This window comes from Streptomyces sp. NBC_00223, assembly GCF_036199905.1.
In the GTDB taxonomy this organism is placed as follows: domain Bacteria; phylum Actinomycetota; class Actinomycetes; order Streptomycetales; family Streptomycetaceae; genus Actinacidiphila.
This window is the reverse complement of sequence record NZ_CP108109.1, coordinates 7105116-7335801: the sequence shown is the minus strand read 5'-3', so window position 1 is coordinate 7335801 and position 230686 is coordinate 7105116. Positions and strand designations below refer to the sequence as shown.

Genomic DNA, 230686 nt, shown 5'->3' with positions numbered 1-230686 from the left:
GGGCGTGGCCCTGCAGAAGTCGGGCGGCTATGTGCTCAACACCCTGCCGTCGGGACGGACCATCACCTACGGCGACTCGTCCAACGCCCAGGACCTCGGCAAATTCGACACGTTCGTGCTGCCCGAGCCCAACATCCGCCTCAGCGCCGCGGAGAAGACCGCCGTGATGACGTTCGTGAAGAACGGCGGCGGGCTGTTCCTGATCTCCGACCACAACAACAGCGACCGCAACAACGACGGTTACGACTCCCCGGCCGTCATCAACGACCTGCTGACGAACAACGGCGTGGACAACACCGACCCGTTCGGCTTCTCCGTCGACCTGCTCGACGTCAGCACGGACAATCCGCGCGCGATCAGCGACTCCTCGAACCCCGTGCTGCACGGCCCGTTCGGCACGGTGACCGGCAGCATCCTGCGCGACGGCACCACCTTCACCCTCAAGCCGAACGACAACCCGGCCGTCAAGGGCCTGCTCTACCGCACGGGTTACTCCGGCAACTCCGGCGCGTTCTTCGTCACGAGCACCTTCGGCAGCGGCCGGGTGGCGATCTGGGGCGACAGCTCGCCGGCCGACGACGGCACCGGTCAGTCCGGCAACACGCTCTACGACGGATGGAACGACCCGGCCGGCACCGACGCGGCCCTCGCGCTGAACGCCACCGCGTGGCTGGCCGGCAGCGGTACGTCCGGCGGCACGACCACCGGTACGACCTCGGGCGGCACCACCGGAGGCACCGGCGGGTGCGCCTCGACGCAACTGCTCGCCAACCCCGGCTTCGAGTCCGGCGGTTCGTCCTGGTCGGCGAGCAGCGGTGTCATCACCAACGCCACCGCCGAGGCCGCGCACAGCGGTTCGTACAAGGCATGGCTCGACGGATACGGCCAGGCCACCACGGACACACTCTCCCAGAGCGTCGCCGTCCCGTCCGGCTGCGCGGCGACCCTGACCTTCTGGCTGCACGTCGACACCGCCGAGACCGGCTCGACCGCGTACGACACGCTCAAGGCCCAGGTGCTCAACTCCTCCGGCACGGTGCTGAGCACCCTGGCCACGTACTCCAACCTCGACGCGGCCACCGGCTACACACAGCGGAGCTTCAACCTGGGCGCGTACGCGGGGCAGACCGTGACGGTGAAGTTCACCGGGGTCGAGGGGTCCAAGCTCCAGACGTCGTTCGTGATCGACGACACCGCGCTCACGGTGAGTTGACGGCACGTCGGTTCGGCCGGCCGGTCGTCAGCCCGCACTCCGGGCGGGCGACCGGCTGCCCGCCTCGTCGGCCCGGGGGCCGAACTCGCACCACACGGCCTTGCCGTCGCCGCGCGGCTCGACACCCCAGCGGGCCGCGAGCGCGTCGATCATCAGCAGTCCGCGGCCGGAGGTGGCCGCCTCGCCGGGGGACCTGCGGCGCGGCCAGACGCTGGAGCGGTCCTGCACGGACAGCCGTACCCGGCGCACCGGCTCCGGCAGCACCTCCAGGGTGAGGACGGCGCCGCCCTCGGTGTGCAGCAGGACATTGACGAGCAGTTCGCCCGCGGCGAGTTCGATGTCGTCGGCGAGGTCGGACAGGCCCCAGTCGTCGAGCGCCAGCCGCAGCGCCGTCCGTGCCTCGACCAGTCCCTCGGGGTCGGCCTGGTGCACGTACTGGTGGATGCGCGCGGAGCCGATGGCACCGGGGTCGGGGGACCTGCGCAGGATCAGCAGGGCCACGTCGTCGTTGGAGCCCCAGCGCTCCCAGAGGTTGTCGGCGAGGTGGTCGGCGAGTTCCTCGGCGCGCTGCGGGCCGTGGTGGACGGTCTCGGCGAGGGTCTCCATGCCGACGCCGATGTCCTGGCCGCGCTCCTCGATCAGGCCGTCGGTGCAGAAGACCAGGGTCTCGCCCGGTACGAGGTCGAGCCGGGTCTCGGGGAACTCGTGCAGGTCGAGCGCGGTGGCCAGGCCCAGCGGCAGCCCGCCGCGTACGTTGGGCCAGGCGGTACGGCCGTCGGTGTACCGGATCAGCGGGCCGAGGTGCCCGGCGCGGGCCGTGCGCACGGTGCCGCTGTCCAGGTCGAGTTGGGCGTAGGCGCAGGTGGCGAAGCGTTCGGTGTCGAGTTCGGCGAGGAAGCGGGAGGCGCGGGCGAGCACGGTGGACGGCGGATGGCCCTCGGCGGCGTAGGCGCGGAGCGCGATCCTCAACTGGCCCATGACGGCGGCCGCGTGGGTGTCGTGGCCCTGGACGTCGCCGACGACCAGGCCGACCCGGTTCTGCGGCAGGCCCACGACGTCGTACCAGTCGCCGCCGACCTCGCGGCCGCTCCACGCGGAGTGGTAGCGCACGGCGATCTCGGCGCCCTCGAACCGGGGGATGTGCCGGGGCAGCATCGCGGACTGGAGTCCGGTGGCGAACTCGCGTTCCTGGTCGAAGAGGATCGCGCGTTGCAGCGACTGGGCGAGGATACCCGCCAGTGCCATGGCCAGTTCGCGGTCCTCACGGCTGAACTCGTGGCGGCCGCCGCCGTAGAAGAGCGCGAGGCCGCCGATCGAACGGGCCTGGGCGATCAGCGGCAGAAAGGCGGCGGCGTCCAGGCCGATGCTGTCGAGGAACGGGCGGGAGAGGGGAAAACGCTCTCCCAGTTCGGCGAAGGACGTGGCGAACCGGGGCTGCTGGGTCGTCGCGGCCTGGGCCAGCGGCAGTGACTCGTCCAGCCGCCGCATCTGGATGTCGCGGAACTGTTCCAGGCGGTCGCCGCTCACCGCGACGATCTGGAAGTTGCCGCCCCGGATCAGGCCGAGCGAGAGGCCATCCGCGCCGAAGCGTTCCAGGCCGCCGGCGCCGGTGAGGACCGCCGTGACGTCCTCCACGGTCACGGCGTGCGACAGCGCTTCGGTCGTGCGGCGGACGATCGAGGAGAAACTGCGGCCCTCGGGCTCGGGCCGGGGGCCGCCGCGGCCTTTGCCGCCGTCGCCGGCGGGCGGCGGGGCCTCGGCGAGCTCTCTCGTGGCGTCCCTGACGATGCCCACGACGCGGTAGGCGTTGCCCACCTCGTCCCGCAGGATCGTGCCCTGGGCGTGGGTCCACTGCTTGACGCCGTCGCGGCGGGTGACCTGGAAGTACCGGCCGTAGCTGCGTTCACCCGATTGGAGGGCCTTGCGGAGAGCGCTGTCCAGTCGGGCGCCCTCCTCGGGGGTCACGCGCAGCACGAGTGAGTCGATCCGGCGGTCGAACTCACCCGGCCCCAGGTCGAAGACCCGCAGGCCGGCTTCGTCCAGGTCGAAGATGCCGTGGTCGAGATCCCAGTCGAAGCTGCCCATGCCGTTCAGGGCGAGCCGCTCCTCCGGGCCGACGGCCGGGGTGACCGGTCGGCGTGTCAGGGCGAGGCGGGAATCGTGAACACCGCGGGCCAGTCGCTTGCGAGGGGTCATGCGCATGCTCCGGGGTCGGACCTGAGGTCGGAGACCACGTCCGGGAGACGGATCACCAGGACAGTGCGGCACGCTTTATGGCCAATCACGCCCATTATCCCTCGCCCCACCCCCCACCCGCCCCTCCAGCCCCGAAGACCGCCCCAGGGCAGGCCGCCCGGGGGCGGCCCGGGGCCCCAGGCGGGGGGCCGGCGGACCGCGGCAGGGGCCGGCGGCGAAGCCCCGGCGGGGCGGGCGGCGTCAGCGAGCCCTCGCCCACAGCTGGGAGCGAAGCTCCCGCGACTCCGCAGCCCGGGGCGGGTCCGCCCACGCACACCGCCAGAACGCCCCCCGCGCGCGGCACGATCAACCTCGGCGACGGGGCTCGGCGAGGCCGCCTGAGCCCCAGCGGGCGGCCCCCCGGCGCGGAATGCCGTCGACCGTGGCGGAGACCGGCGGCGAAGCCCCCAGCGGGGGCGGGCGCGTCAGCGAGCCCTCGCCCACACACTGGGGGCGAAGGTCCCGCAGCCCCGCAGCCCCGCAGCCCGGGGCGGGACCGCCCACGCACACCGCCAGAACGGCCCCCACGCACGGCACGATCAACCTCGGCGACGGGGCTCGGCGAGGCCGCCCACGCGCCGGGAGCGAAGCTCCGGCGGGGCGGTGCACGGGCCCGCCGACCTTCGGACAGTCATGGCCAGGGGCTCCGCATCGCGTGCGGCGCGAAGCCGCCGCGAGGCGGCAACGCGGGCCGCGTACTCCCCGCGCTACCGCGCAGGCCGACCACCGCCTCCGGCGGGGGCAGGGGCGCGAGCCTCGCCCGGGTGGCCGGGGCGGCTCCGGCGGGGCCGCCGAACCTTCGACGCCGGGGAACCCCGCTCCTCGTCGGCGGGGCGGCGCGAAGCCGGTGGCGAGCGCGACTGGAGGCGACTCTCGCAAGCTTCCGCTCGCCGTCCGGCGAACCGACCGCCGCTCCTGGGGGCAGTCGGGGCCGACGGCCAACGGCTGGGGCACAGCCGGCTCCTTCCACCGCGGATCAGTTGCCCGCAATGACTCGACTGCGCCGGAGCGCGGTTGCCGATCCCGGCGCGGTTCGCTCTGACGAAGCGCGCGCGGGGGCGTGCGGCAGGGCGCGCCGGGCACGGGTGCGCGCGGCGTACGAGACGGCGGGCGTACGGGATGGGCGTACAAGGCCGGAGGACGTACCAGCAGGCGGTGTACGTACAGCGCGGCCCGCGTACGAGGCGGGTACGAGGTCGCACGTATGGGTACGCCCCGACCGGGTACGCGAGGGTACGTCCAGCCGCGGGGACGTCCGAGAGCCCCGCGCCCTGCCTCCCGGGAGGGCCCGATGACCGAGCCGTACCCCAATCCGACCCCACCGCGCCCGGGCGACCCACCGCCGGGTCCTGATCCGACACCGGGTCCCGGACCCCGGCCGGTCCCGGGTCCTGCCCCCAATCCGATCCCCACTCCGCCGGGTCCTGAGCCCACTCCCCCGTCGCCCGCGCCCGAACCGGTGCCGCCGACGCCGGAGCCCAAGCCGATCCCGACTCCGCCCCTCTAGTGATCGGGCGCGGCGCCGGGGGCGGCGCCCCTCGCGGCGGGTCCGAGGCCGTCCGGCCCGATCCACGGCCCTCATGCCGCCGGGCGCGGCCGTCCCGCGCGGCCTGCTCCCACGGCCGCGCGCCCGACCTCGGTCCGCGTACCCGCGGGGGCCGTGGGACTCCGCCCGCGTACCGCCACAACCTGGTGAATCTACCGGACGAATTCGGAACCGAATAATCGTAAATACGCTCGCCCATTCATCATTCAGGTCGATGATCCCATCGCGCTCTGAACATGACAGACGGTAAAACCGCAGGCCGACGCACCGAGCACGCGGAATTCGGCCCGCCCGATCCTCTGAACTGCTGCGCGACCTCCGCGAAATTGCCACAAGTCCTCCCCGAGGTGCCTGACGATGGTGCCCGGAAATACGGCCCGCTCGGGCCGTGTCGGCAGAAGGGCGTATCGCCGTCATCGGCGGTACGCCCTTCGGGGGAGGAATTACATCTATGGGCAGAGCATTGCGCGCTGCCGCCATCAGTGCGGCTTCGGCCATGGTGGCGCTCGGGGTGGCACCGTCGGCGGCGAGTGCGGCGACGGCCCCGAGGATCGATCTGCGGGTCCTGGTCGTGGACGACGGCGGCCCCGCGACCGCGGCCGTCACCGCGGAACTCGACGGGGCGGGCACCCCGTACACCCGGGTCGACCTGACCAGGGCCGGCCGCCCGGCGATCGACGCGGCGTTTCTCAGCGACACGGTCTCGGGCCGTCCGCGGGCCAAGTTCCAGTCGGTGGTGCTGCCGAACGACAACCCGTTCGGCGCGGGGTCCGCCGAGATGGCCGCGCTGATCGCGTACGAGACGACGTACGGCATCCGGCAGGTGGACGCCTACACCTACGCGCAGCCGGGGGTCGGCCTGGACTACGCGCAGGACTCGGGGTACGTCGGTCCGCTCGACGGCATGTCGGGGCAGGTGACCGCGCAGGGCAGGGCCGGCGGCTTCGGGTACCTCAGGGGCGCGGTGCCCTTCGAGGACAACGCACCGGACCAGGACGAGAGTTACGGCTATCTGGCGGTCCCGCTGGCCCAGCAGGCGGCGGGCGCGGCCTTCACCACGCTGGTGGACGCGCCGATTCCCGGCACCACCCGGCGCGGGACGCTGGTCGGCCAGTACACGCACGACGGACGCGACGAGCTGGTGCTGACGTTCGTCTACAACCAGTACCAGGAGCAGTTCCGGCTGCTGGCCCGCGGCATCGTGGAGTGGATGACCCGCGGCGTCCATCTCGGCGCCGACCGCAACTACTTCGAGGTGCAGGTCGACGACGTCTTCCTCGCCGACGACCGGTGGAACCCCACGCTCAACTGCACGCCGGGGGACGTGGACTGTCCGCCGGGCACCGGTGAGGACACCGATCCGATCCGGATGACGGCGGCCGACGCGACGTACGCCAAGCAGTGGTCGCAGGCGCACGGCCTCACCTTCGACTTCGTCTTCAACGGCGGTGGCAGCGAGGACTGGAAGGCCGACCACGGCACCACCGACGACCCGCTCGCGGACCGGCTGACCGCCGACAAGAGCACCTACCGCTGGGTCAACCACACCTATCTGCACCCCTTCCTGGGGTGCGTGCAGGATGTGAGCGTGGTGCCGTGGCGCTGCGCGACCGGGACGAACGGCGCCACGCAGTGGGTGAGCAAGGCCGACATCCTCTCCAGCGTGCAGGACAACCGTTCCTGGGCGGTCAAGCACGGACTGTCCCTGAACAACGGCGAGTTGGTGACCGGGGAGCACTCCGGCCTCAAGTCCCTGCCGCAGCAGCCGGACGACAACCCGAACCTCGCACCGGCGCTCACCCAGCTCGGCGTCACCTACCTGGCGAGCGACAACTCCCGTGAGCCGCAGCAGCGTCAGGTCGGTCCCGCGGTGACCGTGCCGCGCTTCCCGATGAACGTCTTCTACAACGCCGCCACGCCGCAGGAGGAGACCGACGAGTACAACTGGGTCTACACCGACGCGGCCCAGGGCGGCAGCGGCGTGTGCGGCACGTCGGGCAACTCCACCTGTCTGACGGCGCCGTTGGACCCGGAGACCGGCTACCAGTCGTACATCGTGCCGCTGGAGGCGAAGATCGACCTGGGTCATGTGATCGGCAACAACCCTCGGCCGCACTTCATCCACCAGTCGAACCTCTCCGAGCAGCGCATCGCCTACCCGGTGCTGGAACGTATCCTCGGCGACTACGCGGCGCTGTTCACCGCCGACACCCCGATGGTCGATCTGCGGACCTCGGACATCGGCACCGAGTTGCAGCGGCGGGCCGCGTGGGACACGGCGGTCAAGTCGGGCAAGGTCACCGGCTACCGGATCGGTGACACGGTCACCGTCAGCGCGCCCGTCGGCACCCAGGTCAGCGCGACGATGCCGGCCGGTACCCGGCAGAACCAGCTCCTCGGTACGACGGCCTTCGGCGACGCGTACGCGGGCGCGGTCTCCGGCTGGACCCAGCCGGGGCTGCTACAGAGCGCGGTGGCGCTGACGCTGCCGTCCGGGTCCGTGCCCGCGCTGCTGAACCTGAGCGTGTCGCTCGGCCCGATCACGGTACGAGCCTCCATCGGGCAGCTGCCGGTGCCGAGTGGCGTGGCCCATCCGGTGCCCGCCGGGCCCGGCGACAGCGGCAGGGGCTGAACGGCCCGTGGGCGGGGGCGCGATGCGCGTCCCCGCCCACGGGGGGACGCGCGCCGCGGGCCCGGCGCCGCGAGCCGTCCGCCGGCCCAACAGGACACCGTCAGGGGGGACTTCACTTCGATGTACGCACTCACCGCAGAGCCGCTCTCGCGCGTCGCGCGGGTGACGATGCTGACCGAGGGAACGTATCCGCACGGCGCCGGCGGGGTCAGCGTCTGGTGCGACCAGCTGGTCCGGGGCATAGCGGACGTCGACTTCCGGGTCGTCGCGGTCACCGGCACCGGTCGGGAGCGGCCGGTGTGGGACCTGCCGCCGAACGTCCGCGGGCTCGACACGGTGCCTCTGTGGGGTGACACCCCGGAGGGGAAGGCACCGCGCGGCCGGGACCGCCGCGAGCTGCTGGCCTGCTGGGAAAGGTTTCTGCTGGCGCTGCTGGACGAGCAGAACGGTTTCCCCGTGGCCGGGAGCCAGGGTCCCGCGACAGGCGCCGCAGGCGCCGGGTACGGGGGCGCCGGGCCGATGCCGGCCCGGGTCGGCCTCGCCGAGCCGTCGGGCGCCGGGGCCGCCGATGGCGGATCGGGGAGCGCCGGGGGCGGGGGCGCCACGGGCTTCGAGGCCGGGGGGCCGGGAAGCGCCGGGGTCAGGGGCAAGGGGCCAGGGGGCGGCCGACTTGGCGGCGCGCGGCCGGACATCGGGGCCGAGCTGTACGCGCTTGCCCGGTGGGCGGAGCGCGGAACGCTCTCGGCCGGGCTGCGCGGCGAGGCAGCCGTACGGGTGTTGGCCCGGCTGTGGCGCAGGCCCGGTACGACCGTCGCGCGGTCCGCGCCCACCTGGCACGACGCGCTGACCGCGACCGAGCTGCTGGAGCACGCCCTGCGCCCACTGGCCGCCGTACTCCCGCCGGGCGGCGTCTCGCACGCGGTCAGCGGCGGGCTGGCCGCCCTGCCCGGCCTGGTCGCGCACGAGCGCCACGGCACCCCGCTGCTGCTCACCGAACACGGCGTCTACCAGCGCGAACGCTACCTCGGCTACCGGACAGGACCGTACCGCTGGCCGGTCAAGGCCCTGCTGCTCGGCTTCTTCCGGCTGCTGTCCGCCGAGACCTACCGGCGCAGCGCGCTGATCACCCCGGGCAACCGCTACAACCGCCGCTGGGAGGAGCACGGCGGCGCCGCGCCCGAGCGCATCCGCACGGTCTACAACGGGGTGGACCCCGGGGCCTTCCCGCCCGCGGGTCCCGAGCCCGAGGTGCCCACGCTGGCCTGGGCGGGCCGGATCGACCCGATCAAGGACCTGGAGACGCTGATCAGGGCGTTCGCGCTGGTCCGGGTGGAGATACCCACGGCCCGGCTGCGGATCTTCGGCGGCACCCCGCGTGGCGGTGAGGCGTACCGCGACCGGTGCGTCGCGCTGGCGCGGACGCTCACTGCGCCCGGCACCGGCGCCGACCCGGACCCGGCCGTCACCTTCGAGGGCCGGGTGGACGACATCCGCACGGCCTACGCGGCCGGCCAGGTCGTCATGCTCTCCAGCATCAGCGAGGGCTTCCCCTTCACCCTGATCGAGGCGATGTCCTGCGGCCGCTGCACGGTCTCCACGGACGTGGGCGGGGTACGGGAGGCGGTCGGCGACACCGGCCTGGTCGTCCCGCCGCGCGACCCGGCGGCGATGGCCCGGGCGGCGCTCGACCTGCTGCGTGATCCGGCCCGCCGGGCGGCGCTGGGCGAGGCGGCGCGGCTGCGGGTGATCGAGCAGTTCACCTTGCGGCAGACGATCGACGCCTTCCGCGGGATCTACGTCGGGCTCGGCGCGGAGTCGGAGCGCCGGACCGCCCGCAGGTGCGGCGGCGTGGCGTGGTTGCCGCGTATCTGGCGCCCGGAACCGCGAGGGTTGTCTGACGCCACGTCACATCCCGTGTGCGCGGCGGAGGACGGGCGATGAGCGGGCCGCTCGCCCTGGTCGCCCCCTGGCACGAGGGCGTCAACGACACCGCTGCGGACGGCGGTTCGGGGTCACTGCGACTGTCGCCGCGCCCGCTGCGCCGGGTGCCGTCCTGGGCGGTCGGCGACCCGGTGGCCGATCTGGGCGACGACCTGATCGAGCAGTGCGGAGCCGCCTCGCACCCCGACGAGATCGCCGCCCTGCTGGAGTCCGAGGGGCTGACGGAGGATCGGATCTCCGCGCGCTACGGGCATCCGGACCTCTTCTCGCTGGCCGCCGAACTCTTCGTCACCGTGCCCCGGCGCTTTCCCGAGCCGGAGCCGGCCGCCGACCCCTGGCGGGTCGACCCCTGGCGCTGTGTGCTGCGCGGGCTGACGTTCGCGCTGCCCGCCGCCGCGTATGTGCTCGGCGGGCGCTGGTCGGACGGGCCCGAGGGACCGTTCGGGGTGACCCGGGCGGTCGCCGCGTGGGCCATGGCGGCGCTGTGCGGCTGGGGCTGGAACCAGGGGCTCGCCCACCGCGCCCATCTGCTGCTCCTGGCCCAGCGGCCCGGTGCGGCCGCCCGTACGCTGCTGCGCGGCGCGGTGGCGGGGGCCGGGCTGAGTACGGTCGCGGCCGCCGCCGTGGCGAGGCCCGGCCTGCCGTCGGCGATCGTCTTCGCCGCCGGCCAGGCCCTCTATGTCGCCTCGGCCACGGTCCTGCTGGTGCTCGGCCGGGAACGCGCTCTCCTGTATGTCCTGGCGCCCCTCACCGTGGCGGCCTGCTGCGGCGCCGGCGGTCTGCCCTCCGGGGTGGTGGCCGCCGTCCTGACCGCCACGGTGGCCGCGGCAGCGGCGACCGCGCTGTCCGCGACCCTGGCCGCGGCACCCGCCGGCGACGCCGGGCTCGCCGCCAGGCTGCGGGAGCTGTGGCGCGGCGACGCCGAGGGCGGTTCGGGCGCCCTCGGTGCGTCGGTGGCGCACGGCGTGGGCGGGCTGGCCGTCGGCGTGCTGGTGGTGACGGCCGCGCTGTCCGGGCAGTTCGTGGGAGCGCTCACCGTGAGCATGGGGCTCGCCGAGTGGCTGCTGTTCCGCCTGCGCGGCCGGTCCCTGGCGGCGCTGCGCCGAACCCCCGTCGGCGAAAGGCCGTTCGTCCGCCCGTGGCGTGTGCTCGGCGGATGCCTGACCGGGTACGCCGCCGCGCTCACCGGCCTCGCCGCCGTGGAAGCCGCCGCCGTCCCCGGCGCCGCGAGCTGGAACCCGGCCCACCTGGGCGCCCTGCTCGCGCTCGGCTGCGCGCTGTGGCTCGCGCTGCTGCTCCAGTCGTGCGGCCGGCCGTGGACCGGCGCGTGCGTACCGGCTGTCGCCTCGGTGACCGCCGTCGGTCTGCTCGCCGCACACGTCGCCGCGCCCGGCACCGTACTGACCCTGGTCTGCGCGAGCGCCGCCGCCGTTCTGCTGGCCGCGTCCCTCACCGTCACCGCACGGGTGACGACTCATCACTGACGTTCCGTCAACTTCCCTTGCAAGGAGATCTGTTCATGTCCTCCGAGACTCCCGTCGCCGTGACCGGCGCCGAGGGCTTCATCGGCTCGCACCTGGTGGAGGCACTGGTCGCCTCCGGCCGCCGGGTGCGCGCGATGGTGCAGTACAACTCGTTCGCGTCGCACGGCTGGCTGGAGGTGCTGCCGCCCGAGGTGCTGGACCGGGTCGAAGTCGTCCTCGGGGACGTACGCGACCCCGGTTCGGTACGGTACTTGGTCACGGGCTGCGACACCGTCTACCACCTGGCCGCGCTGATCGCGATCCCGTACTCCTACCGCGCGCCGCGCAGTTATGTGGACACCAATGTGTCCGGGACGCTCAACGTCCTTGAGGCGGTGCGGGACGCGGGCACCCCACGGCTTGTGCACACCTCGACCAGCGAGACGTACGGCACCGCGCGGACCGTACCGATCTCCGAGGACCACCCGATCGTCACGCAGTCGCCGTACTCGGCCTCGAAGGCGGGCGGCGACCGGCTCGTGGACAGCTACCACGCGAGTTTCGGCACGCCGGTGGTGACGCTGCGGCCGTTCAACACCTTCGGGCCCCGGCAGTCGATGCGTGCGGTGATCCCGACGGTGATCGGCCAAGTCGCCGCCGGGGAAAGGGAGGTGACGCTCGGCGATCTGCGGCCGACCCGTGACTTCACCTTCGTAAGGGACACCGCCGCCGCCTTCCTCGCGGTGGGCACGGCGCCGGCCGAGAGCGTGGTGGGCCGTACCTTCAACGCCGGTACGGGCGGGGAGATCTCGGTCGGCGATCTGGTCCGGCTGATCGGCAAGCTGATGGACGCGGATCTGGCCGTACGCGAGGACGCGCGGCGGCTGCGGCCGTCGGGGTCCGAGGTGATGCGGCTGGTCTGCGACGCGTCACGGCTGCGCGCGGCCACGGGCTGGGCCCCGGCCCACAGCCTGGAGGACGGGCTGGCCCGCACGATCGACTTCTTCCGCGACCCGGCCCATCTGGCCCGCTACAAGACCACCGTCTACAACATCTGACGCCACGTCAACTCATCTAGTCCGCACGATCCCTGGGGGACGTCATCACCATGCACGCGGTCATCCTCGCCGGCGGAAAGGGGGTACGGCTGCGGCCGTACACCACCGCCCTGCCCAAGCCGCTCGTACCGATCGGCGACAGCCACGCGATCCTGGAGATCGTGCTGCGCCAGCTCGCGGTCCGCGGTTACCGCCGCTGCACGATCGCCATCGGGCATCTCGGCAACATCATCCGCGCGTACGTCGGCGACGGCGCGCAGTGGGGCATCGACGTCGACTACGTCACGGAGGACAACCCACTGGGCACGATGGGCCCGCTGCTCACCATGCTCGACCGGCTGCCCGAGCACTTCCTGGTGATGAACGGCGACATCCTCACCGACCTCGACTTCGCGGACGTGCTGCGCCACCACAGCGGTTCGGGGACGCCGATGACCATCGCCACCTACGCCAGGACCGTCAGCATCGACTTCGGGGTGCTCAGCACGGACGAGGGCGAGGTGGTCGGCTTCACGGAGAAGCCGAGCATGGACTACCGGGTGTCGATGGGGGTGTACGGGGTCTCCCGGAACACGCTCTCCGGCTATACGCCGGGGCTGCCGCTGGGGTTCGACGAGGTCGTGCTCGATCTGCTCGCGGCCGGGCGTCCGCCGCGCGCGTACGACTTCGACGGCTACTGGCTGGACATCGGCAGGCCCGACGACTACGACCGGGCGAACGCCGAGTTCAGCGGGTTGCGCGAGCTGCTGCTCAAGGAGGCGTGAGCACGGGTGAGACGGATTCTGGTGCTGGGCGGCGGCGGGTTCCTCGGCGCGCCGGTGTGCGCCCGGCTGGGCACGGGCGCCGGCGGTACGGTGCTGCTGCGCGGGGAGCGCTCTCCCGGTCATGCGCTGACGGCGGATCTGGCGACCGTGTCCGTGGACACGCTCGCCCGGCAGCTGACCGCGCTGGCACCCGACGCGGTGGTCAACTGCGCGGGTGTGGTGGCCGGTTCGGCGAGCGAGCTGTGCGCGGTCAACGCGCGCGGGCCGGCCGTGCTGGCCGAGGCGATGGCGATGGCGACACCGGCGGCGCGGCTGGTGCATCTCGGCTCCGCCGCGGAGTACGGGCCCGCGGCGGCCGGGACAGCGCTCTCCGAGCAGGCGGCCGCCCGGCCGGTGGGTGTGTACGGCGCGTCGAAGCTGGCGGGGACCCTGGCGGTGACCGGTTCCGGGCTCGACGCGGTCGTGCTGCGGGTCTTCAACCCGGTCGGCGCGGGCGCTTCACGGGCGGGGCTGCCGGGGCGGCTGGCCGCGGCCTTCCGTGACGCGCCGCCGCACGGCACGGTCAGGACCGGCAGCCTGGCCGCGTACCGCGACTTCGTGGACGTGACGGATGTGGCCGAGGCGGTGGCGCTCGCGGCGTCCGCGCCCGGGCCGCTCCCGCCGGTCGTCAACATCGGGTCGGGCCGCGCGACCCTGGCGCGGACGCTGGCCGCGGAGCTGGCGGAGGTCGCGGGGTTCACCGGGCGCATCGAGGAGTCGGGAGCCCGGTCGCCGAGGTCGGCGGAGATCGACTGGCACGAGGCGGACATCGCGCTCGCGGTGCACATACTGGGCTGGCACCCCACGCGTACGCTGCACTCGGCGCTGACCTCCCTCTGGCAGGCGGCCGCGCCGCCCCTCGCCCACCCCGAGGACCCGGCTCCCGCGCGGCCCACGCCCCATCGCCCGCCCCCGAAGGCCGCCCCGCTGCCCGCCGTCACGGACCTCCTCCCCCGCACCGCGTATCCGGACGGGACAACCGCACGGCCACCCGCACCCGGCCCCGGCAGCCCACCCACCACCGGTCCGGCAAGGCCGACGACGGCGGAATCCGACCCGGCCCCGGCACAGCGCCACGACGCCACCCACCAACCACACACCGACGTGACCGGGACATCCGTACGACTTCCCGTGCCCGGCCCCGGCAGCCCACCCACCACCGGTCCGGCAAGGCCGACGACGGCGAAATCCGACCCCGACCAGACACAACGCCAGGACGCCACCCACCAACCACACATCAACGCGACCGCCGACGCGGTGCGGCCGCCCGCGCCCGGCCCCGGCGGCCCACCCACCACCGGTCCGGCAAGGCCGACGACGGCGAAATCCGCCCCCGACCAGACACAACGCCACGACGCCACCCACCAACCACACACCGACGTGGCTGTCGGTACCGTGCGGCCGGCTCCGCCGGGCCCCGCCCCCGCGGGGTCCGGCCGCCGCCTGGGCGGCGTCGGTGCCACGACCCGGCCGGCTCCGCCCGGCGGCCTCACCAACCTGCCACCCGCCCAGAGCAGCCCACCGGCCGTCACTCCCCCGAAGTCCCCCGGCGCGGCCCTCACCGCGCCAACTCGGGCGCCGCGCGGGCGAGATGACAGCGAGGTCCGCGCGCTGCTGTGGGACAGCGCCGCAGGACCCGCGCTGCCGCCGGGCGCCAGCGAGGTCCGCCCGCTGCTGTGGGACAGCGCCGCAGGGCCCGCGCTGCCGCCGGGCGCGCGGTGAGCCCGGAACCCGGCGCGGGAGCGCTCCTCGTGCCGATGTACGTGCATCCCGCCGTCGACCCGGGCGCGTGGCAGGCGCTGGAGAAGGCGGCGGGAGGGCTGTACGGGGTCGTGGTCAACGCGGCGGACGGCCCCGGCGACCGCGTGGACCCGGTGTTCGCCGCGGCCGCCGCCCGGCTGCGCGGGGCGGGGGTACGGCTGCTCGGGTACGTCGACACCGGCTACGGCGGCCGCCCGCTGCGGGCCGTACTCCGCGACCTGCGCCGCCACCGCGCCTGGTACGGCACGGAGGGCGTGTTCTTCGACCGGGTCGCGTCCGGGCGGGCCCAACTGCCGTACTACCGGCGGCTGTCCGCGGTCGCGCGGCTGTGCGCGGCCCGGACCGTCGTGCTCAACCCGGGGGTGCACCCCGACCCCGGGTACGCCGCCGTCGCCGACCTGCTGGTGACCTTCGAGGGGAGCTGGGCGCAGTACCTCGGGGCGGAGGTGCCGACCTGGACGTCCGCCCACCCGCCGGAGCGCTTCTGCCATCTGGTCTACGGTGTGCCCGGGGGCCTCGGCTCGCGTGTCGCGCTGACGGCCGCGCGGCGGGGCGCCGCCGTACACTGCGCGGTGCCGGGCAGCCCGCCCAACCCCTGGAGCCACGCCCCGGAGACCGCCGCATGACCCGCGACCCGCACCCCCGTCCGAACCGCCCCCCGACCAGGCGCCCGCCTCGCCCCGCCGCCCGTCGGCTCGCCGCCCTCGCCGTACTCCTGCTCGCCCTCACCGCCTGCTCCTCCCCCGGCGGCCCCGCCCCCACCCCCGTGGACGGCGACCGGGCCCCCTCCCCCACCCGCTGGCAGCCGCGCCCCGGCACCCCCTGGCAGTGGCAGCTCAGCGGCACCCTCGACCGGTCCGTCGACGTGCCGGTCTACGACATCGACGGCTTCGAGAACGGCGCCGACGCCGTACGCGCCCTGCACACCGACGGCCGCAAGGTGATCTGTTACATCAACGCGGGCGCGTGGGAGTCCTTCCGGCCGGACGCCGACGACTTCCCGGCCTCCGTACGCGGCAAGGGCGACGGCTGGGACGGCGAACGCTGGCTGGACATCCGCCGGGTGGACGTCCTGCGTCCGCTGATGGCGGCCCGCTTCGACATGTGCCGGAAGAAGGGCTTCGACGCGGTGGAGCCCGATCTGCTGGAGGGCTACGCCAACACCACCGGCTTTCCGCTGACGGCACGTCAGCAGCTGGCGTACAACCGGATGATCGCGGGCCTGGCCCATGACCGCGGGCTCGCGGTGGGGCTCAAGAACGACCTCGACCAAGTGCCCGCCCTCGTCGCGGACTTCGACTTCTCGGTGGACGAGCAGTGCGCGCAGTACAAGGAGTGCGAGTCGCTCACGCCGTTCATCGCCGCCGACAAGGCGGTGTTCCACGCCGAGTACAAGCTGACGACCGATCAGTTCTGCCCGGTGAGCCGGAAGTTGCGGCTCAGCTCGATCGGCAAGCACCTCGCGCTCGACGCCTGGCGCACGGCCTGCTGACGGCACGCGCGACGCGCGGAGCCGGACGGCCCGGGCGGGCCGTCGCGCGGCCGGCGGTGGAGCGGGTGGTGGCGCGGCTGACCGGCGGCCGGGAGGTGCGTCCCGAGCGCATCCGTCCCGGCCGCACGCCGGTCACCCGGGAGGCCGGCGCGCCGCCGCTCGTATGATGGCCCGCTGCTTCCCGTCCGCCCGCCGACCCCAAGGACCGACGTATGTCCACTGCCGTCACCCCGCCCACCCGTGAGCCCTTCGGCACCGCCCCCGACGGCCGGGCGGTCGAGCTCTGGCGGCTCACGTCGGCCGCCGGAGTGAGCGCCGAGATCCTCACCTACGGGGGCGTCCTGCACGCCCTGCACGTGCCCGACCGGGCCGGGCGGACCGCCTCGGTGGTGCTGTCGCTGCCGGACGCGGCCGCGTACGCCACCCGCAGCCCGTACTTCGGCGCGCTGGTCGGGCGCTACGCCAACCGGATCGCGGAGGGCCGCTTCACGCTGGACGGCCGGGTCCACCATCTGCCGGTCAACGACCGCGGCCACACCCTGCACGGCGGTCCCGACGGCTTCCACCGGCGGATCTGGCGGGCCGAGCCGCTGTCCGACGGGTCGCTGCGGCTGTCGCTGAACAGCCCGGACGGCGACATGGGCTTCCCGGGCGCGGTGGAGGTGACGGCGACCTACGCGCTCGACGCGGCGGGGACGCTGGCGCTGGACTTCGAGGCGCGCACCGACCGGCCGACGGTCGTCAACCTCACGAACCACGCGTACTTCAACCTGGCGGCGGCGCAGGACGGTCCGGACAGCGACGGCGGCGGGAGCGGGGACGGCAGCGTCCTGCGCCATGTGCTCCGCGTCGACGCCGACCGCTACCTTCCCGTCTCCCCCGAGGGCATCCCGTGGGGACCCGAACTCGACGTGTCCGGGACGCCCTTCGACTTCACCGTGCCGCGCCCGGTCGGCGACGGCATCGACCGGCCGGACCCGCAGCTGAAGGCGGCCGGCGGGTACGACCACTGCTGGGTGCTGCGCTCCCCTGGCGGCTCGGGGGCGCCGCGTACGGCCGCGGTGCTGCACGAACCGGACAGCGGCCGGACGCTGGAGGTCCGCACTACCGAGCCGGGTGTCCAGGTCTACACGGCCAACGGGCTGGAGGGCGCGCCGGCCGGGCCCGACGGGCACCGGCAGGACGCGCACAGCGCGATCTGCCTGGAGACGCAGCATCTGCCCGACTCGCCGAACCGGCCGGAGTACCCCTCGACCGTGCTGCGGCCGGGCGAGGTCTTCCGCAGCCGGACCGAGTTCCGCTTCCCGCACCTGGACGGCCGGAGCGCCGGATGACACCGCGCCCGCTGCTGGTCGTGGACGGCGCGAACGTGGTCGGCTCGGTGCCCGACGGCTGGTGGCGCGACCGGAGGGGCGCGGCGGAGCGGCTGCGCGACGCCCTGGTGCCGCTCGCCGCAGCCGGGCTGCCGGCGGACTCCGGCGCGCCCGGCTGGGCGGTCGGCGCGGCGCTCGACGTGGTGCTGGTGGTGGAGGGCGCGGCGCGCGGGGTCGCCGCCGTGCCGGAGGTGGCGGTCGAGTCGGCGCCGGGCAGCGGCGACGACCTGATCGCGGAGCTGGCCGCCCGGTCCCGTACGGACGCCCCCGACCGCCCGTGCCTGGTCGTGACGGCCGACCGGGGGCTGCGCGCCCGGGTCACGGCGGCGGGCGCGTCGTACATCGGACCGCGCGCGGTCCGGCGGCGCTGAGGCAGGAGGGCCGAGCTGTACGGCCCCCCATGACGTCCGAAATCCGCCAGTGACCCGACCGCGCCCGGCCCATACTGGGACGTATGACGACGGAGGACAGCAGGTACGAGGCGGTGCGCAGCCGGGACGCGCGGTTCGACGGCGTGTTCTTCTTCGCCGTGGCCACGACCGGGATCTACTGCCGTCCCAGCTGCCCGGCGGTCACCCCGAAGCGGGAGAACGTCTCCTTCCACCCGACGGCCGCGGCCGCGCAGGGCGCCGGTTTCCGGGCCTGCCGCAGATGCCGTCCCGACGCGGTGCCGGGCTCGGCGGACTGGAACGCGCGGGCCGACGTCGTCGGGCGGGCCGTGCGGCTGATCGGCGACGGCGTGGTGGACCGCGAGGGCGTGGCGGGACTGGCCTCGCGTCTGGGCTACAGCTCCCGGCAGGTGCAGCGCCAGCTCAACGCGGAGCTGGGCGCGGGCCCGATCGCGCTCGCCCGGGCGCAGCGCGGGCACACCGCGCGGGTGCTGCTCCAGACCACCTCGATGCAGGCGGCCGAGATCGCCTTCGCGGCGGGCTTCGCGAGCGTGCGGCAGTTCAACGAGACGATCCGGGAGATCTACGCGGCCACCCCGACCGAGCTGCGGACGGCCCGCCGGGGCAGCGGCCCCGACGGCGCCGCCGGTATCCCGCTGCGGCTGGCGTACCGGGGGCCGTACGCGGCCGGGCAGGTCTTCGACTTCCTCGCCGCGCGGGCCGCCGCCGGGGTGGAGGAGGTCACCGAGGGGCCGGGCGGGCGTACGTACCGCCGTACGCTGCGGCTGCCGCACGGCGCGGGCATCGCCGAGGTGGCCGAACGGGCGGGCGCCGGGCGGTGGTTGGAGTGCCGGCTGCACCTGGACGATCTGCGGGACCTGACCACGGCGACCCACCGGGTGCGGCGGCTGTTCGACCTGGACGCCGATCCGCTCGCGGTGGCCGAACGGCTTGGCGCGGACCCGGAGTTGGCGCCGCTGGTGGCGGCCCGTCCCGGGCTGCGCGCGCCGGGCGCCGCGGACCCGGAGGAGCAGGCGGTACGGACCGTGCTCGGCGAGGGGCTGGCGCCGGCCGAGGCACGGCGGGCCGTGGCGGCGCTGGTGGCCGCGTGCGGCGAGCCGCTGGCGTCCCCGAGCGGCGGTCTGACGCGTCTGTTCCCACGCCCGGCCGACCTGGTGGGCGCCCGGCTCCCGGATCTGCCCGGTGAGCGCGGGGCGGTGGTCCGTACGGTCGCGGCCGCGCTGGCCGACGGCGTGGTGCGGCTGGACCCGGGGGCGGACCGGGAGGAGGCCGAGCGGTCGCTGCTGGCGCTGCCCGGGGTGAGTCCGTGGGCCGCGGGGTACATCCGGATGCGGGCGCTGGGCGACCCCGATGTGCTGCCGGACCCGGCGGCCGCAGGGGCGGCCCGGTGGCGGCCGTGGAGTTCGTACGCCACGCATCACCTGTGGGCGGCGGGCAACGGGCCCCGGCCGCAGGGGAGTCAGGGCCGGCCGCGCTGAAGTGCCGCGCGCCGCCGCCTGCCCTCGTCGAAAAGCTCCATGAACTTCTCCATCCGCTCGTCGGGCTCCTCGTCCTCCTCCTCGTCGACGGGCACGCCCTGTTCGCCGATCTGCTGCTCATGGACCATGACCGGCGGGATCGGATCGGGGTCGGAGGGGCGGGGGCCCTCGGGTCCGTCGGGGCCGATGCGCAGCAGGCGTTCGACCCGGACGACACGGAAGTGCCGCCCGGCGACGTCGAGTTCGTCGCAGTGCTCGGTGTCGATCCGGTCGGCGGCCCGCAGATAGACCTCGCACTCGTCGGCGTCGAGGTCGGTCTGCCAGGGCACCATCACCCGCAGATGCATGGCGAGTCCGTCCCTGGCGGCCTGCGGGGTGGCCGCGGTACCGGCCGGATCGGGCTGCCAGCGGCCGCCCTCCCGCTCGGCGGTCATGAAGGTGGCCGGGAGCAGCACCCCGCCGGGGTGGGTGCGGGCCGCCTTCCGCGAGTCGTGCCGGACATCGCTGGGCACGCTGCCGTTCTTCCGCAGGGCGGTGAGGAGTTCGGCCCGCAGGACGCCCTCGGAGACCCGGCCCGTGCGGGCGGGCGCCGAGGGGTCGAGGGGGTCGACGACCAGGCCGCCCGCCGGGTCGTAGCTGGTCCGTGCGGCGTCCGACCTGCCGGGGTCGGGGTCGGTGGCCCGGGGCGGCTCGGGTCCGTCGGGTCCCATCCGTACGAAGCGCTCGGCGCGCACCACCCGGTAGCGCTCGCCGCGTACGGTGAGCTCGTCCAGCGGTTCCCAGTCGAGGCGTTCACCGGCCGCCAGATAGACCGTACGGGCCTCGTCGTCGCCCTCCTCGGCGGCGGCCTGGGCGAGCTGGCGGAAGTGGGCGCCGAGTCCGTCGCGGGCGTCCTGCGGGGCGAGTCCGGCGAAGTGCGGGTGCAACTCCCAGCCGCCCGACTCGCGTTCGCGGGCCACACCGAAGACCGGGCCGCCCGCGAAGACCATCGACGGGTACTTCTTGCGGGCCTTCCACGCCTCCACGTCGGCGAGTTCGGCGACCGGCGAGTCCGGGGTGGTCACCCGGATCGTCCGGTACGCGGAAACGCCGTCCTCACCTTCATCGTCTCGCGCGTCCATGCCACCAGCATGCCCATAGAGCATGCCGGTAGGCGGCGGTTCGCCGAAACGGACCACCCGTCCGGGGGGAGCTGACGAGCCGTCAATCCGCAGCCGGAGTGCGGAATTCCAGGTCAGACGGCGCCGGGGGACTTTCGGATCATTCGCCCGATTCCTTCGGGCGACAGCAGGTGCCGTACGGCCAGCCGGCGGGCGCCCTCGATGCCGGCCCGGCGGCCGAGCACGGTGGTCTCGATGGCGACGGTCCTGGTGGCAAGCGGCAGGGCGCGGCGGTAGACGGCGGCCCGGATGTCGGCGAGCAGGTCGTCATGGAGGCTGGCGATGCTGCCGCCGAGCACGATCGTGTCGGGGTTGTGGAAGCTGACCAGCGAGGCCAGCACCTCGCCGATCCGCTGGGCGGCCAGCCGCACCTGGCGGCGGGCGAGCGGATCGCCGCCCGCGACCAGGCGGACGACGTCCGAGACATGCTCGACGGGCAGCCCGGCCTCGCGCAGGGTCGCGGCGATGGCGGCGCCGGAGGCGACGGCCTCGACGCAGCCGGTGTTGCCGCAGTGGCACAGCACGTCGTCGTGGCCGGGCACCCGGATGTGGCCGATGTCGCCCGCCGCGCCGGTCGCCCCGCGGTGCACCACCCCGCCCGAGACGATGCCGCAGCCGATGCCGGTGCCGACCTTGACGTAGAGCAGATGGGCGCTCGACGGCCGGTGGGCGTACTCGCCGAGCGCCATCATGTTCACGTCGTTGTCGACCAGCACGGGCGCGTCGAAGCGGCCGGCGAAGAAGGCGGGGACCCGGTAGCCGTCCCAGCCGCGCATGATCGGCGGGCGGATCACCGTACCGGTACGGGCCTCGACCGGGCCGGGGACGCCGATGCTGATCGCCCGGACATGGCTGCCGGGGTGGCCGGCGGCGGCCAGCAGCCGGCCGATCTGCCGGTGCAGGCCGGTGAGTACGTCGGCCGGCCCGTCGTTGATGTCCAGTTCCTCGGTGGCCTCGGCCAGGACGGCGCCGCCGAGTTCGGCGACCGCGACCGTGCTGTGGGTGGCGCCGAGGTCGACCGCGCAGACCACGGAGGTGCGCGAGGCGAGTTGCAGGGTCAGCGGCGGCCGTCCCCGGTCGGTGACCACCGTGCCGGTCTCCACCAGCAGGCCCTTGGCGATCAGCAGGTCCACCCGCTGGGCGACGGCGGCCCTGGACAGACCGGTCGCGGTGGCGAGCTGGCTGCGCCGGGTGGTGCCGCCGGCCACGAGTCCGGCGAGTTCGCTGAGCGCGGTCAACTGCCGGTCGCCTGCTGCGGTCACCTGTTCCTGCCTTCGTCGGGATCTGCGCGGGGTTCCGGCCGCCGGTCCGTGATTTATGACAGAAGTTAGCGGAAATATTGCCATTGTCAACCGAAAGAGCGGTGGCTAGCGTTTCAAGCAAGCGGAAATGGAGGGCATTTGTGCGCCTGATCTCATCGAGCCTGTCGGCTCCGCGTACGGCGGTGGCCGGCGCGGGCATGATCGGACGAGTTCATCTGGACGCCGTGCGGCGCACCGGGGCCCCGGTGGTCGGCATCAGCGCCTCGACCCCCGCGCGCGCCAAGGAGGCCGCGGCGGAGCTGGGCGTGGAGCGGGCCTACGACACCTCGGAGGAGCTGGTCACCAGCGACGACGTGGACGTGGTGCACATCTGCACACCGAACGACGCGCACGCCCGGCTGGCCGAACTCGCCCTGCGGGCAGGCAAGCACGTGGTGTGCGAGAAGCCGCTGACCACCTCGGCGGCCACCGCGGACGCGCTGGCGGCGCTGGCCGCCGAGAGCGGCAGGGTGGCCGCGGTCCCCTTCGTCTACCGCTACCACCCGATGGCCGCCGAGGCCCGGGCCCGGGTGCTGGACGGGCGGGCCGGGGACGTACGGCTGGTGCACGGCCACTACCTCCAGGACTGGCTCTCGCGGCCGGACGACACCAACTGGCGGGTCGACGCGGTGGCCGGAGGGCCTTCGCGGGCCTTCGCCGACATCGGTTCGCACTGGTGCGACCTGGTCGAGTGGGTGACCGGGCACCGGATCACCGAGCTGACCGCGGTCAGCCGGACCCTGGACCGGGACGGCGGCCGGCCGGCCACCGAGGACGTGGTCCAGCTGCTGTTCGTCACCGACCGGGGTGCCACCGGGGCGGTGACGGTCTCCCAGGTCTCGCCGGGCCGCAAGAACCGGCTGTGGTTCGAGGTCGACGGCGCCCGTACCTCGCTCGCCTTCGACCAGGAGAACCCGGAGTCGCTCTTCGTCGGCGGCCGCGGCGAGAACGCCGTGGTGCTGCGCGACCCGGCCACCCTGTCCCCCGCCGCGGCCCGCCTTTCGGTGGTGCCCGGCGGTCATCCGATGGGGTATCTCGACTGCTTCGCGGCCTTCGTCCGCGATGTGCACGCCGCCGTCCGCGCGGACGGCACCGGGGACGCGGCCGAGCCGCCCGCGTTTCCCACCTTCGACGACGCCGCCCGCATGGTGCGCCTGACCGAGGCCGTACTCGGCTCGGCGGCCGACCGGACCTGGAAAGAGGTCTCCTGAGATGAAGCTGGGCTTTCTGACCGCCTGCCTTCCGCAGCTCCCGCTCGCCGAGATCGCCGCGTGGGCGGCCGCGCACGACTACCAGGCGCTGGAGGTGGCCACCTGGCCCTCCACCGGCTCCCGGGAGTTCGAGGCGAGCCACATCGACGTGGTGGGCCTCGACAAGCGCCGGGCCGACGAGACCCGCGCCCTGTTCGACCAGCACGGCCTGACCCTGTCCGCGCTGGCGTACTACGAGAACAATCTGCACCCCGACCCCGCCCGCAGGTCCGAGATCGCCGCCCATGTACGGGCCAACGTCGACGCGGCCGCGCTGCTCGGCGTGGAGTACGTCGGCACCTTCGTCGGCCGGCACCCCGGGCTCTCGGTCAAGGAGAACCTCGCGCAGGCCGAGCGCGAACTGCCGCCGCTGGTCGAGTACGCGGGCGAGCGCGGCGTGAAGATCATCATCGAGAACTGCGTGATGGAGGGGTGGCACCCCGACGGCTACCCCGGCAACCTCGCCTACTCCCCCGAGCTGTGGGAGTGGATGTTCGACCTCGGGCTCTACCTCAACTACGACCCCTCGCACCTGCTGTGGCTCGGCATCGACCCGGTCACCGCGCTGAAGCCGTACATCGACCGCATCCCGCACGCGCAGGCCAAGGACGCACAGCTCGACCCGCGCGCCCGGGACCGCTACGGCGTCTTCGGCCGCTCGGTGGCCCGCACCGACGGCTGGGACAGCGGCTGGTGGCGCTACCGGGTGCCGGGCCTGGGCGACGTCGACTGGCGCGGAGTCGTCGACACGCTCTACGAGGGCGGCTTCACCGGGGTGCTGTCCGTCGAGCACGAGGACCCCGTCTGGAGCGGGGACGTGCGGCGGATCACCCAGGGGCTGGAGATCGCCCACCGCACGCTGCGCCCGCTGATCGTCGGCTGAACCCGTCACACCCGCGTCGCCCGCACTGCCCGACTGCCCGCACCGCCCGCACCGCCCGGCACCCACCCGTGCCACCGCACCCGCCCGGGCCACGCCGTGACCCGGCGCCCCGGCCGCACCCCCGCCGTACCACCGCAGTCCTTCCAGGAGGCATCGCTTCGATGGCCACACCCCTGAGCATCCAGCTCTACACCCTCCGGGACCAGATCGCCGCCGACCGCGACGGCGCCCTGACCCGGCTCGCCGAGATCGGCTACCGCTCGGTCGAGGCATACGATCCGACCGCCGACCCGGCCGGCTTCCGCAAGGTCGCCGACGGCCTCGGGCTGAGCGTGTCCAGCACCCACGCCTACGCCCTGTTCGACAAGGACCCGGGCGAGGTCTTCGACGCGGTCGCCACCATCGGCACCGACCTGGCGATCATTCCGGGCGGCATCGCGCACGAGGAGTTCACCGGCCTCGACGGGCTGCGCCGCACCGCCGACCTGATCAACGGCTTCGCGGCGAAGGCCGCCGAGCACGACATCCGGATCGGCTACCACAACCACTGGTGGGAGATCGAGCCGCGGTTCGCCGGCCGTACGGCACTTGAGGTGCTGGCCGATCTGCTGGCGCCCGAGGTGTTCCTTGAGGTCGACACCTACTGGGCCGCGGTCGGCGGCGCCGACGTGCCCGAGCTGCTGCACGCCCTCGACGACCGGGTGCTCGCCCTGCACGTCAAGGACGGCCCCGGCGTGAAGGACGAGCCGCACACCGCCGTCGGCAAGGGGGACATCGATGTGCCGGCGATCCTGGCCGCCGCCCCCGAGGCGCTGCGGATCGTCGAACTCGACACCTGCGCGGGCGACATCTTCGAGGCCGTCGCCGAGAGCCACGCCTATCTGACCGGGCTGGAGAACTCATGAGCACGGGCCCGGTCGGCGTCGCACTGGTCGGTGCCGGGGTGATCAGCACCCAGTACCTGACCGCGCTCTCGGCCTTCCCCGACATCCGGGTGCTGGCCGTCGCCGACCTCGACGTGGAGCGGGCCCGGGCCGCTGCCCGGGAGTTCTCCGTACCGGTGGCGGGCGATGTCGCCTCGGTGCTGGCGATCCCCGAGGTGGAGATAGCCGTCAATCTGACCATACCGGCCGCGCACGCCGAGGTGGCGGCGGCCGCGCTGCGGGCGGGCAAGCACGTCTACGGCGAGAAGCCGCTGGCGCTCGCGCCCTCGGACGGCGCGAAGATCCTCACCGAGGCGCGCTCGCGGGGACTGCGGGTGGGCAGCGCGCCCGACACTTTCCTCGGCGCGGGCCTTCAGTCGGCGGCCCGGGCGCTGGCGGCCGGAGTCATCGGCGAGCCGGTGAGCGTCACCGCCGTCACCCAGGGCCCCGGGCCGGAGAGCTGGCACCCGAGCCCCGAGTTCCTCTTCCAGTACGGCGCCGGGCCGCTGTTCGACATCGGCCCGTACTATCTGACCGCGCTGGTGGCCCTGTTCGGCCCGGTAACGCGGGTGGCCGCGACCGCGCGGCAGGCGCGCGAGCGGCGGGTGATCGGCTCCGGGCCCAGGGCGGGCACGTCGTTCGCGGTCGAAGTACCCACGCACGTCCACGCGTTGCTGGACTTCGCGAGCGGGCCGAGCGCGTCGGCGACCTTCAGCTTCGACTCCTCGGTGCCGCGCCGGATGATCGAGATCACCGGCACCGAGGGCACGTTGTCGCTGCCCGACCCGAACACCTTCGAAGGGCCGCTGCGGGTAAGGGCGTTGGGTGAGGACTCTTGGCGGGAGCTGCCCGTGACGGGTACGAGCGCCGGGCGCGGCATCGGGGTGCTGGACATGGCGCGGGCCCTGCGGTCCGGCGGCGAGCACCGCGCGTCGGGCGAACTGGCCCAGCATGTCCTGGAGTTGATGGCCACCGTGGCCGAGTCGGCCGAACGGCACGGCTTTGTGGATCTGGAGTCGCCGGCACCCGTCGTGGAGACGCTGCCGGACGGCTGGGACCCGGTGGTGGCGACGCTGACCTGACCGGCGTCGCCACCACCGAAAAACCGGGTGCGGTCCCGGTTGCCCGGTCGGCCCACCCGTGGGGGGATGGACCGGCCGGGCTTTTTCGATGCCGCCGGCTCGCCGGCCGCAGGGGGCCGGCGGGCGGGGTTACGGGTAGCTGGTGAGGTCCGTGACCTGGTGGCCGCTGTTGACGGCCGCTCCGGTCGTGTTGATGACATGGCTGATCGTGCCGACTCCGCCGAGCGAGACGGTCACCATGTCGTGGAACTTCACGCCCGAGGTGTTGGGCACCTGGAAGGCGTTGGCGGAGACCACCGAGGAGTTCGTGCTGAAGTAGCAGTAACTGCCAAGACCCCACGCCTCATGGCTGGTCACCGAGTCGGCCACCTTGTACGCCGGGTAGCCCTGCGAGGAGCCGTTCATCCAGGACGACTGGTTGGGCGGGTCGTACGGCATCTCGTTCTGGAAGAAGTACGTCCGGCCGCCGTTCCCGTTCCACAGCACCTGGGTCTTCTGGTAGTGCTCGACGAACAGGCCGTACGCCGTGACGTTCTGGCCGTTGACGATCACCCCGGTGTCGGCCGTGTTGGTGGTCCAGCCGACCGTGCCGCCGTTGCCGTGGTCGGCCCGCCAGGCCCAGGTGTGGTCGATGATCGTGTTGTTGCTGTTGATCACCAGCGACTGGGTGGCCTTGCCGACGGTCGCGCCGCCGATCCGGAAGAAGACGTCGGACAGACTGGTCGGGTCGGCTGCGTGGTTGGCGGACGAACCGGCCGCGCCGATCTGCATCAGCGTCTGGGAGTTGGTGGTGCCGGCGTCGATGAGCAGACCGGCCAGCTTCACCCCGTCCACGTCGGAGGTGCTGACCGCCGTGATGCCGTTGTCCGGGACGAGGGTCGCCAGACCCATGCCGAGCACGACGGTGTCGGGGCGGGTGATGTTGAGCGTCTGGTTGAGGTGGTAGACGCCCGGGGTGACCAGCAGGTTCTTGCCCGCCGCGAGGGCCGCGTTCATGTCGGCCGCGGTGGCGCCGGGCTTGACGACGTAGAACTGGTCGATCGGCAGCGACTGTCCGGCCGGGGTCTTGCCGTTCCAGGTGGTACCGGAGGCGTTGGACTGGAGCGCGGGCACGAAGACCTGGTACTTGCCCGAGCCGTCGATGTACAGGAACGGCTTCTCGCGGATCACCGGGCTGCTCGCGACGGTGGTGTAGGTCGGGAAGCTCTGGGCGGGCGCGCCCTTGTCACCGACGAAGACCATGTTCCAGTTGGAGCCGCTCCAACTGCCCATCTCCGTGTCCTTGGTGAGGAACTGCTGCTGGGACCCGGACTGGATCTGGCCGTCGACCTTGCTGTCGGAGATGAAGCCGCCGCTGGACCAACCGCCGTCGTCCAGCGCCAGGTTGCCGCGTACGTGCATCCGCCGGTAGGGGGCGGCCTGCGAGACCGCCCAGCGGTCGGTGCCGCCGGTCGGGTTGACGGACAGGTTCTCGGCGTCGCGCCAGAAGTTCTGGGTGGCGTTGCCCTGGAACCAGTCGGCCTCCGCGTGCACGGCGCCGTTGATGGTGACGTTGTCCGGGCTCAGGCCCAGTCCTGCGACCTGGGTGTAGAAGCCGACGTTGACGTCCGCGCTGTAGGTGCCGGGCTTGAAGAACACCGCGTAGCGCTGGCTGCCGAACTGGTTGGTCTGCTGCTGGCTGAAGATCGAGTTCAGCTTGGTCTGGATGGACGACGCGGACATCGACGGGTCGAAGATGACGACGTTCGGGCCCAGGTCGGGGTTGTCGCCGGTCGGCGGGGGCGTGGTGGTGGTGCCACCGCCGCTGCCGCTGACGTTGAAGGACTGGGCGGCGGTCCCGTTGCAGGTGTACTGCTGCAACTGGACGCTGTCCGCGGTCGAGGCGCTGGGCACGTCCAGGCACTTGCCGCTGTTGCGGTTGACGAAGTGGAAGGCACCGCCGGCCTCGGCGACCGGCAGCCACTGCTGGTTGGCGCCGCCGCCGTACAGCCACAGCTGGGTGAGGGCGCCGTCGGCGGTGGAGACACCGGTCTCGTCCCAGACCTGGTTGGGGGCGCCGGCCGCGCCGATCCGGTAGTAGCCGCTGTCGGTCGCGGTGAACTGCCACTGCTGGGCGGCGGTTCCGTTGCAGGTGTACTGCTGCACCGCGGTGCCGTTGACGGTGACGGCGGCGCGCGCGTCCACGCACTTGCCGCTGCCCACGCCGGTGACCGTGGCGGGAGAGGTCGGGACGGTGGCCGCACCGGCGTTCCCGGCGGAGAGCAGCGCGAGACCGGCCGACGCCGGAAGCAGAAGTGCCGCCGTGAGAGCGGCGGTTCGTCGGCGGCGACGGGCGGGGTGGATGGGCACGGTGGGATCGTGGATCACGCGTGTCTCCTCAGTCGCGTTGTGGGGTCGCGATGCGGTTCGGACGCTAGGGGCCACCTGCCGGGGAGTCAATACACATCAAAAAATAAGTCGTGAACTATGCACCGCGCGAAAGGGCCCGGCCGCGGCGGCCGGGCCCTGGACGACGCTCTCCCGAGCGGTCAGGAGCTGATCACATCGGTCGACAGCAGGCCGATCAGCAGCAGGCCGACCACGATCCGGTAGATCACGAAGGAGTTGAAGGAGTGGCGCGCGACGAACCGCAGCAGCCAGGCGATGGAGGCGTAGGCGACGACGAAGGAGACCAGCGTGCCGACCGCGAGCGCGGGCACGCTGACGCCCCCGCCGGTCGCGTCCTTGAGCTCGTAGATCCCGGCGCCGGTGAGCGCGGGCAGGCCGAGGAAGAACGACAGACGGGTGGCGGCGGTCCGGTCCAGATCGCGGATCAGCGCGGTGGAGATGGTGGCGCCGGACCGGGAGAAGCCGGGGAAGAGCAGCGCGAGGATCTGCGAGGCGCCGACGATCATCGCGTCCTTGAAGGTGACCTGGTCCTCTCCCCTCTTGAATCGCGCCATCTGCTCGGCGCACCACATGACGACGCTCCCGCCGATCAGCGAGAAGGCCACCACCCACAGCGAGCCGAGCGGCCCGTCGATCAGGGGTTTGGCGGCGAGCCCGACGATCACGATCGGGATCGTGGCGAAGATCACCCACCAGGTGAACTTGTAGTCGTGATTGTCACGTTTTCCGCTGTTGAACAGCCCGGCCAGCCAGGCGCCCACGAACCGGGTGATGTCCTTGAAGAAGTACACGAACACCGCGGCGATGGCGCCCACCTGGATCACGGCGGTGAAGCCGACGACAGCCTTGTCGTCGACCGGGATGTTCATCAGGCCCTCGGTGAGCTTGAGATGCCCGGTGGAGGAGACCGGCAGGAACTCGGTCACTCCTTCCACTATGCCGAGAATGAAGGCCTGGCCGACGCCGATGGCACTCATGGGTGGTCCCGTCCCCTGGTCTCTCCGGTGAGGTGTACGGCCTGGCGGCGCCGCACGGACGGAGCGGGCGCGCCCGCAGGCGTGCCCGCTCCGCTCCGACTACATTCGCGTAGACGTTCGGTGCGACTTTAGAGGATCACCGGGCGTCGTACGAAGCCGGGGCCGTGCCGTCCGGTGGGCCAGGGGCCCACCGGACGGTACCGGAGGAGGCGGGGATCAGCAGGCGCCGAGGTCCTGCCAGACACCCCACTCACCGGTGGTACCGGGGGTCTCGCCCGTCGTCCACCACTTGGCCAGCCAGTTGTGGCCGCCGTAGGACACATGGTCGCCGCCCACGTAGATGGCGGTCTTGTTCCAGGCGGTGGTGGTGCAGCCGGTGGTCGGGCCTGTGACGGTCAGCACATAGGTGGCCGCGTGGCTGCCGGAGGCCGCCGTGCCGTTCACCGTGAGGGTGTAGGTGCCGGGGGCGGCCGAGGCGGTGGTGGCGACCGTCAGGGTGGAGTTGCCGCCCGCGGTGACCGAGGCCGGGCTGAGCGAGGCCGTGACACCGGCGGGCGCGCCGCTGACGGTGAGGGCGACGGACTGCGCGGAGCCGTTGGTGACGGCGGTGTGCACCGTCGAGGTGGCCGAGGCGCCGGCCAGGACCGAGCCGGAGGCCGGGCTCAGCGAGACCGAGAAGTCATTGGTGGTCGGCGGGGTCGTGGTGCCGCCGCCGCTGGTGAACGGCTCGAAGGTGTGGCTGAACTGCCAGGTGGTCTGCGTGGTGCCGGAGCAGGAGTCCGAGCCCCCGGTGCCGGGGCAGCCGCCGTTGTCGCGCTGGAGGGCCCAGAACGACAGGGTGTTGATGCCCTTGCTGACCGCCCAGTTGTAGACGGTGGTGGCGTTGGCGGTGGTGAAGGTCTCCGCGGGGCCGTAGTCGTCGATGCCGGGCATCTCGATGACGCCGATCGAGCCCCACAGCTGGGCGTCGGTCTTCGTCGGGTAGAGCGTCGCCAGCTGGTTGTGCAGTCCGGTGGCGGCGGTCTGGGTGTCGGTGGCCATGTTGTGCGTGGCACCGTCGTAGTAGTCGAACGTCATGAGGTTCACGACGTCGATCCGGGCGCCGTTGGTGACCGCGTTCTTCAGCACGTTCAGCCCGGAGGAGGCCAGGCCGGTGGTGGTGGTCGGCAGGGTGTAGGAGAACTGGATGCTGCGCCCGTTGGCCGCCGCCCAGTCCTCGACCACCTTGATCGCCTTGTTGCGGCGGTCGATGCCGGCGGTCTTGGTCAGCGAGTTGTCCTCGATGTCGAGGTCGATCCGGCTGATGTCGTAGGTCGTGATGACCTTCTCGTACGCCGCGGCGATGGAGTTGACGTCCGTGCAGCTGTCGGCCAGCTCGGTGCCCGTGTTGTCGGCCGTGTAGCCGCCGAAGGACGGGATGACGTCGCCGCCGGAGGCGTGCAGGATGTTGATGTCGCCGCCGAAGCTGGCGGACGAGATCGGCAGGCTGCTGTCGCCGTTCCAGTACGGCGTGCAGGAGCCGACGGAGGCCGTCTGGATGAAGGCCATCGTCAGGTACTTGTTGCCCGAGGCGGACGCCAGTCCGGAGAGGCTGTCGCCGTTCCACGCCTCGAAGTACGGGGCGAAGACATGGGCGGGCAGCGGGGTCGCGGCGTGGGCGGTGCCGGCGCCGCCGGTCAGGGCGAGCCCTGCCGACGCGGCCGCGGTGACGAGCCCGGTGAGCAGTGCGCGAATGGGTCTGCGAACGCGTCCGGTCATGGACCGCGCTCCCTTCGGTGGGGGGACGTGCTCTGGTCTAAACCAATAATGTTGGTCTGGACCACCAGACTGTCAAGAGTCCTAACAAACAATTGGACTGGACCACTTGACGGTCGGTTTTCAGCCGCGGCCCCACGCGCGTCCGCCGCCGCACCCGGCCGGTGCGGCGGCGGACTCCCCTATGCGGTCGGCGCGTTCCCGACGTCCCTCAGTGCCGCCACCCTCCGGCGGCGAGGGCGTGCGCGAACCGTGTGGCGTCCAGGGTGCCGACCCCGGTCGCCATGTCGTACCCCTTCACCGCGGTGTAACCGGGCACGCCGTCATAGCTGTTGTCCGTCCCGTCGGCCACGTCCACGATCCCGGTGTACCTGCTGTCGTCGGCCGCCAGCGCGTACAGCGCCTCGTGCAGGTCGCCCAGCCGGCGCCCGGCGAGCTGGTCGGCCAGCGCGACGACGCCGGAGAAGAGCGGGCTGGACTCGCTGGTGCCGCCGTAGACGTTCCAGCCGACCTCCCTCGGGTCGTAGCTGGAGTACACCCACGCGCCGCCGTCGACCGCGGCGGACATCGAGATGTCGGGCGTACCGCGCCGCTCGCCGACGACGTCCTTGACCCCGTTCTGGTACGAGGGCCGCGCGAACACCTGCGACGTGCCGCCGCCGCTCGCGCCGTAGTCGTGGTACACGCTGTCGGGCGCGGTACGGTTCCCCGCCTCGTCCAGGTGCAGCTGGGTGCCGCCGACCGACACGACCAGCGGGTCGGCCGACGGCCAGGAGTTCACGGCGTACGGGTAGTTGACGCTGCCGTCCGCGATCGCGTCGGTCGCGCCGCTGTCGCCGGAGGAGCCCAGGACGGTCACCCCGTGCCGGGCCGCGTCCTCGAAGGCGTAGCGCAACTGCTGAAGGGCCGCGAAGTCACCGTGCTCGAAGCCGGGGAAGGTGTTCTCGGTCGCGCCGAAGCTCTGCGAGATCACATCGCCGATCCCGCGGTCGATCAGCGACTTCTCCGCGTCCATCATCTCCGGCAGACCGGTGACGCCCTCGGTCTCGGCGACCCCGGTCTCCACCAGCACCAGATGCGCGTCGGGCGCCACCGCGTGGGCCATCTCCACGTCCAGGCTGCTCTCCCCCGCCCACCCGCTCTGGTCCGGGTCGGTCGCGTCGAAAGGCGGTACGTCGCCCCACCTGACGATCTGCACCTGCGTGCTCGGGATGCCGAACTGGGCACTGTAGACGTCGAGATCGTGCTGGATCGTCGGGGAGCCGTACGAGTCCACGATCACGATCGTGCGGCCCTTGCCGGTGATCCCGGCCCGGTAGAGCGGGTCGAGGTCGTACGCCTGCCGGTACTGCTGGGGCGTGTAGCAGTTGATGCCCCACTTGTCCTGGCACTGCGCGATGGTCAGCGGGCTGCCGGCGCCGCTGACCAGCCGGTGCCCGGTCACGGCCGGCCGCGGCCTGACGGGCGGCGCTGCGGCGGCGGCGCCGGCCGCCCCGGTCACCGGGGGGAGGAACAGGGCCGCGGCGGTCAGGGCGGTGGCCCCCGCCGTGACGGCCGCGGCGCGTGAAAGCGGACGAGGTGGGCGCATGCACTCTCCTTGGGTGGCGGATCTCCTGGTGGCGGAGCACCGCGGCCCGGGGACGGCCGCCGTGCGCACCACGAGGGATCGTCCCCGGGCCCGGAGAGTTCGCCGTCCGGCGCCGTCCGTTCTACCCGAACGGCCGATGACGTTGCTCCTTGAAGGTCACGTCCCGGCCGCCGGACGGCGTGGCGGCCCGTCAGGAGACGATGTCCTTGGTCCGGAAGCCGCGGAAGGCGAGCGCGGTCAGCACCAGGGCGTACGACACCGAGACCGCCGCGCCCTGGATCATGCCGGTCCACTCCATGGTGGGCTGGATCGCGTCGGCCCAGGAGAACTGCCAGTGCGCGGGCAGCACATTCCGCCACGAGCCGAGCGCGGTCACCGCGTCCAGCACATTGCCGACGATGGTCAGCCCGACCGCGCCGCCGACCGCGCCCAGCGGCGCGTCGGTGACGGTGGACAGCCAGAAGGCCAGCGCCGCGGTGACGAGCTGGCTCACGAAGATGTACGCCACCGCGACCGCCAGCCGGGGCAGCGTGCTCCCGGCGGCCAGCGCGCCCCCGGTGGGCAGTTCGAGATCGCCCCAGCCGTACGCGACCGTGCCCGCGACCAGCGCGACGGCCGGCAGCAGGACCAGCGCGACCGCGCTGAAGCCGAGCGCGACGGTGAGCTTGACCGCGAGCAGCCGGGCCCTCGGCACCGGCGCCGCCAGCAGATAGCGCAGACTCGACCAGCCGGCCTCCGAGGCGACGGTGTCCCCGCAGAAGAGCGCCACCGGCACCACCAGGACGAAGCCCGCCGAGACGAACAGGCAGGTCGCGGCGAAGTTGGCGCCCGAGGCGGTGGCGGTGTCGATCAGCGTCGGGCCGTTGGCGCCGTCGCCGTCGGGGGTGCCGCCGATCGCGAAGGCGGCGATCAGGATGAAGGGCAGCGCCGCGAGCAGCGCGGCCACGATCATGGTCCGCCGCCTGCGCAGCTGTCTGCGGGCCTCGACCCGCAGCCGCAGGGTGCGGCCCGGCCGGTAGCCGGGCGCGGTGACCGCGGGGGCGGCCGGGGTGGTGGTGCTCATGCCGAGCCTCCGATCAGGGTCAGGAAGGCGTCCTCCAGGCGGCGGTGCGGGCCGACCCGGTCCACCGGTACGCCGAGCCGGACGAGTTCGGCCACCAGTTGCGCCGCGGTCATCCCGTCGAGCACGGCCAGCAGCCCGTCCTCCTCGCGTACGGCGGTGGCCACGCCGGGCAGCGCGGCGATCTCGTCGACCACCTTCTGCGCGACCTCGCCGCCGGTCCCGACCAGGACGGTGTCGGCCGCGCCGATGATCTCCGCCACCGGGCCCGCGGTGATCAGCCGGCCCCGGTCCATGACCACCAGGTGCGTACAGCTCTGCTCGACCTCGGCCAGCAGATGGCTGGAGACGATGACCGTACGGCCGCCGGCCGCGTAACGGATCATCACCTCGCGCATCTCGCGGATCTGCGGCGGGTCCAGGCCGTTGGTCGGCTCGTCGAGGATCAGCAGGTCGGGCAGGCCGAGCATGGCCTGGGCGATGGCCAGCCGCTGCCGCATGCCCTGGGAGTAGGTGCGCACCGCGCGTTGCAGCGCGTCGCCGAGACCGGCGATCTCCAGCGCCTCCTCCAGATGGGCGTCCTCGGCCGGGCGCCCGGTGGCCTGCCAGTACAGATCGAGGTTGGCGCGGCCGGTCAGGTGCGGCAGGAAGCCGGCGCCCTCGACGAAGGCGCCGACCCGGGACAGCACGGGCGCACCGGGACGCACCGCCTCGCCGAAGACCCGGATCTCGCCCTCGTCGGGGCGGATCAGGCCCATCAGCATCCGCAAGGTGGTGGTCTTGCCCGCGCCGTTGGGCCCGAGCAGGCCGAGCACCTGGCCGGCCTCGACCCGGAAGGTCAGCTCACGGACCGCGTACCGGTCGGCGGACTTGGCGTAGCGCTTGCTCAGGCCGGTGATCTGGAGGGGGACCCCGGCCAGCGCGGGGTCGGCGGGCCGGGGCCGCACCCGGCGGCGGCCGGTGAGCAGCAGGGCCGCGGCGATCAGCAGCGCGGCCGACGGCAGCGCCCAGGCCCACCAGGCGGCCGGGGCCGCGTCGGCGGTCAGGCCCGGGTCGGTGGGCAGCGACAGCCGCGGGTCGGCCAGGGAGACGGTCAGGGCGGCGGGCGCGGCCGGGGAGGCGTAGCCGAGGTCGGTGGTGGCCAGCACCAGCCGCAGCCGGTGTCCGGCGGCGAAGTCGTGGTCCACGGCGGGCAGTTGGATCCGTACGGTCCGCCCGCCGGGTGCTCCGGCGATCCGCAGGGGCGTGGCCAGGGCGGCGGGCAGGGTCTCCTTGCCGTCGGGCGCGACGTCGTACAGCTTGGCGAAGAGCACCGCGTCGGGTGCGTCGGTGGCGACCTTCACGGTGACGGAGGGCGCGCCGGTGAGGGTGAGCCCGGAGGAGAGCCGGGCGGTCTCGAAGCGGGCGGACTGGCCGGGGAAGTCGACGGACAGGCCCGCGCCGAGCGAGGAGAGCTGACTGAGCGCGCCCGCCCCCGGCACCGCGGAGATCGCGGGCGGCGCGCCGCCGGCCGGGTTGACGAGGTGCTGCTCGGGGCCGGCGAGGGTGAGGTCGCGGGTGGCGGCGCCGGCCAGGCCGGGGTAGCGGTCGCCGCTCGCGCCGCGCAGGACGACCGTGCCGTCGGTGGAGTTCAGGCCCCCGGTGCGGGTGACGCGGAAGGCGGGTCCGGTGTCGGTGCCGGTACGGCCCTTGAGGTAGCGGTCGAACCAGGCGGTGACCCGGCGGTCGACCCTGGCGTCCTCGGTGTCGCCGCCGTCGTGGCCGCCGGCCGTCCAGTCGACGGCCACCGGGGCGCCGTTGGCCGAGATCGCCCCGGCCATGGCGTCGGACTGGGCGAGTGTGAAGAGGGAGTCGGTCTGGCCCTGGACGATGAGCGCGGGCACCTTGATCCGGTCGGCGACGGCCGAGGGGCTGAGCGCGGCGAGCTGGTCGCGGGCGGCGGCGTCCGGCTTCCCGGCCTCGGCGACCCGCTGGTAGAGCGCGCAGACCGATGCCTCGAAGCGGCCGCAGAGGGGATCGGCCGGGGTGCCGCCGGCGGGGGCCGCGGCGGTACCGGGGGCTGTTTCCGCGGGCCCGCTCGCACCCGGGAGCGGCGCGGCGCCGCTGGAGAAGAAGATCCCGGCCCACAGCTTCTTGTATACGTTGTCGGGGAAGAGCGCGTCGCTGAGGTTCCAGTACGTCAGCCGGGGGGCGATGGCGTCGATCCGGGGGTCGTCGCCCGCGGCCAGCAGCGAGATCGCGCCGCCGTACGACGTCCCGGAGATGCCCACGCGCGGGTCGCCGGGCGCGTCGAGGGTGACCTCGGGGCGGGCGGCGAGCCAGTCGACGAGCCGGCTGACGTCGGCGACCTCGCCGGACTTGGCGTTGAGCCCGATCCGCCCGCCGGAGTGGCCGAAGCCGCGGGCGGACCAGGTGAGGACGGCGTAGCCGTGCCGGGCGAGGGATTCGGCCTGGCCGCGTACGTCGTCCTTGCTGCCGCCGAAGCCGTGGGCGAGCAGCACGGCGGGTCTGCGGCCGGCGCCGCCCCCGGTGAAGTACGAGGTGTCGAGCCGTACGCCGTCCGCGCCGGTGAGCATCGCGTCGGTCCGGTGCACTCCCGCGCCGCCGCCGGCCGCCGTGGCGGTGCCGACGGCGGCACCGCCCGCGACGAGCACGGTGAGCGCTCCCGCGCCGGCCAACCACCGCTTGCGCCGCGGCCATCGAAGATCCATCCCCCGATCCTAGGCGGGGGCCGGGACGGAACGGTCGGCGGCGGGCCGTTCCCCGGGATTTCACAGAATCCCGGCGGGCAATTGATCATGATGTCCACGACGCGCCGGGACACCCCCGTACGGAATTGCGCGCGGCCACCGTGAATTCCCCAACAGGCTTTATTCCAGGGGTATTTGAGCGGACGTCGGCAATGATCGTCGCCGACGCCCGCACCGAATTTCGATCATGGACCCACGGGCCGTCCGTGAATGGTGCGACCGCTGGGAAAACGAAAGGCCCGACCGGGACAGTGGTGTCGTTCACCGGCCCGGTCGGGCCCTTTCACCGCCCGGAACCGGACGGTCGCTCAGCGGTGGACGCTCAGCGGTGTGCGCCCGAACGCCGCTTGCGGCTGAAGAACAGCACGCCCGCGCCCGCGACCACCGCGACCCCGGCGATGCCGGCGATCATCGGGGTGGCGCTGGAGCTGCCGGTCTCGGCCAGGTCGCCGCCGCCGGGGGCGGACGAGGTGCCCGCGACCGCGGGGGAGGTGGTCGTCGCCGTCGGCGCGGTGGTGTCGTCCACCGGCGGCGTGGTGGTCTCCTCGGCCGGCGGGGTCGTGGTCTCCTCCACCGGCGGGGTGGTCGTGTCCTCGACCGGCGGAGTCGTGGTCTCCTCCACGGGCGGCGTGGTGGTCTCCTCCACCGGCGGGGTCGTGGTCTCCTCGACCGGCGGGCTGGTGGGGGGCTTCTCGCACGGCTGCGAGGTCAGCGTCTCGTCCCTGTCGTACTTCCTGCTGTCGCCCGCCTTCACGACCAGGTGCACCTTGATGGCGCTGTCGTGGTCCGGCAGGGCGCCGTTGAAGGTGTACGAACCGCCGAACGAGTTCTTGGAGTCCAGGACCGAGCCGCCGACCACGGAGACGGTCACCGAGTTCCTGGCGTGGCTGTCGTACGCCGTCAGGTGCACATGCACGGCGTCGCAGGTGACCGACCAGTCGGCGTTGTGGGCCGAGGCGGAACCCGCGAAGAGCCCGGCGCCGACGAGAGCGGCCATTCCGGCCCCGGCCATCACGGCTGATCGTCTGCGGAACTGGCGTGTCTTTCTCATGTTTCCTCCCTGGTTTTGCGGAACCGCCCTGAGCGAAACCCCCCGGTTCCCGCGAAATACCTCACGGGATCGGGACGGTACACCTCACGTCGAATGACCGCGCCACCGGGGGCGCGCTTTATGAATTCCGTAGAATTACCAGGGGTATTCGGGCGGGGAGTGTCCGTGCCGCCCGGTAGGGTCGGCGCTATGGCCAAGGCGCTCACCGCAGCTCAGCGCAGGGCGGTGACCGGGTCCGACCCGGCCACCGGGCGGCTGTCGGCGCGCGCCGAGGTCTGCGCGGCGCTGGTGGCGGCCGGGTTGGCGGTGCCGCACGGCAGGGGTGGCCACCACAGCCACTACCTCACCGGCGAAGGGCTGCGGCTGCGGGCCGCGTTGGCGCGGGAGGACGCGAACCGCGCCCCGGCGCACGCGAACCCGGACGCGGCGCCCGCGAATCCCGCCCCGGAGCCCGCGCGCGGCGGCTTCGCGGCCGACGACGGTACGGGCGCGGTGACACCTCCGTCCGGCGGCGCGCGCCGGGCCGCGGAGGTGGCCGCCGCGTGGGAGGGGCTGCTCCAGATCCGCGCGGTGCTGCTCGACGGCGTGACGGACACCCCCGCGCCCTGGGAGCGCGAACGCCCGGTGCACGCGGTGGCGTTGGCGCTGGAGGCGGCGGGCTGCCCGCCGGGCGCGGACGGCTCCGCCGGATACCGGGTGACGCCCGGCGCGGACCCCGGCATGGTCGAAGTCGCCTGGACCGAACGGAGTTCGGCGGACACGTCGCTGACCAGGTGCGCCGAACTGCTGGACCGTCACGGATGGCAGTCCACCCTGCACCGCGCCCGGAACGCGCGCCCCTTCCTTCTCACCACGCCCCGCCGCTGACTGCGGCGACACCCTCAACGGCCGTACCGGGGGCGCCCCTTGGCGCCACCACGCCACGCTGGGGGTGTCGCTGATTCTCTGCGTTCGGGACGCTCTATGACGATTCTGTGTCCTGGATATTGCGAAGAATCATCGCTGTTTTGCGCAGACTCATGGACTTACTGCGACGCGGCTCGTAGTCTCTCCACGCCTGGCCGGGCTGCTCCCCCCTCCCTCACCCCCGACCCGCAAGGACGTGTGTCTGTGTCGCACTCACCGCGCAGTCATGAGCAGAGTCCCCCCACACACCGCCGGATCAGACAACGCGGCGCGGCGGCGATCCTGTCGTTCGCCGTCGCGTCGGCCGCCGCGCTGACCGCCGTGACGCTGGCGGGCGCGCCCTCCGCGAACGCCGCCGGCGGCGTGGCCGCACCCTCGCCGATCGGCATCTCCGGACGTGGCGCGAATGTGCCCTTCAAGGAGCTGGAGGCCGAGTACGCCAACACCAACGGCACCCTGATCGGCCCGGACCGGCTCTACGGACACCTCCCCTCCGAGGCGTCCGGCCGGCAGGCGGTCACCCTCAACGCGGTCGGGCAGTACGTGGAGTTCACGCTCACGGCGCCCGCGAACGCGATGTCGCTGCGCTACAGCCTTCCCGACTCCTCCGACGGCAAGGGCCGCAGCGCCACGCTGGACGTGCAGGCCAACGGCTCGTCGGTCAAGACGCTGCCGGTCACCTCCAAGTACAGCTGGTACTACGGGGGTTACCCGTTCAACAACAACCCGGGCGACAACAACCCGCACCACTTCTACGACGAGTCCCGGACGCAGTTCAGCACCACCTACCCGGCGGGCACCAAGATCCGCGTGCAGGTGACCTCGACCGCGCAGTCGCCGACCTTCACCATCGACCTGGCCGACTTCGAGCAGGTCGGCTCGCCGATCGCCAAGCCCGCCGGGGCCATTGACGCGGTCGCCGACTACGGGGCCGACCCGACCGGCGCCACCGACTCGACCGCCAAGATCCAGGCGGCGGTCAACGCGGGCCAGGCGCAGGGCAAGGTCGTCTACGTCCCGCAGGGCAACTACACGCTCTACGACCATGTGATCGTGGACGGGGTGACCGTCCAGGGCGCCGGTCCCTGGTACACCGTCTTCGGCGGCCGGGACCCGGTGAACCGCAGCCACGCGGCCGGTTTCTACGGCAAGTACGTCTCGGGCGGCGGCTACGGCGGCGCGATCCGCCCGCAGGAGGCCGGCGGCCCCAGCAAGAACGTCAACCTCAAGGACTTCGCCATCATCGGCGACATCCAGGAGCGGGTCGACGACGACCAGGTCAACGCCCTCGGCGGCGCGATGTCCAACTCCACCGTGGACGACCTGTGGATTCAGCACGTCAAGGTCGGTGCCTGGATGGACGGCCCGATGGACAACTTCACCATCAAGAACAGCCGCATCCTCGACACGACCGCCGACGGCGTCAACTTCCACTCGGGAGTCACGAACTCCACGGTCACCAACACCTTCGTCCGCAACGTGGGTGACGACGGTCTCGCGTCGTGGCCGGAGCGGGCGCCGAACGTCAGCGACAGCTTCGACCACAACACGGTGATCCTGCCGATCCTGGCGAACAACATCGTCACGTACGGCGGCAAGGACTTCAATCTGTCCGACAACGTCATGGCGGACACCATCTCCAACGGCGGCGGTCTGCACATCGCCAACCGCTACCCGGGTGTCAACGGCGGCGGACCCAACGGGGTCTCCGGCACCATCACCGCGGCCCGCAACACCCTGATCAGAACGGGCAACAGCGACTTCAACTGGCAGTTCGGCGTCGGAGCCATCTGGTTCGACGGGCTCCAGGGCAAGGTCGACGCCAACATCCAGATCACCGACACCGACATCCTCGACAGCTCCTACGAGGCGATCCAGTCGATCGAGACCGGTGTCACCGGCGTGACCTTGAAGAACGTCAACATCGACGGCGCCGGCACCTACGCCATTCAGGCGCAGGCGGCCGCGAACATGACCTTCATCAACGTCAAGGCCAAGAACATCGGCCAGGCGGCCACCCCGATCCACAACTGCGTCGGCACCAGCCTCCAGATCACCGACGGCGGCGGCAACTCCGGCTGGAACGTCGGCCAGACCTGCACCGGCACCTGGCCGACCCCGATCTGGACCAACGGTGGCGTGCCCACCGGCGGCAGCGGCGGCACCACCGGTGGCGGCGGTACGACCACTCCGCCCACCACGCCTCCGACCACCCCGCCCACGACCCCGCCGACGACGCCTCCGACCACCCCGGCCAATGGCAACCTCGCGCAGGGCCGCCCGGCTTCGGCGTCCTCGTCGGTCCAGAACTACGCCGCGGGCAACACCGTGGACGGCAACGCCTCCACCTACTGGGAGTCCAACAGCAACGCCTTCCCGCAGACCCTGACCGTCGACCTCGGCGCGAACAAGTCCCTGGGCAAGGTCACCCTCAAACTCCCGCCCTCCGCCGACTGGGCCACCCGCACCGAAACCCTCGCCGTCCTCGGCTCCACCGACAACAACACCTGGAACACCCTCAAGGCCTCCAGCGGCGTGGTGTTCAACCCCTCCTCCGGCAACACCGCCACCCTCACCTTCAACACGGCCACCGCCCGCTACCTGCGGCTGAGCATCACCGGCAACACCGGCTGGCCCGCCGGCCAGATCTCCGAGATCGAGGCCTACGCCCCCGACGGCACCACCACACCCCCCACCACCCCGCCCACCACACCCCCGACCACACCCCCCACGACCCCGCCGACCACACCCCCGACCACCCCGGCCGGCAACCCCAACCTCGCCCAGGGCCACCCCGCCACCGACACCGGCCACAACGACGTCTACACCGCGGGCAACGCCGTCGACGGCAACCAGGGCACCTACTGGGAAAGCACCAACAACGCCTTCCCCCAGTCCCTGACCGTCGACCTCGGCGCCACCAAGACTGTCGGCCGCCTCGTCCTCAAACTCCCCACCGGCTGGGGCGCCCGCACCCAGAACCTCACCGTCCTGGGCTCCACCGACAACAACACCTGGACCACCGCCAAATCCGGCGCCGCCTACACCTTCGACCCCAACACCGGCGACACCGTCACCATCAACCTCCCCACCACCAACACCCGCTACCTCCGCCTCACCTTCACCGCCAACACCGGCTGGCCCGCAGCCCAACTCTCCGAACTCGAGGCCTACGCGTCCTGAGTGACCCTCGCGGCGTGCCGGGGTGACGATCTAGAGTCGGGCATTATGGAATATCGTCACCTCGGCCGCAGCGGCCTCATCATCAGCGAAATCGCTTACGGCAACTGGCTCACCCACGGTTCCCAGGTGGAGGAGGACGCGGCCGGCGCGTGCGTGCGCGCGGCACTGGACGCGGGCATCACCACCTTCGACACCGCGGACGTCTACGCGCAGACCCGCGCCGAGTCGGTGCTCGGCAGGGCGCTGAAGGGTGAGCGCCGCGAAGGTCTGGAGATCCTCACCAAGGTCTTCTGGCCGACAGGCCCCGGTCGCAACGACCGGGGCCTGTCGCGCAAGCACATCCAGGAGTCCATCGACAACTCCCTGCGGCGGCTCCAGACGGAGTACGTCGACGTCTACCAGGCACACCGTTACGACCGCTTCACCCCGCTCGAAGAGACGATGGAGGCGTTCGCCGACATCGTGCACGCGGGCAAGGCGCACTACATCGGCGTCTCGGAGTGGACGGCGGACCAGATCCGCCGCGGCCACGCGCTCGCCCGTGAGCTGCGCATCCCGCTGGTGTCCAACCAGCCGCAGTACTCGGCGCTGTGGCGGGTCATCGAGGGCGAGGTCGTCCCCGCGTGCGAGGAGCTGGGCATCGGCCAGGTGGTCTTCTCGCCGATCGCGCAGGGCGTGCTGACCGGCAAGTACCTGCCGGGGCAGCAGCCGCCGGAGGGCTCTCGGGCCACCGACGACAAGGGCGGCGCGAACATGATCGGCCGCTTCCTGCGCGACGACCTGCTGGAGCGGGTGCAGCAGCTGATCCCGCTGGCCGCCGACGCCGGTCTTTCGCTCGCCCAGCTCGCCGTCGCCTGGGTGCTCCAGAACCCCAACGTCTCGGCGGCGATCGTCGGCGCCTCCCGCCCCGAGCAGGTCGCCGAGAACGCGAAGGCGGCGGGCGTGAAGCTCGACGCCGACCTGCTGGCCCGGATCGAGCAGGTCCTGGAGCCGGTCGCCGTCACCGACCCGGTCAAGGTGTACGAGAGCCAGCCCGCGCGGCGCCCCTGACGACATCGAGGCCCGCCCGGACCGTCCCTGGGGACGGCCGGGCGGGCCTCGCGCGTGCGCGGCGGATGAAGCGGGCCCTCGCGGCGCGCGCGGCGCCGGAAGGGGTCGGTGTCAGACGGAGACGCCGTGCTCCCGCAGATACGCCAGCGGATTGATGTCGTCGCCGTAGACCGGGCCGGTCCTGATCTCGAAGTGCAGATGCGGTCCGGTCGCGTTGCCGGTCGAGCCGGAACGCCCTATCCGCTGCCCCTCGTTGACATGCCCGCCGGCCTTCACCGATATCTGCGAGAGATGCCCGTACTGGCTGTAGTGGCCGTCGGCGTGCCGTATGACCACCTGATAGCCGTACGATCCGCCCCAGCCGGCCGTGACCACGGTGCCCGCGGCGACCGCGTGGACGGCGGTGCCGGTGGAGACCAGGAAGTCCACACCCGTGTGGTAGCCGCTGGACCAGCTGCCGCCCTCCTCGTGGTAGGGCGTGCCGATCGGGGCGTGCTCGACGGGCAGGGTGTAGCCGGTGCGGGCGGCGGCGGGCTTGACGTGCTTCTCCACCGTCCGCGCGGCGGACTTCGCGGTGGCCTTCTCCTTGGACGCGGCCTTCGGCGAGGCCAGGGAGAGCTTCTGACCGGGCAGGATCAGATCCGGGTCGTCGCCGACGACCTTACGGTTGGCGTCGTACAGCTTCGGCCAGCCGCCGGTGAGGTGCTTCTCGGCGGCGATCCCGGAGAGCGTGTCCCCGGCGGAGACCGTGTAGCCGCCGTGCGCGGCCGGGTGGGTGGAGGCGGGGTGGGTGGGCGCCGGATGCGTGGGCGCGGGGTGCGTCGACGCCGGGTGCGAGGACTTCGCGGGCGCCTTGGCCGGTGCCTTCGTGGCCGGGTGGGCGGGCTTGGCCTTCTTCGCGGCCGGCACGTGCACGGTGTGCGAGGCGGTCGCCGCCTGCCGGTTGAGCCCTGCCTGCACCGAGCAGACCGGCCAGGCCCCGGCGCCCTGGCCCTTGAGCACCTTCTCGGCCACCGCGATCTGCTGGTCCTTGGTGGCGAGGTCCGCGCGCGGGGCGTACGCCTGCCCGCCGTAGGCCTTCCAGGTGCTGGCGGCGAACTGCAGACCGCCGTAGAAGCCGTTTCCGGTGTTGATGTTCCAGTTGCCGGAGGACTCGCAGTGGGCGACCTTGTCCCACACTCCCTCGGAGGCGGCGTGCGCGCTGCTCAGCCCGATGAGCGGCAGGGCGAGTCCGGCGCCGCCGGCGGTCACGGTGAGGGATGCCTGGGAGACCCGGCTGGGGCGGTAACGGCGGTGACGTCCGCGTAAGGGCATGGCACGCGACCTCTCAGGGACCGGCCCGTACGGGCCTGGGCTGCCGTGCGCCCGAGATTCCGGGCGCGCCCAAGATAGGACGGACCCTTACCCGCCCACAAGGGCGCACGCAAGCGCGTGAACCGGACGACTGTGCTCCGGGGACGCGACCCGATGCGACCCGCGGCGACCGGACGCCACCCCCGCCGCCACCCCGGCCGCCACCCTTGGCGCGCGGGGAATACCCGACCCGGGGTGCACGGGTTGGAAGAGAAGTGAGTTCCGTGCTGAGCGACACCCCGTTTTCCGTCCTCGACCGGTCCAGGACCCGCGAGGGGCAGGACGGCCCGAGCGCGCTGCGCGACACGGTGGAGTTCGCCCGGTGGGCGGAGGTGCTGGGATATCACCGCTTCTGGGTCTCCGAGCACCACGGCGTGCCCGGGGTCGCGGGCTCCGCGCCGACCGTACTGGCGGCGGCCGTCGCCGCGGCCACCTGCCGGATCAGGGTCGGCACCGGCGGGGTGATGCTGCCGAACCACCAACCGCTGGTCGTCGCCGAGCAGTTCGGCGTCCTGGAGTCGCTGTACCCGGGCCGGATCGACATGGGCCTGGGCCGCTCGGTCGGCTTCACCGATGGCATCCGCCGGGCGCTGGGCCGCGGGAAGGAGGCGGCCGGCGCCTTCGACGAGCAGATCGGCGAACTGCTCGGCTGGTTCACCGGCACGCAGAGCGCCCACCCCCAGGTGCACGCCTGGCCCGCCGAGGGGCTGCGTCCCGCGCCCTTCCTGCTGGCCACCGGCAGCGGCGCCGATCTGGCCGCCGCGCACGGTCTGCCCCTGGTGATCGGCAACATCCGCGGCGAGGACGCGATGCTGCGTGCCGTGGACCGCTACCGCGCCGCCTTCCGCCCCTCCCCCTGGGCCGCCGCCCCCTATGTGGTGCTCTCCGGCACGGTCGCGGTCGCCCCGACCGGCGAGCGGGCCCGCCGGCTGCTGGTGTCCGAGGCGTGGTCGACGGCGTACTCCCGCACCCACGGTGTCTTCCCGCCGCTCACGCCCCCCGAGGCGGTCGCCGCGCGCACGATGTCCGGCCCGGAGCGGGAGCGCTTCGAGGCGGCGATGGGCGGGCAGCTGCACGGCACGCCCGAGGACGTGGCCAAGGATCTTGAGTCGCTGCTGACCCGCAGCGCGGCGGACGAGTTCCTGGTCACGACCAGCACCTACGACCGCGGTGAGCTGCTGGAGTCCTACCGGCTGCTGGCCGGTCTGCTGGCGGGGGACGCCGGATAGGGTCGCCGGATGGGTGAACAGCAGCGGGGCGGACTCGATGTCCGCTGGCACGCGGGGTGGCCGTCGGCGAAGCACGACCCGGCCCCCGAGATCCAGACTCACGCGTACGACGAGAGCACGCTGATCTTTCGGCAGAACATGTCGGTGCACTTCGAGGCGCCCTTTGTCTTCCTGTTCCTCGGCGCCGACCGCGCGCTGCTGCTGGACACCGGGGCCACCGCGGACCCCGCGCACTTCCCGCTGCGGAAGGTGGTGGACGAGGCGGTCGCGCGGTGGCTGGTCCGGCATCCGCACCCGTCGTACGGGCTGGTGATCGCGCACACCCACGGCCACGGGGACCACATCGCGGCGGACGCCCAGTTCGCCGACCGTCCCGGCACGGTGACGGTCGGCCCGGGGCTCGACGCGGTGACCGCTTTCTACGGTCTGCCGCGCTGGCCGGAGGGCACGGCGGAGCTGGACCTGGGCGGCCGGGTGCTCGACGTCCTGCCGGGGCCGGGCCACGAACCGGCCGCCACGGTCTTCCACGACCGCCGTACCGGCCTGCTGCTGACCGGCGACACCCTCTACCCGGGCCACCTCTACGTCCGCGACCTGCCCGAGTACTCCGCGACGGTCGACCGGCTGCTGGCCTTCTGCGCGCGGCACCCGGTCACGCATGTGCTGGGCTGCCACATCGAGATGACCACGACCCCCGGCGAGGACTACCCGCGCGGCACCACCTACCAGCCCGACGAGCCGCCGCTCCAGCTGACGCCCGGTCATCTGCGCACTCTGCGCGACGCGCTGGCCGAGGCTGGCGGCCGGCCCGGGGTCCACCGGCATGACGACTTCCTGCTGCACCTGCCCGAGTAACCGTTTCTGCCCCCGTTCACCGCGGCCACCCGGCTTGAGGTGGGACCGGCGAGGGCGGCGAGGGTGCGGTCCGGGGCGGACGGCCGTCAGGGTCGTTCGGCGCACGATGATGTGACGATACGTCCGGTTGGCGGTGGTGGGGTCACCCGCAGGCGCGGTGCCACGTCCGGTTGGGGTCCGTCGTCCCGCCGCATGCGGTTGGCGTTCTTACGGTGATCGCATGACTGCCTTCCGTCCGCCGCTCGCCCGACGCGCCCCCGACCGCCGCCGACCGCGTACCCGGCCCCGGACCCGGGCCCGTACCGCCGCCGCGCTGACCGCCGTCTGCTGTCTGACCGCGCTGCCGACGCTGTCCGCGCTCCCCGCCGCCGCGTCCCCCGGCGCCGTGCGGACGGTCGGCGCCGTGCGGTCCGCCGTGGGGTCTTCCGACGGCGGGCACGGCTCGTCCGGCTCCTCGGCCTCCTCCGAGGTCGTGGCGGGCGGCGCGCTGCTGGCCGAGCCCGGGGTGCACGTACAGCAGGAGGACGGGGTGCCCTCGCTGCCCTCGGGGCTGTCCGCGCTGGCCTGGACGGTCTCGGACGCCCGTACCGGCCAGGTGCTCGCCGCGAAGAACGCCCACCGCAGGCTCCCGCCGGCCTCCTGTCTCAAGACGCTCTTCGCGGACGTCGTGATCCCCCGCTTCCCGGGCTCGACCACCCACAAGGTCACCGACGAGGACCTGGCGGGCATCGGCGAGGGCAGCAGCCTGGTCGGCGTGCAGGCCGGGCAGACGTACACCGTCGCCGACCTGTGGCGCGGGGTCTTCCTCGCCTCGGGCAACGACGCCGTGCACGTCCTGGCCCATATGAACGGCTCGGTGCCGCTCACCGTCGAGCAGATGCAGGCCAAGGCCGAGATGCTGGGCGCGAACGACACCCACGTCGTCTCGCCCGACGGCTACGACGCGCCCGGCCAGGTCTCGTCCGCGTACGACCTGGCCGTCTTCGCCCGCGCGGGCCTGCGCAACCCGGACTTCGCGGAGTACGCCGGCACCAAGGACGCCCAGTTCCCGGGCGGGTACGACACGCACGGGAACTACGTGGCGTCCTTCGGCATCCAGAACACCAACCGGCTGCTCACCGGGGCCCAGGGGGTGACCCCGTACCCGGGCGTGATCGGCGTGAAGAACGGTTACACCACCAACGCGGGCAACACCCTGATCGCCGCCGCCCGGCACGGTGACCGCACACTGATCGTCACGGTGATGAACCCGCAGTCCGGCGTGCCGCAGGCCGTCTACACCGAGGCGACCAAGCTGCTCGACTGGGGCTTCGACGCGGTGGGCCGTACCAGCTCGGTCGGCACCCTCAACGCCGCCCGCCCGGTCGCGCTCCAGGGCGCCGGCACCGGCGCAGGCGCCCCGCCGGCCGACGACGCCAAGGCCAGCTCCATGCCACCGCGCACCCCGCCCTCGACCCCCGCCTCGGCCCGCACGGCGTCCACCTCCGCGACGGCCTGGTACATCGGCGGCGCCCTGGTCCTGACAGCGGCCGCCTGCGTCCTTCTGCTCCGCCGCAGAAGCACGTCAAAGCCCCGCTGACCGCGCCCGAACCCCGATGCCCTGCCCAAATGTTGACGAACGGTGAGGGACAGGTGAAGACGAAGCGGTGACGTGGTCCTCCCGGCGGCAGTACGCTCGGGACCCGGCAGGCGGCGGTTTCCGCGCGGCCCGCCGTGCGCCGCCGAAAGGAAGCCGTTCCCGTATGAGCCGTCGTTCGCCCGGACTGGTGTCCGCGTGGGCCGAGATCCAGCGTCAGCAGCAACGGCAGACGGAGGCCCAGCACCGGGCCCGGGAGCGGCAGCAGCGGGAGGACGAACGCCGGCAGCGGGCCGCCGAGCGCGCGCAGGCCCGCAGCCACCGCGAGGAACAGGCGGCCTACCGCCGGCGCCGCGAGGACGACGTGCGTCGGCGCACCGATGAACTCGACGCCAGGAACGCCGAGTTGGCGGGCCTGCTGCGCAACGGCTGTGACCGGCCGGTCTTCTCCCCCACCGCTCTGCTGGCGCCCGAGGTGCTGGAGCCCTTCGCGCCGGGACGGCTCGCCGAGCCCATCGCGATGCCGCGCCCCGAGAGCTACGGGGCCGGGCAGCGCTCCGGCCGTTTCCTCGGCGGCGGCCGCCAGGAGCAGGCGGCCAGGGAGCGCTACGAGCACGATCTGCGGGCGGCGCGGGCCGCCGAGGCCCAGCGGCAGGCTCAACTGGCCGCCTACCAGCAGCAGTACCGGGACTGGGCGGACCGGCGACTCGCCGAGATACGGCGGCACAACGCCGGGATCCAGGAGACCCTGGCCGGGGTGCGCAGGCGCGAACCCGAGGCGGTGGTCGACTATCTGACGGGCGCGCTGTACGCGTCGCGGGCGTGGCCCGAGGGCCTGCCCCGCCAGGTGTCCGCGACCTTCGAGGCGCCGGAACATCGGCTGGTGCTCAACTGGGAGCTGCCGTCCTTCGCCGTCGTACCCGATGTGTCCGCCGTGCGCTACATGCCGGGCGCGGACCGGGACAAGGAGGTGGCCCGGCCGGTCACCGAGCGTCGCGCCGCCTACCGTGACCTGCTGGCGCAGTGTCTGCTGCTGGTGCTGCGCGAGCTGTTCGGCGCCGACGGGTTCGGGCTGCTGGAGTCCGTCGTGCTCAACGGCTTCGTGGACGACACCGACCCGGCCACCGGACACCGTACGGAGGTGTTCCTGGCCACCGCGATCGTCTCCAGGGCCGACTTCACGGCCGTGAACCTGGCCCAGGTCAACGCGGTGGACTGCCTGGTCGACGGTCTGCGCGGGGAGCTGTCCGCGCGGCCCGACCGGCGGACGCCGGTGGTGCCGATCCGGCTGCCCGGCGACTCGGGCCGCGAGGTGGTCTCGCACGGCGGCGGCGAGGAGCCCGACCTGCTGACCATGGACCCGCTGGCGTTCGAGGAGCTGGTCGCCGAGCTGTTCCGGGCCATGGGGATGCGGGCGGTCACCACCGTACGGTCCGGTGACGGCGGGGTGGACGTGGACGCGCTCGACCCGGACCCGATACGCGGCGGCAAGATCGTGGTGCAGGTCAAGCGCTACCGCAACACCGTCTCGCCCAGCGCCGTACGGGATCTGTACGGCACGGTGCAGAGCAACGGCGCCAACAAGGGCGTGCTCATCACCACTTCGGGCTTCGGCCCCACCTCGCACACCTTCGCCAACGGCAAGCCGCTGACCCTGGTGTCCGGCACCGACCTGGTCGAGCTGCTGCACCAGCACGGGCTGGGCGGGCGGCTCGGCGGGGCGGCCCCGAGCACCTCCGACCCGGCGCGGGGGATCGACGACGAACCCGAGGCGAGCGTGCTGGGCATGTGGTGGTCCGGCCGGGTGCGGCTGGACGTGTGCGCGCTGGTCTGCCGGGGCGGGCGGGCACTCGGCGACGACCACTTCGTCTTCTACAACAACCCTGCGACGCCGGACGGCAGTGTGCGGATGATGCCGGGGCTCGGGGAGGACAAGGCGGCGATCTGGGTGAGCTTCGACCGGCTGCCGGCGGCCGCGGACCGGGTGGTGCTGGTGGCGGCCGTCGACCCGGAGGCCGATCCGGACGCCGATCTGGCCGAGTTCACCGACGCCCGGATCAGGCTCACCGACCCCTCGGGCAGCGAGGCGGGCCGGATCGAGGTCTCGGACGGGCGGCCGGGCGAGACCGCGCTCGTGCTGGGGTCCTTCCGCAAGCGGGCCGGCGGGGACTGGGACTTCGTGACCGGCGGCAAGGGGTATCCGGGGCCGGGTGGGCTGGTGGATCTGGTGCAGGAGCACGGGATCGAGGTGGAGTGAGGGGCCGCTCGCCGGGCGGGCGGGGGTCTCGGGGGGCGGGGCTTGTGCGGGCCGCGCGGGTCGGTGGGCGGGGCTGGGCGGGGGCCGCCGGGCCTTCTGTCGCGGGTGTGCGGCGGGTTTCGGCGCGGGGGGCGGGCCGCGTGCTATCGTTTTTACGGACACGAGTTCGCGTCGGGTGATTGACGCCGTTGTCCGTTCTGTATTCCCGACCCTGACGGTGGTCCGTCGGGTCTCTGTTCATCGGATGTGCAGGCCCCCCGTGTGCGGGGCCCGGAATCCGGTGGTTCCCGCGGTTCGTGGAGCGTGACCTTTCCGCTCGCACCGCACGCCCGATCCGCTGTGCTCGCACGCGGCGCGCAGTCGCCGTGCCTTTGTACCCCGTCCGCGAAAGGACGACTGATCCATGACTGAGATTCTCGAACGCCCCCCTGTTCAGCGGGACTTGCCGCGAACGGTGGCGGGCGTGCTCGACATCGGCGGCGCTCAGGGCCGCCTGCGGGGCGCCGAATGGGCGGCGACCCCCGACGACGTACAGGTCCCCCAGGCGCTGATCCGCAAGGCCGGGCTGCGCAAGGGGGACCTGGTGGAGGGCCGGACCCTCCGGCCCGGCGTCCTCGCGGAAGTGCTGCTGGTCAACGGCACGGCACCGACCGGCCGGGAGCGCCCGCACTTCGGCGATCTGACGCCGCTTCACCCTCGGGAGCGGCTGCGGCTGGAGAGCGGGCGGCTCAAGGGCTCGGGCGCGGTGGCCGGGCGGCTGATCGATCTGATGGCGCCGGTCGGCAAGGGCCAGCGCGGGCTGATCGTCTCGCCGCCCAAGGCCGGCAAGACCGTCCTGCTCCAGAGCATCGCGGCCGCGATCGAGGCCAACCACCCCGAGGTCCATCTGATGGTGGTGCTGCTCGACGAGCGCCCCGAAGAGGTCACCGACATGCGCAGAAGCGTACGTGGCGAGGTGATCGCCTCGACCTTCGACCAGCCCGCCAAGCACCACATCGCGGTCGCGGAACTGGCCGTCGAGCGGGCCAAGCGGCTGGTGGAACTGGGCCAGGACGTGGTGATCCTGCTGGACTCGCTGACCCGGCTGTGCCGCGCGCACAACACGGCGACGACCGGCGTCGGCCGTACACTCTCCGGCGGTGTGGACGCGGGGGCGCTGCTCGGCCCGAAGCGGGTGTTCGGCGCGGCGCGGCTGGCCGAGGAGGGCGGTTCGCTGACGATCCTGGCGACCGCGCTGGTCGACACCGGTTCGCGGGCCGACGGCTTCTTCTACGAGGAGCTGAAGAGCACGGGCAACATGGAACTGCACCTGGACCGTTCGCTGGCCGAGCGGCGGATCTTCCCGGCGCTCGACATCGTGACGTCGTGGACCCGCCGTGAGGAACTGTTGCAGCCGGCCGGCGATCTGTCGGTGATCCGCGGCCTGCGCCGGGCGCTGCACGGCCGCGACGCCCAGTCCGGCCTGGAGGTCCTGCTGGAACGCATCCGCCAGACCCCGGACAACACGGCCTTCCTCCGCCAGATCCAAAGCACCCTCCCCGTGGCGGACGCGTAAGCCCCGCAGCCCGACGGGCGGCGGCACCGGCGGGACGCTATGTGCTCGGGCCGGAGATCGGTCACCCCGCCGGCCCCGCGCGCCGATGATCGGCGGACCCCGCGCACGGGCAGCCGCAGAGCGCTGGAAGCCCCGCAAGTCCCGCAGTCCCGCAGTCCCGCGGAGGACAACGCGCAGGACCCGCCCGGGCGGCATGTCGGCGGCAGGCCCTAGCGTGGAGCGCATGTTGTACGGACGGGACGGGGAAGCGGCCGCGCTCGGCACGCTGCTCGACGAGGCACGCGCGGGCCGCAGCGGCGTACTCGTGCTGCGCGGCGAGGCCGGTATCGGCAAGACCGCGCTGCTGGAGCACACGGTGGCCGAGGCCGCCGGAATGACCTTGGTACGCGGCTCGGGTGTCGAATTCGAGGCCGAACTGCCTTACGCCGGAATCCAGTTGCTGCTGCGCAAGGCGCTCGGCTCGCTGGACGCGCTGCCGGAGCCCCAACGCCGGGCGCTGCGGGCCGCGTTCGGGCTGGCGGCCGAGGGCGCGAGCGAGCCGATGTTCGTCGGCCTTGCCGTGCTGTCGCTGCTCTCGGACCACGCGGGCGACGGCCCGCTGCTGTGCGTGGTGGACGACGCCCAGTGGCTGGACCGCGCCTCCACCGACGCGCTGGTCTTCGCCGCCCGGCGGCTGGACGCCGAGGGCATCGCGATGGTCTTCGCGGCCCGCGACGGCGAGGGCCGCTTCCCCGCGCCCGGCCTGGCGGAACTGCGGCTGACCGCTCTGGACGACACCGCGTCGGCGGCCCTGCTCACCGACCGCGGCGACCGCGCCGGGGAACTGGGCGCGGCCGTACGGCGCCGGGTGCTGGCCGAGGCGCGGGGCAACCCGCTGGCGCTGCTGGAACTGCCGCTCGCCCTGCGCCCGGGACAGCCGGAGCCCGCGGGCCCGGACCCGCTGCCGCTGACCAGCCGGTTGCGGATGGCGTTCCACGGCCAGATCAGCCGGCTGCCTCCGGGCACCCGGACATTGCTGCTGCTGGCCGCCGCCGAGCACAGCGGCGCCCCGGACGCGCTTGTCCGGGCCGCCGACCGGCTCGGCATCGGCGTGGCGGACCTGCCGCCGGCCGAGAAGGCCGGACTCGTCTATGTGGACGACGAGGACACGCTGCGGTTCCGGCACCCGCTGGTACGGGCCGCGGTCCACCAGCGCGCGCCGCTGCCCGAGCGGTTGGCGGTCCACCGGGCGCTCGCGGAGGCGGCCGACCCGGTGCGCGACGCCGACCGCAGGGCCTGGCATCTGGCGGCCGCCGCCACCGGCCCGGACGAAGCGGTGGCCGCCGCGCTCCAGGAGACCGCGGGCCGGGCCCGGGAGCGCAGCGGCCACGCCGCCGCGGCCGCCGCCTACGAGCGGGCCGCGCGGCTCAGCACCGACCCCCGGGCCCGGATCGAACGGCTGGTGCTGGCCGCCGAGTCGGCCTCCGAGGCGGGCGAGATCGACCGGGCCAGGGCCTTCGCGAAGCAGGCCGCGCGGGACGCCGACGACGCCGACAGCACCCGCGACGCCGGGGCGGCCGGGTCCACCGAGGCGACGGACGGCCCGGTGCTGCGGGCCAGGATGCTGCACGTCCAGGCGCTGGCGGACTTCTGGCAGGGCGCGTTCCCCAGCGCCCACCGGATGCTGGCCGAAGGCGCGGCGCTCGCGGCCGGGCCGGACCCGGCGCGCGCGGCCCGGATGCTGGTGCAGGCCGCGCACACCGCCTGGTATCTGGGCGCGGACGCGGTCGACGACACCATGGCCCGGCTGGGCGCGCTCGAACTGTCCGCCGACGCGCCGATCCGGCCGGTCGCCGACTTCCTGGTCGGCGCGATGGGCCGGGCCGCGCGTCCGGTGCCGCCGGCCGTGCGCGAGGCCGCCGCGGCGGCCCGGGCGGCGCGCGGCGGCCGGGTCGACCCGCGGGACCTGGTGATGCTCTGCGGGGTCGGCCTGGCGCTCGGCCAGGACGCGGACGCGTACGACCTGACCACCGTGCTCGCCGAGGAGAGCCGGAACAGCGGGGGCGTCGGGCGGCTGACCACGGTGCTGTTCTTCCGCGCGGAGGCGGAGATCTTCGCGGCCCGCCACGCCGAGGCCGAGGCGACCGCGAGCGAGGGCCTGCGGATCTCGCGGGACGCGCAACAGGGCCAGTGGGTCAGCCAGTTGAGCAGCGTACTGGCCCATGTCGCGGCGGTCCGCGGCGACGAGGAGGGCTGCCGTACGCATGTGGACCGGGCGCTGTCGGCGGGCACGGGCGCGGCCATGGCCCCGGGCGCGCCCTGGGCGTACTGGTCGCAGGGCCTGCTCGAACTCGGCCTGGGCCGCGCCCGGTCGGCGCTCGACCGGCTCGACCTGCTGACCGAGCCGACCGTACGGCACCACATCTGCGCCACCCGCAGCGTCCCGGATCTGGTGGAGGCGGCGGTACGGCTCGGGGTGCCGGAGCGGGCCGACGAGGCGTTCGCCCGGTTCGAGCGGTGGGCCGAGCGGTCGGGGCAGGGCTGGGCGGCGGCGCTGGTGGCCCGCTGCCGGGCGCTGCGGGCTCCGGACGCGCGGGCGGAGGCGTACTTCGCCGAGGCGCTGCGCGCGCACGACCCGCACGGGCGGCCGATGGAGGCGGCGCGCACCGAGCTGCTGTACGGCGAGTGGCTGCGGCGGGCCCGGCGCAGCAGCGAGGCGCGCGGGCGGCTGCGGACCGCGCTCGACGCCTTCGAACGGCTGGGCGCGGCGCCCTGGGCGGACCGGGCGCGTACCGAACTGCGCGCCTCCGGAGCCTCGGTGACGGCTGGTCAGCAGTCCCGCTCGGTGGCCGACGAGGCCGGACTCACCCCGCAGGAGTCGCAGATCGTACGGCTGGCGGCGCGGGGGCTGTCCAACCGGGACATCGCCGCGCAGCTCTTCCTCAGTCCGCGGACGGTCGGCTACCACCTGTACAAGGCGTATCCGAAGCTGGGGGTCGTCTCGCGCGGCGAGCTGGCGCCGCTCTTCCCCTGACGGGCGCGCGTCTCCGCTGACGCGCGCGTGTCCGCGCAGGGGTGTGCCCGCCCGGTGATGGAGACCGGGCGGGCACGGTACGGCTGCCGCGTGGGCGCCGGGGGGTCCGGCCGGCTGTGGGGGTGGTTCAGCCGGCCGGGGCTCGTACGGGTCAGATGGTGACGCCGTGCGAGGCCATGTAGGCGACCGGGTCGATGTCGGAGCCGTAGTTCGGCGTGGTGCGGACCTCGAAGTGCAGGTGAGGTCCGGTGACGTTGCCGGTGGCGCCCGAGATGCCGATCTCCTGGCCCTCGGTGACCGTCTGGCCGGCCGAGACCAGCGGCTTCGTCAGGTGGCCGTACAGCGTGTACTTGCCGTCGGCGTGCTTGATGATCACGTCGTTGCCGTACGCGCCGTCCGCGCCCGCCGACACCACCGTGCCCGCGGCGACCGCGTGCACCGGGGTGCCCGAGCCGACGAGGAAGTCCACGCCGGTGTGCGAACCGCTCGACCACAGCGAACCGGACGCCTTGTAGCCCGTCCCGATCGCGGCGTTCCCGACCGGCTTCATGTAGCCGGTGGACGAGCTCGCGGTGGCGGCTGCGGTGTCCGTCGTGGACACGGTCGTGTCCTTGGCGGTGGGCTGCTGCGGCGCGGGCTTGGCGGGCGCGGGCTTCGCGGGCGCGGGCTTCGCGGGCGCGGGCTTCGCGGGCGCGGGCTTCGCGGGCGCGGCGGGCTTGGCCGGGGCCGACTCGGGCTTGGCCACGAGCGGCTTCTCGACGTGGGCGCCACGCAGCGTGAGGTGCTGGCCCGGGTGGATCAGGTTCGGGTCGGAGCCGATGACCGACTTGTTCTCGTGGTAGAGCCGGTGCCAGCCGCCGGGCACGTGGTGCGTGACCGCGATCTTCGACAGTGTGTCGCCGCTGACCACGTCGTAGGTCTTGGCCTTCCCGCCCTTGTGGTGCTCGGCGCCGTGCGCGGACGCGGTGGCGACGGTCGTCGTGCGGGCCTCGGCCGACGCGGCCGCGGGGGTGGCGGCCGACGCGTTCACGGCGCTGACCAGCGGCAGTGCGAGGGCGGCGCCTCCGGTGCCGGCGGCGATGCAGACACGGGTGAGGCGGTTGAGGCGGCGGGGCTTGCGATGCTGTCCCTTTGCGGGCATGGGGGATTTCCTCTCCTACGCCTGCGAGGTGAGCTGTCGGGTTCGGGCAGGAGATGCCCGGCCGCGCTGCGCTGTGGGTACGGCGCCGCGACTTCACCCCAAGCCGTCCCGTGGTACGGACGGCGGCTTACCTGGGTCCCCCGCTCCTGCCCTGAGTGCTCGGTGGTCCGGAGAACCGGGCGGCGGCAGGATTCGGCGTACCGCCCGGCGGATGGGATAGCGGGCGATGCCCGCAGAAATTGGAAGCTAGACGACTGCGTCGGGCGGGGGCAAGTGTGCGCCTCGCCGGACCTCCGCCGCGGCGGCGGGACGGTCACTCCTGGTCGTACGGTGCCGCCTGCGTGTGCGCGATCCGCTCACCCCGGGTACGGGTCCGCTCCCCGTCGCGTAACAAACCCCCCAAACCAACCACGCTCCGTACCCCCGCGACCCACCCCCGTATTCCCCCTGTGACACCCCCCACAACCCCCTCCGGAAAGCCCCCAAACCCCCCGACCTCCCCCGCCGCAACGGCGGCACGCGAGACAGCGCTGTCCGGCGGCGGTGCCAAGCGGGCGCAGCCCGAAATCCCTCCCCGCCGCGACGACGGGACGCGAGACGGCGCGGTCCCGCGGTGCCAAGCCACCCCAAGCCCCCGCAGGGGCGAGCTACGAAGCTCAACCGGCTCCAGGGCCCGGGACCGAGCCAGGCGCCCCCAGCAACCACCACACCGCCCGGACGGAGTCCGAAATCCTTTCCCGCCCGGACGACGGGACGCGGGACGGCAGGGTCCGGCGGCGGTGCCAAGCGGGCGCAGCCCGAAATCCCTCCCCGCCGCGACGGCGGGACGCGGGACGGCGCGGTCCGGCGGTGCCCAACCGCCCCAAGCCCCCCGCAGGGGGCAAGGTTCCGGGGCCCGGGCAACCACCACAGCGCCGGGGCGCAGCCCCGATCTCGCCCCGCCGCGACGGCGGGACGCGGAACGCCGAAGCCCGGCGGTGCCAAGCCGCCCTGCCTGGGCGCAGCCCCGATCTTCCCGCCACGACGGCGGTACGCGGGACGCGGAACGGCGCGGAACGGCGGTGCCCAGCCGCCCGGAGGGCCCCCGCAGGGGGCACAGGCCCGGTGGGGGCGCGCCACCGTACCCGGCTTCCCGACCGGAGGTCAGTACGTGCCGGCCGCCCCGCCCATCCGGGCATCCAGCGTCCGCGCGAGCCTGTACGCCACCGGCCGGAACCCCACCGCCGGCCAGTGCCCAGCGGCCAGCGGCGACCCCGAGCGCCACCGCGCCGACATGTACCGGTGCCCGTTGTCGTACGCCCACGCCAGCGCCGTCGCCAGCAGCACCCTGCTGATCCCCTCCCCCCGAGCGGGAGGCTCCACATACGCCTCCACCAGCTCGACGCACGACTCGGGTATCACCGGATCGGGCGCCGCGGGCCCGACCAGCACCATCCCGATCTCCTCCCCCCGCCGGGAGGCGATCCACGCGCCCCAGCGCGGATCGCCGAGCGCGTCGGCGTAGTGCAGCCGCAGCGCGGCCAGCGCCCCCTCCGGCTGCGGCTGGAACATCGCGGCCTCGCGCTGCCTGCGCGAGGACTCCGCGGCCATCCGGCCGATCTGCGGCAGATCCCCGAGCCCCGCCCGGCGGATGCCCAGGCCGTCCACCCCGCGCGGCTGCCGGCCGCGCGCCTTGACGGCCATCAGCCCGTGCACGAGTTCCCGCCCGAAGCCGAGGTCGGACCAGGGGTCCGTGGCGGTCTCCCCGGCGGGCACCTCGACGTAGTGGACGAACCGGCGGTCGGCGACGAGACGTTCGGCCACCCGGGCGTAGAGCCCGCGCAGCACCTCGCTCTCCCGCCCGGAGGGCAGCGCGTGGCCGCCGTGCGGGATCAGGGCGGCGCGCGGATGGCTGCGCAGCGCCGCGGGGTCGTCGGGCGCGAGGTCGAGCGGCACGGCGGCGAGGTGCCCGATCATGCCGCCGTCCGCGTCCAGCGCGCGTACCGCTTCGAGCCCGGGTGCGGAGTTGAGCCTGCCGAGCAGTTCCTCACCCCGTACCGGACCGTCGGCCAGCCAGGACCGCTGTGAGGGCGGGCGCCGCGCGCGGGCGAACCAGCGGTCGTACCGCTGCGCGGCCTGGGGTATGTGTTCGGTGGTCAGCGGCGCGATGGCGACAGTCATGGTGGTCGAGGACGCTAGCGGGGTGCGCGGTCCCACGGCAAGCGGGACCGCCGCCGCGTAGGTGATCAAGCCGAACGGCCGGGCTCCGAAAGGAGTTTCAGCCGGTCCAGGCGGGGTGCCGCGGGTCGTCCGCGCGGACCGTCACGTCGGCGGTCTCCTCCGGCAGCGCCTCGCGCGCGTAACGCTCGTACGCGGGCAGCGTCCACCGCTCGGCCTCCGCCGTCCGCCGCTCCAACGCGCCGCGCGACAGCCGCAGATGGACCGTCAGGTCGAGCGGCAGCCCCTGCCCGAGCAGCAGCGGGCCGTCCAGCAACAGCACTCCGCCGGGCGGCAGTTGTACATAGTCGGCGCGGGTCGAACGGTCGGTGACGGGGTCGCGCAGCGACGGCAGTACGCGGCCGGTGCCGCCGGGGCCGAGGGGTTCGAGCACTTCGCGGCGCAACGCGCCCGTGTCCAGCCAGAGTTGGTAGTAGGCGTCGGCGTCCTCGTGGCCGTACTCCAGCCGCAGGGACGCGGGCCGCAGGAAGCCGGTGGCACGGACCCGCAGCACGGGGTGCCCGAGCGCGGGCAGTTCCGCGGCGAGCGCGTCGGCGAGTTCCCCGGTACGGGCGGCGGGGGCGCCGTCCACGGCGACGCGCCACCAGGGGCCGGGTGGCGGGCCGGCCGCGATGCGCGCGGCGAGGGCTTCGGCCATCCGGGGCCAGGTGATGGGGGTCAACTGCACACGGCCATCCTGCCGGAGGGACGCCGGGCGGGGACGCGGGGGCACCGGACGCGGGGCTCACGGGGGCGCCCGGTGGGCCGGGCGAGAGGGCCGCTCACCCGTACGGACCAGGCACGGCGCCGTACCTCGCCGCGGTGGCGAAACCCGGGCGCCCGGGCACCGGAGGCACGTCCGGCCGGGCGGTCCCGGCACCCGGGGCCCGCCCGGTGAGCACATGACGAGCGTCCGGCTCTACCCCGAATGGGCCCATTCATCCGCAGATCACCCGTTTGCCGCCGCGCGCGATCCGTTACCTTTTGTGAGCCTGGAAGCGCTCATGGTGACCGTCCCCATCACCCAGGAGAAGAGCCCAATGATCCTTTCCATCTCCGGCGTCGTTCTTCTCGGCGTCATCTGCTTCCTGTTCTTCCGCAAGGACGGCCTCAAGGCGTCCCACATGGTGGTGTGCGCGCTGTTCGGCTTCTACCTCGCGAGCACCGAGATCGCCCCCAGCATCAAGGCGGGCGGAGCCAGCCTGGCCGGGCTGATCGGCGGGCTGAAGATCTAGGGCCGTCTCCCCCGCGGCCAAGCCTGCCACTCCCCCTCGGGCCCGGCAGCGGTCGATCCGCTCCGGGCCCACAGCCGTCCCCGCCGCCGCCTCCGTCCCGCGGACCCGAGTCCGTATGTGTCCCGCACCCCGGCAGTCCCGGCACCTCCCCGGCGCGCCCCCACCGCGCCACCCCGCACGCACCCCCGAACCACCCATGGAGCACCCCGTGGCCAGGCGTCCCCTTCCCAGCATCCTGAGCAGCCGACCGGCGCTCGCCCGCGGTCGTGATCTGGCGCGTACCGCGGCCGACGGCGCCGGCGACGTGCTCCACCCCGTCATCACCATCGCCCGTGGCATGCGCCGGCAGGCCACCTGGGCGGGCGGCTGGTGGGGCCGCACCCCCAAGGACCGGCGCGGACCCGCGCTGCTGCTGGCCGCGGCGGCCGTCGTCATCGTGGCGATGATGCCGTACGGGCCGCTGCTGGGGATCGTCGCGCTCACCGCGTCGGCCGCGTGGATGGGCCGGGACAGCCTCCCCTCGGCGCCCAGCGGCCCGACCGAGGCCCAGGCCGTACGGCTCCAGTCGCTGTACGAGGCGCTGGTGCCGTATCTGTCCGACGCGGACGACCCGGCGCCGCTGTACGCGCACGACGGGAGCTGGGAGGGGGCGTTCAGCTCGTACGCCTTCCAGGACGGGCGGCTGGCCCGGCTGCATCTGCGGTACCCGGCGTACTTCACCGACGGCGAGGCGGACTCGCGGACCCGGGTGGAGCAACTGCTGCACGCGAAGGCCGGGCGGGGGCGGGAGTACCGCTTCGACTGGAACGAGGAGGAGAACCATCTCACCCTCACCACACTGCCGCCGCTGCCGACGGATGTCGTCGCGCAGCGGTTCGTCACGTCGCCGGGCGAGACGGTGCTCGGCTTCACCGACGGGGACGCCGTCCAGCGCACGGTGCCGGTGCGGTGCGGCGCGGAGGGCGGGGAGACGCGGGACGTGCCGCCCGTGGTGTGGCGGACCGGGCCGCGCTCCACCGAGCCGCATCTGCTGGCGCTCGGGCAGCCGGGCACGGGGACGACCAGTCTGCTGCGGTCCATCGCCCTCCAGGCGCTGGTCCACGGCGACGTGGTGGTCGTGGACGGCAGCGGCACGGGCGAGTACGCGTGCCTGCGCGGGCGGCCGGGGGTGCTGGCCGTCGAGGACGGTGTCCTCGGGACCTCCGCGACGCTGGAGTGGGCGGCGCACGAGACCGAGCGGCGGCTGATCGCGGTCAACCGGGCACGGCAGTCGGGGAATCCGGTCGCCGAGGACGTACGGCGGCCACTGTGGATTCTCGTCGACCGGCCGACCTCGCTCACGCAGCTCGCGCTGGCGGAGGGGCGGCCGGACCCGCAGGCGCTGCTGGACGTGCCGCTGCGGCACGGGCGTACGGCGAACGTGGCCGTCGTGGTGGCCGACCAGCTCGACGCGACGGAGGCGCTGGCGCCGGTGGTGATCGCGCAGACGCGGGCGCGGGTGGTGCTCGGGCCGCTGGCGCCGGGGCATGTCGAGGCGGTGCTGGGGGCTCCGCAGCGGACCACGCCGGCGGCGGACGTGCCGCCCGGGCGGGGGTACGCGCGGCTCGGTACGGGGCCGGTGCTGCGGCTTCAGGTGCCGGCGACGCCTGATCCCTTCGACGAGGAGACGCCTGCGGCTGAGCGGGCGGCGGTCCTCGCGCTGCTCCCCTCCTCGGAGCCGCCGGCCCCGGTACGCGAGCCCGACCCGGAGCCGGTCGCCCTCCGCAAGGAAGCGGTCATCCGCACGGTCGCCGACCTCGAACTCGGCTAAGCGCTCGCCGCTCAGCCACCCCTCACAACCCACGTCCCGCCGCGACGGCGAGAAGCCCAACGCCGCGAACCGGCGGCGCCCAACCCGCCGCGACGGCGGAAAGAAGTTGTCCGCAGCGGCGGAAGGCCCGGCAGGCACCCGCCAACGCACACCATAGGACCCGCACGGCAACCCACATCCCGCCGCGACGGCGAGAAGCCCGACGACGCGGATCGGCGGCGCCGAACCCGCCGCAACAGCCTCGCGCCAACCGGGGGGAGCCCGGCACGGCACCGCCGGACTCCGCCGTGCGCGTCCCGCCGCGGCGGCGGGAGGGAGTTGGCCGCAGCCCGACCCGCGTATCCGCAGCAGCGGAAGGCCCGGCACGCGCCCCGCACGCCACACCACAACCCGCCGCGACGGCGGGAAGCCCGACGACGCGAACCGGCGGCGCCGAACCGGCCGCAACCCCACGCACCACCCCCCCGGGGGGCCCGGCACGGCACCGCCGGACTCCGCCGTGCCGCGTCCCGCCGCGGCGGCGGGAGGGAGTTGGCGCCCCACCGGAAACGGGCACGTGCCCCCACGGCAAGCCACACCGCCGCAGCGGCGCGAAGCCAGGCAGTGCCGAACCGGCCGCGACCCCCACACGCCACCCCCAGGGCGGACGCCCGGCCGTGCCGAACCCGCCGCGACAGGCTCGCGCCGACCGGGGCGGACGCCCCGCGGCGGGGGGTCAGGCCACGAAGAGGCTGGAGCCCTCGCCGTCCGCGCCGCCGCCGGAGCGGACGAGGTCCGCCGCCTGCGCGAGCCGCGCCGCGGCCTGCGCGGCCGCCGGCCCGCTCACCGTGAAGGGGATCCGGACGAAGGACTCGAACGCGCCGTCCACCCCGAACCGCGGCCCGGACGGCACCCGCACACCCAGCCGCTCCCCCGCCACGGCCAGCCGCGACCCGGACACATCCCCCGTACGGACCCACATCGTCATCCCGCCGCGCGGCACCGTGAAGTCCCACCCGGGCGTGTGCTCCCGCAGCGCCGCCGCGAGATCGTCCCGGCACTCCCTGGCCCGCTCGCGGCGCGCCGCGAGCGCCTGGTCCCAGCCCCCACCCCGCAGCAGCCACGCCACCGCGAGCTGATCCACCACGGGCGACCCGAGGTCGAGGTAGGCGCGGGCCGACACCAGGCGCCGGACCACGTCCGGCGTCGTCCGCACCCAGCCGATCCGCAGCCCCGCCCACACCGCCTTGCTCGCCGAGCCGACCGTCATCACCGTGCCGCCGCGATCGAACGCGGCCATCGGCCGTACGCCCGACTCCTCACCGTCCAGGGTGAGTTCGGCCATCGTCTCGTCGGCGACCACGACCGTACCGGCCGCGCGCGCGGCCTCCACCAGCTCGCGCCGCTGATCGTCACCGACCAGCGTCCCGGTCGGATTGTGGTAGTCGGGCATGACATACGCCATCCTCGGCGCCGCGTCCCGCAGCACCCGCCGCCACGCGCCCATGTCCCAGCCGCCAAGCCCCTCGCGCAGGGCCACCGGGACCAGCCGGGAGCCGGTCTCGCGGAAGAGTTCGAGCACATTGGCGTAGCTGGGCGACTCGACGGCGACCCGCTCGCCGAACCCGACCAGCCGCCGGGCCGCCGCGCCGATCGCCCCCATCGCCCCGGTCGTCACCATGATCTGCTCGGGCATCGTCGGCACTCCGCGCGCGGTGTAACGGTCCGCGATGGCCTCCCGCAGCACCGGCAGCCCGGCCGGGAAGTCGCCGTGCGTGGCGGCGTACGCGGGCAGTTCGGCGAGCGCCCCCTGTACGGCCCGGGTCAACCACGGCTCGGGCGCGGGCAGCGCGGCGCAGCCGAGGTCGATGACGGAGCCGGCGGCGTCCGGCGGCAGCGGCTCCAGGCTGCGCGAGGGCAGTACGTGGCCCTCGGGGATCGCCGTCCAACTGCCCGCGCCCCGCCGGGATCTGGCGAACCCCTCGGCCCGCAGCGCCTCGTACGCCGCCGCGACGGTCGTCCGGCTGACACCGAGGGCGAGCGCGAGTTCACGCTCGGCGGGCAGCCGCGCGGTGACCTGAACGCGGCCTTCGAGCACCAGCAGCCGTACCCCGTCGGCGAGCGCCCGGTACGCGGGGAGCCGCCGACCGGTGCCGTTGCCGTTGCCGCCCGAGGCGACCGGTCCGGGTTCGAGGAGCCGGGCCAGGTGCGCCGCACTCACCGAAGCGGTCCACTGAGTCATGGAAGTCAGTCCACCTTTCGCGGATTGGCTGTGGTTCGCACGCCCTTACAGGCCACAGAGTGGCATGTGCGCTCACTCGACCGCCAGGGGGGTTCCGTTGTTCCCGTTCCGCCGCCGCCTCTCACCTCGTACCCGCTTGCCGTCCGGCGCCCGCCTCGCACCTCGCGCCCGCCTCTCCCTCGGTGGCCGAATATCCGGCCCGCCGCCGTACGGCCGACTGGTCCGCCTCTACTGCGGCCTGGCCCTGTACGGCGCGAGCGACGCGCTGATCATCAGGGCCGCGCTCGGCCTCGACCCGTGGGACGTCTTCCACCAGGGCCTGTCGCGGCTGAGCGGCATCAGTATCGGCGTCGTCTCCATTGTCGTCGGCGCGGTCGTACTCCTGCTGTGGTGGCCGATCCGGCAGCGCCCGGGCCTGGGTACGGTCTCGAACGTCGTCCTGGTCGGCACCGTGATCGACCTCACCATGGCCGTGGTTCCGCAGTACCACGCGCTCGCGGTCCGTATTCCGCTGCTGGTGGCGGGCGTGGTGCTGAACGGCGTCGCGACCGGCCTGTACATCAGCGCCCGCTTCGGCCCGGGGCCGCGCGACGGCCTGATGACGGGGCTGCACCGCAGGGCCGGCCGCTCGCTGCGGCTGATCCGTACGGCGATCGAGCTGGGCGTGCTGGGCGCGGGATTCGCGCTCGGCGGCGGGGTGGGGGTGGGTACGGTGCTGTACGCCGTGACGATCGGGCCGCTCGCCCAGTTCTTCCTGCGGGTCTTCGCGCTGCCGGAGCGGCCGGGGCGGGCGCCGGAGGGCCTGGCAGGGCCGCCCTCGGGGGCTGCGGCCGAGCCCTCCTCGGAGCCCGTCCCGGGCGGGGGCGAACCGGCCCGGGACCCGGCGGTGACCGCATCTGGCACGATTCGCCGGGAAGCGCCGGAACGCGCGGCAGTGGACCCGATTTAGCCATGGGCGGCGCGGCCCGGTAGTGTACGCGGTTGGCCCAGTAGCTTGACCGTTACTGCACGCAAAAGATACGACTGCACCGGGTGACATCTCTGCCCAGATGTGACAAAACGGGCGCCGGTGGGTACAAACAGGGGCGACACGACGGGCGACGCATATCCCTAAACGGGAATCTTCACCGCCGACCGGACGTTGACCGGATGACGACGACAGCGACACCTGTCCTGTGGGCGACCAAGCCCGGGAGGCACGATTCATGAGTGAGCGAGCTCTCCGCGGCACGCGACTCGGGGCCACCAGCTACGAGACCGACCGCGGTATCGATCTGGCCCCGCGCCAGACCGTTGAGTACGCATGCCGGAACGGCCATCGCTTTGAGATGCCGTTCTCGGTAGAGGCCGAGATTCCTCCGGAGTGGGAGTGCCGCGCCTGCGGCCAGACCGCGCTGCTGGTGGACGGAGAAGGCCCCGAGGAGAAGACCACCAAGCCCGCGCGCACGCACTGGGACATGCTCATGGAGCGGCGCACGCTGGAGGAGCTGGAGGAGGTGCTGGCCGAGCGGCTGGCCGTCCTGCGCTCCGGGGCGATGAACATCGCGGTGCACCCGCGAGACAACCGTAAGAGCGCCTGAACACAGGCCCCAGACCCGCGACGGTCTGGGGCCCCCGACACTTCCGCCCGGCGCGGAGCGCAACCGCGCTCCGCGCCGGGCGTTTGACGTGCGGACGCGCCCCCCGAGCGGGGCGGGTGACGACGTCGTGCTGCGGGAACATGACCGCGCGGCCGACCCGGTACGCGCCCAAGCGCGGGGCCGCACCGAAGGCGCCTGGAGCCCCGCCCAGCCCCGCCCGAAGGGCGAGTTCTTTTCCGCCGCGACGGCGGGAAGCCCTGCGGCGCGGACCGGCGGTGCCCGAACAACCCCCACCCACGAGGCCCGCCGCCACACCGCCGAACACGCCCAACCCGCGTCCCGCCGTTGCGGCGGAAAAGGGCGGGGCACGCCTATACCTGACATCCCGCCGTCGCGGCGGAAAGAGGGCCGACGCCCGTCCAGTCCAGGGGCGCGCAGGTAACGACGCTGTAGCGCGCGGAACGCGGCCTCGCGGCCGCACCGGCTACCCGCCCGGAGGGCGGCTGGGCCCCGTTCGGCCTGCGGGAACCTCTCCCGCTCGCAGGGCCCGAAACACGTCCGCGGCCGCGCCGCGACCCCGCTGGGGTCGAGATCACCCGCCCGCCGGGAGGGCTACTGCTTGGGCGGCTCGTCGTCGTGCGGGGGGATGACCTCGCCCGGGATGACCTTGCCGTCGGGACGGTGGATGCGGGCCTGGTCGCCCGCGTCACGGGCCTGCTGGAAGAAGTCGCCGAGCGAGCCCGGCTCCCCGGCCACCGGCGTCCGCTTGGCCAGCGCCCGGTTCGCCGCCCGCTCCCCCAGATGGCCGATCAGCTTCCGGGTCGGCGGGAAGAGCAGCAGCAGCGCCACCCCGTCCGAGACGAACCCCGGGATCATCAGCAGCAGCCCACCGAGCATGTGCAGCCCCGTACGGCCGCCCCCGGCGGGCTGCACCGGCCGCGGCGCGCCCTCGGCCCCCTCCCCCTGGGCGGAGCCCTGCTGTACGGACGCCGCGAGATTCCGCCACGCGCTGCGCCCGGCCCGCTTCACCGCCGCCGCGCCCAGCAGGAAGCCCGCCAGGATGAACAACAGCACCACGAGCCCACTGGTCGCCTGGGCCACCACCGTGAGCAGCCAGATCTCCAGCACCGCCCACGCCGCGACCGTCAGCGGCACCAGTGTGCGGGCACGCGACCGTCGCCGCGGCTGCCGGGGATCGGAGGCCGGGCGGACAGGGGGCGGAGAACTCATCGTCATACCGTCAAGTGTGCCAAAGAGAAGGTAAAGCCGGACCGTCTCCCCCGCGGCTTCGGGTGGACCGCGGCCACGCGGGACGACACGATGCCCCGTGTGACGCACAACCAGGGCCACGACGGCCATGACCTCCCCGGCGACGGCCGCGAGAGCCGGGCCGACGACGACCGCACCACCGCCGACGAGCCCTCCGACGAGCCCGCCGGCCGGCCCGCCGAAGGGGCCCCGGAAGCCCCCGCCGCCGACACCGCCCACACCGCCGACGACACCGTCACCGCCCGCCTCGCCCGGATCGAAGCCCTGCTCACCGACGCCGCCCGCGTCGCGCCCGCGCACGGCGGCGCCCCCGCCCCAGGAGGCCCCGCCCGGGGCCTCGCCGAGGCCGAGCAGCGGCTTGTCCCGGCCTGGCGCCGTATCACCCGGGGTGAGACCCGCTGGGCCTCCAGCGCCGCCGTCCTGGCCGCTGTCGCGCTCCAGATCGCGCTGCCCGCGCGCTTCGCGATCCACCCGCAGTGGCTGACGCCCGGCATCGAGCTGGCCCTGCTGTTCGCCCTGATCGCGGCCAATCCGCACCGCATCGAGCGCGGCTCACGCGCCTACCGCTGGACCGGCCTCGGTCTGACCGCCCTGCTCAGCGCCACCAACGCGATCGCCGCCGTCCGGCTGGTCCAGGGCCTGATCCGCGGCACCGAAGGCGGAGGGGCGGGTCCACTGCTGGCGATCGGCGGCTCGATCTGGCTGACGAATGTCATCGCCTTCGCGCTCTGGTACTGGGAGTACGACCGCGGCGGTCCGATCGCCCGGGCCCGGGCCGACCGCCAGACACCCGACTTCCTCTTCGTCCAGATGCAGGTGCCCGAGGTCGCGCCGGCGCACTGGGAGCCGACGTTCCTCGACTACTTCTATCTGTCGTTCACCAACGCCACCGCGTTCAGCCCCACCGACGTCATGCCGCTGGCCCGGTCGGCGAAGATGCTGATGCTGCTCCAGGCCGCGGTGTCCCTGCTGACGGTCGTGCTCGTGGTGGCCCGGGCCGTCAACATCCTCAAGTGACGACCCCCATCGACCCTCACCGGTCCTGACCGGCCCCCACCGGCCCCTGCCGGCGGCCACCCGCTGCCCCCACCCGAGGGCAGCCGGAGCCGTAGAGCCACGGCAAGCTATCAAGCTACGGAGATCCATGGCCGGCTACGGCGATCTGCCGCAGGCTACGGATTACGCCCGGTGATCTTGTTCGCCCGCGCCCCGACACCCCACGCCGTGACCCGCCACAGCGCCTCGACCACGATGTTGCGGCTCATCTTGCTGTCGCCGCGCTCCCGCTCGACAAAGGTGATCGGCACCTCCACCACGTGGAAGCCCGCCTTGACCGCGCGCCAGGCCAGGTCGACCTGGAAGCAGTAGCCGGCCGAGGCGACCTCGGTCATGCCCAGGCCCTCCAGGGTCTCCTTGCGGAACGCCCGGTATCCGCCGGTGACATCACGGATCGGCACGTCCAGCAGCAGCCGGGAGTACGTGCTGCCGCCGCGCGAGAGGTACTCGCGGGACTTGGGCCAGTTCACCACCCGGCCGCCGGGAATCCAGCGCGAGCCGAGGACGAGGTCGGCGCCCTTGAGTGCCGTGAGCAGCCGTGGCAGCTCTTCCGGCTGATGGGAGCCGTCCGCGTCCATCTCGACCAGGACGCCGTAGCCCGCGTCGATTCCCCACTGGAAACCGGCCAGGTAGGCGGCGCCCAGTCCCTCCTTGCCCCTGCGGTGCAGCACGTGCACCTGCTCGTCGCCGGCGGCCAGCTCGTCGGCCAGCTTGCCGGTGCCGTCGGGGCTGTTGTCGTCGGCGACCAGAACGTCCGCGTCGGGGACGGACGACCGTACCCGCTTGACGATCTGCTTGACGTTCTCGGCCTCGTTGTAGGTCGGAATGATGACCAGGACCTTGCCGAGCGGGCCGAAACTCCGCTGCTCGTCCTCGTTCACTGCTGCCTTTGCCCTTTCGCCGTGCGGTCGCGGTCGCGCCTGCCGATCGCGACAGCGGCCGCACAGGACAGGAGCCCCACGATAGCGAGAGTCCACTCCGGCACCGCACCGACGCGATCGGCGACGGTTTTCTCGTCGCGCAGCGGGATATCGGCACTGAGTACCTGCTGAGTGAACTCCGCGCTGCGCTGCTCGATCTTCCCATCCGGCGCGACAATCGCGCTGATCCCGCTGGTGGCCGCGGTGACCACGGCCCGGCCGTGCTCGATCGCGCGCAGCCTGGACATGGCGAGCTGCTGTTCGGGCTGTCCGGTACGTCCGTAGGTGGCGTTGTTGGTCTGTACGACGATGGCCCGGGCGCCGGCGTTCACGGTGTCGCGCACGATGCCGTCGTAGGCCACCTCGAAGCAGATGACGTCGCCCAGCCGGGCCGGGCCGATCCGCAGCACGCCGGTGCCCTTGCCGGGGTAGAAGTCGCGCGGGATCTCGTCGAGGCGGTGGATGACCTTGGTGAGCTGGGCGCGGAAGGGCACGTACTCGCCGAAGGGCACGGGGTGCTGCTTGGTGTAGTGGGCGCCGGGGCCGGTGACCGGGTCCCAGACGATGCCCTCGTTCTGCACGTGGGTCTTGTCCGGGCCGTCGACCAGGGCGCCGACGAGTACGGGCACGCCGACCGCCTGCACGGCCTGGGTGATCTTGTCGTACGCGGCCGGGTTGGAGAAGGGGTCCAGGTCGGAGGAGTTCTCCGGCCACAGCACCAGGTCGGGCTTGGGCACCCGGCCGGCCTTGATGTCGGCGGCGAGCTTGAGGGTGGCCCGGACATGGTTGTCGAGGATCATCATCGGCCGGCCCAGGAAGTGCATCCCGGGCTGCTGGACGTCGCCCTGCACGACGGCGATGCGTACGTGGTCGGTGGCATTGGTGTGCACCGGTACGAGCAGGCCCGCGCAGAGCACGGCCCCGGACAGGACGAGCGCGCCGGCCCCCGGCAGGGCCGTACGCAGGGCCCCCTGACGCCTCCACAGCCGTACGGCGGCGAGCGCGGCGGCGGCCAGCAGGGTGCCGCTGAGCGCGACCGCGAAGCTGACCAGCGGGGCGCCGCCGAGCGCGGCGAGCGGGGTGTACGGGGAGCCGGTGTTGGCGAAGGCGAGGCGGCCCCACGGGAAGCCGCCGAACGGCAGCCGGTCGCGGGCCAGTTCCTCGGCCACCCACAGGCACGCGGCCCACAGCGGCCAGCCGGGGAGCTTCTGGCTGAGCACGAGGCAGGCGCCGAGCGAGGCGACGAAGGCCGCCTCGATGGCCGAAAGACCCACGACCGCGTCCCAGCCGACCACGCGCAGCCAGGCCAGCAGCCAGATGAAGAACGGCAGCGCGAACGCGAAGCCCAGCCAGGCGCCCTGACCCACGGTCCGGCCGCGCATCAGCAGGGACAGCGCGGCGACCGCGACGATCGACAGCGGCCACACGTCGAACGGCGGGAACGCCAGGGTCAGGGCGAGACCGGAGACGACGGCCACGGCCGTGCCGGGCGCGGCCCGGCGGGCGACCGCGCGCAGCCGCCGCCACCGCGAGGCCGGGCCGGGCCCGCCTTCGGGGGGCGGCGCGGTGACAACGGCCTCGGCGGCGGGTCCCGGTCCCCGGCCGGGCCCGGCCGGGGGCGCCGCGGGGTCGGGGGCGGGGCGCAGGCGCACGTTCGCGGCCTTCCTGCAGGTGAAGAGGTGGTGGAAGGTGACGGTACCTCCTGTGGGCCCCGGGAAGGACGTCAGCCCGCCGTTCCCACCCCTTTCCCGCCATCCGCGCCCGCCCCACCGGCCGCATACGCCGGGCCTCGCGCGGGGCCCGCCGCAGCGGAACGGCCCCGAAGGGCCAATCTCCTCCCCGCCGCGACGGCGGGACGCGCCCCACCGGCCGAATTCCTCCCCGGGGCCGGGACGCGGCCCACCACCGCCCCGGCCCCAAGGGCCAACTTTTCCCCGCCGCGACGGCGGGACGCGAGACGAAGCAGCCCGGCGGTGCCATACCGCCCTACAGAGGCCAACGCCACACCCGGCCCGGAGGGCCAATCTCCTCCCCGCCGCGACGGCGGGACGCGAGACGAAGCAGCCCGGCGGTGCCATACCGCCCTACAGAGGCCAACGCCACACCCGGCCCGAAGGGCCAATCTCTCCCCCGCCGCGACGGCGGGACGCGAGACGAAGCAGCCCGGCGGTGCCGAACCGCCCTACAGGGGTCAACGCCACGCCAGGCCCGCCAGGGCCGATCTCCTCCCCGCCGCGACGGCAGACCGCGGCCCACCGCGCGCCCCGGCCCGAAGGGCCAATCTCCTCCCCGCCGCAACGGCGGGACGCGAGACGAAGCACCCCGGCGGTGCCGAACCGCCCGTCAGCGGCCCCACGCCGAGCCAGGCCCCAAGGGCCAACTTCTCCCCGCCGCGACGGCGGGACGCGAGACGAAGCAGCCCGGCGGTGCCGAACCGCCCTACAGGGGTCAACGCCACGCCGGGCCCGCCAGGGCCACCCGCCCCGCCGCAGGCGAGAGAGAACGCCGCCCCAGTCCCCCCAAGCCGCCCGCAGGGCATATCGCGGAACGGGCCCGGACGACCTTCGGGCCGACCTGGGACCCGCTGGCTGCGGGTCGGCACCGAGGCCGTTGTCTACTGGGCGTCCGGGCCCTTCCCGGGTCACACCTGTCGATCGGGCGGCACTCCCCGCCGTCCCCTCCCGGGGTGGTGGGAAGAGCCCCCGCGTTCCGCGTCGCGGGCGCTGGACCTGGCTGCCAGTGGCGGCGCGCCCGTGCGGCGCGGCGCCCCATGGCCCAGCGACGTTCGACGCAACCGCGGAGAGCCCCCGGTCCGACGTCCTGTGGTGGACTCGGCCGAACCTACTCGCCTCCGACCAGCAACTGTCAACACCCCTTTGACCTGCGGACTTTCACCAAATCAGCAGGTCAGTGCAGTGCCTTGCGGCCTGCCGCGACAGGCCGAGGGCACACCGTTCGGACGCATGCGGCAACCTCCGCTCACCCGTTCGGCCGCGCGTGGACCGTACGCCCGCCGACCACCGTACGCAGCGCGGTCGGCAGATCACCGCCCGGGGTCAGATCGGGCAGGCCGGGGGTGCCGGAGCGGGGGTCGGTGGACCAGTTGGCGACCCGCTCGTCGGGTGTCTGCACCACGAGGTCGCCGACCCGCCAGACGGCGTAGTCGGCGGGCGCCCCGGGCACGAGCACGCCGGCGTCGTCGCGGCCGACGGCCCGCCAGCCGCCGCGGGTGTGGGCGTTGAACGCGGCCCGGGCGGAGATGCGGTGGCCGGGCGTGCGGTGGAAGGCGGCGGCCCGTACCGCGCCCCACGGGTCGAGCGGGGTGACTGGGCTGTCGGAGCCTAGGACCAGCGGCACGCCCGCGCGGGTCATGGCGGCGAAGGGGTTGAGCGCGGCGGCCCGCTCGGCGCCGAGCCGCTGGGCGTACATGCCGTCGGCGCCGCCCCAGGCCGCGTCGAAGGCGGGCTGCACGGAGGCGACCAGGCCGAATTCGGCGAAGGCCGCGATCGTCTCGTCGGTCATCAGTTCGGCGTGCTCCACGCGGTGCCGCAGCGCCCGTACCCGGTCGAGCCCGACGGCCTCGGCGGCGGCCCGTACGCCGGAGACCACCGCGCTGATCGCCGCGTCGCCGATGGCGTGGAAGCCGGCCTGGACCCCGGCCTGTGAGCAGAGCGTCAGATGGCGGGCGACGGTCTCGTGGTCGAGGTGGGCCACGCCGGTGTGCGGGGCGTCGGCGTAGGGCGCGTGCAGCCAGGCGGTACGGGAGCCGAGGGAGCCGTCCACGAAGAGGTCGCCGCCCGCCCCGACCGCGCCGAGGTCATGGAGACGGTCCAGGTCGGCGGGGGTGCTCACGGCCTGCGCCCAGTAGCCGAAGACCCGCGGTCCCGGCTCCGGGTCCCCGGCGAGGGCCAGCAGCCCGGTCAGGTCGTCCTCGGAGGAGATGTCGGGGCCCGCGCACTCGTGCAGGGTGCCGATGCCCTGGGCGGCGGCGTGCCGCAGCGCGGCCCGCTGGGCGGCGGCCCGCTGACCGGGGGTCACGGCGGCGTACGCGGCCCGCCGCGCCGCGTGGTGGGCGTCGGCGGTCAGCGGCGCCCGCGGGTCGAAGCCGGACAGCTCGGCGACCCCGGGGACGAGGTCGAGCAGGGCGCTGCTGACCACCGCGGAGTGCACATCGGTGCGGGTCAGATAGACCGGCCGGCCGCCGACCGCCTCGTCCAGCTCGGCGCGGGTCGGCGGGCGCCGCTCGGGCCAGCCGGTCTCGTCCCAGCCGTGGCCGAGCAGCACCCGGTCGCCGGGGTTGGCGGCGGCGTGTGCGGCGGTACGGGCCAGCGCCTCGGTCAGGGTGCGGACGCCGGTCAGGTCGAGGCCGGTGAGGGCGAGCCCGGTCGCGGTGGTGTGCACATGGGCGTCGGTGAACGCCGGGGTGACCAGGGCGCCTTCGAGCTGGACGACGGAATCGACGCCGTCGGCGAAGGAGTCCGCGGCCCCTTCGGAACCGACCCAGGCGACGGTGTCGCCGTCCACCACCATGGCGGTGGCGAACGGGTCGGCGGGGCTGTAGACGAAGCCCCCGCGCAGCAGCACGGTGCCGGTCGGCGGGTGGTCAGGGGTGGCTGCCGTGAGGGGGGCCGGCGCCCCGGAGGTGTGGTGCATGGGGAACAGTCTCTCCCCCGCGGCGGCCGTCGGGGGTGCCGGGTCGGGTCTCGTGGTCCGTCCGGTCAGATGTGCGGGGGCCGGGCCTCGTACGCCGTGGAGAGGACCACGGTGGTGCGGGTGGAGACCCCGGCCTGGCTGCGGATCCGGCCGAGCAGGTGCTCCAGCTCGATCGGGGTGGCGACCCGGACCTTGAGGATGTAGTTCTCGTCGCCCGCGACGCTGTGGCACGCCTCGATCTCGGCGATGTCCGCGAGCCGGTCGGCGATGTCGTCGGGGGCGCTGGGGTCGAAGGGCTTGACCGAGATGAACGCGGTGAGCGAGAGGCCGACCGACTCGGGGTCGATCAGGGCGGCGTAGCCCCGGATCACCCCGCGCTGCTCCAGTCTGCGCACGCGCTGGTGCACCGCCGAGGTGGACAGGCCCGTGGCCTTGCCCAGGTCGGTGTAGCTCATCCGCCCGTCGGCGACGAGAAGTTCCACGATGTGCCGGTCCAGCTCCTCCACAGCGGTTGACCTTACCGGCATCGGGGACGTCTCCGTCATGGGTGCGCCCCGGTCACGCGCCCGCCCGGCCCCGGGAAGGGCCGGCGGTACGGCCCCGGGCGCGGCCTCAGGCACGGCTGCGGGCGGGCCCCCGGGTACGGTCCCGGGCGCGGACTCCGGTACGGCCCGGCTCACGGGTGCAGCACCCGCCGCAGGAAGGCGTTGGTGAACTTCCCCGCCGGGTCGGTCCGTTCGGCCAGTGCCCGGAAGTCGGCCATCCGAGGGTAGGCGTCGCGCACCCGCCCGGGGTCGGTGGTGAAGAGCTTGCCCCAGTGCGGCCGCGGCTCGAAGGGCGCGAGGGCGGCCTCGACCCGGGCCAGCACCGGGGTGACCGAGACCGGGTCCTTGACCCAGGTGAAGTGCAGTCCCACGGTGTCCCGCCCGTACGCGGGGCTCAGCCACAGCCGGTCGGCGGCGACCGTACGGACCTCGCAGATCTGGAGCACCGGGGCGATGGCCTCGCGCAGCCCGGAGAGCGCGTCCAGGGCGGCCAGGGCGTGCGCGCGGGGCACCAGGTACTCGGACTGCAACTCCTCGCCGCTGCTGGGCGTGAAACCGGGCCGGAAGTGCGGCAGCCGCTCGTGCCAGGGGCCGGGCAGGCCGTCCTGCGCGGTGCAGTGCACGGGGTCCGCGCCGGGGACGGGGTGCAGCGGCCCGGTGGCGGGCGCGGTCCAGGGAAGTTCGGGGTCGGGGGCCCCGTCGAGCTGCTTGAGCCACACCTGCGTGAAGCGCGGCGCCCGCCAGTCGGTGAAGAGGCTGACGCTGTACGCGGCCCCGGTGATCGCGTCGAAGTGCGCGGTGGCGTCGGCGAGTTCGAGGCCGGTACGGACCCGTTGGCGGATCCGGAAGGCGGGGACGACATCGAGCGTGAGGTGGGTGACGACGCCCAGGGCGCCGAGGGAGACCACGGCCCCTTCGAAGAGGTCGGGCTCCTCCTCGCGGCTGAAGGCGCGGATGTCGCCGTCGGCGGTGACGAGTTCGAGGGCGCGGACCGAGGTGCCCAGGCCGCCGTTGGCGTCGCCGGAGCCGTGCGTGCCGGTGGCCACCGAGCCGGCCACCGAAATGTGCGGCAGGGACGCCAGGTTGGGCAGCGCGAAGCCGTGGGCCCAGAGTTCGGCGGCGAGTTCGGCGTAGCGCACTCCGGCGGCGACCCGGACGGTGGCCGCGGCGCTGTCGATGTCGATCCGCGCGGGCAGGGCGGCGACGTCGATCAGGACGCCGTCGGTGTCGGCGACGTCGCTGAAGGAGTGGCCGCTGCCGAGGGCCTTGACCCGGGGGCTGCCCGCGACCAGCGCGCGCAGTTCGTCCAGGTGCGCGGGGCGGTGCACCCGCTGCGCCGAAAAGGTGAGATTTCCCGCCCAGTTGGTTCGCATCATCCGCCGTTTCCGCCAGTCGGCGGGCCCGTACCGGCCTCGCCCCCGACACCGTACAAGGCCCAGGTCCTGGGGACGGAGGGGCGGGTACGCCCAGAGGCGCGGAGGGGGTGCGCGGGAGCACCGCGGGGGCGCACATGTCACGCGCGCACACAATGTGACGAAGGCCACACGGCGTGCGCCCCCGGGGCTTCCGGTGGCGCGATTACACGCGTAGCACGGCGGGAAGTGCTCGCTATGGCCGAGAGCGTGAAGCCGGGCCGGCCCGATGAGGCCATTCACCCAAGGGGGAACGCAGCATGCGTAACCATGTGCGCCACAGCCGCAGTGACCGGATCCAGCCGGACTTCGAGGAGGGGCACGAACGCGATTCCGTGCTCGCCGCCCTGGTCGCGGAGACCGAGGAGGCCGATGAGGTCTTCGACGAGGAGTTCGGGGACGCCCTGACGGTCTACTGCCCCGACTGCGCGCGGCCGATCGCCGTCCTCGCCGACGACGAGAGCCTGCCGGAGCACGCCATGTGCCCGACGCCGTGGAACCCGTTCGGTCTGACCGTCTGCGTGGGCTCCGGCCGCGCGGTGACGGACGCCAGGCCGCTCGACGGAGAAGGCGCGGACGCCGAGCAGGAGCTGGCGACGCTGCTCACGCTGCCCGCCGGGCTCGACTGGCGTACCCAGCCGTTCTCCCACGTGGGAGGGCCCGGCTCCCGGCCGCTGCGGCCGGTACGGGTGCCCGGACAGCGACTGGCGGCCTGAGGCGCGGGCCGGACACCGGTTCCGGCCCGCACCGCGAAAGTCCCGCCGGAGCGCTCCCGAGCCGCGGCGGCGTGAAGCCGCCGGAAGCCCTTGTGGAGCCTCCCGAGCCCCCGTCACGGCCGGGTGAGAGCCCCGCCGAGGTCCGGGAGAGCCGCCGAAGCCCCCGTGAAGGCCCGTCGAAGGCCCGTGCGGGCCACGCCGGGACTCCGGCGAAGCTCAGGACGGACTCCCGCCCGAGCGCCGCGCAGACGCCCGCCCGAGCCCACGCCGGGCCCCGGCTACGCGTCCCTGGACTCCGGTCCCACCAGGTGGCGGGCGATGACCATCCGCTGGATCTGGTTGGTGCCCTCGACGATCTGCAGCACCTTCGCCTCGCGCATGTAGCGCTCGACGGGGAAGTCCGCGGTGTAGCCGTAGCCGCCGAGCAGCTGTACGGCGTCGGTGGTCACCTGCATCGCGGTGTCGGTGCAGAAGAGCTTGGCCATCGCGGCCTGCCGGGAGAAGGGCAGGCCCGCGTCCCGCAGCCGGGCCGCCGTCAGATAGAGCGCGCGGCCCGCCTCGGTCCTCGTCGCCATGTCGGCGAGCATGAAGCGCAGCCCCTGGAAGTCGGCGATCGGCCGGGCGAACTGCCGGCGTTCCATGACGTAGGCGAGCGCCGCGTCCAGCGCCGCCTGGGCCACGCCGATCGCGCAGGCCGCGATCCCGAGCCGGCCGGAGTCCAGGGCGGACAGCGCGATGGCGAAGCCCTGCCCCTCCTCGCCGATCCGCCGGGCGTCGGGCACGCTCACCGCGTCGAAGTTCACCTGGGCGGTCGGCGAACCCTTCATGCCCATCTTCCGCTCGGGCGCGGCCGCGGACAGACCCGGCGCGTCGCCCGGTACGAGATACGCCGAGATGCCGCGCGCGCCCTCGCCGCCGCTGCGGGCCAGCACGGTGTAGAAGTCGGCGACGCCGCCGTGGGTGATCCACGCCTTGGTGCCGTCAAGGGTCCAGGTGTCGCCGTCGCGCACGGCCTTGGTGCGCAGGCTCGCCGCGTCGGAGCCGGAGGTGGGCTCCGACAGGCAGTACGCGCCCAGCTGCTCGCCGCCGAGCATGCCGGGCAGGTGGTCGGCCCGCTGCTCCTTGGAGCCGAAGCCGGCCAGGGCGTGGCACGCCAGCGTGTGGACGCTCACCCCGAGCCCGACCGTCAGCCGGGCCGCGGCCAGCTCTTCGAGCACCTGGAGATAGACCTCGTACGGCTGTCCGCCGCCGCCGTACTCCTCGGAGTACGGCAGGCCGAGCAGGCCGGCCCGGCCGATCACGCGGAAGGTCTCGCGCGGGAAGTGCCCGGCGTCCTCCTCGGCGGCCGCGGCGGGGGCGATCTCCCGCTGGGCCATCTCACGGGTGAGCGCCAGCAGGTCGCGGGCTTCCTCGGTGGGCAGTTGCCGGAGAACCGGCTGCGGGGCTTGCTGCGGCATGGCGGCACATCCTCCCGGTAGGGGGCGACGGTGGCGGCCGCCGTGGGTGTGGCGGGGCCTTCCGATGGGTCGGTACCCCGGACCCGATGGCTCCCGCGCCGGGTCACGGCGCGGGGTGATCAACGAGTCCGGCGGTTGGAGTATGCCCGATCGGCGTCCCCCCGTCACCAGGGCTCTTTTCCTGATCCTTACCCAGCTCCGCGCCCGGGTCCACGGCCGGCGGCCCTCCCCGTCCGGGTGACGGGCTAGGTCCCGGTGAGACGCAGGGCGGCCCACAGCCCCACCGTGGACGCGAGCAGCGTCGGCGGCACGGTGAGCAGGCCGAGCCGGGTGAAGGTGCGCAGTGAGGCGTCCGTGCCGTGCTCGCGCAGCACCCGGCGCCACAGCAGGGTGGCCAGCGAGCCCGCGTAGCCGAGGTTGGGGCCGAGGTTCACCCCGATCAGGACCGCGAGCACGGGTCCCGGGCCGCCCGCGGCGGCGATCGGGAGCAGCGCCAGTACGGCGGGCAGGTTGTTGATCACATTGGCCAGTACGGCGGCGAACGCGGCGATCGTCAGCAGCGCGGGCAGCCCGCTGCCGTCCGGCAGGAGGTGTCGCGCGGCGTCGCCGAGCCCGTTGTCGACGACGGCCTTGACCACGACGCCCAGGGCGAGCACGAACAGGCAGAACAGCGGCCCGGCGGCGGCCACCAGACCGCGTACGGTGGTCCGGCGGCGGCGCAGTGCCCGTACGGCCAGCACCAGCGCGCCGGCCAGCGCCGCCCAGGCCGGGTTGAGTCCGGCGAGCGAGGTGAGCGCGAAGCCGGCCAGTGTGAGGACGAGCACCACCAGGGTGAAGACCGGTACGGCGGGCGGCTCGTCGCGCTCGGGCGGGTGCTCGGTGACGGCGAGGTCGGCGGCGAAGAAGCGGCGGAAGACGGCGTACTCGATGCCGACGGCCAGCAGCCACGGCACCGCCATGAGCACCGCGAACCGGGTGAACGACACACCGGCCGCGGTGAAGGCGAGCAGGTTCGTCAGGTTGGAGACGGGCAGCAGCAGCGAGCCCGAGTTGGCCAGGTGGGCGCAGGCGTAGACGTGCGGGCGGGGCCGGGCGCCGGCCCGGGCGGCGGTGGCGATGACCACGGGGGTGAGCAGGACGACGGTCGCGTCCAGGCTGAGGACCGCGGTGACCAGCGCCGCGACGGCGAAGACCCCGGCGAGCAGGCGCCGCGGCTCGTCGCGGCAGAACCGCGCGACGGCGCCGCCCGCGGCGGTGAACAGGCCGTCGTCGGCGCAGAGTTCGGCCAGGACCAGGACGGCGGCGAGGAAGCCGACGACCGGGGCGAGTTCCTTGATCTGGGCCCAGGCGGCGGACGGCGACACCGCGCCGACGGCGGTGAGCAGGACGGCCGCCGGGACCGCGGCGGCCGCCTCCGGCCGGCCGTACGGGCGGAGTACGGCGAAGGCGAGAACGAGCAGAAGGGCGGCGGCGGAGAGGGTCTCGGCTGCGGGGGCGTTCAGCGGGGGGCCTCCACGGCGGGTGGGCGGGGTGACGCCATTCCACCACGGGGGTGCGCCTCGGGTGGGGTTTCCCCCGCCCGCCCGTCCCTTTTGTCCTCAGGCGCCGGACGGGCCGGTGAGGTGCGGACGGGCGGGGTGGGGGCCGCCCGCGGACGCCGGGCCGGCCGGGCGGCTCAGATGGCGTCGGCTCAGATCGCGTCGGCGAGGGTGAGGGTGTGGAGGCGTTCCGGGGGGCCGGGGCGCGCGTAGTACCAGCCCTGGCCCGTGTCGCAGCCGAGGTCCCGCAGATGGTCGGCCTGTGTCCTGGTCTCGACGCCCTCGACGGTGACCGTCAGCCCCAGGCCGTGCGCGAGCGAGACGATGCCCTCCACGATCTTGAGGTCCACCGGATCGGCGGGCGAGCGGCGCATGCCGAGGGTGAAGGCGCGGTCGAGTTTGAGGACGCTGACCGGCAGCCAGCGCAGCGAGGAGAGGTTGGAGTAGCCGGTGCCGAAGTCGTCCAGGGCGATCTCGACGCCCAGGTCGGCGATCCGCCGCAGCGGCTTGAGCGAGTCCTCGTCGGCGCCGATCAGCGCGCTCTCGGTGACCTCCAGGCACAGCGAGCCCGGCGGCAGCCCGGTCTCGTCCAGCACCCGGGCGACCTCGGCGACCAGGTCGGGGTGGTGCAGCTGGATGGGCGAGAGGTTGACGTTGACCCGCGGCGCGTGGCCCTCGTCGTGTTCGCGCTGCCACTTGCGGGCCTGGGCGGCGGCCTGTTCGAGCACCCACCGGCCGAGCGGCACGATCTGACCGGTGTTCTCGGCCAGCGGTATGAACTGGTCGGGGCCGAGCACCCCGTGCACCGGATGGCTCCAGCGCACCAGCGCCTCCGCGCCGAGCACCGCGCCGTCGCCGAGGCCGATCAGCGGCTGGTACTCGACGAAGAACTCGCCGCGCTCCAGGGCGCCGGGCAGCCGGTTGGTCAGGCCGTGCCGGGTGATGGCGCGGGCGTCGGCCACCGGGTCGGCGACCTCGTAACGGTTGCCGCCCAGCTCCTTGGCCCGGTACATCGTGATGTCCGCGCTGCGCAGCACATCCGCGGCGGCCCGCGAGCCGACCGGCCCGTGCACGATGCCGATGCTGCCGTGCACGAGCAGTTCGCGGCCGTCGACCGCGACCGGGGCACTGAGCGCGTCCAGGATGCGGTCGGCGAGGGCGGTGACCTCGCGCAGGCCCGGCGGGTCGGTGTAGAGGGCGACGAACTCGTCGCCGCCGATCCGCGCGACCAGTTGGTCGGGCGAGGTCAGGCAGCTCTGGAGGCGTTCGGCGACGGCCACCAGCAGCTGGTCGCCGACCGCGTGGCCGAGGCTGTCGTTGACCGCCTTGAAGCCGTCCAGGTCGAGGTAGCAGACGCCGATCCGGCCGATGTCGCTGGAGTCGTCGAGCGCGTGGTCGAGGCGTTCGAAGAACATCGCCCGGTTGGGCAGCCCGGTGAGCGCGTCGTGGGTGGCCTGGTGGCGCAGCCGCCGCAGCAGACCCCGGCGCTCGGTGATGTCCTCCAGGAGCGCCAGTTGGTACTGCGGTTCGCCCGCCGCGTCGCGCAGCAGCGACACCTGGAGGTTGGCCCACAGCACCGAGCCGTCGGCCCGGGTGTACGCCTTCTCGATGTGGTAGCCGTCGCGCTCGCCGCGGATCAGCTCGCCGTTCAGGGCGCGGGTGCCGGGGGCGTTGTCGGGGTGGACCCAGTCGCCGACGTTGCGCCGCATGATGTGCGCCTCGGAGCCGAACATCCGGGTCAGCGACTCGTTGGCCTCCAGGACGTGTCCGTCGAGGTCGGCGATGCCGATGCCGACGGCGGCGCCCTCGAAGACCGCGCGGAAGCGGGCCTCGCTGGCGGCGAGGGCGCGTTCGGCCTCGGCCTGGGCGGCGAGCGCGGCGCGCGACAGGGACTCCTGCTCGTACAAGGTGCGCTCCCGCAGTGCCTGGGAGAAGCCGACGGCCACCGCGTGCTGGAGCCGTGAGCAGCGGGCCTGGCTCTCGTCGGTGGGCAGTTCCGGCCCGGGCGGGCAGTAGAGCACCAGATAGGCGTCGATGACGCCGAGGATGCTGGGCAGCGCCTCGGGGTCGGTGCAGTGCGCGGCGACCAGCGCGGCACCGACCGGTACGGCGGCCCGGGGGTCGAACGGTCTGGCCCGCAGCGCCTGGCTGAGCACCCGGGCCAGCGGCAGCAGATGGTCCTCGAACTCCGCGCGGGTCATCGAGGTGGCGGTCACCGGGTAGATCGCCCGGCTCCAGATGGCGGCGAATCGGCGCAGACTGTCGTCCGGGCCCGGGCGGACTCCGGTCTGGGTACCACCGGCCGTGGCCGGCCCGGCGTTCACGCCTTCAGCCCCACACCGGCGAGGCCGTGGAGCACGGCGGGGTCGTCCTCGTCGCTCGGCGGGGTGTCGGGCCGCCAGTACGGCAGCGGGACGACGCCCGGCTCGACGATCTCGAAGCCCGTGAAGAGACGTTCCAGCTCCGTGCGGTCGCGCATGATCAGCGGGGTGCCGGTGCGCTGGTAGACGGCCTGGACCCCACGCTGCGCCGAGGGCATGGGGCCGGTCTCCATGGTGGCGTGGGTGATCACCAGGACGCTGCCGGGGGCCAGCCGGTCGCGCAGGGCGGCGATGATCTCGCCGGGGCGGTCGTCGTCGTGCAGGAAGTGCACGACGGCCACCAGCATGAGCGCGATCGGCCGGTCGAAGTCCAGCATCCGGCGGGTCTCGGCGTGGTCGAGCACCGACTCGGGGTCGCGCAGGTCGGCGGCGGCGACGGTGGCGTTCTCGACCCCGTCGAGGACCGCGCGGCTGTGGGCGACGGCGACCGGGTCGTTGTCGACGTAGACCACCCGGGCGCCGGGGCTGACGGCCTGGGCCACCTCGTGCACATTGCCGAAGGTCGGGATGCCGGAACCGATGTCCAGGAACTGGGTGACACCCCGGTCCACCGCGAAGTGCACGGCGCGGCGCATGACCGCGCGGTTGGCCTGGCTGATCTTGGGGGCGCCCGGCATGGACTTCAGCGCGACGCGGGCGGCCTCCCGGTCGACCTCGAAGTTGTGCGAACCGCCGAGGAAGTAGTCGTAGATCCGGGACACACTGGGCACGCTGAGGTCGATGCCCTGCGGGGCCCAGGAGGGACGGTCGGTCACGATTGGTGTCTCCAGCTCAAGGGGCTCAACGGACGCGTCTGGGACGAGGGTTCGCCGACATGCACGAGTGCGCGGCACAAATGACGAGGCTGCTCGACCACGAGGCTACTGATCACTTGTTCGGAGTGAAACACAGAACCGGAGATCCGAGGTCCGTTTTGGTCAACAACCACCGGCATGTGCATATGCGAAAACGCGCACGTGCGGAGACGCGCACACACGACAGCGGACCCGCGGCAGGGTGTGCCACGGGTCCGCTGTCATAGGCTGAACGACTGACTGTGCCGTCGTCGAGGCGCCGGTCTCACGAGGTCAGCAGGGCCCCTCGTCGACCCAGACACCCCACTGGCCGGTCGTTCCGGGCTCCTCGTTGGTGGTCCACCACTGGGCCTTCCACTTGTGACCCTTGTGGGCCACCTCGTTGCCGCCGACGTAGATCGCGCTCGCGGTCCACTCCGCGACGACGCACGCGCCGGTCGGCGGGGTGGTGGGCGGCGTGGTCGGCGGGTTGGTGACCGGCGGGGTGGCACCGGCGAACTTCACCGAGTACTTGGCGAAGTCCCAGGGCGCCTGGGCGACGCTGCTGCACGTGCCGGACGTGGTGCCGTTGTTCGGCGGGTCGCACGGGCGGTCGCGGTTGAGCGACCAGAAGGTGAAGCGGCCCATGCCGTGGCTGGTGGCGTAGTCCAGCACGGTCTGGAAGTCCGCCTGGTAGAAGTACTCGCCCGAGTCGCTGCGGCCGTTCATGCCGGAGAAGCCCTCGTGGGCGTACGCGGTGGCGGTGTCCCAGCCGAAGGTGGTCTTGAGCAGGCCGTTGAACGCGGTGAGCGCGCTGGTCTGCGAGGCCGCCCCGTTGAAGCCGCCGTCGAAGGGCATGATGGAGAAGTTGTTGGGCGTGAAGCCCTGCGCCTTGGCCTCGTTGAGCATCTGCTGCCCGAACCAGCCGGTGCCGGCCGCGGTGCCCGCGGTGGTGACCGAGACGTAGAGGCCGGGGTTGTTCTGCTGGAGGATCTTGGCCGCGCCGATCTCGTGGGCGACGGCGGCGGTGTTCTCGTACTCCGGCTCCTCCAGGTCGAAGTCGATGGCGTGCAGCTGGTACTTGGTGATGACCTGCTGGTACGCGGCGGCCGTCGAGGCGGAGTCGGAACACGCCTGGCCGAGCTTGGTGCCGCCGTAGCCGCCGATGGAGACCGAGACGTCACCGCCCTTGGCGCGGATCGCCGAGATGACATTGGCGACCGCGGTGTCCGAGGAGACCGCCGCGGTGCCGTCCCAGGTCGGGGTGCAGCCGCCGCCGTTGGGCGCGAGGATGAAGGCCAGCTGGAACGCCTTGAGGCCGCTGGCGTCCATGATGGCCGCGGCGCTCGGCGGGTTGTTGTCCAGCGGCATCAGATACGGGGCGGCGGCGTACCAGTTGTTGCTCAGGGCGCTCGCCGACACCGTGGCGCCGCTGGCCGGGCTGGTACCGAGCGCGGCTGCGGTGCCGAGCCCGGCGATGGCCAGGGCGGCGGCTGCCACGCCCGAGCCGAGTGCTTTCAGACGGTTCACGTCGGGACCTCCTGTGGGGGAACGTGGCAGCAGAATCCTGCGCTGACGCGGACCCGTCAAGGTTTGGTCCAGACCTTTGGGTCAATCCACAAAATTGGTCTCTACCACTTGCCTCACCAGGGCCGGAATCCGACATGCGGCGGGCCGCCGAAGGGCGTGGTCCCGGCCGCACGACGTCCGCCGTACGACGCGACCGGCCCCGCCTCCGTCAGGGCGGAGGAGGCGGGGCCGCTCTCGGCAAGATACGCCCTCAGACCACGCCGACCGACGCCAGCGCGCGGCGCTGGCCGGGACTCGGCCGGGCCGGGAAGTAGAGGTAGCAGACCCCGCCGGTGCCGCCGCTGACCCCGCCGGAGGCGTTGATCCGCTTGGTGCGCAGCCAGATCGTCTCGAACTGCGACCGTTTGTAGACGTTGCGGACCACCGGGTCGCTGTCGCTGGCCGGGTCGTTGGCGACGACATCACCGTCGGAGGTGAAGCCCACGACGCACATCAGATGGCCCGAAGTGCCGTACCCGGCGCCGTCCAGCTCGGAGGCGAGGAAGGACTGCGAGGTGATCACCGGGATGCCGGCCTTGATCAGCCGCTCCAGGTCGTCGAGCGACCGCAGCCGGGTGATGACGCCCTGGAGGTCCTTGTACGTGGCCGCGTAGGCCGCGTTGAACGGCCAGTTGCCGCACCCCTCGTACTGGTAGTCGTACGTGAAGCGGGCGGCGTGGTCGACCTGCGGGTCGGCGTAGGAGGGGTTCACCCAGGCCAGGTCGGCGGCGGTCGGGCCGCGGCCCCAGTACTCGATGGCCATGGTGGAGGAGGTCGGACTGCACCACGCCTCGCCGCCGTTGTCGTACTCCGGGTACTGGCCCTTGTGGATGTTCTGCGAGTAGCGCGGCACCGGCAGCTCGACGCCCCGGGCGACGCCCGGCACGGAGGCGGGCACGGTGTAGCGGTCGGGGATGTCCGAGCCCATCGCGCCCAGCCGCCACACCGTCGGGGTGAGATGGCCGCCCGGCTTGCGGAAGAGCGTCAGGCGCAGCCGGTACGAGGCGAGCAGCGGCCCGGCGGCGGTGTCGTCGATGGAGAAGGTGTCGGTCCAGATGCTGCTCCTGCCGTCGCCCTGGTCGTCCACCGAGGTGCGGCGGATGTCTTCGGGCCCGTCGCCCGCGGTCCAGCGGCCCATCACATACGCGGGCGTGGCGGTGCCGTCGGTGTAGGTGCCGAGCAGTTCGACCTGGATCCAGGTGCCCGCGGGGGTGTGCGCGTTCCAGGAGGAGATCAGCTCGCTCGCCGGGTACGGCAGCCGGCGGACCGGTGAGGTCCAGGAGGCGGACTCCCAGGTCGCGGTGGTGCCGGTGTGCGGGTCGGTGTACTTCAGCGTGCCGCTCGGGCGGGCGATCTGCACCCCGGGCCGCTTGCCGGCCACCGGCCGGGTGCCCTTGTGCACGCCGAACAGCCAGTCGGCGTACGACGTCCAGCCGTGGTAGTCGACGGGTGCGGCATCGGGCACGGACGGGCCTCCGTGGCGCGGCGCGGCGCCGGGTACGGCCTTCCCGGCGGCGGACCGGTCGGCGGCCGGTCCGGCGCCGCGGGCGGAAGCGGGCTGGGCGGAAGCGGTCGCGGTGGCGGCCGCCGCGGCGATCGCGGCGGTCAGTACGGCACGCCGGGGCGCGTCACTGCTCTTGGCTGGTTTGACCACGGTCTCCTCGTATCCCCTCGACGTGAACGGGACGGCCCGCCCACGCCGTGGTGCGGCAGGGGCGGACGCGCCCAACTATCGTGTGTCAGCGGCCCTTTCCACCAGGGTTCCCGGCCGCCGGGAGCGACCAATATTGGTCTCGACCATTGGCGGTCACCCGGGAAGAACGACCAGGTCACGTCCGGTCAGATTCAGCCGCTCGCCGCTTTCTTCCGTGCACACGGCGATGTCCTCGATGCGGGCGCCGAAGGTGCCGGGCAGATAGATCCCCGGCTCGACCGAGAAGGCCATCCCCGGCTCCAGCGCCCGGGTGCTGCCGGCCACGATGTACGGCTCCTCGTGGGTCTCCAGGCCGATGCCGTGTCCGGTGCGGTGGATGAAGTGCTCGCCGTAGCCCGCCTCGGTGATGATGTCCCGGCCGACCGCGTCGAGTTCCTCGGCGGTCAGCCCGGGGCGTACCGCGTCGGTCTGCGCGCGCTGGGCGCGCAGCAGTACCTCGTACAGCGCGCGGAACTCGTCCGGGGGCTCGCCGACGGCGTAGGTGCGGGTGGAGTCCGAGCAGTAGCCGTCCTCGGTGGTGCCGCCGATGTCGACGACCACCGGGTCGCCGGCGCGGATCACCCGGTCGGAGACCTCGTGGTGCGGGCTGGCGCCGTTGGGCCCGGAGCCGACGATGACGAAGTCGGTGGTGGTGTGGCCGGACGCGACGATCGCTTCGGCGATGTCCTTGGCGACCTCGCGCTCGGTGCGGCCGGGGCGCAGCCACTCGCCGATCGAGCGGTGCACGCGGTCGATCGCGGCGCCCGCGCGGCGCAGTGCCTCCACTTCGGCCGGGCTCTTGCGCATCCGCAGTACGGAGAGGACGTCTCCGGCCAGCCCGGCCTGCGCGCCGGGCAGCGCGGCCTGGAAGGCGAGCAGCTTCTCGGCCCACATGTGGTTGTCGACGGCGAACATGCGTACGCGGGGCGGCAGCCGGCGGGCGATCAGCGCGTAGGGGTCGTCGGTCTCGCCGAAGCCGGTGATGTCGATGCCGAGGTCCCCTGCCGGGGAGGTCTGGGCGGCGGGGCGCTCCAGCGCGGGCACCACGAGGAAGGGGTCGCCCTCGGCCGGGACGACCAGGCAGGTCAGGCGTTCCAGGGGCAGGGCCCGGTAGCCGGTGAGGTAGCGCAGGTCGGCGCCGGGGCTGATCAGGAGGGCATCGAGGCCCGCGTCCTCGGCGGCGCGGCGGGCGAGTTCGAGGCGGTGGGACGGATAAAGGTCGGTTTCGCTCACGCGCCCACGTTAAACGTGCCCGCCCCGCCCCGCGCGACGCGCCCCACAGGGGCGCGAGGAACCGCGCGACCAGCCACAACGCGCCTGCAGCGCGCTTCCGCACCCGCACCGCCCAGGCGGAACCGTTACGGCCGGATGCCGGACCAACGGCCGGTGACCAGCTGAGCGCGCAGTTCCGCCCCCAAAGCTTCGCATGGGGGTACCCCCAATGCCGTCAAGTTTGGCGTTTGGGCTGGTGGGGGTGGGAGTTTGGGCTGTTGTGGTTGATGGTTGCGGTGATGTGGGCGGTGCCGGTGGGGACGGTCTGGCGTTTCTTGCCGTTGCCGATCTTGCCGGCGGCGTATTTGGACAGGGATCGTTTGACGAGGCGGTTGTATATCCGCAGGCGGCGTGGGGGTAGTGGGTGGTCGCGGAGGTAGGTGCCGACCGCGCCGAGCAGTCGGGCGTCTGGGGGACCGTCGATCTCGGTGGCGGTGGTGATGCCGTTGACGGTTTCACGCAGGGCCAGGGTGAAGCCCATCGCGGTGCAGGGCAGCCCTGCGGCGGTCCCGGCGCGGGCCATGACCAGGCGCAGGAGCTGGTAGCTGATCAGCAGGGCATGGATCTCCTGGGCCAGGCCGGCTGGGGTGGTGCAGTGCAGGACCCGGCCGCCGAGCATCGTGGACTTGACCGAGCAGAACGTTTCCTCGACTTCCCACCGGTCGTGGTAACAGGCGGCGATCGCGTCGGCGGGATGGGTGCGCCAGTTGAGCAGGCTGGTGGCCAGCAGCCATGTGCTGGTGCGGGTGCCCTGGTCGGTGGTGACCTGGACGGTGACGGCGATCGCGCGGACTTCGCGGCCGGCCCGCAGCGTCAGCCATGAGCCGTCGGGGTAGCGCTGAAGGGCCGGCAGGCGGGCGGTGCGGGGCAGCCGCACCGTGAAGTCGGCCCCGGTGGCGACCAGATCCGACAGGAACCCGGCCGCGTCGAACCCCGCGTCGAGCAGGACCAGCATTCCCGTGTGCAGGCTGCGCAGCAGCCGCCGGGCCGGAACGAACTCCCGGCCTGAGACCGGGCCGAAGACCGCATCGGCCAGGGTGCGGGTGGAGCAGTAGACCAAGGCGATCACCTGCACCAGCGGATAGCCCGCCGTGCCGTAGCGGTGCTTGTGCTTGCCCAGCCAGGCCCGGGTGGCCGCACTGTCCGGGACGGCCAGGACCGTGCCGTCGACCGCGCAGACCTCAAGGCCCCGCCACGGCTGCGGCACCGCGGCCGGGTGACGGCACAACTCGCGCAACAGCAACTGCAGCGGACGCGACCCCAGCCGCACCCGCGCCGCGTGCAGGCCCTGCCGGGTCGGGTCCGGCAACCCCGCGCCACCGAGCGCGGCACCCGCCATCCGGTACACCGCCCCCAGGGACACCGACCCGCACAACCCCTGCGCGACCAGCAGATAGACCACCACCCGGGCCGGCAGATCACGCACCCGCCGCTGCACCCGGCCCGTCCGCGCCAAAACCTCATCGACCACGGAGAACGGCAGCAGCCACGTCAACGGCCCCAGATGCCCCGGCGCGAAACACCCGGCACCTGCGGCCACCGAACGAGTAATGACAGACTCAGACACAGCAGGGCCCCTCCACGGATCCGGACTCGACACCCATATCCGTAGCGGGGCCCTGCCCCCGCTGTCCCACAAACACCCCAACCCCAACAACCCAACCCCCAAACTTGACGGCATTGGGGGTACCCCCAGCGCCCCTGACAGGACGCGTTCGCCGCGCGCCGGCTTGGCGCCCCATAGGGGCGCGAGGAACTGCGCGACCAGCCACAACGCGCCTGCAGCGGGCTTCCGCACCCGCACCGCCCAGGCGGAACCGTTACGACCGGATGCCGGGCCGACGGCCGGTGGCCGGCTGAGCGCGCCGTTCCTCGCGCCCCTAACGGGACGCACCCCCAGCGCCCCTGACGGGGCAACGTCGCGTCGTTCGGTGCACCCCCGGAGGGGCGTCGTACGCTCGCCGCATGGACGACCTCACGCTGCCCCACCTCGCCGCACTGCTGCCCGCGCTGCCCCCGTCCTGCGGCCCCGTCCGGCTCCTCGCCGTGGACGGCCACGCGGGCTCGGGCAAGACCACGCTGGCCGCGCGGATCGCGGAACAGCTGGGCGGTGCCCCCGTGATCCACCTCGACGACCTCGCCACCCACGAGCACCCCTTCGACTGGACCACCCGCCTGGCGGACCAAGTGCTCGGACCCCTGAGCGAGGGCCGCCCGGCCGACCACGAGGTGTACGACTGGACCGCCCGCCGCTTCACCACCCGGCGGGAGATCCCCGCCGCCCCCGTCGTCCTGCTCGAAGGCGTCGGCAGCGGCCGCGCCGCCCTGCGCCCGTATCTCGCCCTCCTGCTGTGGCTGGAAGTCGACGCCGAAACCGCCCACCGCCGCGGCCTGCTGCGTGACGGCCCGGAGCTGACGCGCTTCTGGACCGGCTGGAACCGGGCCGAGGACACCCACTTCGCCGCCGACCCCTCCCGCCCCTTCGCCGACCTCGTGGTGCACCAGACACACGACGGCTACCTGGCCGTACCCGGCCCCGGGAGCCCCCGCAGCACGCCTACCGACAGTCATCACGAGTGACCCTACGGCGGCGTGCGGAGGGCTTCGGCACCGCGTCCGCCGTAGGTCGTTCAACACGGCTTGACCACCCGGGCATTCAGCAATTACGTTTTCAACAAGCGGCCGGAAACAGTCGCTCGCCAGACGCGGAGCCCCCGGTTGTTCCCCCGTGACCGGGGGCTTCGTCCTGCCCGGACGACCGCTGTGTCCCGGTCCGCGCCCCCGGCCCCTCACCCGCCGTCACCACTCAGCGCCCGTACGTCCAGACCTGACCCGGACCCGTCCCGGCCGCGTCGGCCCGTCTCCCGGCGCGCCCCCGCGGCCCGCGGTCCCGTGTTCACTCCGACACCGCATGTCACGGCACCCTACGGTGATCGGAGCATCGCGGGTACGATGCGCAAAGGGGGCGGAGCGGTGCCCGGGGAGCACCGCTGCCTGCCCCAACTCCCGCCCGGGTGCCACGGGTTGGGACGCGGGTGTCGGTGAGGCGGGGGACGGATAGGTGGGGACTTGATGGACTTCGGCACCGATCGTCCGGGTTCCCCGGCCGATCTCGCCTGGCTGCGCGGCGTCGACGCGTACACCATGGGCGCCTACGTCCAGGCCGAGGAGGAGTTCCGCGCCGCGGTGCGGATGGACCCCGGGATGGCGGACGCGTGGCTGGGCCTGCACGCGCTGCGGGCCGACACGGCGACCGCGCTGCTGCAGATGTACCGGCACCGCGACCGCTTCGGCGAGCAGCGTTCGGCCCACCGCCGTACCCTCAACTCATGGTACTGGCTGGGCTGGTGGGTGCAGCCCGTACTGGAGACCAGCCGCGATCTGCTGCTCGCGCACGCCTCGCACTGGCTGGACGGCCGCCACGTGGCCGAACTCGACCAGGCGTTGGCCGACTGCCCGCCGGTCGACACCGACCCGCAGGTCCGCTTTCTGCACGCCTGCCGGGCTTATCTGGTCAAGGACTGGGAGCGGCTGGTCCGGCACACGGAACCGCTGCTCGGTGATCCCGTACTCGGCATCGAGGCCGGGCTGTTCGGCGGGATGGCCCGGGTCCGGCTGGAGATGTGCGGCCAGGCGGAACCGCTGCTGGCCGCGGCCCTGATGCGGTGCCGCAGCGAGCAGCCGCAGCGCAAGGAGCTGCGGTACTGGCTGGCCCGCGCCTACGAGGGCACCGGCCGTACCGCGGCCGCCGTACCGCTCTACCGGGCCGTGCACCGGGTGGACCCGGCCTTCATGGACACCGCCGCGCGGCTCGCCGCGATCCACGAGACCGACGACGGGCTCGACGAGGCCGCGGGGCTCGCCGCCGTGTCGCTGGCCGGCAACGGCCAGGCGATACCCGAGGGCGGCGCCGACCTCGACCTCTTCCCCGACACCTCGATGGGCCCCGGGCCCGGGCCCGACCTGGACGAGACGCTGTCGTCGGCCGGCCCGTACGACGAAGACCTGCGCGGCCGCGCCCCCGTACCGCCGCCCGGCGCCGCCGCCCAGCCGCAGTTCCCGCTCGGCGGATCCGACCCCGCACTGCTCACCCAGGCCCTGGCGGAGCTCGACCGCATGGTGGGCCTGGAACCGGTCAAACGCCAGGTCAAGGCGCTCTCCGCGCAGCTGAGGATGGCCCGGCTGCGGGCCGTGCAGGGGCTGCCCGTCCAGCCGCCGAAGCGACACTTCGTCTTCTCCGGGCCCTCCGGCACCGGCAAGACCACCGTGGCCCGGATACTCGGCCGGGTCTTCTACGCGCTCGGACTGCTCGGCGGCGATCATCTGGTCGAGGCCCAACGTTCCGATCTGGTCGGGGAGTTCCTCGGCCAGACCGCGGTGAAGGCCAATGAGCTGATCGACTCCGCGCTCGGCGGGGTGCTCTTCGTGGACGAGGCGTACGCGCTGTCCAACTCCGGTTACAGCAAGGGCGACGCGTACGGCGACGAGGCGTTGCAGGTGCTGCTCAAGCGGGCCGAGGACAATCGTGACCGGCTGGTCGTCATACTCGCGGGCTACCCCGAGGGCATGGACCGACTCCTGGCCGCCAACCCCGGGCTCGGCTCGCGCTTCACCACCCGGGTGGACTTCCCGAGTTACCGCCCGCTGGAGCTGACCCGGATCGGTGAGGTGCTGGCCGGGGAGAACGGGGACCGGTGGGACGAGGAGGCGCTGGAGGAGCTGCGCGCGATCAGCGGGCATGTGGTCGACCAGGGCTGGATCGACGAGCTCGGCAATGGGCGGTTGCTCAGGACGCTCTACGAGAAGAGCTGTGCGTACCGGGACTTGAGGCTGTCGGAGTATCCGACGGCCCCGAGCCGGGAGGAGTTGGCGACGCTGCGGCTGCCGGATCTGATGCAGGCGTACGGCGAGGTCCTCTCGGGCCGCGGCCCCGGCATCCCCCCACCCCCCGACCCCGTCGAGTAACCCCAAGGGGCGCGAGGAACTGCGCGAGCAACCCACCACCGGCGGCTGGCCAACGCAGAACGGAACCCGCCCCGCCAGGGGCGCGAGGAACTGCGCGGGCAACCGACCACCGGCCGGCGGCCCGGCAACTCACGGCAACGGACCCACCCGGACGGCACAGGCCCGTACCCCGCCAAAAGCACGATCGTGGCTAGTCGCGCAGTCCCCGCGCCCCTGACGGGGCGCCCCAAAGGGGCGCGAGGAACTGCGCGGGCAACCCACCACCGGCCGGTGGTCCGGCAGCCCACCGCAACCGACCCGCCCGGACGGCACAGGCCCGCACCCCGCCGAAAGCACCATCGTGGCTGATCGCGCAGTTCCCCGCGCCCCTGACGGGGCCCTCAGCTGACCAGTTCGGTCGCGCCCGGCGCCGCGGGGGCCGGGACCTCCGCGTCCCGGTGGGCGGGGTCACGGACCTCGCCCACGAGCATCTCCAGGACATCCTCCAGCGCCACCAACCCCAGCACCTTCCCCCCCGCGTCGACCACAGCCGCCAAATGCGACGCAGTCCTCCGCATGGACGTCAGCGCGTCGTCCAGCGGCAGATCCGCCCGCAGCGTCGTCATCGGCCGCCACAGCCGCTGCGGCACCGGCCGGTCGACGTCCTCCGCGTCGAGCACATCCTTGACGTGCAGATATCCGAGGTAGCCGGGCGCCGCGTCCGGCCCCCGCGCGGGGGCCGCGACCGGGAAGCGCGAGTACCCCGTCCGTACCGTCAGCTCCTCGATCTCCCTCGGCGTCGCACTCGGCGCCAGCGTGACCAGCTCGCCCGGGGTGAGCAGCACGTCCGTCACCGGCCGCGTCCCCAGTTCGAGCGCGTCCTCCAGACGCTCCTGCTCGTCCGGGTCGAGCAGCCCGGCCCGACGCGCGTCCTCGACCAGGACGGTCAGCTCCGCGCTGGTGAAGACCGAGTCGACCTCGTCCTTGGGCTCGACCCGGAACGCCCGCAGAATCACCCGGGCGGAAGCCCCCAGCACGGCGATGACCGGCCGGAAGACCCGGGCGAAACCGACCAGCGCGGGGCTGAGCCGCAGCGCGGTCCGCTCCGGCGCGGCCATCGCCAGATTCTTCGGCACCATCTCGCCGATCACCAGGTGCAGAAAGACCACGAGCGCGAGCGCCAGCACATAGCCGACCGGGTGGACCAGGCCCTCCGGCAGCCGGGCGGCGGAGAAGACGGGTTCCAGCAGATGCGCGACCGTCGGTTCGGCGACCGCGCCGAGCGTCAGCGAGCAGACGGTGACGCCGAACTGCGCGGCGGCCATCATCTGCGGCAGGTGCTCCAGCGCGTACAGCACCGTACGGGCGCTGCGCTGCCGCGCGGCCAGTGGCTCGATCTGGCTGCGGCGGACCGAGATCAGCGCGAACTCGGCGGCGACGAAGTAGCCGTTGCCGAGCACCAGCAGGGCGGCGAACAGAAGTTGGAGTGCGCTCATCGCTCGCTCTCCTCTCCCGTCTCGGCCGGGATACGCACGATCCGTACCCGCTCGGCCCGGTGGTGGCCGACTTCCTCGACCCGCAGCAGCCAGCCGGGCAGTTCGGCCACGTCGCCGGGCTCGGGGATACGGGCCAGCAGGTCGGCGACGAGTCCGGCGACCGTCTCGTACGGCCCCTCGGGCGCGGCCAGCCCGATCCGGGTCAGCGTGTCGATCCGGCAGCTTCCGTCGGCGTCCCAGGCGGGTCGGCCGGAGTCGGGCGGGGCCTGGGCGAGTTCGGGCAGGTCGGCGGCGTCGTGCTCGTCGCGCACCTCGCCGACCAGCTCCTCGATGATGTCCTCCAGGGTGACCACCCCGGCCGTACCGCCGTACTCGTCGACGACCACCGCGATCGGCTGTTCGCTGCGCAGCAGCTTGAGCAGCCGGCGGCCCGGCAGCGTCTCGGGGACGAGCAGCGGGGCGACGGCTATCCGGCCGACGAGGGCGCGGTCGCGCCGGTCGGCGGGGACGGCGAGCGCGTCCTTGAGGTGGACCATGCCGGTGATGTCGTCCAGCCGCTCGTGGTAGACGGGGAAGCGGGACAGTCCGGTGGCCCGGGTGAGGTTGAGGACATCCGCGGCGGTGGCGGTGTCCTCCAGCGCGCTGACCCGCACCCGGGGGGTCATCACGTTCTCGGCGGTGAGGTCGCCGAGGGACAGGGTGCGGACGAAGAGGTCGGCGGTGTCCTGTTCGAGGGCGCCGGCGAGCGCGGAGTGCCGGGCCAGCGAGACCAGTTCTGTGGGGGTACGGGCGGAGGCCAGTTCGTCCGTGGGCTCGACGCCGAGCATCCGCACCAGACGGTTCGCGGCCCGGTTGAGCAGTTCGATGACCGGGCGGAAGACGCGCGAGAACGCGCGCTGCGGTCCGGCGACCACGCGGGCGACGGCCAGCGGGTGGGAGACGGCCCAGTTCTTGGGGACGAGTTCGCCGATCACCATCTGTACGGCGGAGGCGAGCATCATGCCGATCACGACGGCGACACCGGGGGCGGCGCCCTGCGGTATGCCGAGCGTGCGGACCGGCGCGGAGAGCAGATGGCCGAGCGCGGGCTCGGCGAGCATGCCGACGACCAGCGAGGTGATGGTGATGCCGAGCTGGGTGCCCGAGAGCTGGAAGGAGAGTTTGCGCAGGGCGGCCACGACGCTGCGGGCCCGGCGGTCACCCGCCGCGGCGGCCCGCTCGGCGGCGGGGCGTTCCACGGTCACCAGGCCGAATTCGGCGGCGACGAAGAATCCGTTGGCGAGGATGAGGACGAGGGCCGCTGCGAGCAGCAGCAGTGAGGTGGTCATGATGCCGCCGCTCCGGTGGAGCCAGAGGGAGGGGCGGCGCAGGTATTACCGGACGGTTCGTCCATCGGGGTGTGAGTGTCACTCCTTGGTTGGTCGGTGCCCCGCGGGTGGTGCGAGGGGAAACGCGAGGGGCTCGCGGGCCGAAGGGATGCGGGGCGAGCGCGGTGGACAACGCTCGCCCCCAGGGTAGCCAAGGCTCCGGCGGTGGCGAAGGACGGTGACGACCCGGTTCGTCACATGGCCGTACGGATCACCCGGTGACGCCGGGCGGGCGTCGTCGCGGGCCTTACGGCACGGGCCGCCCGCCACAGACCGGCTCGGATCACCGGGACCCGTCTCCCGCCGCGCCCCGGGCCTCGCCCAGCGCCTCGACCAGCGACCGCAGCCGCCGGGCGTCCCGCAGCGCCTGCTCCCGGGCGATCCCGGGCTGGATGCCCATCGCCGGGAGCGACGTGCCGTCGGCGAGGTCGAGATGGACCCAGGCGTCGCCCTGGCGGAGGTTCACCCGCAGCACCTCGGCCCAGGCCAGCCGCCGCTTCACGGTGAGGTTGACCACGGTGAGGCCGCCGCTGTCCGCGACCACCTTGGGCCGGCTGAGCAGGGTGAGCACGCCCAGCAACACCACGGCGGTGAGGATCACGGTGATCCGCTCCCCCGTGCTCCAGGGCGCGGCGCCGTCGTGCGGCATCATCAGCGCGACGGCGGTCAGGACGACGAAGAGCACCACGCCGAGGGTGAGCAGCACCCAGCGGGTGACGACCGGCCGGAAGGTGACCGGCAGGCCGTCCAGCGCGGCGGCGGCCCGCTCGTCGACCCCGGCGCCGTCACCGCCCGGTCCGCCGGAACCCCCGTCGGCACCGCCCGTACGCTCGTCCGCCGTCATCACAGGCGGGCGGCGTGGATGCCGGTGGTGAGGATCGCGCGGGCGCCCAGCTCGTACAGCTCGTCCATGATGCGCTGGGCGTCGGCGGTGGGGACCATCGCGCGGACCGCGACCCAGCCCTCGTGGTGCAGCGGGGAGACGGTCGGCGACTCCAGGCCGGGGGTGAGGGCGACGGCCCGCTCGACCTGCTCGACGCGGATGTCGTAGTCCATCATCACGTACCGCCGGGCGACCAGGACGCCCTGGAGGCGGCGCAGGAACTGCTGGACCTTGGGGTCCTCCGCGTCGGCGCCGACCCGCCGGATCACGACGGCCTCGGACTCCATGATCGGCTCGCCGAAGGTCTCGAGGCCGGCGTTGCGCAGCGAGGTGCCGGTCTCCACCACGTCGGCGATGACCTGGGCCACGCCGAGCTGGATGGCGGTCTCCACAGCGCCGTCGAGGTGCACCACGGAGGCGTCCACGCCGTTGTCGGCGAGGTACTTCTCGACCACGCCCTCGTACGAGGTGGCGACCGTCTTCCCGCCGAGGTCCTGCACCCCGGTGGCGGTGCCGGGACGGCCGGCGAAGCGGAAGGTGGAGCGGGCGAAGCCGAGCTGGAGGATCTCCTCGGCGTTCGCCCCGGAGTCCAGCAGCAGGTCCCGCCCGGTGATGCCGATGTCGAGCCGGCCGGAGCTGACGTAGATGGCGATGTCGCGCGGGCGCAGATAGAAGAACTCGACGTTGTTGGTGCTGTCGACGAGGACGAGTTCCTTGGACTCCTTGCGCTGGCGGTATCCGGCCTCATGGAGCATGGCCGCCGCGGGTCCGGACAGTGAGCCCTTGTTCGGGACGGCGATGCGCAGCATGGGAGCGGATTCCTTCGCTTGGAGGTCGTGAGGTTCTACGGGAACCGGGGTTTTACGGGAACTGGTGGATCTACGGGATCTGCGGGATCTGCGGGATTACGGGGTGACGGCGTGCGGAGTCGTCCCGCCCGCGAGCGGGACGGCTCCGTACGCGTACGGCTCAGAGATGGGCGTAGACGTCGTCCAGGGAGATCCCCCGGGCGACCATCATCACCTGAACGTGGTACAGCAGTTGGGAGATCTCCTCGGCGGTGGCGTCGGCGCCCTCGTACTCGGCGGCCATCCACACCTCGGCGGCCTCCTCGACCACCTTCTTGCCGATCGCGTGCACGCCCTTGCCGACGAGTTCCGCGGTGCGGGAGGTGCTGGGGTCGCCGGTGGCGGCCTTCTGCCGGAGCTCGGTGAAGAGCTCCTCGAATGTCTTGTTGGCCATGGTGGTCCTAGCGTACGGGGAGTCGGGGACCGGTCAGCGCCAGGGTTCGGAGACCGAGCGCAGGATGGCGGCGGTCGCGACGGCTGCGGTGACCGCTTCGTGCCCCTTGTCCTCGTTCGACCCCGGCAGGCCCGCGCGGTCCAGCGCCTGCTCCTCGTTGTCACAGGTCAGGATGCCGAAGCCGATCGGCACCCCGGTCTCCACGGCCACCTGGGTCAGCCCGTTGGTGACGCCCTGCGAGACGTACTCGAAGTGCGGGGTGCCGCCGCGGATGATCACCCCGAGCGCGACGACCGCGTCGTAGCCGCGGCCGGCCAGCACCTTGGCCACGACGGGGAGTTCGAAGCTGCCCGGGACGCGCAGCAGCGTCGGCTCCTCGATGCCGAGGTCGCGCAGGGCGCGGACGGCCCCCTCGACGAGGCCGTCCATCACCTGGGTGTGCCACTGGGCCGCGACGACGGCGACACGCAGGTCGCCGCAGTTCTTCACGGTCAGCTCGGGGGCGCCCTTACCGCTCACTTCTCTCCTCGGTGCTCGGGATGCTCATGTTCCGCGGGCGGCCGGACGGTCCGGCCTGCGGGGTCAGTGGCCGGACGCGTCGAGCCACGGCAGGTCGTGGCCCATCCGGTCCCGCTTGGTGCGCAGATACCGCAGATTGTGCTCTCCGGCGGCGACCGGCATCGGTTCGCGCCGCAGCACGTCCAGGCCGTGCCGGACCAGGGCGCCGGTCTTGGCGGGGTTGTTGGTCATCAGCCGCAGCGAGGTCACCCCGAGGTCGGCCAGGATCTGCGCGGCGGCGCCGTAGTCGCGGGCGTCGGCGGGCAGACCGAGTTCGAGGTTGGCGTCGAGGGTGTCCCGGCCGCGCTCCTGGAGTTCGTACGCGCGCAGCTTGGACATCAGGCCGATACCGCGCCCCTCGTGGCCGCGCAGATAGAGCACGACACCGCGGCCCTCCTCGGCGACCTTGCGCAGCGCGCTCTGGAGCTGCGGGCCGCAGTCGCAGCGCTGCGAGCCGAACACATCGCCGGTCAGGCACTCGGAGTGCACCCGGACCAGGACGTCGGTGCCGTCCCCGAGGTCGCCCGCGACGAGCGCGATGTGCTCCACGCCGTCGGCGGTGCTGCGGTAGCCGTAGGCGCGGAAGTCGCCGTGGGCGGTGGGCAGGGTGGTGCTCGCCTCGCGCCGGACGGTGGGCTCGGAGGTACGGCGGTAGGCGATCAGGTCCTCGATGGAGATGATCGCCAGACCGTGCTTGCGGGCGAAGGGCACCAGTTCGGGCAGCCGGGCCATCGTGCCGTCCTCGCGGGCGATCTCCACGATGGCCGCGGCCGGCCGCAGCCCGGCGAGCCGGGCCAGGTCGACCCCGGCCTCGGTGTGCCCGGCCCTGACCAGCACCCCGCCGGGACGGGCCCGCAGCGGGAAGACATGCCCGGGACGTACGAAGTCGGCGGCCACGGCGGCGGGTTGGGCCAGCAGCCGGATGGTGGTGGCCCGGTCGGACGCGGAGATCCCGGTGGTCACGCCGTGCTCGCCGCTCGCGTCGACCGACACGGTGAAGGCGGTACGCATCGACTCGGTGTTCGTCCCCACCATCTGCGGCAGGTCCAGCCGGTCCAGCTCGGCCGCCTCCAGGGGGACGCAGATCAGCCCGCGGCACTCGTTCATCATGAAGGCGACGATCTCGGGGGTGATCTTCTCGGCGGCGACGATCAGATCGCCCTCGTTCTCCCGGTTCTCGTCGTCCACGACCACCACCGGGCGGCCGGCGGCGATGTCGGCGATCGCTCGTTCGACGGGGTCGAGTACGAGGGCGGTGTCCTCGTACCACTCGTCCTGCAGTGCGGTCACGGCACTCATGCCGTCACTCCTTCCGCGACGGTGGTGCTCTGCGGCTGGGACTCGGTGTCGGTGTCGGTGTCGGTGTCGGTGTCGGCGGACGTCGTCGTCTGCTGCCACCAGGAGTACATCCCGGCGATCACCAGGACGAAGTAGAAGATGTAGACCAGGCCGGAGAAGGGCAGCCCGCTGTGGAAGTTGAGCGGCACGCCGACCAGGTCGACGGCGAGCCAGGCGAACCAGAACTCGACCCAGCCGCGCGCCTGGGCGTACATCGCGGCGAGCGTGCCGACGAAGATGTACGCGTCCGGCCAGGGGTTCCAGGACAGCGACGGCCAGACGAGGAAGAGCGCGGCGACGGCGGACGTGCCGAGGGCGGTGGCGGCGGCGAGCACGGCCCGCTCGCGCCAGGTGGCGAAGCGGACGGTCAGCCGGCCGGTGTCGGCCCGGCCGGAGCGCCAGCGCCGCCAGCCCCACACCGAGACGGCGATGACCACGAACTGCTTGCCGACACCGCCGCCGAGGTGGGCGCCCCAGAAGGCGGCGACCAGCACCACGCCGGAGAGCAGCTGGACCGGCCAGGTCAGCACCGCCCGCCGCCAGCCGAGCGCGAGCGCGCCCAGCCCGAGCAGGTTGCCGATCATGTCGGACCACACGACGTGCTGGTCGAAGGCGGTGAACGCCTCGCCGTTCAGCCAGTGCACGACGCTCATGTCAGCGCCTCCGGTTCGGGTTCGACCGCTCCGGGCACGGAGGCGCCGAGCATCCGCTCGACGTACTTGGCGATGACGTCCACTTCGAGGTTGACCGGGTCGCCGGGCTGCTTGATGCCGAGCGTGGTCAGCGCGAGGGTGGTGGGGATGAGGCTGACGGTGAAGTGGTCGGCGGCGGCGGCGACGACGGTGAGGCTGATGCCGTCGACCGTGATCGAGCCCTTCTCCACGACGTAGCGGCCGAGTTCGGCGGGCAGCGCGATCTTCACGATCTCCCAGTGCTCGGCGGGCGTACGGTCAAGGACCGTGCCGGTGCCGTCCACATGGCCCTGGACGAGGTGGCCGCCGAGCCGTCCGCCGAGCTCCATCGGGCGCTCCAGGTTGACCCGCGAGCCGGGGGCCAGCGCGCCGAGGCTGGAGCGCTTGAGGGTCTCGGCCATCACATCGGCGGTGAACTCGCCGCCGCCGAACTCGACCACGGTCAGGCAGACGCCGTTGACGGCGATGGAGTCGCCGTGTTTCGCGCCTTCGGTCACGACGGGTCCGCGTACGGTGAAGCGGGAGGCGTCGCCAAGGTCCTCGACGGCGGTGATCTCACCCAGTTCTTCGACGATTCCGGTGAACACTTCAGCTCTCCTGACGGGCGGTGGGAACGGCGGTGACGCGCAGGTCGGGCCCGATGCGGGCGACGTCGGTCACGTCGAGCCGCGACGCGTGCGCGATGGTGCTGATGCCCGCGTCGGCGAGGGCCGCGGGGCCGGCGCCGAGCAGGGCGGGAGCGAGATAGGCGGTGACGGCGTCCACGACCCCGGCGGCGAGGAACGCCCCGGCGAGCGTCGGCCCGCCTTCGAGCAGCACCGAGCGCACCCCGCGGCCGAACAGCTCGGTGAGCAGGGCCGGTACGTCGACCCCCCGGCCGTGCTCGCCGGCCTTCCCGTACGGCAGGCGGACGACGTCGACGCCCGGCAGATGCGCGGTGGAGGCGTCCTCGCCGACCGCGATGAGGGTCGGCGCCGCGTCGTCCAGCACACGTGCGTCGGCGGTGATCCGGGCCCGGGTGTCGACCACGACCCGCAGCGGCTGGGTGACGCCGTCGATGCCGCGTACGGCCAGGTGCGGGTCGTCCGCGCGCAGGGTGCCGGAGCCGACGACCACCGCGTCGGCCTCGGCGCGCAGCCGGTGCACGTCGGCGCGGGACTCGGGCGAGCTGATCCAGCGGCTGGTGCCGTCGGCGGCGGCGATCCGGCCGTCGAGCGTGGCGGCGTACTTCCAGCGCACATACGGGCGGCCGAGGCGCATCGAGGTGAGCCAGGCGACGTTGACCGCCTCGGCCTCGGCGGCGAGCAGACCGCTCTCGACCGACACGCCCGCGGCGCGCAGGGTGGCGCCGCCGCCGGACGCGGCCCGGTGCGGGTCGGCGACGGCGTAGACGACCCGGGCGATCCCGGACTCGATCAGCGCCTGGGCGCAGGGGCCGGTACGGCCGGTGTGGTTGCAGGGTTCGAGGGTGACCAGGGCGGTGCCGCCGCGGGCCCGCTCCCCTGCGTCGAAGAGCGCGTGCACCTCGGCGTGCGGGCCGCCGGCCCGGCGGTGCCAGCCCTCGCCCGCGACCGCGCCGGACGCGTCGAGGATCACGCAGCCCACGACGGGGTTGGGGGCGGTGGCGCCGAGCGCGCGAGCGGACAGCGCGACGGCGCGACGCATCGCGTCGGATTCCGTGACGGTGGCCACCGGGTCCTCCTGCCTCATAGGGGCACGGACTCCGGGGCGTCGGGATGCAGAGCGGGGTTTCCGTCCGTACAGGAACGCCGGGACGCGGGGCGGTCCCCGCTCGCGCGTGGGCCCGCCTTACGGCGGCGTACCCGAGTGAACGCCCGCCGCGCACTGCCTCCCATCCGGACTTTAACCGTCGGTCCAGGAATTTCACCTGGTCAACCGCCCGCTGGCTGCGGACGGGTCGCGGACTGTAACCGCCGGTTCGGAATTGCACCGACCCCGGAGTGCGCAAACGTCTCTGGTACGGGAACAAGTCTGCCACGGGAGGGATCTCCCGAACCAGTGAATATCTGTGTCCTGACTCACACTCCATGCACACGCATACACCCCGCTTGCAGCGCGCACCCCCGACAACCCCCGGCCCGGCGAGTGGAGCGCCGGCCGGCCGGCCAAGGTGCCGCGCTTCCGCGCAGGACGACGGCGGCCGCGCACCTGCCGGCCGCCGAGGGCCACGCCGAGGGCGGCTGGAGCCCCCTCGGCCGCGCCCGAAAGGCGAACTCTTCCCGCCGCAACGGCGAGAAGCCCTGCGGCGCGGACCGGCGGTGCCCGAACAACCCCCACCCACGGGGCCCGCCCCCGCGTCCCGCCGTCGCGGCGGAAAAAGGGCGGCCACCGCCCATGCCCGACACCCGTGGACGGCAAGGCACCGCGGCGCAAGAAGACCCTCACCCGCCGACGGCGGGACACCCCCACGAAGGAAGCGCGCCGCGCAACGCACGGCCGACCGCCAACGGCGGAGCCCTCCCGCGCAAGAGGACCATCAGCCGCCGACGGCGGGGCACCCCCACAAGAAGACCGTCAGAGGCGCACCCACCCGCACGGGTGGTGCGGGTGGGAGCAACAACCGCGCCGAAGGCGCGGCCCCGCAGGGCCGGCCGCCAGCGGCGCCGCACCCCCACACAGTCGCCGCGCAGCGCGAGATGGCTCGCGAGTAGGCCCCCGCACAGCCCCCGCAGGGGGCGAACCCGCCGCGTGGGCGCGCGCCCACGAACCCCACCTCGCGGAAGCGAACAGCGCGCCCCCGAACCCCCCTACCCCGCAGGAGCGAACAACTCGTCCTGCGCCGCCCCCACCGCAACAATGACCGCCCCCCGCAAAATCGGCGCGGCCTCCACCCTCGCCACCTCGACCACCGCCCCGATCGGCGTCAGCCGCGCCAACCTCGCGGCCACCAACCCCGCCAGCACCGCCCCACCCGCCTGCCCCACTTCCCCCGCCAGGACCACCCGTCCAGGGTCCAGCACCGCGCAGATCGCCGCCGCCCCCACCGCGATCCGCGCCGCCAGCTCGTCGAGGAACGAAAAACCCTCCTCCCCAGCGGCGAGAGCGTCCCGTACGGCCGCCGCCGCGGCCCCCGCGTCCTCGACCGGCCCGGTGGCGATCCCGTACGACCGGGCCAGCGCGCACACCGCCCGGCTGCCGACGAGCCCGTGGTAGCCGTTGTCGCAGTCCGTCGCGGTCGGCAGCCGCCCGGAGTCCGAGATCGGCAGGAAGCCAACCTCGCCCGCGCCGCCCCCGACCCCCCGCCGCAGCCGCCCGTCCAGCACGATCGCCGCGCCGACCCCGCCGCCGATCCACAGCAGGACGAAGTCGCCCTCCCCGTCCGCGCCCGCGTCCGTGCCCGCCCGCTGCTCGGCGACGGCCGCGAGGTTGACCTCGTTCTCCAGCAGCACCGGCACGCCGAGCCGCTTGCGCACCTCGTCCACCAGGTCGCCGTGCCACGCGGGCAGCGGCCCGGGGGGGCTGAGCCGCCCGGTGACGGGGTCGATGAGCCCGGGAGCGCCGAAGGCGACGGTGTGCAGCTCGTCGGCCCCGGCCTCGCGCGCGGCGCCGCGCAGCAGCCGGATGCCGCTCTCCACGATCCGCGCCGGGTCGGCCCCCTCCTCGACGGCCACTTCGGCGCGCGCGACCGTACGCCCGAGCAGGTCGGCGATCTCGACGCCGATGCTCTCGATGCGGACGTCGAACCCGGCGACGTACGCCCGGTCGGCGACGATCCCGTACACCCGCGCGTTCGGCCCGCGTCTGGCCTCGCCGGATTCGCCGACGACCTCGATCAGCCCGGAGTCCTGGAGGCGTTCGACCAGGTCGGCCACGCTCGGCCGGGACATGCCGGTCAGTACCTTCAACTGCCCGGCGGTGAGCGGGCCTTCCTCCTGGAGCAGGCGCAGGGCGAGCCGGTCGTTGATGGCGCGGGCGGTGCGCGGCGACGCGTTGCGCCCGGGCCGGGAGCGGGTGACGGTCATACGGGCGATCCTTCCAGACCGGGCCGGCCGGCCCCGGCGGCCGGGCCGCCTTCCTCGGTGACCCGGTAAATGCTCTTAACCATCAGGCAGGCTTCCTGATAGTTTACCGCGCATGACGAACGCCGCCACCGACTGGTCCCCTGCCAAGGTCCGCAGGGCCCATATGGTCATTGCCACCACCTTCGCCATCCACGGCGCGGTGAGCGGCACCTTCGCCACCAGGATCCCCTGGATCAAGGACCACGTCGGCCTGACCCCGGCCCTGCTCGGGCTCGCCCTGGTCTGCCCGGCGATCGGCTCGTCGCTGACGATGCCGCTGGCCGGACGGCTGATGCACCGGATGGGCTCGCGGGCCGCGCTGCGGCTGCTGCTCGGCCTGTGGTGCTCGGTACTCGTGCTGCCCGCGCTGGCGCCCGGGCTGCCGTGGCTCTGCCTGGCGCTGCTCGCCTTCGGCGCGACGGCCGGCATGGCGGACGTGGTGATGAACGCACTCGGGGTGGCCGTCGAGGAGCGCAAGGGCAAGTCGATCATGTCCGGGCTGCACGGCATGTGGAGCGTCGGCACCCTGCTGGGCGCGGCGGTCGGCGTCCCGGCCGCGCACGCCGGTCTGGACGGCCGTATCCACCTGGGGGCGGTGTCCGCGGTACTGGTGGTCGTCGCCCTCTTCGTGTGCGCGGGGGCGCCGGACATCCGGCCCTCGGCGGACGAGGACGCGCCGCCGCGGTTCGCGCTGCCGCCCAAGGCCGCGCTGGTGATCGGCGCGATCGGCTTCTGCGGGGTATTCGCGGAGGGCGGCAGCGCGGACTGGTGCGCGGTCTATCTGCGGGACGTCGCCAACGCCTCGCCGGGCGTGGCCGCGCTCGCCTACACGGCCTTCTCCTGCACGATGGCCACCGCCCGGCTGCTGGGCGACATGGCGGTACGGCGGCTCGGCGCGGTGACCACGCTGCGGACCGGCGGGGTGATCTCCACGCTCGGTGGTGTCCTCGTGGTGGTCTCCCGCACCCCGGCGCCCGCCATCATCGGGTTCGCCCTGATCGGCGTGGGCATATCCGTGGTGGTCCCGCTCTGCTTCGCGGCCGCCGGGCGGCGCGGTCCTGTGCCGAGCCAGGCCATCGCGGGCGTCGCAACCGTCACGTACACCTCGGGCCTGGTCGCGCCGGCCGCCATCGGCGGTATCGCGGGGGCGAGTTCGCTGACGGTGTCCTTCGCGCTGGTGACCCTGCTGACGCTGGGTCTGGTGCTGGGCGCGGGAGTTGTCCGTCCCCCGGCCGGCAAGCAGGTCGTGGGCCCCCCCGCCCCGGCCGGCGTCCCGGCCGCGAACGTCGAGTAACACCCTTGCGGGACCGGCCGGTTGACCCTCACGGTTGACGCGGAGGCCCCGGCCGTATGATCCGCGGCCCGACCGTACGATCCGCTGTCGGTTCGGAGGAGGGGCGCGCTCCCGGGCGGTGTTGTCACGCCACGGGAGGCGGGGGTCCGGCGGGCGCGCACGGGGGAATCGAGCCCGCCGGACCGTGTCTTAACGTTAGCGTCGCTCCACACGGGGTTGGGACCGTAAAGGGAGAAATGGTGCCGCGCGAATACGCCATGGCACAGGCGCGCCGTCATCTCCCTTACGGCCAGGGGCAGTTGGGCAGGTCAAACCGGCACAAGGCCCCGCCGCGGAAAGATCCCGGAGCCCGACCGCGGGGAGCAATTGCAACCGTCGGCACGTCCTGACCCCGAGGCCGACGGCAAGGCGACGATCAGCCGCCGGCGTTGAGCGGCACCTCGCGGTCCGACCCCCGTCCGCAGGCCGCGGGCCGAGGGACGCGCCCGACGTCACAGCGCCGCGGGGCGACCGCGCGGCCCGCCCGCGGCCGGGCGAACCACGGACCGGTGGCGTGCGGTTCACCCGCAAGAGCGGTCACCTGCCGCCCGCCGCGCCAGGCCGCGAACACCGGGCGCAAATGCGCCACACAGGCACACCCCGACCCGCCCCCGATGTGGATCACGTCCACCTTCTTGACGTGGCCCCGCCAAACGTTGAGACTCCATCTCGATCCAGCGCTTGAGAGCGCTCTCACATCGATGATTCGAAGGCTCCGGCAGAGTGGAAGCCCCGGTCCTCGACCATGACGTGTCGGCGCGCTCGGCCCGGACCAGCACCTCCCTTTCGTTGGGCGAACGAGTTGTGTGAACAACCAGAGAAGGGAACCAGTCCCCCATGCGCAGAACCCCACTTCCGCGCTGTACCCCGTCCCGGCCGCGCCGGCGCCGCGGCGTCACCGCGCTGCTGTCCGCCGCCGTCCTGGTGCTCGCCGGTCTCTTCGGCCTCACCTCGGTCGCGGGCTCCGCCTCGGCCGACGCGTCCGACTACACCCAGAGCGTCACGGCGACGAGCACGAGCCAGGCCCGGATCGACTTCAGACCCACCACGGCCGCGGCCTACGTCGACGTCCACTACCTGGTCGGCGGCGCGGGCCAGCAGAACTTCCGCATGACCAACAACGGCGGCACCTGGACCCAGACCGTCAACTCCCTTTCCACCGGCACCGTTCTCACCTACTGGTTCACCTACGAGAAGAACGGCCCGCAGTACGACACCCCGCAGTTCACGTACACCCAGGGCAGCGGCGGCACGACCGGCAGTACGACCGGCGGTACGACCACAGGCAGTACCACAACCGGCGGCACGACCGGGGGCGGCGGCACCCAGCCGGTGCCCGGGACCATCCCGCTGACGATCACCAACAACTCCGGCCGCGCCGGCAGCGTCTACCTCTACGACCTCGGCACCCAGCTGTCGAGCGGCCAGCAGGGCTGGGCGGACGCCGCGGGCACCTTCCACGCCTGGCCGGCCGGCGGCAACCCGCCGACCAATGCCCCGGACGCCTCGATCGCCGGCCCCGCCAACGGGCAGTCGCTGACCATCAACATCCCCAAGTTCTCCGGCCGGGTGTACTTCTCCTACGGCCAGAAGCTGGTCTTCAAGCTGACCACCGGCGGCCTGGTGCAGCCCGCGGTGCAGAACCCGTCCGACCCGAACCACAACATCCTGTTCAACTGGTCGGAGTACACGCTCAACGACAGCGGTCTGTGGCTCAACAGCACGCAGGTGGACATGTTCTCGGCGCCGTACGCGGTCGGGGTGAAGTCCGCCACGGGCGCGAGCCAGGTCACCGGGCATCTCAAGCCGGGCGGCTACAACGCCGTCCTCAACGCGCTGCGCGGCCAGTCCGGCGGCTGGGGCGGGCTGATCCAGACCGCCTCCGACGGTTCGGTGCTGCGCGCGCTCGCGCCGGGGCACGGCGTCGAGGCCGGGGCGCTGTCCAGCGGCGTCATGGACGACTACATCAACCGGGTGTGGCAGAAGTACGCGGGCGCGACACTGACCGTGACGCCGTTCTCGGACCAGTCGAACATCAAGTACTTCGGCCGGGTCTCGGGCAACGTCATGAACTTCACCGACTCCTCGGGAGCGGTGGTCACCAGCTTCCAGAAGCCCGACGCCGACAGCGTCTTCGGCTGCTACAAGCTGCTGGACGCGCCCAACGACCTGGTCCGCGGCCCGATCTCGCGCACCCTGTGCGCGGGCTACAACCGCTCCACGCTGCTGGTCAACCCCAACCAGCCGGACGCGACCTCGGCGAACTTCTACCAGGACGCGGTGACCAACCAGTACGCCCGTTACATCCACGCGCAGATGGCGGACGGCAACGCGTACGCCTTCGCCTTCGACGACGTCGGCCACCACGAGTCGCTCGTCCACGACGGCAGCCCGCAGCAGGCGTCGCTGATCCTCGACCCCTTCAACTGACCGTCCCCTCCGGCTGACGGTTCCCTGACCGGACGTCCGCTTCGACCGGCCGTCCCGCGTCCGGCGGGCCCCTCTCCCCTTGGGCGGGCCCGCCGGACCTCTTTGTGAGAGCGCTCTCACCGCCCGCGCCCCCATACCTCCGACGCCGCCAGGCGCGGGAACGCGGCCCCCGGCCGCGGCGCGCCGCCCGTCCACGGCCCTGCCCGCGCGGACGCTGGCCGTATGACCACCGCACGCCGCCCCGCCCCCACGGACGTCGCCGCCGTCCTGACCCGTATGCGCGCGCTCGACTCGGTCCTCCCCCGCGCCGACGGTGTGGCCGTCTTCAACCGGGTCTATCTCTCGGTCACCGAGGAGGTACGGCGGCGGCTGGCGGACGGCAGGTTCGCCGACACCCCCGCGGCCGCCGAGCTGGCCGTACGGTTCGCCGGCCGCTATCTCGCCGCCGTCGAGGACGACGCCGCCGGCCGCCGCCCGCCGGCCTGCTGGCGGCCGCTGCTGCGGATGCGCGAGCACCCGGGCATCCGCCCGATCCAGTACGCCCTGGCCGGGATCAACGCCCATGTCGGCCATGACCTCGCCCTCGCCGTCGTGGAGACCTGCCGGGCCACCGGGCGTGCACCGGCCGCGCTGGAGGGCGACTTCGACCGTGTCGGCGAGGTGCTGACCTCGATCGAGGTACGGGTCCGAGAGGAGCTGATGCCCGGCCCTGACCTGCTGGAGAGCGCCGAGCCGCTGACCCATCTGATCGGCGCGTGGAGCCTGGCGCGGGCCAGGGGCGCCGCGTGGGCCGCGGCCCGCCTGCTGTGGACGCTGCGCGGCACCCCGGAGGCGTACGGCGAGTGCGCGACCGGTCTGGACGAGGCCGTCGGCCTGGTCGGCCGCTTTCTGCTCACACCGCTCGGCCCGCGTACCCCGATCGCGGGCCCGCGGGCGGCTCAGTCCTCGGGCAGCAGCACGGGCGCGATCTCGTCGTAGACGTCGCCGGGGCCGGGGTTGAGCGGGTCGGTCGTCCCGCCGAGGTGGTGCATCACGCCCCACACCGCGTTGAGCGCGGTCTGCACCGCGCCCTCGGCCCAGCCCGCCGTCCACGAGATGTCGTCGCCCGCCAGGAAGATCCCGCGCTTGTCGGCGGGCAGCGTCTCCTGCACGAAGTGGGTGAACAGCCGCCGCTGGTAGCGGTAGTGCCCCGGCAGGTTCGCCTTGAACGCGCCCATGAAGTAGGGCTCGTCCTCCCACGAGACGGTCACCGGGTTGCCGATGATGTGCTTTCTGATGTCCACGCCCGGGTAGATCTCGCCGAGCGACTTGAGCATGACCTCCATCCGCTCGCGCGCGCTCAGCGGCAGCCACTTGCTGCTGTCGTCGCACCAGGTGTACGACAGGCAGATCGCGGCCGGGCGGTCGGGCCCGTCGTCGAGCAGATACGTGCCGCGGGTCATCCGGTCGGTGAGCGTCATCGACATCACGTCCCGGCCGGTGCGCGGGTCCTTGTCGAGCCAGAACGGCCGGTCGACCGGTACGAAGAGCTTGCTGGACTCCATGTAGTGGGTGCGTTCGATGGCCGTCCAGTGGTCGATCGGGAAGAGCGAGTCGTCGCAGGAGATCTTGGACAGCAGCATCCAGCTCTGCGCGGTGAAGACCGCGGCCCGGTACGTGCGGATGTCGCCGGAGGCGTCGGTGACGGTGATCCGGTTGCCCGCCGTGCGGTGCAGCCCGGTGACGGCCGGGCGGGGCTCGCCGCCGTGCAGGGAGCGCAGCGAGGTCCCTTCTGGCCAGTGCACGGCCTTGTCGGGCGCGCGTTCCCACAGCCGCAGCGGGAGCTGCTGGCTGCCGCCGACGATGCCGCGGTGGTCGTCGTCCGCGCCGGTGTAGACGACCCGCAGGATCTCCAGGATGGAGTTGGGGAAGTCGGTGTCCCAGCCGCCGGTGCCGAAGCCGACCTGGCCGAAGATCTCCCGGTGCCGGAAGGACTTGAAGGACGGGGAGTCGCAGAGGAAGCCGTAGAAGGTCTGGTTGTCGAGCTTGTCGACGAGCGTGGACCAGATCGCCCGGATCGCCGGAACGTCCCTGGTCCGCAGGGCGTGCTGCATCGCCGAGAAGTCGGCGCCGTCCTCCAGGCAGGCGTTCCAGGCGTGCATCACCTGGTGGTAGACCTCGGGCAGGTCCTCCACGCGGGTGGCGTAGTGCGTCTCGCCCTTGAGGTCCACGACGGTGGACGGGGTGCAGGGCGCCAGCGGGTTGGGGAACGGCCGGGTGGTCAGCCCGACCAGGTCCACGTAGTGCTGGAAGGCCGTGGACGACGGCGGGAAGCGCATCGCGCCCATCTCGGCGGTCAGGCCGGGGTCGCAGCCGTCGAAGGTGACGGTACGCAGCCGGCCGCCGATCCGGTCGGCCTCGTAGACGACCGGCCGCAGGCCCATCTTCATCAGCTCGTACGCCGTGACGATCCCGGAGAGCCCGCCGCCGATGACGGCGACCTCGGTGCCGTGCTCGGTCGCCGGCACCGAGCCGAGGCCCGCGGGGTGGGCGAGGAAGTCGTCGTAGGGGTACGGGAAGTCGGGGCCGACCATGGTGATCGGCGGCTGTGCCTGTGCCTCGGCGTGCTGCTCGTCGTGGACGGCGGTGGGCACGGACGTCATGGGGCGGTTCTCCTGGGGGCGGTGGGGGTGCGGCTGAGCGAGCCGTACAGCTCGGGGCGGCGGTCGGCCAGATACGGGGTCTCGGCGCGGGCCGCGCGCAGCACCTCGGGGTTTGCGTCGGCGACGAGCAGTTCGGGGCCGGTGCCCGCGCGGGCCCGTACGGCGCCGTCGGGTCCCGCGAGGCAGCTCAGCCCGGCGAAGTGCTCCTCGCCCTCCGGGCCGCAGCGGTTGACGTACGCGATGTGCAGACCGTTCTCGTAGGCGCGGGCCGGGACGAGGGTGTGCGCGACGAATTCGTACGGCCGCATCAGCGCGGTGGGTACGGCGAGCAGTTCGGTGCCGGCCAGCGCGTGCGCGCGGACGGCCTCGGGGAATTCGACGTCGTAGCAGACGAGCAGGCCGATCCGGACGCCGTCCAGTTCGGCCTGTACGACGGGCTGCCCGCCCGGGGTGAAGGCGGCCCGCTCCCAGTCGCCGAACAGGTGGGTCTTGCGGTAGTCGGCCAGCGCGGAGCCGTCGGGGCCGGTGAGGCGTACGGCGTTGTGTACGGCGTCCCCGTCGCGCTCGGGGTAGCCGTGCACGACGGCGATACGGTGCCGGGCGGCGATTTCGGCGACGCGGTGGCAGGAGGGGCCGTCGGCGGGTTCCGCGCGGGTTCCGGCGGTGGCGCCGAGGGCGTAGCCGGTCAGGAAGAGTTCGCTGGTGATCAGCAGGCGGGCGCCGCGGCGCGCGGCGTCGGCGGCCGCGTCGTCCAGGACGCGCAGGCTTTCCCCGACGTCGGCGGGCATGCCGCAGGGGCCTTGCAGCAGCGCGGTGCGCAACGGGGGCATGCGGCCTCTTTCGCCTGGTCAGCGGGGTCTCGGGGGGACCCTTCGACGCTACGGCCCACCTGCGGTGACCGACAAGACGCGAACATTGCGCCTCCCGGTGCGATTCGTTGCGTCTTTCCTGCGGAATGCAGCGATCCATTGCGCCGACCTCCGCCACGTCCGGGCCCCGCCCGAGGGGGCGAACCTTGCCCGCCGCAACGGCGACAGCCCGTCGGGGCCCGCCCCGCCACAACCGACCTCGCGCCCGAGGAGGGCAATCCTCCCCGCCACAGCGGCGGGAGCCTGTCGGGCGCCGGGCCCGCCGAATACCGAGCCCCCGGCCCGACGGGCAGTTTCTTTCCGCCGCAACGGCGAAAACCCCTGCGGCGCGGACCGGCGGTGCCGACACCGCCGAACACGCCCACCCCGCACCCCGCCGCCGCGGCGGAAAAGGGGCGTCAGCGGAAAAGGGGCCCAGCCCTCGGGCCCCACACCCCGCCGCGCCAGCGGCAAAACGGCCCGCGCCCAGCGAAAAGGGCCTGGCCGGACTCGCCCCCCACCGAAAACCGACCCCCGCCCGAAGGGCAAATTCTTCCCGCCGCAACGGCGGGAACCCCCGCGGCGCGGACCGGCGGTGCCGAACAACCCCCGCCCACAAGGCCCAGCACCACACCGCCGAACACGCCCACCCCGCACCCCGCCGCCGCAGCGGAAAAGGGACCCAGCCGTCGGACCCCACATCCCGCCGCGCCAGCGGCAAACGGCCCGCGCCCAGCGAAAAGGGCTGGCCGGACTCGCCCCCACCGAAAACCGACCCCTGCCCGAAGGGCAAATTCTTCCCGCCGCAACGGCGAAAACCCCCGCGGCGCGGACCGGCGGTGCCGAACAACCCCCGCCCACAAGGCCCAGCACCACACCGCCGAACACGCCCACCCCGCGTCCCGCCGCCGCGGCAGAAAAGGGGCCCAGCCGTCGGACCCCGCGCCCCGCCGCGCCAGCGGCAAACGGCCCGCGCCCAGCGAAAAGCCCCGCCGCGGCGGAAAAGGGGCCGCCCCCACCCCGCCGCGTCAGCGGCAACCGCTCGCGCGCGGCGGAAAGGGCCCCGTCGAGGGGGCGGGCGCAGGGGAGGGCGCCCGGCCCCTTGTGGGGGCGGGCGCCCTGGAGGCGTGGGGAGTCAGCGGAATCGCTGGTCGCGCCCCCGCCCAGGCTCCCCCTCGGCCCCGCCCTTGCCGCCGCTCTCCTCCGTCGTGTCCGCCTCGATCCTCTCCTTGCGGACACGCCCGTGAACTGTCCTCTCCTCCGTGTGCTCCTCGATCCGCATCCGCACCCGCTCCTTCGGGACGACCTCCGTCTCGATGACGGGCTTGTCCTCGTGGAGCGTGACCGTGTACTCGGCCTCGCTGATCTCCGGCCCGCTGCGCGCCGCGTCCCGGTTCTTCTCGGTGATGGGCTCGCGCTCCAGCCGGATCTCCTCGTGCCGGATCGGCACGGTCTCCTCGGCCTCCTCGACGTCCACGAACTTGCGCAGCCGTGCCCGCCCGGTCTCCTGACTCTGGACCTTGACGTGCAGTTCCTCCTCGGAGCGCGTCATCGCGTCGTCCTCGGTGCTCAGGGCGTCGGGCCCGAGGCGCTCGGCCGCTCCCGTACGTCCGGCCGCGTATCCGGCCGACCCCGTACCGACTCCGGCCTCACTGCCGGACAGTCCCGCTGCCTTGCCCGTGTCGGACGTCGGCCCGGTCCTGCTCGCGGCTTCCGGCGTACGCGACTGGCGCCCGGCGGCTCCCGCCGCCCCGGCCGCGCCCGCGGCCCCCGCTGCGGTTCCGGCCTCGCCGGCCTTCTCGCCGGTCCCCGGCGCCGACATCGGCGCGCCCTTGGACTCCAGTCCGTAGTAGCGGTACAGATGCCGCTCCTCCTCGGCGGACAGATGCCCGCCCGAGTCCACGTCGACGTTCGGCGCGCCCTTGACCTGGTCCTTCTCGTACGGGACCTCCAGATGGTCCTGAACGAGGCGAGCGGCACGCGTCGGCACGAAGGTCTCGTTGTTGCCGAAGAAGCCGGTCTTTACCGTCACCCATTCCGGGTCGCCGGTGGCGTCGTCCAGGTACATGTGCTTGGCATCGCCGATCTTCTTCCCCTGAGCGTCGTGGACCGGATTACCCACGACTTGGGGTATCTGCTCGCGCGTGATCATGTCGCCTCCTCGTGCTGCCGTGGCCGTTAGGGCCTCACTCACCGCGTTACCTCAGCGGAGGTGCCAAAACATCTCAATCATCTTCAATCGCGACATTTCGTAAGCAGGCCGGAGCAGGCCGCCCGGCGCGCGGCTCAGTCCGGGACGCCGGCCCCGTAACGGCGCAGCAGGGGCGACAGCACCAGCACGGACTTCGTGCGCGTCACGAAGGGCTCGCCCGCGATCCGCTCCAGCACGCGTTCGAAGTGCCGTACGTCGGAGGCGAAGACCTGGACCACCGCGTCCGCCTCGCCGGTGACCGTGGAGGCGGAGGCCACCTCCGGGTAACGGGACAGCCCGCGCCGGATGTCCGAGGGCGAGGTGTTGTGCCGGCAGTACAGCTCCACCAGCGCCTCGGTGTGCCAGCCGAGCGCGGCCGGGTCGACCCGTACGGTGAAACCGGTGATCGCGCCCGCGGCCAGCAGCCGGTCGACCCGGCGCTTGACGGCGGGCGCGGACAGCCCCACCTCGGCGCCGATGTCGGCGTAGGAGCGGCGGGCGTCGACGGCGAGGGCGTGGACGATACGTTCGTCGAGTTCATTGAGCGGCACAGCCGGAGTCTCGCACCTCCGCGCACGCCGTTCCGGTACGAGCGCGCGCGAGGAACCGGCGGGGGCGCGTCGCGGCGCCTCCCGCCGGGGACCTCGTACGGCTACTGCCAGCTCGCGTGCAGCGGCTGGCCCTCGGCGTATCCGGCCGCGCTCTGGACGCCGACGACCGCCCGCTCGGCGAACTCCGCGAGCGAGCCGGCGCCCGCGTAGGTGCAGGAGCTGCGCACCCCGGCGATCACCGAGTCGATCAGGTCCTCCACGCCGGGCCTGGCCGGGTCGAGGAACATCCGCGAGGTGGAGATGCCCTCCTCGAACAGCGCCTTGCGGGCCCGGTCGTACGCCGACTCCTCGCTCGTACGGTTGCGCACCGCGCGGGCCGAGGCCATGCCGAACGACTCCTTGTACAGCCGCCCGTCCGCGGACTGCTGGAGGTCGCCGGGCGACTCGTGCGTACCGGCGAACCACGAGCCGACCATCACATTGGACGCCCCGGCGGCGAGCGCCATGGCCACATCGCGCGGGTGCCGCACCCCGCCGTCGGCCCAGACGTGCTTGCCGTGCCTGCGCGCCTCGGCGGCGCACTCCAGGACCGCGGAGAACTGCGGACGCCCGACGCCGGTCATCATCCGGGTGGTGCACATCGCGCCGGGCCCGACGCCGACCTTGACGATGTCGGCCCCGGCCTCGATCAGGTCGCGCACACCGCCGGCGGAGACCACGTTGCCCGCGGCGACCGGCACCCGGGGGTCCAGCGCGCGGACGGCGGCCACGGCCGAGAGCATCGACTCCTGGTGGCCGTGGGCGGTGTCCACGACGAGGGTGTCCACACCCGCGTCGAGCAGCAGCTTGGCCTTGCCCGCCACGTCGCCGTTGATGCCCACGGCGGCGGCGATCCGCAGCCGCCCGTGCGCGTCCACGGCGGGTTCGTAGAGCGTGGCCCGCAGGGCGCCGGTCCGGGTGAGGATGCCGGCCAGCCTGCCGTCGGCGTCCACCGCGGGGGCGAGCTTGCGGTGCGCGTCCTCCAGGCGGTTGAAGGCGTCGCGCGGGTCGATGTCGGCGTCGAGCAGCAGCAGGTCCCTGCTCATCACCTCGGACAGCTGGGTGAAGCGGTCCACGCCGGTCAGGTCGGACTCGGTGACGACGCCGACCGGGCGCCCGTCCTCGATCACCACGCCCGCGCCGTGCGCCCGCTTGGGCAGCAGGGACAGGGCGTCGGCGACGGTCTGGGCGGGCGACAGCGTGATCGGGGTGTCGAGCACCAGGTGGCGCTGCTTGACCCAGCCGATCACCTCGGTGACCACGTCGATCGGGATGTCCTGCGGGATGACCACCAGGCCGCCGCGGCGGGCGACGGTCTCGGCCATCCGGCGGCCCGCGATGGCGGTCATATTGGCCACCACCAGCGGGATCGTCGTGCCCGTCCCGTCGGGGGACCGCAGGTCCACGCCCTGGCGGGAACCGACCGCGCTGCGGCTCGGCACCATGAAGACGTCGTCGTAGGTCAGGTCGTACCCGGGGTCTGCACCATTAAGGAAACGCACGTACTTCATATTTGCATGGGAAAGCCCCGCTGCCTACGGGCGAACCTCCTGGACTTCCGGATCCGGGTTCGTGCCTTCCTCCAGGACCACGGTCAGTTCGCTGTCGGTGTGCCGCCAGAAGATCTCGGCGTCGCGCAGGATGTCCTTCACGATCCGCCACTCGCGGGGCAGCGCGGCGGCGAACGACTGCCAGCCGCGTACGTGCAGCCGCCGCCCGCCGGGCTCGACGGGCCACCAGGACAGGTCCGTGAGGCAGTCCGCGAGCGCGTCCCAGTTCCGCCCGAACCAGTCGGGAAGGCGCAGGTCGGCGGCGGCCCTGTCCATGAACCCCTGCCGGTCGCCGACGCCGGTCAGATCGAGCACGAGCATGGCGCCGATGCTGCCACACATGATCATCGAGCCGGTGGCAGCGCGCCCGGATGGCGGGTCGCCCCGAAGGCGCGCCGGGCAGGATCCGCCTCCGGCGGCTCCCGGACACGCCGACCTCGGGCCCGCCCCGGGAGCGGCCTCACGAGGTCAGCCCGGGTGCCCCGGGCCGTCAGCCGCCGTCGGGGTCCGCCCGGTCCAGCGCCGGGCGCGGGGCCGGGCCGGTGGACTCCAGCAGCCGGTCGGCGGCCGCGGTGTCGGTGACCAGGCTGGTCACCAGCCCGGAGCGCAGCACCGCGTCGATGGCGGCGGCCTTGCGCTTCCCGCCCGCGATGGCCAGCACCTCGGGGATCCGGCGCAGCCGGTCCGCCTCTATGGTGATGCAGCGTTCGCCCAGGTCACGGCCGACCCGGCGGCCCTGCGCGTCGAACAGGTGCGAGGACATCTCGGCGGCCACGCCCAGGCTCGCGTAGTGCTCGCGCTCGGCGTCGGTCAGGGCGTCGTGGACGGTGGAGACCCCGGCCTCCCAGGAGCCGACGGAGACCACCGCGACCGTCACCTTGTCGAAGTAGCCCATCGCGGCGGCGATCTGGCTCTGGGCACGCAGCGCGGCCGCGGTGGCCGGGTCGGCGAGCACCATCGGCGCGTACAGCGGGTGCGCCTGGCCGCCGGAGATCGCGGCGGCGGTGCGGACCGCCTCCACCGAGCCGCGCTCGGCGGTGCCGACGTCGTAGACCCCGGTGAGCTGGACGACCGTGCAGGGCGCGAGGTGGTCCAGCGCGTTGGCCATGGTGATGATCGAGCGGCCCCAGGCCAGGCCGAGCACGTCACCGTCACTGACCAGCTCGCCCAGCAGATCGGCGGCGACCGCGCCCAGGTTCTCCGGGTCAGGGGCGTCGGCCTGGTCGGGCGGGGTCTCGACCACGACGGCGTGCCGCAGCCCGTAGTGCGCGCGCAGGGCGTCGGAACGCTCGGCGTCCAGCTCGGCGGGGACCCGGATCTCGATCCTCACCAGATCACGTTCGAGAGCGGTCTCCAGGACCCGGGCCACCTTGAACCGGCTGACCCCGAACTCCTCGGCGATCTGGATCTTGGACTTGCCCTCCAGGTAGAAGCGACGCGCCATCGCCGCGGCCTGGACCATCTCGCCGGGGCCCATGCGCACATGTGTGCGGCCTGTGCTCACGTTGCTTCTCTCCAGTCGCCCATCTGTTCCGCTCCGTCACATCCTCCCAGACGTCCGGGGTTACGGGCGCGTACTCGCACCACCCGACAGCCGCCGTACCACCGCCGTACGCCTCCCGCACGGCCCCCGTACCGGTCCGGCCGCCCCCGGACGGCGTCAGTGGGAGCAGAACGGGACCGCCTGGTCACGCAGCGCACGCACCGCGGCCGCCGGGTCGTCCGCCCCGTAGACCGCCGATCCGGCCACGAACACGTCGGCGCCCGCCTCCGCGCAGCGTTCGATGGTCTCGGCGGAGACCCCGCCGTCGACCTGGAGCCACATCTCCAGGCCGTGCTTGTCGATCAGGGACCGGGTGCGGCGGATCTTGGGGAGCATGATGTCGAGGAACGCCTGCCCGCCGAAGCCCGGCTCCACCGTCATGATCAGCAGCATGTCCAGCTCGGGCAGCAGATCCTCGTACGGCTCGATCGGCGTGGCGGGGCGCAGCGCCATCGACGCCCTGGCCCCCTTCGCCCGGATCTCCCGGGCCAGCCGGACGGGCGCGGCCGCGGCCTCGACGTGGAAGGTCACCGAACCGGCCCCGGCCTCCACGTACGCGGGCGCCCAGCGGTCGGGCTGCTCGATCATCAGATGACAGTCGAGCGGGATGTCCGTCGCCTTCCGCAGCGACTCGACGACCGGTATGCCCAGCGTGAGGTTCGGCACGAAGTGGTTGTCCATCACGTCGACATGGAGCCAGTCGGCTCCCTCGACCGCCCGTGCCTCGTCGGCGAGGCGGGCGAAGTCGGCGGACAGGATGCTGGGGTTGATCTGCGCGGTCATGAGCACAGGAAACCAGATCCGGGCGACAGCCGGACGCCCGCCTGTGGACAACTCGACCCGGGCCGCCGCCGCGGCCTGTGGACAACTCGCTCCGACGACCCCGCGAACCGGGCCCGCCCCCGATACGCCCCCGACACGCCCGGCGTGTCCCCCTGAATCCGCCGGGCGAAACGCGAACGCCGATGCGATGCTGATAGCCGACCGCTCTCCGGGCACGGCGACGGAGGGTGCGAGGGGGACCCGAGACGAACCTGGGGGACCTGTTCATGACGGGCGCGGCTGGACGTGTGGCGCACCTGGTGTGCGGACGGCGGAGCAAGTGGGCCGTTCTGGCCGTGTGGGTGATCGTGCTGCTCGTGGTGTCGCCGCTGGCGCGCAAGCTCACCGACGCGGAGAAGAACGACGCGGCCGCCTGGCTGCCCGCTCAGGCCGAGTCGACCAAGGTCCTCGACCTGCAGAAGAAGTTCCTGCCGGAGACCGCGCCCGCCGTGGTGGTCTACACCCGGCCCAGCGGTCTGACCGGGACCGATCTGACGAAGATCCACCGGGACGCCGCCGCCCTGCGGGCGACGACCGCGCACGGCGTGATCGGCAGCCAGACCGTCGGCCCGCAGCTGGACCGTACGCACGCGCCGCGGGCCGCGCTGCTGATCGTGCCGATCCGGACCCAGGAGAGCGGCTGGACCTCGCTGACCGACGCGGTGGACGGGATCAGGACCCTGGCCGCCAGGGGCGATCCCGGCCTCCAGACGCACGTCACCGGGCCCGGCGGCTTCGCCGCGGACCAGAACAAGGCGTTCGAGGGCATCGACGGCACCCTGCTGTTCGCGGCGCTCGCCGTGGTCGTCGTCATCCTGCTGATCACCTACCGCAGCCTCAGCCTGCTCCTGCTGCCGGTGCTCTCGGTGGTCGGCGCGCTGTTCAGCGCCGAGGCCGTGGTCTATCTGCTGGCCAGACACGGGGGCCTGGTGGTCAACGCGCAGAGCGCCGGCATCCTCACCGTCCTGGTCTTCGGCGCCGGTACGGACTACGCGCTGCTGCTGGTGGCCCGCTACCGCGAGGAGCTGCGCCGCCACGAGGACCGGCACGAGGCCATGGCGCTCGCGCTGCACCGCGCCGGGCCCGCGATCATCGCCAGCGCGGCCACGGTGGTGCTGAGCATGCTCTGCCTGCTGGCCGCCGAGATGAACTCCACCTCCGGCCTCGGCCCGGTCGCCGCGGTCGGCGTCGCCGTCGCCCTGCTCGCGATGGTGACCCTGTTCCCCGCGCTGCTGGTGATCTTCGGGCGCTGGGTGTTCTGGCCGGTGATCCCGCACACCGGCTCGGCCGAGCCGACCAGTACGGGCGTGTGGGCGCGGATGGGCGCCCGGGTCAGCCGGCGGCCGCGGGCCGTGTGGGTGACCACCGTGCTGGTGCTCGGCGCGCTCGGCTTCGGCATGTTCGCGCTCAACGCCGACGGTCTGTCCAGCGCGCAGGGCTTCACCGGCAAGCCCGACTCGGTGGTCGGCCAGGACGTGCAGCAGCGGTACTTCCCGGCGGGCGCGGGCCAGCCGCTGGTGGTGATCGCCCGCGCGGACGCGGCCGGCGAGGTGAAGTCCTCGCTCGCCACGCTCAAGGGCGTGGTGCCCGCGTCGATCGGCACCCCCAAGGGCGTGGCCCCGCGGAAGGACGGCCAGGTCTATCTGGAGGCCACGCTCACCGAGTCCCCGGACAGCGCGGCCGCCCAGCAGACCGTGGACCGGGCCCGCGCCACCCTGCACCGCCTGCCGGGCGCCGACGCCAAGGTCGGCGGCAACACGGCCGTGCAGCTGGACACCACCCGTGCGTCCAGCCGGGACGACAAGCTGCTGATCCCGCTGATCCTGGTGGTCGTCCTGGTGATCCTCGGGCTGCTGCTGCGGTCCCTGGTCGCGCCGCTGGTGCTGATCGGCACCGTGGTGCTGTCGTTCGCCGCCGCGCTGGGGGTGAGCGCGCTGGCCTTCCGCTACGTGCTGGACTTCGCGGGCGAGGACACGGCCTTCCCGCTGTACGTCTTCGTCTTTTTGGTCGCGCTCGGCATCGACTACAACATCTTCCTGATGACCCGCATCCGCGAGGAGAGCGCCCGGCTGGGCACGCGGGAGGGCGTGCGTACGGGTCTGGCCGCGACCGGTGGCGTGATCACCTCGGCGGGCCTGGTCCTGGCGGGCACCTTCGCGGTGCTCGGCACGCTGCCGGTGGTCGGCTTCGCGGAGATCGGCTTCGCGGTCGCCTTCGGCGTGCTGCTCGACACCTTCGTCGTACGGTCGGTGCTGGTCTCGGCGATCACCCTGGATCTGGGCGACCGCGTGTGGTGGCCCGGTCACCCGGGCCACCACCGCCACACTCCGGACAGTCCGCCCGCCGCCCCGTCGTCACGATGACGTGACCAGCAGGTTCGTTGATCGACAAACTTTGGAAATCACAGGTCAATTCCCCTTTGAAGTCGCTTTCCGCGGCCGCCAAGAGGTCAAGTCGTGGGTACTGAGCCCAAAATCGGTGCGCAGGTCGTCGAACTCGCGTTGGAATGTCTCGGCGTGACCGAAGTTCGGGCCCGGCCCTGTCGGCGCCTCCCATTGGCGGACCCAGGGGATCAGCTCCTGGATGCCGGCAAGCAGGGGAGCGATCCGGTCGGCCCTCGGCTGAGGCTGCTGCCGGAGCACGCCGACCAGATCCAGCAGTACAAGGACACGGTCTGTGTCACTCCAGCCGGACCATCCGATCAGCGGACTGTCCCCCTCGGCAACGGCGCCGGGATAGGAGACGAAGCGTTCCCGGGGAATGTCCAGGCTGCCTCGAAGGGACCAGTACGAGGCATGCCGGAAATCGGCGGCACTGAACCTCGGCGGGACAGGGATACCCATCGCCTCTCCAGTCCTGTCCTCGCTTCGCTGGAGTTGCCACACCTGCTCCCACTGGGCTCGTTTCCGCAGCCCCGACTCCTTGTACCTCAGCGCCCCCACGTAGGGCACATGCTCCTCGGCCAGGATCGCCGCCAGCACGTCACGGAGGGTCGCGTCCCGCCTCCCCAGGTGGCGGGACGCATACAGCACGGCAGCAGAACGCACTGCGGCATCGACACCCAGATCCCGTGCAAGCTGGTCAATCGTCCGGGGACGCGGGTGCCTGGCCCCCTTCCTGTGCTCGAACCAGAGTCGTTCGTCCTCACAGTGGTCGAGCAGCCAGGTGCGCAGCGCTTGTTTCTCACGGCGCTCCCACGGCTCCGACACCCACCGCCGCTTGTACTCCGGGCGCTCCACAATGGCGATCGCGCGGTGAGACTCGATGGCGTCGATTCTGGCCTGCACCACCTCGCTGTAGGCAGCCGGCCAGTGCTGCGGGATGTCCGTGATCGGCGTTGCGCCGTGTCTCACGAACCACGAGTCCGAAGCCTCACCGGCGGCGATTCTGCGTGCCAGCACGATTTCGAAGGCACGCTCACCCAGCCGTAGCGCAGGCGGCGGAACATCATGAGGGGTGGTCAGACGCGCCTTCTCACCGTCGGACAACAGTCCGTAGGTGCCGTAGACCTCCCAATCCAGTTCCTCCTGGAGGGCGATCATCCGGCTGCGTGTCTCTTCATGGGTAGCCCTGGCCGCATCCAAGGCACTTCGGACGGGCGCATACTCCACCGGGCAAACGGTGCCCGGCTCATGAGCATCAAGCTGTCGGGCCAAAGCATGCAGTTCCCGCGCGCGGACGAGTGGACCACCAGTCGGCAGCGGAAGCCGCGAGAGGGACGCCGGGGTAAAGCGATAGACCCGTGCCCAGTCCTCGCCGGGCGGGGAGACGCCCGGCCCGACGGCCCCGATGGCAGAGCCGCTCTGCTTGAGCCAGAAGCCGACCGTCGAGGAGTTGAGCACCCCCAGCAGTGCGATGTACTCGTCCTCATCCACGCCAGGGGACAATCGCAGTACGGGTGCGGTTCTGCTGAGCAGTCGACCTCCGCGCTCCAGGGCGAAGCGATTGTGCGTGGCCACGGACGCGAACGTGATCGCCGGCCCCTTGTGTGCGCCGCGAGGCCAGCGCCTCCAGGCCCACCACGGTCCAGCCCCGATCCTGGATGATTCCCGCGCCCCGGGCGCCGCCCGAAGGACCTGCCGCATCGTCCAGAGGTGCCGTCCCCACGAGCTGCCGAGATCCAAAGGGAGCGGGGTGTCGTCTTCGCCGTAGGGCGCCAGTACGTCCGTCGACACGCCCGCACGCCAGTCGCTCACCGTCTCGCCGGTGACCATGCCTCGGGCCAACTGGGCCGAGTCCGGGTGGCGGAGGAACCAGGGCCGCCCGAGCGCGAAGACGTCTCGCTGTCCCGGCTCCGGGGCCAAGCCCACCCGGCCGGCGAGGACGTCGGCCAACCGCCGGGGGGCCCGGGAGAGAAGGTCCATGAGGTCCGCGTCCCCGCCACCTGTCAGCGTCCATGGGAAGCGAAAGAAGCGCTGCCAGGGTTCATCCTGGACGCTCACCCATTCCGAGATGCTGCCGGGCCGGTCGATCTGGTCGAGGATCGACTTCCATACGATCCCCTGGGCCGGATGCGTCGGCCGCGTCGGCTCGCCACGCCCGCCGAAGACCGACCGGACGCGGGTGTCACGCACAGCGGGGTCGTTCCGGCCGACCAGGATCAGCGTCGGGGTCCCGTGGCCCGGTGCGTAGACGCCAGAGGTGTCGATGACATGGGTCAGCGTAACGCGTGGAAAGAATTCGCCGATCAGCTTCTCGCCGAATTCACGCCTTGTGAAGGAACTGGACGTGTACTGGCCGATGTAGCCTCCGGGTGTTCCGCCGGATTTCCGCACTGCCAGCTGAAACATGCGCTCCGTGAAGAGGACTGAGAGCGGGAACATTCCGGAGGCCACGTCATACGCCTGCCGGTACACAGCGCTTTTCGCCTTGTCACGCTCGACGGTGAAGGGCGGCTCTGAAATCACCGCATGGTAGGAATTCCGGCCCAAGAGGTCGCATTCCTCGGCGAACCCATCGACGTCCCCGATCGTTCCGGCAGTGCCGTCGTCCTCCTCTGCGAAAAGCCCCGACGATGACCCACCAGGCGCACCGCGCCCGTCCAGCAGAGCGTCGCCCGCCGCCACGTTGATCACATGTTCCGGTAGATCGCTCAGCCTCCTGCGACCGCTCGCCCGTGCGACGGCCATCAACAGCCTGAACCGCGTGATGCTCACAGCGAAGGGGTTGACGTCGCAGCCGTGGACGGAGTGCAGCGTGCGGCGGATCAGCTCGTCATCCGGGGTTCCGGGCTCAGCTGCTCGCCAGGCATCCAAAAGCCGCGCGAAGAGCCCCAAAGGAAACGCGCCCGATCCACAGGCGGGGTCGATCCCGCGGAAGCCCCTGGGCCCGAATTCCGCGACGGCCGGATCGACCGTGAGATCCAGGAGGAATTCCACGATGAAATCAGGTGTTCGGATCAGCGCGTATGACCTTCGTGACGTCTCGCTGATGTCCTGGTACAAGTCCCCGAGGAAGTCGGTATCGAGTTCCGAATCAGTGAAGTCGATACGAAGGGATCCGTCTTCGCCCCGCCGCCTCCAGAACGCAATCAATTCGGCCGCGGCCTGCGGCGACGGCCACAGCTCCCACAGGGAATTGCGCGCCCTGTCGAAGATGCGGGCCATCGCTACGTGGGACCGCGCCAGGTGCGTGAACGCCTCCGCCAGCCAGTCCTGGTCGTTGGTCCCGGAATCCTCGGCGCGATGGGCGGCCTGCAGTTCCTCCGCCTCCGTCAGCCGCAGCCCCGGCCCCGCGATGAAGGGCCGGTCGATGAGTCCGTTGTCCTCGCAGAAGCGCACGAACACCGTGCCCAGCACCCACGCCACCGCGGCCTGGGTAATGCGCTCGTCTCGCCAGGCACCGTAGGTGGCGGCTGTGCGACGGGATGCCCGCGCGTGTTCGTAAGTGGCCCGTAGCCGGTCGCGGTAGCGGTCGACGTCGTCGCTGCGCTCACGGAGGTCCGCCTCCAGCGCCCGAACCTGTTTGCGTACGCCCGTGACGAGCGCGGCCCTGTCCAGAGAGGACGTCCCCGTATCAGCTCCGCCAGTCGGAGGCACAGCGGCGACCTCTCCTCCGTACGTCGTAAACGTCCACGATCCTCTGTCCCGTCGGATACATCCTGCCAGTTCTCCTGCGGACACCCCGTTTCCGTCGCCGGTCACCGCCGGACGCGCGCCGTCGAGCACGGCCTGACGTCCTATCATTCCTGTGTGCACCGGCCTGGACGCAGCCGGGCATCACACGTCCCGAGGGCGCGTCGGAATCGGACCAACGAGGGGGCACATGCTGACGCGGCTCGAAGTCAGTGGATTCAAGAACCTTCTGGATCTCAGGGTCGAGTTCGGTCCCTTCACCTGCATCGCGGGAGAGAACGGCACCGGAAAATCGAACGTCTTCGACGCGATCCAGTTCCTGAGCCTGCTCGCCGACCTTTCCATGATCGAGGCGGCCCAGACCGTCCGCGGGACCCACGGCACGTTGCACGGTGACGCACGGGACCTCTTCTGGAACGGTTACGCGGAGGGCGAGCACCTGATGACGTTCGCTGCGGAGATGATCGTCCCCGGTGAGGTGGAAGACGACTTCGGCAGGCTGGCGGAGCCGACATCCACATTCCTCCGCTATGAGCTTCACCTCGGATACCAACCGCCGCAGCGGGGGGAGCGAGGCGGCAGGCTGACGCTGCGCTACGAGGACCTCAGCCGGATCAGACCCATCGAGGCTCTGTCACATCTGCGCTTTCCGCACCGCGCCGCGGACTTCCGCAAGGCCGTGGTCCGCACTCGCCGTTCGAACGCGCCCTACATCTCCACGTCTCTCGAAACGGGCGACGCCGTCGTCAGCATCCATGCCGACGGCAGCCGCAGAGGCCAGCCTCGTCCGGCACCCGCGAGCCGGGCGCCGCAAACCATGCTCGCCACGATCAACCGGAACGACGACCCGACCATCCTTGCCGCCAGACGGGAAATGCAGTCCTGGCGCCGACTGGCCCTCGAACCCTCCGCACTGCGCACCTCCGACCGCTATACGGACCCCAGCGAGATGCAGCCCGACGGTCTGCACCTGCCGAGGAGTCTGGACCGGATCGCACGGGAGAAGTCACCGGATGACCCCGCTCGGGTCTACTCGCGAGTCGCGGGGCGCCTGTCCGACCTGTCGGGGCTGCACGTCAAGACGCTGCACGTGGAGGCCGACGACACACGTGAACTGCTGACGATCAAGCTCCACGAGATCGACGGCATGGTGCTGCCGGCCCGCAGCCTGTCGGAGGGGACGCTGCGCTTCCTCGCCCTGTGCGTCTTGCTGGAGGACCCGCAGGTGCATGGTCTGCTCTGCATGGAGGAGCCGGAGAACGGCATCCATCCGGCCAACCTCTCCGCGATGGTGGACCTGGTGCGTGACCTGGCGGTGGACCCCTCCCTGCCGGTGGACGAAGACAACCCCTTCCGGCAGGTCCTGATCAACACGCACTCGCCGGGCGTCGTACAGCTCGTCGATCCGGCGGACCTGCTGATCGCCGACACCACCATCGTCCCGGGGGTCGGCGGCAAAGCCGCGCGCGGTCTACGGCTGCGCCCCCTGGCCGATACATGGCGCGCCAGCGGCGCCGGGAAGGGCTACGGCACCAAGGCCGACATCCTCGCGTACCTCACAGCCCCGCCAGAGGCCCGGCTGACTCTTGAGGAGAGCGCCTCGTGACCGTTCGTGCCCTCTACATCTGTGAGGGCTCCAGCGACACGGGCCTGCGCTTGCACATCGAGTCGATCGCAGCGGACGTGGGCAGGGAGGTCCATGTGACGGTCCCCGACCTGTACCGCCTGCCGAACAAGCCCGGTCACTCGGTCGAGGACAAGCTCCGAGCCGCGCAGCAGCTCAGCGACGGCGGGCACGACTACGACATCGTCGTCATCCACCGTGACTCGGACCGCGAGCCCCATGACCGTCGCCGCAGTGAAATCGCGGAAGCCGTGGCCGCCGTGAGCCCCGGTCTGGCGCATGTGCCTGTGGTCCCCGTGCGGATGCTGGAGGCGTGGCTGCTGCTCGACCATGCGGCGATCCGCGAGGTGGCAGGAAACCCCAACGGCAGGATGGCACTCGACCTTCCGAAACCGGCACGGGCGGAGTCGGTGGCGGACCCCAAGGCACTGCTCAGACAAGCGATCGCCACGGCCAGCGAGGAAAAAGGCCGCGGTCTGCAGAAGCTCCAGACCCGCTTCCCCGCGAACCGCGCGCGGCTCCTACAGATGCTGGACCGTGAAGGGCCCGTCACGCGGCTCGCGTCCTGGCGGTCGTTCACGGACGATCTGCGCAAGACACTGGGAAATTCTCACTGACCTCCCGGCGTCAGTGAGAATTGGCCACTCATTTTGAGAACCCGCACACTCCATCTCGCTCAGGACGTGCGGCGCAGCAGCGCCAGATACATCGCGTCCGTGCCGTGCAGATGCGGCCAGAGCTGGATGTCGGGGCCGTCGCCCAGGGCCGGGACGCCGAGAAGCAGCGGGCGGGCGTCGATGAGTTCGGCGGCCGGGCCGCGCGCGGCGCGCAGGATGTCGTCCACGACCGCGCGGGTCTCGGCCAGGTGCGGCGAGCAGGTGGCGTAGCCGACGACCCCGCCGACCCGGACCGCGCGCAGCGCCTCGGCCAGCAGTCCGCGCTGGAGCGGCCCGAAGGCTTCCAGGTCCTCGGCCCTGCGCCGCCAGCGCGCCTCCGGGCGCCGCCGCAGGGCGCCGAGGCCCGTGCACGGCACGTCGACCAGGACCCGGTCGAAGGAGCCGGGCACCCACACCGGCCGGGTGCCGTCGGCCACGACGACCTGGTACGGGCCCGGGTTCCCGGCCAGCGCGCGGCTGACCAGGCGGGCGCGGTGCGGCTGCTTCTCGGCCGCGACCAGGGTCGCGCCGCGCTCCGCCGCGAGGGCCGCGAGCAGCGCGGCCTTGCCGCCGGGGCCCGCGCAGCCGTCGAGCCAGCGGGTGTCGGGGCCGTCCAGCGGCGCCGCGGCCAGCGCGGCGGCCACCAGCTGGCTGCCCTCGTCCTGCACCCCGGCCCGGCCCTCGCGCACGGCCTCGACGCCCGCCGGGTCGCCGCCCTCCGCGAGCCGCACCGCGTACGGCGACCAGCGGCCCGGCTCGGTCGACTCCGCCGGCAGGGACCGTACGATCTCCTCCGGCGTGGACCGGCCGGGACGGGCGACGAGGGTGACCTCGGGCCGCTCGTTGTCGGCCGTGAGCAGGTCCTCGATACCGGACCGGCCGCCGCCGAGCGCGTCCCACAGCGCGGAGACGACCCAGCGCGGGTGCGAGTGCACGACGGCGAGATGTTCCTCGGGGTCCTCGTCGTAGGCCGGCGCGACCTGGGCGAGCCACGCGTCGAGGTCCTGCGCGGAGACCTTCCGCAGCACCGCGTTGACGAACCGCGCCCGCCCGTCGCCCAGTACGGCCCTGGCCAGCTCCACGGTGGCCGAGACCGCCGCGTGCGTCGGGATCCGGGTGCCGAGCAACTGGTGGGCGCCCAGCGCGAGTACGTCGAGCACCGGCGGGTCGACCTCGCGCAGCGGCCGGTCGACGCAGGCGGCGATCACGGCGTCGTACGTGCCCTGGTGGCGCAGCGTGCCGTACACCAGCTCGGTCGCCAGCGCGGCGTCCCTGCGGTCGAAGGTGCCGCCCCTCTTGACCGCGTTCTCCTCGGCGGTCCGCAGCAGGCCGGGCAGGACGAGGTTCGCGTACGCGTCGCGCTCGCCGACCGCGCGTAGGGCGTCGTAGGCGAGGATGCGGACGGGGTCGCGCTGCGGGCGGCGGTAGGGCTTGCCGGCCGGCTTGCCCTGGGAGTTGCCCTGCGTCTTACCCTGCGTTTTGCCCTGCGGGCGGCGGCGCGGTTGGTCGTTCACGTGAAAGGTGCTCCGGATGTCGATCAGTCATGGCCTGCCCCCAGCGTACGGTCTCCCCGCTTCCGGGCGCGGAACCCCCTTCACGCGCGGTTCCTCGCGCCCCGGGGGTACATCGGTTGTGCCTCGGCCACCGGCCGGCAAGGGGCCGGCCGCAGCGCTACCGCGAACGATGCGGTGAAGGTCCGGCCTGCCGGCGGGCTCCGGGCCGAGTGCGTATGACCGCAGCTCAGCGGTAGTGCGGGGGCCTATGCCCGCCCATGTGCCGCATGCCGTGCTGCCGGCGCCGGGATCGCGGCGATCTTCTCCGCCGTGAGGTCCTGCCACACCAGCCCCCGCGGCCGTCGCCGGCTGGTGCAGTGGATCACCTCGTCAGGGGTCACGATGTAGTCCACCGAGCCCGGTACGAGGGGCGGCTTCGGCTTCATGAGGGCCATGGACGGCACCGAGCTCACCGAGGACGAGATCAACGACCTGCTCAGCGATGACGAGCGGGATGCCGCCTGGGGCGAGATGACGCCTTCGAGTGGGAGCGGTGACCCGCGGGCCGATCGCCCGCGGGTGGGCAGAAACGCTCGTGCGCCCGCCCGCTACGACGCGGCGCGCTCCAGAAGGTCGCGCACCGCAGGAGTGTCCCGGTGCGGGGCAAGGGCGTTCAGGACGGTGTCCAGGCGCCGTACGGCGCGCGGTGAGTCCGAGGCGGCGGCAAGGTCGTAGACCCGCGAGGCGACCGCCGCGGCTTCGTCGATCTCGTTGGCGTCGACGTACGCCTGGGCCAGCCACGACGAGTACAGCGCCAATTCCCTGACGTGCGTGGTGTCGTAGCGCTCCAGCGCGGCCGTCAGGAGGGGGACGGCCCGCAGCGGCCGGTGGGTCTCGGTGAAGACCCGGCCCGCCATCACGTCCGATTCGTCCCGTGAACACCAGTACAGCCAGTCAGGCCGCTCGGCGTCGTCGTCAACATGGTCGTGGGATGCGGTCGAGCGTCCCACGGCTCTCTCCGCTTCCCGGGCCTCGCCGGCCATGGCGGCTGTCCAGGCGACTTTGTCCAGCAGGAGGGTGCGCTCCAGCGGGCTCGCGCTCCTCTCGCAGCCGGCCAGCGCGGAGCGGGCCATCAGGAGTCCTTCGGCCGCCTTGCCGTTGTTGGCGTAGGCGTATCCGGCACATCCGAGGTTCAGTGCCGCCAGTGTGCGGTCCCCGGCGGCGTGGGCGGCTTTGACCCCGGCGAGATACAGACTCACGCCCTGGTCCACTCGGCCGGTGTCACAGGTCACCCAGCCCGCCAGCTGGGCCTGCTCGGAGAGCAGCGCCAGCAGGCGGCGCCCGCTCGCCTCGGTGTAGGACGCCTCTCGGGCGAGTTTCACTGTCTCCCGTAACTCCTGCATCACTGCCGGAAGGAGCACGGTGACGCCCGCGAAGTCGTCGAGGCGCCGTAGCCGGACGGTGCGCTGGTCGAGCTCATCGAGGAGTTCTGTACCGATCCGGCGGCCGGCGCGCTGGTGCACGACCTGGGGTGGCGGTGTCACGAGCCACACGTGGGCAATGGCGGTCGCGTTGTCCGCCGTCACCGCCTGGTCGCCGTCGAGCATGGCTGCGAGCGTATCGGCGTCGGCCCGGTCCCAGAGGCCACCGGCCAGGACGGCAGGAACGAGGGCCCGGTTTCCGCCGCGCATCGCCACCGCGCGGGCCATGGCCGCTTCCATGGCCTTTTCGGGAACGCCGAGGACCTGGCAGAGCAGGGGCCACCACTCTTGCGGCAGCCGCAGTCCGGCTTCCCACCGGTACACGCTGTGCCGCCCCAGGCTCGCGGTCCCCGCCGCGGTGTTCAGCGCGTCGGCCACGTCCTGCTGCGACCAGTGCAGGACCTCTCTGGCCTCTTTGATCAACTGCCCTGGTGTGTATGCCTGTTCCGTCACGGGCGTCCCCTCGTCACTGGCATACACCCTGGCATACGGCCTGGCAGCCGACTACCGGCAGGGAGGGGCCGTTGACTGGTCGTAGTCGCCAAGGGGCGGCTCCCCACGGCAGCGGGCCGCAGCACATTTCGTCGTGTGCTGCGGCCCGCTGCACTGACCGGTGGCAGGAGTGATCCCGATGCCCCACCTTCTAGCGGCCGTCGGCCGCCAGCCGCTCCGCAGTGTGCTCCAGTTCGACACTGTGGGAGCCCTTGACCAGGACGATGTCCCCCGCCTCGATCAGGTCGCGGGCCAGGGTCAGGGCATGGTCCCGGTCGCGGGCGCTGGCCACCGTCAGTTGCGGGTTGTCCTGCTGGGCAGCGGCCGCCATCGCGGAAGCGTCGTCGCCGCCGACCGCGATCAGCACGTGGATGCCGGCGGCGGCGAGGAGACGGCCGATTTGCCGGTGTTCCTCAGTGCCGCTGTCACCGAGTTCCTTCATCTCTCCCAGGACCGCGACCATGCGGCGCCCGTCCGCCATGGCTGCAAGGGCAGTGAACGCCGCCTTCACCGAGTCGGGGTTCGCGTTGAACGCGTCGTTGACGATCCGCACCCCGTCACTCCGGTCGGTGACCTCCATGCGCCCCGACGCCACCAGGACCGCGCGGGACAGTGCGGCCGCAGTCTTCTCCACGCCGGCGCCCAGCCCGATCGCGACGGCGGCAGCGCCGAGCGCGTTCGACACGTGGTGTGCGCCGTGAAGGGACAGATCGACCCGCGCCCGGGTGCCGGCGGCCGTCAGGGTGAACGAGGCCCGGCCCAAGCTGTCGAGGGCGACGTCCAGGGCCCGTACGTCGGCGTCGTAGCCGACGCCGAAGGTCAGCACCCGGGCAGAGGTACGCGACACCATCGCGGCGACCAGCGGATCGTCGGCGTTGAGGACCGCCAGCCCGTCCGCCGGGAGTGCTTCGACGAGTTCGCCCTTGGCCTGGGCGATCTGCTCTCGGCCGCCGAACTCTCCGACGTGAGCGGTGCCCACGTTGAGGACCAGGCCGACCGTGGGCGGGGCGATACGCGTCAGGTGGGTGATGTGGCCGATACCGCGGGCGCCCATCTCCAGCACGAGGTAGCGAACGCCCTGGTCAAGGTGCGTCACCGTCAGCGGCATCCCGATCTCGCCGTTGAACGACTTCACCGTGGCGATCGTCTCCCCGAGCTCGGGAAGCACCTGGGCGATCAGGTCCTTCGTGCTGGTCTTGCCCGCCGAGCCGGTCAGCCCGATCACGGTGACCTCCGGCACGGCGGCCAGCACGGTACGGGCCAGCGCGGCAAGCGCGTCCAGCACGTCCTCCACGACCACGGCCGGGACACCGACCGGACGGGTCGCGAGGACCGCGACTGCACCGGCTTTCACCGCGTTCGCGGCGAAGGCGTGCCCGTCCGTGTGCTCACCGGGCAGCGCGGCGAACAGACCGCCGGGCTCGACCGTGCGCGAGTCGACGACCGCCGGGGCGGTCATCAGCGCGGACGGGTCCGGCACGTCGCGCAGACGGCCGCCGACAGCGGACGCGACGGCTTCGAGCGAAAGGGGGATCACGAAACGAACTCCGCATCAGCAGGGCTTGCCCGACACGCCAGACGGCCCGTCGGCTCGGCTCTTCGACCGTAGCGCCTTGAAGGGCCGGCGCCTGTGAGACCGGCCAGAGCACCCACGAACAGGAGCACAACCTGATGACGATGCAGTCGCACGAACCCGGCCGGATCGCCGTCGTCTCCGGCGGCAGGTCCACCGAGCGGGAGCGGTCCCTGATGTCCGGCCGCGCCGCCCAGGAGTCCCTCAACCGGCAGGGCTACACCACGGTGCTGCTCGACGCCGCGAGCAAGGACTTCGCCGACCAGGTCCGCGGCGCCGACGTGGCGTTCCTGGCCATCGCCGGGCAGTACGCCGAGGACGGCAAGCTCCAGGGGTTACTGGAGTCCCTGCACATCCCCTACACCGGGTCGGGCGTGACGGCTTCGGCCGTCGGTATGCACAAGACCCTCGCCAAGACCGTCGCGGCCGGCGTCGGCGTGGCGGTCCTGCCCTCCGTCATCCTCCCGGCCGGCGACCGCGACACGATCACCCAGGCCATCACCGGCACCATCGCGTTCCCGCTGATCCTCAAGCCGCTGTCCGAAGGCGGCTCGATCGGTATGAGCGTCTGCCACGACAGCGCCGAGCTCGCCGCCGCGCTGCTCACGGCGCGGGCCGCCGACGGCTGGTTCGCCGAACCCTTCACCACCGGCATCCCGGTGACGTGCGGAATCCTGGAGGTCGACGGCTCGCCCGTGGCCCTGCCGCCGCTGGAGACACTGCCCACCGACGCCGAGTTCTACGACTACGCCACCAAGCGCGACAAGACCAAGTACCGCTACCGCTGCCCGGCCGAACTCCCCAGCGCCACCCTCGACGCGGTCACCACCGCCGCGCTCGACGCGCATGCTGCTCTGGGCTGCACCGGATACTCCCGCTCCGACTTCATCGTCACCCCCGACGGCAGCCCGGTCTGGCTGGAGATCAACACCCTGCCCGGCCTCTCCCACACCGGGAACCTCGCCACCATGGCCGGCGCGGCGGGCATCGACTTCGACCAGCTCATCCGCATGATCCTCGCCACCGCCACCACCAGTGAGGGGTACCGGCCGTGACCGAGCTGACCGCCCGCGACGTCGAAGACGCCGCCGCCAACCTCCAGCCGGTCGTAGCCCGCACTCCGGCGCTGTCCGCGCTCTCCCTCGACCAGGCCGCGGGATGGCCGGTGGTGTGCAAGGCCGAGGGCCTCCAGCGCACCGGCTCCTTCAAGTTCCGCGGCGCCTACCACCACGCCTCGTCCCTCCCCACGGCCGAGCGTGCCCGCGGGCTGATCGGCGCGTCCTCCGGGAACCACGCCCAGGCCCTGGCCCTGACCGGCCGCCTCCTCGAAGTGCCGGCCACCGTCGTCATCCGGGCCGACGCCCCGGCCCCGAAGGTCGAGGGCATCCGCGCGCTGGGCGGCCGGGTCGTCACCTACCGCCGGGACTCGGAGAACCGCGACGCCCTCGTGGCCGAGATCGCCGCCCGGGACGGCCTGGCCGTCGTCCCCTCGGCGAACTCCCGGCACATCATGGCCGGGGCCGGGACCGCCGCCCTGGAACTCCTCACCAACCACCCCGAGATCGAGACCCTCGTCGTCCCTGTCGGCGGCGGCGGACTCGCCGCCGGGACCGCCACGATCGCCAAGCACCTGAATCCCGGCATCAAGGTTATCGGCGTGGAACCGCAGGAAGGCGCCGACACCCTGCTGTCGATGCGGTGCGGCCAGCGCGTCGCCCTGCCCGAGGTCCCCGCCACCATCGCCGACGGCCTCGGGCACACCAGCCCCTCGCCGCTGACCTGGGCCGTCAACTCCCGGCTCCTCGACACGGTCGTGACCGTGACCGAACAGGACATCATCGGCGCCATGGCCTTCGCCTTCCGTCACCTGAAAGTCGTCGCCGAACCGAGTGGCGCCTGCGCCCTGGCCGCCGTTCTTACCGGCCTCGTCCCCCACGAGTCGGGGATGATCGGGGTGGTGATCTCCGGCGGCGGCGTGGACCTGCCCACCTTCTACCGGCTGATCAGCCAGACCACCCGCCGGAAGGAACCCGCCCGTGTCTGACGACCACCCGTTCCCCACCATCACCCAGTACGCCAGCGAGAACCTCATCACCGCCTTCGCCTACGAGGGCCGCGCCCACAGCGACGATCCCCGCTGGGCGGAGTCCGGCGCACCCGACATCGAGACCTACGGCCGGTGGAACGGTCACATGTGCGGCATCGCCTGCCTGCGCATGGCACTCCTGGCCCGGACCGGCGACGCACCCAGCATGTTCGAACTCCTCGACGGCGCCCGGAAGTACGGGGCGTACACCGAGGACCCGGACACCGGAGCGATCCGCGGCCTGATCTACGCCCCGTTCGTCCAGTACGTGCTGGACGTCCACCCGCTGGGCGCCGAGGTCCACCCGACCCTGACCATGCCCGGCCTCCTCGACCTCCTCGACGCCGGGCGCCTGGTGATGGCCTCCGTACACAAGGAGATCCGCCGACCGGAGAACCCCGCCCCCGGCAAGGGCGGGCACCTCGTGCTCATCACCGACCGCCAAGGGGACACGGTGCGCTTCCGCAACCCGTCCGGGCACACCGAGCAGGCGCGTACGGCGAGTCTGCCCGTGGCCGAGTTCGCCGAGTTCTTCGGCGGCCGCGGCGTGTCCCTGACCTGAAAACACGGACGCCGCCGACCCAAGCCCCGGGCCGGGGACAGGGTGTGACCCACGCGATCGAGGCGACGGGCATCACCGATCCGTCCCCGACGCGGGACATGGGCGGAAGCGCTCAACTGGCCCATCGCCGTCCTGGAACGCAAACACTACGGGCCACTTGCCCCTGCTCACCTCACTACCAGCCCCCGCGGCCGTCGCCGGCTGGTGCAGCGGATCACCTCGTCAGGGGTCACGATGTAGTCCACCGAGCCCGACAGCGCCCGATCTCGCTCACCGGTCGGGCGCTGTCGGTACGGCGCAGGCTGTGCGTGGTTACGACGCGTTGAACTCGCCGTCACCGACGCTGCGAACGAACGCGCTGAACTCCTGGGGGGCGAACAGCAGGGCAGGGCCGTCGGGGACCTTGCTGTCCCGCATGGCGACGGCGCCGCTCACGAACGCCACCTCGACGCACGCTCCTTGGCCGTTGCTGTAGCTCGACTTGAACCATCGTGCGTTGGTCAGATCGCTGTTGGTCACTTGCGCAACTCCTTCACAGCTTCAGCGATGAACTTGATGCTTGCCGCCTCGCTGAGCGAGGACCGTTGGATGTTGTTGAACGCCAGTTCGTACCGCTCCGCCTACAGCTCCGACTCCCCGCACCAGACACCGCGCCCACCGGCGACAGAGAGCACGAAGCCCCGGACGCCCACCAGAGGCATTCGGGGCTGATGTGATCCGCCGCCGTTACCCGGAGATGCGGAGATGATCGGCGACCACCCGCATATCTGTGGTCAGGGTGCGCTTGCGCTTCTTCATGATCTCTTCCATGGTCACGGCAGCCAACTTCTGGTGCCGCAGCCACTCGGGAACCGAACGGTAGAGCCGCATCATCTCGTCCATTCCCGCTAACGCGTCCCCCGTGTGAACGTGCGCACGTGCCAGGTCGAGCACGTACCGGCTGCCGTCGGTCGTGCTGGGCTTTCCCAGACGCCCCCATGCCTTGGGAGACAGGGCCTCGTCTTCCGCAGACCTCCGTACGACTGTTCGGGCATCGCCGATGATCATGGAGTCTTCCAGCGACTTCATCGCCGCCGTTACAGGGCCGAAAACGCTAAAAGAATCGAATTTGTGCGGATGCCCGATTGCGGCAACCGCGATGGAAGCCACCCGGCGGTATTCCCTGGCCTCCTGCGGCCGGTTGTTGCGGATGGCCGCCGCAGCCGCTTCCATCGCAACACCGCCCCACACGGAATAGCGGTCAGGATCGACATCGCTGATCTTTGGTTCAATCAGGTCCATTGCCTCGACGGCGAGTTCTTCCGCCTCATCGAACCGTCCGGTCCGCAGCAGCGTGAAACACAGCCCCCTGACCCGGTTGGCGGCAGCCACGTCATCCTTTGCCGCTACCGTGTCGTTCACCGACGCGGCAGCCGCCACGTGAGCAATATCGAACTGCCTGACCTGTGTCAGATATCGTCCGGCAAGTCCCAGCACTTCCGCACGGGCCAGCAGCGCCTTCCGTGACTCTTCCTCAGATCCCTCGTAGTAAGCAACAGCTGCGTTGGCGTCTCGCACGAGCGGCGGGAGTGCCGCAGCAAGACTTGCGTACCGGCCCGCGGGGTACAACGTCACGGCGTCACGAATCGCCCGCCGCAGAAGACGCAGATTCGGTTCGTCACCCGTAGGCGGCGGGGCAGCGGTCAGCCGTACGCGCGGAGTCAACGCGATACGCAGATCACGAAGGTTGAGATCATTCGGATCGTTGTGACGAACCGGCGTTGGGGCGCCCGAAACCAACAACTCCGAGGTTCTTACTCCGAGACCACGCGCAATGGCGTGAAGCGTCTCGATCCGCACGCTTCCGCCCTGCTCGATCTTACTGATCGTCCCTACGGAAAAGCCCGACTGATGGGCGAGTTCCTCCTGGCTGAGACCGGCCCTTCGCCGGTACCTGCGCACATTGTCCGCGAGTTCTTCCGACATACCCTCACCTGCCCTCCGATCCAGCGTACGACGCAGCCGCAGCAGGGTGACCGGGTAACCCGGCCACGAGGACCAACTACATCGGAACGTGGTGGTTGCACCGTGCCGAGTCGACAAGTGGGCCATCCCATCCATGGGGACGCAACATCACGCACCCATACGGTCCTCACACCCAGTCACCGAATCGACACAGGGACCGTGATGACCACAGACGCCGAGCAACAGGACCACCGCGACCTCACCGTGGGGGCAGCCGGACCCACGCTGCGCTTACTGCCCTGGACCGGGGAGAACGGGCAGCCCGCCTACCTGAGCAGCGACCGGCCGGGGCCGCTGTGGAAGCTGGCCGACCAGATGGAGGCCGTCCAGCTCGGCCTTGCCGGACAACTCCTGGGACACGTCCGCGCCGTGCTGGACGGGCCGGAGGCGTCGCCCCGGGAACTGTGCTTCCTCATCGCCCGCCTGACCGAGGCCCTTCTCGACGCCCTGCGCGTCGCACACAGCCGAGGCGCCCGCCTGTCGCCCCCCGCCCCCACCCTCGACAGCACCGAAGAACTCACCGCAGCCGCACAGGACTTCTCGACGTTCCTGTCAAGGGATACGCAGTGACCGGCCAGGCACATGAGCCGTTCCCGGAGGTGCGGACCCGGTGGTGGGCGGACTGCGCTCGGCGCCGCGTACCGGGGAGCGGGGCGGTCGCCGTATGACCGTCGGAACCCGCAGGCGTCCCCGGGTGCTTCATCAGGAACCGGCCGCGGTGACCTGGGCACGCGAGAAGGCCGGTCTGACCAAGCGGGCTCTCGCCCGGCAAGTGGGGATTTCCGCGGTGTTGATGGGGGAGATCGAGTCCGGCTGGCGCAACGCCACCCCCGCCAACCTCGCGAAGATCGCGGAAGCGCTCAACTGCCCCATCGTCGTCCTGGAACGCAAACACGTACATGCCGGGAAAACGGCATGACGGCCGGGACAGTGACGTACGGCGGGCGGTTGCGGGACCTGGAGGCGGAAGCGTTCCGCACCGGCCGCACCCTCGCCGGGCACAGCGAGCAACTGGCCGCCATACGCACGCAGCAGCACACCGCGCCCGGGAACACCCCAGGCGAGCCGGGAGAGCGCACGATCGCCGAGCGGCTCGACACGGTTGCCCAACGGCTCGACACGATCGAGCAGCGACTCGGCACGATCACCGACGCCCTGACCGCCCTCTCCCGCGCACTGGTCACCGACCCGGGAACCACCGGCTGACCCCGTATCGCCGGGACCTTCTCCGGATCACCACTTGCCCCTACTCACCTCGCTCACGGCCTACCGACCCGAAAACGGAGACGCCAACCCCCATGACGACGCACACCCCCGCCCACAGCCCGGCGACGGCCGAGCCCGGGCCGCGGCCGCACCCGACGGTCCCCTACATCGCCACCTGGACCGCCGAGCAGATCCTCAAGCCCACCGTGGTGTTCGACCGGCGGCGCGGGCGTATCGCCTACGACGACGAAGTGCCCGCCGACCGCGACAGCCACGGCGCCCTGTGGAACCGCATCACCCTCAAACCCGGCCAGGGAACGCCCCAGCTGGGAAAGGTCCACTCCCTGCGCCAGCGCCGCGCCATGCGCAGGCTCCTGTGCCAGGTCTGCGCCGGACCGGCCGACCTCAACGAACACGGCATGCTCTGGCTCCTCGGCGACTACTCCCAGGACTGGCCCAACTGGCCCGACGGCATGGCCACCCCCCACCCGCCCGTCTGCCTGCCCTGCGCCCACAAATCCACCCGCGCCTGCCCCCACCTCAACAGCGGCTTCGCGGCGGTGCGCGTGAAGCAGTACCCCGTCGTCGGGGTCTACGGCGGCATTCACGACCCCCGCATCCCGGGCCGCGGACCCGTCATCGACGAAGTCGTCGGCTACCACCACCCCAACATCCGCTACACCATCGCCCACCAACTCGTCCGCCAACTCCTCGACTGCCAACCGGTCGACCTCGACGCCACGGCCTGAGCGCATACGCCGCACGCGTGGGGCTGCCCCGAAGCTTCGGGGAGGAACTGGGCCCGACCCACCACCGGACGGTGGGCCGGGACGGACCGCAAGGGACCGGGCGCGCGGTGTGCACGCCGCACCGCCGTGGCGTGCACACGCCACCGACCGCCGACGGCCGCCGACTCAGACCGCGCGCCGGCCGACCGTCAGCGGCGGATACGCCCCACGGGGCCGCCCGCACTCGCACGGGTGGGCGAGAGCACGAGCCCCGCGCCGCAGGCGCGGAGAACCCCGCGTCGGGAAGGCGTTACGCGCGTACCGAACCCCAGCCCGGAGAGCGCTACGCGCCCAGGACCGTTCCCGGGGCGACCCGCACCCCCCGCGCCCAAGCCGCCGCGGGCATCCGCTTCTTGCCCTGCGGCTGCACCTCCCCCAGCTCCACGGCGTGGCTCCCCGTCCCCGCGTACACCGCGTTCTTCGCGACGGCCAGCTCGCCCGGCGCGAGGTCCGTACGGTCGGGGACGAGCCGGACCGGGCCCAGCTTGAGGCGTTCGCCGTCCACCAGGGTCCAGGCGCCGGGCGCGGGCTCGCAGCCGCGGATCAGCCGGTCGACGCGCAGCGCGGGCGCCGCCCAGTCGACGGCCGCGTCCTCGACGGTGATCTTCGGCGCGAGGGTGACCCCGTCGGCGGGCTGCGGGCGGGCGACCAGGTCACCGCGCTCGATGCCGCCCATCGTGGCGGTCAGCAGCCGGGCGCCGCTGACCGCGAGCCGGCCGAGCAGATCGCCGCTGGTGTCGGCCGGGCGGATCTCCTCGGTGATCACCCCGTAGACCGGCCCCGAGTCGAGCCCCTGCTCGATGAGGAACGTGGACGCGCCGGTCACCTCGTCCCCGGCCATCACCGCGTGCTGCACGGGCGCGGCGCCGCGCCACGCGGGCAGCAGCGAGAAGTGCAGATTGACCCAGCCGTGCGCGGGGACGTCCAGCGCGGACTTGGGCAGCAGGGCCCCGTACGCGACGACCGGGCAGCAGTCCGGGGCGATCTCCCGCAGCCGGGCGAGGAAGTCCTCGTCGCGCGGCCTGGCCGGCTTGAGCACCTCGATCCCGGCCTCCTCCGCGCGCTGCGCGACCGGGCTGGCCAGCAGCTTGCGGCCGCGGCCCGCGGTGGCGTCGGGCCGGGTGACGACGGCGACCACCTCGTGCCGGTCGGAGGCGAGCAGGGCGTCAAGGGCGGGTACGGCGACCTCGGGGGTGCCGGCGAAGACGAGCCTCATCGTGCGGTGCGTGCCTCTCGGTGGGCGGCGGTTGTGCGGTGGCGCTACGGGGTGGGGCTGTAGTGCGGGGGTGGGGCCGGCGTGCGGTGGCGCTACGGGGTCGGGCTGTAGTGCGGGGGTGGGGCCGGCGTGCGGTGACGCTACGGGGTCGGACGGCGGTGCGGTCGCGGTACGGCGTCGGCCGGGGTGGTGGAGAGCGCTGGGGCGGCCGCCCTCACAGGGCCCGGCCGAAGGTGCCGTGCGGGGAGATCCTGACCTGCGGCGTGCCCTCCCCCGCCCACTCGGCCTCGCGGATCGCCTTCACGGCGGCCTTGCGCTGCTCGGCGTCGAGCCGGTCGATGAAGATGATGCCGTCCAGGTGGTCGGTCTCGTGCTGGATGCAGCGGGCCAGCCGCTGGGTGCCCTCGATGGTCACCGGGTCGCCGTACATGTTGAAGCCCTTGGCGACGACGCCGAACGCGCGCTTGCAGTCGTAGGTCAGGCCCGGCAGGGACAGGCAGCCCTCGGGGCCGTCCTGCTCCTCCTCGGTGAGGGTGAGGTCGGGGTTGATCAGATGGCCCAGCTCGCCCTCGACGAAATAGGTGAACACCCGCAGCGAGATGCCCAGTTGGGGCGCGGCGAGGCCGGCCCCGGGGGCGGCCTGCATGGTGTCGGTCAAGTCCTTGACCAGGTTGCGCAGTTCGAGGTCGAAGGTGGTGACCGGCTGCGCCGTCATGCGCAGCACCGGGTCGCCGAAGATGCGGATGGGCTTGACGGGCACGGCGGCGTCTCCTGGAGGTGGGGGCGGGCGCCGGGAGGGGCGACCGGTGGGCGGGCGTCAATTCTATGGCGACACCGCGCGAGACCCCGCACGGGTGGTGCGCGCCCGGTCCGCGCGCCCCCCGGTGGTGGCGGCACGCCCCGAAGTGCGTGACTCCTTGGGGCTGTGGCGCGTTGGTCAAGTGAGTTTGACCGCATTCGGGTCAATGCACGTCAATGCATACGGCCCGTCCCTTGTCACCGTCGGTTGGAGAGGCTTGTTGATGCCCGACCACGCAACCCCTGATGCCCAGGCACGCGCAAGCCTGCACCTTCTGGTGCGGGACATCGAAAGGGTCCGCCGGCAGGTGGACGCTCTGCGGACCCTCACCGCCCAGTTGGGCAATGTCTACCGGCCGCGCCGCGGCACCCCCACCGCGGGATTCGTGGTGTACGGCCGGGCGCCCGCCCCGACCGTACGGCTCGCCCAGGAGCTGCGCGACAGCGTGGAGGCCCTGGTCACGGCGGCGGTGGAGTTCGACCGTTCGCTCGGGTTCTCCTGGGACGCGGTGGGCTCCGCGCTGGGGGTGACGAAGCAGGCGGTCCACCGCAGGTACGGGGGGCGCCGTACGTCGGCCGCCGACTCGTCGGACGAGTCGGCGGCCCTCAACGCGGCGACCGTCCCCGCGGCCCGCGCGATGCCGGCCCCGCTCCGCGAGGACCCGCCCACGCCGGCCTTCCCGGCTCCCCGCAACGGCTGAGACCCCCTGCCGGGGGCGGCCTCCACGAACCCCTGCCCCCGGCCCACTCCCCGTGCGCCCGAGTTCGCGGCACGAAGCGGCCTCCCTGCGGGGCTCTCTCCCCAACCCCGCCCCTCCCCGAACTCGGGGCGCCGCCCCGAACCCCGCCCGCAGAGCGCCTTGGGGGCACCTCCCGGGAGTGCGCCCCAAAGGCGGCGCTGGGGGCACCCCCGGGCGAAGCCTGGGGGGAGAACTGCGCGACCGAGCCAAGGGGTCACGCCACCCCCGGCGTCAGCACAACCCGCCCAGGGTGCGCCCCGAAAGGGGCGCGAGGAACTGCGCGACAAGCCACAACGGCGAGCAACCCCACCCACCAAGCCAAGGGGGCACCCCCTCAAAAACAGCCCACCCTCAGCCGATGTCCGTCGGGTCCATGCGGACCACGACCGGATCCGGCGCTCCGCGAGCAGCCCGCGTGGCGCGGGCCACCTGGGCTTCTTTCAGGGCCGCCGCCAGCGCCGCCCCCGCGCCCGGGGCCACCCGCAGCAGCAGCCGCTCCTGCGGGTCCGCCGCCCGGGCCCGGCCCGGCCCGGCGGGCTGCGGGGCCGGCACAGGCCCCAGCAGATCCGTTCCCTCGGGCAGCCGGACCGTCTCGGCGAAGTCGGCCACCGCCGCGGCCGACCCGGTCACCGACGCCATCCGGGACACCGGCGGAAACCGCAGCTCCGCCCGCTCGGCCAGCTCGCGCAGCGCGTGCCCGGCCGGGTCCCACCGCACCAGCGCCTGGACCGGCCGCAGCGTCGGCTCCCCCAGCACGACGACCGTGCCGCCCTCGGCCGCCGGACGTACCAGCGCGGCCGCCTGCGCCCAGCGCCGCAGTGCCTCCTCCGCCGCCCGCAGGTCCGGCCGGCCGAGCAGCGCCCAGCCGTCGAGCAGCAGCGCCGCCGCGTAACCGCTGTCGGCCACCGGCTCCGCGCCGGGCGTGGCGATCACCAGGGCCGGCGCCGCGCCCACCGAGGCGAGTACGGCGTCGCGCCCGGAGGTCCGTACCGGCACCCGGGGGAAGGCCCGGCCCAGCTCCTCGGCGGTGCGGCGGGCGCCGACGATCCGCGCCCGCAGCCGGAAGCCGCCGCACTCGGGGCAGTGCCAGTCCGCCGCGGGCCGCCCGCACCAGCCGCAGGCCGGGGTGCCGTGCTCCTCGCGCAGCGCCAGCGGCCCCGCGCAGGCCGCGCACCTGGCCGGTTCGCGGCAGTTGTCGCAGCCGAGCCTGGGCACGTATCCGCGGCGCGGGACCTGGACCAGGACCGGGCCACGGGCCAGCGCGTCCCGGGTGACCTGCCAGGCCAGCGACGGCAGCCGGGCCGCGCGCGCTGCCTCGTCGCGCGCCTGGTCGCCGTCGCCGACCGTACGGATCAGGGGGGCGGCCGTCCGCACCGCGTCACGGCTCGCGGCCAGCGGCAGCGCCCAGCCGCTCTCGACCAGTTGGGCGCCCTCGACCGTGCCGGTGACCCCGCCGAGCAGGAAGGCGGTACGTTCCTCCCGCGCGCGCAACAGCAGTACGTCGCGGGCGTGCGGCTGGGGGGCGTGCGGTTCGGCGTGGCTGGAGTCGCCGTCGTCCCACAGCGCGACCAGGCCGAGGTCGGCGACGGGCGCGAACATCGCGGCCCGGGTGCCGACCACCGCCCGTACCGCGCCCCGGCTGACGGCCAGCCAGCGGCGGTAGCGCTCCTCGGGCCCGGCGTCGGCGGTGAGCATCACATGGCGGCCCTCGCCGAGCAGCGCGGTCAGCGCCGTGTCGACCCGGGCGACGGTCCGGCCGTCGGGCAGCACGGCCAGGGCGCCGCGCCCGGAGGCGAGCGTGGCGGCGACGGCCCGCGCGAGTTCGTCCGGCCAGTGCGGCCCGGGCAGCGCGAGCCACACCGCGCGGGGGGTGTCGCCGCGGGCCAGCGCCTGGAGATACGCGGGCCCGGTGGCGTACCGCGTCCAGCTGCCGGGCGCGGGCGGCGCGGGGTCGGGCAGCGGAGCGGGCGAGGGATCACGTTCGGCGCGGGCCATCCGGGGCGGTACGGCGAGCTGGACGACATCGGCGAGCGCGCCCGCGTACCGGTCGGCGACCCGCCGGCACAGATGGAGCAGCGGCGGGGTCAGTACGGGCTCGGTGGAGAGCACCTGGGCCAGGGGGGCGAGCGGGCCGCGGTAGTCGCTCTCGGTACGGCGCTCGACGACGAAGCCGTCGTGCAGGGTGCCGCCCTCGCGGCGGCCCTTGACCACCCTGGCGCCGAACCGCACCCGGACCCGTACGCCAGGCTGGGCGTCCTCGTCCATGGCGGCGGGCACGGCGTAGTCGAAGAACTGGTCGAGGTGGAGCAGCCCCTTGTCGACGAGCACCCGGGCCACCGGCAGCCCTTCGGCGAGCGCGGCGCCGCGCCAGGTGCGGGGCTTGGCGCGCGGCTCCTTGGCCTTGCGGACGGTCTCGCGGATGAGCGCGAGCTGTTCGCCCCCCGCCGCCTCCCCCGCGGGGCGCTCGCCGTCGTGCCCGTTCTCGCTGCTCACCCTCAGATTCCTACCAGACGGCTCGGACATCGCCGGACGTTCCGCCCGGGCCGGTCGGGCACTCCCCGCACACACGCCGAGGCCCGGCCCCCTCGCGGGTGGCCGGGCCTCGGCGGAAGGGCGTGCGGACTGTTACAGACCCGCGGCGGCGCGCAGCGCGTCCACCCGGTCGGTGCGCTCCCAGGTGAAGTCCGGCAGCTCACGGCCGAAGTGACCGTACGCGGCGGTCTGGGCGTAGATCGGGCGGAGCAGGTCGAGGTCGCGGATGATCGCGGCCGGGCGCAGGTCGAAGACCGTGCCGATGGCCTGCTCGATCTTCTCCACGTCCACGTTCTCGGTGCCGAAGGTCTCCACGAACAGACCCACCGGCTCGGCCTTGCCGATCGCGTAGGCGACCTGGACCTCGCAGCGCGCGGCGAGCCCTGCGGCCACCACGTTCTTGGCGACCCAGCGCATCGCGTACGCGGCCGAGCGGTCGACCTTGGACGGGTCCTTGCCGGAGAAGGCACCGCCGCCGTGACGGGCCATGCCGCCGTAGGTGTCGATGATGATCTTGCGACCGGTCAGTCCGGCGTCACCCATCGGGCCGCCGATCTCGAACCGGCCGGTGGGGTTGACCAGCAGCCGGTAGCCCTCGGTGTCGAGCTTGATGCCCTCGTCGAGCAGCGCCTTCAGCTCGACCTCGACGACGAACTCGCGCACGTCCGGCGCGAGCAGCGAGTCCAGGTCGATGTCCGACGCGTGCTGGCTGGAGACCACGACCGTGTCGAGGCGGACCGCCTTGTCGCCGTCGTACTCGATGGTGACCTGGGTCTTGCCGTCCGGGCGCAGATACGGGATCTGGCCGTTCTTGCGGACCTCGGTCAGCCGGCGGGAGAGCCGGTGGGCGAGCGTGATGGGCAGCGGCATCAGCTCGGGCGTCTCGTCCGAGGCGTAGCCGAACATCAGGCCCTGGTCACCGGCGCCCTGCTTGTTGAGCTCGTCGTCCTCGTCGGTGGAGCCCGCGACCCGCTTCTCGTACGCGGTGTCGACGCCCTGGGCGATGTCCGGGGACTGTGCCCCGATCGACACCGACACACCGCACGACGCGCCGTCGAAGCCCTTCTTCGAGGAGTCGTAACCGATCTCCAGGATCTTGGCGCGCACCAAGGTGGCGATGTCCGCGTAGGCGGTCGTCGTCACCTCACCGGCGATATGCACCTGGCCGGTGGTGATCAGCGTCTCGACGGCCACCCGGGAGGTCGGGTCGGCGGCGAGAAGCGCGTCGAGGATCGTGTCGCTGATCTGGTCAGCGATCTTGTCTGGGTGTCCCTCGGTCACGGACTCCGAGGTGAACAGGCGGCGGGACACATCGCTCCCTGGGGTTGCAGCGGCTGCTGGCTCGATCTTGGCGGAGTCCGCAGGGCTGCGCCCGGGACTCCGGGGTTAGTTTATCCTCCGCGCCGTCCGTTCGGGCGCGTATCTCGTCCCTTGGATATGCCATGACCTGGGTCACCGTGTCCACCCGCGGAACGGTCAATTCGGTCGGCGGGCTCCGGCGGGGGCGTTCGGCCGGTCGGATTCCACCGGTCCCCGGCGTGTCGGCGGCTCAGCCGAGCCGGTCGGCCACCAGGTCCCACACCCGGTCGGCGAGCGCTTCCTTGGGGCCGTACGGCACGGCCGTCTCGCTGCCGTCGGCGCCCAGGATCACCGCTTCGTTCTCCTCGGTGCCGAAGGCCTTGCTCTCCCCCACCTCGTTGACGACCAGCAGGTCGCAGCCCTTGCGGGCGAGTTTGGCGCGGCCGTTGGCCAGGACGTCGTCGGTCTCTGCGCCGAAGCCGACGACCAGCTGTCCCGGCCGCGCGCGGTGTGCGGACAGCTCGGCGAGGATGTCGGGGTTGCGGACCAGGGCGACGGGCGCGGGCTCCTCGCCGTCCTTCTTCTTGATCTTGCCGGGCGCGTACACGGCCGGCCGGAAGTCGGCGACGGCCGCGGCCATCACCACCACGTCGGCGTCGGCGGCCGCCTTGAGCACGGCCTCGCGCAGCTGCTCGGCGGTGCCGACGGTGACCACGTCGGCGCCCACCGGCGCGTCCAGGCCGGGGTTGGCGGCGACCAGCGTGACCCGGGCGCCGCGGGCCACGGCCGTACGGGCCAGCGCGTATCCCTGCTTGCCCGAGGAGCGGTTGCCGAGGTAGCGCACGGGGTCGAGCGGTTCGCGGGTGCCGCCCGCGCTGACCACGACATGGCGGCCGGCCAGGTCGGGGGCGGCCGTCCCGCGGGCCAGCACCCGGCGGCAGACCTCGTAGATCTCGCCCGGGTCGGGCAGCCGGCCCTTGCCGGTGTCGGCGCCGGTCAGCCGGCCGACGGCGGGTTCGATCACGATCGCGCCGCGGGCCCGCAGGGTGGCGACATTGGCCCGGGTGGCGGGGTGCTCCCACATCTCGGTGTGCATCGCGGGCGCGAAGACCACCGGGCAGCGGGCGGTGAGCAGGGTGTTGGTGAGCAGGTCGCCCGCGAGGCCGTGGGCGGCCTGGGCGAGCAGGTCGGCGGTGGCGGGCGCGACCACCACGAGGTCGGCGTGCTGTCCGATCCTGACGTGCGGCACCTGGTGGACGTCGTCCCACACCCGGGTCGAGACGGGGTGGCCGGACAGCGCCGCCCAGGTGGCCTCGCCGACGAAGTGCAGCGCGGAGTCGGTGGGCACCACCCGGACGTCGTGGCCCGACTCGGTGAGGCGGCGCAGCAGCTCGCACGCCTTGTAGGCGGCGATCCCGCCGCTCACGCCCAGTACGACCTGCGGCTTGCCCATCGTCTCTCCCGCCACCGTGGATCCGCGCCGCCGGGATCGCTTCCCGGCCGACCGCCGTCTTAACCGATGACACTGCCGCCACACCACGGGCCCGGCGGTCGTGCCGCCGGGCCCGTGGGGACGTGCAGTGTGCCGTGCGTCGGCGCGCCACTCAGGTGGCGGGCACCTCGACGGCCTCGGAGGTCAGCAGACCCGCGTTGATCTCACGCAGGGCGATGGAGAGCGGCTTCTCGTGGACGTGGGTGTCCACCAGCGGGCCGACGTACTCCAGCAGGCCCTCGCCGAGCTGGGAGTAGTAGGCGTTGATCTGGCGCGCGCGCTTGGCGGCGTAGATCACCAGGCTGTACTTGGAGTCGGTGGCTTCCAGCAACTCGTCAATCGGCGGGTTGATGATGCCCTCGGGCGTGCTGATGGAAGAGGACACGCTACCTACCCCTACTTGTGGACAAGTACCTGCGGACAGCACTTGTGGACGACAGAAGACTGCGCATACCGATCACGCAATCTCCATCAAGGCTAGCAGCTCACGGGCTACATCCTCGACGGAGGTGTTGACAAGGGTCTCGTCGAACTCGGATTCGGCGGCCAGTTCGACTCTCGCGGCGGCCAGCCGCCGCTCGATCACCTCGGGCGACTCGGTGCCGCGGCCGGTCAGGCGGCGGACCAGTTCGTCCCAGCTGGGCGGGGCGAGAAAGACCAGTCGGGCCTCGGGCATCGACTCGCGGACCAGCCGGGCGCCCTGGAGGTCGATCTCCAGCAGCACCGGCTCCCCCGCGGACAGTTTGTCCAGCACGGCCCGGCGGGGGGTGCCGTAGCGATTCCCGGCGAACTCGGCCCACTCCAGCAGTTCGCCGTTGGCGACGAGCTTGTCGAACTCGTCGTCGTCCACGAAGTAGTACTGCACCCCGTTCTGCTCGCCGGGGCGAGGCTTGCGGGTGGTGGCCGAAACCGAGAGCCAGATCTCGGGGTACACCGTGCGCAGGTGGGCGACGACCGTGCTCTTGCCGACCCCCGAGGGGCCGGAGAGCACGGTCAGCCGCGGATGTCTGACCGGGGTGGCCGGTGAGGCCCCCTGCGAAGCGAGGGGGCGGTCCGCCCCCCGGGAGACTGCAGAACTCATGGAGCGATTATCCCTGGTTCCCGGACCTGCGGGGACCGTCAGGCGGGGGCGCCGCCGAACTCGCGCTCCAGCGACGCGATCTGGTTCGAACCCAGGCCGCGAACCCGGCGGCTCTCGGAGATACCGAGCCGCTCCATGATCTGCTTGGCGCGGACCTTGCCGACGCCGGGGAGGGACTCAAGAAGGGCGGAGACCTTCATCTTGCCGATGACGTCGTTCTCCTGGCCCTGCTTGATGACCTCGTGCAGGGAGGCACCGGAGTGCTTCAGTCGGTTCTTGACCTCGGCGCGCTCCCGGCGAGCCGCAGCGGCCTTTTCGAGCGCGGCAGCGCGCTGTTCAGGGGTAAGGGGCGGAAGAGCCACGCCTACGTCACCTCGGATGTAGAGCAATCGGATATGGAGTGTGGATCACCCCGCAATACGGGGCGACCAGCGACGCGCCCCAACGGCGCGCTCCTGTCGGAGACTAGCGGTCCGAACGGTCCAAGTCAGCGAGAACAGTCGAAAAGTCCTGGTCAGCCTTGATCCGGCGGGATAATTGGGGCAAACCGGAACAGGAATCGGGGTCAATGAGCCAGGTGGTTGAATGTGACCCTTTTTCCAGCCGATTTTTGCTCGTATTACCCGCCGGTATGAATGTCGCCACCGACGCTCGTACGACCATCCGTATGAGGGTCCGTATGACGGTTCCGAGGGCCGTCGCTAACGCCGTCCGTATCCGTCCCCAGGTCCGTGTCCGTATCGTCGGATGATCACTTCGCGGCCGCGACGGCGACCCGAACCTCTTCGGCGTATGCGGCCGCCGCCTTTCGCAGCGCGGCGGTATTCGGACCGTGCCGCAGAACTCCCCGGCTGACACTCGGTACGACATTGCGCACGGCCGCGCCGAAGACTCCCGGCAGATCGGCCGGGGTGGCGCCCTGCGCGCCGATGCCGGGGGCCAGCAGCGGGCCGTTGACGGCGAGGTCCGCGCGGGCGTCGCCGAGGGTCGCGCCGACCACCGCGCCGACCGAACCGAGCGGCCGCACGCCCGCGTTCTCGGCCGCGATGTGGTCGAGCACCACCTGCGCGACGGACCGGCCGTCCGCCGCGGCCGCCCGCTGCACCTCGGCGCCCTCGGGGTTGGAGGTCAGGGCCAGTACGAAGACGCCCGCGCCGGAGATCCGCGCCGCGTCCAGGGCGGGCCGCAGCGACCCGAAGCCCAGGAACGGACTCACCGTCACCGCGTCGGAGAACAGCGGCGAGTCCTTGTCGAGATACGTGGCGGCGTACGCGGCCATCGTGGAGCCGATGTCGCCGCGCTTGGCGTCCATCAGCACCAGGGCGCCGGCCTGCCGTGCCTCGGCCACGGTCCGCTCCAGCACGGCGGTCCCGCGCGAGCCGAAGCGCTCGAAGAACGCGGACTGCGGCTTGAGCACGGCGGTGGCGCCGGCCAGCGCCTCCACCACGGTCAGCGCGAACCGCTCCAGGCCCGCGACGTCGTCGTTCAGCCCCCAGTCGGCGAGCAGCGAGCCGTGCGGGTCGATGCCGACGCACAGCGGGCCGCGGGTGTCCATCGCGTGGCGCAGCCGGGCGCCGAAGGGCGCGGTCTGCGGTTCCAGGGCGGTCATGAGGGCACCTTCCGGGTGTCGGCGCCGATCGCGTCGGCGAGGGTGGCGTACGGGCCGGCGGCCAGGCGGGCGGCCAGGCCCTTGTGCATCGCGCGCATCCAGAACGGACCGCGGTAGATGAAGGCGCTGTAGCCCTGGACGAGGGTGGCGCCCGCCAGGATGCGCTGCCAGGCGTCCTCCGCGTCCTCGACGCCGCCGACGCCGACCAGGGTGATCCGGTCGCCGACCCGGGCGTACAGCCGGCGCAGCACCTCCAGGGAGCGTTCCTTGAGGGGGGCGCCGGACAGTCCGCCGGTCTCGCCCGCGAGCGCCGGGTCCGCGCGCAGGCCCTCGCGGGCGATGGTGGTGTTGGTGGCGATGACGCCGTCCAGGCCGAGTTCGACGGCGAGGTCGGCGACGGCGTCCACGTCCTCGTCGGCGAGGTCGGGGGCGATCTTGACCAGCAGCGGTACGCGGCGGTCGGTCACCGTACGGTCGGCGGCCTCGCGCACGGCCGTCAGCAGCGGGCGCAGCGCCGAGGTGGCCTGGAGGTTGCGCAGGCCGGGGGTGTTGGGCGAGGAGACGTTGACGACGAGATAGTCGGCGTACGGGGCGAGCCGTTCGGTGGAGGTCACGTAGTCGGCGGCGGCGTCGGCCTCGGGTACGGCCTTGGTCTTGCCGATGTTGACGCCGACGGTGGTGCGGAAGACGGCCTTGCGGGCGGCGAGGCGGGCGGCGACGGCCGCGGAGCCGTCGTTGTTGAAGCCCATCCGGTTGATCAGCGCGCGGTCCTCGACGAGGCGGAAGAGGCGCTTCTTGGGGTTGCCGGGCTGGGCTTGGCCGGTGACGGTGCCGATCTCGACGTGGTCGAAGCCGAGCATGGCCATGCCGTCGATGGCGACGGCGTTCTTGTCGAAGCCGGCGGCCAGGCCCAGGGGGCCGTGCATGCGGAGGCCGAAGGCTTCCGTGCGGAGGGTTTTGTGGCGGGGGGCCAGGAGGGCGGCGGCGAAGGTCCGTGCCACGGGGACGCGGGCGGCCGCGCGGATCCACAGGAAGGCCAGGTGGTGGGCCTTCTCGGGGTCCATCCTGCGGAAGAGCAGGTTGAAGAGGAGCTTGTACATTGCGTTCGCCTTGTCCCTAGTCACGATTTCCGCCTCCGGCGCGAGCCCGACCCACCGGTCCGCAGCCCGCCGCCGCGGCGGAGAGCAGTTGCCGCCCCCGGCAACCCAAGCCGGGCTGCCCAGCCCTTCCAACCCCGCCGCAACGGCGGCCCGCCACGACGGCGCAAACCGGCGGTGCCAAACCGCCTCCGGCGCGGTGCAGCCCACCAGATGCCGCCCGGCACGGCACCGCCGACAACCGCCGCCGGACTTCCCGCCGCCGCGGCGGAAGGGAGCTGCCGCTCCCGGCAACCCCGACCCAGCGGCGCAAGCCGCCCCGCACCGGAGCACCCCCAACCCCGCCGCGACGGCGACGCGCCACGACGGCGGAGACCGGCGGTGCCGAACCGCCTCCGGCGCGGCGCAGCCCGGCACGGCACCGCCGACAACCGGCGTTGGGCTTCCCGCCGCCGCGGCGGAAAGAGATTGCCGCTCCCGGCACCCCAACCCCGCCGCAACGGCGGCAAGCCACGACGGCGCAGACCGGCGGTGCCGAGCCGAGCCCCGGCGGGCGCAGCCCGGCACGGCACCGCCGACAACCGCCGCCGGACTTCCCACCGCCGCGGCGGGAAGAGATTGCCGCACCCTGCAACCAAACCCGGCGGCGCGAGCCGCCCCGCACCGGAGCGCCCGGCCGACTGGGCAACCCAACCCCGCCGCAACGGCGGCGCAGACCGGCGGTGCCGAGCCGGGGCCCCGGCGGGGCGGGGGCGCAGCCCCGTGGGCTGGCGTCGGGGGTCAGAGGGCCCGGCGGGAGGCCGTGAGGTGCTGCGCGTGCTCCTGCAGCGACCTCACCCCTATGTCGCCACGCGTCAACGCGTCGATCCCCTGCACCGCCGCGGCCAGCGCCTGCACCGTGGTCAGGCACGGAACCCCGCGGGCCACCGCCGCCGTACGGATGTCGTACCCGTCGAGCCGGCCCCCCGTCCCGAAGGGCGTGTTGACGATCAGGTCGACCTCGCCCTCGTGGATGAGCGTCACGACGGTCGGCTCCCCGTCGGGCCCGACCCCCTCGCTCTGCTTGCGCACCACCCGCGCCTCGATCCCGTTGCGCCGCAGCACCTCCGCCGTCCCCGACGTCGCCAGCAGCTCGAAACCGTGCGCGATCAGCGCCCGCGCGGGGAAGATCAGCGCGCGCTTGTCCCGGTTGGCCACCGAGATGAACGCCCGCCCCTTGGTGGGCAGCGCGCCGTACGCCCCGGCCTGCGACTTCGCGTACGCCGTGCCGAACACCGCGTCGATGCCCATGACCTCACCGGTCGACCGCATCTCCGGGCCGAGCACCGTGTCGACCCCGCGCCCCTGCACATCGCGGAAGCGGGACCAGGGCAGCACGGCCTCCTTCACCGAGATCGGCGCGTCCAGCGGCAGTTCACCGCCGTCGCCCGAGGCGGGCAGCAGCCCCTCGGCCCGCAGCTCGGCGACCGTCGCGCCCAGCGAGATCCGGGCCGCGGCCTTGGCCAGCGGCACGGCCGTCGCCTTCGAGGTGAAGGGCACCGTACGCGAGGCGCGCGGATTGGCCTCCAGGACGTACAGCACGTCCCCGGCCAGCGCGAACTGGATGTTGATCAGCCCGAGCACGCCCACCCCGCGCGCGATGGCCTCCGTCGAGGCCCGCAGCCGCTTGATGTCGTGGCCGCCCAGCGTGATCGGCGGGAGCGCGCACGCCGAGTCGCCGGAGTGGATGCCGGCCTCCTCGATGTGTTCCATGACGCCGCCGAGATACAGCTCGTGCCCGTCGTAGAGCGCGTCGACGTCGATCTCGATCGCGTCGTCGAGGAAGCGGTCGACCAGCACCGGCCGGTCGGGGCTGATCTCCGTGGACTCCGCGATGTACGAGGCCAGCCGGGTCTCGTCGTAGACGATCTCCATGCCGCGCCCGCCGAGCACGTACGAGGGCCGGACCAGCACCGGGTAGCCGATCTCGTCCGCGATCGCCTTCGCGCCGGGGAACGATGTCGCCGTGCCGTGCTTCGGCGCGGGCAGCCCGGCCTCGGCCAGCACCCGCCCGAACGCCCCCCGGTCCTCGGCGAGGTGGATGGCCTCGGGCGAGGTGCCCACGACCGGCACCCCGTTGTCCTTGAGCGCCTGGGCCAGCCCCAGCGGGGTCTGCCCGCCGAGCTGCACGATCACGCCCGCCACCGGCCCGGCCAGGGTCTCGGCGTGCACGATCTCCAGCACGTCCTCCAGCGTCAGCGGCTCGAAGTACAGCCGGTCGGAGGTGTCGTAGTCGGTGGAGACGGTCTCCGGGTTGCAGTTGACCATCACCGTCTCGTACCCGGCGTCGTGCAGCGCGAAGGACGCGTGGACGCAGGAGTAGTCGAACTCGATGCCCTGCCCGATCCGGTTCGGCCCGGACCCGAGGATGATCACCGCGGGCTTCTCCCGGGGCGCGACCTCGGACTCCTCGTCGTAGGAGGAGTAGAAGTACGGGGTCCTGGCGGCGAATTCGGCCGCGCAGGTGTCGACGGTCTTGTACACCGGGCGGATGCCCAGCGCATGCCGCACCTCGCGGACGACGTCCTCGCGCAGGCCGCGGATGCCGGCAATCTGCGCGTCGGAGAAGCCGTGCCGCTTGGCGTCGGCGAGGAGTTCGGGGTCGAGCCGGTCGGCGGCGGCCAGCTCGTCGGCGTACTCCTTGATCAGGAAGAGCTGGTCCACGAACCAGGGGTCGATCCGGGTGGTCTCGAAGACCTCCTCGGGGGTGGCCCCGGCGCGGATCGCCAGCATCACGGTGTTGATCCGGCCGTCGGTCGGCACCGCGGCCTTCGCCAGCAGGTCCGCCTTCTCGGCGGGGCCGACCGGGGTGACGAAGTCGAACTGCGAGCCCTTCTTCTCCAGGGACCGCAGCGCCTTGTTCAGCGCCTCGCTGAAGTTCCGCCCGATGGCCATCGCCTCGCCCACCGACTTCATGGTGGTGGTGAGCGTGGCGTCGGCGGCCGGGAACTTCTCGAACGCGAACCGCGGCACCTTGACGACCACGTAGTCCAGCGCCGGTTCGAAGGACGCCGGGGTCTGCTCGGTGATGTCGTTGGGGATCTCGTCGAGCGTGTAGCCCACCGCGAGCCGGGCGGCGATCTTCGCGATCGGGAAGCCCGTCGCCTTGGACGCGAGCGCCGAGGAGCGCGAGACGCGGGGGTTCATCTCGATGACGATGACCCGGCCGTCGACGGGGTTGACCGCGAACTGGATGTTGCAGCCGCCGGTGTCCACCCCGACCTCGCGGATGACCGCGATGCCGATGTCGCGCAGCACCTGGTACTCGCGGTCGGTGAGCGTCATGGAGGGCGCCACCGTGATCGAGTCTCCGGTGTGCACGCCCATGGGGTCGAAGTTCTCGATGGAGCAGACGACCACGACGTTGTCGTGCTTGTCGCGCATCAGCTCCAGCTCGAACTCCTTCCACCCCAGGATGGACTCCTCAAGCAGCACCTCGGTGGTCGGCGAGAGCGTCAGGCCCTGCCCGGCGATCCGCCGCAGCTCCGCCTCGTCGTGCGCGAAGCCGGAACCGGCGCCGCCCATGGTGAACGACGGGCGCACGACGACCGGGTAGCCGCCCAGGAACTCCACCCCGGCCACCACCTCGTCCATCGAGTGGCAGATGACCGAGCGGGCCGACTCGCCGTGCCCGATCTTCGCCCGGACCGCCTCGACCACGCCCTTGAACAGCTCGCGGTCCTCGCCCTTGTTGATCGCCTCGACGTTCGCGCCGATCAGCTCGACGCCGTACTTGGCGAGCACCCCGTTCTCGTGCAGCGAGATCGCGGTGTTGAGCGCGGTCTGGCCGCCCAGCGTCGGGAGCAGTGTGTCCGGCCGCTCCTTGGCGATGATCTTCTCGACGAACTCCGGGGTGATCGGCTCCACATAGGTGGCGTCCGCGATCTCCGGGTCGGTCATGATCGTGGCCGGGTTGGAGTTGACCAGGATGACCCGCAGCCCCTCGGCCTTGAGCACCCGGCACGCCTGCGTACCCGAGTAGTCGAACTCCGCCGCCTGACCGATGACGATCGGGCCGGAGCCGATGACCAGAACGGACTGGATGTCGGTGCGCTTAGGCACGCTGGGCTCCCTGCTTTTCCATGAGCGAGACGAAGCGGTCGAACAGGTAGGCGGCGTCGTGCGGTCCGGCCGCCGCCTCGGGGTGGTACTGCACGCTGAACGCGGGCCGGTCCAGCAGCCGCAGCCCCTCCACCACGTTGTCGTTCAGGCAGACATGGCTGACCTCGGCGCGGCCGTACGGTGTCTCACTGACCCGGTCGAGCGGCGCGTCGACGGCGAAGCCGTGGTTGTGCGCGGTGACCTCGACCTTGCCCGTGGCGCGGTCCTGCACCGGCTGGTTGATGCCGCGGTGGCCGTACTTGAGCTTGTACGTGCCGAAGCCGAGCGCCCGGCCGAGCAGCTGGTTGCCGAAGCAGATGCCGAACAGCGGCGTACCGCGCTCCAGCGCCGCCCGCACCACGGTGAGGTCGGCGGTGGCGGGGTCGCCGGGGCCGTTGGACAGGAAGATCCCGTCGGGGGCGGCCGCGTAGACCTCCTCGACGCTCGCCGTGGCCGGCAGGACGTGCACCTCGATACCGCGCTCGGCCATCCGCTGCGGGGTCATGCCCTTGATGCCGAGGTCGAGCGCGGCCACGGTGAACCGCTTCTCGCCGACGGCCGGGACGACGTACGGCCGCTCGGTGGCGACCTCGGCGGAGAGGTCGGCGCCGGTCATCTGCGGCGCCTGCCGGACCCGGGCGAGCAGGGCGTCGTCGTCGGCCAGGGCAGCGCCGGAGAAGATGCCGACCCGCATCGCGCCGCGCTCGCGCAGGTGGCGGGTGAGGGCTCGGGTGTCTATGCCGCTGATGCCGACGACGCCCTGGGCGGTGAGTTCGTCGTCCAGGGAGCGCGTCGAGCGCCAGTTGGACGGGACGCGCGCGGGGTCGCGTACGACATACCCGGCCACCCAGATGCGGGCGGACTCGGCGTCCTCGTCGTTGACGCCGGTGTTGCCGATGTGCGGGGCGGTCATGACGACCACCTGGCGGTGGTACGAGGGGTCGGTCAGGGTCTCCTGGTAGCCGGTCATACCGGTGGAGAAGACGGCCTCGCCGAAGGTCTCCCCCACTGCCCCGTAGGCGCGGCCGCGGAAGGTGCGGCCGTCCTCCAGGACGAGTACGGCGGGCGCGGTGGCCGCCCGGGTGAAGGTCGTCATTTTGCGCCTTCCTTTTCGTCTTGCCTGGTGTCCGTGGAGGCGACTGCCTCGTTGAGATGTTCGCCACTGAGTCGGCCGATCGCCGTTACCCACGCGCTGTGCTCGGCGGCGTGGTCGGAGCGGAAGCCGGAGTCGATGAGGGTGCCGCCGTGCTCCCAGGTGATCACGAGCAGGCCGCCCTCGGGCAGCACCTTGCCCGCGATGGCCCGGTCGAGCCGGGCGCCGCGCAGGGCGGCGGCGGGCACGTGGAAGCCGGGCGCGCCGGTGCGGTCCACCGTCAGGCCCTGCTCGGTGAGGGTGAGCGCGGCCTTGCTGCGCACCCCGAGGCCGTGCACGACGATCCGGTCCAGCCACTCCCCCGCCGTGGTGCTGCCGTGGTAGCGGCCCTGGAGCGTCAGCAGCGGCTCCGGGACGTCCCCGGTGGGCTCGGGGGGCTGCGGCAGCGCGGGCAGGCCGCCCTGGAGGGTACGGCGCCACTGCCAGCCCTGCCGCATCAGCCAGTACACGAGCGCCACGAACAGGGCCAGGCCGACGATCCAGCCGATCCGGTCGGCCAGGTCGGTGACCCGCGCCGAGTGCTTGCCGGTGTCCTGTGCGCCGGCGGCCGCCAGCAGAGTCGGAATCGTCACGTGAGCTTCCCGTCCATGACCGTCGCGTGGCCCCGCAGGAAGGTGGCGACGACCCGGCCCGGCAGCTCACGGCCCTCGTAGGGGGTGTTGCGGCTGCGGGAGGCGAAGCCGGCGGGGTTGACGGTCCCACGGTATGCGGGATCGACCAGCACCAGGTTCGCGGGCTCGCCCGCGGCGACCGGCCTGCCGTGTCCGGCGAGCCGGCCGATGGCCGCGGGCCGGGCCGACATCCGGTCGGCGACGCCCGCCCAGTCCAGCAGCCCGGTGTCCACCATGGTGTGCTGCACCACGGACAGCGCGGTCTCCAGGCCCACCATGCCCATGGCGGCCGCGGCCCACTCGCAGTCCTTGTCCTCGTGCGGGTGCGGCGCGTGGTCGGTGGCCACGCAGTCGATGGTCCCGTCGGCCAGCGCCTCGCGCAGCGCCAGTACGTCGGCCTCGGTGCGCAGCGGCGGGTTGACCTTGTAGACGGGGTTGTACGTACGGACCAGCTCGTCGGTGAGCAGCAGGTGGTGGGGGGTGACCTCGGCGGTGACGTCCCAGCCCTTGGACTTGGCCCAGCGGACGATCTCCACCGAGCCGGCCGTGGACAGATGGCAGATGTGCACCCGGGAGCCGACGTGCGCGGCGAGCAGGACATCGCGGGCGATGATCGACTCCTCGGCGACGGCGGGCCAGCCGGTCAGGCCGAGTTCGCCGGAGACCCGGCCCTCGTTCATCTGCGCGCCCTCGGTGAGCCGGGGCTCCTGGGCGTGCTGGGCGACGACGCCGTCGAACGCCTTCACGTACTCCAGGGCGCGGCGCATGATCACCGCGTCGTCCACGCACTTGCCGTCGTCGGAGAAGACCCGCACCTGGGCGGCGGAGTCGTGCATGGCGCCGAGTTCGGCGAGCTGCTTGCCCTCCAGGCCGACGGTGACGGCGCCGACCGGCTGCACGTCGCAGTAGCCGGACTCCCGGCCCAGCCGCCACACCTGCTCGACGACGCCGGCGGTGTCGGCGACGGGGAAGGTGTTGGCCATGGCGTGCACGGCGGTGTAGCCGCCGATCGCGGCGGCGCGGGTGCCGGTCAGTACGGTCTCGGAGTCCTCGCGGCCGGGCTCGCGCAGGTGGGTGTGGAGGTCGACCAGGCCCGGCAGCAGGACCCGGCCCCCGCCCTCGACCACGGTGGCGCCCTCGGCGCTCAGGCCGGTGCCCACGGCGGCGACGGTCTCGCCGTCGATCAGGACGTCCGCCACCTCGCCGCCGAGGATCTGCGCACCGCGGATCAGGATCTTGCTCATGGTTACTTGGTCTCCTCGGTGCGCGGGGTCTCGGGGCGGGCGGTGGCGACGGCGGGCTCGGAGCCGCCGAGCAGCAGGTAGAGGACCGCCATCCGGGTACTGACGCCGTTGGCGACCTGTTCGACGGCCGTGCAGCGCGGGGAGTCGGCGACCTCGGCGGTGATCTCCATGCCGCGGTTCATCGGCCCGGGGTGCATGACGATGGCGTGCTCCGGCAGGACGGCCATCCTGGTGCCGTCGAGGCCGTAGCGGCGGGCGTACTCGCGCTCGGTGGGGAAGAACGCGGCGTTCATCCGCTCGCGCTGCACGCGCAGCAGCATCACCGCGTCGGACTTCGCCAGGACGGCGTCGAGGTCGTAGGAGACCTCGCACGGCCACTGGTCGACGCCGATCGGCAGCAGGGTGGGCGGGGCGACCAGGGTGACCCGGGCGCCGAGGGTGGTCAGCAGCAGGACGTTGGAGCGGGCCACCCGGCTGTGCAGGATGTCGCCGACGATCGTGATCCGGCGCCCGTCGAGGTCGCGGCCGACGCCGGACAGGTGGCGGCGCATCGTGAAGGCGTCCAGCAGCGCCTGGGTGGGGTGCTCGTGGGTGCCGTCGCCCGCGTTGACCACCGAGGCGTTGATCCAGTCCGAGGTGGCCAGCCGGTGCGGCGCGCCCGAGGAGTGGTGGCGGATGACGACCGCGTCGGCGCCCATCGCCTCCAGGGTGAGCGCGGTGTCCTTCAGGGACTCGCCCTTGGAGACCGAGGAGCCCTTGGCGGAGAAGTTGATGACGTCGGCGGAGAGCCGCTTGGCGGCGGCCTCGAAGGAGATCCGGGTGCGGGTGGAGTCCTCGAAGAAGAGGTTGACGACCGTACGGCCGCGCAGGGTGGGAAGTTTCTTGATGGGCCGGTCGGCGACGCGGGCCATCTCCTCGGCGGTGTCGAGCACAAGGAGGGCGTCGTCGCGGGTGAGGTCGGCGGCCGAGATCAGGTGGCGCTGCATCGGGTCACTCCGGTGGCTTGGGCGGGCCGGGGGTGCGGCGGGGCGGGCGAGGGCAGGCGGAAGCGCGGGACCCCGCGCGGGGCCCTGACGTGGGTGCGCTAGTCGTCCGCCGGGAGGCCCGGGGCATGCCGGCCGGGGGTCTGTACGGGGGTGCTGCCGTCCTCGGCGCCCTGGCCCGGCCGCCGGTCCTGCCGGCCCGGCTTCTGGCCCAGCAGGACGCTGTCGCGGCCGTCCTCCTCGGTGAGCTGGACCCTGACGGTCTCGCGCAGCGAGGTGGGGAGGTTCTTGCCGACGTAGTCGGCCCGGATCGGCAGCTCGCGGTGGCCCCGGTCGACCAGGACGGCGAGCTGGACCGCGCGGGGGCGGCCGATGTCGTTGAGCGCGTCGAGGGCGGCGCGGATCGTACGTCCGGAGAAGAGCACGTCGTCGACCAGGACGACCAGCCGGCCGTCGATGCCGTCGCCGGGGATCTCGGTACGGGCCAGCGCGCGCGGCGGGTGCAGCCGCAGGTCGTCGCGGTACATCGTGATGTCGAGCGAGCCGACGGCGGTGGTGCGGCCGGTGATCTCGGCGAGCTTGGCGGCCAGCCGGTCGGCCAGGAAGACCCCGCGGGTCGGGATGCCGAGCAGCACCACGTCGTCGGCGCCTCTGGCGCGCTCGACAATCTCGTGGGCGATACGGGTGAGGACTCGGGCGATGTCCGGGGCTTCGAGCACCGGACGGGCGTTGCGGTCGTCGACCATGGGTCGGGGACCTCCTTCCCCGCCTCACAGGACGGGCGTTAAAGGACGTCAGGGGTACCTCGACACCGTATCAGGCCGCCGGGACGGCCCAGGTCAGAGACCAGTCGGCCCTATTCGGCTTGACGAGCGTGGATTACGCTGCGTAACCTCACAGTGAGTCACCGAGTTTCCGTCCGGGGAGCCATATGTCCAGCGATTACGCCAAGCAGCTCGGAGCAAAGCTTCGGGCCATCCGCACGCAGCAGGGCCTTTCTCTGCACGGAGTCGAGGAGAAGTCCCAGGGCCGCTGGAAGGCAGTGGTCGTGGGTTCGTACGAGCGCGGCGACCGAGCCGTGACCGTGCAGCGCCTCGCCGAGCTCGCCGATTTCTACGGCGTGCCGGTCCAGGAACTTCTTCCCGGCACCACGCCCGGCGGGGCCGCCGAGCCGCCGCCGAAGCTCGTCCTGGACCTGGAGCGCCTTTCCCAGGTCCCGCCGGAGAAGGCCGGTCCGCTGCAGCGTTACGCGGCGACCATCCAGAGCCAGCGCGGCGACTACAACGGGAAGGTGCTGTCGATCCGCCAGGACGACCTGCGCACCCTCGCGGTCATCTACGACCAGTCGCCGTCGGTCCTCACCGAGCAGCTGATCTCGTGGGGCGTCCTCGACTCGGATGCGCGCCGCGCGGTGCAGCACGAGGAGGGATGAGCGGGTTAGCCTGCGGGTTGCCCGAAAAGTGCAGAAACGTCCCGCCCGGGGCGGGCCCTCCCAGGCCCCGCCCCGGGCCCCCGCGCCCCCGCCCCCGCATGGCCGCGACGGCGGGAGAGACCGCCCGGGACGCCGGGCGAAGCACTCGCCTACGGCGCTGGGGCTCGGTAACGGCGAACCGAGCCCACCTCAGCAGGCCGCAGGGCGCCAGCCCTGAATCCCGCCGCCACGGCGGGACGCCGAACGCACCTGACCGGCGGTGCCGAGCCGACCGGCGGGGCCTGTACGGCACCGCCGAACCACGCCACGGGACTTCCCACCGCCGCGGCGGGACAAAGCGCCCAGGGCCGCCAGCCGAAGCACTTGCCTACGGCGCCGGGGCACGCTAACGGCGAACCGAGCCCACCTCAGCAGGCCGCAGGGCGCCAGCCCTGAATCCCGCCGCCACGGCGGGACGCGGGACGTGCATGACCGGCGGTGCCGAGCCGACCGGCGGGGCCTGTACGGCACCGCCGAACCACGCCACGGGACTTCCCACCGCCGCGGCGGGAGGGGCGCGCCCGCAGGGCGCATTGGGGTCAGCTCAGCGGCCAGCGAAGACGCGGGAGATGACCTCCGGCAGGAGGCGGGCGGTCAGGCGCGCCGGAAGCGCCTGGAGAACCGCCAGCACCGGCGCCATGCGCAGCGGCAACGTACCGTCCGCGCCGACACCCGCCACCTCCAGCGCGAGCGCGACCTCCGCCGGCCCCAGCGCGTCCGGGTCCAGCGCCGCCGCCAGCGCGACGATCCCCGGGTCGACGGTGACCGGGCCCACCGCCCGGGCCCGTACCGCGGCCGCCGCCAGCTCGTCCAGCAACTCGTCGATCCGCCCGGGCTCCGCGACCGCCGCGGTGACGGTCAGATGCACATTGGCCGGGGAGTCGCCGAAAGCCGGCTGCGGCTGGAGGTACCAGCCGCGCAGCCGCATCTCGTCGGCGAGCACGAAGGCGTCGAGCCCCGGGTCGTCACTCGCCACGGCGACGAGCGAGGCGTCGGGAGCCCCGAGCACCCGCAGTCCGTCGATCCGGCCGACCCCGTCGACCAGTTGACGGGTCGCCAGGTCCACCCGCCGCGACAGCTCGACGTACCCCCGCGTACCGACCCGCCGCAGCACCGCCCAGGCCCCGGCGAGCGGGCCGGCCGACTTCGTGCCCTGGAGTGTCGAGTTGACGACGGGGTAGCCCGGCCAGGCGGCGTGCGCGAACCACCCGTGCCGCCGCAGCTCCGCGTCACGGAAGAGAAGCACGGACGCGCCCTTGGGCGTGTAGCCGTACTTGTGGAGGTCGACGGAGAGCGAGGTCACGCCGGGCACGGACAGGTCGAAGGGCGGCGGCGCCGGGAGTTCCGCGGCGAGCCGCCGGTGCCCGAGGTACCAGCCGCCGATGCAGGCGTCGACATGGCACAGCACCCCCCGCGCGGCCGCCGCCCGCGCCACTTCCGGCACGGGGTCGATGACGCCGTGCGCGTACGACGGCGCCGAGACGACCACCAGCGCCGTCCGCTCACCGATCGCCGCGGCCAGTTCCTCGGCCCGTACCCGGAAGGTCCCGGGGTCCACGGGCACGCTCACCACCCGCAGCCCGAAGAGCTTCGCGGCCTTGTGGAAGGCCGCGTGCGCGGTGACCGGCAGGACGATCTCGGGCGCCGTGACCCCGCGGGTGGCGCGTGCGTGTTCGCGGGCGGTGAGTACGGCCAGCAGACAGCTCTCCGTACCGCCGCTGGTGAACGTCCCCGCCGTCGCCGTGTCCCCGCCGAGCAGGGCGGCGGCCTGGGCGACGACCTCGTTCTCCAGGGTGACCACGCTCGGGAAGGCCGTCATGTCCAGGCCGTTGACGCCCGCGAAGGCCGCCTGGGCGCGGGCGGCGAGGTCATCGAGACCGGCGAGGCCGGAGTCGTAGACGTACGCCATCGTGCGGCCGCCGTGCACGGGCAGATCGGCGGCCCGCAGCTCGGTGAGGCGGGCCAGCAGGGCGTCGGGGTCCTCGGAGGGGGTCCCGGCGGACGTTCCGTTGGGCGTCCCGTCGGGCGTCCCGGCATCGAGGCCCGGCCGGGGTCCGGCGCCGGAATCGGGTCCGGGGTCGGGTCCGGGGTCGAGGCCCGGTACGGCGTCCGGATCCGCCCGTACAGTCGCTTCGGTCGCTTCGGTCGCTTCGGTCGCTTCCGTCGCTTCGGTCGCGCGCTCCTCGGCCATGTGCCGGAATCTAGGCCACGGGCCGGGACACACACCAGGCCCGAAGCAGAATATCGTTCACCTTCTGCTGTCGGGCCTGGTCTGCGCCGGTGCGGCGATCGGGACGCCGGGCCTGCCGGACACGTACGCCGGGGCAGCCCCTAGCGCTTCAGCGTCGGCTTCAGCTCCAGCAGCCGCCCGAGCAGTCCGTTCACAAAGCCGGGCGACTCCTCGGTGGAGAACTCCTTGGCGAGCTGTACGGCCTCGTCGAGCACCACCGCGTCCGGGACGTCGTCCTCCCAGAGCAGTTCGTACGTGCCGAGTCGCAGCACATTGCGGTCCACGACGGGCATACGGTCCAGCGTCCAGCCCACCGAGTAGCTGGAGAGCAGCTCGTCGATCCGCGCGGCGTGCGCCGCGTAGCCCTCGACCAACTGCATCGTGTACTCGGTGACCGGCGGCTGCCGGTCGTCGGTCCGGGCGAGCCGAATCCAGTCCGCCATGACGGTCGTGGGGGCCGCACCCCGCTGCTCCGCCTCGAAGAGGATCTGGAAGGCACGCTTGCGGGCCTTGTTCCGGGCAGCCACGGTTAGCTGTTCACCCGGCCGAGGTAGTCACCCGTGCGGGTGTCGACCTTCACCTTTTCACCCGCGGTGATGAAGAGGGGTACGCCGATCTCGTAGCCGGTCTCCAGGCGCGCGGGCTTGGAGCCGCCGGTGGAACGGTCACCCTGCACACCAGGCTCGGTGTACTCGATGACCAGCTCGACGGAGGCGGGCAGTTCGATGTACAGCGGCGCGCCCTCGTACATGGCGACGACCGCTTCGAACCCCTCCAGCAGGTAGTTCGCGGCGTCGCCGACCACCTCGGGGGAGACGGTGATCTGGTCGTACGTCTCGGTGTCCATGAAGACGAAGTCGCTGCCGTCCTTGTAGGAGAACTGCATGCCGCGCTTGTCGACGTTGGCGGTCTCGACCTTCACGCCCGCGTTGAAGGTCTTGTCGACGACCTTCCCGGAGAGCACGTGCTTCAGCTTGGTGCGCACGAAGGCGGGGCCCTTGCCGGGCTTGACGTGCTGGAACTCGACTACGGTCCAGAGCTGGCCGCTGTCGAGCTTGAGCACGAGGCCGTTCTTGAGGTCGTTCGTGGTGGCCACGGTTGCGGAATCTCCTGAAAGTGCTGCTTCGGGACCGTGGAAGCCCGCGCCCTTTCACAGGGCGAGCAGTTCCTTGGTCGTGATGGTGAGTAGTTCAGGCCCGCCGTCCGCCACGGGACGTACGACGAGTGTGTCGTCGATGCGGACACCGCCTCGGCCCGGAAGGTGGACCCCGGGTTCGACGGTGACCGGCACGCAAGCGTCCAGTTTACCCATGGCCGCGGGGGACAACTGAGGGTCCTCGTCTATTTCCAGGCCCACGCCGTGGCCCGACCACGGGCTGAGGCCGTCCCCGTGGCCCGCGGCGGTCAGCGGCTCGCGGGTCGCGCGGTCGACGTCACGGCAGGCCACACCCGGTGCGAGGGCCTCGCGGCCGGCCCGCTGGGCGTCGAAGACCTGCTCGTACAGCTCGATCTGCCAGGCCGCGGGAGCGGTGCCGATGACGAAAGTACGGCCGACTTCGCAGCGGTATCCGCGGTAGGACGCGCCGAGCCGGACGGTGAGGAAGTCGCCTTCCTCCACGCGGCGGTCGGTCGGTACGTGGCGGGCGGTGCCGGAGTGCGGGCCGGTGCCGACGGAGGTGGGGAAGGCGGGGCCCTCCGCGCCGTGGTCGACGAGGCGGCGCTCCAGCTCCAGGGCGAGGTGGCGCTCGGTGCGGCCGACCAGTATCGATTCGAGGAGTTCGCCGAGGGCCTGGTCGGAGATCTCCGCGGCGATGCGGAGGGAGGCGATCTCGTGCTCGTCCTTGATCAGGCGCAGTTGCTCGACGGCGCCCGCGAGGTCGGTGAGCGGCAGGCCGGCCGCGACGGCGTGCAGGGCGCGGTGGCGGGTGACGGTGAGGTGGTGCTCCTCGACGGCGAGGCCGGACGCGCGGCGTTCACGGGCGTGGTCGGCCGCGGCGACGGCGGCGTCGCCCTCGGGCGAGGGCAGCACGATCGACCGGAGGTCGTCGGGGGGCTGGGCGGCCTCGTCGGGGGGTGGCCGCAGGTGAACGAGGGTGGCCTCGGGCCCCGGCCCGATCAGGAGCGCGGAGCCGGGTGGGGCGCAGCCTGTCAGATACCGTACGTTCGCCGGTCGGGTGACCAGGGCAGCGTCGACCCCCGTCGCCGCGCAACGTTCGCGCAGCCGCTCCCTTCGGACCGTGTGCACCTCCGCCATGCGGCGAGCGTACGACGGGGGCGGGCGGTCGGCCTGTCCGCGGCCTCCCGCCTCTGCGGCTGTGGGGCCGCCCGCCCCTTGCGTTTCGGCCTGCGGCCCGCTTCCCCCCGACCTCCGCCACCCGAGTGACCCGCCCGGCCGGGGCGGCCCCGGGCCCCAGCGCAGTGCGCACGCCGCACGGGACCTCCCGCGTCCCGCCGCGGCGGCGGAACCGGGCCGAGCCCCAGCCCACAGTCCACGCCCGTCGGGACGCCCGCCCAGCCCCAGGCCAACTCGGCACCGCCGGAACCGTGCATCCCGCGTCCCTCCGCCGCGACGGGAAAGAGATGGGCCGCAAGCCCAGGCTCACCGCCGCGCGAGACACCCCGCCCGGCCGCAGGCCGGCTCGGCACCGCCGAGATCGCGCATCCCGCGTCCCACCACGGCGGCGGGAAAGAGATGGGCCGCAAGCCCAGGCTCACCGCCGCGCGAGACACCCCGCCCGGCCGCAGGCCGGCTCGGCACCGCCGAGATCGCGCATCCCGCGTCCCACCACGGCGGCGGGAAAGAGTGGGCCGAAGGCCCAAGCCCCCCGCCGCACGGGACATCCCGCCGACGCGGCACAGAAGGCACGTGGCCACCCCAGCCGCAAGCCGGCTCGGCAGCGCCGAGATCGTGCGTCCCGCGTCCCGCCGCCGCGGCGGGAAAGAGTGGGCCGAAGGCCCAGGGCACACCGCCGCGCAGGACACCCCGCCGACGCGGAAGGTGCGCGCCCCGGCCGCAGGCTGGCTCGGCACCGCCGAGACCGTGCGTCTCGCCTCCCGCCGACGCGGCGGGAAAGACTGGGCCGCAGGCCCAAGCCCACCGCCGCGCGGTACACCCCGCCGACGCGGCGGGGAAGCACTTGGACGCCCAGGCTGCAGCTGGCTTGGCACCGCCGGGATCGTGCGTCCCGCGTCCCACCATCGCGGCGGGAAAGATGTAGGCCGCAGGCCCAGAGCGCGCCGCCGCCCGAGACCCCCCGGCCGCAGGCCAGCTCGGCACCGCCGAGATCGCGCGTCCCGCGTCCCTCCGCCGCGGCGGAGAAGAGATGGGCCGCAAGCCCAGGGCACACCGCCGCGCAGGACACCCCGCCGACGCGGAAGGTGCGCGCCCCAACCGCAGGCCGGTTCGGGACCGTCGGGATCGTGCGTCTCGCCTCCCGGCGCCGCGGCGGAGAGGAGATGGGCCCGAGGCCCAAGCCCGCCGGGGTGGGGGACGGGCCGCCGATGCGGCGGGGAAGTATGTGGGCGCCCAGGGCGCAAGCCGGCTCGGCGCCGCCGAGATCGTGTGTCCCGCGTCCCACCGTCGCGGCGGGAAAGAAGTGGGCCGCAGGCCCAGAGCACACCGCTGGCGGGACGTCGCGCCGTCGCGGCGTCGTGGCGGGAAGAAGTAACCCGGCGGGGTGGTGGGGGTTACCAGGAGGGGGGGAGGTTTTGGAGGGAGCGGGTGACTACGCGGTCGAGGGCCGCGGAGGCCGCGGCCACGTCGAGGTGGGAGTTGTCGATGATGGGCAGGCCCGACCCGTACCAGCCGGCCATCCGCCCGTGGATACGGGCGACCTCCTCGTCGGAGAGCCGCCGATTGCCGGAACGCGCCGCGTTGCGGGTCAGCACGACGTCCAGGCCGGGCAGCAGCACGACCGGCAACAGCCCCGGCCCCACATGCCGCTTCCAGCCACCGAGCCCGACCGCGGGCCAGTCGGGGAAGACCGCGTCGTCGATGATGCAGGACACCCCGTTGGCCAGGAAGTTGCGCGCGGCGAAGCCGCAGGTCCGCCGGGCCAGCCGGTACTGCGCCTCGGAGTGCTCGTTCCACCCCGCCTGCGGGTCGGCGAAGCCGAACCGCACCCACTCGCGTACGTCGTCGAGGCTGATGTGCGCGGTCGGCGCGCCGCGGTGGTCCGCCCAGTGCCGGGCGATCGTGGTCTTGCCCGCGCCCGCCGCGCCGATCAGCAGCACCGCTATCGGGCCGTGCGCGACGCCGGACTGCGGGCCGCCGCCCGGCGGCCCGGGCAGCCGCACCGGAGCGGGTCCGGGCAGCGGAAAGTGCCCGGTGCCGCTCCCCTGGCCGCCGGGGCCGGGCTGCGGCGCCCCCAAAGCGTGCTGCATCTCGGCCCACTCCCTCCCGTACCGGGCTTCCGCGACGCGAACCGGCCGGTAGCGCCGTTCGACTCCGAACGGTACCGCCCCCGCGTGTCGTTGTGTGAACGACGCGGTGACACCCTCGGTGCCCCGTGAGAGGCAATCAGCTTCGTGAGAGGGTCTCACAAAGCTGACACCCACCCGGCCCCGCACCCCGTCACACACCCCGCCCCGCACCCGCCGCCTGCCCGCACACCGGGCACCCCCGACGCGCGCGCGGCGCCCCGCGCTACCCCGCCGCCTCCTCCGCCAACGCCCGCAGCGCCAGCCGGTAGGAGCCGATCCCGAACCCGGCGACCGTCCCGCTGGCCACCGCCGCGACCACCGAGGTGTGCCGGAACTCCTCCCGCGCGTAAGGGTTCGAGATGTGCACCTCGATCAGCGGCGCCGTCCGCTGCGCCGCCGCGTCCCGCATCCCGTACGAATAGTGCGTGAACGCACCCGGGTTGAGCACCACCGGCACCCGCCCGTCCGCCGCCTCGTGCAGCCAGCGGATCAGCTCGCCCTCGTCGTTGGTCTCGCGGACCTCCACCTCGAAGCCCAGCTCCGCGCCGAGCTTCACGCACTCCTCGACCAGCCCCGCGTACGACGTCGCCCCGTACACATCCGGCTCGCGCGAGCCCAGCCGCCCGAGGTTGGGCCCGTTCAGCACGAAGACCCGCCGGCTCACTCGGACACCTCCCCGTACGCGGCGAGCAGGACCGCCGGGTCCGGCCCCTCCAGTACGGTCGGCTTGCCGAGTCCGTCCAGGACGATGAACCGCAGCAGGTCCCCGCGGGACTTCTTGTCGACCTTCATCGTCTCGACCAGCCGCGGCCACTGGTCGCCGCGGTAGGTCAGCGGCAGCCCGACCGAGCCCAGCACCGCGGCGTGCCTGTCGGCCGTCGCGTCGTCCAACCGCCCCGCCAGACGCCCGAGTTCGGCGGCGAAGACCATGCCGACGGAGACCGCGGCGCCGTGCCGCCAGTTGTAGCGCTCGTTCTTCTCGATGGCGTGCGCGAGGGTGTGGCCGTAGTTGAGGATCTCCCGCAGGCCGGACTCCTTGAGGTCCGCGGAGACCACCTCGGCCTTGACCCGGATCGCCCGCTCGATCAGCTCCGCCGTGTGCGGGCCCCGCGGGGTACGGGCGGCGGCCGGGTCGGCCTCGACCAGCTCCAGGATGGCCGGGTCGGAGATGAACCCGGCCTTGATGATCTCGGCCAGCCCGCTGACATAGTCGTTCACGGGCAGCGAGTCCAGCGCGGCGAGGTCGCAGAGCACCCCGGCCGGCGGATGGAAGGCGCCGACCAGGTTCTTGCCCTCGGCGGTGTTGATGCCGGTCTTGCCGCCGACCGCCGCGTCCACCATGCCCAGGACGGTCGTGGGCACCGCGATCCACCGCACCCCGCGCAGCCAGCTCGCGGCCACGAACCCGGCCAGGTCGGTGGTCGCCCCGCCGCCGACGCCGACGATCACATCGGTGCGGGTGAAGCCGCTCTGGCCCAGCGCCTTCCAGCAGTAGGCGGCGACCTCGGCGGTCTTGGCCTCCTCGGCGTTGGGGATCTGGATCGCGATGGCCTGGTAGCCCTGCTCGGCCAGGTCCTCACGGATCGCCTCGCCGGTGCCGGCCAGCGCCTCGGGGTGGATGACGGCCACCCGCCCCCTACCTCTGGCGGGGGGACCCCCAGCCTTGCGCCCGATCAACCCGGGCAGTTCACCGAGCAGTTGGTGACCGACCAGCACCGCGTACGGCTCGGTGCCCGCCGTGCCGCCGACCTCGATACGGGTGGGGGGCGCGGCCAGGGGGAGGTTGTCGCTCATGCGTCCTTCAGTTGGAGTGCGTCGAGTACGGCGTCGGCCACGTCCTCGGGGGTGCGGTCGTCGGTGACGACGACCGCGCGGGCCACCTCGGTGTAGAGCGGCCGGCGCCGTTCCATCAGTTCGCGCCACGCCTGCCGGGGGTTGACGGCGAGCAGCGGCCGGGGGGCGTCGAGGCCGACCCGGCGGACGGCCGCGTGCAGGCCGACGTCGAGGAAGACCACCGCGATCCCGTCGAGCAGGGCGCGGGTGCCGTCGTCCAGGATCGCGCCGCCGCCGAGCGAGAGCACTCCGCCGTGGCCGGCCAGCGCCTCGCGCACGGCGGCCCGTTCCAGGTCGCGGAAGTACGGCTCGCCCTCGTCGATGAAGATCTCGGGGATGGGCCGGCCGGAAGTCGCCTCGATGTCCGCGTCGGTGTCGCGGTACTCCAGGCCGAGCCGGGCGGCGAGCACCCGGCCGACGGTGGACTTGCCCGCTCCGGGCGGGCCGACCAGGACGACGGCGGGCGGTCCGCCCGCTGCGGGCGCGGTCACCGGATGGCCAGGTTGTCGAGGAAGCCGCGGACGCTGCGCCGGGTCTGCGTGACCGAGTCGCCGCCGAACTTCTCGGCGACCGCGTCGGCGAGCACCAGCGCGACCATGGCCTCGGCGACGATGCCCGCGGCCGGGACCGCGCACACGTCGGAGCGCTGGTGGTGGGCCTGGGCGACCTCGCCGGTGGTGATGTCGACGGTGGCCAGCGCGCGCGGCACGGTGGCGATGGGCTTCATCGCGGCCCGCACCCGCAGGATCTCACCGGTGCTCATACCGCCCTCGGTGCCGCCGGAGCGGCCGGAGGCGCGGCGGATGCCGTCGGGGGTGGGCACGATCTCGTCGTGCGCCTGGGAGCCGGGGACCCGGGCCAGGTCGAAGCCGTCGCCGACCTCGACGCCCTTGATCGCCTGGATGCCCATGAGCGCGCCGGCCAGCCGCGCGTCCAGCCGCCGGTCCCAGTGCACATGCGAGCCGAGTCCGACCGGCACACCGTAGGCGAGCACTTCGACGACGCCGCCGAGGGTGTCGCCGTCCTTGTGGGCCTGGTCGATCTCGGCGACCATCGCCTCGCTCGCGTCCGCGTCGAGGCAGCGCACCGGGTCCGCGTCGAGCCGCGACTCGTCACCGGGCACCGGCACCACGCCGTACGGCGCCTTGGCCCCGGCCAGCTCCACGACGTGCGAGACGATCTCGATGCCCGCGGTCTCCTTGAGGTACGAGCGGGCAACCGCGCCGAGCGCGACCCGGGCGGCGGTCTCCCGGGCGCTGGCCCGCTCCAGCACCGGACGGGCCTCGTCCAGGTCGTACTTCTGCATGCCGGCCAGGTCCGCGTGGCCGGGGCGCGGCCGGGTCAGCGGGGCGTTGCGGGCCAGGGTCGCCAGCACTTCGGGGTCGACGGGGTCGGCGGCCATCACCTGTTCCCACTTGGGCCACTCGGTGTTGCCGACCATGATCGCGACCGGGCTGCCCATGGTGAGCCCGTGCCGTACGCCGCCGAGGAAGGTCACCTCGTCGCGCTCGAACTTCATCCGGGCGCCGCGCCCGTATCCCAGCCGCCGCCGTGCCAGCGCGTCCGCCACCAGTTCCGTGGTGACCGGAATCCCGGAGGGCAGACCCTCCAGTGTCGCGACGAGTGCGGGGCCGTGCGACTCCCCCGCGGTCAGCCAGCGCAACCTGCTCAACGGTGCTCCCTCGAATCGGCGTCCCGGGCAGTCCGCCCCCGTGTGGCGTCCCGGTACTACGCCCCCGATCCTCCCACGATCCGTGCCCCGCCCGGCCGGCCGGTCCAGCGTGCGGACGGCCCCCGGGGTCCGCCGTGCGGACGGGGCTCAGCGCGCCCGCAGCGCCGCCTCGCCCGCGGCGCGCATCGCGGCGAGCGGGGCCGGGGCGCGGCCGGTGTGCTGTTCGACCTGGAGGACGGCCTGGTGGACGAGCAGGTCGAGACCGCCGAGTACCGGCCCGCCGCGCTGGGTCCAGGCGGTGGCCAGTGGGGTCGGCCAGGGCGCGTAGAGCACGTCGAACAGGGCGCCGGGCGCGGCCGGTACGTGCTCGGCGAGATGGTCGGCGGCGCCCGCCGGGGTGGTGGCGATCACCAGCGGCTCGGTCAGCGCCTTGGCCGCGTGGCTCCAGTCCTCGGTGCGTACGGTGACGCCGAGCCGTTCGCCCCAGTGCAGCATCTCGGTGGCGCGCGCGGGACCGCGGACGTAGGCGGTGACCTCGCCCCGGCAGATCTGGGCGAGGGCGGCGAGCGCGGAGGAGGCGGTGGCTCCGGCGCCCAGCACGGCGGCGGACGGCACGGAGGTGATGCCGCGTTCGCGCAGCGCGGCGACCAGGCCGGGGATGTCGGTGTTGTCGCCCGTGCGGCGCCCGTCGGGGCCGAACACCACGGTGTTGACGGCCTCGACGGAGGCGGCCGTCGGCGTGATCTCGTCCAGCAGCGGGATGATCGCGCGCTTGAGCGGCATGGTCAGCGACAGGCCCGCCCACACGGCGGGGTCGAGGCCGGCCACGAAGCCGGGGAGCGCGACCTCGTCCACGTCGAAGCGGTCGTAGCGCCAGTCGTCGAGGCCGAGCGCCGCGTACGCGGCGCGGTGCAGCGCCGGGGAGAGGGAGTGCGCGATCGGCGACCCGAGCACGGCCGCGCGGCGCTCACCCGATCCGGTCATCCGCCGTGCTCCTTCTGGTACTCGTTGAACGCCTGCACGTTCTTCTGGTGCTCGTCGTAGTTGTCGGTGAAGCGGGTGTCGTTCGGCTTCACGGTGACGAAGTACAGCCACTTGCCCTCGGTGGGCGCGAGCGCGGCCGCGATGGCCTGGTGGCCCGGGTTGTCGATGGGTCCGGGCGGCAGGCCCTTGTGGGTGTAGGTGTTGTACGGCGACGGGTACTGCGTGTCCTTGTTCGTCGTGTTCAGGGTCGAACGGCCCATGGCGTAGTTGAGCGTGGAGTCGAACCCGAGCGTCATGTCCTTGTCGAGCCGGTTGTACACGACACGGGACACCTTGCCGAAGTCGTCGGCTTCCTGCGCCTCCGCCTGCACAAGGCTGGCGATCTTCAGGATGTCCTCGGGAGACTTGCCCAACTTCCTGGCGGCTCCCTCCAGATCGTCCCTGGTGTACTCGGCCTTGGCCTGGGCGACCATCTGCCGGACGACGTCCACCGGCTTCATGGTCTTCGAGATGCTGTACTTCGCCGGGAAGAGGAAGCCCTCCACATTGCCGTGCGCCCATGACGGCAGGCCCAGGTTGACGCCCTTGACCTGGGACGCGGTGGTGCCCGCCTTGACCTTGAGCTTGGTGTCGATCGCCTGGTATATGCGGGTGGCCCGCCATCCCTCCGGGATGATCATCGCGTTCTGGGACTTGGGGTCCAGCATCATCGTCACCGCGGAGGCGCCCGACATGTTCTTGTGCAGGACGTAGACGCCGGCCTGGATGAGCCGGCCCTTGGGGTTCTTGTTCGCGGCGGCGGTGAAGGCGCCGACGCTCTTCACGACGCCGGCGTCCTTGAGGATGTTGCCCATGCTCGTGGCCGACGCGCCCTGCGGGATGTTGACCTGGACGTCGCCCGTGCCCTGCCCCGAGTAGTCGGGGGCGGGCCCGAAGTGGCTCTCGTAGAACTGGTAGCCGAAGTACCCGCCGCCGCCGAGCCCTCCGCCGAGCACCAGCAGGACGACCATGCAGGCGCAGCCGCTGCGGCGCTTCTTGCCGCCCTTGGCCGGGGACTTGCCGGACCGCCGGCCGCCGGAGTTCGGGGTCGAGGGGCTGTCGTCGTCCTCGTCATCGTCGTCGCGGCCGGAGAAGAACGCGTGCTCGCGGGGGTCCGGCTCGTCGTCCGGCTCCCACTCGCCGGTCTCGGCGGGGGCGGTGCGCAGCGGCTCGGGGTCGGGCTCCTGCGGGCGGGCCTGCTGCGGCGGCTGCTGGGCCTGCGCCGGGCCCTGCCCCTGCTGCTGGGCCTGCTGCTGCGGCTGGAAGGGCTGCCGACCCTGCTGCGGGCCCAGCGGCTGCCCCTGGCCCTGACCGGGCGCCTGCGACCCCTGCGGCTGCTGCTGGCGGTACTGGGGCTGTTGCGGCTGCTGCGGCGGCGGGTAGCCGTTCTGCCCGTAGAAGTCGGGCTGCTGCGGAGCGCCGTAGGGGTCCTGCGGCTGCTGGCCGTACGGGTCCTGGTGCCCGTAGCCGCCGGTCTGCTGCGAGCCGGTGTCCCAGCCGTCGTAGCCCGCCTGCGGGTAACCCTGCTGCTGAGGGTGCTGCGGCTGCTGGACGTGCTGCGGGTGCTGCTGCGGCTGCCCGGACTGCGGGTGCTGCTGCGGCGGGACCTGCTGCGGATACGGCTGCTGCTGGGGCTGCTGCGGGTACTGCTGCTGGGGATATCCCTGCTGCGGGTACTGCGGCTGCTGCCCGGAGGCGTACGGGTCCTGCCAGCCGCCCGGCTGCTGAGGCTGCGCGGGCTGCTGGGGCTGCGGCTGCCGACCGCCGGCGTAGGGGTCGGTCCGGCTGTCGTACCCCGGTTCGTACATGTCGCCGAAGAGCGGGTCCTCGGGGTGCCACGGTTCGGAGCCGGAGCCCCGGCCATAGTCAGTCATCGGTCCCCTTGGTACGCGGTCGGCATCGGGCCTGCCGACCCTGCGAAACGGGCGGCACCCGAGGGCGCCGCCGCTTCGCGCGGAACGTTACCGTACCGCGATCAGGAGGCCGCTTCGACGCCCTCGCCCGGAGCTTTGCCCGACACTCGTTCGGTCTCCAGGGCGCTCTGCAGAATGACCACGGCCGCGGCCTGGTCGACCACCGAGCGTCCCTTCTTCGCCTTCACGCCGGACGCGCGCAGCCCATGGGTGGCCGTCACGGTCGACATGCGTTCGTCGACCAACCGTACGGGCACGGGTGCGACCGTGTCGGCCACCCCCTGCGCGAAGGCGCGCACCTTGACCGCCGCGGGCCCCTCGCTCCCGTTGAGGGAGCGCGGCAGCCCGATGACGACCTCGATCGGCTCGTACTCCTCGACGATCGCGGCGAGGCGGCGCAGCGCGGCGGGCACGTCCCGGCCGGGGACGGTCTCGACCGGGGTGGCGAGGATCCCGTCGGGGTCGCACGAGGCGACCCCGATCCGGGCGTCCCCGACGTCGACGGCGATCCGCCGCCCGCGCCGCATGCCGCCGGGTGTCTCCGGCACGCTCACGCCTTCTCGGCGACGAGCCGCCGCACGGCCTCGATCGCGTCCGGGACGGAGCCGGCGTTCTGTCCGCCGCCCTGGGCCACGTCGTCCTTGCCGCCACCGCCGCCGCCGAGCGTCCTGGCCGCGGTACGGACCAGCTCGCCGGCCTTGACCCCGCGCTCGCGGGCGCCCTCGTTGGTGGCGATCACGGTCAGCGGGCGGCCGTTCACCACGGTGAACAGGGCCACCACGGCGGGCCGGCCGCCGGTGACGCGCTGCCGGACGTCCAGCACCAGGCGGCGCAGGTCGTCGGCGCCGGTGCCCTCGGGCACGGCTCCGGCCACCAGCGCCACGCCGTTGACGTCCTCGGCGCTCGCGGCCAGCCCCGCGGCGGCCTGGAGCACCTTCTCGGCGCGGAAGCGGTCGATCTCCTTCTCGGCCTCCTTGAGCTTGGCGAGCATCCCGGAGATCTTGTCGGGCAGTTCCTCGGGGCGGCCCTTGACCAGCTCGGTGAGCTGGGCGACGACCGTGTGCTCCCGGGCCAGGAAGTTGTACGCGTCCACGCCGACCAGGGCCTCGACCCGGCGCACACCGGAGCCGATGGAGGACTCGCCGAGCAGCTTGACCAGTCCGAGCTGGGAGGTGTTGCGCACGTGGGTGCCGCCGCACAGCTCCTTGGAGAAGTCGCCGATGGTGACGACCCGGACGTGCTCGCCGTACTTCTCGCCGAACTCGGCGATGGCGCCCTGCTTCTTGGCCTCGTCGATCGGCAGCACCTCGGCGGTGACGTCGAGTTCGCGGGCCAGCACCTCGTTGATCTTCTGCTCGACGTCGGTGAGGACCGTGCCGGGTACGGCGGCCGGCGAGCCGAAGTCGAAGCGGAAGCGGCCCGGGGAGTTCTCCGAACCGGCCTGGGCGGCGGTGGGGCCCAGCGCGTCGCGCAGCGCCTGGTGGGTCAGGTGGGTGGCGCTGTGGGCGCGGGCGATGGCCCGGCGGCGCACGAGGTCGATCTGGGCCAGCACGCCGGCCCCGAGGGTGACCTCGCCGACCTGGACGACGCCCTTGTGCACGCTGACGCCGGGCACCGGCTGCTGGACGTCGCGCACCTCGATCACGGCGCCGCTGTCCAGCCGCAGCCGGCCGGTGTCGGCGAGCTGGCCGCCGCCCTCGGCGTAGAAGGGGGTGCGGTCGAGGACGACCTCGACCTCGTCGCCCTCGGTGGCGGCCGGGGAGGGCAGGCCGTCGACCAGCAGGCCGACGACGGTGGCCTCGTTGTGGTCGTGGGTGTAGCCGGTGAACTCGGTGGTGCCGGAGCGGTCGGCGACCTCGCGGTAGGCGGACAGGTCGGCGTGGCCGGTCTTCTTGGCGCGGGCGTCGGCCTTGGCGCGCTCGCGCTGCTCCTTCATCAGGCGGCGGAAGCCGTCCTCGTCCACGGACAGGCCCTGCTCGGAGGCCATCTCCAGGGTGAGGTCGATCGGGAAGCCCCAGGTGTCGTGGAGCAGGAAGGCCTGGCTGCCCGACAGCACGGTCCCGCCGGCCGACTTGGTCTCGGTGACGGCCGTGTCGAGGATGTTGGTGCCGGCCTTGAGCGTCTTGAGGAAGGCGGCCTCCTCGGCGAGGGCCACGGTCTCGATCCGCTTGCGGTCGGTGAGCAGCTCCGGGTACTGCTCGCCCATGGTCTTGAGGACCACGTCGACCAGTTCGGCGACGACGGGCTGCGAGGCGCCGAGCATGCGCATGTTGCGGATGGCCCGGCGCATGATGCGGCGCAGTACGTAGCCGCGGCCCTCGTTGCCGGGGGTGACGCCGTCGCCGATGAGCATCACGGAGGTGCGCATGTGGTCGGCGACGACGCGCAGCGACACGTCGGAGGCGTCGGCCTGCCCGTAGCGGACTCCGGTGAGGTCGGTGGCCTTGTCGATGACGACCCGCAGGTTGTCGGTCTCGTACATGTTGTGGACGCCCTGGAGGATCATCGCGAGGCGTTCGAGGCCGAGGCCGGTGTCGATGTTGCGGGCGGGCAGGTCGCCGAGGATCGGGAAGTCGTCCTTGCCCTCGCCGGCCCCGCGCTCGTACTGCATGAAGACCAGGTTCCAGATCTCCACGTACCGCTCGTCGTTGACGGCCGGGCCGCCCTCGACGCCGAACTCGGGGCCGCGGTCGTAGTTGATCTCGGAGCAGGGGCCGCAGGGTCCCGGCACGCCCATGGACCAGAAGTTGGGGCCCATGCCCAGGCGCTGGATGCGCTCGGCGGGGACGCCGATGACATCGCGCCAGATGGCCTCGGCCTCGTCGTCCTGCTCGTAGACGGTGATCCAGAGCTTCTCCGGCTCAAGGCCGTAACCGCCGTCCGCCTGCGAGCTGGTGAGCAGCTCCCAGGCGTACTTGATGGCGCCTTCCTTGAAGTAGTCGCCGAAGGAGAAGTTGCCGCACATCTGGAAGAACGTGCCGTGCCGGGTGGTCCGGCCGACCTCTTCGATGTCCGGGGTGCGTACGCACTTCTGGACGCTGGTGGCGCGCGCGAAGGACGGCTTGACCTCGCCGAGGAAGTACGGCTTGAACGGGACCATGCCCGCCGGCACCAGCAGCAGCGTGGGGTCGTCGGCGATGAGGGACGCCGACGGCACGACGGTGTGCCCGCGCTCCTCGAAGAAGCGCAGCCAGCGGCGGCGGATTTCTGCCGACTCCATCAGTGTTCGTCCTTCCGGTTGTACGCGATGCCCCGGCGCGGTGCCGGGAAGTCGGGGTCCTGGGCGGTCAGGCCCAGGGCGTCCTGACGGGTCGTCAGGCGGGGGGTGTCGTCGGCGCCGGTCCGCAGGCCGAGGGCGTCGTGGAGTTCGCCCTCGCGCTGCGCCATGCCCGCCCGTACGTCCTGGGCGAAGAGCCTCAGGCGCGCGCCGGTCTCCAGCGCCCGGTCGGCCGCGGTCAGGGCGAGGCTGTCGGGGCTGAGCCTGCGCACCGCGCGGTTGACCTTGACGGTGGCGTAGGTGCCGGCGGCGGCGCCGGTCAGAAACCAGAACAGTCGGCGGAACATGGGCCTCAGTCCTTCGGGCGGTTGCGACGGCCGCCGCGCCGGGAGGCGGGCAGCACCTTGCCTGCCGTGGCGGTCCTGGCGCGGGCCCGGCCCGCGCCGCCGCTGCGCAGGCCCACCGCGCGCCGGACCCCGTAGCCGAAGGCGGCGACCTTCACCAGGGGCCCGCCGAACGCGGAGGCGACGGTCGAGGAGAGCGCGGAGGCGTTGGAGGTGACCTCGGCGACGTCCGCGGTGATGGTGTCGACCCGGTCGAGCTGGGTGTGCGCGGAGCGCAGCGCCTCGGACGCCTCGCCGAGCAGCGGTACGGCCTGCTCGGTGACGCTCGCCACCAGCTCGGTGGTCCGCTTCAGCGTCTGGGCCAGCCGGGCCAGCGCGACGGCCAGGAACGACACCAGGATCGCCCAGAAGACCGCCACGATGAGGCCGGCCACCTCTCCACCGGACACGCTGCCGCTCTCCCTCGTTCCACCACGTCGATCGGACACCGACCTTATCGCGCCGGACCTGGGCACCCGTACCGCTTTCCCGCGTGGCGGGCCGGGCGCCGGGCGGGGAGGGCCGTAGCAGATCGCCGCGGTTTGGTGGCGTGATTGTACGTTCCGCTTATCGGCACGTACGCTCCGTGCACCATGGCATCCTCGGGCAACCTCCCGGCCGAGCTGGCGGGCTTCGTCGGCCGGTCCTGCGAACTCGCCGACGCGGCGGGGCTGTTGACGCGGTCGCGGCTGGTCACGGTCACCGGGCCCGGCGGCGTGGGGAAGTCCCGGCTGGCGCTGCGGGCCGCCGGGCGGGTGCAGGACCGTTTCCGCGACGGGGTGTGGGCGGTCGAGCTGTCGGGGCTGCGCGACGCCACACTGCTGGACCAGACGGTCGCCGACGGGCTGCGGCTGCCCGACCACACCACCCGCCCGCCGCGGCTGGCGCTGGCCGAGCATCTGGCCGACCGGGAACTCCTGCTGGTCCTCGACGGGTACGACCGGCTGCACCCGCACACCGCGGACCTGGTGGCCGAGCTGCTGCGGCGCGCGCCGGGGCTGCGGGTGCTCGCGGCGGGCCGCCGGCCGCTGGGCATCACCGGGGAGCTGCTGCTGCCGCTGGACCCGCCGGGCACCGACGACGCCGTACGGCTCTTCGCCGCGCGGGCCGCCGAGGTGCTGCCGGGCTTCGCGGTGACGGCGGCCAACGCGGCGGACGTCGGCGAGCTGTGCGACCGTCTCGACCGGCTGCCGCTGGCCCTGGAGCTGGCCGCCGTCCGGCTGCGGGCGCTGTCCGTGGCGCAGATCCTCGACCGGCTCGACGACCGTTTCCGGCTGCTGACCGGCGGCGATCCGACCGCTCCCGTCCGGCACCGGGCGCTGCGTACCGCGATCGGCTGGAGCCATGAGCTGTGCACGCCCGCCGAGCGGCTGCTGTGGGCCCGGCTGTCGGTCTTCGCCGGCCACTTCGACCTGGACGCGGTGGAGTACGTCTGCTCGGGGCCCGAACTGCCCGAGGGCGAGATCGCGGAGACCGTCGCCGCCCTGGTCGCGCAGTCGGTGCTGGCCCGCGTGGAGGGCCCGGACGGGGTGGTCCGCTTCCGGATGATGGACAGCGTGGCCGAGTACGGCGCCGGGTGGCTGACCGCGCTCGGCGACGAGGCCCGGATGCGGCGGCGGCACCGGGACTGGTATCTGGGGCTGGCCACCTGGTGCGAACTGGACTGGTTCAGCCCCCGGCAGACCGAGGTGGCCGCGCGGGTGACCGCCGACCTGCCGAATCTGCGGCTGGCCCTGGACGTCAGCCTGGACGGCGCGGCGGGCGAGCCGCCGCAGGACCCGGCGGTCGGCCAGTACCTGGCGGGCACCCTGTGGTTCTGCTGGGTGGGCTGCGGGCGGCTGGCCGAGGGCAGGCACTGGCTGGAACGGGCCCTGGACGCCTCCGACACCCCGACCGAGGCACGCGCCAAGGCGATGTGGGTGTACGGCTATGTGGCGCTGCTCCAGGGCGACTCGGCGGCGGCGCTGGCCGTCCTGCACGAGTGCCGGCGCGAGGCGGCGGAGAGCGGCAACACGACGGCCGAGGCGTACGCGGTGCACCGGCTGGGCTGCCTGGCACTGGTCTCCGACGACATGCCGAGGGCCGAGCGCTTCATCGGGGAGGCGCTGGCCCGCTACCGCCGGATCGGCGAACTGAACAGCAATGTCCTCATGGGCCAGGTCGAGCTGGCGATGGCGGTGGCGTTCCAGGGCGGGATCGAGCAGGCGGTCCGGCTGGCCGAGGAGGTCCGCGCGATCTGCCGCGACCACGGCGAGCGCTGGACGCTGGCCTACGCCCTGTACGTACTGGCGTACGCGGCCTGGCTGAACGGTGATCCGGCCGGGGCCCGGCGGCTGGCCGAGGAGTCGCTGACGATCAGCCACGACTTCCACGACCTGGTGGGCGCGGTGCTCGCGCTGGAACTGCTGGCGCTGGTCACCGAGGGCGAGGGGGAGCCGCGGGAGGCCGCGGTGCTCCAGGGCGCGGCCGGGCGGCTGTGGGAGTCGGTGGGGATACGGCTGTTCGGCTCGCGCTACTTCAACGCGCCGCACGCGGAGTGCGAGCGGCGGGTGCGCCGGGCGCTGGGCGATCCGGCCTACGAGGCGGCGCTGCGCGAGGGCGGCCGGCTGGACTTCGACCGGGCGGTGCGGCGGGCGCTGCACAGGCCGTCGCCGGCTTCCGGGACGCCCTCCGGGGCTCCGCAGACGCACGAGCCCGCCGCCTCGGGCGAGGCGGCGGGCTGAGGGCCCGAGGACCGCTGCGGGCGGCCTTCCGGCGGAGGATCCGGCGGCCGGCTCCGGGGACCGGCGGGCGCTGCTGTGAGAGCGACCCGACCGGCTCCGGGATCAGCGGGCGTAGTACTCGACGACGAGCTGCTCGTCGCAGATCACCGGGATCTCACGGCGGTTGGGGTCGCGGTCGAGGCGGAAGGCGAGCGCCTGGAGGTTGACCTGGAGGTAGCGCGGGGTCTCGCCGTCGCCGGCCCAGCCGCCCTCACGCGCGACCAGGAAGGGGGTCTTGGCACGGGAGCGCTCGCGGACCTGGACGACGTCCTCGGGGCGGACCCGGAAGGACGGCTTGTCGACCTTCCGGCCGTTGACCTCGATGTGGCCGTGCACGACCATCTGGCGGGACTGGTAGATCGTCCGGGCCAGCCCGGCCCGCAGCACCAGCGCGTCGAGACGGCGCTCCAGCTCGATGATCAGCGCCTCGCCGGTCCGCAGGCCCGCGGCCTTCTTGGCCCGGTCGTAGGCGCGCTGCATCTGCCGCTCGCTGATGTCGTACTGCGCGCGCAGCCGCTGCTTCTCCAGCAGACGGGTCTTGTAGTCGCTGTTCTGCTTGCGACCACGGCCGTGCTCACCCGGCGGGTAGGGACGGGCCTCGAAGTACTTGACCGCCTTGGGGGTGAGCGCGATGCCCAGCGCCCGGGACTTCTTGACCTTGGGACGCGACTGATTCACGTGCGACGAACCTCCGTGTAGATTAGGTAAGGCTTACCTTAGCTGAGGAGTCCGCATGATTCGACCCGGGAACCCCACGCCTGATGTGTCAGGGCATGGTCAGCCGCGTCCCGAAGTGGAGGAAGCGCCCCGGCAGCCGTCGGCCGCCGAACGCGCGCGAACTCTGGTCGAGGGTAACTCGTCCCTCGCCCTGGCCATTCCCGGGCTCAGCCCGGAGCCGGCCGAGCCGATGGTACCGCTGCGCCACTCGGTGGGACCGTCCGGAGATGTGTTTCTGCTGTTCCCGCGCGACGCGCCCGCGGTACGGGCGGTCCGGCGGGCGGGTGACGACGAACTCGCCGCTGTGCTGGAGATCACGGACGTGGCGCCGGTCGCGGTGCCGCACCGGATCCGCGGCCGGGTCTGGCTCGCGGGCTGGCTCACCCCGGTGCCCGGCGGCGCCTTCGAGGCCGGTACGGAGCTGCTGCGGCTGGAGACCGGCGAGTTGTCGCTCGACGACCTGTGGGGCGCGGCCCTGGTCGAGCCGGACGAGTTCGCGGCCGCCGCGCCCGATCCGCTGCTGGCGTACGAGACGGAGGTGCTTCAGCATCTGGCGGCGGCGCACAGCCCGGACGTGGAGCTGCTGTGCGGGCTGATCGCCGGTCCCGGCACCCCGTGCGGGGCGCCGCGGGCGGCGAGCGGGGCGGTGCCGCTGGCGCTCGACCGCTTCGGGCTGCGGGTGCGGTTCACCGGGCCGGAGGGCACCTTCGACGCGCGCTTCGACTTCCCCGAGCCGGTGGACGGCCCCGAGGCCGCGCGCCGCTCCCTGCGCGCGCTGTTCACGGCGGCCCGCGAGTCCTGAGCCGGTCCGGGGGTTCGGCCCGGACCCGGCGCGACCGGGATCGAACGATGGCCCGGCACCACCGACGCCGAAACGCGGCGGCCCGCGACACCCGGGCCGGCCGCACGGCCGGAGCCGGTCCCGGGGGCGCCGCCCCGGACGCGCCGGACAAGGCCGCGCCGACGCCGGAAAGCGACAGCCCGCGGCTCCCGAGCCGCGCACGCGCGCCCGAACCCGGGCCCGCCCCGGCCGGACGAAGGCCCGTCGGGAGACCGAACACGGGGGTCCGTGGTGCCCAGGGCCCGCCGTGGTCGCTACTCGGCGGGGCGGCCCGAGAGGCGGTCGCGGACGCGCTCCAGCACGTCCGCGTACCGCGCCTCGGCCCCGTGCCGGGTGGGCTCGTAGTAGCGGCGGTCGCGCAGCTCGTCGGGCGCGTACTGCTGCGCGGCGATGCCCCCGGGCACGTCGTGCGGATAGACATAGCCCTGGGCGTGGCCGAGCTTGGCCGCGCCCTTGTAGTGCCCGTCGCGCAGATGCGCGGGCACCGGGCCCGCCTTGCCCGCGCGTACGTCCGCGAGCGCGGCGCCGATCGCGGTGGTCGCCGCGTTGGACTTGGCGGCGAGCGCCAGCGCGATGGTCGCGTGGCTGAGGATGAGCGACGCCTCGGGGAAGCCGATCATGGCCACGGCCTGCGCGGCCGCCACCGCGGTCGGCAGCGCGGTGGGATCGGCCAGGCCGATGTCCTCGCTCGCGGAGATCATCAGCCGGCGGGCGATGAAGCGCGGGTCCTCTCCCGCCTCGATCATCCGGGCCAGATAGTGCAGGGCCGCGTCCACGTCCGAGCCGCGGATGGACTTGATCAGGGCACTGGCCACGTCGTAGTGCTGGTCGCCGTCCCGGTCGTAGGTGACCGCGGCCCGGTCGACGGCCTCCTCCAGCGTGGACAGGGTGAGCGTGTCCTCGCCCTTGGCCAGCGCCGAGCCCGCGCCCGCCTCCAGCGCGGTCAGCGCGCGCCGGGCGTCGCCGCCCGCGATCCGCAGCAGATGGGCCTCGGCGTCCTCGGGCAGGGTCACGGCGGCGGCGAGCCCGCGCTCGTCGGCCAGCGCCCGGTGCAGGACCCCGCGCAGGTCGTCGTCGGTCAGCGGCTCCAGGGTGAGCAGCAGGGAGCGCGAGAGCAGCGGGGAGATCACCGAGAAGTACGGGTTCTCGGTGGTGGCCGCGATGAGGGTGACCCAGCGGTTCTCCACGGCGGGCAGCAGCGAGTCCTGCTGCGCCTTGCTGAAGCGGTGGATCTCGTCCAGGAAGAGTACGGTCTCGCGCTGGTACCCGCCGGACTGGCGCTTGGCGCTCTCGATGACCGCGCGGACCTCCTTGACGCCCGCGGTGATCGCCGACAGCTCCACGAACCGCTTGTTGGTGGCCTTGCTGACGACATACGCCAGGGTGGTCTTGCCCGTGCCGGGCGGGCCCCACAGGATGACCGACGAGGGTCCGGCCGGTCCGGGACGGCCGCCCTCGCCCTCCTCCACCAGCCGCCGCAGCGGCGCGCCGGGGCGCAGCAGGTGCTGCTGCCCGACGACCTCGTCCAGGGTGCGCGGACGCATCCGTACGGCGAGGGGGCTGCTGCTGGGGTCCCGCTCCTGCCGGTCTTCGGCGGCGGCGGTGAACAGATCTGGCTCCACGCGTGAAGCCTAGGTCACCGCGCCGACAGTCCCCCGCGAGCGGGTCCGCCGAACCGCTCCGAGCGTGCCGGAGGCCGCCCCGGGGACGATCCCGGTGGCGGCCCCGGACAGGCGCGTCGGACGGCTCAGATGAGCGTCCGCCAGTAGTACCAGAAGTGGGAGAGGATCAGCGTGGCGATCACGCCGTACCACAGCACCGGGACCACCCAGTGGAACTCCAGCACCAGCCCTCGGGCCCGCTCGGGCACCTTGATCAGGCCGTGCTTGATGTTGTGGACGGCGGTGTACCAGAAGATCAGGATGGTGACGATCCAGGCCAGGCAGCACCACAGGCAGATCGCGTTGATGTTGTAGATCGTCTGGTACTGGAGCCAGGTGACGAAGCCGACGCCGAACAGGCCACCGGCCTGGAGTCCGTACCAGAACCACTTCTGGTAGCGGGCACCGGCCAGCATGCCCACGGCCAGGCAGATCACCACGGGGTAGGCGGCCAGTCCGATGATCGGGTTCTGGAAGCCGAAGACATGTGCCTGCGCGCTCTGCATCACATCGCCGCAGGAGATGATCGGGTTGAGGCTGCACGCAGGGGTGTAGGTCTTGCCCTCGATCTTGGCCTGGAGCAGCTTGAACTTGTCATCGGTGATCACGAAGGCCGCGACCAGGCCGAGTGCTCCGCAGATGAGCAGCAGCCAGGTGAACGCCCGTCCCGCCGCGATCCCCTCGGGTGCCCGCTGCTCGCGGTCGCCGTCCGTTCGCGTGTCGTCAAGCGCGGAAGTCGTCATGATTACCGATCTCTCGAACCGTGGGGGCGGGCGGGCACCCCATCATTGTGCACGAGGGTGGTCAGGACGGAATAAGGCCCGAGCACCCTCGTACACGTACGAGGGGTTTAAACCAGCCGCTCCTTGACGGTCGTGACGATCTCGTCGAGCGCGACGGGTCCCTGGTCGCCGGTCTCCAGGTCCTTGAGCTGGACCACGCCCTCGGCGAGGTCGCGCTCCCCCGCGACCAGCGCGAAGCGGGCCCCGGAGCGGTTGGCCGACTTCATCGCGTTCTTCATGCCCTTGCCGCCGAAGGCGAAGTCCGCCGCGACCCCGGCCCTGCGCAGCGCGGTGACCGCGGTGAACAGCGCCCGCCGGGCCTGCTCGCCGATCGGCACCGCGAACACATCGGTGACCGGGGGCAGCTCGGGCTCCACGCCCTCGGCCCGCAGCGCCAGCACCGTGCGGTCCACGCCGAGCGCCCAGCCGACCGACGGCAGCGAGGGGCCGCCGATCATCTCGGACAGGCCGTCGTACCGCCCGCCGCCGCCGATCGCGGACTGCGAGCCGAGCCCGTCGTGCACGAACTCGAAGGTGGTCCTGGTGTAGTAGTCGAGCCCGCGCACCAGCCGGGGGTCGTCCTCGTACGCCACCCCGGCCTCGGTCAGCAGCTCGCGCACCTGCTCGTGGTACGCCTTGCACGCCTCGCACAGGTGGTCGGCGATCGCGGGGGCGCCGGCCAGCTGCTTCTGTACGGCCTCGCGCTTGTCGTCCAGCACCCGCAGCGGGTTGATGTCGATCCGCCGGCGGGTCTCCTCGTCCAGGTCGAGGCCGCGCAGGAAGTCCTGGAGGGCGGCCCGGTAGGCGGGACGGCACTCGCGGTCGCCCAGCGAGTTGAGCAGCAGCCGGAATCCGCTCAGTCCGAGCGAGCGGTAGGCGTCGCAGGCCAGCACGATCAGCTCGGCGTCGAGCACCGGGTCCTCGGCGCCGATCGCCTCGGCGCCGACCTGGGAGAAGTGCCGGTAGCGGCCGGCCTGCGGGCGCTCGTAGCGGTAGTACGAGCCGGAGTACCAGAGCTTGACCGGCAGATTGCCGGCCTTGTGCAGATTGGCCTGGAGCGCGGCGCGCAGCACCGACGCGGTGCCCTCGGGCCGCAGCGCCAGTTGGCTGCCGCCCTTGGTGGTGAGGGTGAACATCTCCTTGGTGACGATGTCGGTGGACTCGCCGACACCGCGGGAGAAGAGTTCGACGTTCTCGAATCCGGGGGTCTCGACATAGCCGTACCCGGCGCGGCGGGCGGGCGCGGCGATGGCCTCGCGCACCGCGAGATACAGCGCGGAGTCGGGCGGCAGCAGATCGTAGGTGCCCTTGGGGGCCTGGAAGGCGCTCACAGCGGAACTCACAGCAGGAATCGTCACAATCCTCGTCGTGGAGCCGGGTCTGCGGCTCCGGGGCCGCGGGCCGCCTCACCCAGGTACGGGTTGGCGGCGCGCTCGCGGCCGATGGTCGTCTGGGGGCCGTGTCCCGACAGGACCACGGTCGAGTCGTCGAGCGGCAGGCACACACGGGCCAGCGACTCGTACAGCTCGGCCGCGGAGCCGCCGGGCAGGTCGGTGCGTCCGACGGAGCCGGCGAAGAGCAGGTCACCGGAGAACAGCACCGACGGGATGTCGGCGCGCTCGGGCAGCCTGAAGGTCACCGACCCCCTGGTATGGCCGGGCGCGTGCGCGACGGAGAACTCCAGACCGGCCAGGGTCAGCGTCGAGCCGTCGGCCAGCTCCTTGAGGTCGCCGGGCTCGCCGACGGTCAACTCGCCCATCAGCGGCTGCCCGATGGCGCGGCCGAGCGCCTTCTCCGGGTCGCTGAGCATGTAGCGGTCCTCGGGGTGGATCCAGGCCGGCACGTCGTGTGCCCCGCAGACCGGGACGACGGAGGCCACATGGTCGATGTGGCCGTGGCTGAGGATGACGGCGACGGGCTTGAGTCGGTGCTTGGCGAGCGTGTCCTCGACGCCCTGGGTCGCGAGGTGACCCGGGTCGATGATCACGCACTCCTCGCCCGCGGCGGGGGCGACCACATAACAATTGGTCCCCCAGGCCCCGGCGGGGAACCCGGCAATGAGCACGTTCGTCCTTCTGTCGTCCGCGGGAGGTGTCGGCGTTTCACGAGCCTACCGGCGACCGTACGACGGCCGCGAACTCGTATCGTGCCAGCATCGGCCGGTTCGCGGACTGGACGGCGGGCGCGCGGGACGCGAAGATCTCGGCACGCGCGCATTCAGCGTTCGACAACTCAATCGACGGCCGTGCGCGGTGCCGTACAGCGGACACAAAGCGAACTCACAGCGCCCCGCACGGGCACAGCATAAGGCCGGGCGCGAGTACGGCGCACGGCACTCGGCAACTGACACAGACGACGGAGACGGCGAAGTGGTCACCAAGGATCAGCGGCGGCGGCAGCTCGCCCGGGAGAAGTTCGAGCGGCAGCAGCAGCGCAGGGTGAAGCATTACCGCAAGGCGCGTGTGCGCAACTCGGTGATCGGTGTGGTGACCGTGGTGGTCGCCGCCTCGCTGATCGGCGCGTGGGCGGCCGGCGCCTTCGACAGCGACAGCAAGACGGACGCCGCGGCCAAGCCCCCCGCGACGCAGTCGGCCTCCGCCGGCGCCACCGATCCGGCCACCACGCCCGCCACGACGCCCCCGCCCGGGCCCGACCCGTGCGCCAAGCCCGCCGCGGGCAAGCCCGGTCAGTTGCAGTGGAAGAAGGAGCCGGCGCTCACGATCGACAAGAGCGCCAAGTACACCTTCACCCTGGACACCACCTGCGGCACGATCCCGATCGCGCTCGACGCGGCCAAGGCCCCCGAGACCGTCAACTCGTTCGACTTCCTGGCCGGCAAGGGCTTCTTCGACCACACCAGGTGCCACCGGCTGACCACCACCGGTATCTACGTGCTCCAGTGCGGCGACCCGACGAGCAGCGGCAGCGGCGGCCCCGGCTACACCATCGGCGACGAGAACCTGACGGCGCTCGGCAAGGCCGACTCCAACGGCGGCGTCACGTACCCGACCGGCACCGTGGCGATGGCCAACACCGGGCAGAAGCACACCGGCGGCAGCCAGTTCTTCCTGGTGTACAAGGACAGCCCGCTGCCCCCGCAGTTCACCCCGTTCGGCACGATCGACAGCGCCGGGATGAAGGTGCTCAACAAGATCGCCAAGGCCGGTGAGACCACCGGTCAGGGCGACGGCGCGCCGAACGCCACCGTGGTGATCAACAAGGCGACGGTCACCAAGTCCTGAGCGGGCGGGCGGCGATGGGACCGGGTCCTTACCTGTCTGAGTCCTGATCGGTATCTGAATTCGCGATTGGGGCCGTATCGGATGCGGACAGCCGGGGCGCCGGTCGCCTATGTTGGCCGTTGGACCGGTCAGGGCGTGCGGCCCTGCTGTTGAGAAACTGTGGACGATGCCCGCCGGGCGCGATTCGGCGGGGCATCACGTGGAGGAGGCGCTGTGAGCAGCGACCCGTGGGGCCGCGTCGATGAGACGGGGACCGTGTACGTGCGTACGGCCGACGGGGAGAAGGAGGTCGGTTCGTGGCAGGCGGGCTCCCCCGATGAGGCGCTGGCGTACTACGAGCGCAAGTACGAGGGCCTCGTCGTGGAGATCGGCCTCCTCGAACGGCGGGTGCGGACCACCGATCTCGCCCCGAAGGACGCCCTGGCCGCGATCGAGCACCTGCGGACGTCGGTGACCGAGGCGCACGCGGTCGGTGACCTGGCGGCGCTGGGCGTACGCCTGGACGCGCTGGTGGCCCTGGTGGAGTCCCGGCGCGAGGAGCGCCGGGTCGCCAAGGCCAAGCAGGGCGAGGAGGCCAGGACCGCCAAGGAGCAGCTGGTCGCCGAGGCCGAGCAGTTGGCCGAGAGCGAGCAGTGGCGTACGGCGGGCGAGCGGCTGCGCGCCCTGGTGGACACCTGGAAGGGTCTGCCGCGGCTGGACCGCAAGGCCGACGACGAGCTGTGGCACCGCTTCAGCCACGCCCGTTCGGTGTTCTCCAAGCGCCGCAAGGCGCACTTCGCGTCCTTGGACGCGCAGCGCGAGGAGGCCAGGCGGATCAAGGAGAAGCTGGTCACCGAGGCTCAGGCGCTGTCCGGTTCCACCGACTGGGGGCCGACCGCGGCCCGCTACCGCGAGCTGATGGCGGAGTGGAAGGCGGCCGGCCGGGCGCAGCGCGAGGCCGAGGACGACCTGTGGAATCGTTTCCGCGGCGCCCAGGACGTCTTCTTCGCGGCCCGCTCGGAGGTGTTCGCCGAGCGGGACACCGAGCAGCGCGACAACCTCGCGCGCAAGGAGGAGCTGGTCGCCGAGGCCGAGAAGCTGCTCCCGGTGTCCGACCTCAAGTCGGCCAGGGTGTCCTTCCGGGCCATCAACGAGCGGTGGGAGGCCATCGGCCATGTGCCGAGGGACGCCCGGCCGCGGATCGAGGCCCGGATGCACACCGTGGAGCGGGCGCTGCAGGACTCCGAGGAAGCGGAGTGGCAGCGCACGAACCCCGAGGTGCGGGCTCGCGCCGAGGGCCTGACCGGGCAGTTGCAGGCGGCCGTCGAGAAGTTGCGGTCGCAGATCGACGCGGCGCGCTCCGCGGGTAACGCCGCGAAGGCGGACAAACTCCAGGCCGAGCTCGACGGTCGGCAGGCCCTCCTGGACGCGGCCCTCAAGGGCATGGGCCAGTTCGGAGGGTAACGGGTCCGCCCGGGTCGCCGCGTACTGCCGGCTCCCGGACCGTCTGCCCGTGGTGACCGGTCGCGCCGTTCTCCGCGCCCCTGAAGGGGCCCGGGGAACGGCGCGGCCGCTTTACCGCTGCCGGCCGGAGGTGACCCGGTACACGTCGTAGACGCCCTCGACGCCGCGCACGGCCTTCAGGACGTGGCCGAGGTGCTTGGGGTCGCCCATCTCGAAGGTGAAGCGCGAGGTGGCGACCCGGTCGCGGGAGGTCTGCACGGCCGCCGACAGGATGTTGACGTGCTGGTCGGACAGCACGCGGGTCACGTCCGACAGCAGCCGGGAGCGGTCCAGCGCCTCGACCTGGATGGCGACCAGGAAGACCGAGGACTGGGTGGGCGCCCACTCGACGTCGATGATCCGCTCGGGCTGCTGGGAGAGCGAGTCGACGTTGACGCAGTCGGCGCGGTGCACCGACACCCCGTTGCCGCGGGTCACGAAGCCGATGATCGGATCGCCCGGCACCGGCGTACAGCACCGGGAGAGCTTGACCCAGACGTCGCTGACGCCCTTGACGACCACACCGGGGTCGGTGTTGGAGCGGCGCTTGGTACGGCCCTGCGTCGGGGTGGTGATCTCCGCGATGTCCTCGGTGGCGCCCTCCTCGCCGCCGAGCGCGTCGACCAGCTTCTGCACCACGGACTGCGCGGTGATGTGACCCTCGCCGATCGCCGCGTAGAGCGCGGAGATGTCGGGGTAGCGCATCTCGTGGGCGAGGGTGACCAGGGAGTCGCCGGTCAGCACCCGCTGGATCGGCAGGTTCTGCTTGCGCATCGCGCGGGCGATGGCTTCCTTGCCCGACTCGACGGCCTCCTCGCGGCGCTCCTTGGAGAACCAGGCGCGGATCTTGTTGCGCGCCCGCGGCGACTTGACGAAGCCCAGCCAGTCCCTGGAGGGCCCCGCGCCCGCCGCCTTGGAGGTGAAGACCTCCACCAGGTCGCCGTTGTCGAGGGTGGACTCCAGCGGTACGAGGCGGCCGTTGACGCGCGCGCCTATGGTGCGGTGGCCGACCTCGGTGTGCACGGCGTAGGCGAAGTCCACCGGGGTGGCGCCGGCCGGCAGCGCTATCACGTCGCCCTTGGGCGTGAAGACGAAGACCTCGCTCTTGGACAGGTCGAAGCGCAGCGACTCCAGGAACTCGCCCGGGTCCTCGGTCTCCTTCTGCCAGTCCAGCAGCTGGCGCAGCCACGCCATGTCGTTGACCGCGTCGTCCTTCTTGTCCGAACGCGGGCTGTCGGTGCGCACCTTGGAGGCGCCGGCCACGGCCTCCTGCTTGTACTTCCAGTGCGCGGCGATGCCGTACTCGGCCCTGCGGTGCATGTCGAAGGTGCGGATCTGGAGTTCAACGGGCTTGCCGCTGGGCCCGATCACCGTGGTGTGCAGCGACTGGTACATGTTGAACTTCGGCATCGCGATGTAGTCCTTGAACCGGCCGGGGACCGGATTCCATCGCGCGTGGATGGTGCCGAGCGCCGCGTAGCAGTCCCGGACGGTGTCGACGAGCACCCGGATGCCGACCAGGTCGTAGATCTCCGCGAAGTCCCGGCCGCGGACGATCATCTTCTGGTAGACGCTGTAGTAGTGCTTCGGCCGCCCGGTGACGGTGGCCTTGATCCGGGCCGCGCGCAGATCCTGCTGCACCTGGTCGGTGACCACGGCCAGATACTCGTCGCGCTTGGGCGCGCGCTCGGCGACCAGGCGGACGATCTCGTCGTACATCTTCGGGTAGAGGATCGCGAAGGCGAGGTCCTCCAGCTCCCACTTGATGGTGTTCATGCCCAGCCGGTGGGCCAGCGGGGCGTAGATCTCCAGGGTCTCGCGGGCCTTCTTCTCCTGCTTCTCGCGCTTGAGGTAGCGCATGGTCCGCATGTTGTGCAGCCGGTCGGCGAGCTTGATGACCAGGACACGGGGGTCCTTGGCCATGGCGACGACCATCTTGCGGACCGTCTCGGCCTGCGCGGCCTCGCCGAACTTGACCTTGTCCAGCTTGGTGACGCCGTCGACCAGCAGCGCCACCTGGTCGCCGAAGTCGCGGCGCAGCGCCTCAAGGCCGTACTCGGTGTCCTCGACGGTGTCGTGCAGCAGCCCGGCCATCAAGGTGGCCGGGTCCATGCCCAGCTCGGCCAGGATCGTGGTGACGGCCAGCGGGTGCGTGATGTACGGGTCGCCGCTCTTGCGCTTCTGGCCGCGGTGCCAGCGCTCGGCGACCTGGTACGCGTTCTCGATCTGCCGCAGCTTGGCGCTGTCGCCCTTGGGGTCGTTGCCCCGCACGACGCGCAGCAGGGGTTCGAGCACCGGGTTGTACGGGGTGGAGCGCTGCACGCCGAGCCGGGCCAGCCGGGCTCGGACCCGGCTGGAGGAGGCTCCGGGGCGGGTCGGTGCGACGGCGCCCGGAGTGCGTACGGGCCGGATCGCCGGTGCCTCGGGCTTGGGCTCGGTGTCCTTGGCGCCCGCGGGCGTCTGCGCCCCGCCGGCGGCCGGCTCCGTACCGCCAGCAGCGTCGAGCGGCTGGGCCTGGTCTGGCAAGAGCACTCCTCACACGGTGGAAGTCCCATCGTATCGACCAGCGGCGCGAGACGGGCGCCCGGCGGGGCAAGCACGCCCCGTACCGGGGGCCCCAGAAGGCCGCAGGAGCCCCGTGGAGCGCCGTACGTCACACGGTGGGCCCAGGAGACGCCTACGGCCCGCGGACGGCCTCAGACGACCACGAGGGCGTCCAGGGGGGTGTCACCGAGGGAGGGGAGGAGCCGGTCCCGGCCGCCGAGGAAGGTCAGTTCCAGCAGAACGGCCACCCCGGCGACGGCGGCCCCCGTACGGCGGATCAGCTCCACGGCCGCCGCGGCGGTGCCTCCGGTGGCCAGCACGTCGTCGATCACCAGCACCCGGTCGCCGGGGGCGAAGGCGTCGGTCTGCACCTCGATCTCGGCGCTGCCGTACTCCAGCTCGTACGACTCCCCCAGCGTCTCGCCGGGCAGCTTGCCGGACTTGCGGACCGGGACGAAGCCGAGGCCGGCCCGGGCCGCGGCGGGGGCGGCCAGGATGAAGCCGCGCGCCTCAAGGCCGACGACCTTGGTGGCGCCGTGCCGGGCGCACAGCTCGGCGAGGGCGTCGACCAGGGCGCCGAAGGCGGCGGGGTCGGCGAGCAGGGGCGTGATGTCCTTGAACACGACCCCGGGCCGCGGATAGTCCGGGACGTCCCGGATACGGCCGAGCAGCAGGTCCCGCAGCTCCGCGGAGGCGGCTTCCGTGGTGGTCATCGCACTACTTTCTTTCTCGGCGCTCTCTCGGCGTTCGCTCTCGGCGCCCAGGGGGTTCCCGGCGCCGCGGTGGACGGCTCGTGGTTCTCACGGCTCGCGGTTCTCACAGTGCACGACCGCAGGCCGCGCGACCGCACGCTGCGCGACGCACGACGCGCGGTGCACGGCCGCACGGTACCGGGAAGCCGGCTTCCCGGTGTGGCCCCCACAGGCTCGGCACCAAAAGCCGTCGCCGCCCGGGCCTGTGAGGGCCGGGCGGCGACGGTGGGGTGGATCAGCGGCGCTTGCCCGAGGGGCGGTTGCGGCCGCGGTTGGCCCGGTTGACCGGCTGGCTGCGCGCCGGGCGGTCGCCCGCGGTGGCGGTGCCCTGACCGCGCTGTCCGACCACACCGGCCGCGGCCGGAGCCGCTTCCTCGTCGTCGGGCGCCAGGTCGTCCGGCTCGTCGTCCTCGACGCTCTCGCCGCGGGCCGCCGCCTCGGCGGCCTTGGCCGCGTCGGAGGCGCGCTTGGCCAGCACCCGCTTGCGCAGGTTCTGCATCGCCGGGTCGCGCTCCTTGAGGTCCGCCACGATCGGGGTCGCGATGAAGATCGAGGAGTACGCGCCGGCGGTGAGGCCGACGAACAGCGCGAGCGCGATGTCGTTGAGCATGCCCGCGCCGAGGATGCCGCCACCGATGAAGAGCAGCGCGCCGACCGGCAGCAGGGCGACGATCGTGGTGTTGATCGACCGCACCAGGGTGCCGTTGAGGCTGCGGTTGGCCAGCTCGCTGTAGGTGTGGCGGTTCTGCTTGGTGATGTCCTTGGTGGATTCCTTGAGACCGTCGAAGACGACGACGGTGTCGTACAGGGAGTAACCGAGGATGGTCAACAGACCGATCACCGTGCCCGGGGTGACCTCGAATCCCACGATGGCGTACACACCCGTGGTGATCGTGAGGTCGTGCAGCAGGGCGACCAGGGCGGACGCCGCCATTCGCCACTCGAAGGCGATGGCGAGGTAGATCACCACCAGGATCAGGAAGATGATCAGACCCTGGACGGCCTTGTGGGAGATCTCCTTGCCCCAGCTCGGGCCGACGATCTGCGCGTCGATCTTCGAGGAGGGGAAGCCCAGGTCCTTGGCGATCTTGGGCTGGAGCTCCTTGGACTTGTCGGTGGACAGGTCCGCGATCTGGATGCGCAGGCTGCCGGTGCCGAGCTTCTGGACGGTCGCGTCGTGGCCGTCGGTGTCCCCGGCGATCCTGCTCTGCGCGTCGGACACCGAGATCGAGGTCTTGGGCGTGTTGAAGACCGCGCCACCGGAGAACTCGATGCCGAGGTGCAGCCCGTTGATCAGAAGACCCGCCACAGCGGCGACGGTGACCAGCGCCGAGACGCCGTACCAGAGCATGCGCTTGCCGACGAAGTCGTACGCGATCTCGCCGCGGTGCAGCCGATGGCCGAGGTTGCTGAGCTTGGACATCAGGCCTCCTTCGTCTCGGAGCTGGTCTGGCGGCGGACGCGGCGCAGGGGTGCGTGGACGCCGAGCGACTTGGGATCGAGGCCGGACCACCGGTGACCCTGCGCGTAGAACGGTCGGCGGGCCAGCAGCGTCATCAGCGGCTTGGTGAACAGGAAGACCACGGCGACGTCCAGCAGGGTGGTCAGGCCGAGCGTGAACGCGAAGCCCTGGACCTTGCCGACGGTCACGACGTAGAGCACGGCGGCGGCGAGGAAGGACACGAAGTCGGACACCAGGATGGTGCGCCGGGCGCGCGGCCAGCCCCGGGCCACGGCCGGCTGGAGCGACCGGCCTTCCCGTAGCTCGTCCCTGATTCTCTCGAAGAACACGATGAACGAGTCGGCGGTGATACCGATGGCGACGATGGCGCCGCAGACCGCCGGCAGGTTCAGGGCGAAGCCGATCGCCTTGCCGAGCAGACACATGATCGTGTAGGTCAGCGCGGCCGAGGTCAGCAGGCTCAGCACCGCCACGAAGCTCAGTCCGCGGTAGTAGGCGAACATGTAGAGCACGACGAGGATCAGGCCGACGCCGCCGGCGATCAGACCGCCGCGCAGCTGCTCGCCGCCGAGGGCGGCCGAGACCGTGGTCTTGTCGGAGATGTCGAAGGCCAGCGGCAGGGAGCCGAACTTCAGCACGTTCGCCAGGTCCTCGGCCGAGGACTGGGTGAAGTCACCCGAGATCTGGGCACTGCCGGCGTTCAGGGCCTGGTGCACGGACGGGGCCGAGACGACATTGCCGTCCAGGTCGATGGCGAACTGGTTGTTCGGCGGCTGCTGGCTGGAGAGGTCACCGGTCACCTTGGTGAACTGCTTCGCGCCCTTGCCGTCGAAGGTCAGGTTCACCACCCAGCCGTTGCCCTGCTGGGTGTCGAAGTTGGCGTTGGCGCCGGAGACGTTCTTGCCGTCGATCAGGACCGGGCCGAGCGCGTACTTGTACCAGTGCTTGTCCTGCTCGCCGCAGGCCACGACCTTCTCGTTGGTCTTGGTGCCCTCGCTGGCCGCGGCCCGCGCCTTGGGGTTGGTGCAGTCCAGGGCGTCGAGCTTGGCCTGGAGGTCGGCCGGGATCGAGACATCGGCCGCCGTGGAGGCGTCACCGGTGGCCGAGGGGTCGCTCGGGTCGGGAGCGGGAGTCGTCGCGACCGGTGTGGGGGCCTTGTCCACGCCCGACTTCAGCGCGTTGGTGACCGCCCTGCCCTGCGGGGTGCTGGTGGACGTCCCGGTGGCCGTGGACTTCGGAGTCGCGGTCGACTTCGAACCCGTGGACGGCGTGCCGGTCGTCGAGGGAGTGGCACTTCCCGACGGCGTGGGGCTCGTGGACGGCGTCGGCGAGCTCTTGGCGGGCTCGCCGTCGAGCTGCGTGAGCACCTGGCGGAAGTACAGCTGGGCGGTCGTGCCGACCTGCTTCTCCGCCTCGTCCGCGTTGGTCCCCTTGGGGATGTTCACGATGATGTTGCGATCGCCCTGAACCTGGGTCTCGGCCTCGGACACGCCCAGCGCGTTGACGCGCTGGGAGATGATGTCCTTGGCGATGTTCATGTTCGACGCGTTGATCGCGTTCGCCTGGCCGCTCTTGGCGGTCAGCGTGATGCTGACACCGCCGGCGAGGTCGATGCCCAACCGGGGAGTGGTGTTGCCGGAGAGGAACATTCCTCCGGTCAGCGCCACCAGGGCGATGAGGATCACGGCCAGAGCGCGCCCGGGCAATCCCTGACTCCCCGAGGACCTGCGGCCCTTCTTGGCTGCTGCCACCTTCTTGTGTCTCCCTGTCCTACCGCCCCCGAACGTGCACGCTCAGGGGGTGGCCACGAGTGTTGTCAAGCCGGACCCTTACTTGGAGTCGGAGCCGTTCTGCTCCGGTGCCTCCGCGGACTTGCCCAGGTCGACGCGCTCGCCGTCCTTGACCTCGTCCGTATCGGTCGCACCGTCCGTCGTCGCGGCCTCCCCGGTGGCCGCTTCGGCGGTGTCCTCCTCCTCGACGCCCTCCGGTCCTTCCGGCTCGATGCCGTGCACGATCCGGTTGAACTCGTCCTCGCTCAGCACCGTCCCGATGGCGTTCTTCGCGAAGTGAGCGTGCACCCCGTCGGTGATCTCCAGGAGCACGGTCTCCTCATTGACTTCCTTGACCACGGCGTAGAGGCCGCCGATCGTCCGGACGCCGGTACCCGGCTCCATCTGATTGCGCATCTGGGACGCCTGGCGCTGCTTGTTCTTGGCGGATCGCGTCATCATGAACATGACGCCAACAATGAGGATCAGAGGGAGAAGAGTGACGGGATTCACGGTCTGGACGTTCCTTCGCACGGCCAGTGTGGGGGCTGGCCTGGGTTTCGGGATGTGAGTGCCGATCCGGAGGAAGGGCGTCGGCGGAGTCTAAGCGCAGGCTCGCCGCTGGAACAACGCCAAGCATGGCACTGGGGTTCCTGATCGGTGGAGTCTAGCCGACCTCACGGACCGAACAACCCGGTCTGTCCCGTTCCGCCCCCACTCGTCCCTCCGGCCTCCCGAGGCGGTACGAGCCCCAGATGCGCCCAGGCGGCCCGGGTCGCCACCCGGCCTCTGGGGGTACGCGCGAGCAGTCCCTCGCGGACCAGGAACGGCTCGGCGACCTCCTCGACGGTCTCCCGCTCCTCCCCCACCGCGACGGCCAGCGTGGACAGCCCCACGGGCCCGCCGCCGAAGAGCGTGAGCAGCGCCCGCAGCACCGCGCGGTCCAGCCGGTCCAGGCCGCGGCCGTCGACCTCGTAGACCTCCAGGGCCCGGGCGGCGATCTCCCGGCTGATCACGCCGTCCGCCCTGACCTGCGCGTAGTCCCGCACCCGGCGCAGCAGCCGGTTGGCGATCCGGGGGGTGCCGCGGGAGCGCCCGGCGATCTCCGCGGCGGCGTCGGCGGCGATGTCGAGGTCCAGCAGCCCGGCTGAGCGATGAATCACCCTTTCCAGCTCGGCGGGGGCGTAGAACTCCATGTGGCCGGTGAAGCCGAAGCGGTCGCGCAGCGGGGGCGGCAGCAGGCCGGCCCTGGTGGTGGCGCCGACCAGGGTGAAGGGCGGCAGCTCCAGCGGGATCGCGGTGGCGCCGGGGCCCTTGCCGACGATCACGTCGACCCGGAAGTCCTCCATCGCCATGTAGAGCATCTCCTCGGCGGGCCGGGACATCCGGTGGATCTCGTCGAGGAAGAGCACCTCGCCCTCGCTGAGCGAGGACAGGATCGCGGCGAGGTCGCCCGCGTGCTGGATGGCCGGGCCCGAGGTGATCCGGATGGGCACGCCCATCTCGGCCGCGATGATCATCGACAGGGTGGTCTTGCCCAGGCCCGGGGCGCCGGAGAGCAGGACGTGGTCGGCGGTGCCGCCGCGCTTGCGCGCGGCCTTGAGCACCAGGTCCAGCTGCTCCCTGACCCTTTCCTGGCCGACGAACTCACCGAGGTCCTTGGGGCGCAGCGCGGCCTCGATGGCCTGGTCCTCGCTGTCGGCGGCGCCGCCGACCAGTCGCTCCGGCGTCTCGGCTTGGGCGTCGTCCCAGTTCATGGAAGTTCTCTCGGATCGGGCGGGCGTACGGGCACGGACGCGTACGGGTCGGCGGTCGGGGCCGGCGGGCCAGGGGCTCCGGGGCGCGGGGTACGGCTCAGCGGGTGCGGTTGAGGGTCTGGAGGGCCGCGCGCAGCAGCGCGCCGACGTTGGGCTCGGCGGCGGCCTCGGCCTGCGGGGTGACGGCGGTGACCGCCTCGTCGGCCTCGCGGGTGGCGTATCCGAGGCCGAGCAGCGCGGCGTGCAGCTGCTCGCGCCACGACGGGCCCACCGGGGTGCCGACGCCGCGGCCCGCGCCCACCGGGCCGACCGGATCGCCGAGGCGGTCCTTGAGTTCCAGCAGCAGCCGCTGGGCGCCCTTCTTGCCGATGCCGGGCACGGCGGTGAGCGCCTTCTCGTCGCCCGAGGCGACCGCGGCGCGCAGCGCGTCCGGCGCGTGCACGGCCAGCATCGTCTGGGCCAGCCGCGGCCCGACCCCGCTGACCGTCTGCAGCAGCTCGAAGACCTGCCGCTCGTCGTCGTCCGCGAAGCCGTACAGCGTCAGTGAGTCCTCGCGCACGACCAGGGAGGTGGCCAGCCGGGCGGGCTGCCCGATCCGCAGCGCGGCCAGGGTGCCGGGCGCGCACTGGACGGCCATGCCGACGCCGCCGACCTCGATGACCGCGATGTCCGGGGCGAGGGCGGCGACCTGGCCGCTGACGAAGGCGATCACGTGGCGGGCTCCTGGTTTCGTACGGTGGTCCGGTGGGCGGCGACGGCCTGCTGGAGGCGGTTGGTGGCGGTGCCGCGCCAGATGTGACAGATGGCCAGCGCCAGCGCGTCGGCGGCGTCGGCCGGCTTGGGCGGGGCGTCCAGCCGCAGCAGCCGGGTGACCATCGCGCCGACCTGGGCCTTGTCGGCGCGGCCGCTGCCGGTCACGGCGGCCTTGACCTCGCTGGGGGTGTGCAGATGGACGGGCAGGCCGCGGCGGGCCGCGCAGAGCATGGCGACCGCGCTGGCCTGGGCGGTGCCCATCACCGTACGCACATTGTGCTGGCTGAACACCCGCTCCACGGCGACCGCTTCGGGGCTGAACTCGTCGAGCCACGCCTCGATGCCGCGCTCGATCAGCACCAGCCGGTCTCCGATCTCCGCCTCGGCGGGCGTACGGACGACACCGACGCCGGCCATCTTCAGGGGGCGGCCCGGCACACCGTCCACCACGCCGATCCCGCACCGGGTCAGCCCCGGGTCCACGCCCAGTACCCGCACCGCGCCCCTCCCTTCGCACGCTCGTCGCACCTGCTCGTGGAGGCTATCGGTTCGCACTGACAAACGACGGAGGGGCCGACCGGGTGTGTCCCGGCCGGCCCCTCGCCGAGGCGACATGACGTGCCGTCAGGCGTCGACCTTCTCCATGACCTCGTCGGAGACGTCGAAGTTGGCGAAGACGTTCTGCACGTCGTCGCTGTCCTCCAGCGCGTCGATGAGCTTGAAGATCTTGCGCGCGCCGTCCTCGTCCAGCTCGACCTGCATGGTGGGCAGGAAGTTGGCGTCGGCCGAGTCGTAGTCGATGCCGGCCTCCTGGAGGGCCTTGCGGACCGGCACCAGGTCGGTGGCCTCGCTGATGACCTCGTACGACTCGCCGAGGTCGTTGACCTCCTCGGCGCCCGCGTCGAGCACCGCGCCCAGCACGTCGTCCTCGCCCAGCTCACCCTTGGGGACGATGACGACGCCCTTGCGGTTGAACAGGTACGACACCGAGCCCGGGTCGGCCATCGAGCCGCCGTTGCGGGTCATGGCGACGCGGACGTCGGAGGCGGCACGGTTGCGGTTGTCGGTGAGGCACTCGATGAGCACCGCGACGCCGTTGGGACCGTAGCCCTCGTACATGATCGTCTGGTAGTCGGCGCCGCCGGCCTCAAGACCGGCACCGCGCTTGACCGCGCTGTCGATGTTCTTGTTCGGCACCGAGCTCTTCTTCGCCTTCTGGATGGCGTCGAAGAGGGTCGGGTTGCCGTCGGGATCGGCGCCGCCCGTACGGGCCGCGACCTCGATGTTCTTGATCAGCTTCGCGAAGAGCTTGCCGCGCTTGGCATCGATCACGGCCTTCTTGTGCTTCGTCGTAGCCCATTTAGAGTGGCCGGACATCCGACTGTCTCCTTCGCGTCACCCATTACCGAACGCGCTCGATCCTACCGGGACGGCGTCATCCCGCGGTGCGCACTGCGGCCACGAACAGTTCATGAATCCGGTGGTCGCCCGTCAGCTCGGGGTGGAAGGAGGTCGCCAGCGCGTTGCCCTGCCGTACGGCGACCACATGGCCGTCGTGCTCGGCCAACACCTCGGTGTTCGCGCCGACCGACTCCACCCAGGGCGCGCGGATGAACACGCCCTCGACCGGGCCGCCGGGCACGCCGCTGACGTCCACGAACGCCTCGAAGGACTCGTTCTGCCGCCCGAAGGCGTTGCGCCGGACGATCATGTCGATGCCGCCGAAGGTCTCCTGGCCCGACCTCGGGTCGAGGATCTTGTCGGCGAGCATGATCATGCCGGCGCAGCTGCCGTAGACCGGCAGTCCGTCCCGGATCGCCGCGCGCAGCGGCTCCATCAGGCCGAAGAGCGCGGCCAGCTTGGAGATGGTGGTGGACTCGCCGCCGGGTATGACCAGGCCGTCCAGACCGTCCAGTTCCTCGGGGCGCCGGACCGGGCCGGCCGCGGCGTCCGCCGCGGCCAGCGCCGCCAGGTGCTCCCGTACGTCGCCCTGGAGGGCCAGGACGCCGATCCGCGGAGTGCTGCTCATCGTGGACTACCAGCCGCGGTTGGCGTAGCGCTCGGATTCGGGGAGGGTGTCGCAGTTGATGCCGACCATGGCCTCGCCGAGGTCGCGGGAGGCGTCGGCGATGACCTTGGGGTCGTCGTAGAAGGTGGTGGCGCGGACGATGGCGGCGGCGCGTTTGGCCGGGTCGCCGGACTTGAAGATGCCCGAGCCGACGAAGACGCCCTCGGCGCCGAGCTGGCGCATCAGCGCGGCGTCGGCCGGGGTCGCCACGCCGCCGGCGGAGAACAGCACCACCGGCAGCTTCCCGAGGACGGAGACCTCCTTGACCAGCTCGTAGGGGGCGCGCAGTTCCTTGGCGGCAGCGTAGAGCTCGTTGTTGTCCAGGCCCCTGAGGCGGGAGATCTCGTTCTTGATCTGCCGCAGGTGGCGGACGGCCTCGACGACGTTGCCGGTGCCGGCCTCGCCCTTGGAGCGGATCATCGCCGCGCCCTCGGCGATCCGGCGCAGGGCCTCGCCGAGGTTGGTGGCGCCGCACACGAAGGGCGTGGTGAAGGCCCACTTGTCGGAATGGTTGACCTCGTCGGCCGGGGTCAGGACCTCGGACTCGTCGATGTAGTCGACGCCGAGCGCCTGGAGGACCTGGGCCTCGACGAAGTGGCCGATCCGCGACTTGGCCATGACCGGGATCGACACGGCGCCGACGATGCCGTCGATCATGTCGGGGTCGGACATCCGGGCCACCCCGCCGTCCTTGCGGATGTCGGCCGGCACCCGCTCCAGGGCCATGACGGCCACGGCTCCGGCATCCTCGGCGATCTTCGCCTGCTCCGGGGTGACAACATCCATGATCACCCCGCCCTTGAGCTGCTCGGCCATACCGCGCTTCACACGCGCGGTGCCGGTCTCGGGGGTCTGGGCGGTGGAGGGGCTGGTGGGCACGTGGACCTCACTCCTGACGAAAAGGTGTCTTTTATGTCATCGTCCGACGGATCGGCGCAAGCGGAAAGGGCCAATCCGTCGCAGGTGGCTCCCCGGGCGCGGCGGCCGTCGGCGCCGCCGGGGCGCTCAGCGGGATGCCGCGCCCTCGGCGGTCAGCGAGGCCGGAGGCTCGTCGTCCATTTCGAAGGCGAGCGGGAAGGGCGCGTGGCCCGCCAGCTTGAACCACCGCACCACCCGGTGCTCGCGGACCGCACGGGCGGCGCGCACCGCGTCGTTGTGGAACCGCCGGGCCATCGGCACCCGCCGCACCGCCCGGGTCAGTTCGCCGATCGCCTCGGCGCCGCCGGGTGCCTCCCGTACCTGGGCGACGGCGACGCTCTCCGCGAACACCGCACGCAGCGCCTGGCTCAGCTCGCTCTCGGCGACCTCCCGCTGCTCGGGCTCGGCCTGCCGGGCGGCGTGCGCGGACTCGTACAGCACGATCGAGGCGGCCGGGTCGAAGACGCCCGCGGTCGCGAGTTCCTGCGCGACCGAGGCCCGGCGCAGCAGTTGGGCGTCGAGCGCGGCCCGCGCCGCGTCGATCCGGGCGTGCAGCCGGTCCAGGCGGCCCGCCGTCCAGCTCAGATACAGCCCGATGGCGACGAGCGCCACCGCGACCCAGATGATGGTGGTCACGGGGGGTTACCCTACTCACCCGTCGGTGTCACCCCGGCCGCCAGGCGATCCCGCGGCACCCCCGGGAGCCCCCGCTCAGCCCCCGTCGACCGCTCAGCTCCGGGCCGGTCCGCTCCGGGCCGGTCCGCTCAGTCCCCGTCGACCGCTCAGCCCCCGGCCGGTCCGCTCAGTCCCTGGTCTGCCGCAGCCGCCCGAGGAATCCGGGCCGTTCGTCCGCCTCGACCGCCTCCGCGCCCGCGGTCACCGTCTCGTAGACGGCCAGGATGTCCGCGCCGACCACCGACCAGTCGAAGCGGCGGACATGGGCGCTGCCCAGCGCGCTCAGCTCGGCGAGCCGGGCCGGGTCGCCGAGCAGCCGGATCGCGGCCGTGGCGAGCGCGTCCTCGTCCTCGTTGCCGAACAGCTCGCCGGCCGCCCCCTGGTCGAGTACCTGCGCGAAGGCGTCGAGGTCGCTGGCCAGTACGGGGGCGCCCGCCGACATGGCCTCCACCAGGATGATCCCGAAGCTCTCGCCGCCCAGGTTGGGCGCCACATAGAGGTCGACGCTGCGCAGCAGCCGTGCCTTGTCCTCGTCGCTGACCATGCCGAGGAATTCCACCCGGTCGCGCATCTCCTCGGGCAGCGAGGCGACGGCCTCCTGCTCGTCGCCGCGCCCGGCGACCAGCAGCCGGGTACCGGGCCGCTCGGCGAGGATCCTCGGCAGGGCCCGCATCAGCACCGGCAGGCCCTTGCGGGGCTCGTCGATGCGTCCTATGAAGCCGATCGTGCCGCCCTGCCACTGCGGGCGCGGCTCGGCGCGGGCGAAGAAGTCGACGTCGACCCCGTTGGGGATCACCACCGCGTCGCCGCCCAGGTGCTCGACCAGGGTGCGGCGGGCGTACTCGCTGACCGCGATCCGGGCCCGGATCTTCTCCAGCGCGGGCTGGAGGATCGGGTAGGCGGCGATCATCGCCCGCGAGCGCGGGTTGGAGGTGTGGAAGGTGGCCACGATCGGCCCCTGGGCCGCCCAGCAGGCGAGCAGGCCGAGGGAGGGCGAGGCGGGCTCGTGGATGTGCACGACGTTGAAGGAGCCGTCGTGCAGCCAGCGCCGTACCCGGGCGGCGGACAGGAAGCCGAAGTTCAGCCGCGCCACCGAGCCGTTGTACGGCACGGGCACCGCGCGCCCGGCGGAGACGACGTAGGGCGGAAGCGGTGTCTCGTCGTCGGCCGGGGCGAGCACGGAGACCTCGTGGCCCAGTGCGATCAGATGCTCGGCGAGGTCGCGGATGTGGAACTGGACGCCGCCGGGGACGTCCCAGGAGTACGGGCAGACGATCCCGATCCTCACGCTTTCTCCGTTCCGGAGCCTTCGGCCGGGCCCGCGGCGCCTGGCCGGGGGTCGAGGTCGGCCAGCCACAGCCGTTGCAGCATGTGCCAGTCCTGCGGGTGCTCGGCGATACCGGAGGCGTACGCGTCGGCGAGCCGCTGCGTCATCACGCTCGTGCGGTAGGCGCGGTCGCGGCCCTCGGGGACCTCGATCGGGGGGTGGACCCGGCCGCGCATGACGGGCGAGTCGTCGTACCAGAGGGTGACCGGCAGCAGCAGCGCGCCGGTCTGCTGGGCGAGCATCGCGGGTCCGGCGGGCAACCGGGTGGGCTCGCCGAAGAACTCGACCTCGACGCCATTGGTGGACAGGTCGCGGTCGGCGACCAGGCAGACCAGGCCGCCGGCCCGCAGTCTCCTGGCCAGGGTGCCGAAGGCGGCGCCGCCGGTGTGCGGCAGCACCTCCATGCCCAGGCCCTCGCGGTAGGCGACGAACCGGTCGTAGAGCGTCTCGGGCTTGAGCCGCTCGGCGACCGTGGTGAAGGGTGTCTCCAGCTTGGTGGTGACCCAGGCCCCGGCCAGGTCGTAGTTGCCCATGTGCGGCAGGGCCAGCACGACCCCGCGGCCCGAGGCGAGCCCGTCGATCAGGTGGTGCACGTCCTCGGGGTCGAAGCCGTCGCGGATGCGGTCCTTGCTCCAGGCCGGCAGCCGGAAGGACTCCATCCAGTACCGCAGATACGAGCGCATGCCCGCCCTGGACAGCTCGCGCAGCCGGTGCTCGTCGGCGCCGGGCAGGACCCGGGCCAGATTCGCCTCCAGGCGGCGGACTCCCTTGCCGCGCTGCCGCCACGCCAGGTCGGCGATGGTCCGGCCGAGGGCCCGGGCGGCCGGTTCCGGCAGCGTTTTGACCGCGCTCCAGCCCAGCCCGTACAGGCTGTCGGTGAGGCGCTCCTTCACGCGCCGCTCCCGTGGTCGGCGACGGCGTGCGACGCGGCGGCCGCGTCGGCCTCGGCGGACTCGCGCCGTACCGTCACCACCCGCTGGATCAGGGTGACCAGGCTGCCCGCCGCCACCACCCACAGCGCGATCGGCAGCAGCCACTGGATGGCGGGCACGCCGAACTTGTGCAGACCGGAGAAGCCGCACAGCACCAGCGTGATCACCAGCCGCTCGGCGCGCTCGACCAGCCCGTTGACATTGACCGGCAGTCCGATCGCCTCGCCGCGGGCCTTGGTGTAGGAGACCACCTGGCCGCTGGCCAGGCAGAAGATCGACACCGCGCACAGCGCGAGATTGCCGCCGCTGCCCGCGTACCACATGGCCAGGCCGCCGAAGATGCCCGCGTCGGCGACGCGGTCGAGGGTGGAGTCCAGGAAGGCGCCCCAGCGGCTGGAGACCCCCGCCTGCCGGGCCATGTTGCCGTCGACCAGGTCGGAGAAGACGAACAGCGTGATGGTCACGGTGCCCCAGAAGAACTCTCCTCTGGGATAGAAGACCAGAGCCCCGGCCACGACACCCCCGGTGCCGATCAGGGTCACCGTGTCGGGGCTGACCCCCTTGCGCAGGAGAAAAGTGGCGAACGGCGTGAGAACACGCGTGAAGAACGCACGCGCGTACTTGTTCAGCATGGCCTTCCCGACAGGTCGGTGATTCGGAAACTACGGACGACAGCGGCCGGACCGGCCACCGGATGGCCCATCGTAGCCAGCCCGCGGGACCCGGACGCGTGTGGCACCGCGCGGCGGCCGGACCCGGCGCCCGGGGCGCGACGTATGGACGCCTCCCAGGTGCCGTGGGCGGGCCCGCCGGGCCGCAGGTACGGGCGTCCCGCTGCGCCGTCCAACCGCCGGGGGCAACTCCCCCGAGGGTCCGGGGCCCGGAGGATCGGGGCCGGCGAGCGGCCACCGCGCCACCGAACCGTCGGGAGCCCCGCCCCCGGGTGCCGGGCCCCAGCGGCCCGTCTGGCGCAGCCGCCGCGGGTGCGCGGCCCGGCGGGGCGGCCGGACCTGGGGGCCGGCGGGGCGGCGCGTGGCCGGTAAGCGTCAACCAGCCGTTCGTACAAGGCCAATAGGCGGCTCACGGCCACGCCGGGGGCCGCCTCGCCGCTACTGTGGGAACTGCTCCGAACGTGTGACCCGGCCCTGGACGGGGAATGGGCCGGTCGGAGCCGAAGTATCGGCGGGCGCAACGGTCGACTGGGGGCTGCGGTGACGGACGGGTTCGACTTCAGCCCGGGGGCACAGATCCCCCTGACGGGCACCGACGGCGAGACGGCCGCCACTCAGGCGCTCGCCTCGGCCGCGTACCGGGACTCCCCCGTCACGGCGCTGGTCGACATCAACCCCGACGCGAAGGTGTCCGCACCCCGGCTCTCGCTCTTCCAGCCCAACCTGGGCGAGGCATGGGCCCGCGCCGTACAGACCCGGATGCTCGGCGCCTCGCGCGGCGAACTCGTCCAGTCCTTCGGCGTCGAGCCGCAGACCGTCGTCGAGCACTGCCTGGCCGCCAACCGCATCCGGCAGGAGCGCGACCGCCGACTGACCATCCTCATGGGCGTGTTCGGCCTGCTCTTCCTGCCCGGCGTGCTGCTGTGGCTCGGCGCCTTCCAGCTCCGCAAGTCGCTCGCCGCGCTGCACGAGAGCGGCAAGAAGGCCGGGGCGCTGGGCGGTGTCGTGCTGGCCGTCGCCGTCGCCTTCACCGTACTGCTGGCCGTCCGGCCGCCGTTCAGCGGCTTCTGGAGCCTGTACTTCCGGCTGCTGATGATCGCCCCCGTCATCGGCTGGTACTGGGCCAAGCGGATCTGCGAGGCCACCGCCAAGGATCTGCGCGACCGCTGGGGCGGCCTGGTGTCCGGCTCGGGTGTGGCCGCGAAGATCCCCGAGGCGGTCCCCCGCAACCCCAACCAGCTGCGCGCGGAAAGCCTCCGCCAGAGCCTGGCCAAGCTCTCCGCCGAGCAGAGCAGCAACGTCGTCTTCTACGCCGGCCCCAAGGGCATACTCGGCATGGGCAGCCGCTGGGGCAGCTGGCAGATGGCCGAGGAGCTCGTACCGCGTGAGGGTCTGGCCGAGATCCACCCCTTCCGCAGCTGGGACGTCATCCGCGCCATCCACGACAAGCTGCGGATGCTGGAGCGCGGCCCGCTGCACACCGGCGGCTTCCCCAAGGCGTCGATACGGCACTGGGTCGTCGTCCCCACCGGTGAGGGCGCCGGGTCCATCTCGCGGCCCGGCGGCCCCGAGGTCGAGGCGTTCAGCGTCAAGGACTTCGAGATCCAGCGGATCTGCAACACCCAGCAGTTCGGCAAGGGCAACCGGCACTACCTGGGCATCCAGTTCGTGCTGTGGGACGGCAATCTCGTGATCACCCTCATGGTCACGGTGACCGTACTGGCCCACACCCTGCGGGTGGAGGTCACCGGCCACGCCCTCGGCCCGGTGGACGGGCTCTTCAACTCCGGCCCCTCGCCCCGGTCCAAGACCATCAGCAAGCCGGTGAAGTTCTGGGAGACCAAGACCGTCTCGCTGCCGCTCATGGACGCGACCGAGGTCGTACGGCTGGCCGCGCGGGCGCCGCTCACCTGGTTCCCGCCGATCCTGGACCACCTCGGCGGCACCCTGAAGCTGCCCGAGCCGTTCGGGCTGCGGCACACCTGGGCCGGAAAGCCGTGGAAGCACCGCTTCATGGCCGACGACGCCCTGCGGGCCGCCACCCCGGTGCTGCGGGCGGTGCACGCGGCCGCGATCCAGGTCATGCAGGAGAACGGCGTCGACACGTCGCACTTCAGCAGCCGCTCGATGGCGCTCAGCGGGATGGTGCAGGCGGTGGAGCCGAAGAAGGCGGACGCGTACGACGCGTGAGGCCGTTCGGTGCTTGTTCGGTGGCCGGCCCGCTTCTTGGCGGGCCGGCCCGCGCGTTCGGGCCGGCTTGCGCGTACGGTCAGGCCGGCCAGGCGTCCGCGAGCATCTTGCGGGTGTCCGCGAGCAACTGCGGCAGCACCTTCGTATTGCCCACCACCGGCATGAAGTTGACGTCGCCGCCCCAGCGCGGCACCACGTGCTGGTGCAGATGCGCGGCGATCCCGGCCCCGGCCACCGCGCCCTGGTTCATCCCGATGTTGAAGCCCTGCGCGCCCGAAGCCGCCCGCAGCGCGGTCATGGCCTGCTTGGTCAGCTCGGCCAGCTCGGCGGTCTCGTCCGCGTCCAGCTCGGTGTAGTCGGCGACATGCCGGTACGGCACCACCATGAGGTGCCCGCTGTTGTACGGGTACAGGTTGAGCACCACGTACACATGCTCCCCGCGCCTTATGACGAGGCCGTCCTCGTCGGACTCGGCGGGGATCGTGCAGAACGGACATCCGTCGCCGGCACCGGGTCCTGTGGGCTTGTTCTCGCCCTGGATGTACGCCATGCGATGCGGGGTCCAGAGCCGCTGGAAAGCGTCCGGCACCCCCGCCCCGATCTGCTGCTCCGGCTCACTCGTCATGCCGATCAGCATAGGTCGTCACCCCCCGGTGAAGGCAGAGGCCCCCGGTGCGCGGGGAAGCGCGACGGGGGCCGGTCGGCCGGGGGCGTCCTACGGGCCCGAAGCCGCGTACGGGCCCGGGGCGGTGTCGTACCGCTGCCCCCGGGCCCACCGCCGCCTCACACCTGTACGCGGCGCTCCACGACGTCCACGAGCTTGGCCAGCGCCTGGTCGCGCGGGATGCCGTTCTCCTGCGAGCCGTCGCGGTAGCGGAAGGAGACCGTGCCGTTGGTCATGTCCTCGTCGCCGACGATGATCATGAACGGCACCTTCTGCTTCTGGTGCGTACGGATCTTCTTCTGCATCCGGTCCGACGACGCGTCCACCTCGACCCGCAGCCCCTTGCGCTTCGCCTCCCCGGCGAACTCCTGGAGGTACGGGATGTGCGCGTCGCCGACCGGGATGCCGACCGCCTGGACGGGGGCCAGCCACGCCGGGAAGGCGCCCGCGTAGTGCTCCAGGAGCACCGCGAAGAAGCGCTCGATGCTGCCGAAGAGCGCCCGGTGGATCATGACCGGCTGCTGCCGGGAGCCGTCGGCGGCGGTGTACTCCAGGCCGAACCTGGCCGGCTGCTGGAAGTCGACCTGGATCGTCGACATCTGCCACGTACGGCCGATGGCGTCCTTGGCCTGGACGGAGATCTTCGGCCCGTAGAAGGCCGCGCCGCCCGGGTCCATGACCAGTTCCAGGCCCTGCTTGCCGGCGGCCTGGCGCAGCTGCTCGGTGGCCTGCGCCCACTCCTCGTCCGACCCGATGAACTTGTCGGAGTCGCCTCGGGTGGACAGCTCCAGGTAGAAGTCGCCCAGCCCGTAGTCCCGGAGCAGGTTCAGCACGAAGGTGAGCAGGGAGTCCAGCTCGTCCGGCACCTGCTCGGGGGTGCAGTAGATGTGCGAGTCGTCCTGGGTGAAACCGCGGGCCCGGGTCAGACCGTGCACGACGCCGGACTTCTCGTACCGGTACACCGTCCCGAACTCGAAGAGCCGCAGCGGCAGTTCGCGGTAGGAACGGCCCCGGGCGTCGAAGATCAGGTTGTGCATCGGACAGTTCATGGCCTTGAGGTAGTACTCCTGCCCCTCGAACTCCATGGGCGGGAACATGCCTTCGGCGTAGTGCGGAAGGTGCCCGGAGGTCTCGAAGAGCTTGGCCTTGGTGATGTGCGGGGTGTTGACGAACTCGTAGCCGGCCTCTTCGTGGCGCAGACGCGAGTACTGCTCCATTTCCTTGCGGACGACCCCGCCCTTGGGGTGGAAGACCGCGAGGCCCGAGCCCAGCTCGTCGGGGAAGGAGAACAGGTCGAGTTCGCTGCCCAGCTTGCGGTGGTCGCGCTTGGCGGCCTCCTCAAGGAACTCCAGATACGCCTTGAGCTCGTCCTTAGTGGGCCACGCGGTGCCGTAGATCCGCTGGAGCTGCGCGTTCTTCTCGCTGCCCCGCCAGTACGCGGCGGCGTTGCGCATCAGCTTGAAGGCCGGGATGTTGCGGGTGCTCGGCAGGTGCGGGCCGCGGCACAGGTCCTTCCAGCACAGCTCGCCGGTCTTCGCGTCGAGGTTGTCGTAGATGGTCAGCTCACCGGCGCCCACCTCGACGTCGGCGCCGTCCTCCGCGGCCGCGGCGCCGCCCTTGAGGCCGATCAGCTCCAGCTTGTACGGCTCGGCGGCCAGTTCATCGCGGGCGTCCTCGTCGGTGACGACCCGGCGGGAGAAGCGCTGGCCGCGCTTCTGGATCTCCTGCATCTTCTTCTCGACGGCCTTGAGATCCTCGGGCGTGAACGGCTTCTCGACGTCGAAGTCGTAGTAGAAGCCGTCCTTGATCGGCGGGCCGATGCCGAGCTTGGCGTCGGGGAAGATCTCCTGCACGGCCTGGGCCATGACGTGCGCGGTGGAGTGCCGCAGGATGTTCAGGCCGTCGTCGCTGGTGATGTCCACCGGCTCGACCTCGTCGCCGTCGGCCACGGCGTAGGCCAGGTCCTTGAGCTCGCCGCCGACGCGGGCCGCGACCACGGAGCGCTCGCCCGGGAACAGTTCGGCCGCGGTCGTGCCCGTCGTGACCACCCGCTCTTCCCGCTCATCGGAATCGCGTTTGATGGTCACACGGAGATCTGACACCGGTCTGCTCCTGACTTGGGTCGGACGGACACTGCGGCGGCAGCGGCCGCCGCACCGACGAATCCTACCGAGCGATGGGGCCCGGCCGCGAAGCGCCGGCCCCCGCGACCTGTCCCGAGGGGTGCTTTCCCGGCTCCGACCGGCCCGCGCAGGCGCGCGGGGCCGGCGGGCGGGTAGGTCCAGGCAGGCGTGCCCGGCCGCGCAGGCGTGCCGGGTCGGCCGGCGGGGGCCGATCCGGACCGCGACCCCAGTCGGATCGACTGCGACGGTCCCGTCACCGTGGGCCGCGTCTACACCGACCCCGCAACCCAGTCCCTCGCCGTCCGCATCCGCGGCGGCAGCGCCGCATGGAAGATCGCCATCGTCTCCGGCGCCCACGACCTGTAGCCCCACCATCCATCCCGCCCCGCCGCCCGGTCCGCCCCGGCCGGGCGTCGGAAAGGGGCACCCCAACCGCCCTTTGCGCAGGGCACCCAACGGCGGGTCAGCGCGCGTCGGGCCCCGGCGTCCGGGCCTTGCGGTGCCAAGAACAAACACCGGGCACCCCGCTACGACACCGGCAAGACCGTCAAACGCCCCGAGACCCTCAAGGGTTGCGGAACACTGTCAGCCATGACGGTCGAGGTGGTTCCGGTTGCGGAAGGGGACAAGGCTCCCCTGGGGAACCTCGTGCAACTCTGCCTGTACGACTTCTCTGAGCTGCGTGGATACGACATTACGCCCCACGGCACATTCGTCTACCGCTTCTTGGACCACTACTTCACTGAGGACGACAGGGAGGCGTGCTTCATCACCACAGACGGCATCCTGGCCGGCTTCAGCATGACGCGGTGGCTCGACAGCGGCGACCGGGAAATGAGCGAGTTCTTCGTCCTGCGCAGGCACCGTCGACTGGGTGTGGGCCGAGTCGCTGCCCAACTTCTTTTCCGACGGCACCCTGGCAAGTGGACCCTGTCCTTCGACCATGCCAACCGCAACGCCGCCCGGTTCTGGCCCGGTGTTGTCGCCGAAGTCGCGGATGGCCCCGTTCATCGCCAGGACCGTCATCCCCCCGACGTCTCATATCCGGGCACCTGGCTGCGGTTCCGGATCGCGGCCGCAGATGTAGAACCGCACCCACTCGAACTCCGATGAGACGAACCAGCCGTTCATCGAGGTTCGGTGAGAATGCTCAACCCACGGTGCGGCAGTGACTTTTGACGGCGAACCCCAGTCGCCGCGTCATCCAATCAAAGTCGACACCGCCGGCATCGCCCCGAGCCACCAGCCACCAGCCACCAGCCACCAGCCACCAGCCACCAGCCACCAGCCTGAGCGAAGCCGTCGATGCTGCTCCTCCGCAGTTGCTGAGCCGATGCGGACTTCCACGACGGCAGGCGGCGCCGCCGTCCCAGCCCCCGCAAGGACCTGTCCAAGAGGCCACTTGGACAGGGAAAGCGCAACTTCGACATGGCCCGCAGAGGCAGCTACTTTCACCTGGTCTTCGGCGATCGCGAACGGTCGCACAGAGGTTCCATCAGGCTGAGCCACCCGCGACGGGATGAGTTGGTCACGCCCCACGAATTCTCGCCCCCATGCGAAGCCACCGAACCGGGTCCACACCAGGCACCCCAACCAGGGAGAGACGCATGCCCCATCTTGCTCTGTACACATTCGGCGTCCTGAAGGCACCTCTCTCCGATCCCGCACCTCTCACGCGTGAGTTCTACGACGTTGGTGAGGCCGTCTACCAGAAGATCAGCCGGCATCCCGGGTATCTCGCTCGTGCTGAAGCGGCAGACGGTGCCCGGGGCATGCTCTTCGAGGCGGACTGGGGTGCATGGGGAGAGTTCGCCGTACCGGCCTGGTACGGCAAGGGCCGCGCCGTGGAAACCACCGCCCTGGCCACGACCCTCTCACTCTGGACCGACCTGCGCCCCGCCTTCGACGCCATCTACAGCGGTCTGCACCGAGAGGCACTCAACAGGCGTTACGACTGGTTCGAGAGGACGGGACACCCGAACTACGTGTTCTGGTGGGTCTCCGACGGCGTGATACCCACCTGGCAGGACGGGGTTTCCAGGCTGGAGCGCCTCCACGACCACGGCTCCGCACCGCACGCCTTCACCTTCCACCACTCGTTCGCCCCGGAGGGAACTCCGACCAGGATCAAAGGCATCGAGCCGCAGAGCGACCAGCTTCGCTGACAAGGAAGCCTGCACGACTGCGTTCGCTGTCAAACGCCTCGATTGAATGACGGCGAACAGACAGGGCATATAGGTTCTGTCATCCTGCTTGCAGGTCCGTCCGATGCCGGTGGCGGCTGATCGCGCGTGCGACGAGGTCGCCCGCGTCGAGTTCGCCTCGCACATAGGCTTCTCCGTCGCGGATGGCGGACTCGGAAATGTGCAGCCCTTCCGCTTCGACCGAGGCCGCCGCGGACGCGAGGGCTTGTCGCCGCGCCGCCCGGCCGGTCAGCTCTTCGTATGCCTCAATGGACAGCAGCACACCTTGCGGCTTGCGGTGCGCTCCGATCACCACCGGATCGGCATCCCGACCCGCGTCCGACAATTCCGCGAGAATTCTCGACAGACCGGCGCGGGCATCACTCACGGTGACGATCTCTGGGATCTCCATACTTCACCGTACAGGTACAGAAACCTGTACAGAATTAGCCTCAGCCACCCGATACGGCCTGAAACACCAACTGCGAAGCATCAAGACCGTGCGCAACAGCGAGGAGTACACGTGATCGACCAGGCTCCGATCAGCGACGCGGACCGGGCCGACGCCCGCGCCATCTGGGACTTCCACCAGATGGGCCACGAGCTGAAGCCCTGCTCCGCCGCGATCACCCTCGGCAGCCTCGATCTCGGTGTGGCCACCACCACCGCCGACCTCTACCACGCCGGCATGTTCCCGACCGTGGTCTTCACCGGCGACACCAGCACTGCCACCCAAGCGAGGTTTCCCCGCGGCGAGGCCACCCACTACCGCGAGCACGCGCTTTCCCTGGGGGTGCCGGATCAGGCCATCCTGCTGGAGCCCAAGGCCACCAACACCGGCCAGAACATCGGCTTCTCCCGCGAGGTGCTGGAGAACACGGGCATCAGGGTAACCACCCTGCTCCTGATCTCCATGCCATACATGCAGCGCCGCGCCTACGCGACCTGCCGCAAGCTGTGGCCCGAGGTAGAGCCGATCTGCGTCTCCCAGCCCTTGCCGTACGACGAGTACGTCAAGACGCACGACGACGAGAAGCAGCTCATCGACATGCTGATGGGCGACATGGAACGGGTGATGGAGTACCCCAAGCGTGGCTTCGCCATCGAGCAGCACATCCCGGAAAGGGTCCGCGATGCCTTCGAACGCCTGCGCGCCCGCGGCTACGACAGCTGGCTCCTGCCCACTTGACCGTGCCACGCGCCGCCTCAGTCAGTTGCCCTTGCCCTTGCCCGCGCAGCACTACCGCCTCAGCACCCACTGGCCGTTGCCGCAAGCCGAACTCGAACCCGCAGTCCTGGCGGTCGCTGAGACCGGTGGCACAGCGGCCGTTGCCGACGGCTGCCACCAGCGATCGTTCTCGTCGTGACGTCTTACGCGCCAACCGTGTTGGTGTGCGCGGCCTCGGACATGTACGCCACGATGGCGCGCGCGCACTCCAGCGACTCGGTACGGCCGGTGTCGACCTCGATGTGGTAGACGACGCCCTCGTGCACGATCTCGGCCTGCGACACCGCCATTCCGATCACCCGGTCTCCGCGTGCGATCTCCCTTTCCGCCGCGATCTCCGGGGCGCAGCGCACGCCGACCCACAGCACGTCGAGGCCGTCGAGGTACTGGCGGGTGCGCTCCTGGGCGACACCACCGCCGAGGAGCACCTCGTCGAGGACGATCCGTGCCCCGGCTCCCGCCATCGCGGCGATACCGCGCATCCAGGCGTTCTGCAGCCGCATGAAATCGTCGCCGACGTAGACCTCGCCGCGCGGCCCGAAGGTCAGTCCGGACTCCGACTCCAGCATCGAAGGCGGCAGCCGCTCGATCAGGTCGTCGACACCGAAGCTGATCCACGGGTCCGGCAAAATCTCCTTGAGGCAGCGCACCAGGGTGGACTTGCCCGCGCTGGAGCCCCCGTTGAGCACGATGACCTGGGTCGTCACTGGATTGGTTCGCCTCTCAAGAGAATCCGCTCCCTCTTGCGTGTGTGTGGGCGGTAGTCGGACACGGCATAGTGCCGGGATCGAGTCTGCCCGCCCGCCGCCGAATGCGGGGCCCGAAGACGGCGAAGGCCGGACGGCCCCTGGGGGACGTCCGGCCTTGCGTGGGTGGGCGATACTGGGATCGAACCAGTGACCCCTTCGGTGTGAACGAAGTGCTCTCCCGCTGAGCTAATCGCCCGGGACGTCTCAAACCATACAGGCCAACGGGGGTGCCGTTCAAACCAGATGCCCCGGCCCGGCGGCGCGGAGCCGGGAGCGCAAGCCGCGGCGGCCGGCCCGCATCATCAGGGCGTGGTTCGCGCGGAAGAGCGGCCGGCAGGGGATGGCGAGCAGCCGCATCAGCCGCTTGCGGACCACGACTTCCTGCTCGAAGAGCAGGGCCGTACCGGCACCGATGCCGGGGCCGACCGTCCACCGCACCCACCCCTCCAGATCACCGGTCATGGCGATCTCCAGCACCCGGGCCTCGGGGTCGTGGCGGGTGGACCGCGCGGTGACAGTCAGGTCGTACGGCAGAACGGACCGGAAGCGCACCACCGCCGTGGTCTCACCGGTCCCGCGGACCTCGCGGACCTGCGGCCACCAGTCGGGGTACTCCTCGGGGCGCTCCAGAACGGCGTACACCGCGTCGGGCGCGGCATCGAGCTGCCACGCGCTGCGGAATCGGTAGTGGCTCCAGTCCCGGCGGCTCCTTGGCATACGCCCAGTGTGCGCCCGCAGTCCGGCCAATCGACGGTACGCGCAGGGCATTTCGCCGCCGGCCCGCGCAGCCGAACGCTCGACTCAAGACCCTGAACAGCACCGTGCCCCCGCCCAGCCGGACGGCAGGGCTTGTGCAAGTTCCCGGGATCGTCCAACCCGTCTGAGGTTGGGGCGGGTTGGGGTGGATGAGGGAGCGGACACGGGGTCCGTGATCATTCAGGTGTCGAAGCCGAGTGATCAAAGAGGTTCCCGTGTCCGCTGTCTCATCTTCCTCGATCCCTGCTGTGTTGGCCAAGTTGGGTCCTCTTGAGCCAAACGATGTGCCTGACCTGCGCGTCTGCCTGGAAGCGGTTCCTGATCCGCGTTCCCGGCGGGGCCGCTGGTACTCGCTGGCCTCGATCTTGCTGGTCTGCGCGGCAGCCGCGGTCTCCGGAGCCCGGACCATCGACGAACTCGCCGAGTGGGGCGCCCGCGCTGACGCCCGACTGCTCGCCACCCTCGGTGTCCGCCGTCACCTGCTGCGCCGGCGGCACGCGCCGTCCAGGTCGGCGATCGGGCGGCTCCTCGAACGCCTCGACGCCGACGCACTCGACGCGGCTGTGGGCGCCTGGCTGGTCCACCGCCACGCCGCTGCGACCGCAGATGCCCCGGGTGGACGGCGGGTGATCGCCGTGGACGGCAAGGCACTGCGCGGCTCCGCCCGCCTGGACCAGCCCCGCCGGCACCTGCTGTCCGCCGTCACCCACGGCCGCCCGGTCACCCTCGCCCAGGCCGAGGTCGGGTCCAAGACCAACGAGGTGCGGCACTTCCGGCCCCTGCTCGCACCGCTCGACCTGGACGGGGAGGTGGTCACCTTCGACGCGCTGCACACCGTGAAGGCCAACGTCACCTGGCTGGTCGAGGTCAAGAAGGCGCACTACGTCGCGGTCGTCAAGCCCAACCAGCCCATCGTCTGGACGCAGTTGGACGGTCTGGACTGGAACGCGGTGGCGGTCCAGCACACCAACTCGAACACAGGGCACGGCCGCCGGGAGTCCCGGTCGATCAAGACCCTCGCCATCGCCGACAACCTCGGCGGCATCGCCTTCCCTTACGCGAAGCTCGCCATCCGCGTCCACCGCCGCCGCAAGGCGGCCGGCGCGAAGGAGACCCGCGAGACCGTCTACGCGGTCACCAGTCTCGACGCCCACCAGGCAAAACCGGCCGAACTCGCCTCCTACCTGCGCGGACACTGGATCGTGGAGGCTCAGCACCACATCCGCGACCGCACCTTCGCCGAAGACGCCTCCACCGTCCACGCCGGCAACGCACCCCGCACCATGGCCGCCTTCCGCAACCTCGCCATCGGAGCCCTCAAAACCCTCGGAGCGACCAACATCGCCAAGACCACCCGCGCCATCCGCGACCAACCACAACGAGCCCTCCCCATCCTGGGCATCACCCCCAAGCCCGACCTCACCGGAACTTGATCAAGCCCTGGCCGGACGGGGGCACAATTCCTGTCGCTGGTTACGCGGAACTACGCGTTTCCGAGGCCGCCGTCGCGATGCCACGCACGAACGCCGTCCACGCACCCTGCGAGAAAACGAGCGCCGGACCGGTCGGGTTCTTGCTGTCCCGCGTCGCAATTTCATCGTCCAGTTGGGCAATTTCCACACAGTCGGCATTCTCTGAGCCACTGTAGGACGACTTACGCCAGTCGCTAAGCACGGACGCATCCAAAATGGGACGAGAAGTCATTTCGCATATCCCTTCAGGTAATGACGGATAAGGTCGAGCGATTCGCTCTCCGTCAGGGCCTGGGAGCGCGCCATGTCGAAGCGCTGGACAAGCGACAGCACCCCTTTCGGGCATGGATTCCCCTGGTTCATAATGCCTGATTATACAATTCTGTGTTCTGAATTACGAGGGCACCATCAGGATTGCCCGTTACGCAAGGACCACCTGAGACGCGGGAGAGGAGCGTAGCAATCGACGAGCCTCCGAGAAGGGCGAATGGCGAAACCTGTCAGCTGCTCGAACATCTGTTTGCCATTCCGGATTGGTGCGCATGTCTAGCCGAATCGACTACAGCATCAAGTGATGTCATCAACATCAGGAGTGCAGCATTGCGGGAGACAGGAAGATCATTTGCCGCTCTGTCACGACGGCCGAGAAGCATGTCTGACCGTCGCCGGGCGACTGTAGATACGCTTGCCCTCGGGCTAGCCTTGCGGCATGCCAACTGACCAGCGTGCACTTAGTCCCGCGCTCATCCTCTGGGACGTCGACCACACCCTGGTCCAAATAGGCGGGGGCGTGAGCCGCAGCATCTACGAGCGGGCCTTCCAGCAGGTGACCAGCAGGCCGCTCGGTGAGCTTGCGGACATGTCCGGCCGCACTGATCAGGCGATCATGGTGGAGACGCTGCGCCTCAACGGCGTCGATGAGCCAGCAGCGCTGTTCGACGACTTCTACGCTGCCTTGGCCGCAGCCGCCGAACAACTCGCCGATCGCATGCGCGAGGTCGGCGTCGTCCTCCCTGGGGCACGGGAAGCCATCGCATCGTGCGCTGACCGAGGCACCGTGCAGTCAGCCGTCACCGGCAACATACGTCCGATCGCCGAGGCCAAGCTCGCTGCCCTCGGCCTCAGCGAGGGCCTTGACTTCTCGGTCGGCGGCTACGGCGACGATGGCAGCGATCGCGCCGACCTTGTCCGCCAGGCTCGGAACCGGGCGTCGGAGAAGTACGGTCACGACTTCGCCGGCACCCGCGCCGTGGTCGTTGGCGATACACCCCACGACGTGCGCGGTGCCCTCGACGCCGACGCCCTGGCCGTAGGCGTCGCCAGTGGCAAGGACACTGCCGACGACCTGCGCGAGGCCGGAGCGCACATCGTGCTGGCGAGCCTCGCCGACTTCGCCGGCTGCTGTAGCGAAGCACTCGGCTGGTAGCTTCTATGTGGCGTCCGCCGTCACCAGCCGGAACAGCTCCTTGAACTCCTGTACATAGGAGAGTCGCCCGTACGGCGCCAGCGCCGTGTCCAGTTCGCCGAGCCGTTCCCCAATCCGCGCTGACCCGATCGTCTGGCTGAGTGCCAAGGCATCGTGCCCAACCTGGCAGGCGCGTTCGACCTCACCGTCCAAGAGGTAGCACTTCGCCAACCGCGACAGATAGTGCACGCGGTCACGCGCTCGGTTCGGCGCGCTGGTGCTCAGTAGGTCGAGCGCCTCGGACAAGGCCGTGATCGCCTCGTCGGTCATGCCCAAGTCGAGGTAGCAGGCGCCCCGCTGCGCCACGACCTCGACGGCATCGACATACGAGACGTACGGCGGTTCCTCGTCCCGGCCCGCTTGGGCGAAGTCGGCCTGCACGGTGTCGAGCACTCGCAGGCACTCCTCATCGCCCAGCGAAGCGTATGCCCGCGCCAGCCGCGCGCCCATGACTGTCTTGGTCAGCGGCGTCAGACGATCCGTCGTAACGGCGAACGCCATCTGTGCCAACGAACGCGCCGGTTGCGGGCGTTTCCTGTACGTTTCCTGCAAGCTCATGTAACCGAGAGCACTGGCCACCAGACCCGAGTCACCGACTTCGTGACCGACTTCGACCGCCGTGGCGAAGTACCGCTTGGCGTGCGCGTGCTTGTTGGCGTCCAACGACAGCCAGCCAACCATCTGGTTCAACTGGCCGTACGCGGCAAGGCCGTCGCCGGGGTTGGCCTTCACGCTCACTGCCATCCGCGCTACGTACTTTGTGAGTGGAACGTAGAGGCTGTCTCCGCCCAGTTCGTCGTCCAGGTGCAGGAACGTCCGCAGCAGATGCTCGCCAGTCGCCTGCAACGACATGCCGCTGAGCCCGGACACGCCGTACTCGGGTGCGTCGTTGGACAACGGCAGCCAATCGCCGCCAGGCGTGATCATGTCGAGCAGAACCTTACGTGCAGCGTGTTCAGTGTGCTCCGGGGTCGGCTGCACCGGCAGCGGCTCGCGGCGAAGCTTAAACCACAGTAGGTCGCCCGGAATCTTCAAGCTATGCGCCCAACTCATAAGCTTGCCGAGGTCCTGCGGTGCGGAAGCTGCACTCTCGATCCGGCTGAGCTGTGCCTGGGTGAGCCCGAGCCACCCGGCGAGCGTGTCCTGCGACAGCGGCCGGCCGTGCCAGGGATGGGTACGGTAGGCGTAGAATGCCTGCCCCATGTGCCAGCTTTCGAGAGCCCCGCGCATACGCGGGTCCTGCCAGAACTCAGCGGGTACGACGGGAGCTGCGGCGACCGCGTTGGCTGGACGTTTCCGTAGACACGCCGCGCACAACTGGCCCTGGTTGTCCCGGGCGAGACGTGTACCGCAGGGGCAGTAACGGGCCTGCCAAGTGGCCATGTGCCGTATCTCCGTGCCGGTGGTGCCCAAAGGGGCCTTTTTGCCAAGCCTACGGACGCTACCCGGCTGGCGTGCGGCAAACCATACGTCCGGCGTATGGCGCACCCATGCAATGCCGCCATGACGCCCAGCACTCATTCCCACGCACGCTCCATACGTCTCGCCCAACGCACGTAGGAGCCCGTCCACATGATGACACCCCGCCATCCCACCCACCGCCCGATCGGCAGCCTCCGCCTGACCGACCGCGTGCCGTTCATTGCCGCCTGGTCGTCGGAGACGGAAGCGGCGCAGCCCGCCGTCACCATGCGCCGAGGCAGGCTGGCCTACCTCAACGAGCGGCCGTACGACCGTGACAGCAGCGGCATTCTCTGGCGCCGCGTACCGAGCATGCCCGGCAAGGGAAGGCCGCAGTACGGCAAGGTGCACTTCCTCCGTCAGCGGCTCGCCATGGACGGCTTGTTGTGCCAGGTGTGCGGCGGGCCCGCCAGGAAGGACGCCACCAACGACGGTCTCCTTTGGCTGCTCGGAGAAGACCCCGACGACCGGAGCAGTTGGCCGACCGAGATGGTGACCGGCCACCCGCCGGTATGCCTCTCCTGCGCCTGGCTGTCGGTGCGCGCCTGCCCGCACCTGCGCCATCAGTACGCCGCGGTGCGGGTACGCCGGTTCTCACCGAGCGGCGTGCACGGCGTGCTCTACCGGCCGAGCTACCCGAACCCCGTACCGCATGAGGTCGGCGGCCTGGACTTCGGCGACGCCCGCACGGCCTGGATGCAGGCCGCCCAGCTCATGATGCGCCTGGACGAGTTCACGCTCGTGGACCTGGAGGCCGAGTACCGCGCTCGTGGCCGGTAGGAGCAACGCGGGGGCCGACTCCGACAAGTCGGATCGCCACGCGACCGCTTTACCCTTGCTCCATGCTCACCACCGCAGACGTGACGGTCCGCACCCTCGACGGTCTCCACCTTGCCGGCACCTTGGTCGAGCCAGGACAACCGACCTCTCAGGCCGTGGTGCTCGTCCATGGCGGTGGCGTCACCCGTGAAGAAGGCGGGTTCTTCACGCGTCTCGCGGACGGGTTGGCCGAAGCGGGCGTTGCTTCACTGCGGTTCGACCTCCGCGGCCACGGTGGGAGCGAAGGTCGTCAGGAAGACCTCACGCTCTCCAGCATCCTGAACGACATCCGGGTCGTGCTGGCCCACGTCCGGGAGGCCACCAGGGCCGAGGACGTCACCCTGCTCGGTGCCAGCTTCGGCGGTGGGATCACGGCGTACTACGCAGCGCAGCGGCCCAACGATGTCTCTCGCCTGGTGCTCTTCAACCCCCAGCTCGACTACAAGAAGCGGACCATCGACAGCCGGGCGTACTGGGAGAACGACTACCTTCAGGAAGAAGCAGCCCACCAGTTGGCGTCGGAAGGCTTCATCCAGTTCACGCCGACTTTGAAGCACGGGCGGCCCATCTTCAACGAGGTGTTCTGGCTCCGGCCCGATGAGGCGCTCGGCGACGTGCGGGCGCCGACGCTCATCGTGCACGGCACCAAGGACACCTTCGTGCCCATCGAGTCGTCACGGGTAGCGGTCGGGCGATTCGGCGGCCCCTGCAGGCTGGTGGAGGTCGAGGGCTCTCAGCACGGCTTCGCCGTGCACGACGACCCGCGGTACCTCGACCCCCAGAGCCAGGAATGGCAGGCGTTCGTCATTCGGACTGTGGCCGAGTGGGTAACAACGCCTCGGTGACCGTCAGGAGACGCGCAGGGCTTCGCGGAAGTCGCGGACAGCGGGCCGGCTACTCCAGCGATCCAAGGTATGCAGCACTTCGGAGAGGACACGTAGAGTCCGCTCCGACTTCATGGTGTGGGCTACCTCAGCAGATTCGCGCCCGAGCTGGGCAGCGGCATCGGGCTCACCGCAGAGCGCCACGGCGGCAGCCCGCCGGGCGTTGAAGAACCCCGTGTCACGGCGCGACAGTGTCCCCGTGGCGATCGCCCCGGTGAACAGCTCCACCGCCGTGCCCGGTTTCCCGGCCTCGGTGTACGCAACGGCGTTCCGCAAGAGGAGCGAGCTTCTGCTTGACAGCGTCCAGCGGTTCGCCGGTCAGGGCGATCTCCAGCACCCGGGCCTCGGGGTCGTGACGGGTGGAGCGCGCGGTGACGGTCAGGTCGTACGGCAGAACGGACCGGAAGCGCAGCACCGCCGTGGTCTCACCGGTCCCACAGACCTCGCGGACCTGGGGCCACCACTCGGGGTACTCCTCGGGGCGTTCCAGGACGGCGTAAACAGCGTCGGGCGCGGCATCGAGCTGCCACGCGCTGCGAAATCGGTAGCGGCTCCAGTCCATACGGCCAGTGTGCGCCCGCAGTCCGGCCAATCGACGGTACGCGCAGGGCATTTCGCCGCCGGCCCGCGCAGCCGAACGCTCAACTCAAGGTCCTGAAAACAGCACAGTGCCCCCGTCCAGCCGGTCGGGGGCACTATTCCTGTCTCCGATTACGCGGAACTACGCGTTTTCGAGGCCGCCCGTCGCGATGCCGCGCACGAACGCCGTCCACGCGCCCTGCGAGAAGACGAGCGCCGGACCGGTCGGGTTCTTGCTGTCCCGCGTGGCCATTTCGTCACCGAGGGGTGCGATTTCCACGCAGGCCGCGTTCTCTGATCCGCTGTAGGACGACTTACGCCAGCCGGTAAGCACGGACGCATCCACAATGGGACGAGAAGTCATTTCGCATATCCCTTCAGGTAATGACGGATAAGGTCGAGCGATTCGCTCTCCGTCAGGGCCTGGGAGCGCGCCATGTCGAAGCGCTGGACAAGCGACAGCACCCCCTTCGGGGACTCTACACCGTTGCCGGAGTCGAAGCTCTCGACCAGCGCCACCGTACTGCCGTCCCGCAGGGTCAACAGGGTCAGACTGCCGCCCATCATCGGATGGAAGCCTCGCGCAAATGGCAGAACTTGGAGCGTGATGTTTGGACGCTCCGCCATCCGTAACAGGTGTTCAAGCTGCCGAACCATGACGCCTTTGCTCGTACTGCCGCGCACCAGGGCCGCTTCGTCCATGATGGCCCAGTACAGGGGCGGCTCGGCCCGTTCGAAGATGCCAGCGCGGTTCTTGCGGACGCCGACCCGCGCCTCCAGTTCCGACAGCGTTTCGCCCGGCAGCCCGATCGTAAATGACTCCCGGATGTACTCCTCGATCTGCAACAGCCCAGGCACAAGGCTGCTCGTGAAGACCTGAATACGCGTAGCGTCGCCCTCTTTGGCCACGATCTTGCGGCTGTAGTCGGCGATCAGGCCGTCCTGAGCCATGCTCAGCAGATCGACGAACAGTCCGTCCGCCTGAAAGTACGTGTCGAACGCTTCCGCCAGCGCCTCGGACGGCAACTGCTCGCCGCGTTCGACACGGCTGATGTACGTGTGCGGATATCCGACCGCGTTCGCCAGTGCGCGCTGCGAAAGTTCCGCCGTTTCCCGCAGGCGTCGCAGACGGCGTCCGAGCATCGCCCGGGGAGTCGCCGAACTTTCCTCGTCGTGAAGTTCCATTGTTCGAACACACCTTCAACTAACTGTCCACGCCGGGCCTTTGGTTACAGGTCACACATTGTACGGGGCCGTTCGGGCGACAAGGCTGGAATTCCCAGCAAACGGTACCCGCCAAGGAGTCCGCCCTATGGCCCTGCCCAGCGCCGCCCCTTCCCGCCCCCTCGGCACGTTCCCTCTGCGCGGTGTCGTGCCCTACATCACCGCGTGGTCCGCGGAATCCGAAAAGGAACAGTCCGCCACGCTCGTCGCTCACCGCGGCCGTCTCGCCTATGCCGATGAGCACCCCCTCGACCGCGACCGGTTCGGAATTCTGTGGCGTCGATTCGGTGTGAGTCCGGGGAAGGGCAGGCCCGAGTACGGGGCGGTGCACACCCTTCGTCAGCGGCGGGCGATGCGGCGGGTGCTGTGTCAGGTGTGCGGCGGGCCGGCCGACGAGAGCCGTGACGGGGTGCTGTGGCTCATGGGCCGGGCCGAGTACGAACGCGAGCCCTGGCCCGCCCCGGTCGAGTCGCCGCACCCGCCCGTCTGCCTGACCTGCGCCGTACGCGCCGTGCGGCTCTGCCCGCACCTGCGCGACCACTACACCGCCGTCCGCGCCCGGCGCTTCCACCTGTCAGGGGTGTACGGCGCCCTGTACGTCCCCGGCCCGTACCAGCCCCAGGCCCTCGGCGTCGCCACACTCGCCCTGGACGACGGCCGCACGCGCTGGTTGCAGGCCAGCCAGCTCATCATGCGCCTCACCGACTACCGCGTCGTCGACCTTGACGCGGAGGCCGCCGCCCAGGGGCTCTCCGTCTGACGCACGCCGCCCGCGACGGGCCCCGGAAACGCCAGTGGCCGCCCTGGTGGGCGGCCACTGGAATGCAACGGGTCCATAGGTCGAACCATGGGTGGGCGATACTGGGATCGAACCAGTGACCCCTTCGGTGTGAACGAAGTGCTCTCCCGCTGAGCTAATCGCCCCGGTGCGCCGACAACTTTACCGCACCCGCGCGGGGCCGCCGACCATCCCCGCCGAGGCGCGGCGAGGTGAGGAGGTGATCACCGTCCGTAGTTTTCGGCCCAAACTTGCCGACTTCGGAGATGTCACCGAAATGGCCGCCGAACCGGTCCTGGAACTGGGCCGGACGAGGTACCAGAAGCCTCACAAACCCCTCAGAGGTGTTTACAACGTCCCCGCAGGTGGCATGTCGATTTCGCCGACGTGCGAATCCCCGAGCGCACACTGAGCGAAAGGCCTGGGCGCTTATGAACACCACGGTCAGCTGCGAGCTGCACCTGCGCCTCGTTGTGTCGAGCGAATCCTCACTGCCCGTACCCGCGGGCTTGCGGTACGACACGGCCGATCCGTATGCCGTGCACGCCACCTTCCATACCGGAGCCGAAGAGACGGTCGAATGGGTGTTCGCCCGCGATCTGCTCGCCGAGGGGCTGCACCGCCCTACCGGCACCGGTGACGTACGAGTCTGGCCGTCCCGCAGTCATGGCCAAGGCGTCGTGTGCATCGCCCTCAGCTCCCCGGAGGGCGAGGCACTGCTCGAAGCCCCGGCGCGGGCCCTGGAGTCCTTCCTGAAGCGGACGGACGCCGCGGTTCCGCCGGGCACCGAGCATCGCCACTTCGATCTGGACACGGAGCTCTCGCACATCCTCGCGGAGAGCTGAGCCCCGTTCCCCCGTCGTCCGCGGCCGTCCTACTCGGGGGGACTGCCCGGACCCCACCCTGCCGTGCCGGGCCGCGTCAAGCGGTCCGACGCCGCAGGCGCGAGAGCCGTCATCGTGGACCCCGCACCCCCACGGTGGCGGCTCTCGCGCGCTAGAGTCACCGGAACCGCAGCGGCCAGATCACGCCGGCAGGAGCGATTCCGTGCTCATCAACCACGACACCAGGTGCGCACTCGACAGCGTGGTGGACCTGGTCAACACGCAGCCAAAGATCGACGGCCGCGAGTCGCTCGGCGACGTCGCCGCCCTGCGCGGCTTCGTGGAGCGCAACCGGATAAGCGAGGTGGGCAGGCTCGAAGCCCAGGACGTGACCGCCGTGCACGCCGTACGGGAACGGTTCACGCAGGTCTTCGCCGCCACGGACGACACCGCGGCCGCCACGATGCTCAACGCCATGATCAACGAGGCGGGCACCACCCCCCGGCTCACCGCCCACGACGGCTACGACTGGCATGTGCACTACTTCGCGCCAGGGGCCTCGCTGGCCGACCACCTCGCCGCCGACTGCGGCATGGCGCTGGCCTTCCTGATCGTCGCGGGCGAGCGCGAACGGCTGCGCCGCTGCGACGCCCCGGACTGCCGGCACGCCTTCGTGGACCTCTCCCGCAACCGCTCACGCCGCTACTGCGACAGCCGTACCTGCGGGAACCGGCTGCACGTGGCGGCGTACCGGGCCCGCAGGCGCGAGGCGAACGCCTGAGCGCGGCGCACACGCCCCGCGAGCGCCGGAGTACGCCGAAGCTCCCGCGAACGCCTGTGCGGGACCCGGCGGGCCCCTCAGGGCCCGCCTCGCCACCCGAAGGCCGCGCCACGCGAGGTGGGGGCCACACAAAGCGTCCCCGAGCCGAGTGCTCCACGACCACCGCCCCGCACAACCGGCGTTCGTACGACCGGCGCCCCCGTACGACCACCGCGCCGCACGACCGGCGGCCTCGTACAACCGCCACGCCGCACCACCGGCGCCCCGTACGACCGCCGCGCCGCACGACCCGCCCCTCACACGAACAGCAGGTCCCACGCCGCTCCCCCACCGATCAGCCCGCCGACCACGCACAGGAAGAGCATCAGCGGCGGCTGCGACAGCGCGTACAGACACCCCTTGGCCTCCTCCAGCGGAGATTCCGCTTCCGGTACGGGCCGGGCCTCCGGTACGGGCGCGGCGACCCGTACGGGGGCCTTCGCCGGTAAGGAAACGGGGGCCACGACGGGCCCGGCGGCGGGTGGTCGGCGCGGGGGGCCGATGACGGCGAGGGCGGAGACGGGCGGTTCGGCACGGTCCGGCCGCGGAGGGGCGAGACGTTCCCCGTGGGTGGGCAGCACAGCCCGATGATCGCGCAGCGCGGGACCGCTCGTGGCCCAACACGCGGACTTCACAAGGGCGTTTACCCATGTCTCGGATGCCGGGACCGACTTGCGCGAACGGCGGTTTTACGGTTCGGGCCCGCGCGAACGAGCGGCCGCGGCGGCTCAGATACCGCGGCGCTTCAAGATCTCCTCGACGTCCGCGAAGTCCGACAGACCGCTGTCGGAGGCCGCCTTGCGCCGCCCCGATCCCCGGCCCGCCGTGATCGCCGCGGCGGACCCGCCGGACGCCGCGGCCGGGGCCCGCCTGCCTTCCGCTTCGCCCCGGCTCCGGCCCCCGACCGAAGCGCCCGCACCCGAGCCCGCGCCCGGGCCGCCCGAAGCCTCCTCGCCCCGCTTGCGGCGGCCGAAGAGCCGGGTGACGCCGTAGAGCAGCGCCGAACAGGCGAGGACACCGAAGCCGGTCCACACCGTCGGCTTGAAGATCAGATCGGCCGACCAGTCGCCGACCGCCGTGGCGATCTTGCGGCCGAGGGTGACCAGGCCCGCCATCGCCAGGCCGACCGGCAGCAGGGCGAGCGCGGCCATCCGGGTGGCCGCGAGATAGCGGCGGCGGTAGGCGGTCAGCACGGCGACGGCCAGCCCGGCCGCCGACAGGGCGGCACAGAGGGTCGTGGTCAGCATGCTGCGGCTCCTGCGGCGAAGGCCGGCCCCGCGCGGTCCTGCCGGGACCGTGCGGGGTTCTGGTGCCTCCATCGTGCCTCGCCCGCGCCGCGGGGGCCACGGTCCCCGGCCTGGTTCCGGGGGATATCGGGGTGAAGTCGGGGGTCTCTCCTCCCCGAGTGGGACGTCCTGAGGCGGATTCCCAGGTGGGAGAATGATCGTATGACTCCCCCCGCTCCCCCCGTCGTCCTCGAAGTCTGGTGCGAGTTGCAGTGCCCGGACTGCCGGACCGCCCTCGCCGACCTGCGGGCGCTGCGCGCGCGGTACGGCGACGCGCTCGACATCCAGCTGCGGCACTTCCCGCTGGAGAAGCACAAGCACGCGCTGGCGGCGGCCGAGGCGTACGAGGAGGCGTACGCCCAGGGCAGCGGCTGGCCGTACGCGGAGGCGGTGCTCGACCGGGTCGAGGAACTGGCCCGGCGCGGGCAGCCGGTGCTGGTGGAGGTGGCCAGGGAGCTGGATCTGGACGCGGACGAGGTGGACACCGCGCTCATCGACGGCCGTCATCTGCTGGTGGTCGACTCCGACCAGGCCGAGGGCAGGGCGATCGGGGTCACCGGCACCCCGACGTACGTCATCGCCGGGACACTGCTCGACGGCTCCAAGAACCAGGACGGGCTGCGCGAGCGCATCGAGGAGATCGCCGACCGGCTGCTGGCGCCGAAGGAAGACCCCATGGCGTGAGCGGGCGGAGCTCCGGGGCCGCTCAGAGCAGCGGCTTGGCGAAGTGCCGCAGGGTCGTCCGATAGCCCAGCGACTCGTACAGCCGCAGCGCCGGGGTGTTGGCGGTGAGGACGTTCAGGCCGAGGGTGGTGGCTCCGGCGGCGCGGCAGGTGTTCTCGGCGCCGAGCATCAGGGTGCGGCCGTGGCCATGGCCCCGGTGGGCCGCCTCGACCCGGACCGAGAACACCCACGGCCGGTCGCCGACGCGCACCCAGAGCCGGCCGACGGTGACGCCGTCGTGGTCGAGCGCGAGCAGCGCGGTGCCGGGGGTGTCCCGGCCGTCGGGGAGCACGTCGGCGAAGGCGGTGGCCTGACGGGCCTCGGCCTCGTCACGGGGGATGCCGCAGTCGACGAGGAGGGCGGTGAACGTCTCGGCCTCCTCGGCCCGCCACGGCTCGTACTCGTCCTCGGTGAGCGGGCGCAGGACGCTGCCCGGCGGCAGCGGGTGCGGGCCGGCGTCCAGGTCCTTGAGCATGTGGCGGTTTCGTTCCAGGTAGCCGAGGGAGACCGCGAGCCGCAGGGCGTACTCGGCCTCGGCCGGGACGGACGCCTCCACGCGCGCGCAGCCCCACAGCCGCAGCACCTCCTCGGCGGCGAGCGCGGCGACGGCGCCACGGCCGCGCCGCCGGTCGGGCTCCTGCACGGCGAGCGCCTCGATCCGGCCGACGGACGGGCCCAGCTTCGGGTCGACGCGCAGCTCGACACCGCCGACCGGGCGGCTGTTGACGCAGACGGTGTACGCGCGGGAGCGGCCGCCGTCGGCGGCGCGCAGCTCGGGTCCGTCGGGTCGCAGGGTCGTCGTCATGGTCGCGCTCCCGGGGTCGTCACCGCGCTGCTCATGTGCCGTTGTACCGCGTAAGGGCGGTCCGGGGCAGGCCGGTTGGCGCTTTGGCGCCCGCGCGGGCGACTCCGTGGCCCACCGGGCGGCTCGCGGTGACGGCACCGGGCCGCGCGGGTCCGGTGCCGCAGCGGGATACGGCGGCCGCGCCCCTCCTGTGGGCGGCGGGCTACAGAGAACGGCCGCGCCTACGGGTTCGGGTCCGCTGCCGCGCGCTCGGCGAAGATCCGCAGCGCCTTCGCGGTGACCGGGCCCGGCGCTCCGGGCAGTTCGCGGCCGTCCACCCGGTGCACGGCCTGGACGTCGCGCAGGCTGGAGGTCAGGAAGATCTCCTCGGCCTCGGCCAGCGCCTTCATCGGCAGGTCGGCCTCCTGGGCGCCCGCCCAGTCCACGACGAGTTCGCGGGTGATGCCCGCCAGGCAGCCGGAGGCCAGCGGCGGGGTGAGCAGCCGGCCGTCGATGACCACGAAGACATTCGACCCCGTGCCCTCGCACAGCCGCCCCTGCGTGTTGGCGAACAGCGCCTCGCTGGCGCCGCTCTCGTGCGCCCGGGCCAGGGCGACGACGTTCTCGCCGTAGGAGGTGGTCTTGAGCCCGGCGAGCGCGCCCTTCTCGTTACGGGTCCACGGCACGGTGACGACCGCGGTGGTGTCCGGCCGTACGGTCGCCGTCCCCGGGGCGACGACCAGGGTGGCCCCGGCGTTCCCCCGGTCGGAGCCGAGCGGCGACAGACCGCCGGTGTAGGTGATGCGCAGCCGCCCGTACGGCATCGGGTTGGCGGCAAGGACGGCCTCGCAGGCGCGGGCAACCTCGTCCAGGTCCGGGTCCGGCAGGCCGAGACCGCGGGCCGAGCGGCCCAGCCGGGCGAGGTGGCGGGTGAGCGCGAAGGCCCGGCCGTCCACGGTCTTGAGCGTCTCGAAGACACCGTCGCCGACCGTCAGCCCGTGGTCGAAGACCGAAACCGTGGCGTCCTCGGTGTCCCGCAGTCCGCCGTCCACCCAGATGCTCACCGCGACATCCTTCCGTTCGTCCCCCGGCCGCCCGCGTACGCGTCCGCGCCGGTCGGATCCGCACCGCCGGAGTCCCGGCGGCTCGTGCCCTGCACTTCCGACGCTACAGCCAGCAGCCGCGCGGCCTTCAACTCGGTCTCCGCCCACTCGCCGGCCGGGTCGGAGCCCCAGGTGATCCCGGCGCCGGTGCCGAAGCGCAGCAGCGGCCGGCCGGGGTCGGCCCGGTCGATCCAGAACGTCCTTATGCCGACGGCGAGTTCGGCGGTCCGCCGGTCGGCGTCGACCCAGCCGACCGCGCCGCAGTACGGTCCGCGGGCGGCCGTCTCCAGCTCGTCGATGACCGCCAGGGCGCTGGATTTCGGCGCGCCGGTGACCGAGCCGGGCGGGAAGGCGGCGTCGAACAGGGCGGGCCAGCCGGCGCCGGGGCGCAGCTCGCCGCGGACGGTGGAGACCAGGTGGACCAGTCCGGGGTGCGGCTCGACCGCGCACAGGGCGGGCACGGTGACCGAACCGGTGGCGCAGACCCGGCCCAGGTCGTTGCGCACGAGGTCGACGATCATCACGTTCTCGGCGTGGTCCTTGTCGAGGAAGCCGTCGGCGGTGCGGGCGGTGCCCTTGATCGGGCCGGAGTCGACGGTGTCGCCGTCGCGGCTCAGGAAGAGTTCGGGCGAGGCGGTGGCGACCTCGACGCCGTGCGCGGGCAGGCGGATCGTTCCGGCGTAGGGGGCGGGGTTGCCGAGGGCCAGTGCGGCGGCGAGCGCGTCGATGTCGGCGCCGCCGGGTCCGGTCTCGCGCGTGGCCGCCGGGAGCGGCGCGGTCAGCACCCGGCAGAGGTTGACCTGGTAGACGTCGCCGGCCGCGATGCGCGCGCGGATGGTCCGTACCCCGGCCTCGTACGCGTGCCGGTCCATCGAGGTGGTCCAGGCGCTCGGGTCGGGGCCGTGCCAGCGGGCCGCGCGGGCGGCGGTGTCGTCGGCCCCGAGCGGTGTACGGCGGAGCCGGCCGAAGCGGGCGCAGACCGTACGGCCCTCGAAGTCGGCGCAGACCGCCCAGAAGCCCTCGGAGTCGAGTGCGGCGACATCGTCGGTGACATCCCGCAGGTCGGAGGCGACGAGGGGGCCGAAGCGGGCCATGGGGGCCATGGGGGCGAGGTCGCGCACGGTGCTTCCCTGGTGGAGGTGAGAGGGCCGGGGCCGAGTCTAGGCGGGGCCCCACGGCGGGGCTCGGCGGCCGCTCACCGGTCAACTGCCTGTCATTGGCCCGGCACGCTGCGGAAACCGGTTTTTGAGCTGGCCCGGGAATCCGCTAGAGTTCAACCCGTCGCCGAGGAACGTGAGGAACGTTACGAGGCGCGACTGCGGACGTGGCTCAGTTGGTAGAGCATCACCTTGCCAAGGTGAGGGTCGCGAGTTCGAATCTCGTCGTCCGCTCGATGTGGGGGATCTTCCCGAACCCCCGCTGTGTTGGTGGAGTGGCCGAGAGGCGAGGCAACGGCCTGCAAAGCCGTCTACACGGGTTCAAATCCCGTCTCCACCTCCAAGGACGATTAGCTCAGCGGGAGAGCGCTTCCCTGACACGGAAGAGGTCACTGGTTCAATCCCAGTATCGTCCACTGGGCCCGTGAGGGCCCTGGCAGGAATCCCGCGCGATTAGCTCAGCGGGAGAGCGCTTCCCTGACACGGAAGAGGTCACTGGTTCAATCCCAGTATCGCGCACGCGGCACAGGAACCATCGGTACCACCAGCACCACCGAGGACGATTAGCTCAGCGGGAGAGCGCTTCCCTGACACGGAAGAGGTCACTGGTTCAATCCCAGTATCGTCCACAGCACATCGAGGGCCGGAAGCGATCAGCTTCCGGCCCTCGGTCGTGTGCGGGGCGGGGAGGCAGCGACGGCGCGGGGGTCGGCGGGGGCGCGGCGACGGCGCGGGCGGGGCCCAAGCGGCGGGTCCGAAGCCGGGCGCGCGGCCCGCGAGCGGCGGCCGGGAGACGCGCCCGCGGCCGGCAGCCCGGCGGCCCGGGCAAACGCCCCCGCGCCCGCTCAGGCCCGCGCCGGGCAAGCGTAATGCCCGGGTATCAGCTGATACCCGGGCAACCGCAGTCGTCCGCCTTACCCCCGTCCCCACGGGGTGATACCGGGTTGTCCCCGGCCCGGACCGCTCTTCCGGGCCTGGAGCCTCATGTCAGCGCCCCAACAGGCCGGCCACGGACGACGCTTGAGTGACCACCGCGTCCACCCCGCCGAAGAAATAGGCGAGCAGTGCGGCGAGCGGCAGCGCCATGGCCACCGCCACCAGCGGATGCCGGGTGCCCGGCGTACGGCTGTCGGCACGCGGGGTGCGGATCAGCGTGTTCGCCATGACGTGCTCCGGAGTCTGCTGTGGTCAGGTCTCGTTGTGAACTTGTGCGTGGTGAAGCCGGTATGTGGTGAAGCCGGTGCGCGCCGCGCCCGTACGCCCTGCTGCTCTCGTACGGCCGGGTGCGGTGGTCTTGGGGGCGGCGGACGCTTGACCTCGGGGGACGAGTACTTCGCCCGCCGCTTGACCTCAACACTAGGTGCGGCCGCCATCCCGGTCGTCAGACCCTCGTACCCCTTTGCGGGCCTCCCGGAGGATGACGGCGACGCCTTCCGGATACTCCCCTGGGTGGAGGTCGGCCCCCGGGCTCTGAGGGTCATCCCCGAGAGGCGCCCACCGGACCGTACGGAGGGCGGTCCTGCCGTACGGGCTCAGCCCGCCTGTCCGACCTCCCGGGGGACGGGCTGCTCCACCAGCGCGAGCACCCGGGTGGCCATGAAGCGGGCCGTACGGACCACCGCGCCGGTCCTGGTGACCTCGCTCACCTCGACCACACCGCGCCGCACGGCCGTCTCCACCCTGCGGCCGGCTCGGGTGGCGATCACCTCATAGGTGCGGGTGGTGTCCCCCGCGTCGACGACTATCTCCACACGATCACCCTTCACGGCGTCACTTCCCTTTGGCAGAAGGTCCGTTGGCGAAAAAGGCGGCTTCGACCCGGTTCCCGGGCCCGCTCACCCTCCTTCAGAATCCCATCCGGCACTGACAATTCGCGGTGCGACGCCTGCGGGCCTTCAGCGCGTACGGGGACTTGAGTCCGTAAGCTGTGGGCGGCCGACCGGCCAGGCAGCGGAGTGGGGCCCTCCCCCACCACCGGAGGTAGGGGACGGACAGAACATGGCGATGATGCGGCTCCGGCGCGAGGATCCGCGGGTCGTCGGCGCGTTCCGGCTGCACCGCCGGCTGGGCGCGGGCGGCATGGGCGTGGTCTACCTGGGCGCGGACAAGCGCGGCCAGCGGGTGGCGCTCAAGGTGATCAGGCCGGAGCTGGCCGAGGACCAGGAGTTCCGGTCCCGGTTCGCCCGCGAGGTGTCCGCGGCCCGCCGTATCCGCGGTGGCTGTACGGCCCGGCTGGTGGCCGCCGACCTGGAGGCCGAACGCCCCTGGTTCGCCACGCAGTACGTACCCGGTCCCTCACTGCACGACAAGGTCGCCGAGCGCGGGGTGCTGCCGGCCGCCGAGGTCGCCACGATCGGCGCGGCGCTCGCCGAGGGCCTGGTCGCGGTGCACGAGGCCGGGGTGGTCCACCGCGACCTCAAGCCGTCGAACATCCTGCTGTCGCCCAAGGGTCCGCGCATCATCGACTTCGGCATCGCCTGGGCGACCGGCGCCAGCACGCTCACCCACGTGGGGACGGCCGTCGGCTCGCCCGGCTTCCTCGCGCCCGAGCAGGTGCGGGGGGCCGCGGTCACCCCGGCCACCGACGTCTTCGCCTTCGGCGCGACCCTCGCCTATGCGGCGACCGCGGACTCGCCCTTCGGACAGGGCAGTTCCGAGGTGATGCTCTACCGGGTCGTGCACGAGGAACCGGATCTCGCGGGCGTGCCGGACGCGCTGGCCCCCCTGGTCTACGCGTGTCTCGCCAAGGACCCCGAGGAGCGGCCGAGCACGGTCCAGCTCTCGGAACGGCTCTCCGAGATCGCGGCCCGCGAGGCGCGCGGCATCGGGGCGCCGAGGCGCGAGGCCATCCCCAAGGCGGCGGGCCCCCGGCCGGAGCGCCCCACCGGGCGGCGCGCGGAGGAGTACGTACGGCAGCAGACCGAGCGGCGGCCGGGACCGGCGTCCGGCACCTCGGGGCCGGTCACGGGCGGACGGTCGGGGGCGCGTACGGCGCCGGGGTCACGTACGGGGTCGCGCACGCCGGTGCCGCGGCCCGCGGGCGGGCGGGGGCCGCACGACCGGGGTTCGCACGATCGGGGGTCGCACCCCGGGGTCTCGCACACGGGAAGCTCGCACACCGGCGGTTCGCACCCTGGGGGGCGTACGCCCGCGCGCGGTTCCTCGGCGGGTCGCCGCCCCTCGGCCGGGCGGCGGTTGCTGCGGCAGCGGATCTTCGTCTTCGTGATCGTGACGGTGCTGGCGGCCGTGTGCATCGCCGCGCTCCAGGGGTGCCACCGCTTCAACGGCGGGCTGCGCGGCCCGGCGGGTGTCGTCCGGGTGATCACGCCACCGCCGTCCGCGTAGCCGCCCGGCCCGACGGGCGCGGGCGGGTTCCGGGCTCCTCACGTACAGCGCGGGGTGGTGTCGGGCCTGTCCGTACGGCCCGGGGTCTCGCACGTCCGCCGTACGGTTCCGGCCGCCGCTCCCCCGGGAATCCCCCGCCGGGTGCTGGCGTGTCCAAGGGTGGCTCCGTTATGTTACTAAGCGCTCGCTTAGATGCCTGGGCCCCAAGGGGAGGACGCGGCGTATGACGAGGACCACCGCGAGGGACGACGGGACCGGCGCGGAGGAGGTGCGCCGCC

General features: G+C 72.4%; 189 protein-coding genes, 7 tRNA genes, 3 pseudogenes and 2 riboswitches (2 of these 201 only partly in view). Of the genes and pseudogenes, 73 read left to right on the top strand and 126 right to left on the bottom strand.

The annotated features are described in order from the left end of the window. Positions 1–1213 carry the 3' portion of a hydrolase gene (locus OHA30_RS31285; protein ID WP_328917225.1) on the top strand. 305 nt of this gene lie to the left of the window's left edge, so 1213 of the gene's 1518 nt are visible here — the last part of the coding sequence; the start codon falls outside the window, past its left edge; its stop codon occupies positions 1211–1213. 27 nt (positions 1214–1240) lie between these two features. Here the strand turns inward: OHA30_RS31285 and OHA30_RS31280 are convergent, their stop codons facing one another. Next, complete coding sequence (locus OHA30_RS31280) at positions 1241–3409, bottom strand: SpoIIE family protein phosphatase (protein WP_328917224.1); 2169 nt, start codon at positions 3407–3409, stop codon at positions 1241–1243. 2036 nt (positions 3410–5445) lie between these two features. Here OHA30_RS31280 and OHA30_RS31275 point away from each other — a divergent pair. The 11 genes from OHA30_RS31275 (at position 5446) to OHA30_RS31225 (ending at position 19405) form a co-directional block, all read left to right on the top strand. After that, on the top strand, positions 5446–7626 hold the full coding sequence (locus OHA30_RS31275) for a hypothetical protein (RefSeq protein ID WP_328917223.1): 2181 nt from the start codon (positions 5446–5448) through the stop codon (positions 7624–7626). A gap of 120 nt (positions 7627–7746) precedes the next feature. Then, the gene (gene pelF, locus OHA30_RS31270) at positions 7747–9567 is read left to right on the top strand and encodes a GT4 family glycosyltransferase PelF (RefSeq protein WP_328917222.1); all 1821 of its coding nucleotides are present in this window, start codon (positions 7747–7749) and stop codon (positions 9565–9567) included. Beyond that, positions 9564–11051 carry a hypothetical protein gene (locus tag OHA30_RS31265; RefSeq protein WP_328917221.1) on the top strand — a complete coding sequence of 496 codons (1488 nt, stop codon included), beginning with the start codon at positions 9564–9566 and terminating at the stop codon, positions 11049–11051. The genes pelF and OHA30_RS31265 overlap by 4 nt, the downstream gene beginning before the upstream one ends. A 35-nt stretch (positions 11052–11086) precedes the next feature. After that, on the top strand, positions 11087–12088 hold the full coding sequence (locus OHA30_RS31260) for a GDP-mannose 4,6-dehydratase (protein ID WP_328917220.1): 1002 nt from the start codon (positions 11087–11089) through the stop codon (positions 12086–12088). A 50-nt stretch (positions 12089–12138) separates the two neighbouring features. Further along, positions 12139–12852 carry a sugar phosphate nucleotidyltransferase gene (locus OHA30_RS31255; RefSeq protein WP_328917219.1) on the top strand — a complete coding sequence of 238 codons (714 nt, stop codon included), beginning with the start codon at positions 12139–12141 and terminating at the stop codon, positions 12850–12852. Positions 12853–12858: 6 nt separating this feature from the next. Then, a complete protein-coding gene (locus OHA30_RS31250; protein WP_328917218.1) occupies positions 12859–14613 on the top strand; it encodes an NAD-dependent epimerase/dehydratase family protein in 1755 nt (584 codons plus the stop codon). A 35-nt stretch (positions 14614–14648) separates the two neighbouring features. Further along, positions 14649–15278, top strand: a complete 630-nt coding sequence (locus tag OHA30_RS31245) for a spherulation-specific family 4 protein (protein WP_328918071.1) — start codon at positions 14649–14651, stop codon at positions 15276–15278. Next, positions 15275–16144 (top strand): endo alpha-1,4 polygalactosaminidase, encoded by an 870-nt coding sequence (locus OHA30_RS31240; RefSeq protein ID WP_328917217.1) that lies wholly within the window; start codon positions 15275–15277, stop codon positions 16142–16144. Before OHA30_RS31245 ends, OHA30_RS31240 begins: the two co-directional genes overlap by 4 nt. A 212-nt stretch (positions 16145–16356) precedes the next feature. Further along, positions 16357–17478, top strand: coding sequence for an aldose epimerase family protein (locus OHA30_RS31235; RefSeq protein ID WP_328917216.1), 1122 nt, complete (start codon positions 16357–16359; stop codon positions 17476–17478). Further along, positions 17475–17888, top strand: a complete 414-nt coding sequence (locus OHA30_RS31230) for an NTP pyrophosphohydrolase (protein ID WP_328917215.1) — start codon at positions 17475–17477, stop codon at positions 17886–17888. The genes OHA30_RS31235 and OHA30_RS31230 overlap by 4 nt, the downstream gene beginning before the upstream one ends. Before the next feature lie 83 nt (positions 17889–17971). Then, positions 17972–19405 (top strand): DNA-3-methyladenine glycosylase 2 family protein, encoded by a 1434-nt coding sequence (locus tag OHA30_RS31225; RefSeq protein WP_328917214.1) that lies wholly within the window; start codon positions 17972–17974, stop codon positions 19403–19405. On the opposite strand, the gene OHA30_RS31220 is transcribed toward OHA30_RS31225, so the two are convergent. Next, positions 19387–20526: a DUF5954 family protein gene (locus OHA30_RS31220; RefSeq protein WP_328917213.1), complete on the bottom strand. Its 1140-nt coding sequence runs from the start codon at positions 20524–20526 to the stop codon at positions 19387–19389. The genes OHA30_RS31225 and OHA30_RS31220 overlap by 19 nt on opposite strands. Positions 20527–20639: 113 nt before the next feature. After that, a complete protein-coding gene (locus OHA30_RS31215) occupies positions 20640–21827 on the bottom strand; it encodes an ROK family protein (protein ID WP_328917212.1) in 1188 nt (395 codons plus the stop codon). Between the two features lie 140 nt (positions 21828–21967). On the opposite strand from OHA30_RS31215, the gene OHA30_RS31210 reads away from it, so the two are divergent. The 4 genes from OHA30_RS31210 to OHA30_RS31195 all read left to right on the top strand — a co-directional run bounded on the left by OHA30_RS31210 (position 21968) and on the right by OHA30_RS31195 (position 26004). Beyond that, a complete protein-coding gene (locus OHA30_RS31210) occupies positions 21968–23077 on the top strand; it encodes a Gfo/Idh/MocA family protein (RefSeq protein WP_328917211.1) in 1110 nt (369 codons plus the stop codon). Position 23078: 1 nt separating this feature from the next. Then, positions 23079–23999 (top strand): sugar phosphate isomerase/epimerase family protein, encoded by a 921-nt coding sequence (locus OHA30_RS31205; RefSeq protein ID WP_328917210.1) that lies wholly within the window; start codon positions 23079–23081, stop codon positions 23997–23999. Positions 24000–24160: 161 nt separating this feature from the next. Then, a complete protein-coding gene (locus OHA30_RS31200; protein ID WP_328917209.1) occupies positions 24161–24904 on the top strand; it encodes a sugar phosphate isomerase/epimerase family protein in 744 nt (247 codons plus the stop codon). Further along, on the top strand, positions 24901–26004 hold the full coding sequence (locus tag OHA30_RS31195; protein ID WP_328917208.1) for a Gfo/Idh/MocA family protein: 1104 nt from the start codon (positions 24901–24903) through the stop codon (positions 26002–26004). Before OHA30_RS31200 ends, OHA30_RS31195 begins: the two co-directional genes overlap by 4 nt. 129 nt (positions 26005–26133) lie before the next feature. Here OHA30_RS31195 and OHA30_RS31190 read toward each other — a convergent pair whose 3' ends face one another. The 7 genes from OHA30_RS31190 to OHA30_RS31160 all read right to left on the bottom strand — a co-directional run bounded on the left by OHA30_RS31190 (position 26134) and on the right by OHA30_RS31160 (position 37573). Next, entirely contained in the window at positions 26134–28371 is a 2238-nt protein-coding gene (locus OHA30_RS31190; protein WP_405784977.1) for an RICIN domain-containing protein, read from the bottom strand. A gap of 161 nt (positions 28372–28532) precedes the next feature. Continuing rightward, entirely contained in the window at positions 28533–29369 is an 837-nt protein-coding gene (locus tag OHA30_RS31185) for an undecaprenyl-diphosphate phosphatase (RefSeq protein ID WP_328917207.1), read from the bottom strand. Positions 29370–29585: 216 nt separating this feature from the next. Then, positions 29586–31127 (bottom strand): glycosyl hydrolase family 18 protein, encoded by a 1542-nt coding sequence (locus tag OHA30_RS31180; protein ID WP_328917206.1) that lies wholly within the window; start codon positions 31125–31127, stop codon positions 29586–29588. Positions 31128–31335: 208 nt separating this feature from the next. Beyond that, positions 31336–32712 (bottom strand): S53 family peptidase, encoded by a 1377-nt coding sequence (locus OHA30_RS31175; RefSeq protein WP_328917205.1) that lies wholly within the window; start codon positions 32710–32712, stop codon positions 31336–31338. Positions 32713–32902: 190 nt separating this feature from the next. Continuing rightward, entirely contained in the window at positions 32903–33775 is an 873-nt protein-coding gene (locus tag OHA30_RS31170; protein WP_328917204.1) for an ABC transporter permease, read from the bottom strand. Beyond that, complete coding sequence (locus OHA30_RS31165; protein ID WP_328917203.1) at positions 33772–36483, bottom strand: alpha/beta fold hydrolase; 2712 nt, start codon at positions 36481–36483, stop codon at positions 33772–33774. The genes OHA30_RS31170 and OHA30_RS31165 overlap by 4 nt, the downstream gene beginning before the upstream one ends. Before the next feature lie 361 nt (positions 36484–36844). Continuing rightward, positions 36845–37573, bottom strand: a complete 729-nt coding sequence (locus OHA30_RS31160; RefSeq protein ID WP_328917202.1) for an LAETG motif-containing sortase-dependent surface protein — start codon at positions 37571–37573, stop codon at positions 36845–36847. Positions 37574–37762: 189 nt separating this feature from the next. Between OHA30_RS31160 and OHA30_RS31155 the strand changes: the two genes are divergently transcribed. From OHA30_RS31155 to OHA30_RS31145, 3 genes are all read left to right on the top strand, one after another. Beyond that, complete coding sequence (locus OHA30_RS31155) at positions 37763–38440, top strand: hypothetical protein (protein ID WP_328917201.1); 678 nt, start codon at positions 37763–37765, stop codon at positions 38438–38440. A gap of 243 nt (positions 38441–38683) precedes the next feature. After that, positions 38684–41662: a discoidin domain-containing protein gene (locus OHA30_RS31150; RefSeq protein ID WP_328917200.1), complete on the top strand. Its 2979-nt coding sequence runs from the start codon at positions 38684–38686 to the stop codon at positions 41660–41662. A 45-nt stretch (positions 41663–41707) separates the two neighbouring features. Then, positions 41708–42712, top strand: coding sequence for an aldo/keto reductase family protein (locus OHA30_RS31145; protein ID WP_328917199.1), 1005 nt, complete (start codon positions 41708–41710; stop codon positions 42710–42712). 111 nt (positions 42713–42823) lie between these two features. Here OHA30_RS31145 and OHA30_RS31140 read toward each other — a convergent pair whose 3' ends face one another. After that, on the bottom strand, positions 42824–44026 hold the full coding sequence (locus OHA30_RS31140) for a transglycosylase family protein (protein ID WP_328917198.1): 1203 nt from the start codon (positions 44024–44026) through the stop codon (positions 42824–42826). Between the two features lie 254 nt (positions 44027–44280). On the opposite strand from OHA30_RS31140, the gene OHA30_RS31135 reads away from it, so the two are divergent. The 6 genes from OHA30_RS31135 (at position 44281) to OHA30_RS31110 (ending at position 54550) form a co-directional block, all read left to right on the top strand. Then, complete coding sequence (locus tag OHA30_RS31135; protein ID WP_328917197.1) at positions 44281–45294, top strand: LLM class flavin-dependent oxidoreductase; 1014 nt, start codon at positions 44281–44283, stop codon at positions 45292–45294. 9 nt (positions 45295–45303) lie between these two features. Beyond that, the gene (locus tag OHA30_RS31130; RefSeq protein WP_328917196.1) at positions 45304–46149 is read left to right on the top strand and encodes an MBL fold metallo-hydrolase; all 846 of its coding nucleotides are present in this window, start codon (positions 45304–45306) and stop codon (positions 46147–46149) included. Between the two features lie 220 nt (positions 46150–46369). Continuing rightward, positions 46370–47728: a D-alanyl-D-alanine carboxypeptidase family protein gene (locus tag OHA30_RS31125; protein ID WP_328917195.1), complete on the top strand. Its 1359-nt coding sequence runs from the start codon at positions 46370–46372 to the stop codon at positions 47726–47728. Positions 47729–47891: 163 nt separating this feature from the next. Continuing rightward, positions 47892–49982: a restriction endonuclease gene (locus tag OHA30_RS31120; RefSeq protein ID WP_328917194.1), complete on the top strand. Its 2091-nt coding sequence runs from the start codon at positions 47892–47894 to the stop codon at positions 49980–49982. A gap of 403 nt (positions 49983–50385) precedes the next feature. After that, positions 50386–51537, top strand: coding sequence for a transcription termination factor Rho (rho, locus tag OHA30_RS31115; protein WP_328917193.1), 1152 nt, complete (start codon positions 50386–50388; stop codon positions 51535–51537). A 223-nt stretch (positions 51538–51760) separates the two neighbouring features. Beyond that, positions 51761–54550, top strand: a complete 2790-nt coding sequence (locus OHA30_RS31110; protein WP_328917192.1) for a helix-turn-helix transcriptional regulator — start codon at positions 51761–51763, stop codon at positions 54548–54550. Positions 54551–54701: 151 nt separating this feature from the next. On the opposite strand, the gene OHA30_RS31105 is transcribed toward OHA30_RS31110, so the two are convergent. From OHA30_RS31105 to OHA30_RS31095, 3 genes are all read right to left on the bottom strand, one after another. After that, positions 54702–55691 carry a M23 family metallopeptidase gene (locus OHA30_RS31105; protein WP_328917191.1) on the bottom strand — a complete coding sequence of 330 codons (990 nt, stop codon included), beginning with the start codon at positions 55689–55691 and terminating at the stop codon, positions 54702–54704. Between the two features lie 3 nt (positions 55692–55694). Further along, a riboswitch (cyclic di-AMP (ydaO/yuaA leader) is annotated at positions 55695–55866 on the bottom strand. A 968-nt stretch (positions 55867–56834) separates the two neighbouring features. Then, on the bottom strand, positions 56835–57851 hold the full coding sequence (locus tag OHA30_RS31100) for a GNAT family N-acetyltransferase (RefSeq protein ID WP_328917190.1): 1017 nt from the start codon (positions 57849–57851) through the stop codon (positions 56835–56837). A 97-nt stretch (positions 57852–57948) separates the two neighbouring features. Next, entirely contained in the window at positions 57949–58575 is a 627-nt protein-coding gene (locus OHA30_RS31095; RefSeq protein WP_328917189.1) for a uridine kinase, read from the bottom strand. Between the two features lie 352 nt (positions 58576–58927). Between OHA30_RS31095 and OHA30_RS31090 the strand changes: the two genes are divergently transcribed. After that, a complete protein-coding gene (locus tag OHA30_RS31090; RefSeq protein WP_328918069.1) occupies positions 58928–59122 on the top strand; it encodes a hypothetical protein in 195 nt (64 codons plus the stop codon). A 208-nt stretch (positions 59123–59330) separates the two neighbouring features. Beyond that, positions 59331–60932 carry a hypothetical protein gene (locus OHA30_RS31085; RefSeq protein ID WP_328917188.1) on the top strand — a complete coding sequence of 534 codons (1602 nt, stop codon included), beginning with the start codon at positions 59331–59333 and terminating at the stop codon, positions 60930–60932. Between the two features lie 715 nt (positions 60933–61647). On the opposite strand, the gene yczR is transcribed toward OHA30_RS31085, so the two are convergent. Beyond that, positions 61648–63153, bottom strand: a complete 1506-nt coding sequence (yczR, locus tag OHA30_RS31080) for a MocR-like transcription factor YczR (RefSeq protein ID WP_328917187.1) — start codon at positions 63151–63153, stop codon at positions 61648–61650. A gap of 190 nt (positions 63154–63343) precedes the next feature. Between yczR and yczE the strand changes: the two genes are divergently transcribed. Next, a complete protein-coding gene (yczE, locus tag OHA30_RS31075; RefSeq protein ID WP_328918068.1) occupies positions 63344–64102 on the top strand; it encodes a membrane protein YczE in 759 nt (252 codons plus the stop codon). Between the two features lie 256 nt (positions 64103–64358). Next, positions 64359–64733 carry an RNA polymerase-binding protein RbpA gene (locus OHA30_RS31070; protein ID WP_093713023.1) on the top strand — a complete coding sequence of 125 codons (375 nt, stop codon included), beginning with the start codon at positions 64359–64361 and terminating at the stop codon, positions 64731–64733. Positions 64734–65345: 612 nt separating this feature from the next. Here the strand turns inward: OHA30_RS31070 and fxsA are convergent. Then, positions 65346–65969: an FxsA family membrane protein gene (gene fxsA, locus OHA30_RS31065; RefSeq protein ID WP_328917186.1), complete on the bottom strand. Its 624-nt coding sequence runs from the start codon at positions 65967–65969 to the stop codon at positions 65346–65348. Between the two features lie 93 nt (positions 65970–66062). Between fxsA and OHA30_RS31060 the strand changes: the two genes are divergently transcribed. After that, on the top strand, positions 66063–67019 hold the full coding sequence (locus tag OHA30_RS31060) for a hypothetical protein (RefSeq protein WP_328917185.1): 957 nt from the start codon (positions 66063–66065) through the stop codon (positions 67017–67019). Between the two features lie 155 nt (positions 67020–67174). Here OHA30_RS31060 and OHA30_RS31055 read toward each other — a convergent pair whose 3' ends face one another. The 5 genes from OHA30_RS31055 to OHA30_RS31035 all read right to left on the bottom strand — a co-directional run bounded on the left by OHA30_RS31055 (position 67175) and on the right by OHA30_RS31035 (position 74552). Continuing rightward, complete coding sequence (locus tag OHA30_RS31055) at positions 67175–67939, bottom strand: polyprenol monophosphomannose synthase (RefSeq protein WP_328917184.1); 765 nt, start codon at positions 67937–67939, stop codon at positions 67175–67177. Continuing rightward, positions 67936–69624, bottom strand: a complete 1689-nt coding sequence (lnt, locus tag OHA30_RS31050; protein WP_405786026.1) for an apolipoprotein N-acyltransferase — start codon at positions 69622–69624, stop codon at positions 67936–67938. Before lnt ends, OHA30_RS31055 begins: the two co-directional genes overlap by 4 nt. Before the next feature lie 1333 nt (positions 69625–70957). Next, on the bottom strand, positions 70958–72631 hold the full coding sequence (locus OHA30_RS31045; RefSeq protein WP_405784984.1) for an amidohydrolase: 1674 nt from the start codon (positions 72629–72631) through the stop codon (positions 70958–70960). A gap of 65 nt (positions 72632–72696) precedes the next feature. Next, a complete protein-coding gene (locus OHA30_RS31040; protein ID WP_328917183.1) occupies positions 72697–73137 on the bottom strand; it encodes an Lrp/AsnC family transcriptional regulator in 441 nt (146 codons plus the stop codon). 170 nt (positions 73138–73307) lie between these two features. Next, on the bottom strand, positions 73308–74552 hold the full coding sequence (locus OHA30_RS31035; RefSeq protein ID WP_405784986.1) for an FAD-binding protein: 1245 nt from the start codon (positions 74550–74552) through the stop codon (positions 73308–73310). A 296-nt stretch (positions 74553–74848) separates the two neighbouring features. Here OHA30_RS31035 and OHA30_RS31030 point away from each other — a divergent pair, with 296 nt between their 5' ends. After that, on the top strand, positions 74849–75304 hold the full coding sequence (locus tag OHA30_RS31030; RefSeq protein ID WP_328917182.1) for a hypothetical protein: 456 nt from the start codon (positions 74849–74851) through the stop codon (positions 75302–75304). A 278-nt stretch (positions 75305–75582) separates the two neighbouring features. On the opposite strand, the gene OHA30_RS31025 is transcribed toward OHA30_RS31030, so the two are convergent. The 8 genes from OHA30_RS31025 to OHA30_RS30990 all read right to left on the bottom strand — a co-directional run bounded on the left by OHA30_RS31025 (position 75583) and on the right by OHA30_RS30990 (position 87554). Next, a complete protein-coding gene (locus OHA30_RS31025; RefSeq protein WP_328917181.1) occupies positions 75583–76761 on the bottom strand; it encodes an acyl-CoA dehydrogenase family protein in 1179 nt (392 codons plus the stop codon). A 245-nt stretch (positions 76762–77006) separates the two neighbouring features. Next, on the bottom strand, positions 77007–78263 hold the full coding sequence (locus OHA30_RS31020; RefSeq protein ID WP_328918064.1) for an SLC13 family permease: 1257 nt from the start codon (positions 78261–78263) through the stop codon (positions 77007–77009). 188 nt (positions 78264–78451) lie between these two features. Then, entirely contained in the window at positions 78452–80623 is a 2172-nt protein-coding gene (locus tag OHA30_RS31015; RefSeq protein WP_328917180.1) for a putative bifunctional diguanylate cyclase/phosphodiesterase, read from the bottom strand. After that, positions 80620–81435, bottom strand: a complete 816-nt coding sequence (locus OHA30_RS31010; protein ID WP_328917179.1) for an SAM-dependent methyltransferase — start codon at positions 81433–81435, stop codon at positions 80620–80622. Before OHA30_RS31010 ends, OHA30_RS31015 begins: the two co-directional genes overlap by 4 nt. 312 nt (positions 81436–81747) lie before the next feature. Further along, a complete protein-coding gene (locus OHA30_RS31005; RefSeq protein WP_328917178.1) occupies positions 81748–82983 on the bottom strand; it encodes a chitinase in 1236 nt (411 codons plus the stop codon). Between the two features lie 250 nt (positions 82984–83233). Then, positions 83234–84676 (bottom strand): peptidase C39 family protein, encoded by a 1443-nt coding sequence (locus OHA30_RS31000; RefSeq protein ID WP_328917177.1) that lies wholly within the window; start codon positions 84674–84676, stop codon positions 83234–83236. A gap of 153 nt (positions 84677–84829) precedes the next feature. Then, positions 84830–85948 (bottom strand): M24 family metallopeptidase, encoded by a 1119-nt coding sequence (locus tag OHA30_RS30995; RefSeq protein ID WP_328917176.1) that lies wholly within the window; start codon positions 85946–85948, stop codon positions 84830–84832. A gap of 214 nt (positions 85949–86162) precedes the next feature. Continuing rightward, positions 86163–87554, bottom strand: coding sequence for an IS4 family transposase (locus tag OHA30_RS30990; protein ID WP_328915400.1), 1392 nt, complete (start codon positions 87552–87554; stop codon positions 86163–86165). A gap of 398 nt (positions 87555–87952) precedes the next feature. Here OHA30_RS30990 and OHA30_RS30985 point away from each other — a divergent pair, with 398 nt between their 5' ends. Continuing rightward, the gene (locus OHA30_RS30985) at positions 87953–88567 is read left to right on the top strand and encodes a uridine kinase family protein (RefSeq protein ID WP_328917175.1); all 615 of its coding nucleotides are present in this window, start codon (positions 87953–87955) and stop codon (positions 88565–88567) included. A gap of 492 nt (positions 88568–89059) precedes the next feature. Further along, on the top strand, positions 89060–90952 hold the full coding sequence (locus OHA30_RS30980; protein WP_328917174.1) for an AAA family ATPase: 1893 nt from the start codon (positions 89060–89062) through the stop codon (positions 90950–90952). A 380-nt stretch (positions 90953–91332) separates the two neighbouring features. Here the strand turns inward: OHA30_RS30980 and OHA30_RS30975 are convergent, their stop codons facing one another. The 11 genes from OHA30_RS30975 to OHA30_RS30925 all read right to left on the bottom strand — a co-directional run bounded on the left by OHA30_RS30975 (position 91333) and on the right by OHA30_RS30925 (position 102490). Further along, positions 91333–92427, bottom strand: a complete 1095-nt coding sequence (locus OHA30_RS30975) for a hemolysin family protein (RefSeq protein ID WP_328917173.1) — start codon at positions 92425–92427, stop codon at positions 91333–91335. Beyond that, the gene (locus tag OHA30_RS30970; protein ID WP_328917172.1) at positions 92424–93755 is read right to left on the bottom strand and encodes a hemolysin family protein; all 1332 of its coding nucleotides are present in this window, start codon (positions 93753–93755) and stop codon (positions 92424–92426) included. Before OHA30_RS30970 ends, OHA30_RS30975 begins: the two co-directional genes overlap by 4 nt. A 322-nt stretch (positions 93756–94077) precedes the next feature. Further along, a complete protein-coding gene (locus OHA30_RS30965; protein WP_328917171.1) occupies positions 94078–94638 on the bottom strand; it encodes a PH domain-containing protein in 561 nt (186 codons plus the stop codon). Then, positions 94638–95486, bottom strand: coding sequence for an ATP phosphoribosyltransferase (hisG, locus tag OHA30_RS30960; protein WP_328917170.1), 849 nt, complete (start codon positions 95484–95486; stop codon positions 94638–94640). Before hisG ends, OHA30_RS30965 begins: the two co-directional genes overlap by 1 nt. A 160-nt stretch (positions 95487–95646) precedes the next feature. After that, on the bottom strand, positions 95647–95919 hold the full coding sequence (locus OHA30_RS30955; RefSeq protein WP_222966628.1) for a phosphoribosyl-ATP diphosphatase: 273 nt from the start codon (positions 95917–95919) through the stop codon (positions 95647–95649). Positions 95920–95952: 33 nt separating this feature from the next. Beyond that, entirely contained in the window at positions 95953–96438 is a 486-nt protein-coding gene (gene ribH, locus OHA30_RS30950; RefSeq protein WP_328917169.1) for a 6,7-dimethyl-8-ribityllumazine synthase, read from the bottom strand. Between the two features lie 63 nt (positions 96439–96501). Continuing rightward, on the bottom strand, positions 96502–97776 hold the full coding sequence (locus tag OHA30_RS30945; protein WP_328917168.1) for a bifunctional 3,4-dihydroxy-2-butanone-4-phosphate synthase/GTP cyclohydrolase II: 1275 nt from the start codon (positions 97774–97776) through the stop codon (positions 96502–96504). Next, positions 97773–98468: a nicotinamide mononucleotide transporter family protein gene (locus tag OHA30_RS30940; protein WP_328917167.1), complete on the bottom strand. Its 696-nt coding sequence runs from the start codon at positions 98466–98468 to the stop codon at positions 97773–97775. Before OHA30_RS30940 ends, OHA30_RS30945 begins: the two co-directional genes overlap by 4 nt. Then, positions 98465–99094, bottom strand: coding sequence for a riboflavin synthase (locus OHA30_RS30935; RefSeq protein ID WP_328917166.1), 630 nt, complete (start codon positions 99092–99094; stop codon positions 98465–98467). Before OHA30_RS30935 ends, OHA30_RS30940 begins: the two co-directional genes overlap by 4 nt. Before the next feature lies 1 nt (position 99095). Continuing rightward, a complete protein-coding gene (gene ribD, locus OHA30_RS30930; protein WP_405786027.1) occupies positions 99096–100172 on the bottom strand; it encodes a bifunctional diaminohydroxyphosphoribosylaminopyrimidine deaminase/5-amino-6-(5-phosphoribosylamino)uracil reductase RibD in 1077 nt (358 codons plus the stop codon). Between the two features lie 173 nt (positions 100173–100345). Beyond that, positions 100346–100476: riboswitch (FMN riboswitch) on the bottom strand. 799 nt (positions 100477–101275) lie between these two features. Then, positions 101276–102490 carry an ROK family transcriptional regulator gene (locus tag OHA30_RS30925; RefSeq protein WP_328917164.1) on the bottom strand — a complete coding sequence of 405 codons (1215 nt, stop codon included), beginning with the start codon at positions 102488–102490 and terminating at the stop codon, positions 101276–101278. A 112-nt stretch (positions 102491–102602) separates the two neighbouring features. On the opposite strand from OHA30_RS30925, the gene OHA30_RS30920 reads away from it, so the two are divergent. From OHA30_RS30920 to OHA30_RS30910, 4 genes and pseudogenes are all read left to right on the top strand, one after another. Then, entirely contained in the window at positions 102603–103823 is a 1221-nt protein-coding gene (locus OHA30_RS30920) for an MFS transporter (RefSeq protein WP_328917163.1), read from the top strand. Between the two features lie 876 nt (positions 103824–104699). Next, a pseudogene (locus OHA30_RS34115) lies at positions 104700–105068 on the top strand (hypothetical protein); the annotation flags it as partial. A 126-nt stretch (positions 105069–105194) separates the two neighbouring features. After that, a pseudogene (locus OHA30_RS30915) lies at positions 105195–106292 on the top strand (glycoside hydrolase family 64 protein); the annotation flags it as partial. 222 nt (positions 106293–106514) lie between these two features. Beyond that, positions 106515–107270 (top strand): DUF5995 family protein, encoded by a 756-nt coding sequence (locus OHA30_RS30910; protein ID WP_328917162.1) that lies wholly within the window; start codon positions 106515–106517, stop codon positions 107268–107270. Here OHA30_RS30910 and OHA30_RS30905 read toward each other — a convergent pair. From OHA30_RS30905 to rpe, 8 genes are all read right to left on the bottom strand, one after another. Continuing rightward, positions 107231–108934, bottom strand: coding sequence for a flavin monoamine oxidase family protein (locus OHA30_RS30905; RefSeq protein ID WP_328917161.1), 1704 nt, complete (start codon positions 108932–108934; stop codon positions 107231–107233). The genes OHA30_RS30910 and OHA30_RS30905 overlap by 40 nt on opposite strands. Then, positions 108931–109764 (bottom strand): carbon-nitrogen hydrolase family protein, encoded by an 834-nt coding sequence (locus OHA30_RS30900; RefSeq protein ID WP_328917160.1) that lies wholly within the window; start codon positions 109762–109764, stop codon positions 108931–108933. Before OHA30_RS30900 ends, OHA30_RS30905 begins: the two co-directional genes overlap by 4 nt. A 1153-nt stretch (positions 109765–110917) precedes the next feature. Continuing rightward, complete coding sequence (locus tag OHA30_RS30895) at positions 110918–111934, bottom strand: PRC and DUF2382 domain-containing protein (RefSeq protein ID WP_328917159.1); 1017 nt, start codon at positions 111932–111934, stop codon at positions 110918–110920. A 134-nt stretch (positions 111935–112068) separates the two neighbouring features. Then, a complete protein-coding gene (locus OHA30_RS30890) occupies positions 112069–112524 on the bottom strand; it encodes an Lrp/AsnC family transcriptional regulator (protein ID WP_328917158.1) in 456 nt (151 codons plus the stop codon). Positions 112525–112625: 101 nt separating this feature from the next. Beyond that, positions 112626–114074 carry a GuaB1 family IMP dehydrogenase-related protein gene (locus OHA30_RS30885; protein WP_328917157.1) on the bottom strand — a complete coding sequence of 483 codons (1449 nt, stop codon included), beginning with the start codon at positions 114072–114074 and terminating at the stop codon, positions 112626–112628. A 24-nt stretch (positions 114075–114098) separates the two neighbouring features. Continuing rightward, the gene (locus tag OHA30_RS30880; protein WP_328917156.1) at positions 114099–114434 is read right to left on the bottom strand and encodes a barstar family protein; all 336 of its coding nucleotides are present in this window, start codon (positions 114432–114434) and stop codon (positions 114099–114101) included. A gap of 169 nt (positions 114435–114603) precedes the next feature. Next, entirely contained in the window at positions 114604–115590 is a 987-nt protein-coding gene (locus OHA30_RS30875) for a sugar-binding transcriptional regulator (RefSeq protein ID WP_328918063.1), read from the bottom strand. Between the two features lie 183 nt (positions 115591–115773). Beyond that, positions 115774–116439 carry a ribulose-phosphate 3-epimerase gene (gene rpe, locus OHA30_RS30870; protein ID WP_328917155.1) on the bottom strand — a complete coding sequence of 222 codons (666 nt, stop codon included), beginning with the start codon at positions 116437–116439 and terminating at the stop codon, positions 115774–115776. Between the two features lie 266 nt (positions 116440–116705). On the opposite strand from rpe, the gene OHA30_RS30865 reads away from it, so the two are divergent. Further along, on the top strand, positions 116706–118841 hold the full coding sequence (locus OHA30_RS30865) for an MMPL family transporter (RefSeq protein ID WP_328917154.1): 2136 nt from the start codon (positions 116706–116708) through the stop codon (positions 118839–118841). Positions 118842–118886: 45 nt separating this feature from the next. Here the strand turns inward: OHA30_RS30865 and pglX are convergent, their stop codons facing one another. Beyond that, positions 118887–122516, bottom strand: coding sequence for a BREX-2 system adenine-specific DNA-methyltransferase PglX (pglX, locus tag OHA30_RS30860; RefSeq protein ID WP_328917153.1), 3630 nt, complete (start codon positions 122514–122516; stop codon positions 118887–118889). Positions 122517–122742: 226 nt separating this feature from the next. Here pglX and OHA30_RS30855 point away from each other — a divergent pair, with 226 nt between their 5' ends. Both OHA30_RS30855 and OHA30_RS30850 read left to right on the top strand, forming a co-directional pair. Beyond that, a complete protein-coding gene (locus OHA30_RS30855) occupies positions 122743–124158 on the top strand; it encodes an AAA family ATPase (RefSeq protein WP_328917152.1) in 1416 nt (471 codons plus the stop codon). Next, on the top strand, positions 124155–124793 hold the full coding sequence (locus OHA30_RS30850; protein ID WP_328917151.1) for a hypothetical protein: 639 nt from the start codon (positions 124155–124157) through the stop codon (positions 124791–124793). Before OHA30_RS30855 ends, OHA30_RS30850 begins: the two co-directional genes overlap by 4 nt. 59 nt (positions 124794–124852) lie before the next feature. On the opposite strand, the gene OHA30_RS30845 is transcribed toward OHA30_RS30850, so the two are convergent. The 4 genes and pseudogenes from OHA30_RS30845 to OHA30_RS30830 all read right to left on the bottom strand — a co-directional run bounded on the left by OHA30_RS30845 (position 124853) and on the right by OHA30_RS30830 (position 129835). After that, positions 124853–126346: an RsmB/NOP family class I SAM-dependent RNA methyltransferase gene (locus OHA30_RS30845; protein WP_328917150.1), complete on the bottom strand. Its 1494-nt coding sequence runs from the start codon at positions 126344–126346 to the stop codon at positions 124853–124855. A 245-nt stretch (positions 126347–126591) separates the two neighbouring features. Continuing rightward, positions 126592–126741: pseudogene (locus OHA30_RS30840) on the bottom strand (5-formyltetrahydrofolate cyclo-ligase); the annotation flags it as partial. A gap of 192 nt (positions 126742–126933) precedes the next feature. Next, positions 126934–128259, bottom strand: coding sequence for a helix-turn-helix transcriptional regulator (locus tag OHA30_RS30835; RefSeq protein WP_328917149.1), 1326 nt, complete (start codon positions 128257–128259; stop codon positions 126934–126936). Positions 128260–128449: 190 nt separating this feature from the next. Continuing rightward, positions 128450–129835, bottom strand: a complete 1386-nt coding sequence (locus OHA30_RS30830) for a UDP-N-acetylmuramoyl-tripeptide--D-alanyl-D-alanine ligase (protein ID WP_328917148.1) — start codon at positions 129833–129835, stop codon at positions 128450–128452. A 134-nt stretch (positions 129836–129969) separates the two neighbouring features. Between OHA30_RS30830 and OHA30_RS30825 the strand changes: the two genes are divergently transcribed. The 3 genes from OHA30_RS30825 to OHA30_RS30815 are packed head-to-tail and all read left to right on the top strand — an operon-like array spanning position 129970 to position 132519. Further along, a complete protein-coding gene (locus OHA30_RS30825) occupies positions 129970–130926 on the top strand; it encodes a D-alanine--D-alanine ligase family protein (protein WP_328917147.1) in 957 nt (318 codons plus the stop codon). Continuing rightward, positions 130923–131915, top strand: coding sequence for a threonine/serine dehydratase (locus OHA30_RS30820; RefSeq protein ID WP_328917146.1), 993 nt, complete (start codon positions 130923–130925; stop codon positions 131913–131915). Before OHA30_RS30825 ends, OHA30_RS30820 begins: the two co-directional genes overlap by 4 nt. Then, positions 131908–132519, top strand: a complete 612-nt coding sequence (locus tag OHA30_RS30815) for a peptidase (protein ID WP_328917145.1) — start codon at positions 131908–131910, stop codon at positions 132517–132519. Before OHA30_RS30820 ends, OHA30_RS30815 begins: the two co-directional genes overlap by 8 nt. Positions 132520–132831: 312 nt before the next feature. Here OHA30_RS30815 and OHA30_RS30810 read toward each other — a convergent pair whose 3' ends face one another. Together OHA30_RS30810 and OHA30_RS30805 are read right to left on the bottom strand one after the other, a co-directional pair. Continuing rightward, positions 132832–133038, bottom strand: coding sequence for a DUF397 domain-containing protein (locus tag OHA30_RS30810; protein WP_328917144.1), 207 nt, complete (start codon positions 133036–133038; stop codon positions 132832–132834). Between the two features lie 207 nt (positions 133039–133245). Next, positions 133246–134484: a helix-turn-helix domain-containing protein gene (locus OHA30_RS30805; RefSeq protein ID WP_328917143.1), complete on the bottom strand. Its 1239-nt coding sequence runs from the start codon at positions 134482–134484 to the stop codon at positions 133246–133248. A 201-nt stretch (positions 134485–134685) separates the two neighbouring features. On the opposite strand from OHA30_RS30805, the gene OHA30_RS30800 reads away from it, so the two are divergent. From OHA30_RS30800 to OHA30_RS30785, 4 genes are all read left to right on the top strand, one after another. Further along, entirely contained in the window at positions 134686–135093 is a 408-nt protein-coding gene (locus tag OHA30_RS30800; RefSeq protein ID WP_328917142.1) for a hypothetical protein, read from the top strand. Positions 135094–135187: 94 nt separating this feature from the next. Then, positions 135188–135442: a helix-turn-helix domain-containing protein gene (locus OHA30_RS30795; protein WP_328917141.1), complete on the top strand. Its 255-nt coding sequence runs from the start codon at positions 135188–135190 to the stop codon at positions 135440–135442. Beyond that, positions 135439–135729, top strand: coding sequence for a hypothetical protein (locus OHA30_RS30790; RefSeq protein ID WP_328917140.1), 291 nt, complete (start codon positions 135439–135441; stop codon positions 135727–135729). Before OHA30_RS30795 ends, OHA30_RS30790 begins: the two co-directional genes overlap by 4 nt. A gap of 92 nt (positions 135730–135821) precedes the next feature. Further along, positions 135822–136478 carry a hypothetical protein gene (locus OHA30_RS30785; protein ID WP_328917139.1) on the top strand — a complete coding sequence of 219 codons (657 nt, stop codon included), beginning with the start codon at positions 135822–135824 and terminating at the stop codon, positions 136476–136478. A 322-nt stretch (positions 136479–136800) separates the two neighbouring features. Here the strand turns inward: OHA30_RS30785 and fmt are convergent, their stop codons facing one another. Both fmt and def read right to left on the bottom strand, forming a co-directional pair. Continuing rightward, the gene (gene fmt / locus OHA30_RS30780) at positions 136801–137733 is read right to left on the bottom strand and encodes a methionyl-tRNA formyltransferase (RefSeq protein WP_328917138.1); all 933 of its coding nucleotides are present in this window, start codon (positions 137731–137733) and stop codon (positions 136801–136803) included. A gap of 214 nt (positions 137734–137947) precedes the next feature. Further along, on the bottom strand, positions 137948–138493 hold the full coding sequence (gene def, locus OHA30_RS30775) for a peptide deformylase (RefSeq protein ID WP_328917137.1): 546 nt from the start codon (positions 138491–138493) through the stop codon (positions 137948–137950). Between the two features lie 262 nt (positions 138494–138755). On the opposite strand from def, the gene OHA30_RS30770 reads away from it, so the two are divergent. After that, complete coding sequence (locus OHA30_RS30770; RefSeq protein WP_328917136.1) at positions 138756–139232, top strand: hypothetical protein; 477 nt, start codon at positions 138756–138758, stop codon at positions 139230–139232. A gap of 390 nt (positions 139233–139622) precedes the next feature. On the opposite strand, the gene OHA30_RS30765 is transcribed toward OHA30_RS30770, so the two are convergent. From OHA30_RS30765 to pyrR, 14 genes are all read right to left on the bottom strand, one after another. Further along, on the bottom strand, positions 139623–141764 hold the full coding sequence (locus OHA30_RS30765) for a primosomal protein N' (RefSeq protein WP_328917135.1): 2142 nt from the start codon (positions 141762–141764) through the stop codon (positions 139623–139625). A gap of 132 nt (positions 141765–141896) precedes the next feature. Then, the gene (gene metK, locus OHA30_RS30760; protein WP_328917134.1) at positions 141897–143114 is read right to left on the bottom strand and encodes a methionine adenosyltransferase; all 1218 of its coding nucleotides are present in this window, start codon (positions 143112–143114) and stop codon (positions 141897–141899) included. A gap of 238 nt (positions 143115–143352) precedes the next feature. After that, positions 143353–144555, bottom strand: a complete 1203-nt coding sequence (coaBC, locus tag OHA30_RS30755; RefSeq protein WP_328917133.1) for a bifunctional phosphopantothenoylcysteine decarboxylase/phosphopantothenate--cysteine ligase CoaBC — start codon at positions 144553–144555, stop codon at positions 143353–143355. Positions 144556–144706: 151 nt separating this feature from the next. After that, positions 144707–144979, bottom strand: a complete 273-nt coding sequence (gene rpoZ, locus OHA30_RS30750; RefSeq protein WP_328917132.1) for a DNA-directed RNA polymerase subunit omega — start codon at positions 144977–144979, stop codon at positions 144707–144709. 72 nt (positions 144980–145051) lie between these two features. Beyond that, on the bottom strand, positions 145052–145675 hold the full coding sequence (gene gmk / locus OHA30_RS30745) for a guanylate kinase (RefSeq protein WP_328917131.1): 624 nt from the start codon (positions 145673–145675) through the stop codon (positions 145052–145054). Positions 145676–145713: 38 nt separating this feature from the next. Beyond that, positions 145714–146037 (bottom strand): integration host factor, actinobacterial type, encoded by a 324-nt coding sequence (locus OHA30_RS30740; RefSeq protein WP_202232479.1) that lies wholly within the window; start codon positions 146035–146037, stop codon positions 145714–145716. 389 nt (positions 146038–146426) lie between these two features. Continuing rightward, the gene (pyrF, locus tag OHA30_RS30735; RefSeq protein WP_328917130.1) at positions 146427–147284 is read right to left on the bottom strand and encodes an orotidine-5'-phosphate decarboxylase; all 858 of its coding nucleotides are present in this window, start codon (positions 147282–147284) and stop codon (positions 146427–146429) included. Beyond that, on the bottom strand, positions 147281–148384 hold the full coding sequence (locus OHA30_RS30730; protein WP_328917129.1) for a quinone-dependent dihydroorotate dehydrogenase: 1104 nt from the start codon (positions 148382–148384) through the stop codon (positions 147281–147283). The genes pyrF and OHA30_RS30730 overlap by 4 nt, the downstream gene beginning before the upstream one ends. Positions 148385–149161: 777 nt before the next feature. Next, positions 149162–152482: a carbamoyl-phosphate synthase large subunit gene (gene carB / locus OHA30_RS30725; RefSeq protein ID WP_328917128.1), complete on the bottom strand. Its 3321-nt coding sequence runs from the start codon at positions 152480–152482 to the stop codon at positions 149162–149164. Continuing rightward, positions 152475–153617 carry a glutamine-hydrolyzing carbamoyl-phosphate synthase small subunit gene (gene carA, locus OHA30_RS30720; RefSeq protein WP_328917127.1) on the bottom strand — a complete coding sequence of 381 codons (1143 nt, stop codon included), beginning with the start codon at positions 153615–153617 and terminating at the stop codon, positions 152475–152477. The genes carB and carA overlap by 8 nt, the downstream gene beginning before the upstream one ends. After that, complete coding sequence (locus tag OHA30_RS30715; protein ID WP_443045118.1) at positions 153614–154246, bottom strand: PH-like domain-containing protein; 633 nt, start codon at positions 154244–154246, stop codon at positions 153614–153616. Before OHA30_RS30715 ends, carA begins: the two co-directional genes overlap by 4 nt. Next, positions 154243–155529 carry a dihydroorotase gene (locus OHA30_RS30710; RefSeq protein WP_328917126.1) on the bottom strand — a complete coding sequence of 429 codons (1287 nt, stop codon included), beginning with the start codon at positions 155527–155529 and terminating at the stop codon, positions 154243–154245. Before OHA30_RS30710 ends, OHA30_RS30715 begins: the two co-directional genes overlap by 4 nt. 2 nt (positions 155530–155531) lie before the next feature. Continuing rightward, on the bottom strand, positions 155532–156515 hold the full coding sequence (locus OHA30_RS30705; RefSeq protein WP_328917125.1) for an aspartate carbamoyltransferase catalytic subunit: 984 nt from the start codon (positions 156513–156515) through the stop codon (positions 155532–155534). Between the two features lie 98 nt (positions 156516–156613). Beyond that, entirely contained in the window at positions 156614–157258 is a 645-nt protein-coding gene (pyrR, locus tag OHA30_RS30700; protein WP_328917124.1) for a bifunctional pyr operon transcriptional regulator/uracil phosphoribosyltransferase PyrR, read from the bottom strand. A gap of 185 nt (positions 157259–157443) precedes the next feature. On the opposite strand from pyrR, the gene bldD reads away from it, so the two are divergent. After that, positions 157444–157944 (top strand): transcriptional regulator BldD, encoded by a 501-nt coding sequence (gene bldD / locus OHA30_RS30695; RefSeq protein WP_328917123.1) that lies wholly within the window; start codon positions 157444–157446, stop codon positions 157942–157944. A gap of 583 nt (positions 157945–158527) precedes the next feature. Here bldD and OHA30_RS30690 read toward each other — a convergent pair. From OHA30_RS30690 to OHA30_RS30620, 15 genes are all read right to left on the bottom strand, one after another. After that, the gene (locus OHA30_RS30690) at positions 158528–160174 is read right to left on the bottom strand and encodes a pyridoxal phosphate-dependent decarboxylase family protein (protein ID WP_328917122.1); all 1647 of its coding nucleotides are present in this window, start codon (positions 160172–160174) and stop codon (positions 158528–158530) included. 140 nt (positions 160175–160314) lie between these two features. Next, positions 160315–160740 (bottom strand): transcription antitermination factor NusB, encoded by a 426-nt coding sequence (gene nusB, locus OHA30_RS30685; RefSeq protein WP_328917121.1) that lies wholly within the window; start codon positions 160738–160740, stop codon positions 160315–160317. Positions 160741–160742: 2 nt separating this feature from the next. Then, complete coding sequence (gene efp / locus OHA30_RS30680) at positions 160743–161309, bottom strand: elongation factor P (protein ID WP_328917120.1); 567 nt, start codon at positions 161307–161309, stop codon at positions 160743–160745. A gap of 54 nt (positions 161310–161363) precedes the next feature. Next, complete coding sequence (locus tag OHA30_RS30675) at positions 161364–162467, bottom strand: aminopeptidase P family protein (protein ID WP_328917119.1); 1104 nt, start codon at positions 162465–162467, stop codon at positions 161364–161366. 1433 nt (positions 162468–163900) lie between these two features. Then, positions 163901–164596, bottom strand: coding sequence for an AAA family ATPase (locus OHA30_RS30670; protein WP_328917118.1), 696 nt, complete (start codon positions 164594–164596; stop codon positions 163901–163903). Positions 164597–164858: 262 nt separating this feature from the next. Beyond that, complete coding sequence (gene aroQ, locus OHA30_RS30665) at positions 164859–165299, bottom strand: type II 3-dehydroquinate dehydratase (protein WP_328917117.1); 441 nt, start codon at positions 165297–165299, stop codon at positions 164859–164861. Further along, the gene (aroB, locus tag OHA30_RS30660) at positions 165296–166429 is read right to left on the bottom strand and encodes a 3-dehydroquinate synthase (RefSeq protein WP_328917116.1); all 1134 of its coding nucleotides are present in this window, start codon (positions 166427–166429) and stop codon (positions 165296–165298) included. The genes aroQ and aroB overlap by 4 nt, the downstream gene beginning before the upstream one ends. Then, the gene (locus OHA30_RS30655; RefSeq protein ID WP_328917115.1) at positions 166426–166959 is read right to left on the bottom strand and encodes a shikimate kinase; all 534 of its coding nucleotides are present in this window, start codon (positions 166957–166959) and stop codon (positions 166426–166428) included. Before OHA30_RS30655 ends, aroB begins: the two co-directional genes overlap by 4 nt. After that, positions 166956–168140, bottom strand: a complete 1185-nt coding sequence (gene aroC / locus OHA30_RS30650) for a chorismate synthase (protein ID WP_328917114.1) — start codon at positions 168138–168140, stop codon at positions 166956–166958. The genes OHA30_RS30655 and aroC overlap by 4 nt, the downstream gene beginning before the upstream one ends. A 147-nt stretch (positions 168141–168287) precedes the next feature. Beyond that, entirely contained in the window at positions 168288–169124 is an 837-nt protein-coding gene (locus tag OHA30_RS30645) for a shikimate dehydrogenase (RefSeq protein WP_328917113.1), read from the bottom strand. Then, complete coding sequence (gene mltG, locus OHA30_RS30640; protein WP_328917112.1) at positions 169121–171037, bottom strand: endolytic transglycosylase MltG; 1917 nt, start codon at positions 171035–171037, stop codon at positions 169121–169123. Before mltG ends, OHA30_RS30645 begins: the two co-directional genes overlap by 4 nt. Before the next feature lie 101 nt (positions 171038–171138). Next, positions 171139–171603, bottom strand: a complete 465-nt coding sequence (gene ruvX, locus OHA30_RS30635) for a Holliday junction resolvase RuvX (RefSeq protein WP_328918061.1) — start codon at positions 171601–171603, stop codon at positions 171139–171141. Between the two features lie 23 nt (positions 171604–171626). After that, complete coding sequence (gene alaS / locus OHA30_RS30630; RefSeq protein ID WP_328917111.1) at positions 171627–174296, bottom strand: alanine--tRNA ligase; 2670 nt, start codon at positions 174294–174296, stop codon at positions 171627–171629. After that, positions 174296–174640 (bottom strand): DUF6167 family protein, encoded by a 345-nt coding sequence (locus OHA30_RS30625; protein ID WP_328917110.1) that lies wholly within the window; start codon positions 174638–174640, stop codon positions 174296–174298. Before OHA30_RS30625 ends, alaS begins: the two co-directional genes overlap by 1 nt. A gap of 5 nt (positions 174641–174645) precedes the next feature. Next, entirely contained in the window at positions 174646–175086 is a 441-nt protein-coding gene (locus OHA30_RS30620) for a DUF948 domain-containing protein (protein ID WP_328917109.1), read from the bottom strand. Between the two features lie 183 nt (positions 175087–175269). On the opposite strand from OHA30_RS30620, the gene OHA30_RS30615 reads away from it, so the two are divergent. Next, the gene (locus OHA30_RS30615; protein WP_328917108.1) at positions 175270–177399 is read left to right on the top strand and encodes an ATP-binding protein; all 2130 of its coding nucleotides are present in this window, start codon (positions 175270–175272) and stop codon (positions 177397–177399) included. A gap of 102 nt (positions 177400–177501) precedes the next feature. On the opposite strand, the gene rpsD is transcribed toward OHA30_RS30615, so the two are convergent. Then, on the bottom strand, positions 177502–178116 hold the full coding sequence (gene rpsD, locus OHA30_RS30610) for a 30S ribosomal protein S4 (RefSeq protein ID WP_328917107.1): 615 nt from the start codon (positions 178114–178116) through the stop codon (positions 177502–177504). A 55-nt stretch (positions 178117–178171) separates the two neighbouring features. Between rpsD and OHA30_RS30605 the strand changes: the two genes are divergently transcribed. Beyond that, entirely contained in the window at positions 178172–178957 is a 786-nt protein-coding gene (locus tag OHA30_RS30605) for a DUF2470 domain-containing protein (protein WP_328917106.1), read from the top strand. A gap of 293 nt (positions 178958–179250) precedes the next feature. On the opposite strand, the gene OHA30_RS30600 is transcribed toward OHA30_RS30605, so the two are convergent. From OHA30_RS30600 to OHA30_RS30585, 4 genes are all read right to left on the bottom strand, one after another. After that, positions 179251–180618 carry a replication-associated recombination protein A gene (locus tag OHA30_RS30600; protein WP_328917105.1) on the bottom strand — a complete coding sequence of 456 codons (1368 nt, stop codon included), beginning with the start codon at positions 180616–180618 and terminating at the stop codon, positions 179251–179253. 125 nt (positions 180619–180743) lie between these two features. Continuing rightward, the gene (locus tag OHA30_RS30595) at positions 180744–181400 is read right to left on the bottom strand and encodes a vitamin K epoxide reductase family protein (protein ID WP_328917104.1); all 657 of its coding nucleotides are present in this window, start codon (positions 181398–181400) and stop codon (positions 180744–180746) included. Positions 181401–181507: 107 nt separating this feature from the next. After that, positions 181508–182770 carry a histidine--tRNA ligase gene (gene hisS, locus OHA30_RS30590; RefSeq protein ID WP_328918060.1) on the bottom strand — a complete coding sequence of 421 codons (1263 nt, stop codon included), beginning with the start codon at positions 182768–182770 and terminating at the stop codon, positions 181508–181510. A 23-nt stretch (positions 182771–182793) separates the two neighbouring features. Then, positions 182794–183504 (bottom strand): MBL fold metallo-hydrolase, encoded by a 711-nt coding sequence (locus tag OHA30_RS30585; RefSeq protein WP_328917103.1) that lies wholly within the window; start codon positions 183502–183504, stop codon positions 182794–182796. 304 nt (positions 183505–183808) lie between these two features. Between OHA30_RS30585 and OHA30_RS30580 the strand changes: the two genes are divergently transcribed. Together OHA30_RS30580 and OHA30_RS30575 are read left to right on the top strand one after the other, a co-directional pair. Next, a complete protein-coding gene (locus OHA30_RS30580) occupies positions 183809–184681 on the top strand; it encodes a peptidylprolyl isomerase (protein WP_328917102.1) in 873 nt (290 codons plus the stop codon). Between the two features lie 213 nt (positions 184682–184894). Next, entirely contained in the window at positions 184895–186124 is a 1230-nt protein-coding gene (locus OHA30_RS30575; RefSeq protein WP_328917101.1) for a DUF349 domain-containing protein, read from the top strand. A 111-nt stretch (positions 186125–186235) separates the two neighbouring features. Here OHA30_RS30575 and OHA30_RS30570 read toward each other — a convergent pair whose 3' ends face one another. From OHA30_RS30570 to pgsA, 15 genes are all read right to left on the bottom strand, one after another. After that, positions 186236–188689, bottom strand: coding sequence for a RelA/SpoT family protein (locus OHA30_RS30570; protein WP_405785003.1), 2454 nt, complete (start codon positions 188687–188689; stop codon positions 186236–186238). Between the two features lie 170 nt (positions 188690–188859). Further along, the gene (locus OHA30_RS30565; RefSeq protein ID WP_328917100.1) at positions 188860–189420 is read right to left on the bottom strand and encodes an adenine phosphoribosyltransferase; all 561 of its coding nucleotides are present in this window, start codon (positions 189418–189420) and stop codon (positions 188860–188862) included. Positions 189421–189694: 274 nt separating this feature from the next. Next, a complete protein-coding gene (gene secF, locus OHA30_RS30560; protein WP_328917099.1) occupies positions 189695–190882 on the bottom strand; it encodes a protein translocase subunit SecF in 1188 nt (395 codons plus the stop codon). Next, a complete protein-coding gene (gene secD, locus OHA30_RS30555) occupies positions 190882–192672 on the bottom strand; it encodes a protein translocase subunit SecD (RefSeq protein WP_328917098.1) in 1791 nt (596 codons plus the stop codon). Before secD ends, secF begins: the two co-directional genes overlap by 1 nt. Positions 192673–192750: 78 nt before the next feature. Beyond that, positions 192751–193158: a preprotein translocase subunit YajC gene (gene yajC, locus OHA30_RS30550; RefSeq protein WP_405785005.1), complete on the bottom strand. Its 408-nt coding sequence runs from the start codon at positions 193156–193158 to the stop codon at positions 192751–192753. A 209-nt stretch (positions 193159–193367) separates the two neighbouring features. Further along, complete coding sequence (gene ruvB, locus OHA30_RS30545) at positions 193368–194447, bottom strand: Holliday junction branch migration DNA helicase RuvB (RefSeq protein WP_328917096.1); 1080 nt, start codon at positions 194445–194447, stop codon at positions 193368–193370. Positions 194448–194544: 97 nt separating this feature from the next. Then, a complete protein-coding gene (gene ruvA / locus OHA30_RS30540; protein ID WP_328917095.1) occupies positions 194545–195159 on the bottom strand; it encodes a Holliday junction branch migration protein RuvA in 615 nt (204 codons plus the stop codon). Then, complete coding sequence (ruvC, locus tag OHA30_RS30535) at positions 195156–195698, bottom strand: crossover junction endodeoxyribonuclease RuvC (RefSeq protein WP_328917094.1); 543 nt, start codon at positions 195696–195698, stop codon at positions 195156–195158. Before ruvC ends, ruvA begins: the two co-directional genes overlap by 4 nt. A gap of 126 nt (positions 195699–195824) precedes the next feature. Then, entirely contained in the window at positions 195825–196577 is a 753-nt protein-coding gene (locus tag OHA30_RS30530) for a YebC/PmpR family DNA-binding transcriptional regulator (protein WP_073499865.1), read from the bottom strand. Between the two features lie 58 nt (positions 196578–196635). Beyond that, positions 196636–197229 carry a pyridoxal 5'-phosphate synthase glutaminase subunit PdxT gene (gene pdxT / locus OHA30_RS30525; protein ID WP_328917093.1) on the bottom strand — a complete coding sequence of 198 codons (594 nt, stop codon included), beginning with the start codon at positions 197227–197229 and terminating at the stop codon, positions 196636–196638. Between the two features lie 6 nt (positions 197230–197235). Continuing rightward, entirely contained in the window at positions 197236–198147 is a 912-nt protein-coding gene (pdxS, locus tag OHA30_RS30520) for a pyridoxal 5'-phosphate synthase lyase subunit PdxS (protein WP_328917092.1), read from the bottom strand. Positions 198148–198273: 126 nt separating this feature from the next. After that, positions 198274–198822 carry a hypothetical protein gene (locus OHA30_RS30515; RefSeq protein ID WP_328917091.1) on the bottom strand — a complete coding sequence of 183 codons (549 nt, stop codon included), beginning with the start codon at positions 198820–198822 and terminating at the stop codon, positions 198274–198276. Positions 198823–198988: 166 nt separating this feature from the next. Next, entirely contained in the window at positions 198989–200149 is a 1161-nt protein-coding gene (locus tag OHA30_RS30510) for a glycosyltransferase family 4 protein (RefSeq protein WP_328917090.1), read from the bottom strand. Then, complete coding sequence (locus OHA30_RS30505) at positions 200146–201081, bottom strand: phosphatidylinositol mannoside acyltransferase (protein ID WP_328917089.1); 936 nt, start codon at positions 201079–201081, stop codon at positions 200146–200148. The genes OHA30_RS30510 and OHA30_RS30505 overlap by 4 nt, the downstream gene beginning before the upstream one ends. Continuing rightward, positions 201078–201752 carry a phosphatidylinositol phosphate synthase gene (pgsA, locus tag OHA30_RS30500; RefSeq protein ID WP_328917088.1) on the bottom strand — a complete coding sequence of 225 codons (675 nt, stop codon included), beginning with the start codon at positions 201750–201752 and terminating at the stop codon, positions 201078–201080. Before pgsA ends, OHA30_RS30505 begins: the two co-directional genes overlap by 4 nt. 579 nt (positions 201753–202331) lie before the next feature. Between pgsA and OHA30_RS30495 the strand changes: the two genes are divergently transcribed. Then, positions 202332–203981 carry a hypothetical protein gene (locus OHA30_RS30495; RefSeq protein WP_328917087.1) on the top strand — a complete coding sequence of 550 codons (1650 nt, stop codon included), beginning with the start codon at positions 202332–202334 and terminating at the stop codon, positions 203979–203981. Positions 203982–204060: 79 nt separating this feature from the next. On the opposite strand, the gene OHA30_RS30490 is transcribed toward OHA30_RS30495, so the two are convergent. Next, positions 204061–204618 (bottom strand): HIT family protein, encoded by a 558-nt coding sequence (locus tag OHA30_RS30490; protein ID WP_328917086.1) that lies wholly within the window; start codon positions 204616–204618, stop codon positions 204061–204063. 146 nt (positions 204619–204764) lie between these two features. Beyond that, a complete protein-coding gene (gene thrS / locus OHA30_RS30485) occupies positions 204765–206747 on the bottom strand; it encodes a threonine--tRNA ligase (protein ID WP_328917085.1) in 1983 nt (660 codons plus the stop codon). A gap of 189 nt (positions 206748–206936) precedes the next feature. Between thrS and OHA30_RS30480 the strand changes: the two genes are divergently transcribed. From OHA30_RS30480 to OHA30_RS30470, 3 genes are all read left to right on the top strand, one after another. Beyond that, a complete protein-coding gene (locus OHA30_RS30480) occupies positions 206937–207134 on the top strand; it encodes a hypothetical protein (RefSeq protein ID WP_328917084.1) in 198 nt (65 codons plus the stop codon). A gap of 225 nt (positions 207135–207359) precedes the next feature. Continuing rightward, positions 207360–207881 carry a GNAT family N-acetyltransferase gene (locus OHA30_RS30475; protein ID WP_328918058.1) on the top strand — a complete coding sequence of 174 codons (522 nt, stop codon included), beginning with the start codon at positions 207360–207362 and terminating at the stop codon, positions 207879–207881. Positions 207882–208375: 494 nt separating this feature from the next. After that, positions 208376–208933 carry a DUF3291 domain-containing protein gene (locus tag OHA30_RS30470; RefSeq protein ID WP_328917083.1) on the top strand — a complete coding sequence of 186 codons (558 nt, stop codon included), beginning with the start codon at positions 208376–208378 and terminating at the stop codon, positions 208931–208933. A 79-nt stretch (positions 208934–209012) separates the two neighbouring features. On the opposite strand, the gene OHA30_RS30465 is transcribed toward OHA30_RS30470, so the two are convergent. Continuing rightward, complete coding sequence (locus tag OHA30_RS30465; RefSeq protein WP_328917082.1) at positions 209013–209363, bottom strand: type II toxin-antitoxin system Phd/YefM family antitoxin; 351 nt, start codon at positions 209361–209363, stop codon at positions 209013–209015. Positions 209364–209477: 114 nt separating this feature from the next. Here OHA30_RS30465 and OHA30_RS30460 point away from each other — a divergent pair, with 114 nt between their 5' ends. Further along, positions 209478–210140 carry a YdcF family protein gene (locus OHA30_RS30460; RefSeq protein ID WP_405786029.1) on the top strand — a complete coding sequence of 221 codons (663 nt, stop codon included), beginning with the start codon at positions 209478–209480 and terminating at the stop codon, positions 210138–210140. Between the two features lie 182 nt (positions 210141–210322). Here OHA30_RS30460 and cpt read toward each other — a convergent pair whose 3' ends face one another. The 3 genes from cpt to OHA30_RS30445 all read right to left on the bottom strand — a co-directional run bounded on the left by cpt (position 210323) and on the right by OHA30_RS30445 (position 211645). After that, positions 210323–210886, bottom strand: a complete 564-nt coding sequence (gene cpt / locus OHA30_RS30455) for a chloramphenicol phosphotransferase CPT (protein ID WP_328917081.1) — start codon at positions 210884–210886, stop codon at positions 210323–210325. Between the two features lie 166 nt (positions 210887–211052). Further along, positions 211053–211124, bottom strand: a tRNA-Val gene (locus OHA30_RS30450). Positions 211125–211162: 38 nt separating this feature from the next. After that, positions 211163–211645 (bottom strand): SRPBCC family protein, encoded by a 483-nt coding sequence (locus tag OHA30_RS30445; protein WP_328917080.1) that lies wholly within the window; start codon positions 211643–211645, stop codon positions 211163–211165. 323 nt (positions 211646–211968) lie between these two features. Between OHA30_RS30445 and OHA30_RS30440 the strand changes: the two genes are divergently transcribed. Beyond that, positions 211969–213117 carry an ISAs1 family transposase gene (locus OHA30_RS30440; RefSeq protein WP_328914635.1) on the top strand — a complete coding sequence of 383 codons (1149 nt, stop codon included), beginning with the start codon at positions 211969–211971 and terminating at the stop codon, positions 213115–213117. A gap of 40 nt (positions 213118–213157) precedes the next feature. Here OHA30_RS30440 and OHA30_RS30435 read toward each other — a convergent pair whose 3' ends face one another. Next, positions 213158–213388, bottom strand: coding sequence for a DUF397 domain-containing protein (locus OHA30_RS30435; RefSeq protein WP_328917079.1), 231 nt, complete (start codon positions 213386–213388; stop codon positions 213158–213160). Beyond that, positions 213385–213519, bottom strand: a complete 135-nt coding sequence (locus OHA30_RS30430; RefSeq protein ID WP_328917078.1) for a hypothetical protein — start codon at positions 213517–213519, stop codon at positions 213385–213387. Before OHA30_RS30430 ends, OHA30_RS30435 begins: the two co-directional genes overlap by 4 nt. A 346-nt stretch (positions 213520–213865) precedes the next feature. Here OHA30_RS30430 and OHA30_RS30425 point away from each other — a divergent pair, with 346 nt between their 5' ends. Then, a complete protein-coding gene (locus OHA30_RS30425; RefSeq protein WP_328917077.1) occupies positions 213866–214582 on the top strand; it encodes an HAD family hydrolase in 717 nt (238 codons plus the stop codon). A 3-nt stretch (positions 214583–214585) separates the two neighbouring features. Here the strand turns inward: OHA30_RS30425 and OHA30_RS30420 are convergent, their stop codons facing one another. Next, entirely contained in the window at positions 214586–215851 is a 1266-nt protein-coding gene (locus OHA30_RS30420; protein WP_328917076.1) for a tetratricopeptide repeat protein, read from the bottom strand. Positions 215852–216193: 342 nt separating this feature from the next. Between OHA30_RS30420 and OHA30_RS30415 the strand changes: the two genes are divergently transcribed. Continuing rightward, positions 216194–216862, top strand: a complete 669-nt coding sequence (locus OHA30_RS30415; RefSeq protein WP_328917075.1) for a hypothetical protein — start codon at positions 216194–216196, stop codon at positions 216860–216862. 62 nt (positions 216863–216924) lie between these two features. After that, positions 216925–217746 carry an alpha/beta hydrolase gene (locus tag OHA30_RS30410; RefSeq protein WP_328917074.1) on the top strand — a complete coding sequence of 274 codons (822 nt, stop codon included), beginning with the start codon at positions 216925–216927 and terminating at the stop codon, positions 217744–217746. 217 nt (positions 217747–217963) lie between these two features. Here OHA30_RS30410 and OHA30_RS30405 read toward each other — a convergent pair whose 3' ends face one another. The 3 genes from OHA30_RS30405 to OHA30_RS30395 all read right to left on the bottom strand — a co-directional run bounded on the left by OHA30_RS30405 (position 217964) and on the right by OHA30_RS30395 (position 219549). Further along, positions 217964–218347: an SRPBCC family protein gene (locus tag OHA30_RS30405; RefSeq protein WP_328917073.1), complete on the bottom strand. Its 384-nt coding sequence runs from the start codon at positions 218345–218347 to the stop codon at positions 217964–217966. Positions 218348–218506: 159 nt separating this feature from the next. Next, a complete protein-coding gene (locus tag OHA30_RS30400) occupies positions 218507–218728 on the bottom strand; it encodes a DUF397 domain-containing protein (RefSeq protein ID WP_328917072.1) in 222 nt (73 codons plus the stop codon). Beyond that, the gene (locus tag OHA30_RS30395; RefSeq protein ID WP_328917071.1) at positions 218725–219549 is read right to left on the bottom strand and encodes a helix-turn-helix domain-containing protein; all 825 of its coding nucleotides are present in this window, start codon (positions 219547–219549) and stop codon (positions 218725–218727) included. Before OHA30_RS30395 ends, OHA30_RS30400 begins: the two co-directional genes overlap by 4 nt. A 127-nt stretch (positions 219550–219676) precedes the next feature. Between OHA30_RS30395 and OHA30_RS30390 the strand changes: the two genes are divergently transcribed. Continuing rightward, the gene (locus OHA30_RS30390; RefSeq protein WP_328917070.1) at positions 219677–220348 is read left to right on the top strand and encodes a hypothetical protein; all 672 of its coding nucleotides are present in this window, start codon (positions 219677–219679) and stop codon (positions 220346–220348) included. Between the two features lie 92 nt (positions 220349–220440). Here the strand turns inward: OHA30_RS30390 and OHA30_RS30385 are convergent. Next, positions 220441–220512 (bottom strand) — tRNA-Val (locus OHA30_RS30385). A 285-nt stretch (positions 220513–220797) separates the two neighbouring features. Here OHA30_RS30385 and OHA30_RS30380 point away from each other — a divergent pair. Together OHA30_RS30380 and OHA30_RS30375 are read left to right on the top strand one after the other, a co-directional pair. Further along, a complete protein-coding gene (locus OHA30_RS30380) occupies positions 220798–221211 on the top strand; it encodes an SsgA family sporulation/cell division regulator (RefSeq protein ID WP_003959770.1) in 414 nt (137 codons plus the stop codon). Between the two features lie 202 nt (positions 221212–221413). Then, positions 221414–221971 (top strand): CGNR zinc finger domain-containing protein, encoded by a 558-nt coding sequence (locus OHA30_RS30375; protein WP_328917069.1) that lies wholly within the window; start codon positions 221414–221416, stop codon positions 221969–221971. Between the two features lie 296 nt (positions 221972–222267). On the opposite strand, the gene OHA30_RS30370 is transcribed toward OHA30_RS30375, so the two are convergent. Together OHA30_RS30370 and OHA30_RS30365 are read right to left on the bottom strand one after the other, a co-directional pair. Beyond that, on the bottom strand, positions 222268–222591 hold the full coding sequence (locus OHA30_RS30370) for a hypothetical protein (protein ID WP_328917068.1): 324 nt from the start codon (positions 222589–222591) through the stop codon (positions 222268–222270). Positions 222592–222738: 147 nt separating this feature from the next. Next, a complete protein-coding gene (locus tag OHA30_RS30365; RefSeq protein WP_328917067.1) occupies positions 222739–223257 on the bottom strand; it encodes a hypothetical protein in 519 nt (172 codons plus the stop codon). Between the two features lie 201 nt (positions 223258–223458). Between OHA30_RS30365 and OHA30_RS30360 the strand changes: the two genes are divergently transcribed. Next, positions 223459–223980 carry a DsbA family protein gene (locus OHA30_RS30360; RefSeq protein ID WP_328917066.1) on the top strand — a complete coding sequence of 174 codons (522 nt, stop codon included), beginning with the start codon at positions 223459–223461 and terminating at the stop codon, positions 223978–223980. Between the two features lie 22 nt (positions 223981–224002). Here the strand turns inward: OHA30_RS30360 and OHA30_RS30355 are convergent, their stop codons facing one another. The 3 genes from OHA30_RS30355 to OHA30_RS30345 form a co-directional block, all read right to left on the bottom strand. Next, positions 224003–224824, bottom strand: a complete 822-nt coding sequence (locus tag OHA30_RS30355; protein WP_328917065.1) for a GNAT family N-acetyltransferase — start codon at positions 224822–224824, stop codon at positions 224003–224005. A 221-nt stretch (positions 224825–225045) separates the two neighbouring features. Then, positions 225046–225867 (bottom strand): aminotransferase class IV, encoded by an 822-nt coding sequence (locus OHA30_RS30350; protein ID WP_328917064.1) that lies wholly within the window; start codon positions 225865–225867, stop codon positions 225046–225048. Then, positions 225864–227009, bottom strand: a complete 1146-nt coding sequence (locus OHA30_RS30345) for a chorismate-binding protein (protein WP_405786031.1) — start codon at positions 227007–227009, stop codon at positions 225864–225866. The genes OHA30_RS30350 and OHA30_RS30345 overlap by 4 nt, the downstream gene beginning before the upstream one ends. Before the next feature lie 215 nt (positions 227010–227224). Here OHA30_RS30345 and OHA30_RS30340 point away from each other — a divergent pair. The 5 genes from OHA30_RS30340 (at position 227225) to OHA30_RS30320 (ending at position 227692) form a co-directional block, all read left to right on the top strand. Then, positions 227225–227297: transfer RNA gene (locus OHA30_RS30340), tRNA-Gly, on the top strand. A 35-nt stretch (positions 227298–227332) separates the two neighbouring features. Further along, positions 227333–227406 (top strand) — tRNA-Cys (locus OHA30_RS30335). Position 227407: 1 nt separating this feature from the next. After that, positions 227408–227479, top strand: a tRNA-Val gene (locus tag OHA30_RS30330). A 31-nt stretch (positions 227480–227510) separates the two neighbouring features. After that, a tRNA-Val gene (locus OHA30_RS30325) sits at positions 227511–227582 on the top strand. A gap of 38 nt (positions 227583–227620) precedes the next feature. After that, positions 227621–227692 (top strand) — tRNA-Val (locus OHA30_RS30320). Between the two features lie 358 nt (positions 227693–228050). Here OHA30_RS30320 and OHA30_RS30315 read toward each other — a convergent pair. Both OHA30_RS30315 and OHA30_RS30310 read right to left on the bottom strand, forming a co-directional pair. Next, positions 228051–228227, bottom strand: coding sequence for a hypothetical protein (locus OHA30_RS30315; RefSeq protein WP_328917063.1), 177 nt, complete (start codon positions 228225–228227; stop codon positions 228051–228053). Between the two features lie 368 nt (positions 228228–228595). Further along, on the bottom strand, positions 228596–228829 hold the full coding sequence (locus OHA30_RS30310; protein ID WP_328917062.1) for a hypothetical protein: 234 nt from the start codon (positions 228827–228829) through the stop codon (positions 228596–228598). Positions 228830–229061: 232 nt separating this feature from the next. Between OHA30_RS30310 and OHA30_RS30305 the strand changes: the two genes are divergently transcribed. Together OHA30_RS30305 and OHA30_RS30300 are read left to right on the top strand one after the other, a co-directional pair. Continuing rightward, positions 229062–230408 (top strand): protein kinase domain-containing protein, encoded by a 1347-nt coding sequence (locus tag OHA30_RS30305; protein ID WP_328917061.1) that lies wholly within the window; start codon positions 229062–229064, stop codon positions 230406–230408. Positions 230409–230631: 223 nt separating this feature from the next. Beyond that, positions 230632–230686, top strand: partial view of an acyl-CoA dehydrogenase family protein gene (locus OHA30_RS30300; RefSeq protein ID WP_328917060.1) — the 5' portion only. The gene runs 1193 nt beyond the window's last position; the window shows 55 of its 1248 coding nt (coding positions 1–55); its start codon is at positions 230632–230634; the stop codon falls past the right edge of the window.

What these genes read in the sequence shown, in the direction of transcription:
- OHA30_RS31200 (WP_328917209.1), top strand. Translation starts at nt 24,161, where the DNA reads ATGGCCACACCCCTGAGCATCCAGCTCTACACCCTCCGGGACCAGATC.
- OHA30_RS31125 (WP_328917195.1), top strand. Translation starts at nt 46,370, where the DNA reads ATGACTGCCTTCCGTCCGCCGCTCGCCCGACGCGCCCCCGACCGCCGC.
- OHA30_RS30675 (WP_328917119.1), bottom strand. Translation starts at nt 162,467, where the DNA reads ATGGCGGAGGTGCACACGGTCCGAAGGGAGCGGCTGCGCGAACGTTGC.
- OHA30_RS31035 (WP_405784986.1), bottom strand. Translation starts at nt 74,552, where the DNA reads ATGATGCGAACCAACTGGGCGGGAAATCTCACCTTTTCGGCGCAGCGG.
- OHA30_RS30710 (WP_328917126.1), bottom strand. Translation starts at nt 155,529, where the DNA reads ATGAGCAAGATCCTGATCCGCGGTGCGCAGATCCTCGGCGGCGAGGTG.
- ribD (WP_405786027.1), bottom strand. Translation starts at nt 100,172, where the DNA reads ATGCGTCGCGCCGTCGCGCTGTCCGCTCGCGCGCTCGGCGCCACCGCC.
- OHA30_RS30530 (WP_073499865.1), bottom strand. Translation starts at nt 196,577, where the DNA reads ATGTCCGGCCACTCTAAATGGGCTACGACGAAGCACAAGAAGGCCGTG.
- rpe (WP_328917155.1), bottom strand. Translation starts at nt 116,439, where the DNA reads ATGACCGCGCAGATCAACCCCAGCATCCTGTCCGCCGACTTCGCCCGC.
- OHA30_RS30405 (WP_328917073.1), bottom strand. Translation starts at nt 218,347, where the DNA reads ATGGACTGGAGCCGCTACCGATTTCGCAGCGCGTGGCAGCTCGATGCC.
- hisG (WP_328917170.1), bottom strand. Translation starts at nt 95,486, where the DNA reads ATGCTGCGCATCGCCGTCCCGAACAAGGGCTCACTGTCCGGACCCGCG.
- OHA30_RS30880 (WP_328917156.1), bottom strand. Translation starts at nt 114,434, where the DNA reads ATGCTCGTGCTCGATCTGACCGGCGTCGGCGACCGGCAGGGGTTCATG.
- OHA30_RS31120 (WP_328917194.1), top strand. Translation starts at nt 47,892, where the DNA reads ATGAGCCGTCGTTCGCCCGGACTGGTGTCCGCGTGGGCCGAGATCCAG.
- OHA30_RS31225 (WP_328917214.1), top strand. Translation starts at nt 17,972, where the DNA reads ATGACGACGGAGGACAGCAGGTACGAGGCGGTGCGCAGCCGGGACGCG.
- aroB (WP_328917116.1), bottom strand. Translation starts at nt 166,429, where the DNA reads ATGAGCGACAACCTCCCCCTGGCCGCGCCCCCCACCCGTATCGAGGTC.
- OHA30_RS31195 (WP_328917208.1), top strand. Translation starts at nt 24,901, where the DNA reads ATGAGCACGGGCCCGGTCGGCGTCGCACTGGTCGGTGCCGGGGTGATC.
- OHA30_RS30865 (WP_328917154.1), top strand. Translation starts at nt 116,706, where the DNA reads ATGACGGGCGCGGCTGGACGTGTGGCGCACCTGGTGTGCGGACGGCGG.
- OHA30_RS30625 (WP_328917110.1), bottom strand. Translation starts at nt 174,640, where the DNA reads ATGTTCCGCCGACTGTTCTGGTTTCTGACCGGCGCCGCCGCCGGCACC.
- OHA30_RS30380 (WP_003959770.1), top strand. Translation starts at nt 220,798, where the DNA reads ATGAACACCACGGTCAGCTGCGAGCTGCACCTGCGCCTCGTTGTGTCG.
- OHA30_RS30315 (WP_328917063.1), bottom strand. Translation starts at nt 228,227, where the DNA reads ATGGCGAACACGCTGATCCGCACCCCGCGTGCCGACAGCCGTACGCCG.
- OHA30_RS31140 (WP_328917198.1), bottom strand. Translation starts at nt 44,026, where the DNA reads ATGCCCTTACGCGGACGTCACCGCCGTTACCGCCCCAGCCGGGTCTCC.
- OHA30_RS30920 (WP_328917163.1), top strand. Translation starts at nt 102,603, where the DNA reads ATGACGAACGCCGCCACCGACTGGTCCCCTGCCAAGGTCCGCAGGGCC.
- pgsA (WP_328917088.1), bottom strand. Translation starts at nt 201,752, where the DNA reads ATGCTGAACAAGTACGCGCGTGCGTTCTTCACGCGTGTTCTCACGCCG.
- OHA30_RS30885 (WP_328917157.1), bottom strand. Translation starts at nt 114,074, where the DNA reads ATGAAGTACGTGCGTTTCCTTAATGGTGCAGACCCCGGGTACGACCTG.
- OHA30_RS30475 (WP_328918058.1), top strand. Translation starts at nt 207,360, where the DNA reads ATGACGGTCGAGGTGGTTCCGGTTGCGGAAGGGGACAAGGCTCCCCTG.
- OHA30_RS31260 (WP_328917220.1), top strand. Translation starts at nt 11,087, where the DNA reads ATGTCCTCCGAGACTCCCGTCGCCGTGACCGGCGCCGAGGGCTTCATC.
- carA (WP_328917127.1), bottom strand. Translation starts at nt 153,617, where the DNA reads ATGACGACCTTCACCCGGGCGGCCACCGCGCCCGCCGTACTCGTCCTG.
- OHA30_RS30970 (WP_328917172.1), bottom strand. Translation starts at nt 93,755, where the DNA reads ATGACCACCTCACTGCTGCTGCTCGCAGCGGCCCTCGTCCTCATCCTC.
- OHA30_RS30400 (WP_328917072.1), bottom strand. Translation starts at nt 218,728, where the DNA reads ATGACTTCTCGTCCCATTGTGGATGCGTCCGTGCTTACCGGCTGGCGT.
- fmt (WP_328917138.1), bottom strand. Translation starts at nt 137,733, where the DNA reads ATGAGGCTCGTCTTCGCCGGCACCCCCGAGGTCGCCGTACCCGCCCTT.
- OHA30_RS31280 (WP_328917224.1), bottom strand. Translation starts at nt 3,409, where the DNA reads ATGACCCCTCGCAAGCGACTGGCCCGCGGTGTTCACGATTCCCGCCTC.
- OHA30_RS30465 (WP_328917082.1), bottom strand. Translation starts at nt 209,363, where the DNA reads ATGGAGATCCCAGAGATCGTCACCGTGAGTGATGCCCGCGCCGGTCTG.
- OHA30_RS31130 (WP_328917196.1), top strand. Translation starts at nt 45,304, where the DNA reads ATGGGTGAACAGCAGCGGGGCGGACTCGATGTCCGCTGGCACGCGGGG.
- OHA30_RS30910 (WP_328917162.1), top strand. Translation starts at nt 106,515, where the DNA reads ATGACCACCGCACGCCGCCCCGCCCCCACGGACGTCGCCGCCGTCCTG.
- OHA30_RS31070 (WP_093713023.1), top strand. Translation starts at nt 64,359, where the DNA reads ATGAGTGAGCGAGCTCTCCGCGGCACGCGACTCGGGGCCACCAGCTAC.
- OHA30_RS30670 (WP_328917118.1), bottom strand. Translation starts at nt 164,596, where the DNA reads ATGCAGCACGCTTTGGGGGCGCCGCAGCCCGGCCCCGGCGGCCAGGGG.
- OHA30_RS30905 (WP_328917161.1), bottom strand. Translation starts at nt 108,934, where the DNA reads ATGACGTCCGTGCCCACCGCCGTCCACGACGAGCAGCACGCCGAGGCA.
- OHA30_RS30445 (WP_328917080.1), bottom strand. Translation starts at nt 211,645, where the DNA reads ATGCCAAGGAGCCGCCGGGACTGGAGCCACTACCGATTCCGCAGCGCG.
- OHA30_RS30955 (WP_222966628.1), bottom strand. Translation starts at nt 95,919, where the DNA reads ATGGCCAACAAGACATTCGAGGAGCTCTTCACCGAGCTCCGGCAGAAG.
- OHA30_RS30430 (WP_328917078.1), bottom strand. Translation starts at nt 213,519, where the DNA reads ATGAACCAGGGGAATCCATGCCCGAAAGGGGTGCTGTCGCTTGTCCAG.
- OHA30_RS30825 (WP_328917147.1), top strand. Translation starts at nt 129,970, where the DNA reads ATGACGATGCAGTCGCACGAACCCGGCCGGATCGCCGTCGTCTCCGGC.
- OHA30_RS30415 (WP_328917075.1), top strand. Translation starts at nt 216,194, where the DNA reads ATGATGACACCCCGCCATCCCACCCACCGCCCGATCGGCAGCCTCCGC.
- OHA30_RS30425 (WP_328917077.1), top strand. Translation starts at nt 213,866, where the DNA reads ATGCCAACTGACCAGCGTGCACTTAGTCCCGCGCTCATCCTCTGGGAC.
- coaBC (WP_328917133.1), bottom strand. Translation starts at nt 144,555, where the DNA reads ATGGGCAAGCCGCAGGTCGTACTGGGCGTGAGCGGCGGGATCGCCGCC.
- OHA30_RS31240 (WP_328917217.1), top strand. Translation starts at nt 15,275, where the DNA reads ATGACCCGCGACCCGCACCCCCGTCCGAACCGCCCCCCGACCAGGCGC.
- OHA30_RS31030 (WP_328917182.1), top strand. Translation starts at nt 74,849, where the DNA reads ATGCGTAACCATGTGCGCCACAGCCGCAGTGACCGGATCCAGCCGGAC.
- OHA30_RS31180 (WP_328917206.1), bottom strand. Translation starts at nt 31,127, where the DNA reads ATGACCGGACGCGTTCGCAGACCCATTCGCGCACTGCTCACCGGGCTC.
- alaS (WP_328917111.1), bottom strand. Translation starts at nt 174,296, where the DNA reads ATGGAGTCGGCAGAAATCCGCCGCCGCTGGCTGCGCTTCTTCGAGGAG.
- OHA30_RS30345 (WP_405786031.1), bottom strand. Translation starts at nt 227,009, where the DNA reads ATGGCCCCCATGGCCCGCTTCGGCCCCCTCGTCGCCTCCGACCTGCGG.
- OHA30_RS31275 (WP_328917223.1), top strand. Translation starts at nt 5,446, where the DNA reads ATGGGCAGAGCATTGCGCGCTGCCGCCATCAGTGCGGCTTCGGCCATG.
- OHA30_RS30410 (WP_328917074.1), top strand. Translation starts at nt 216,925, where the DNA reads ATGCTCACCACCGCAGACGTGACGGTCCGCACCCTCGACGGTCTCCAC.
- OHA30_RS31255 (WP_328917219.1), top strand. Translation starts at nt 12,139, where the DNA reads ATGCACGCGGTCATCCTCGCCGGCGGAAAGGGGGTACGGCTGCGGCCG.
- OHA30_RS30790 (WP_328917140.1), top strand. Translation starts at nt 135,439, where the DNA reads ATGACGGCCGGGACAGTGACGTACGGCGGGCGGTTGCGGGACCTGGAG.
- OHA30_RS30980 (WP_328917174.1), top strand. Translation starts at nt 89,060, where the DNA reads ATGGACTTCGGCACCGATCGTCCGGGTTCCCCGGCCGATCTCGCCTGG.
- OHA30_RS30785 (WP_328917139.1), top strand. Translation starts at nt 135,822, where the DNA reads ATGACGACGCACACCCCCGCCCACAGCCCGGCGACGGCCGAGCCCGGG.
- OHA30_RS30875 (WP_328918063.1), bottom strand. Translation starts at nt 115,590, where the DNA reads ATGGGCCCCGGCGAGATGGTCCAGGCCGCGGCGATGGCGCGTCGCTTC.
- OHA30_RS30360 (WP_328917066.1), top strand. Translation starts at nt 223,459, where the DNA reads ATGACTCCCCCCGCTCCCCCCGTCGTCCTCGAAGTCTGGTGCGAGTTG.
- pdxT (WP_328917093.1), bottom strand. Translation starts at nt 197,229, where the DNA reads ATGAGCAGCACTCCGCGGATCGGCGTCCTGGCCCTCCAGGGCGACGTA.
- secF (WP_328917099.1), bottom strand. Translation starts at nt 190,882, where the DNA reads ATGTCCAAGCTCAGCAACCTCGGCCATCGGCTGCACCGCGGCGAGATC.
- OHA30_RS31045 (WP_405784984.1), bottom strand. Translation starts at nt 72,631, where the DNA reads ATGCACCACACCTCCGGGGCGCCGGCCCCCCTCACGGCAGCCACCCCT.
- OHA30_RS30615 (WP_328917108.1), top strand. Translation starts at nt 175,270, where the DNA reads ATGGCATCCTCGGGCAACCTCCCGGCCGAGCTGGCGGGCTTCGTCGGC.
- ruvB (WP_328917096.1), bottom strand. Translation starts at nt 194,447, where the DNA reads ATGAACTGGGACGACGCCCAAGCCGAGACGCCGGAGCGACTGGTCGGC.
- OHA30_RS31100 (WP_328917190.1), bottom strand. Translation starts at nt 57,851, where the DNA reads ATGACTGTCGCCATCGCGCCGCTGACCACCGAACACATACCCCAGGCC.
- OHA30_RS31160 (WP_328917202.1), bottom strand. Translation starts at nt 37,573, where the DNA reads ATGAGAAAGACACGCCAGTTCCGCAGACGATCAGCCGTGATGGCCGGG.
- OHA30_RS30945 (WP_328917168.1), bottom strand. Translation starts at nt 97,776, where the DNA reads ATGAGTGCCGTGACCGCACTGCAGGACGAGTGGTACGAGGACACCGCC.
- OHA30_RS31155 (WP_328917201.1), top strand. Translation starts at nt 37,763, where the DNA reads ATGGCCAAGGCGCTCACCGCAGCTCAGCGCAGGGCGGTGACCGGGTCC.
- OHA30_RS31265 (WP_328917221.1), top strand. Translation starts at nt 9,564, where the DNA reads ATGAGCGGGCCGCTCGCCCTGGTCGCCCCCTGGCACGAGGGCGTCAAC.
- OHA30_RS30900 (WP_328917160.1), bottom strand. Translation starts at nt 109,764, where the DNA reads ATGCCCCCGTTGCGCACCGCGCTGCTGCAAGGCCCCTGCGGCATGCCC.
- OHA30_RS31230 (WP_328917215.1), top strand. Translation starts at nt 17,475, where the DNA reads ATGACACCGCGCCCGCTGCTGGTCGTGGACGGCGCGAACGTGGTCGGC.
- pelF (WP_328917222.1), top strand. Translation starts at nt 7,747, where the DNA reads ATGTACGCACTCACCGCAGAGCCGCTCTCGCGCGTCGCGCGGGTGACG.
- ruvX (WP_328918061.1), bottom strand. Translation starts at nt 171,603, where the DNA reads ATGCGGCGCGGGCGGCGGATCGCCGTCGACGTCGGGGACGCCCGGATC.
- OHA30_RS30645 (WP_328917113.1), bottom strand. Translation starts at nt 169,124, where the DNA reads ATGACCGGATCGGGTGAGCGCCGCGCGGCCGTGCTCGGGTCGCCGATC.
- gmk (WP_328917131.1), bottom strand. Translation starts at nt 145,675, where the DNA reads ATGAGTTCTGCAGTCTCCCGGGGGGCGGACCGCCCCCTCGCTTCGCAG.
- OHA30_RS31235 (WP_328917216.1), top strand. Translation starts at nt 16,357, where the DNA reads ATGTCCACTGCCGTCACCCCGCCCACCCGTGAGCCCTTCGGCACCGCC.
- OHA30_RS30420 (WP_328917076.1), bottom strand. Translation starts at nt 215,851, where the DNA reads ATGCGCGGGGCTCTCGAAAGCTGGCACATGGGGCAGGCATTCTACGCC.
- OHA30_RS31205 (WP_328917210.1), top strand. Translation starts at nt 23,079, where the DNA reads ATGAAGCTGGGCTTTCTGACCGCCTGCCTTCCGCAGCTCCCGCTCGCC.
- OHA30_RS31220 (WP_328917213.1), bottom strand. Translation starts at nt 20,526, where the DNA reads ATGGACGCGCGAGACGATGAAGGTGAGGACGGCGTTTCCGCGTACCGG.
- OHA30_RS30390 (WP_328917070.1), top strand. Translation starts at nt 219,677, where the DNA reads ATGGCCCTGCCCAGCGCCGCCCCTTCCCGCCCCCTCGGCACGTTCCCT.
- pyrR (WP_328917124.1), bottom strand. Translation starts at nt 157,258, where the DNA reads ATGGTCGACGACCGCAACGCCCGTCCGGTGCTCGAAGCCCCGGACATC.
- OHA30_RS30365 (WP_328917067.1), bottom strand. Translation starts at nt 223,257, where the DNA reads ATGCTGACCACGACCCTCTGTGCCGCCCTGTCGGCGGCCGGGCTGGCC.
- OHA30_RS30985 (WP_328917175.1), top strand. Translation starts at nt 87,953, where the DNA reads ATGGACGACCTCACGCTGCCCCACCTCGCCGCACTGCTGCCCGCGCTG.
- OHA30_RS30895 (WP_328917159.1), bottom strand. Translation starts at nt 111,934, where the DNA reads ATGATCACGCGCGAGCAGATACCCCAAGTCGTGGGTAATCCGGTCCAC.
- yajC (WP_405785005.1), bottom strand. Translation starts at nt 193,158, where the DNA reads ATGTTCATGATGACGCGATCCGCCAAGAACAAGCAGCGCCAGGCGTCC.
- OHA30_RS31170 (WP_328917204.1), bottom strand. Translation starts at nt 33,775, where the DNA reads ATGAGCACCACCACCCCGGCCGCCCCCGCGGTCACCGCGCCCGGCTAC.
- OHA30_RS30605 (WP_328917106.1), top strand. Translation starts at nt 178,172, where the DNA reads ATGATTCGACCCGGGAACCCCACGCCTGATGTGTCAGGGCATGGTCAG.
- OHA30_RS30565 (WP_328917100.1), bottom strand. Translation starts at nt 189,420, where the DNA reads ATGACCACCACGGAAGCCGCCTCCGCGGAGCTGCGGGACCTGCTGCTC.
- OHA30_RS30355 (WP_328917065.1), bottom strand. Translation starts at nt 224,824, where the DNA reads ATGACGACGACCCTGCGACCCGACGGACCCGAGCTGCGCGCCGCCGAC.
- OHA30_RS30770 (WP_328917136.1), top strand. Translation starts at nt 138,756, where the DNA reads ATGCCCGACCACGCAACCCCTGATGCCCAGGCACGCGCAAGCCTGCAC.
- OHA30_RS31245 (WP_328918071.1), top strand. Translation starts at nt 14,649, where the DNA reads ATGTACGTGCATCCCGCCGTCGACCCGGGCGCGTGGCAGGCGCTGGAG.
- OHA30_RS30795 (WP_328917141.1), top strand. Translation starts at nt 135,188, where the DNA reads ATGACCGTCGGAACCCGCAGGCGTCCCCGGGTGCTTCATCAGGAACCG.
- OHA30_RS31165 (WP_328917203.1), bottom strand. Translation starts at nt 36,483, where the DNA reads ATGGATCTTCGATGGCCGCGGCGCAAGCGGTGGTTGGCCGGCGCGGGA.
- bldD (WP_328917123.1), top strand. Translation starts at nt 157,444, where the DNA reads ATGTCCAGCGATTACGCCAAGCAGCTCGGAGCAAAGCTTCGGGCCATC.
- OHA30_RS30690 (WP_328917122.1), bottom strand. Translation starts at nt 160,174, where the DNA reads ATGGCCGAGGAGCGCGCGACCGAAGCGACGGAAGCGACCGAAGCGACC.
- OHA30_RS30470 (WP_328917083.1), top strand. Translation starts at nt 208,376, where the DNA reads ATGCCCCATCTTGCTCTGTACACATTCGGCGTCCTGAAGGCACCTCTC.
- OHA30_RS30490 (WP_328917086.1), bottom strand. Translation starts at nt 204,618, where the DNA reads ATGCTGATCGGCATGACGAGTGAGCCGGAGCAGCAGATCGGGGCGGGG.
- OHA30_RS30730 (WP_328917129.1), bottom strand. Translation starts at nt 148,384, where the DNA reads ATGTACAAGCTCCTCTTCAACCTGCTCTTCCGCAGGATGGACCCCGAG.
- OHA30_RS30395 (WP_328917071.1), bottom strand. Translation starts at nt 219,549, where the DNA reads ATGGAACTTCACGACGAGGAAAGTTCGGCGACTCCCCGGGCGATGCTC.
- OHA30_RS30805 (WP_328917143.1), bottom strand. Translation starts at nt 134,484, where the DNA reads ATGTCGGAAGAACTCGCGGACAATGTGCGCAGGTACCGGCGAAGGGCC.
- OHA30_RS30435 (WP_328917079.1), bottom strand. Translation starts at nt 213,388, where the DNA reads ATGACTTCTCGTCCCATTTTGGATGCGTCCGTGCTTAGCGACTGGCGT.
- OHA30_RS30975 (WP_328917173.1), bottom strand. Translation starts at nt 92,427, where the DNA reads ATGAGCGCACTCCAACTTCTGTTCGCCGCCCTGCTGGTGCTCGGCAAC.
- mltG (WP_328917112.1), bottom strand. Translation starts at nt 171,037, where the DNA reads ATGACTGACTATGGCCGGGGCTCCGGCTCCGAACCGTGGCACCCCGAG.
- yczR (WP_328917187.1), bottom strand. Translation starts at nt 63,153, where the DNA reads ATGACTCAGTGGACCGCTTCGGTGAGTGCGGCGCACCTGGCCCGGCTC.
- OHA30_RS31185 (WP_328917207.1), bottom strand. Translation starts at nt 29,369, where the DNA reads ATGAGTGCCATCGGCGTCGGCCAGGCCTTCATTCTCGGCATAGTGGAA.
- OHA30_RS30940 (WP_328917167.1), bottom strand. Translation starts at nt 98,468, where the DNA reads ATGAGCGTCGTGCACTGGCTGAACGGCGAGGCGTTCACCGCCTTCGAC.
- OHA30_RS30965 (WP_328917171.1), bottom strand. Translation starts at nt 94,638, where the DNA reads ATGACGGCGGACGAGCGTACGGGCGGTGCCGACGGGGGTTCCGGCGGA.
- OHA30_RS31090 (WP_328918069.1), top strand. Translation starts at nt 58,928, where the DNA reads ATGATCCTTTCCATCTCCGGCGTCGTTCTTCTCGGCGTCATCTGCTTC.
- OHA30_RS30855 (WP_328917152.1), top strand. Translation starts at nt 122,743, where the DNA reads ATGCTGACGCGGCTCGAAGTCAGTGGATTCAAGAACCTTCTGGATCTC.
- OHA30_RS30705 (WP_328917125.1), bottom strand. Translation starts at nt 156,515, where the DNA reads ATGCAGCGCCACCTGATCTCGGCCGCCGACCTCACCCGCGACGACGCC.
- OHA30_RS30925 (WP_328917164.1), bottom strand. Translation starts at nt 102,490, where the DNA reads ATGACCGTCACCCGCTCCCGGCCCGGGCGCAACGCGTCGCCGCGCACC.
- rho (WP_328917193.1), top strand. Translation starts at nt 50,386, where the DNA reads ATGACTGAGATTCTCGAACGCCCCCCTGTTCAGCGGGACTTGCCGCGA.
- OHA30_RS31145 (WP_328917199.1), top strand. Translation starts at nt 41,708, where the DNA reads ATGGAATATCGTCACCTCGGCCGCAGCGGCCTCATCATCAGCGAAATC.
- OHA30_RS31025 (WP_328917181.1), bottom strand. Translation starts at nt 76,761, where the DNA reads ATGCCGCAGCAAGCCCCGCAGCCGGTTCTCCGGCAACTGCCCACCGAG.
- OHA30_RS30800 (WP_328917142.1), top strand. Translation starts at nt 134,686, where the DNA reads ATGACCACAGACGCCGAGCAACAGGACCACCGCGACCTCACCGTGGGG.
- OHA30_RS31105 (WP_328917191.1), bottom strand. Translation starts at nt 55,691, where the DNA reads ATGCCCGCAAAGGGACAGCATCGCAAGCCCCGCCGCCTCAACCGCCTC.
- OHA30_RS31110 (WP_328917192.1), top strand. Translation starts at nt 51,761, where the DNA reads ATGTTGTACGGACGGGACGGGGAAGCGGCCGCGCTCGGCACGCTGCTC.
- OHA30_RS31175 (WP_328917205.1), bottom strand. Translation starts at nt 32,712, where the DNA reads ATGCGCCCACCTCGTCCGCTTTCACGCGCCGCGGCCGTCACGGCGGGG.
- pyrF (WP_328917130.1), bottom strand. Translation starts at nt 147,284, where the DNA reads ATGACCGCCCTGGAACCGCAGACCGCGCCCTTCGGCGCCCGGCTGCGC.
- fxsA (WP_328917186.1), bottom strand. Translation starts at nt 65,969, where the DNA reads ATGACGATGAGTTCTCCGCCCCCTGTCCGCCCGGCCTCCGATCCCCGG.
- OHA30_RS30595 (WP_328917104.1), bottom strand. Translation starts at nt 181,400, where the DNA reads ATGACGACTTCCGCGCTTGACGACACGCGAACGGACGGCGACCGCGAG.
- OHA30_RS30305 (WP_328917061.1), top strand. Translation starts at nt 229,062, where the DNA reads ATGGCGATGATGCGGCTCCGGCGCGAGGATCCGCGGGTCGTCGGCGCG.